Origin of the sequence: Acinetobacter qingfengensis (genome assembly GCF_008693185.1) — a bacterium.
Taxonomy (GTDB): Bacteria; Pseudomonadota; Gammaproteobacteria; order Pseudomonadales; family Moraxellaceae; genus Acinetobacter; species Acinetobacter qingfengensis.
On sequence record NZ_VXKN01000002.1, the window covers coordinates 230,686 to 461,371 of the forward strand.

Sequence of the window (230,686 nt, forward strand, 5' to 3'; positions counted from 1 at the left end):
GTACATATTCAAGCTATGACCTGCATTTAGATTTTGTAAAAAATATCATTGGTTTAAAAGACGGTCAAAATACTTTCTTCACCCTAAATGCATTAATGCTTGAAGATCGCAACTTATTTATTGCTGATACTTACGTAAACACTAACCCAACAGCTGAGCAACTAGCAGAGATGACAGTTCTGGCTGCCGAAGAAGTGCGCCGTTTTGGGATTACACCACGTATCGCATTACTTTCACACTCCAGCTTTGGTAGTGATCCGGATGATGCCAGTGCGCAAAAAATGCGTGAAGTCTATCGCCTATTGTCGGAAAATCATCCTGAACTTGAAGTTGAAGGCGAAATGCATGGTGACTCAGCACTGGATGAAAACATTCGCCATTTTGCTTTCCCGAATTCACGTTTCAAAGGATCTGCAAACTTGTTGATTATGCCAAATCTTGATGCAGCCAATATTTCTTTCAACCTGTTAAAATCAACTTCTGGAAATAATGTCACAATTGGCCCAATCCTACTTGGATCGGCCAAACCAGTTCATATTTTAACACCAACTGCGACTACACGTCGTGTAGTCAATATGACTGCACTTACTGTAGCTGAAATTCAACAGGAAGAGCATGTTTAACTTTTTCTTGTAAATTTCAAAAAAGCCTCTATCTTTAACTTAGATAGAGGTTTTTTTTATGCAAATTTATTTAGTTGGTGGTGCTGTTCGTGATCATCTATTACAGCGTCCAATTCTGGAACGAGATTATGTGGTGGTTGGTGCAACACCCGAACAGCTTATCCAGCAAGGCTTTCAGACAGTAGGCAAGGATTTTCCGGTTTTTTTACATCCAGATAGCAAAGAGGAATATGCTTTAGCGCGTACCGAACGCAAAAATGGACATGGTTATCAGGGTTTTGATTTTTTTACATCTCCTGAAATTACATTAGAACAAGACTTATATCGCCGTGATCTAACCATCAATGCCATGGCCATGGATGAACAAGGACACATTATTGATCCTTATGGTGGGCAGCAAGATCTTGAACAACGGATTTTACGCCATGTTTCTGAAGCATTTATTGAAGATCCTTTACGCGTATTGCGTATCGCCCGTTTTGCGGCACGCTATCATCGTTATGGCTTTCAGATTGCAGATGAAACCTTAAAGTTAATGACTGAAATTGCCAAATCAGGTGAATTACAACATTTAAGTGCCGAACGAATCTGGAAAGAAACTGTGCGGGCACTCGGTGAAGATCGAGCAGATATTTATTTTGAGGTACTACGTGACTGTAAAGCATTAGAGGTTTTATTTCCGGAAGTTGATGCATTATTTGGTGTTCCACAGCGTCCCGAATATCATCCTGAAATTGATTGTGGTGTACACACGCTGATGTCATTGCAACAGGCATGCCTGAATCATTTCGATCCAATTGTTCGTTTTGCTGTACTTTGTCATGATTTGGGTAAAGCCTTGACCCCTGATGATGTATTACCTCGCCATATCATGCATGAACAACGAGGAATTGAACCTGTCAAAGCCTTATGTAAGCGCTTAAAAGTTCCTACCGAATATCAGCAATTGGCAGTTAAAGTTTGTGAATATCACTTACTTTGTCATCAATTGTTTAGTCTAAAAGCCAGTACCATCTGGAAATTATTAAAAAATCTGGATGTGTTACGCAAACAACAAACCGTCATCTGGTTTAGCCAAGCTTGTCTATGTGATGCACGTGGTCGTCTAAATTTTGAAAATAAGGATTATCCACAAATGCTTGTATTACAACAAATTGCTCAACAAATTCATGACACAAAAATAACCATTCCAACCACAATTAAAGGCAGTGAAATTGGCATATATCTAACTGAACAACGTGTCGCTTTAATTAATGCGTTAAAACATCATTTTCCTCACTAGCCCGGAATATAACTGTCTACTCTTCAGATTGGCAGTTATATGCAAAACGTTTAAGCAATATGAGTCATAAAAATCTTCATTGCAAACTCATGCAATGAAAGTCTTCCCCCGCTAAGCAATAAATAACAAAGCCAGCCGAACCTGTTCATAACTGAGTTTTGACATTTCAACCAAAGGACGTAATTTTATTGTGCCGTCTTCTGTAAAATCATCTGCTTGTTGACGCTTTTGCAATTTTTTATAAGCTTTACGCACAGTATCTAGAAGATCATCTTCCGGCTTAATACGATCAATATTTAACTTTTGCTCTTTATTTAAACGTCCCAAATGATTAATGATGGTTGATCTAGTCAATTGTCGTTCCGTAGCGATATCTTCAATATCATAATCCTTTTCAAATAACTCTTTGGTTTCCTCCAGCGTATTTTGACTATATCCAGCTTTAACTTGTTGCTGTAATTTTCGTTCATTTCTTGCAATATCTACGGTATTTAACGTACCACCGCAACGGCGAATAAACGCATTATGTTGTTTGGATAGATCCATATCACAAAAATGCTGCTCGGCTTCTTTTGATAATTGCTGAAATCTGGCATCAGCCTTTACAGCCAGACTATCAAGTACCAACGCCTGTGGATTAAAATCAATTAACTTTAATCCTTCAATAGATTTAAGTCGAGAAAGTGCAACATAACCTTGTCCTTTTTCAAAAGTATTACCCAAATCAATCTCAGCACTTTCCAAGGTCATTCCTTGACTTTTGTGAATGGTAATTGCCCATGCTAATCTTAATGGAATTTGGGTAAAACTTGCCAGAACCTGCCCTTGTTCATTATCAACTGACCAGCTTTCTGGCTCAACCACCAAACTGGAGCCATCCTTTAATTTAACTTGCGGTAAAGTTCCCTGTTCTTCATCATCAATAAAACCGGTGACTTCACCAATACTGCCGTTCACAAATCCCATATCAAAATTATTTTTTACAAACATCACCTTGGCACCTATTTTTAATTCCAGTATTTCAGGTGCACGTACAGAATTTTTCAAGGTTTCCAGTAGTTTTTCATTACCTTCCATGACAGCATGGAAACGTTTGATTTTGCCTTCAATACCTTCTAATTGCCGTTGATTCAACTGATCAACATTCATATTATGCGTATATAAACGTGTCACAATTTCATTGTTATGTGTTTGTTGTCGAGTTTGTAATAGTGTGTCGATATGTTGTAGTTGAATATTTTGCTGGCGAACAGCATTAAGAATCTGATCTAACACACTATCAGACTGACGATGTTGCTCAGTAAGATAACAAACTCGGAATTTGGCCTCGACCCATGCTTCAGACATAAAAGCAAATTTATCCCGATTCAATTCACCTTGTTTGCCCACTGGTGGTAATTGAAAGAAGTCACCTGATGCAACCACCTGAATGCCACCAAAAGCTTCATCTGATTCTTTAAAAAATTTGAGCACTTGATTAACCAGATTTAATTGCTTAGCATGCAACATGGAAATTTCATCAATAATCAGAACCTGAGTTTTTTCCAGATGCTCACGTAAATACTTACGCTCATGCATCCGCTTGAGATCTGAAGCATTCAGCTCATCCTTGATTCCAATCCCTGACCATGTGTGAATGGTCATACCATTCATGTGTGTTGCTGCAATACCAGTGGATGCCGTAATCGCAACAGGTACTTTACGGCTTTTGAGATACTGAATATATTGATTTAAAGTATAGGTTTTTCCAGCACCTGCGGAACCTGTTAAAAATATATTTTCTCCAGCTTTTAAAAGTTTCAGCGCAGTTTCTTGGTTCATAAGCTCTAATAAATCTCTTTTGACTGAGCTAAGTTTAACTGAAACTGGACAAAAATACTTGGAAGATCATCGTTTCCGACAATCTTCCTATGTTATGACTACAAGTGTATATGATGATAAATATCACTATTGTTGCTGGTACCGCCAAAATAATTGATGAATTGGATGTTGTGCAGGAATTAATTCAATTAATCGTTCTACAGCATCCATCGCATCAGGAAAGTATGCGATATGTTTTAACAAAATATCCGTTTCTTTTATTTTGAAAATGGCTTCACTCAATCTTGATTCAATACAATCGCGCCAAGCCATCAAAAATGGACTATCCGTTTTTGCCAAAAATACGCCAGTATAATATTGCAAAGCAGATTGTACACAGTCTGCATCCAAAGCCTGTTCAATATTTAAAAAGTCCGCCTGTACATCAAGTAATAATCGATAGGGTCTTGAACCAAGCATGCCACCCAGTAATTCACGTAATTGTGACATTTCGGCTTTAAGTGTACCCAAACTTACTTTTCGCTCGCCATATAATGCCTGATGTAATTGATCCAGCGTCATACCTTGTTTACACAAAGTTAAAATCGTAATAATTTCGACTTGCCGAGGTGTGAGTGAAATTAAACGCCCATGATAAAACACCTGAGATGTACCAAAACATTTCAGCGTTAATTGTGGTTGCTGAACAATACTTAACGCATTCTGGATAATACTGGCACATCGCTCCACAGCCAGTACACCCAAACTATTATGCTCATTCCATTTTGTTGATAAATCAACAACACCAATCACCTGTTTGGTAAAAGGATCAATGATTGGCGCTGCATAACACACCCAGTCATGGATAGAGTCCATATAATGTTCATTAGAAAATACACAACTCGATTGTCGGGTACGTAAAGATAAAGCCAATGCATTGGTTCCAACCATATCTTCACGCCATTGCCCCCCCTGTACAAAATGCACTTTCTCAGCAGCACTTCGCATCTGAGGGCTAGAACGCATCCACCGAATCATTGATGTGGAATCCGCAACAGCAATCACCATGGACGAAGTGTTGGCAATTTGTGTCAAATCATCTGCACAATGTTGCATTGCCTGATCTAACGATGAGTCATAGATAGATACTTTTGCCAAAGGAGCAGCCGAACGATCATCAGGAATTTGTGCATCTTTTGATCTCTGCCATGAACTAATAATCGATTGCCCTAATCGTTTTTGATCAAAATATTGTGTATTTGGCAGACTTTTGACCTTGTCAATTTCTTGCCGCTGTAGTTTTAAATCCATGTTCATACAGTTCAGATATCCTTATCTATTTATAAAAGATGACGCATAGAACTATCCAACCTTTTGCCTACCTTGATTTGATTATGCTATAAAAATGCATCGATGTACTTCATACCAAATCTGTACATTATTTGTATCACTTAGTGAGTATAACTTACAACTCTATTTTGACAAAAGGAAGTCCAAGTATGCGCTATGCAGACCCAAATACAGAAGGATCAAAAGTCCAGTTTAAAACACAATACGAAAATTTTATTGGTGGAAAATGGATTGCGCCAGTAAAGGGTGAATACTTTGAGAATGTTTCTCCAGTTGATGGCAAAGTATTTACCAAAGCACCACGTTCGACAGTCGAAGATATTGAGCTCGCACTTGATGCGGCACATGCAGCAAAAGACAAATGGGGACAATCCTCTCCTACTGAACGTTCGAATATTCTACTCAAAATCGCTGATCGTCTGGAAGAACATCTAGAAACACTTGCCGTTGCTGAAACATGGGACAATGGTAAACCTGTACGTGAAACTCTGGCCGCAGATATTCCTCTGGCCATTGACCATTTCCGTTATTTTGCTGGTTGTATCCGTGCTCAGGAAGGTGGCATTTCAGAAATTGATCACGATACCATTGCTTATCACTTCCATGAACCGCTTGGTGTCGTGGGACAAATCATTCCATGGAACTTCCCAATCTTAATGGCAGCATGGAAAATTGCCCCAGCATTAGCCGCAGGAAACTGTATCGTTCTTAAACCGGCTGAACAGACACCCGTCAGTATTCTGGTCCTTGTAGAACTGATTGCTGACATCTTACCACCGGGCATTTTGAATATTGTTAATGGCTATGGTGCAGAAGTTGGTCGTCCACTAGCGACTAGCCCGCGTATCGCCAAAATTGCGTTTACTGGTTCAACACAGGTTGGGCAGTTAATCATGCAATATGCAACTGAAAACATCATCCCTGTTACGCTAGAGCTTGGTGGTAAATCACCAAACCTCTTCTTTGAAGATATTCTGGATCGTGAAGATGATTATCTTGATAAAGCACTTGAAGGCTTCTCTATGTTTGCCCTTAATCAGGGTGAAATCTGTACCTGTCCATCCCGTGCATTAGTTCAGGAAAGTATTGCTGACCAATTCCTTGAAAAAGCCGTTGAACGTGTTAAACGTATCAAAACTGGTCACCCACTGGATACAGACACCATGATTGGTGCTCAGGCTTCTCAGGAACAACAGGACAAAATTCTAGGCTGTATCGCTACAGGTCGTGAAGAAGGCGCTCAGGTACTTACTGGTGGTGCAGCACGTCATGATGTTGGTCAAGGTTTCTACATTGAACCAACCATCTTCAAAGGCAATAACAGCATGAAAATTTTCCAAGAAGAAATTTTTGGCCCTGTTCTATCCGTAACCACATTTAAAGATTTTGATGAAGCCATCAAAATTGCCAATGATACTATTTATGGTTTAGGTGCAGGTGTTTGGTCACGTTCTGCGCATACAACTTATCGTGCTGGTCGCGCAATTCAAGCTGGTCGTGTCTGGACGAACTGTTATCACCTTTACCCGGCACACGCTGCATTTGGCGGTTATAAAAAATCCGGTATTGGTCGTGAAAACCATAAGGACATGCTGAACCACTATCAACAAACTAAAAACTTGTTAGTTAGCTATTCTGAAAAACCATTAGGTTTCTTCTAATTATCCAAATATTTTGTAATAAACCCGAATGCTAGTCATCCGGGTTTTTATTGTTTGATTTTTATATCTTCATTTACTGATTTTCTATTGCCCAGACAAAAGCTTCGCCTTATGCTAAAGCTTAAATTACTTTCTTAAATTTAAGGTCAATGATGAAATTCCTTGAGTTAGCAAAATCTCGTTATACCAGCAAGGCCTATGACGCTTCCAAGAAAATTCCAGCACAGCAATTACAGAATTTACTGGAAGTTTTACGTCTATCACCCTCTTCTATCAATATTCAACCCTGGAAATTTATAGCTGCTCAAAGCGCCACAGCCAAACAAAAGATTGCTGAAGCAATGCCGGGAAACTTTTCCTATAATATTCCAAAAATTTTAAATGCTTCAGATGTCATTATTTTTACTGCAAAAAATGACATTGATGAGACGCATCTCGACAACATCCTTAATTGTGAAGAGCAAGCAGGACGTTTTAGAACACCTGACTCAAAACTTACACAAAAAAATGTTCGGCAAACTTATATCGATCTATACAAGCAAAATAATCTTATTCATGACTGGATCGACAATCAGGTACACATTGCATTAGGCGCATTACTCTTTGCAGCCAAAGCAGAAAATATTGATGCAACACCAATTGGTGGCTTTGATCGTAAATTACTTGATGAAATTTTACAGCTAGATCAACAAGGATTACACAGTGTGGTATTGGTTGCCCTAGGTTATCATAGTGATGAAGACTTTAATACAACACTTGGCAAAGGCCGCCTGAGTTACGATCAAGTGATCAGCATCATCTAATCTAGATTTATTTTTGATTCTACTGTTTTAGAAGATATTTTACCACATAGATAGATGTTCAGTTTGCTCTAGGAAATCAGCATCTCACATCTCAAAATTTACTATTTCAATTTTTCCTATTTTACCTTGTTTCACCGCTGTATGGTGGAATCAGGTAATCTACTGCTTATATCTTTCCCCTTCTGCCTACACTTTAAGAGAAAACTTTACTTTTAGTCCCTATTATTTTTTAGAGGGAATAATCCGTTGCTGCTGAAGCCAATTGACATAGCTCTAATTCCTTTAATAGATCATTACTTTTCCAACAGCCTTCCCTGCACCAAGAGTGACATCTAGAATGTTTGTTGGAAATAAAGCTTCATTCAATGCATACAAGGTACCAAATGTAACCATTTCAGCTTGCGATAAACTAGCAACAATTTCGCCTACAGCCCACCAATCGCTCCTACTTCACATTGCTTTTGTATTACACCAGCAATACAACCTGCTAAAGCATGCACCAATTTATGAGCAATATAATTTACATCTTCTAAACTTCCTCCATTAATTGTTGTTTGTACTAAAGTAGAACCAACCGAATTCACAAAGTTATTCATCAATCGGTCTGAAAAATACGTGCTATCAGACTTTAAATTTAGTGCCGTACCCACCTGACTTAATAATCCAACTGTTACAACACTGGCTACAAGATTACGAACAGAATTTTTACTTCCTAAATCTTTTAAGGTTTTTCCTATATCTCCGCCATTATTGATTAATCTGATATTCGCTTGTGCTGTTAAAGTAGTTACTGCTGCCAATGCTTCCGTCCCCAGCGTTGCACTACCCATAGCGACTGTCAAAGAAGATGCTGTTGCCGTGCCAGCACCAACTGTAATTACTGTAATAATAGCAGCTCCGGCAGCTGTCAATCTTCCTATTCAACAAGAATATAATGATAAATTAATTATTTAACTTATAGTCTTTTAAATAAATCCTCTTTAAGAATATCATCTAAATTATCATCAACAAGTTTCCAATTTTCTATATAAGGTAATAAATCTTCATTCATATATTTTTTACTTAAAAAGACCAACATATAATATCCATCCACTATAATACTTACAAACCTACTCTTACTATCAAGCATCATATATCCACCATTTTGCATTTGCATAAATGAACGCCTAACAGAATTCATATCTTCCACTCTGAAAGGTATTTTAGCAATCATTAAAGGTTCATAATCTTCAAAAACTCGATCTTCATTATTGCTAATTGGAATCCAATAAATGTACTGCTCATTATTCCCCATGAAATAACATAGTTTTTCATAAAGGGTAAATTGACAAAAATCATTATAATTTTCTGAAAAATCTAGTAACTTTATACCATCTTTAATTTCTAAAATATTTAAATCAGACAATGTATTGTTTGTATTCCATTGATTAAAAAAATTCAAAAACCAATCTAAATCATATTTAGTTAATAAACCGTAATAATCTCTTAACGGATCCCCATCAATCCAAGGTTTATTTTTCATAACGTATCTCCATTACCTTTTGTCCAGTGGCTTTTTGTATTTCAATCGTTTTGGGTCCTGTTGTACTAGGTCTTAATATCACTCTAGTTCCATCTCCCAATACAGACATTTTAAAATGATCACTATCATGGCTAAGCTGTCCTCCGACTGTTAATAGTTTAAAATCAGACAATCTACTTCCATCTTGAATATAATTTAAAACACTACTTTTACCATTAGTCGCACTAATAGAGGTAGATAAAACATCATTCAAACGGTTTAAAGTAGTACTACTAGCCCCTTGAAATTTCGGTGCCTGATTAAAATTTTTCTTAATAACTTTTTGATCAACTTTTAAAGCACTAACATTGTTCCCTGCTTTTAAATCAACACCAATCACTATGTCAATTAAAGCAAATGCTCGATCGCCCATAGTTGATGAAGGGCTAACCAATGTAGTGATATTATCTCCAATATCAATAACACCTTGTACCCCTTCTTTTCTTAACATTTCTGCAATATCAGAAGGCTTCAATTTTGCCCGTGCTGTCTGTGGCAGATTTGAAATAGCTTTAGAGACCTTATAGACCGCTTTACCTGCTGTCGTTGCTAATTTCCCTAAGCTATTATTCTCAACCGCAACATTAGCGCTGTTTGCAGCGGTATTTACATCATATCCTGTAAATGCTGCAACTGTTCCTGCAATAATCTTGCTGGTATCTTTAATCTTGGTTCATTTAGTGTTCATTAAATCCAATGAAAAAGTGATTGACGTTCCACTTGAGAGATTTATATCAAAAGGAGTGGAACGATTAAAGTGGCTTAAGAACAGCATGATATGGTTTTACAAGTGTTATAAAATTAATTTTATATCGTATTTATTGCACTTATATTTAATTTAAATAACTGCCATAACTCTATCTTTAAATTAATCTTATAATTATTACCAAACATTAAATTTAATACTTGATTTTTTTCATCAATTGAAAAAAATTAAGATCTTCAAAATAAATATCATTTAATTTATTAAGGCTGTTATTGGTCAAGATTACCCTAACACTGTTATCATACAGTCCTATATATAAGTCTAAATTACTATTTTCTTTATCACAAAACTTTAAATGTTGAACAAAGTCATCACTAATTGTACATTCACATCCGAATATTGAAATAAAATCATAGCACCCAGGTATTTTATAGTCTAACATATTACTTTCCTCCTTTTATAATATAGTTTATTTCTACATAATATTTTATAGATTAATGTTGCCTAGACTATATTCTACCTGATTTGTAATTAAATTGGATCAGGTAGAATAATCATTAATTAACTATTACAAAGATTGATTAATGTATTTTTGATATTCAACAATATCATCAGACTTTAAATATATAAACTGACTAATATCAATAAAATTGTAGTCTTTATCGAAGATAGTACCACATTGATAGCATTCATAATAAAAGCCGATTCCAGATGGAGATTTTAATACAAAAGCATCACCCCACTCGCATCTTGGGCACACTTTGTCTACTTTAAAATATATTAAAATATACAAAATATCTCTTAAAGACATAGCAATAGAACCCAAATTACTATATGAACTTACAACCCTATATAAATAGTCTCTATTTATACTATCATTAGTCATACCAATAGGATAATCAAATTCATTAATTTTTATAAATTTATCTAGACCATATTCTTTAAACTCCTTCGAATTTGAGAAATATTTTTCTTCTCTTAACCAAGCTAAAATAGCACTGGTCATTTGTTGACCAGTTGCATTACTGAATAATTTACCAATAGAATCTTTTAATTTATCTGAGTTAACTCTCTTCATATTAGCTACCTCCTTTATAGAGCATCAATACATTCATCAAAAATAGTTTTCAAACCAAGCTCCTGATCATTGATTTAGTTGTTTTAGATAAGGTTTAAAGGTTTCTTCATTTCCATCAAACTCAACATATGTTTTATAGCTTTATCTCCATTCCCTAAACGATAATCCACAATATTTATATGTGATCCTTTTGTAGGATCATAATCTAAACGCCAAGCTCACTTTTCCATCTTTTGACTGACGTCACACTACTAACCCATTTCCTGCACTATTTGCAATAGTGATTATCTCATTCCACCGCACAGCGGTGGAAACAGACAATGCAGATGAGAAAAATCAAAGTACATATTTTTCAATCGGGAAATTATGAAACTGACATAATCTAGCATAAACTTCTTCAAACAAAGCATCTGCCTTTGGATCACCATCATGGTATAGCTCCCAAAAATCGCCATCAAATTCTCTAGGTTCAATAAAGGTCCTTACATTATCTCCATGTTGATAAAAAGAAACTTGCCAATCCGGTGGAATTTTTGAGTCAATGATTTCAAATTTTTCTATCTCTACCAATGAAGGTGTTCCGTCAGAATCTCGCCTGACTGATACTTCTGTAGTTTGCAGGTATTCATTAAATTGAATACCAAAACATAAGTATTTTTTGCTAAATGTAAAACCGAATACATTTGTTTCTTTAAAATTTAAAATCATGGGGTAACGACTCCTTTTACTTTGAAATCTTTAGTTTGATAATCAATTTTACCTGTTTTAAGATTTTTATAATAATGGATCTGCATATTTTGCCCATTCTGCATTTTAATTGAGTTCGTAGTAAATTTCCCCCAATCAGTGATATCTGATCCATCTTTAGTTAATGCTGATACTATGCTTGGATTTCTGATAGGATCTTTCAAATCAATTTTTGTCGAATTATGAATCGCTTTGTCTGTTAGTCTTCCATCATTGGTCAGTATACCTGCTTGTTTAAATGACAATTCAGTGCGGAGTTTTAATGCAGAGTTGACACTGGCCGCTTTACTGGTGTTAATATCTTTAAGCGCACTGACAAAGTCTTTGTCTTTTTGTAAGTCGGCTATTTTCTTACTGGCTATGCCATTACCCTTCTTTAGATCGGTACCAACGACCAAGTCAATCGCTGCTAGCATACGATCGTAATTTGATGTTCCTCTAGAAAATATACTGTATAAGTCATCAGCCATCCCTAATAATTCATCAGCATTCTGCTTCTTTAAAGATTCAATAAAATCGCTTTTTGTAAATGATTTATTGGCTTTTTTTGCATTATTAAGAGCATCCAGACTCTTCATTAAAGCCTTACCTGTACCAGTTGCTAGTTTGATCCATGAATTATTCTGGATTGCTATATCAGCACTATTGGCTGCCGTATTAACGTCGTAACCAGCATAAGCAGAGACAACGCCAGCGACTACTTTTCCTGTATTTCTTACTTTTGTTTTTTCAATATCATTGTATTCAATGCCATTCTCGGGGTCTGGCATCAAACTCGCTACAACCTCACCAACCGCTGCACCAATTGCCCCAGCTTCACAGCTTGCTTTCGTCACTGCTGCCGCTGCACATCCAGCCGCTGCATGCGCTATTTTATGAAGAGCATATTCAAATACATTTGGATCAACCTTATCCAAACTTTTGCCAATTTGACTGGAAAGCTCCCCTTGTAATGCGCCTGCTAAACCAGCAAGTAAAGCCGCTTCTAAGTTGTCGCCTAAATTTCCACCTTTAATGGCCGTTTGTACCAGTGTAGAACTCACTGAAGTCGTGAAGTTATTGATCAGTCGATCAGACAGAAGACTACTATCAGGTTTTAAATCTAGTGCCGTACCCACCTGACTTAATAATCCAGCTGTTACAACACTAGTTGCAAGATTACGAACAGAATTTTTACTTCCTAAATCTTTTAAGGTTTTTCCGATATCTCCACCATTGTTTACCAGACTTACACTTGCTTGGGTTGCAAGTGAGGTGACTGCCGCCTGCGTCATGGTAACTGCTGCACCACCTAAGGTTGTTGCAGTGCCACCTAAAGCACCAACTACAGCTGCTCCTGCTCCTGCAGTAACCATTGTCACAATCATAACAAGTATGGCAGCCCCAGCTCCCGTCAGCCCTTGTGATTTATAATCCCAATCCTTCTGTGTCAACAATACTTGCTGCCAGTCTACATCTTTACGATTTACAAATTCCTTAAGGTACTCATTCCCCGGTTGATTCGATAACTTGAGAATTTCATCTCTTAATTCTATTTTATTGGCATCTTTTTCGCCGACTGGAACTTGTACACTCAATCCGCCAGCCGCTTTAAATGTTGGTACTGTTGGCCCATTAAAACTTGGTAATTTGGCTGTTTCTGTAATTGAACCCTTATCTTGCATACTTTGCCAGACAACACTATTCGATTCTTTTTTTAGTAAATCGGTAATCGTAGTTTTCGCTGCAAGTAATTCCAGTTTGCCGCCTGCCTCAATGCTGGCATCTTTTAAATACTCAAACTCTGTACCAACCAACCGTGTATCAAAACCTGATTTGGTACCGATATAATCGGCTTTAAGTTTGGCTGGTAATTCTGTTACCTGCGTTCGGGTCGCATTGGTTTTGGAGGTATTATATTTGATCCCCGCAAAAGAGGATTTTTTGGTGATATCTACATTACTACTTGAGGATTCCTCTACGGTATAAAAATTAAGATTACCCCCTGATTTGATTGAAATCTTGCCACCTTCCGCGGTAAATTTGCCCGAATATATATCGATACTCACATCTTTATTTTGCTCTTTACTTTCTATACTGATGTTTTTACCGTTTATATCAACCGAAGCCGCATCAGCAGAATTGTTTTCAGTCACTGTAGTAACGGTTTTTTTCTTCAGACCACCCCATGACTTCTTCTTATAACTCGTGGTGTTGCGATCATAACTTTGCTCAATCGCAGCATCAAACAGAATATTTTTATTCGATTCTATTTTGACATCGCCATTGCTTGCAGTAATACCTGTAGCCTGCATCACCAGATTATCACCCGTAGTTTTACCTACAGTTTTGATATTTACACCTTTATCTCCGCTGATGATTGTTGGGCTCACCAATGTACGCATACTGTAATTTGCATCAGTTTCTTTGCCTTTGTCATAAAAATCAGTATGTCCATCTATAATCATACTGGCAGCAATTGTTTTGGTCTGATTATTTGTGCCTGTAGTTGTCGATGTATATTGCTCCGTCAATACACCACGAGATTCAAGATTGATTTGTCCTGCTTTGGCAGTGATCTCCGCACCGCTAATTGATAACCCTTTATTTGAGGTAATATTAATATTACCTGTATGAGAAATTAAATTACTTTCGGCATGTTCGTAGCCGTTTAAATTATTACTAAAAAATAAAATATACTGAGTTTTCTCTTCTAGAGCATTATACAGTTCCTTATGTTGTGGATGCTTATTCCAATATAATTCTTCTAATTTTAAAATTTCTCTTCTTACAATATCTGCTTCTTCTTTTGGACCTCCTTGACTCTTATCTGGATAATCTTCAAAATTATATGACATAATTTCTGAAATCTGTTTCGTTTTCTGTGTTTTTTTAGCTAAAAATTCAACATATTCTTTTTGCTTCTCCAATTCATCTATCATTTTCTGAATAGCGGATTTTTCCTCATTTAGTTTTAATTTTTTGTAATTAATTTCTTTACTTGTGAAACCATTCTTCACCCCATCAATCAATATATCCTCTTTATTCGAGATCATATTAATATCTTTTTGTGCATTCAGTTGTGCTCCCTGAATATCAACCTTGGCGCCTTCCAGGCGAATTCCTCCCCCAGCAGTATTTAATTTCACCACGTGTTCGGAACCATTACCTGTAGTCCCTGCATAGCCTTTTAAAGTTAATGCACCATTTTTGGAAATCAGTTCAATATCTCCAATTGCATTGAGTTTATGAATTTTTGGATCAATGGTTAACGCTGCATTGGTTTGAATGGTCAAATCACCATTAGAGTCTTTTAATTTGGCATCACTTTTTAATAAAGCACTGTCTACAGCATTAAAGCTGATTGTGGTACTGGTAGGTGTAATCAGCGCATTACTGGCTTCAAGTGAAATCGCACCACCGGTATAACTGGTATTTTGTGTCACATGATCAACACTTGTCATGGACAAAATACCTTTGGCAGTCAATTTACTCTGACTATTTGGTGTCCAGACAGTCGATGTACCAGATTCACTGTTTAAATAAATATTCTTTTTGCTATTGAGTGCTATATGTTTATCGCTACTTGCGGTCACATTTTGTAAGCTTAAATGATCTTTGGCAAATAGTTCGATATTGCCTTTGGCATTTAAAGTACTGGCTTTAATGGTATTTTTGCCTTCACTGTTTATTTGAATACCATCAGTTGCCGTAAGCGTAGTATTTTCAACCAGTAAATTTCCTTTGTTGTTTTGCAACGATATATTCTGTCCATTTAATGTTGTTGCAATGATCTTATTACTGCTGGTGGTTTTATCTGTATTAAGGACCACATCGGTATTTGCTTTTAGATGAAGTCCATTGCCACCAACCAGTTGTATATTACCTTGTGCCGCTGTCAGTGTGGCTGCATTGATACTTACTGCGCCATCGCCAATAGATCCTAGCGTAATGCCTTTTTGTCCATTTAATACGGTTTTATTAGTGGTTTTGCTTTCTGCTGTGGTGGTTGTCGCGGCTGTGGTTTGTTGGATGGATTTTAGATTGACATGATCTCTGGCCAACATAGAAATTTTACCGGACGTTGCATTCGCAGTCAGACTGTTGGCAGTGATACCGCCTTTTAACACTGAAATATTAATTTCATTTTGTGCTGTTAATGCTCGATTGAGTATCAAATCAGCATTTTCTACAGTTAATCCCAAATCTTTTTGTGAAACTAAAGCACTTTCAAGATTTAATTGTCCTGCCTGTAATTGAATATTTTCTTTACTGGATAATGTTGTTGCGGATAATGTTAACTGATTTTCCGCTTGCAGTTGTACTTTACCAGTAATTTGTGGCAACGCCTTTGCTGTATTATTCCAGATCAGATTTCGACCACTATAGCCACTGATATTTTTAATGCTGCTACTGCTATTGGTCAATGCAAAGTTTAGATTCGCCAGATTAAGATCACCACTGCTATATAAATTTAAATCTTTACCGGCATTTAAAGTCGCACCCTGCAATGTGATATTACTGCTATTTAGGTCACTATTGCTGGTTTGTAAATTAATATTACCATGACTATTTCTTGCTGCTAATTCTGTTTCTATAATGTTAATTTTATTTTGTGCAGTAAGATTTAAATCGTTACCGGCACTCATTAATGCTGCTTTTGCAGAACTAATATTCTCTGTGGCAGAAAGTGAAATCATACCTTTTGAAGTAATACTGCCCTTTTCAGCCACATTAATATTTTTAGCATCAAGATAAATATCACCTTCTCCATTGGTGGCATGTGTACCCAGATTGCGAATCTGTGCAGTTGAAGCAATATTAAGGTTACCTTGTGCCGATAGAATCAACGGCGACACCACACCATTATCAATCCGGACTTGATTGGCGGTGATATTTAAATCATTGCCAGCATCAATGCTCAGGGTGCTTTTACTATTAATCAAACCACTGGAATTAATATTACCATTGCTGCCGCTTTGTGTGGTTTGTACGCTGACCAATCCCTGTGTCGCACTGGTCGATTGTAATGTGCCACTATTTTCAATCTTTCCGGCACTGGTCACCACCAGATTATTCACTGCTTTGATGGTTCCGGCATTGTTGACGCCTAAACCTTTTTCGGTTCCCATCAAATAAATATTGTTGGCATACATGCCACCCAACGCTTTAACATCAATCGCTAAAGTCGGTGCAGTGCCAGTACCGGTTTTTGGGCTAATATTTTGTAAATCTGCACTGACTGTATTGGCACCGGCAATCACCTGAATATCATTTTTGGCATGTAACTGCGCATTCAATTCCACAGCACGGGCATAGATATCAACATAGTTGGCATTGTTATTGTTACCACCTAATCCAAGTGTACTGTTTGCTGGTGCCGAAACCGTTACTTTTCCTTGATCAACAACAAATTGTTGAATACTACCATCTGCATTGAGTTGTGGTTTGCCTGTGGTGAATATGGCTTTATTGGCATTGATAAAACCACCACCTTTGATATTAATCCCCGATGGATTGGCAATAATCACATCTGCCATTTGTCCAGCCACTTCCAGATTACCTTCAAAGCGTGATGCAGCACTGGAGTTCACCTCATTTAAAATAACTCGGGCTTCACCCGTTGCCAGAAATGGATTGGCAGCAACTACACCAACGGTTTTAGTGTTTGCTCCGGTTCGGCTATTATTTAAAACAGCACCTTCTGCCAGCACATCAAACTGTTTATAGACATTGTGCGATACACCATTTTTGGGCGTTTGGATATTCACCACTGGAACTGTGGTTCCGGCAGCATTTTTCCCCGCAGCAATTACCGCACGATTGGCGGCATTTGCATTATTATCTGCTTGTATTTGCGCATATACTGGCGCCAGTGGCATCCATAAGCTCATACTGGCAACCAATACTTTGACATGCCAAAGCTGCTGGAAACTTTTTTCCATTTCGGTTGATGTCTGATACCTTGATGACAAATTACCGATTGCATGGTAATCAGATGGGTGGGACATATCTGCCTGACTTTGCCCAGATGCCTTACTCTGACTCTTGGCATTTTCGGCAACCGCCATAAACATACAACGTGCTTTGTTATAAATAATACGATAGCGATTCTTGTTCATAAGTGTAATATCTTGTTGATCAATTAAATTTTAAAATCAGTAGAAAAGATTCAGGCTAAAGCCAGTCACCCAGTCTTTTTTGATAGCTTGTGGAGCAATTAGTCCTCGTCCGGCAAAAACATCCAGATAAAAACTGTTTTGATAACTACGTAAACCAACAACACTCCCCATTAAATAGCGTTGTCCACTGATACTATTGCGACCATTGACCCAACCCTGATCAATTCCCAGATACATTTGAGTATTGGGCACAGCCGTATTCAGATTTATTTCTTGTTGCAGAGAATGACCATGATCTCCCGATAGCATAAGATCTCCGTCAAAACCACGTACGCTATACCGCCCTCCAATATAAAAACGATCATTTGGAACCAATAATTTGGTGGCATATTGTCCACGCCAGTTCAGCCGATACTGCGCTGATCTATTCAGTAATAAAAAAGGTAGATTAAAATCGATATCTGCACTCCAAATTGGTGCTCGTGAATAGCCTTCGGCAGCTAAAGGCTGATCATAAATATCCTTAATTCGTTCTTCTGGTGCTGATAATGCATTGAATGCGCCAGTACCATGTCGATAATCCAGATTGATATCCAATACCCCATGACTTAAATATTGACGATGCTGAATACCTGTTGACCAACCTGATGTTTTACGATGCTGTACGCCAATTTCAATATCATCAATAAAATTACGTACTTCTTTATGATAAAATTTGCCATACAGACTGGTTTTATACTGCCCACCCCGACTTAATAGTCGTGATAGGTTGAAGTTACCCTGCTGACTTTCTCCATGATAATTTAATGTTCCATTTGCACCGAGTACTGCCTGTTTATATTGGTATTGATTGAAATTAGCGCTAATATCATAATTTCCTAACGGAAGCTGATAACTGATCAAATAACTTTTATTAAGATCATGGTGTAAATCATCCAATGAATGACTTAAATTTACAGAGAAGATATCGCTCAGATGCAAAGGATTATTTAAACGAATACCTAAATTTCCAATATATTTCCCTGTCGCATCACTTCCTGAATCATCAACAATGACATTAAAATTTACTTTTTGTTGTGGTTGTATTTGTAGAATTAGATCACTATATCCTTGTAATTCCTTTTGATTTTCGGTTGCAGCAATGATCTGCATATTCACGGCAAAGGCTCTTTTTAAATTTTCCAATCCCTGTTCTAGCTGTCTTAGGCGAATAACATCACCTTCCCGAAAAGGCAAAGCTGCTTTAAGCTGTAATGAAGATACAGAATCATCACCCTGTATAATAATTTTGTGTAATCGTCCTACCTGTATACTTAAACCTAAATTACCCTGACTTATATCTTGTGGTAAAACAAAAACTTGACTGGTAATAAAGCCTCTTTTTATCAGTTCATTCTGAGCAAAATAAATTAGATTTTGTAGACTCTGTGTTCCGATACACTGTTTAGAAATTTGTTGTGGATGTTTTTCAATTGCCTCTAATAAAAATTCAAATTGCTTCAGATTAATAGAGGATTGACCATCTATTTGCGCAAGTGTGATTTGATCAATTTGCGTACAAGGTTGTTCCGAAACAATGATTTGCTGAAAATTTTGGGAGAGCTGCGAGGTTGGTACTGTGGCAACTTGAGGAAGCTGATTTTGAAGCTGTTGATTAAATTCCTTGAATCGTTGTTCCTGACGAATACGATCCGGAAGTGAAACATCATCCAAAGCATAAACAGAACTAGTTATGCTGTAGCAGATCAGAGAAAAGTAAATTATTTTATGCATTGTCTATTTTTTAACAAAAATCATTAATTACAAAAGTAAACACAATCTACTATCTTTATACACAATTATCAATAGTAATGATTATTATTTATAACAATTTACTTTTTTGGTTAATTTATATTCAATATTTTATTTAGTGCATAAAATTAAATAATCATAAATACATTCCATTAATTATTAGGATTGTTATATAAAGTCATTAAATTAATTATTTAAAGAGTAAATTTAACAATTATCATTGATAATTTAATAAAAACATTTAAATCTACTATATTTTTTATTAAAGCATTACTTTAAAATAAAAAAACAAGCAAACATTAGATTAAATACGACAAAATAAATATATAATTTAGTTTAAAAATTAATATCAAAAGACTAGATAAAATAATTTTATAATTTCAATAAAAAATAAAACATATACAGAATAATAAAAATTGCTACAATATTAAATTATGCTCAACAATAACATGGATGACGTTCAAATGGATATTGATGATGAACTTACTTTAAAAAAGATTCAAATATTTTTGGCTTTTATGCGCTGTGGTAATCTTTCCAGAACTGCCGCTGAAATGCAAATGAGTAATGTCAGTATACACAAAGCTATACATTCTTTGGAAAATGCACTTCGCTGTCCTTTATTCAAGCATGAAGGAAGAAGTTTAATTCCACTAAAAAGCGCCTATATTTTGGAAGAATATTCACAAAAACTAATGCAGGATCTGGTCACCAGTATCAATAAAACACGTGAAGCTGCCGGTTTTGCTGCCAAAGTTTTACATTTAGGTTCTTTATATTCCCTAACGGTAAACACCATTCCCAACGTCATTAGCCGTTTAAAACTCAGACGTGGAGAACTGGATATTCAGTTATTACTCAGCTCTAATCTGGATTTGGTAAAAAAATTGAAATCTACAGAACTAGATGCCATTATTGTTGCTTTAAATGAAACAACTGAAGATGTGGATTTTGAAACATTGCCAATATTTGAGGATAATATCTATCTGGCTGTCAATAAGAATTTACCCTTGGCACAAATGCAAAAAATTGATTTAAGCACACTAAAGCATGAAACATTTTTAACCCTTTCCAAAGGTTTTGCAACACGTAGTGATAGTGATGTGATGTTTGAAAAAGCCGGAATTAATCCGGAAGTTTTTTTACAAGTTAGTGATATTTTTACATTAATCAGCATGGTGAATGCTGGTGTAGGTTTAGCATTATTACCAGGCCGAATTTCTACAATTTATGAAAGTTCAGTAAAATTAATCCCGTTACAGGCACCCTACCAGATTAAACAAAAAATTGGACTGGTATTTTTAAGAAGTAAAGAACGGGATCCTAATTTACTGGCACTTGTCGCAGAATGTCGAATGTTTGCCAAACAATATTTAAATACTTAGATCTTAGGCAATTTATTGAGCATCAACCAATTGCCCTGATTTATCAAGTTAAATCATTGAATGTGCTAACCACCAACCAATGCTTTCACTGCAAAAAAGAGGATCGTTGGCCCCATTAAACAGCCTAATCCTGTATGAAAAGTTGCGGTTAATGCACCATAGGGTACTAATCTGCGATCAGTAGCAGCCAAACCTGCAGACACACCACTGACTGTTCCTGCAAGACCACCAAAAATCATGGCAGATCGCGGATTATCCAGTCCCATGAATTTTGCGGTCATCGGTGTAGACACCATGACACAAATTGCTTTGACCAAACCGGTTGCAATTGACAGTGCCATCACATCTGAACTGGCGCCAATAGCAGCACCGGTGACAGGGCCAACAATATACGTAACCGCACCCGCACCAATCGTTGTAATACTTACTGCATCACGATAGCCAAAGATCCATGCGAACAAACATCCGACAATAAAAGGTAATATGGTTCCAAGAAACAACGAAAATGCACCAATAAAGCCTGCTTTTTTGGCTTCCGTCGCCTGCACTTCAAATGCTGTGGCAACAATGGTGAAATCACGCAGCATGGCTCCCCCCATTAAACCAATGCCTGAAAACAATGCAATATCAGTAATGCCTTTTTGCCCTCCTGTAAATGTGCCACCAAGCCAAGCCAGAAATAGACCAATCACAATGGCAATGGCTGAACCATGTACACGTCCTCGTGTCAGATATTTAGATAACTTTGTAGATAACCACATAATCAGTGCAATGAGTGCAAATGCAGTAATAAGTCCCAAATGGGTCAAATCTTTTAATAACATCTCAACCATGAGCTTTAACCTCCAATTCCATTGATTGATGCTTGTTCTTTCGGTAATGGCGCACCTTTTTTATAGCGACTTAATCCTGCAATGGTTAAAGTACAAACTGCTACAGTACACAATGCGGCCAATACTGCCATGTGCCCACTGGACAATGCAGACACTACATTTTGTTGTGCAGCCATGGCAACAACCACGGGGATATACATCATGCCCCAGAACACAACACCTTTTTCTGTTTCAACCTGCATCAAACCACGTTTTTCCATCCATAAGCGGATACAGATTAATAAGATCATGGCGATACCAACCCCTCCAACATTCGAGGGTACGCCTAATAATGCACCTAAAATATCACCAATAATGACACCAACCAGTGTACATAGAGCAAGTAGCCCTACTCCATAAATAATCATGTTAAAAATCCTCTATCCGTTGAGTTAAATCCTGTTGCTTGATTTTGCTTTATGCAGCATTACACGCCTGTTGCATTGCAATGATCAGACTTTCCAATTGTGTATTCTGAAAGGATAAGACTGTACCTTCCTTAAATACGCTTGCTGCCAGACTTGTCAGAACCGTACCGGGTAAAGCTTCTATTTGTAACCGAATACCTCTTTCCCACGCAGCCTGTACAGTATTTTCCCAATGAATGCGCCGACTCATATTAAAAGCCAAATCATCCATAATCTGTGTATTGCTTCTAATTAATCGAGCCGATGTACCACTTAAATAATGAATCATCGGGTGATGTGATACCGTGTTTTGCATATAATTCGCTAATTCCTCAGCTTGCTTTTGCAATAAAATACAATGTGATGGCACACTCACTTGTAATTTTTTTGCGATCGCACCTCCCTGATGTGCGAGTTCTGCAACCTGTTGCATTGCGGCAAAGCTTCCCGAAATCACAATCTGATTCGCTGCATTTATATTGGCAAGATAAACATCGGAATGCTGCTGATGAACTGCCGAAATCCAGTGTTCTACCTTAGAAGCCTCTGCCCCAATAATTGCTGTCATACCATATCCTTGCGGATATGCCTGTTGCATCAGATCACCACGTTTTGCTACCAGTTTTAGCCCATCGTCAAAACTAATTACACCAGCAACCGTAGCAGCTGCCCATGCACCAATTGATAGGCCAGCCACATAATCAGGTTGTACGCCCTGTTGCTGCAATAATGCCGAACTAATCACACCGGCAATGTATAAACAAAGCTGAACTGAATAAGTTGATTGCAATGCTTCGGGTTGATCCAGTAATAAAACATTCTGTTGCAATACATCACATGCTTGTTCAATATGGTATTTGACCACTGCTTGTTGCGGTAAATCGTGCAACATATTGGCTTTTTGTGCGCCTTGTCCCGGATAAACCCAAATTGAACTCATGTTGTTATTCCCTTCTTTCGTTCCATGGATTTTCTACCAAAACAGCCTTATCATGACGTTTCAGTAATACTTTCCCTGTTGTTCCTGCCCATTCCTTGAGTGCAATGCCACCCAAAGGAGTCTGTAGCTGTACATCTGTTTTTAAACCTAGAGTTTCCAGTATCTTCAGCATGTATGATGCTTCTGATTTTACCAGTGGCTGTTCTGTGCGAATAAGTAAATCAATATCACTATTTTCTGTCACAGTTCGCATACCTGTCGCCAGCTCGAACCCAACACTACCGGTATATCCCCATGGCAAATTAAACTTTTGCATGGTGTCATGAAGAGGTTGTAATATTTGCTGCAAATGTGGAAACAAAGCCAGATCTGTTAATCTTAAATTTTCCGGTTTTATTTGCCGAATAATGGCGTTTTTCGGCATCTCTGTCGCAAAACGCTGATAACGATATTGACCACGAATACCCACAGCAACTCGTTTTGGATCTGTGACTGCTCTACGTACAACGACAGGTTGTCGTGCAGTAATCACGTCATTTACCCAATCTGGTACATCATCAGGCAGCATTTGTGACGTCATGCCCCACAATAAATCATGTGCCTGAATTTGCATGTTCATGACCATTGCTCACGTAAACGCTGGCGCACCTGTTTCGATAATTTACGATGGCCCTCATTTAAACGATGCTTTAAGTCCGTTAATGCTTGCTGTTTAATATCGTCAAATGCATCTGCCACAGCATTTTGAACATTTTGAATGTCCTGTATCACAGGTTGATCAGCATCATTCACTTCCAGTATTGCCGATAACAATCCCAAACTATTAAAACTGTCAATGTCATAAGCCATAGGTGGAATATTGGCAGCAAGTTTTTCCAGTTCTTCAATGCTACGCAAAGTTACACGTGCTGCGGATGCTTTCCCCATTGCATGTACCATGACTTCTGGGTCTTTAAGTGCCAGAATACGATTTGCCTGATAACCATGCGCTAAAAATGCTCCCGACATGGATTTACCGACTAACAAACTCACCACCGGATGGCCAGCCAAACGGGCACGAACATAACTGTCTACCGCACCAGCCAGTGCTTGATGAATCCCCAGACTTTCTTCACGGCGTCCGTAAGCCTGACTTGGCACATCCACAATACACAAAATGCCACGTTTATCAGAAGTATCCCGATCCAGTTCAATGACATCATTTACGTTTTTTGCCAGTGACCAGCCTTCCAGCAAGCCAACTTCGCCATGACATGCTCGAGGATAGGAATTTTGTTGATCAGGTACGATACAAAACACACGTAAGGATTGACCCTCTATTTCTCCATCAGCAATACGCAAAGACTGGATGCCACTTTCAACTGGAATAAAATTTTGCGTTAATGCATCAAACCAGATGTTACCTCTTAGCGAATAATACTCTGCATGTACTTCCATATTCATGCCTGTTCTCCCTGATATAAGGTTTGTACTGCAAGCGGTGTTATTTGTTCTGTGGTGTCAACATGCAGAAGTTTTGACAAATAAAAATCAGCTTTGCGACTACGATGTACTTCAGGAATACCCTGAGCAATATACTGCTGTACACACTGTTGAATCTTTTGTCGATCATCGGCAACAAAAACATCAACCAATGCACTGGCAAAGCGTTGTTCACCACCACAAATACTCCAGATAAAGGGTCGATTTTTGGCATCATATTCCTGTATTCCGGCCTCTTGTTCAATTACTTGTGGCCCATTTAATCCTAAACGCCCTTCTCTGGTCATAATCAGATAACTACACAATCCAGCAGCAATCGACATGCCACCAAAGCATCCAACATTACCCGCAATCACGGCAATTACGGGCTGATATTGTCTAAGCTCCACAATGGCGGATTGAATTTCTGCAATCGCAGCCAACCCCAGATTAGCTTCCTGCAATCGAACACCGCCTGTTTCCAGTAATAAAACTGCTACAGTCGGAATACCCTTACGGTTATCTTCAATGGCCAATTCCAGTGCGCCAGCAATTTTGGCACCGCCCACTTCACCCAGACTTCCGCCCTGAAAAATTCCTTCAATGGAAATAACAACCGCAGGTTGCTGCTGGATAAATCCTTTCATTACAATGACGCCATCATCCGCCTGCGCTACAATATTTTGCTTGAGCAACCACGGTGAGAGCATACGAGAAAATGGATCAAGTAATTCTTTAAAACTACCTTTATCAAGTAAGGATTTCGCACGATCACGAGCATTTTGTTCAATAAAACTTTGTGTATTTAATAATGTATTTAGATCAGCCACCTTGAATCTCCTCCAATGCCTGTTCCAGTCTTAATCGAACCACACCCGGTGTTGCACCGAAATCATGAATATCAATTTTTACTGCTGGTGGACAATGTGCCGAAAAAACTCGTTCAAAGAGATTTTTCCAGCGTTGTTCACTACCATCGACTGAAGTCATCACCTGAATGATGGTTTTACCGGAAATATTGGGTTCCATCAGTATTTCCAAATCACCTGAACCTACGCATCCCACCAGCACCGATTTTGTGACGGTTTCACCTGCTGTAAATTCAAAATTAAGTATTTCCATTAGATTTATCCCTGATCTTCATGATGGATTTTTGCTGTTGAACACGATCCAGAAACAATAAAGTTGCCAATAAATCTGCTGCACCACCCGCAGACGCACGCATAACTAACAAATCAGTTTCAAGTTGTTTTAATCGCTGTCTTCCGGCAAATGTTGCTGAACCGCCCAGATCCAATACTTGTTGCGCCCCGATTTGCATGCATTTTAATCCGCTAAGACCTGCACGATGAATAACACAGGTGTCACTTATATGCGCCATCATTGACAATAAAGCGTCCAGTTGCGCAAATTTTTCCGGGATTCCATTCTGCCGACTGCATAATAATTGAGGAAAACCATATTGTGTAATGACTGGAAATCCTTGTTGGGCATGTTGTTTTGCACCATGTACGCCAAATTTCTCTCGCACTTTTTGACCATGACTTAAAGTTGCTTTTGGAAGAAAACGATCTTCCAAGCAAGCAATTTGTCCGGCGGTCTGACATAAACCCAATACGGTCAAATGTTCAGGTTGCCAGTATGTAATTGATGCAGCAGTCACCATCAATCCCATCGACCAGATTGCACCACGATGCGTATTAATCCCTTGGGTGATGTTTAACATCTGTTGTTCGCCCTGCCTTCCCAACACGCCAATGTGTTCTCTCAATGCCTGACAAATTACACCGTGTTCCTGTCCAGCTTCAGCCATGAGTTTAAACATTGGCGACAGACTATGCGCAGAGGCTTCCATTAATTGCAGATTTAAATCATCATGCGCACCACAACCGCGTTGATCAACTAAAGCGGGTTTGGGGCTAAGATTGACTTCATCCAGCAAAGCCTGTACCGCCACATCTGCCAGATATTCCGCTAGATTAAAAGAAGTTTTATAAAGATGTGCATGCATTACCAACTCCTGAATTTTGCAGGTGGCTGATATAATCCATCTGACCAACTCACCAGATCCGCAATATTTTTTGCTGCAAGTAATTCACGCGTTGCATCAGTACGTTTAATGCCCAAATCTTCAGGAAAAACCACTAATCCTTCCTGTCGTAATCTTGCAGTGGTTTTAGGATCGTGTTTTAGCCCAATATCTGTCACGCCGGCAACAGCCGCAATCATTTCCTGACGTTCCTGTAAACTTCTGGCTTTATATAGATAGGCAATTCCTTCTTCTGTTAAAAGATGTGTTACATCATCACCATAAATCATGATCGGTGCCAAAGGCATTCCGGCTTTTTTTGCCACATCAATCGCATCAAGTCTTTCAACAAAAGTTGGTTTTCCACCTTCCTGAAAAGTTTCAACCATTTGTACAACAAGCTTCTTACCTCGTGCCAAATATGTGTCATCAGCATTCCCCCCGGCAATCTGCATATCTAGCCAGGCAGGCGTAGCATGGCGGCGTCCACGAGGATCATGTCCCATATTCGGTGCACCGCCAAAACCAGCCAAACGGCCTTTAGTCACTGTTGATGAATGCCCGCTGCCATCTACTTGCAAAGTTGCACCAATAAATAGATCTACAGCATATTGACCTGCCAGTTGACACATCATTCGATTGGAACGCAATGAACCATCCCGACCAGTAAAAAATATATCTGGACGTGCAGCCACATATTGTTCCATTCCAAGTTCTGTACCAAAACAATGAACGCTTTCTACCCAGCCAGTTTCAATTGCAGGAATTAAAGTTGGATGTGGATTCAATGTCCAATTACGACAAATCTTGCTCTTTAACCCCAATGATTCGCCATAAGTTGGTAAAATTAATTCTATTGCAGCTGTGTTAAAGCCAATACCATGATTCAATGATTGCACTTGATGACGTTCGTAAATACCACGTATTGCCATCATCGCCATTAAGATATGCACCGGTTTGATATGGCTTGGATCACGGGTAAATAATGGCTCAATATAGAAAGGCTGATCTGCAACCACCACAAAATCCACCCAAGATGCAGGAATATCAACACGTGGTAAATCCTTAACATCATCTACAATTTCATTAACCTGAACGATCACAATACCATCACTAAATGCGGCAGGTTCAATCAATGCCGGAGAATCTTCTGTACCCGGTCCGGTATAAATATTGCCCTGACGATCAGCCATAAATCCGGCTGATAACACAACATTTGGAATTAAATCAACCATCAAACGTGAATATAATTCGATATAAGTATGTATGGCACCCACTTCCAGTAAACCATCTTCAATCAACTGGCTCATGCGTAAACTCTGTGTGCCAGCAAAGGAAAAATCTAATTTACGTGCAATACCTTTTTCAAATAAATCCAGATGCTCTGGTCGACCCACACTTGGCATAATCATGTGCAAATCATGCAAAGTTTTTGGGTCTGCATGAGCCAATGAACGCGATAAAAAATCTGCCTGTTTTTGATTATTTCCTTCCAAAACTACCCGATCTCCCGGGCTAATTAATTTTTGCAGAACCGGAATAATGTCCTGTGTTGGAATAACCACACCATCAGTATATTGTTGTGCCATATCTAATTTAAGTTGTTTGGTATATCGGCGTTTATTCCATTGCCGTTCCTGTTGTTGAATAGAACTTCCCATGTCATTGCCCTGTTAATTTTATCTCCTTTGCTATATCAAAGCGTTTTTCTTATACCTAATCAATCAAGTAGAATTGCAGTTCATTAACTTGAAGTTAACTTTTATAGTTTGATTGAACGAATAAATAATGGTTTATATCAGGATAAAAATCGTTGTTATTAATAGAATTTTTTACACCACATAGATTTTGCTTGATCTAGACAATTGGCAATACAATGACAACCTTAGTTAAACCAGTTCGTCTTGGAGAGATAGCATCTGCACTTTATAAGTTAAACAAAATGAAGCAAAATTATTCTTTTTGAAAAAATTAACATGCAATCTAATTTTAATGGCAATGAATCTAAGAATATCTACATGTAAATCACAAAGAACAATATAAAAAAGTTGAACTGTTGCATTGACCAGTTCAACCTCAATTTATTTTAAGTAGTTTACAAATCAGCCAAACACATCAGGATCTGGCCCAACTCGTCCATCAACCTGATCAAGTTGAGCAATCGCCTCTAAATCAGTCTGATCAAGCTCAAAATTAAAGACATCAAAATTTTCTTTAATTCGGGTAGATGTAACTGTTTTGGGAATTAAAATTAGATCATTTTGAAGATGCCAACGGATAATGATTTGTGCAGGGGTCTTGTGATGTTTCAATGCAATATTTTTAATTACTTCATCATTAATTGCTTTGTTCTGTGCCAGTGGACTCCATGATTGTGTTTGGATATTCAAGTCCTGATTGACTGCACGTAACGCATGTTGCTGAAAATAAGGGTGGATTTCAATTTGGTTAACCGTAGGTGTAACGCCTGTTTCGTCAATTAATCGCCTTAAATGCGCTGCATGAAAGTTAGATACGCCAATTGAACGAGCCAATCCTTTTTCTTTTAACTCGATTAAAGTTTGCCAAGTTTCTAAATATTTGTCTGCTGTAGGTACTGGCCAATGAATGAGATATAAATCAACATAATCCAGTTTGAGTTTTTCTAAACTTTGTTCAAGTGCTGTCACTGCCGTTTCTTTGCCTTGTGCATCATTCCATAGCTTGGTGGTCACAAAAATTTCTTCTCGATTAATGCCACTTTGTTGAATCCCGGCACCCACACCTTCTTCATTTTCATAAATTGCTGCAGTATCAATCAGCTGATAACCAGACTGCAATGCTTCTCGTACAGCATCAGAAGCTTGCTGTTGCGTTGCTTGCCAAACACCTAATCCTAATTTTGGAATATTTTTACCATCATTCAATGTGACTTGTTGATCAAATATTTTAGCGCTTGTCATTTATGACTCCATTATGGTTAGTCAGATCAATTAAAATGTTTTTTAACTCCATTAATGATCTAAAATTTTCAATAGAAACACCAATTCAATTTAGTGCATTACAAATTCAATTTTCGTATTTACGTGTATAGCTTCGCTCAGTTCCATTTCTAAAATAATCCAGATAATGGCAATTCAATTGCTTTCAATCGATAGGCTCCGACTGCTGCAGCTTTCCAATCCCGTGGGTTATGATTTGCAACAGTACGTGCATTGCGCCAATGACGATCAAAATTATTACCACGAGCTGTTGTTGATGCACCACCGACATCGAATAATCGTTCTGCGGCTTTCAACGTATTCTCAATGGCAATAAATTGTGCCTGAGCCACATCTAAAGCAGCGAGATTGACAGTATCCTCGCTTAAATGGTTTACCCATGCCTCATCAATACGATCTGCAGCCTGTAACACCACGGATTCCGCAGCAAAAGCACGTGCAGAAATTTCGCCTACGGTAAATTCAACATACGGATCATCTACCGATTTTTCTACACTACTGTGTTTAATTGGTCTGGCTTTCTCTTGCGCAAATTTTACCGCATCCCTTAATACATTTTTGGCAATACCTGCTTCTACTGCTGCCAAGAAAATTTGTGCAAATGGAGTGACTATGGAACGTTTATCTTTATTCCATTCTCGTGATTGTATTTCCTCGGAATAAACGATGACATTATTTAGATGGGTTGTACCACTTGCGGTAAGACGTTGTCCCATCGCATCAAAATCATCAAGCAATTCCAAGCCTGTTCGATCACGCGGTAATATAAAAAAAATGGGGTTTTCTTCTTCATTTAATGCTACAGCAGAAATCCAGTCTGAATATAACCCACCCGTACTGTAGTATTTACTGCCATTTACACGAAACTTTTCTCCATCTGCGACAATTGTGGTTGTGATTGCACCATTCGCACCGCCGATTTCCCATCCTGCATTACCGACCACTTCGCCTTGCAAATAGCGTGTAAACCAGCGTTGTTTTTCTGCTTCTGATGCATTTGATAACAATGATTCAATAAAAAGAAAAGATGGGCGTAATGCCTGTGCAATATTGGAGTCGTAAGAGGCAACATCAATAATAAATTGTACGGTTTCTCTAACGCTGGCTCCAGCACCGCCATATTGTTGGGGGATGCGCCAAGTCAATAATCGCGCTTCAACCAAAGCCTCAATTTGCGCATAAGGTAATTGACGTTCGCGCTCACGTTCAGCACTGCCCTCGGCAAATGTAGGTAACAATTTTTTTGCACGTTTTTGCAGTTCAAAAATATTTAACTGTTCGATATCACTCATAATATTAAGACTCATTTAAATTTTATTTAGCATGCCCATTGGAAAACAACCCAAGGATGTTTAGATTCAATTTTTTCTTCACCTGCGATAAGCCGTGGCACTGCTGCAAGCAATTGTTGGGTATATGGATGTTGTGGATTTTTGAAGACTTGTTCGGTTGTACCTTGTTCCACAATACGTCCTTGTGACATCACCACAACATCATCACTGACATGACGAATTACACCAAGATCATGCGAAATAAACAGATATGCTACACCCATTTCTTCTTGTAACTCATCCAGCAAATCCAGCACTTGTGCTTGAACAGACACATCCAAAGCAGAAACTGGTTCATCACACACAATAATTTTAGGTTTACTGGCAATAGCCCGTGCAATGGCAACCCGTTGGCGTTGCCCACCTGAAAGCTGTAATGGTCTACGGTTACTAAGTTCGGCAGGTAATCGAACTTTATGCAAAAGTTCACGGACTTGTTTCTTGCGTTCAGATTCTGGAACTTGACCCACTTCTAAAGCATCTTCCAAAATTTGACCGACACTCCAACGTGGATCGAATGAGCTTAATGGATCTTGATAAATCACACTAATCTCATGACGACGTAAGCGACGTTTTTTTTCAGCAACAGCCCATTCACCTGTTCCATTCCATATCTCACCTGAAAAAGTCACCTGTCCTGCATCAGGCTGGAGTAAACCAAGTACAATCTTTGCAACAGTACTTTTTCCTGAGCCTGACTCGCCTACAATGCCTAAAGTCCGCCCTGCAAACAATGAAATATCGATTTGCTCAATAATTTGCCGCCATTGCTTATCTGGCCCCAAATAACGTTTAGCCAGGCTTTGCGCTACAAGTAAAGGTTGGTCATCAACACAAATATGAGATTGAGGCCTGTCATTTTGCTGATTTGAGGTTAAACGATAACCACGTGGATGTTCTGCGGGTAAGGCAGCCAACAAACTTTTGGTATAAGCATGTTGTGGATTTTTCAGAATTTGTTGAATTGGTCCTTGTTCGAGTACATTGCCATGATGTAAAACTAAAACTTCATCTGCCAGTTTTGCAACAACAGCTAAATCATGACTAATCAATAATAATGAGCTTCCTCTGGTTTTAATTTCCTGTAATACATCAAGTATTCTGGCTTGAACAGTTGCATCTAACGCTGTTGTGGGTTCATCGGCGATAATCAGGCTTGGATTTAATGCCAAAGCATTGGCAATTAATGCACGTTGTCTTAATCCACCAGAAAGTTGTTCTGAGCGTTGTTTCACCCTTAATTCTGGTTCTGGAATACCAACTTGTTGCAATAACTGCAATACACCTTCTTGACGTTGATGACGGTTACCACAACCATGCGCCGCTAGAGTTTCATAGATTTCTTGCCCAATCGGGCGTAATGGATCTAATGACACCAAGGCATCCTGCAAAATGAAACCGATGTCTTTACCACGAATTTTTCGCCATTGTCGTTCGGACAACTGCAATAAATTGTGTTCACCATATTGAAATGTTTTTGCCTGAACTTTCGCTCCCGCACCGGCAAGTCCAACAATACTGCGTGCAGTGACACTTTTACCTGAACCTGACTCACCCACCAAAGCAATACATTTACCTGCTGATAAATGAAGTGATAAATTTTCTACGACAATTCGCTCACCAAATTGCACTGTTAAGTCTTCAATAATGAGCTGCTGTTGTGTTAGTGCCTTCACTTGAGCATTCATAGTTCACGTCCCTCCAATCGATGTTGTAGATACCGACCCACCACAGTTGTCGATAAGGTGGTTAGTAAGATAAAGAATCCTGGAAAGAACGTTAACCACCAGGCATTTGCAATAAAATCCCGTCCTGCTGACATCATTGTTCCCCATTCTGGTGCTGGAGGTTTCGCACCCAAGCCAAGAAAGCTTAAAGCCGATGCCCACACAATCGCTTGGCCTACCCCCATAGTCACCATCACAACTAAAGGACGCATAGCATTTGGCAATAACTGACGACGGACGATACGCCAAGGAGAATGCCCCAGCGCACGTGCGGCTTCGATATAACCTGCTTTACGTACTGCGATAACTTGTCCACGAATCATGCGTGCATAACCCGGTGCAATGCCAATGCCTGTTGCAATCACTAATTGCCCAATACCACTGCCGAAAACCGCAACAAAAAGCAAGGCCAAAATTAAACTCGGAAAGGCAAATAAAATTTCCACAATCCAGCCAATTACACGATCAACCCAACCACCGATCAAACCGGCCAAAACACCCAAAGGAATCGCAATGGATAAGGCCAAGGCAATCGCAAATACCCCAATGGTCAACGATTGGCGACTGCCATGAATCACCCGGGTAAAAATATCGCGTCCCGATTGATCTGTACCGAACCAATGCGCCCAACTTGGCGCTTGAAAAGCAAATTCAGGATTAATACCGAGTGGATCATCCGGTGCAAAAAAATACGGAAAAATAGCTGCGACGAATAAACCGAATAAGAACAATACCGCCAGAACCATACCCCATGAACGCTGCTTGATTAATCCATACAATTTTTCATATCCTGTGGAAGGTCTATGATTTTTTATCAATGCCACTTCACTCATGCAGCTTCTCCCTTCAACCGTGGATCAACCACGTGATACACGACATCAGCCAAAATATTGACCAACACATAAGTCAGTGCAATCACCAAGGTAATACCCACAACCAGTGGCATATCCTGACTTTGTACCGCTTGAAACAGTTGCCGTCCCAAACCTTTACGTGAAAAAATAACTTCAATGACAACGCTGCCACTGATCAATGCGCCAATCGCCCAACCTGAAAGTGAAATACCCGGTAATAAAGAATGACGCAAGGCATGTCGCCAACGCACAGACCAATCGCTGAGTCCACGTAAACGAGCAGTTAAAATAAACGGTTGCTCCAAAGTTATTTCCAGTGATTGTCGAGTAATTTGCCCAACAAAACCGGCAAGCGGAATGGCTAAAGCAAATGCAGGCAAAATTAAACTATGTATTCCCTCACTTCCAGCCACCGGAAACCACCGCCAGTGAAATGCAAACACCGCCAATAAAATAATGGCTAACCAGAATGAAGGGATCGAAGCAGACACTGTTTCAAGCGTTGAACCAATACCTGAAATCCATGAACGGCGTGCCGTAGTCGTCAACGTCCAAAGCAGAACCAAAATCCATGTCAAAACCAGTGCCGCAAGAACCAGCTGAAAAGTCGCACCTGCCTGACTCGCAATCACTTCGCTTACAGGCAACCGTTGCGTATAGGAAATGCCTAAATCCCCTTGCAGTAAATGCGATAAATACATTCCATACTGCACAATCAGCGGTTTATCAAAACCATATTCTTCATGCACAGCTGCAATTGCTTCTGCTGTGGGATTGGTTCCACCCAAAATCGCAAATGCAGGATCACCCGGCATTTGTTGCATGGCAAAAAAAGTGAGTGTGGCAATCGCCCAAAGTACCAATACACCATTGATAAAGTGCTTACGTAATTGAAGTAAAAAATTGAAGAACAATGTATTTTTTTTCATTTTTCCACCCATGCATCGTAAAAATATGGAATCGTCAAAGAAGGCTCCAAACGTACACCTTTGGCAGTTTTATAAATTGCCAACCGGCTGCTTTGGGCAATGGTGGTGAGTTGCAAATAATTTTTGGAAATAATACGCTGGGCTTGCACATATAAATCACGGCGTTTTTCCACATCTTGCGTTTGTAATGCTGCATTAATGATTTGATCGAATTCGGTATGACGAAAACCCGTTCCATTGGTGTGATACGATTGACCTGGCCGGTTATTGAATTCACTGCTAAAAATAATGCGCAAAACATCAGGCGTATTGGTGTTCCAATAACCAATACGAATGTCATAATCCCACCCTGTACCACAACATTTGGTCTGTGCGCTGGTGCTAATCGGATTCAGCTCGACTGCAAAGCCAACTTTCTTGGTTGATGCCTGTATTTGTTCCCACAGGGCACGTTCCGCATTACCCATTCGCTCTTGTATTGGTACGTCAATAGTTAGGCGTTTGCCATCTTTAAGGCGATAACCGTCTTGATCACGTGCTGTCCATCCTGCTTGATCCAGTAAAAGATTAGCGCGTGCAGGGTTATAATCTTTGTCATGTTCAAATTCAGCATTATAAAAAGGAGTTACAGGACTTAAAGGACCGCCAGCTCGTTGATACTCACCAAAATAAATACTTTTTAATGCCCCTTCTACATTAGATGCACGCACAAAAGCTTCGCGGACACGAATATCATTAAACGGTGGACGGGTAAGGTTAAAATCTCCTTTAGTTGGATTACCAGGTCGGTCTTTCAACAATAAGGTGATGTTGGGGTTAGCTCTTGCAGGCGCATGCGATTCGGGAGGTAAAGCATCAATAACATCCACTTCACCTGCTTGCAATGCACCAAAGCGTACCGAAGCTTCAGGCATAATTTTCCAAATAATTTTATCTAAATAAGCAGCACCTTGATGTTTGGCTGTTGGCGGGGCCCATGCATAATCAGGATTACGCTCTAGAACAATCTGGCTCTGTCGATCCCATCGCACGACCTTAAATGGCCCGGAACCAACTGGGTTTTGACAATTTTCTTCAAGTGAACGCTGCAATGCTTTAGGTGATTCCATACCTAAAAAGCCCTGCGCCAAAACTTCTAAAAAAGCCGCATAGGGCTTAGATAAATAGACTTTTGCGGTATTGTTATCGACAATTTCGGTACGTACATATTGAGCAATATAGCTGCCTGCTGTACCCGACTGGGTTTTAGGATTAACCATGTGATCAAGATTAGCTTTTACAGCATTGGCATTAAATGGTGTACCATCAGTAAAATGCACATCATCTCGAAGATGGAAGGTATACACCAAACCATCTTTTGATACGTCCCAACCTTTGGCTAACCATGGATGAATATTGCCTTGATCATCCATAGACACCAAAGAATCTAAAAACTGTTGTGCAATAAAAACCTGTGGCATATCTCCTTGCGAATGCGGATCTAGACACGTCGGTTCACGCTCAGTAGCAAAGATCAGTGTTCCACCACGCACGGGCTGACCTGTAAAGTTTTTTTTCGGTTCAGTATTGCTACATCCCAACAATTGCGAGATCACAACACCCACTATTCCAACCGTCATCATGTTTCGGGCAAATGCAGTCAATCTGCTTGTCGTCATACTTTCACCTCCCGAGATTGAGCAAGAGGCAATGGTTCAGATGCAGCATGTAAATTTTCAGGGTTGCGATAACGGGCAGCATAGTGATCATCAGGCAAGCGGGCGTGTCCCTGACCAAAAAAACGTTCTCTTAAAGTTTCACCATCTGCATACTTCTCACGAAAACGCCCACGGCGGCGTAATTCAGGCACAACCAACTCAATAAAATCTTTCGCTGTACCATAAGACAAATACTGAATCAGATTGATGCCATCAATACCATCTTCATCAAGCCATTTTTCAATGGTATCGGCAACATGTGTGGGTGTGCCAGCAACAAAAAAGCGATCTTGTCTAAAACGAAACTTATCTAACAAACCACCTACAGTTTCTTCTGAATCTGCCCAACGCAGCCCCCAAGATTGATCATTCTCAGGAATAATCTCTTTGAGTTTGGTTTCTCGTGGATACAAGGTTAAATCCACTGAGGATTGCAAATGCACCAACGCAGCATCAACACTATGTAATTCATGGAAAGTTTTGAGTTTTTCCTCAACTTCTTCATTCGTTGGTGCCACAATCACACTGGCACCGACAAAGAATTTAATCCCCGCAGGATCCCGTCCATGCGCTTTGGCTTTTTCACGAATGCCATTGATATTTCGTTGTACCTCTTCAGCAGATGAACCGCCTGTAAATATGGCTTCTGCATGCCGACCAGCAAATTCAATTCCTGCGGAGGAGCCTGTCGCTTGAAACAATAATGGCGTGCGTTGTCTGGACGGTTCGCAAAGATGCGGGCCTGCAACTTTATAGTTATTACTGACATGGTTGATATAACGTACTTTTGCAGGATCAGCATAAATACGGTTTTTTCGATCGACTTGAACCGCATCATCATCCCAAGAGCCTTCCCACAATTTATACAATACATCAAGGTATTCATCTGCCAATTGATAGCGTTGGTCATGCGGTATTTCATCGTCCAAACCGAAATTCCGAGCTGCATTAGGTAAATACGATGTGACAATATTCCAAGCCACACGCCCTTTGGTCAGATGATCTAAGGTACTCATACGCCGTGCAAACGCAAACGGCGGTTCATAACTGGTCGAAAACGTCACGCCAAAACCCAAGTTTTTGGTGACACTTGCCATTGCTGGAATAATCAGTAAAGGATCATTACTTGGAATTTGCATGCCTTCACGAATGGCGGTTTCTGGCCCCTGTCGGAATTGGTCATAAGTCCCAATCACATCTGCAATAAAAACACCATCAAAGGTTCCTGCTTCCAATAGTTTTGCCAGTTCAATCCAATATTCAATATCATTAAATCGATGACGATTATTATCTGGATGTACCCACAAACCATGAATAATATGGCTGACACAATTCATCTCAAATAAATTTACATGTAGCTGCTTTGGCATAATCGATCTCGCTTATTTTTTGTTGTGTTAGAATCTAAACCCTGTACCCACAAAAATACTTCGACCATCGCCCGGCCAAAATACAGCAGCATCCGAACCATTGTAGTTATAGCTAGATGATGCCACGGCGACATAATGCTTATCGGTGAGGTTTTTCAAATCGACATAAACCTTCCAGCGCTGATCAGGTGCTTCATAGCCTGCTCGAAGTCCCCAAATGGCATAAGATGGTGCTTTAAGCGTGTTTTTATAATCGACGTAATAACCGGAAACAGCACGTAAATCAGCGCCTGCATAATAACCTTTAGTACTACGCCACTCTAATTCAGCTTCATAACTATGCCTTGGTAATCCGGGAAGTTCATTCTTGGCAAGATCGCTGTCATTTCGGAAAAAGAAATCATTAAATGTATAAGATTGACGTAAATTTATACTGTCGCCGTTCGCACCTTGCCATAATTTGGCAGAAAGTGCAGCTTCTACACCTTGGTGAATTGTCGGACTTGCATTAAAGTTAGCAGTCACTGCCGCTGATGAGTTTGTTGCTGGTGTAACAACAATATTGTGAATTTCATCTTTCAACCATGTACGGTATATCGCCAGACTACCATCCAGATGATCTGTATTTAAACGTAAACCCAACTCAGCTGTCGTACCCTTTTGTGGTTGAACATTGCTAAGATTATTACCGCCAATACCCCAAGTTACTGGTGCATCTACAGAACGTCCCAAGCTGGTAAAAAATTGTAATTCTGGCGTGAACTTATAGGTCAGCCCTAATCGGGGCACAACATACCACTTGTCATATTTCACTTCACTTAATGCACTTGTGGTACTGTCGGTACGAATATTACGCAAAACTTCTACGGCTGACACGCCTGTGGTTAGCGTAGTTTTATCATTTAAATGAAGATCATTACTGATTGCAAAAGCTGTATCTCGTGAACCACTATAATCCGTCGTATAAGTCTTAATTTTTTTGCCATTGCTTCTTACATTACCGTCCGTATCGCCATCCAGATAGGTTTGTGTCAAAACAATGGATGTATCACTCGGCAATCCAAACAATGTATCGTTACTACGTAAATAACGAATTGTTGGCGTAATATAGATTGAAGGCCAATCGTTATACCAACTTGAACCGACACCATTATCCAGATCAAATTTGTTATAGCCCAGAGAAAGTTCTAATTTAGAGTGATCATCAATCGTATAATCCAGCTTTCCGACGGCTAAACCAGACCAATTATCCCGCCCATAAACGGTTGAACCGACTTGCCGAGGATTATTTTCAATCTGGTTAAGCGTTAAATACCCACCATTGTAAAATTTTTCTTCACGATATCTAAAAATAAACCGTCCTGTCAGTTGATCACTAAAATGATGCCCGACATTAAAGACAATATCTTTACCATCAACTGGCGTTTGTTCCTGATAACCATCACGTTCATTTTTCGATACTGCAATATAATAATCAGTATTCCCATTTTTGCTCACACCACCATGGCTTAAGAAATATTTCTGATAACCATAACTTCCCCCTTCAAGCCCAATATAGGTTCCCGGTGAAGAGCGTCCTGTATGTGTCGTAAATTGTATAGCACCCCCCAATGCCGTTGCCCCATAAGCAAATGCATTGGAACCATTAATAACTTCGGTATAATTCACACCGGTTGGCGTCAAAAATGTTTCTTGTGTGCCTCCAGGCCCTGTAATTGAAGTGCCATCATACAAATATTTAATTCCACGTGCATATCCACCATAGAATGTATTAATACCTGAACCACGAATAGAAACAAAGTTTGCCCCATTCCCGCCTGTTGCGGCAGCAAAAACACCCGGTTGGTACGCCAAAACATCTTCTAAATTGGCTGCACGGCCTTTTTCAACTTCAGAATTATCGACAACACTTGCCGTACCCGGAATTTTTTTAAGATTTTCCTTTGCCGAGTTTGCTGTATTTCTCTTTGTACCCGTTACAACAACTGTATCTAGTTGCTTCACCGTATTGGTTTCGACATTATCGTCCACAGTATCGTTAATTTTCTTATTTTCGGCATAAGAAAATCCTGTGACCAAAAACATGGAAATACCTATAATTTTTGTAATAGGTGTTAAACGCAATTTATAATTACTTGTATGTCTAAAGAATATTGTCATTACCGAACTACCTCAAAGATATAATTTATTAGCCTTGTTAAAAAAATTTAAAGAATAAAATAAACAAGAATAAAATAATCTTCTAAAAAAAACTTCAAAAATAAACATTTTAGATTCCCTATCATTTCAATTAATATTATTAAAAGTTCTTCAATTATCATGCCAAAAAACAAGTCATTGATTAATAAGGTTAATTAAATAATTGGAAATGTATTTTTTGAAATTTATACAAAATATTGTTTATTAGCTGTTGATACATCAACAACAAATTATAGTAATAGTGAAAAAATTAAATTTAAGAATAAAATTCAGCATATGGATTATAAACACTATATATTTAAACTTGTTAAATTTATACAAAATTTAGATATAAGATCAATTTAATAGCACTAAACATAAACCATTAAATAAATATACTTATGCAATCAAAAATATATGAAAAAATTAAAATACTTATTTATTAAATATGTAATTATTATGTTAAAATCATTTTAGAGCAGTTAAATTTATTAAATATATGCTGTTTATTTAAAAATGAAGTAAAATTTATTTATGTCTATATTACAATCAAAGTTTAGTTATTTTGATAAAATTTAATTTCTAGGAATTGAGCTATTTTACAAATTCTAGCTAGTTGATGAAGTTAAAATTCGTGTATTTGATGACAATAGGCCATGTTTTATTAATCGACCTCGAACAATATTTCGACTGATTCCAAGCAAATTAGCTGTATGAAGTTGATTTTCGTGGCAATACTCAAAAGCAGCTTCTATAATTTCTGCCTCTAGTTGATTATCTAAATCTATAATACCTTGTTCAAACCACTCAAATAATACCTGTTTTAATGATTTATCGTTCGATGGATACATTTGAAAATTACTTTCATATAAAGATAATCTATGTTTAAAACCTGTCAATTGAAAATCATCTACTTGAATAATATCATTTTTACAAACCAATAATGCATGATGAATTGCATTTTCAAGTTCACGGATATTGCCGGGCCAATGATAATAGTGACAGAGTAATTGTTCAGCTTCTTCACTCAAGGTGTACTGAATATTATTGGTACGATGCTTAAGCTTTTGTGAATATTCATGAATAAAATATCGTGCTAAAGGTAATATATCACCTGGACGAAGTCTAAGTGGCAGGATTTGTAATGAGGCAACTTTAAGTCTGAAATATAAATCTTCCCTAAAATTTCCTGCATACACCGCATCTTCTAAATTTACATTTGTAGCAGCAATGACACGTACATCTATTTTTTTAGTTTGTCTTGAGCCTAATCGAACAACTTCATTTTCCTGTAGAATTCTTAAAAGTTTTACCTGAATATTGGGAGATAAATCACCAATTTCATCTAAAAAAATGGTCCCACCATTTGCAACTTCAAACCAACCCATTTGATTTGATACCGCACCAGTAAAAGCCCCTTTCTCATGTCCAAATAATTCTGTTTCAGCCAAAGTATCTGACAATGCACCACAATTTACTGCAACAAAAGGTTGATTTTTTCTGTGTGATAAAGCATGAATTTGACGAGCAACCAATTCTTTACCTGTTCCGGTTTCTCCATGAATAAGTACGCTTGCTTCACTTGGTGAAATTTGTTGAATATATGACATCAATTGTTTAGAGTTCTTATCTTCAAATACCAATGCACTTGCTTTAATACTGCGAACAAGCTGGCGAGATTCAGGATGTTTTACAATATGCATAGAATAATCCCTCTTAACAATTAAACTTATCTGCCCTTTTGAAATTTTGAGCCTTGATTTTATTTATAATCGTTTGCACACCAAATAAATACCAATAAGATTTAGTGATAAAAATATTCAATTTTCATATTTATAGAATTTTTTCTTGTTATATAACTTATGTTTCTTAATGTATTGTTGATTAATCAACAGCCAATCAACATTTACTGTTATTCCACATGATGCCTTACATTAAACAATATCATCAATATGTTGATATTAAAATGTTTTTTATTATGGCTTATCTTTTGCTATATAGGTCTTCTTATTAAAAAATGAGTCAGGAATATAATATGAATATATTAAATCATCCTAAAAATATCCTTAACCTAGAGGATGTTGTCACTGTAGCAAAAAACTTACTTGAACAATTTTCTGAAACATCAATTCAACGTGATCGGGATGGTGGTACACCCAAATATGAGCGAGATCTTATTCGTCAAAGTGGTTTACTTTCTTTATCAATTCCTAAAGAGTTTGGTGGTTTAGGCGGAGAATGGCATGATATTTTGAACGTCGTTAGAATCTTTGCGCAAGGGGACAGCTCAATTGCTCACGTGTTCGGTTTTCATCACTTATTATTGGCGACAGTACGATTGTTTGGTGAACCAGATCAATGGCAGCATTGGTACAGAATGACAGCCCAGAAATCGTGGTTTTGGGGAAATGCACTTAACCCTCTCGACCGTCGTACAACTGTTAGATTTTTAGAAGGGTGGTATGAATTCTCAGGTAAAAAAAGCTTTTGTTCCGGTGCAATAGATTCGGAAATGTTGATCGTATCAGGGGTTGATGAATGTAGTGATATACTACTCATCGCTGCAGTTCCAACAACTCGATCTGGAATTACGTTATATCATGATTGGGACAATATTGGTCAACGTCAAACTGATAGCGGAAGTACTATTTTTGAACGAGTACGTGTCGAATCCAAAGATATGTTACTTCATCCCGGCCCGCTCAGTACGCCTTTTGCCAGTTTACGGCCACTCATCGCCCAACTGGTTTTTATCAGTATGTTTCAAGGCATTGCAGAAGGCGCCTTACAAGAAGCAAAACTATATACCCTCAAAGAATCACGTCCATGGTTTTTAACCAATATTGCATCTGCCAACGAAGATCCTTATATATTACGTCATTATGGTGAATTCTGGTTACAGCTTGAATCATTACGTTTGTTAAATCAAAATGCTATTGCCAAGTTACAGTGGGCTTGGGACATTGGTGAAACGCTTACAGCACAACAGCGTGGTGAAGTTGCTGTCGCCATTGCAACAGCTAAAGTTGCTGCAACACGTACTAGCCTAGACATTACTAATAAAATTTTTGAAGTGACAGGTGCAAGAGCAACACATGCAGGATTACGCCTTGATCGATTTTGGAGAAACGTCCGTACCCAAACCCTACATGATCCTGTTGAGTATAAAATCAAAGAATTGGGACAATGGTTACTCAATGAACGCATCCCAAAACCCTCATTTTACTCATAAATATATTTATATAAAATCAATTATTTAATTTTATATAGCATGATCATTACAACTGATGAGGCGACTACAGGATATTTTCAATGAGACAAGATATTATTACTCTCCCAGAAATTACGCAGAGAAGTTACTCTCATAAAGCGACTGCGCAAGTATTTAATGATCCAAAATCTAAAAAATTACTTGAATATATTCAAAAAATTGCACCAAGTGAAGCAAGCGTACTCATTCATGGAGAAACCGGAACAGGTAAAGAATTGGTTGCACGTAAAATTCATGAATATAGTCATCGACAAAACAAGCCATTTATTGCAGTAAATTGTGGTGCTTTTTCAGAAAATTTAGTTGAAAGTGAATTATTCGGACATGAAAAAGGGGCTTTTACAGGCGCACTATCAAGTAATGCAGGTTGGTTTGAAGCTGCGAATGGAGGTACTTTACTCTTAGATGAAATCGGAGATTTATCCAGACAAGTTCAGGTGAAACTTTTAAGAGTTTTACAAGAACGAGAGGTTGTACGGTTAGGATCTCGTAAAAGTATTCCAATTGATGTTCGTGTTTTGACAGCCACTAATGTAAACCTTGAACAAGCTATTATTGCTGAACAATTTCGTGAAGATCTTTACTATCGTTTAAATGTGGTAACACTAGATATTAAACCACTTAGAGAACGGCGTGGAGATATTTTACCTCTTGCCTTGCATTTTATAGATAAATATCATGAACAATTAGGTTATAGCAAAGCTAGCTTTAGTGAAGAAGCCAAAATTAAACTAAACGAATACTGGTGGCCGGGAAATATTCGTGAGTTAGAAAACATGATTCATCATGCCTTACTGATTAGCTCTAATGGTGTTATTCATGCTGAAAATTTACCTTTTACCAAGTGCACACAAAATCCAAAACCAAACGATAATAATGCAGAAAAGAAAACGCGAGAACTCCATACTGATCCAAAACTTAAAGAGGTATTTGAAAATTTATTTAAGAAAAATCATGGACATGTGTATTCTAAATTTGAAGAAGAACTGCTTAAGGTTGCTTATCAGTATTGTCAACAAAATCAAGTCAAAACAGCTGAATTACTTGGATTAAGTCGAAATGTGATCCGTTCCCGCTTAATCGAACTAGGAGAACTTATTGTAAATAAAAGACTTTAAAGGTTTGATTCCCTCTATTCGCAACCAGACTTTAAATAGTTTTTCAAAATTATTAAATTTTAGCTCACTTAATACTGCTTTAAATTTAGTGTCAATAATTAAAATAATATTTTTTGCGTTACTCTAAACTTGATAAAATATTCCGTAATGTAAAGCCAAGTTACACCTGTAAATAAATTTAAATAGGTTTTAGAAGTGAAAATTCTTGATTGGCTTGAAAAATAAAAAATGGTACGCTCGGCGGGACTCGAACCCACGCCACAGGCTTCGGAAAATTAATATAAATTAATGTTTTATAGTTATTGCTTTCTTGCAATACGTTGAATATGGGAATTAAGCTATTCTTTTAAATATTTAGATGGTTCTTGGTGTCATATATTTTTATGATCTATACTCATTCTTGAGTAATGAAGTAATATTTATAAAGTCCCTAAATTTATCAGAGACTTATGTATTTTTTTTAAAGTAATCTCTTTGATTTTTTATTTGATATTTATTACTTATCAATGTAGCTGTTAATTTTTGAGATGTAGTCTGGTGCATCTTCCGCAATAATTTTTCCATAATGTTTATAGATCATGGTCGTATCTGTATGGCCAAGCTGGTCTGCAATCCATTCTGGTGGAACTTGGCCACTGGATAGTAATTGGCTGGCAAAGGTATGTCTGCCCTGATTTATTCCTCTATGCCGGACTTTGGATTTTTTCAGATGCTGGTTCCATCGATACCGCAGCTCACTGTATTTATAGTGGTACATGGTTTCATGATTGATCCAGACGAAACGTACTTTTTCTTTTTTGAAAGTATGATTATCTCTTTGCATGACATTTATGATCTGTGCCTTATACTGGCCAGTAAGCTGGTATTGAAGTTTTAAGGCCTGTATTGCTGGCTGTAAAAGTTTAATTTGTCGTTTTCTTCTCCGGGTTTTTGTTACCCTATAGTTGTTTCGTACCCATCCTCTCTGGATGAGTACAGTTCCATTATGTAAATCTATATCTTCCCAGGCTAATGCCAATTGTTCCGAAATGGACAATCCGGTCCACAATAGGCATGGTAGTAAGTTTGCGATATCAGTATAAGCTGTCGTATTCAGTAATTGGTTTATTTCCGCTTTGCTAAACGGATCTGGCTCCGGAGTTTCTTCCTGTTGAATTGATATATTCACGAATGGATTGTATGTAATACGATGTTCATTACGCCAGACTGCATGGATTTGAGAAAGGCGAGTAACGATTTCCCTTATTGTTTTTGGCTGTAATTTTTGCTTAAGTTTGCGTATCCAGTTTTTTATTTCAGTGGTATCAATATCTTTAGGGTGGATTTTACCCCATCGAGGTAGGACATGGAGATCCACTTGAAAACGATATGAATAGAATGTACTGGGCGATACTTCTTTTTCCGTATTCAATTTCCAGATATTGGCATAGTAAGAAATAGAGTTTTTTTCAACATATTTTGAATTTGGAAAATGACGTATCAGGTCGAATGTTCCCATCTCAAGTTCAAGTTGTATCAGTTTGGCCAGCTTTTCGGCTTTTTCGATATTTTCAGGTGTTTTTTTCCAGGCAAGTGTTTCTTTCATGATTCTGGAACCATCATTAATCCAGATCCGGAGGCTATTACCTCGGATTTCTAATCCGGCAGACATAAGTAAACCTACATTTAAGTATCAGTAAAGATTGTGGGATATTTTAATTGAACGCACTTCCGGCCGGAGGTGCGTTAGAGCTGCGCTATTACTTACAACAAATCATCATCAAATGATAATGAAGAGTCTTGTGTTAGTTTGCTTAATTGATAATGAAGGGCTGATGCCAGGTAATTATCATCCGTTCGTTTTAAAATCCATTCGATGTCCCATTCATCCAGTGATGCAATTGATCGACCTTTATATTTACCCCAAAAAATATGGGTGGGAATTCGAGCCTGTTCTGAAAACTGATATAGCTCTTCAAAGGATTGAATATTTTGGTCTTTTACAATTCGATAAAGTAGGCTAAATGTCGTTTTACAATCATTTAATGCCGAATGGGAGTTTCTAAGACTTCGACGTGTAGCTTTCCGATTTGAACTAACATGATATGCCAATGCGGCAAGATTATGGGCTTCCAAATTTGGCCAGACATAGCGAGCCATTGCCAAAGTACAAATTGGCCGGAGAAAGAATGTAGGCATAGATGCTCTTTGAATAGTTTCTATATCGTAATCGATATTGTGACCAATGATATAGGTTGGAATCATATCTTCAGGAAATTGAAAAGCTGTATATGGTTTACAGTTTTGAACATCCGAATCCAAAATATGGTGGACTGCCATTGCGCCTAGACCAATGGGTTCACTGGGTTTGTAACGTTGGGAAAATTCTTTCTGTGTCCTGATCAGTTCTAAATGACCACCTGTTTCGATAAACTGACAGCCAATACCGGCAGCTTCAATCAAATCACCATGGAGTTTATGGGTTTCGGTGTCAAAAATTAAGGCTGTCATCCTAAATACTCCTGACTGTTTTTACTGGAACATAGTTCTCTTTACGGGCTTTGTCCTGATTTTTTAACAATTTAATATTTCCGCCATAAACAATACACTGAGCTGCTAAAATTGCTTGAGTCTGTGCATGGCGGTGATCTAAAGCCTCTACACGTCCAGTTTTTAGCCCTTGATCAGTTCTAAGTCTAAAAGAGTAAATTGAGGTTTCCTGCATGATTTATCCCTCCAGTTCCTGATTTTCCCATTCAAAATCTTCACCAAGTTGTTGATGATTATCTTGATCAATCAGAATCATTGAAATAATTTCATAGTCTTTTAATCCATCTATAGTGGCTATTTTTTCCAGACAATCATGTAAATTTAAAAATTCACCCTCAAAAGAACGAATTTCACTTACAGCACATGTACCTAAATATTTGATAGCCTCATCATGAATATGACTGCCATTTAAACTTTTACGCATTCGAATTTGATATTTTTGCATTACTTATGCTCACTTAATATGGGTTTGCTTGTGGTACACCATCTAGCATCTGCAAGGCATGGACACGAATTTCTGTGGTGTAATGTTGTATGCGATTCTGGTCTGTCCAGGATCTTGTATATAAAGAACCTTCGATATAGACCTTGGCACCTTTTTTTAGGTATTGAATGGCAATTTCGCCTAGTCTGTTATGAGCCACTACACGGTGCCATTCTGTAGATTCTTTCCATTCACCAGTATTACGGTCTTGCCATTTTTCTGAGGTTGCTATGGAAAACTGGGCATATTTAGAGCCGTTGCCAAATTGTTTGGAGAGTGGATCTGCACCAAGAGAACCAATCAGGATGACTTTATTTACTCCTCTCATTGATTTTCCTCCTGTGCTTCTTCTCTTTTCTCTTGAATACACTCTTCAAGGTGCTGAATACATCGAGCTTTAGAATGAAAAGGACCTTGCCAACAATCACCAAAATAAATATCCCATTCAACTATTCCGTATTCTTCAATTCGATCTAATTGAACTTTTCCAAAAAATGGAACGTCATGGGCAAACCAGTGTTCATTGTCATCTGTACCAAATTTAATTTTTGAATTTTGAGTGATCGCTTCAGCTTTATAGACTTCTTCCGCATATTTAATCAGGTTTGACACTGGCGTACCTTTCATAAACCAAGTCTGATTGATCATGCAGTCTTGATCGAGTAACAGATCCTCTTTTTTAGCTGCTTGCCATGTTTGCTCTATGGCATACTCTAAGGCCTCATCTAAGGTTCTCTCAATCCAAATGTCATGCGCTTCTTTACGGATTTGGGCAGCAACTTCAAAATAGTCAATGGTCATGATGATTGCTCCTTTTTATACTTGACTCCACAAAATGGACAATATGTAAAATGCAAACTGAGTTTAGGCTTGACGATTCGTTCAGTTCCTTTTTTTGTCATAACAGTTACTGAATTAGTCAGTTCAAAATATGCAACAACTGCCATATCAGGAAATGTATAACCGAAATTTTTGTTCATTGTGGAGCTATGATCTTTCCCTTCAGGATATTGCTCTTTAAGACGCTCTAATATTTTTTGTTCAATATCGGGCTTACAGCTACAAACCATGATTTTATCTCCTTATATTTTCGATAAAACTTTGGCTGTTACACGTAACATGTCGACGGTAACTCCCAATTTTTCGGCAAAAGTGGCCAAGTTTTTACGGTCGAGAAAATTGCAAGCCCAGTACAATGAATCACCTTTGCTTTGATGTGATAGAAATTGTTGGGTTTTCTCTGCAATGTAAGGTTCATCAAGTCCATTTTCTCTAAATGACTCAATGATTAGGTGTGCAACATAATTTAAGGTAGAATTTTCGGACATAACTTTATTCCTCACTGGTTTGGGTTATGGCACTGTCCTTCGTTGGTAGCTTGGGACAGTGCACTTTGTTTAATTAAGGCTGTCTGAATCGGGATATATCTCTGCCAAAACCGTTGGTTTGCTCTCCTCTAAAAAAATCTTCAGGCGGTACTTTCAGCATGGCTTTCATTAAAGCTTCAAAAATTTTTTCCGCTTTATCTTTATCGTTAGACTCCCGTTTAGCACGTTGTTTTAATTTTTCAAGCAAATCAGGGCTAACCTGTGATATTCCCAATAAATTATGCAATTCATCTGCGTATGCCCATTGATGCACCATATAAGGTTTTACTGTTCCTACTATTGAGTGGAAAGCATCATGACTAGCACAATACGTTACTGGTGCAATGAACTGTCCATCTACAGAAACCAGAATAAGATCTCTCTTTTCTTCTGGTAGTACTCTTGGATCGTTAAAAATAGTTTGATTGGTCATAATAATTTCCTTGTATTAATCTCGGTTTGAGACAGGTTTTTCAAAAATCCAGCAACGTTTAGAGCTACTGGTGATTTTGCTCTGGATGACTTTATTGGCTTCAATAAAGCGGTAGTGCAAACTGTGACGTAATGCATTCTGTAATTCGTTTACATCTGGCAAGCTGTAGCGATAATCAGCTGCGACCTTGTAAAGTTGGGCGAAATTAATGGCGAACAGGTCGGATCTGGCAGAGTGGTTGACGACGCTGTCATGATGCTGTGGGTTGTTAATCGCATCTTCCATTTCTTCGACCGTGTTCCAGAAGTTTTGTACGATGGTTGAATCGGATTTAAGGATTTTGTCCCGATTTTGTGCCATTACAATGAGTTCTGCGTGTACCTTTTTCTGCATTTGTTCGGGTACATCAATGATGTGTTGGCACATGGCATCAAATAAAGCCATAAGTTGTGCATGGTTATGGACCACCCGAGATACTTCTATTCCGAATTGTTCCTGGTGTAAGTAATCGTCATGTTTCTGCAGATTAAGATCGTATGTCTCTAAAATATTTTTTTCTTTGGCCAGGCATTGCAATATAAATTGACTGACATTCTCCGGTTCATATTTTGACAAACGTCGTGATGCATATAATCCAGTTTTTGTAAGTTGGTCTTTGTAGAATTTGACGTGGACAATACGTCCCATGACTGCTTCTGATGCAATGATTTCGGCATTTTGGCTGATGATGAGCGTTCCCATAAATGGTGGCTCATAAGTTTCATTACCACCATTTTTTACACCCTGCGCTCCCAATGAGCTGCCGTCGTACAAAGTTTTAAGTGTATCCCAGTTAAATTGCTTGGCTGCGGTTTCCCCTTCCCGATCTGACTCAATCAGGACAATTGGTAAGTTGGATACTTGCCTGAAGGTACGGGTTAAACCGGCTTTGGATGTTTTACCCGGGTTTGGATCAATCCCTTCGTAATTGACCCTGCCAAACAGTTTCCATAGAAATTGCAGTAAGGTGGTTTTCCCTGTACCTGGTTCTCCGACCAGTTCGACAAATGGAAATGATTTGTGCATTTTACGGATTTGCTGGGCAAATAAGCTGCTGAAAAATGCAGTTAATGCAAGTAAGCCTTTTACTTGGTATGCATCAATAAAGTCAGTGATCCACTGTTTTTGGTAATCTGCTTGGTTAGCATTAATTTTTAGATGAAATGGTGCTTTGCATTTGAGGTTTACATGTCGTGGTAACTCGAAATAATCCTCTTTATTGATTTTGAATTGTTTGCCTGCTTGATAGGCTATGTCACCAATGACGTATGTTTGATGCTCTGCATGGTAGCCGACATAGTTGATGAGTTCGACCCGTTTGATGTCTGTAAGTTCTCTCTCCAGAAATGCATCAAGTTGCTGGCTATTGCCCCTATAAAATTTACCCGGTGCAATGTGTAACAGGCGTTTTTTAAATTCTGCTGCTGATGCAATATGGGATGCACTGAAGGTATTTTTGACAGTTTTACCACCTCTGGGAAAATCGACCTGAAAGTAATAGTCGGCTTCGTCAATTTCCTGCATGTATTGGTAGTACAGCCCTTTCGGTAAACAGTCCATGAGTAGTTTGGTATCGGCTGCGTGGAGTATGGCAGCATCACGACGTTCGGCAACTGCCTGATCTTTTTCTTCTTTTACCCAGTCTTCATTGTCATCATCAAAGTCGATGCCTTTCATATAGTCGTCATATTTTTCCATGTCAAGTTTGAACCAATGAACTTGTTTATGAAAATCAAATGGAAAAGACTTTGAACCATAGCGTTTATAGATAAGTATGCCTTTATCCACAGGTTTTGCTGCGATCAGTAATGAACCGTAATATTTATAGGTTTCAAGATCGGTAAATTTGAGCCGGTCTTGTTTGTACAGATCATTCCAGTCGGTTTTTTTACGGCCACCGGGTGGTAATGCTGCTTCACATTCAAAACCATCTGATATGGCTTTTTCTATGTTTTTAAGGATTCCTTCATGACCAGCATTGTCGTTGTCGAATGCCCAAATCAGTTTTGGTAAAGATTTGCCGGCTTCAGCACATTTTTGAGCAATATGGTTTAAAAATATGGATGGATAATTTCCTGCGGCCAATGCTGAAAAACTGGTGATTCCGGATAGCCATAGGGCGATGGTGTCGAAAATACCTTCTGTAATCCATATTTCTTTTGATTCGATATAGTTTGTATTAGGTGTGGTCCATGCATGATGCTGTGATAACCAGCCAAACTTAAAGGTCGTTTTTTGTAGTACGCCATGGTCATCAAGAATGCGCTGCCACCAACCTTCATTTCCTTCTTCATCAGTAATGGGAAAACGTAGGGTGATTGAGCCTAGGTTATGTTCTTGGCTTTTATAATATTCTTGTGAATAGTTGAGTTGTTTAAGTTGATCGAGTGGAAATCCACGGCCTTCTACCAAATATGCATTAACGGTTTTGTTGGGATCTTGCGGAGTCGGTTGAAAGCGTTTTTCCCATTTTTCAAATAGATCCGGATAGAGATCTCGGACATGATTTTCTTTTCCGCAGTGATTTTTACGTGGACAAAATATTACCCAAGGTTCATCGGCAAATGTCCATGCCGATGCTTCCTTATGTTTGCAATCCGGACATCTGCCACGTAGTTTATTGTTGCCTTTGGCTTTAAAACCATAGTCATGTTCAAGTCTTTGTAGAATCAAAGCCTGTGTTTCTGGAAACATCATTTTCAATAAACTGCCTTAAAATAAATGCCGTCTGCGTTTAACTTCTTCACCTGCCAGATGCAGTAATTTTTCTTGGATACGTTCTCTGGCCAGATGCTCTATGGTTTCTTCAACTGTGGCAAAACCAAGTTGTTTCTGCACTTCCTGCACAATTTTTAGTTCTTGTGCTGAAAGTAAGATCTCCTTTTCATGCATCGCTTCAGCTCCTAGAAAGCTGTTCTTGTGCGCCTTCACTTAAATATTTACGTAATTTAAAATCCTCTTCAGGATCGTCGATTAATGTCGTGATGGCCTGTTTCATGACCATTTGGCGAATGAGTACGCCAACTTCCACACCCGTTAAGTTTGATGCTGCTGTGAGTAGATCGGTTTCATCATTGGTTAAGTTGATGCTGAATCGGTTGTCACGAAGTTGTTTTTTAATGCGCCTTGGTTGAATTGACATAGCTTTACTCCTTCTTCATGTTTGATTCTTCTTTACCCTGATAGTAGATCCGGGCAATGACGCTAGAACGGCTGAGGCCGGTAGATTTGGCAGTTTCATCGATTTGCCTGACTTCCTCCTTAGGAAGATAGACAATGCATGAAACACGTCCACCATCGATCTTTTTGGATCGCTGGCGATTTAAAGGTGAAATTTCTGTACTCATACAGTATCCTACGGCAATAGTGATTTGCTGTGATTCACTATAGCATAAATATTTAGTCTTTCAATCCATAAAGGGAATATTTTTATGCCTGAATTAGATCCGGCCATCGGAGTTGAGATAGGTAAACGATTTAAAGAGGAACTGGACAAAAAAGGGTTAAAGGCTAAAACTTTGTCCAGGGAAATCGGTGCCAGTGAAAATACGCTTGGCGTATATGTGCGAGGTAAAATTCCCGATCAATGGTCGTATTTGCATAATCTGCATCAGCAAGGTATAGACATTCGTTATGTGCTGTTGGGGATTGATCCGGATTATGCCGGTTTGACCAGTGAGGAAAGTATTTTGCTGAAGGCTTATCGACAATTAAGTCCTGAAGGACAAGAGGCTTTGCTAGGGCTGGGCAAGGCGTATGCGAAAGATATAGAGAAGAAATAAAAAAACTCACCGGATTGTGGTGAGTTTTGGGAACATCATATATTACTGGATACTAAATTGCGGTCTTTTTCCTAAGGCTTGCAGTGCAGCCATGACTGTATCAATCTTGGTGCTATGGCCAAGATTTACAATACGCTGTACCTCCTGTCTGGGTTTATGTAACCGCTTTGCTAGTTCTGCTTGTGATACGTGTTGTTCCAACATGGTATTTAATAATAACACTTTGGACCAAACACTTAGTGGTAAAGCGATAAGATGCTCGCCCTCTTCAGCTTCACTTGGCATTGGTACCGGACGATTGTCTTCAAAGTAGAAATCCATTGCTGTTAGCAATGCATCTTTTGCCATATCAAGTGCATCTTCTAGATCATCGCCACAGGTAATCGCTTCCGGAATATCCCGGAAAGTAATGTTGTAGCTATTGCCTTCTTTTTCAAATTTTGCAGGATATAACATCGTATTCTCCCTATCATGATCAGATTGACGGCTTAAGTTGAACCGCCCCTCTTACGAGGGGACGTTCATTACTTAAGACCTAATTGGCGTTTGATCGCTTGTTGCGTACCTGTCGGGATCTCTTTCGAGGGATGACGTGGTATTACACTTTGCTTGCCATTAAAATAAAGTTTGATGTGATTTGCACCTTGCTTTGTTTCAACACCTTGGCCAATCAGCCATCTTAAGAATTCACTCTGTTTCATAAAACACCGTAATTCATCAGATGACAAAGACATTGTAATCATTAATGATTACAATGTCAACAAAAAAGATTACAAATCATTCTTCAATGGATTTTTGAACGACCTGCAGTTTTTGCTCCATATCCATGAGTTTGTAGATTAAGTCTGTAGATTGATAGGTAACATCTTTACTATTACCCTGCGATTCCAGCGAATTACGCCAGATTCTAATGGCACTTAAAGTCATGTCTAAATTTAGTTCTGCATCATTTAAATTTTTCATATTGATTTCTCTAGCAATTTGATTTAATTGAAATTGCCAGACTGTGACTTTGGTACTATTCCATATTGAACTAGTGATTTCAAACTCGCCATTAAACTTGGGATAAATTAAATCTTCAAAAGCCGGCCGGAGAATTTCGATATTGAGTTTCTGGTCGATTTGTTGGTCTTTGAATTTTTCATGCTGGGATATTTCCCGGATAAGATCGTTGATTTGATCCGGGCACAGGGACAGTTTGCCTGTCGATGTATCATGATTAAAACTAAATTGTGCAGATACGGCACGATCAATCAAGCTAAAAAGTTGCCGGCAGAGTAACTCGCTCTTTGGATTAGTTGCCTGGACACGGGGTGCAATTGGCACGTATGGGATGATGTTGGTGTTCATTATTTAAACTCCCCAAAAACATATTTTGAGGAAGACTACCACTACACAAAAATTCAAGATTGAAAAAACCAAGTTTTTTAAGTTTTTTTTCTGAAGATTGTATTTTCGCTGTTTGATGTATGCATCTAAATCATAAATAGGGGTGTGTTCGACCACATGAGATTTAATTTTCATGTTCTGATCCTTCTGGTAAGTTTGTTGTAAAACCTACCGCCATTATTTTCGACGATAATGGTGGTAGGTATAGTTCATCAATGATGATGTTATTTTAGCGTTTAACCAAATTTGCGATATTGCGTGTATTCCTCTTTAGTTAGTTTGGCGATATACATGTTGGTCTGTTGAAAGGCAAATTTGGCATCTTGTATCAGGACAATATCCTGGATTTGATTGAACCAGTAGTGGCGCAAATCCAGAAATTCATTGTTTGATAAAATTATTTTTGGGAATGCTTCAGGAATAAGGCATAAAAATCGAATACGGAATTGTCTGGCTGTTTGGAAATCAGATTCCAAGAAAATCGCAGGGAAAAGCGTCTGTACTCGCTTACCTTGGTGATTATAAATTTCACAATGGTAGCGGACTTCATACTTTAAAAAGTCCTGTTCCATACATACAATTTTTAGGCTGAAATTTGCTTGAAAGCTTGAGGGTTGAGCATGAGATGTATTTTCCATGTTCTGATCCTTCTGGTAAGTTTGTTGCAAACCTACCGCCATTATTTTCGACGATAATGGTGGTAGACCGAACAGGGGTCGAAAACCGTACCAGAAGCAACGGCCAGCCGTGAAGCTGCCCTGCCCGATCTACCATAGACGAGTCTATCAGATCAGACTTTTTTGGCAAAAAAAAGCCGCTATTGAGCGGATAATTTCTGCTCTTCTGGTTGATTTACAGGTTTCGACGCCTGTACACAGATTTTGCTGTGTATTGTTATAGTGCATCACTATGTTGTAAGATGTCAATAGTGATGCACTATAAAAGCTAAATTGCGTTATTTTTCCAAGATCCTAATGAATCTCGATCAAAAAATAATATTTCCAAGTTTTTAATATCTAAATATTCATAATCTTTTTTATCAGAATTCCATGTCTTTATTTTAAATATTTTTTTAATTTTAAGATCCAGTCCAGCAAGCTGTTCCTGCTTATACTTAGAAGAAACAGAATAAGCAATTTTCATATTATTTAAAGAATCTCCCCTAACTTTTGATATTAAAGCTTTAATGATATGTTCATCTTGCTCACCTAATGCCCAACCAAAAATTGTAAGATTTTTTGGATTTTTCCTTTCAAATGTTGTCGAGGGTATTAAAGCGTTTGGTATATATTCCTTATATACTGTATTTAAATATCTACTTCGCTCTATCGTTTCTATTTTTTTCCCTGATGTTCCTTCACTTACAAATATTGGTGAATATTCTTGGCTCTCCCAATTAGATAATATTTCTTCCAGAAGTTCACATGATAGATTGTCTCCATCAGGTTTCTTTCGTGCTACCTTTAACTCTTGTCCAGTCTTATTCTTATTTAATGCAAGCATTCCGTGTGGGTAAGCCACAATTCTGGACGTTTTGTTGTTCTCAGGATATCTTTCAGAGAATAAACTCTTATTAAATTTTCCCCCGTAGCCAAAACAGTCTTTGTAAACATTATTTTTATTATTTTCATTTAAATAGAGGATAGTCCAGTAAATAATAAGATCATAATTCAAAGGAAATATGAAGCTAAAATTTTCAATAAATTTACCAATATTTTTAAAATTTACCTTTGCATAATTAGAATGTACATCACGAACTAATGTAATTAAAGCATTACTAATAGATTTATATGCTCGTGTTGACTGATTATCTTTTATTCCTAAATCAACATTAACTAAATTAGCATAAAATAAAGTTCTTAAAATTAGTTCAAAATCTGTAGTGTCAAATGTTTTAAATAATTTCAAAACATCTTGGCTTAGTAGCCCTCTATCTTCTGCCTCTTTCTTCAGATTTTTATAATTAAAATCCTCGCTTACATTTCTGCTCGCACCATTACCTAAAATCAAGGTACTATCTTCAAAATGATCTTTAATATCATCCCAATTATGAATAATATAGTTCATATATTCCTTTCCAGAGTTAAAACATTTCTGTTATCTATTTAAATTAATCAATAATCAATGGTTGACCACTTTTTAGAATAGCCAACTCTTCATCTGTAAAAGTTAGAAAAACCGTAATTGTAAATCCGTCACTTTCTATTGCCTTAAAAATACCTTCCATTTTTCCCCCTGAAAAATCCTGATCAATTTTTATCTCATTTTCTAGATTGCCCCAAATAGGTCGAATGCTACGAAAAGTCTTTATATGGTCATCAACAAGATAAAAAATAAATTGATAAACATCCGTTTTTTTATCTCTGACTTCTAAAGGTACAGCCTTGATATATAGAGGTAAAAAAGATGAATCCTCTGTAATCGTAGTAAATTCATGCAACAATGTCTCAGATATTTTCTTTTCGCCAAGTTTCTTATTTCTAAGATAATTTAACAACCATCGAATGGCTAATGGTGTCAACTTTAGATCGGCATCATAGCTACTATACCGATTGTAGAAGAACCCCTTATCCTGCAAGGATTGTATCTTTTTAAATGTAAATTTAACCATAATTTTATGTTTAATTTCTTGAAATAGTAATATTGCTAAATAGTGCATCACTATGTCAAGATAGCACATTGCTATTTTTTAGAATATTGTATTTATTGGGGAATTTATAATATGCGAAAAAAGATTTTAGGATTTTTTTTAATCTGCCTACTGGTAACGCCTTTGGCATTTGCACAAAGTGCAATTGAAGTTGCATTCGGTCTTAAAGTGAAAGGGCTTGATTTCATTTACCCATTTGATGAAAAAACAGATCCAAATGAACAACTCGGTCGTCCAAATCAATACATTGAAAAAGTTTCATGGCCAGATCCTTTAATTGATCCAAAATTTGAAAGTGATGGATATTATGACAGTGACATAGACCCTATTCTCTTTAAAGGTGGAACACTCGAAAAATTCAAAAATCTAGCTGACCGAGACCGAAGATACAACTATGTGAAAAGTGTCCATCTCTCAGATCCTACAACAAACCAGTATATGTATAAGAAAGGCTTATTTTTACTAAGATTGGATAAAACATTTACTCCTACACAAGCCAAAGAATATGAAAAAAAGTTTAATCAGGTGGTGAAATAAATGATTTTTAGTGAGATAAATTTTAGCTCTATATTGACGCCAATTCTTTCATTTTTAAGTATTGCAGGGGTAATTGTTGTTTTTATCAATATTTTTAAATTTTTGTTTTTACCTTCCTATAGGCTTGAACTAAATAGAAAAAAATATCAAACCGATGCTACTACACTTGTTGATTATTATGAGAATGTTTATCTAAAAAATCAGATAGATCCTAAACCTAAGTTTATACTTCAAAAGGAAACCAATGCTGCTTTTGGAACACGAAATTTTCCATACGAATTAATATTTATGCTTTTTGATCGTGATGTAAGGGATGTTGAGCTACAAGTTAAAGCTATACAGAAACGATGGTTCACTATAAAAGTGGACTACGATAGAAATAAAATTGAGTGTTTATTTACAGAAAAAATGATTAATAAACTTGCCATCATTGCCTCTGGGTTTTACTTAATTCTATCTATTTTAATTATTGGCATGGCTGCTGGATATATATGGATATTTTTTAAATCATTTAACCAAAATTGGGTAATGACTATATTATTTCTGCTTATTTTATTGTGCGCATATTTATTTAACATACTGGGAAACTTGAAAGGTTTAAAAAAATTAATTGATCAATGATTTAAATTCTACATTTCTTGAATTTTAAATTTGTTGTAATAAATAAGCCAAAGCACATAAGAAAGGGCTTGCTGCAATAAGCAGAATTGCAGTACCAATACAAAATCTTAAATATGGTGATAAATTACCTTCCATTTTTACGCCCTGTTTGAGATGCAATTCAAATTTACCTTTGGTAAACTTATTCATAGGTTCTACCCTTAGTCTGTTAAGTGGTGGAAACAGAAACCTCAAAGATTGCCGTCTTTGGGGTTTTGTTTTTTATGAACCAAGGATATGTGTAAGTATAATATTTGTCTTATGTGATAGGTTGTATTTGAATGATTTACAACTGGTTTTATCAATCATGAGAGGAATATTGTTGTTTATTCTTCTCTTGATAAGTTTCCAAGGTTATTTTAGGATTAGGTATAGCACTAGGCGAAAGCTGATGAGTAATGTCGATATTGCCAGCACAAGTATATCCACATTTGATATTTGTACATTGTAACCATATCTGTTTAAGCAAAATGTGTTGTCTCTTACTTGATCTGATTTTAAGTTTTTCCCCACAATGTGGGCAGTTCATTTGTGGACTTCCAGCCATTTCAATTCACCGCATAAATTAATATTCTATTATAGATTATTCGGTTAAATATTTGTGCTTTAATCTCTTTTTGAATACTATTAGTTCGATTTTTTCGGAATAGAAAAAATGTTATGCACATGATCAAATGTCGATGCTGTTATAAGCTACTGGCAAAAATTGGGCAGTACGATTGTTTGGAAATCAAATGCCCTCGTTGTAAAACCTTAAATATTTTTTCGAGCACCTTGAGTGCCTTACCTGAATGCCCTGAGCATCCCAATACAGGTAAGATCCATGACACAAAACCTCTCTCCACAATACAATCCTAAAGGCCATAGTTTCAGTGGTTGGTTAGGTGGTAAATCACAACTGGCCAGAACCATTATCGAGATGATGCCGGAGCATCAAACCTATGTTGAAGTCTTTGGTGGTGCAGGATGGGTATTGTTTAAAAAAACGCCCTCCCCTGTCGAGTTGATCAATGATATTAATGATGATTTGGTCAATCTATACCGAATATTAAAATATCATTTTGATGCTTTTCTGACTGAGTTTGAATTGCAACTATTCTCCAGAACAATCTTTAATGATTTAAAACACGCCAAGGAAGGTTTAACTGATATTCAACGTGCTGCAAAATTTTATTATTTACTGCGGGCAGCGTTTGGTTGTCAGCTGGATGGAACATTTACATATTCCAAGGATCGATCCAATCGGATGCGATTGGGTGAACGATTACGTGAACATTTGCAGTCGATCCACGAACGTTTGCAAAACGTGATTGTCGAAAATGCCGGTTATGATTATGTGATCAAAAGAATGGATGCGCCAGGTACTTTGTTCTATCTTGATCCGCCCTATTGGGATTGTGAAAATGTGTATGGTAAAGGAATTTGGTCAAAACAGGATTTTTACGCCCTGAAGGAAACACTGGATCAGATTCAGGGCAAGTTTATTTTAAGTTTGAACGATGTCCCTGAAGTTCGGGAATTATTTAAAGATTATTCTATGACTCATCGTAAGATACGCTGGTCAGTCAATGCCAAAGCTGCACATGAAGAACACAATGGCAATGAGTTGATCATTTATAATTTCTAATTATCTTGATCCTGTTTGACTTGCTCAAGCATGTCTTTACGTGCATTAAGCCGTGGTAATTCACTTTTTAAGCGTTTTTCTGCGGCTTTTTTACTTTGATACACACGATTAATAACTTTTGGATTAGATTGATCGCCCAAGGTTGTCCAGTAGCGTGGGGCAAGTTTTTTACCAATGGTATATTGTACTTTTAAACCTGTATATGGTTTTTCTTCCAGTGCATTGTGTGCTCTAAATTTGCCTGTTTCGAGATCCAATAATGCATATTCTTGATCAAGACGTTGCTGGGCTGCTGCTTTGGTCACATAAAGATAGGTAAAATGCTTGGGATTGGCTTGATCGCCTTTAGTCAGTTTTACAGCTTTGTTGCCATCTTGATAATAGACCACTACTCCTGTCCATTTCTTATCTTTTTCAGATACAAATTGATCTTCAAATAGTTCCGAGACATCATCAGCATCCGGGAAGAATAGTTCAAGCTGTATATCTGTGGTATATCCGCCTGAGCTGTCGAGATTGTCGATAATGGTTGTGCCTAACCAGAATACTTCATCAATCTGCGCTTTGAGACCGTCAAATAAAAATGTCATTTCGGGAATGAGTTCCGGATTGCCTAATGCCAGGCTATAGCTTAGGGTTTCTGATGTCCGCTTCAGATTGTTGAGTTTGGCTCTGGCCGCAAATGTGGCGGTGTCTTTGTCCCTATGAATATGACGTAATTCTTTGATGTTTTGATTGCTCTCATCACCAACCAAGACTTCCAGTTTTTTTGCCATTTTATCATCGTAGTAAAATGCCCGGACTGCGGTAATTTCTTCACCGCCATCGGTACAGCTATAACGGTGACTATCACCGTAACTGCGTTGTATCAGGAAAGTTGGTAGTTCCTGGCCAGAAATGGTTTGGCTTTGACCTTTGGGCATAAAAAGTAAGGTACCATTTTTGATGGTGGCAATGGCATCATGCTCATCTGCCAATCGAGTGAGTAAATTGGCGTTGGATTCGTTCTGATCCAGATGGACAATTTTACGTGTGGCCAGCTGCTCGTGAACAGATACCTTAAGTTCATTTTCAAATGCGATGGTTTGGACGATATCTTGTAAGGTGATGTTATCAAAGCTGCGTTCTTTCTTTTGTTTTAGGGATTTTTTCATATCTGCACTGGTGGCACGGATGCTGATGACATCCGGTGCGCCAGCGTGTTCTATTTCATTGACGATATAACGTCCTTTATAGACCAATCCTGTAGCTTCCCAACCGATCCACACATCAATAACTGCATTTTTACTGGGTAAATCGAGTAAACCGTCATGGTCGGAAAGTTCCAAACTAAGGCTGTCCGACTCCAGTCCACGTTTGTTTTCGATGGTCATGCGGATTAGGCGATTGTTGAGAAAAGAAGAAATATCGGTACCGTCCACTTTAAGTTTATAAATGGCTCGTGGACTGGCATTGAGTGCATCGGTCGCAAAGATTGATAGTGAATTCAGTATTGTCATAATGCCAATCCAATCAGTTTGCTGGCGGTTGAACCGATCAAGGTACCGGCTTTCTGTACTTGCTCCAGTTGAATGGTAAAATCGATTTTTCTGGGTAAACCATCTTTAAAGAAATAGGTTTGAGTTTCCTGTAAGTCCTTGAGGATATATAGACCATAGACTTTACCTGTACCTGAGATGAGCGGAAAGGCTTTACCGGTATCGCCCATAGTGCGTAATGCGGTGATGCTCATCTGTGAGCCAAACTCCGGAACGATACTGCCTTCCAGTGTAATAGTGTCCTCTCCCCTGCCGATAAATTGATAGGCCGGCATATCACCGACACGGGAATTACTGGGATGTCGCCAGTTGGTGCTACGTTGTAATTGCTGATAGGTTGCGGTCGGAATTGAAAATGGGAACATGCCAAATATCATCATCATTTTGTTTATTCCTGATCTAAATAACTGTCTCGAATACGTGCAGCTTTTTCACGGTCACGTTGATTGAGGAGTTGCTCAAATTGCTTAAGTAAATTGTTGACCGGCTGTCCCGGTGCTGCATGGATCTGGACGGTAATGGTATCGCCTTCGATGGTAATACCACCTGAACGTGATTTGCTGGCCACAGCTTGTCCGGGTAAAATTTTTGCGACCAATGGGGCTGCTGTTTTGACTTTGTCCATAGCCGGGCTATTAATACCGGCAGTAAAGAGATCCTGAATTTTGCTGTATTGGTTTTTAAGCTGTGGGAACTCCGACATTAAGCCTAAATGTAAGCCTTCTGTGATATAGCCACCAAAGCGTTTAAATAGACGGCTTGGGCTGCGGATTTCATTTTTCTTGGTGAAAAAATTTGGAATAAAACTGGTCACTTTTGTCCAAGTCGATTTGAGTTTATCAAACCCAGACATAATCCCATTAATTAATCCTTGAATAATATTTGCACCAAAATTAAAGAATTTTCCTACTAACCCTGCAACGATATTCACCAAACCAGCAAGCCATAAGCCAAAAGCTTTACCACTGGAAGTTGCACTGTCCAATTGTTGCTTGGTTGCTTGAAATGGCTGAAATAATTTACTAACCCATTGCCATGCTGTTTTAAATGCACCAATCAACCAATCCCATATTGGCTTAAGTGGTGTTAATGCTGAGCCAATCGTCTGAAATAAAGGGGAAAACGCTGCACTTAATGGAGCTATACCTTCGGTAAACCCTTGCCAAAAGCCAGTGAAAAATGCTTTTATTGGTTGCCAGTATTTATAAATTAAAAAAGCTGCACCTGCTATTGCTGTAATAGCCAAGCCAATTGGATTCATCAACAAAGCACGTCCAAGAAATAATATACTTTGTGCTGCTAATCTGATACCTGTTGCTAATGTTGTAAAAATTCCGACAGCTCCACCGCTTAAAACAGACCATAATCCTAGTGCAGCATTTTTAAGTAAAATTTTGGAAGTACCAAGTAATCCATTTACCCTAATAGCATTTGAGGCTGCAAGAGTATAATTTCGTAAAGCGGCAATAGTATTTTTGGTTAATGCAGTTGCAAACAACCATGCTCCTCGAGCCGCATTTATAAATGATGTATATACCTGTACACCAAAAGCTTTGGTCATCGCCCAACTGTTTGCAATGACTGCTTTTATGATATTAGGTAATTGTCTGAGACGGGATATGAAATCTTTGGGATTACTGGTAACCCAAGCTGAAGATAGCTTTGCCCTAAGAACATTAGATAAAATAGAAACTCTAGATATAATAGAATTAAATCTGGTAGTTAACGCCAGAGATGATGTGCTAAAACCACCAAATATTTTAGTTAGAATGCCTCCTTCCACACCCAAAGTTTTCATCACAAGTCTTAAGCTTAAAATGCCCAAGATAAGCGGTGAAAACACCACTAATAAGCCACCTATGGCAATTAATCCTGCTGCAATGACAAGTAAACCAGTGCCAAATGCTTTTGCCAGTGTCGGATTTTTTTGCATCCAAGTGGTAAAGCCTTGCATGGCATTGGCAGCCATAATCATGGCTTGGGTATAAATGGGTAAAATCATGGTACCAAACTGTAAATAGGCATCATGCAGTTTTGCTCTTGCTTCAAGTTCTTTACCTGCCGTGGTATTAACGGCTTTGGTATTGAGTTGATCAATATTGTCTGCCCCAGCATTTAATTTAGAGTTTTTATGGATCTGATCCCTTTGATCATACATCGTTGTAAACAAGTTAGAAGCATTTCGGTTAGTAAACATACTTCCTATTGCATCATGGATTGCGCCTCTTTCTGTGATGCCTTTTTTTGCCAATGCAGGTAGTAAAACTTGTTCCATCCATGCAAATTGGTCTTGTTTAAATAATTCTCCGCCCTTTAACGCACCAGGATTTAAATGGGCGACTTGCCCTACTTTGTCATAAGTAACTTTATCACCGTCAAGTAAACCAAAATCAGCCATATTTCGAGCGGCTCGAACTGTGGTACGTCCTTGATATATGTTTTGATATGCTGACATGGCCGATGTACCAAAACGATCACCTCCTAGTTCCTGTACAATTGGTTCCATCTTGTAGTAAAGAGCTTCATTTGTTAATCCTTTAACCGCCACCCCTCCGGTCTTGATGGCATTTAGCCATTCTCCAGCCTGTACACGTCCACCAGTAGCAGTAATGACCTGTTGGATAATGTTGGCTTGTTCCTGAAAGGCTTTTTCACTTTTTAGGCCATTACGCATTTCAATGACTTTAAGCATATCCATGAATTTCTTTTCATTTTCTGCACCCTGTTCATTACCGTACATGGCTTCGTTGGCAAATTTCATTTTGGCCAGTGTTGGAGCAACCATTTGTGCATGATGCACGTCCGCAAAGGCTGTAACCCCATCTCGTACCAATTGAAGATTATCAAGCGTAGATGTACCAAAAGTTTTCATTGCCTTGGCATATTTGATGGCTTCATCAGTCGACTTTTGACCTAAACCTAAAGATGCAATACGGGCTTCTTCAATATCTACATGTTTACTTTCTTCGATTGGCTTACGCATCTGATACATGGCAGCCATACCTGTGGCAGTTGCCCCTGCACCATACATCGCTGCTGTTCTAACATTACCAGCATATTTTTGATGATTTTGCTGTATCCGATTAAGATTTTCCAATTTTGTTTTTTGATTATCAATTGACGTATTGGCTGCTGTAATTTTATTTTTCAAATCTTGCTGATGTTCTGCAAGATTTTGTGACTTCAAACCAGTTTCATTCAGCTCATTACGCAATGTGACTAAGCGTGGACGTCCTTCAGTAACGACCTTGGTCAATTGTTTTATCTGGTTCTCTGCTTTTTTTAGTTCCTGAGTTAATTTTGCATCAGGATTTATGGCCAATTGCTCACGTAACGATTGCACTGTTTTTTTATTACGCTCTAACTCAACAGTAGCCTGTTTTACATCGTCTTTGAGCTTTCTAAAAGTATCAACTTGTTTTTGTTGATCCTGTAATTTTTTTAATTCATCTCGGGTATTTTTTAAGGCTTTGGCAGCAGCATTATTGCTGCCAACCATCATTTTTAATGCTGGACTAAGATTGTCCTTTGATCCAAAGATGACTTCAAGTTTTAAGGGCTTCATTCGGCATCGTTTCCATTTCGTTCAATGGCTTTTTGATGCCATTGCATCAACTGACTAACTGACATGGCATCGTAATATTGTGGTGGCCAGTGAAAGACCACCGCTATATTTGCAATGGCATCTTCTACTGTTGGCGTAATACTTCCAATCGTATTGATTTCGGTTGCAAAAAAAGCATGATCGCTCCACCGATTTGTGCCAAATCTGCCGGATCTAGTTGAATCACTTGTGACTTGGTTAAGGATGGTGTGCTGATACGGGGTAAAACAGTGCAAATTGCAGTGACATCGCCCTGTAGCAGATCCGCAATTTTTACACCTTGTAATGCCTGGACATTTGGCTTGCGAATTTCAATCGATTTGATTTCAAGATTACCCATCATTACCGGGCTGTCTAATTCAATCGTTTGTACGTCCGACTGGATGGCTTGGGTATTTTCGGTTTGTTGCTCGGTTTGCATGATTCATGCTCCATAAAAATAAATAAAAAAACCTCTGGCGATTGGGGAGTTCACCAGAGGGTTGGAAACTATAGACCGATGTTGTTACGGTGCTCTTCTAATAGATCGACACCGTTGACGACTTCTTTAATACCCACAATATCAATTTCAATGATGGTTTCACCATTGATGGAAAGTTTGTAATAGGTCCAAATGGTTTTGATTGTAGTTTCTGTGTCATCACCGGCTTTGGCGTTACCAAAGTCGATTTCTTCATGACGGCCACGGACTACGATTTCGACGGCATCAGTTTCACGGGTATCGTCCCGTTGATATGAGCCTGCAAAACGTAAACCCAATGCGGATACTGAGGCAGCACCGAACTGTTGTAGCACCAGTTTATCTAAACCACCGAGTTTCCACGTCATTTCATTGACATCGTCGCCTAAGCCTAGATCGACTTTGACATTGCCGTTCATGCCACCACCACGCCAGTTTTCCAATTTGCGTGATAGCTTGGGTAAGGTCACCTCTCCGGTCTGGCCAAGGTATGAATTACCCTCATTATAGAGGTTCATCATTTTAAGTTTTTTGGGTAAAGCCATGATATTTATCCTGTAGTTACACGAGAGGCAAAATCCACCAGATAACGGTCGGTAATGCGTTGACGTAAGGTAAGGTTTTCAAGCGGTGGAACCGGTGTGTAATCGTAGTCGATATAGAACTGGCCAGATTTCAGCACTTCCTTGGTATTGATCGCTGGATCGAGCCAGCATTCGCCACCCAGTAAGTAGTTACCCAATGTCAATTCTCGGAGTTTTGCATTGATACCTTCGATAATATCTTTGGCCAGTCCTGGCGTTAGTGGTTTATCGACTGCCCACATGTGTCCTTCAGCCATGGTGTCCATGAGGATTTGTGCGGTACGAGTGTAGTTTTCAAACGCAAATAGCGGATCATCTGTACAAGTACGAGAACCCCAAAAACGAAAGCCGTCACGCTGAATAAGTGTGGTGATGTCGTTCTGATTCAGATAACCGGCATCTGTGGTTGGATCTTGAAGTTGCCAATAGACATCTTTACTGATTCCAGTCACGCCATTAACTGCAATATTGGATAAGGTTTTTTGCCAACCTGTGTCGTTGTCAATTTTTGCTCGCAGGCCTAATGCCCGGGCTGTCGCATCAAATGTGGTAGTTGCACTGGATGCTGTGTCCCAACCCAAAAAATCTGGCCATAACACCATAGCTTCACGTGCACCAAAAGTCTGACGATAAGCGACCGCCTCTTCTTTGGTTTGACAGCCATTTGCAGAAATATAAGCAAAACCACGCAATGATTGAGCAATACTGATTAATGCAACTGATACTGCTGAAGTGTCTAGACCGGGGACGCCTAGAATACGAGGTTTAACTCCGAGTTGAGCTTCCGCTGCGAGTAAGGCTTTCATTCCTGTGTATTTGCCGTTTACAGTACCGCCAATGATTGCGGAGGTTTGTTCTGCTGTAGCAGATTTTTGCTCTACACGTACCACGACCGTGGCTGCATTGCCCTGGTCTGCAATGGCCTGAAGCGAAGGTGCCAGTGTGCCAAGTTCACCTGCGTTGTTTAAAGCCGATTGAACATTGGTAAGCAATACCGGACGATTGAGTGGAAATTTTTCTGCATCAGCATCGGAAGCAGTACAAACCATGCCGATAATTGAACTGGATACAGTTTGAATGGGACGGGTGCCATCATTGAGTTCTAATACCCGGACACCGTGATGATATTCTTGTGCCATAAAAAAGCCTGTGAGCTGGATGTTTTCAGTTCACAGGCTTACAAATAATACGTTCAATTGCATTGGGATGAAGTTGTATTTGAATGATTTACAACTTGATTTACTTCCTCATCAACTTCATCACATCCGGATTATCATTTAAAAATGCTACCAGTTTTTCTTCAGCAGATTTTTCTGTCTGTTGCGTTGGCTTTGTGATGAGTTGCCAACTTTGGCCGTCAAACCGTGGCCACTGATCTTCTGGCCAGGCTTTGGGTGGATGAATTTCGGTTGAGTTGGCCGGTAATAAAAATACACCCGGCTCTAATGGACTTTCGTCTGCTTCAGTTGTGCCTGTATAAAGACCTGCGTAATTATATTGATAAACTGTTTTGCTCATTTCACACCTTGCTTAATATTTAATGCAATACAACATTGCGACGTTGCGAGGACGATTTTCGTTAGCCGTCGGTACAATGAGTGAAGCATCAAAGCCGACTATCGGCTGTGCAGATTGTCCACCACGATCCGTTCCGTTAGTTTTGCCAGTATCGTAAAATGCTCCAGATAAAATCCCACCTGGAACACGGTTATCATCTGCCGCAGAAAATTGCCCTGTAATATTTCTGATCGCATCACTTTGTTTTGAGCCAATATTTCTATTTGTATCAATTCCTCGTGCATCATCAAAACCTCGAATAAATTCTGCACGTAAATCCGGAAGATTAAATGTGTTGACGTTATCACCTGCACCATAAATTGTGCCAATTGCGGCGAAAAGGTCTGTATAAACTGTACGAGATACTGCTGCTCCATTGGCTTTGAGATAGCCTACCGGTGCTGTGGTATTCGCAAATGCAATAATCGATCCGGCAGGTAATCCATTTGCCCGGCTTTCTGTTTTGCTGAAGACATCAAGATTGGTACGTGCTGCGGTTTTATCAGGGACATCACTGAGATTATTGGTCTTGGCCAGGGGATATGGAATAGTACCCAATGGATCATTTTGTACAGCAAGTATTTTTGCACCGGCAGTATAAGATTTTCCTAAAACGATTTTTGTATCTGACTGTACTTGCCAACCATCACTACCGGTTTTATTGCTGATCCTGTCGCCATTTATATATACCGCCAGCCCAGTTGTCGTAATATTGGCCAATGTCACAACGGTCTGATTTGCTGCTAAAGTTTGTTCTTCTTCTACCGTACTGACATGCACATCCGCAGTACTCGGATCTGACCAGACTGTATCACCATCTGCATTAGATGCTTTTTTTAAAATCTGTCCGGTTGTCCCTCCAGGAAACATGTAAGCCGGGGTCAGTGTATTAATAATCCAACTTTGGGTCGCAATGACAACGTTCGGATCAATCTTTAATTCAATGCTTTCTGCATTACTAACAACAAATGGAATGCGGAAGCAACAATCTGATGAAATACCTGAGTCGTCTGCCGGTTTATAAACGTCTGGAAGATTGCCAACAATAAATAAATTTCCATTGCTATCAAACACACCGACTTCACGCATTACAAATGCGTCAATATTGGCCGGAACGATCAATTCAAGCGTAAAGATATTGTCGTTTTCAGGATCTTGAAACACCCGATTGACAGTACTGCGGTAACATTCTCGAACCAGTTGGGTTTGTGCTGCATCGGGTGTGGTGGCATAACCGTTTCCATCGCCAACGGCAAAATGGGTCAAGCGGATTTGTGAGCCGGTTGTTGTTGCCTGTGCCAATTGTTGCAAGGCTGATGTTGTATATATAGATTTATAAATCATCATGTATCCTTATTTTTTATACATATCTGCTTTTGCCGGAAGGGTTTTATATAAAAGATAGAGTGCCAATCCTTTTAATAATTCCCCACTGTAGAAGCCATAAAACATGCCGTTATTTTCTACCCCAGAACCAGTATTTAAACGTGGAACTGCTGTAATACATCCGTTCATGTGGTGGCCACCAATGCCCGTACTCTGATAAAAATTCTGAATAAATCCTGCGCTCATTTCGATAAAATTTGGCAATGTTTCCAGTTTGCAACCGGCAAAATATGCAAGGCATGCACCGGATAGCCAAAGCCCGGCCATATCAGGCTGAAAGCCGTAGTAACTAAATTTTGGGACACCATTCACATCCCAATCAGTTACAGTCATGCCATTTGCTTTGGACGTTGTATATAACCATTGCAGCCAGTTTTCGACATATTTGATCAGATTTATCGGGACTTCTTTATTTTGCAAAACCAATTCATACCAGGCTCTTGCAGCAGATGAAAAGGCTCTGGCCTGATAGCCTTGCCATGCGTGTGCATGCCAATGTTTAAAGATCCAGCTATCTGCTGCACCATAGGGCGTGTTATCCCACCGATTCCAGACATACGCAGCCATTCCGGGTCCTAGCTCGCCATACCAGTTGTAATAAGCAATCTGTGAATCGTATAGAAAATCCACCATGTTATTTAGCTTGGTTTCATATTCCCCGGCAGTGTCTTCAATCGTCCAGATAAATGGATGCATATAACCGGGGAAAGGTAAGCCTCGCCAGCCGTTATACACGGTAGAATTTACACTGGTGTTGTTGGCATAGGGAATAATGCCCGGAGTGTATGCTAGATTTGCTCCGAGATAATTGCTGATATAACAGTCCCCAACTTTTGCAGTTAATCCTGTAGCACTGGTAAATTTCAATCCAAACAGGACTGTATATGCCACATTATCTGAGAACGTTTCCGGAACATCATTGATGCAATACCATTGAAATGTTGTGTTTGCCGTCATCGGCAAAATCACCAGTTGCGTAGATCCCAATGTGTAATTGGCCACTGTTGGTTTTGTACCGGTGTTGGTTTGATATGAATCAATCGTTAAATCGCTAATCGCTAATGCATGCGTTACAACTTTTGTCGTTGCTGGAAGTGTCCAGTACCAGTTCCAGCCGTCATCGTCAGTAATTCGTAATTTTACTGCTGCTGTTGTTGAGTAGCTAATTGAGTTCACAAGAACTTTTGTGGTTTTTAAGCCCCAAAATCCGATGATATAACCATCCGATGTTGCTGGCATAACTGCCTGGCAAATCCCACCGGCACGGTTGTCGTGTAGCATACCTTCGCCCCATGTTACCGACTTAATCGTATTGCCATAACTACTATGTGCATTTGATTTGCCAGTGATATATTCAATCCCTGAAGCTGTTGTGGTTTTAACAAAAGAGCTAAGTTTTACGTTATATGTTGTCATTGATGCTGAAGATGGTAACGTCGCAGAATATTCGGTAACTCCTTCTTCATTCTTATTCGGACCGAGTTTAAATGTACAGGTGACCGTTGGAATGTTGCCATCACTGTCGACACATGCATAATTTAGTACGATATTTGCAGTATTATCGACTTTCCACCAAACTGCTTTTTGTTCAATCGTATGTTGTACTGCGACATCCGATGCGATTGTGATATATCCATTTGCATCCCGGCCGTAAGTGACTGAAACAGTATTTGGATAGCTGTAACCATAAGAGGTTCCATCGGTAAATGGCGTATTGGCCGTGAGATCCTGGCGAAAGAATTTATCTGTTAGATCAATGTCGGCATAATCATTACAGACTTTGATTGCCGTTTTCCACATGATGCGGTATTTATCTTCACCTGTGATTTTGTAAAGCAAATAAGCTGCATCTGCGAACCATTCTTCTGCATCGCTGGCTTGTTGTGCATTCCCATTTGCAATCGGGACTTCACAAGGTTCTTGAAAGATTAGTTCATTGCGCTTGATCAGATAGCCACCATGTTCTACTGGTACTCGACAAGTGAAGTTGGTCTTGATTTCTCCATTAACGCTGCTATTTTTTAAACAAATCGTACCTTTTTCTGCGTCACTATGGCCAGTGGAAACAACCTGTTTATCTGAATTGATCTTATATCCCTGCCAGTTAATGATCCAATCCACATCATATTGTGTTCCTGCGGTATTCCAGTCCACCACACCTGTCGCATCAATATGTCTGACTTCTGCAACTAACGATTGCCAAGCAAGATGACCAATAAATGCATACGTCGCTTTATCAAGATACTGCCCAAAATAAGGGCTATCATGCGGAATTTTAGCAATACCGTTCACATAATTTAAACTTATGCCTAAAAATCCGGAAGCACTTGGACTGATCCAGTCAATCGGATAGTGTGATAAAAAAGGTTCTTTTCCATTTATCGCCCAATGTGCAATCATATTTTGTGGTTCGGCTGGAATGTTTTGTCCGAAATAAAACCAATTCATGTAACCATCAAACATGGTGATTGCACGATCTAACCAATACTGTTCTTTTGTTGCAAGATAACAATAGGCATAACCTAAAATCTGGATTGATTGTGCTTCACTATACGCTGCGCCATTCGGATAACCTTGCATGGCACTTTTATTTGAAAAGTGTAGTGCATTTGCAATAATTTCATCTGGGTTAATTAAGTAATGCTGTAACTCTGCATCTTCTGTCAAACCTGTCGCATTGATTAGAAAGTGTTCATGACCTTTAATCATTTGCAAAGCATTTTGATAATATCCGTTTGTCGACATTGTTGACCTCATTCAATCCAGCCTGATGACATACTGCCGTACCATGATTGACCGCCATCGGTAGTAAATAGATTAATAATATCGGTAACATTTGGATCAAAGGACAATACCGGTTGTCGTCCTTGTGACCATTTAATATTGCTTGCCCACGTCACTTTTCGATTGCCGACCGCATCCTGTTTTAATAACAAATTGACTGAGCGCATTTCTGCCTGATCTGGAGAATATGTTGCAAACTGAATCTGTGTTGCTGCTGTTAATACAATATAAAAATTACTGGCTTGTGTAACATCAATTGTATGATTGCTGGCACTTGTAAGTGTTTTATACAGATTAAAGCTATGTAAATATTCAGTACGATTTAATAACTGTTGTGCTTGGTTGTTAAATGTTGATGCTGAAGCCGGATCATTCGTTTCCAGCTTACGGACATTTGAGAATTTTTTTTCTGGGGTTAAATTACTCATTTTATTTCACACCATTTAATAAATATGTGCCATCAATGCTCCAGTCACCATTTAAATGCCGGCCACCTGTAGTAAATTGATATTCCATGTCATAACCTGCGGTCACTGCTGCTATTGCATAAGAGTTGCTATGACTGATAATAAAAATGTCTCCAAAACTCCAATGTGATCTCACATTTTTTGCAGCATTAATGATTTTAATCAGCTTTTTATACTGCTGTTCAGTCATGCCTTCTTGTTCAATTTTTAAGAAAACTTCAAAAGTGTAAGGGTCGGCTTTTGGTGACTGATTAAACCATTCCCGAACTGTGATATTTAAATCCAAACTGGTAATGGCTTGTTCAAGGGCTTTGATCGTGCCTTTGTAACAGTGCAGTTCGTAGGCATTTACAATGACATTGCGCTTTTGTTCCTCACTCCAGTTTCGATCCCACTCGTCAACGGAATGTTCCCATGCCAGAAATGGCAGAATTGAAGCGTCAACAATTTGCGGTTGATTAAAGTCACGAGCCGGTGTACTGACAGCAGAAATTCTGGCAAATGCCAAAGCAAAGTTTTTTTCAAATGGTGTCGTGTTGGGTGGGAATAAATGTGCCGACATTAATCTTCTCCGATCAATTTAAGCGTTACGCTGTCACAATAACCTACTTGCCCGGAGGCAATGCTAATATTCCCGGATGGACTAACGAGATCAACATATTCGACGCCAGGGCGATGTAATGCTTGATAAATTCCGGAAATACTGACGTCAGCTCCAAGTGAATGAATACTGTCGGTATATGTTTTTAGCGTTGTAGTTGCATCTGCAAGAATGACATCTGCATCCGGCCCATCTTTAATTTTAATATTGGCCACAATGTTGTAATGTACGATACTGGCAGAATAAACATTAACATGATCCGTTAATGGCCTTATTTCACTGGCATTTAATGCACTTGAGACAATATCAATTAAATCTTCGGGAGCTGTCCCATTCCCTTCGGTCGATAAAACATAAATACTGACAATTCCCGGAGTTGGGGAATAAGGTTCAATGTCTTTAACCCGAACATCTGCATTCATACCATGAAAAATATAAGCACCTTCGGATCCGGCTGTTGTGTAACCTTCAGGCGCAAGCTGTACACGTTGGCGCAAGGATGCATCGGTTTCCATGATTGCTGTTGTAGTCGCTGTGGCTTCAGTGATCATACGACGAGATAGATTGCGCTCTGCTGCTTTATGATCCAAATCTGTGCTACTACTATATGCAAGCAATACGGCTCTTGCGGACTCGTTGGCACGTTGTCTTACTAACATTTCTCGATAAGCAAAAACCTCTGCAAGTTTATAGGCAGGATCAGATTCTCTTAGCGTTGAATACTCAATGTCCAGAGCATCCATGCGGTCGTAATAGTCCTGAATAATTTCTGCAAGAATGGTTTCATAGTCGATTTGTTCGACGACTTCAGGCGGTGAAAGTTGAGAGAGATCGATTGCTGTCATGCAGCTGCTCCCATTTGTAATGGAATATTTAGATTAATTTTCTGATCGGTAAGTAAGTAAACGGCTTCAATATCAAGAATTAACGAGCCTGCGGCAAGTTCTGAAATTGTGATCTGCTCGATAATGATACGATCTTCCCAGCGTGTGATAGGCGTATAAATTGCGCTATAAAGTTTAAGAATCAGCACATCAGTTACTGGCTGATCAATTAGGTCAGCAATGATTGAACCGTAATCTCGACGCATAATCCTACTGCCGAGTGGTGTAGTAAGAATGTCTTGTATGCTTTGCTTGATATGCTCAAGTTCTGCAAGAATACGACCATTAAATCTTGACATCATGGCACGGGTTCTCCAGATATGTCAGAACCTGATTTAACATTAGCTGTCAGATGGTGTTTTAAACTGATATCACCAGCTGTTACATCGGCTTCTGTACTAAAATGACCAGATGAATGGCTGCTACCTTGTACTAATTGGCTTCCACCAACTGTATTATTACCCGTCATGGCTACGCTTCCATTGGTTAGGACGTTACCGTTGATGGTTGTATCACCATTTAATGTGATGCCACCTGGTGCAGTAATAGTTGCAGTACCATCGACTGGTAAAATGGCTTGTAAGTGATGATTTTCGGCATCGTATTGAATTACTGCTCCGTCGGAAAATTTCCGCATTTTTATATTCGGATTATTTGAAGGTGCCGGAGAGTCGTTACTGTATAAACCAACTAAGACAAAGCCATTGGTTAATTCACCTGATGCAGCAAATACAATACACTGCTCCCCTTTTGTTGGTGCATCCCAAGTCGAGTCTGTACCGGCTCTTAAAGTGAGCCATGGTAAAGGGCAAGTCTTTATTCCTTGAAAATCAACAATACAAAGGGCTTTGTCATGGTCTATTTCAAAGATCACACCAGGACGGATTAAATTTTCAAGACGACGGAGGATATCTATATTCATGCTGCAATCGTGGTGCAGCTTTTTATTTATTGCATGTGTTTATAGTTGTAAATGCTTCAAATACAACTCATTGCTGATTAAAAAAACTTAGGATTTCATTTTCAGTCATATTGATTTCTGACTCGGTAAAGCCAAGTAATTTACGTTGTGCATATTTGACTTTAATCGATTGATTTTTAGCTTTAACTATATCGACCAATCCGTATTGATGTACTCTGGCAATATTTGAAATTCTGTCATTAAAGCCAATGCTTACTCCATTTGGCATTTTTTCTATTTTTAGAAACTTGGCTGTTTTTAATCTGTTAAACATTTTACGTCTAATTTTACCCTTCTTTTTTCTGAGGTTTTTCCGGGGAATATATGGGTTCCCTTCTGGATCTTGTTGCCGGGTAATGCGCTGGCTTTGGCTTTTACGAATCTGTCGAGCAATATGCATGGTAAGTTTGCTACGCTGTTGATCATTTAGCTGATTCAACAATGCATTGAGATGCTCGGTCAGCAGTTCCAGCTCTGCCATTATAAAAAATATTCCTGTTCTGGATCTCGGGATTGCCATGATGCTAGGGCGGTACCATCTTTGTCATACAAAGTAACTTGTTTTGATGGTTCTGCCTTATGATACTGCGGTTCTTCCGGATAAGTGATGGTTAGCTTGTCATGATCATTTTTAACAATGATACGTTCAGTGACTGGAATCTGAATCACAAGATCAACTTTATCATTGGATAAAATTTCTGCTTCGAACTTAATGGCACTTTTTGATTTTTCAAGATTTGCCATTAATTCTGATTGATTAATGCGAATCCAGTCCAGCACTGGAATACTCACCGCTGCAAGATCACCGGCATAGTCGGTCAAAATTAATGTCAAGGTATAAACATATTCAAATGACAAGCCATTGGCCAGTGTACTTCTGACCGTTCCTTCATCAGCGAAAACCAGAACTCGTTCTGGATCTCGCTTGAGTTCTGGTATAGCAGAAAGTAAATGATCTTTTAAACTTTGCGGTTTTTTCATGCTGCTTTGGTCTCGCCATAAATTGGTTCAAGATGATCCCATTGCTTTTGGAACTTGGCCTGATAACCCAATTTTTTATAATTCGGACCGTTATACAAAGTAAAAACCGCTTCCCAATTTTGTGCTCGCAACGCATCAATCAGTTTCACTTTTTTATTGGCAATGGTACCGGATTTAAATTCGATAAATCGAATAAAAGCATCAAGATGATAAGATTCGCTGGCATAATGCTGATCAACAAATTCCTGTACAGATGCATAACCTAAATCTTTCCAGTTCTCAGCCATGATTTGGAATTGTCCCCAACTTGCAGACATCAAAGCAGATTCTTCATCAATTTGCTTTGCCAGCTCAAGACGGACATATTCCGCAGCATTACCCTGATAGCCACCTGTAGCGGTGTTGACCACATTGGGATACTTAGCCATCATTTTATTGGCAAAATCGAGACCTTTTTTCTGTTTGAGATAAACATACATACGATGACGTTCAAACAAAATCTTGGGTTTACCATTGCTTAGAAAACCTACGCCATTGCCTTCAACTGCACCAAATACCCTAATAGTGAGTTCTGATACATTCAAACGTTCGGCTGCTGCTTTGTAATCGCTGTCTTTAAGCAGTTTATCAACGGATTGGCCCAGTAATGCTTGTCGGGTTTTATCTCCGACTTTACCATCTGCAACTAAACCAACTTTTGTTTGAAAAGAAATGACTGCAAATTCGGTTTGTTCACCAAAATCACCGTCGGTAACCAAATCCTTGCCATTTTTACCTTTGTAGCCCAACTTTTTAAGTTGCTGCTGCAATGTAATGACTTCATTGCCTTTTGAACCAAATTTTAAAATCATGATGCACTCCAGATAAGTTTTGCCACATTACCTTTTGAGCGCAATATCAGTACTGCGAGGAGTACTGCAAAAATAGCGTCCCATAGGGTGACTGGATCTTTAAAAAATAGAATGTGAATTGATTGCCCAATGAATGCTGCGATCAGGATTGTGGCCAGTACAGAATATTCCTGACGCTGACGTAAACCGGAGGAATCAAAACAAATAATCCGGAGTCCACAGATCAGATAAGCAAATAAGGCAATCAGTTGAAAAATAATTTCGATCATGGCTTTCCTCCTCCACGAAATTTATTCCAAATGTCAGATAGGCTGGATTGGTCAACCCAGACCATAATTTTTAAAATAATCGGTAACGAAAAAATGGCAGCGATCATGCCTGCGGTTGCGTCATTATTGATAAATGATCGAGCTGTAATTTCTGGCGTCAGCAAATAACCAATGCCAGTTGCAAGGATCATCGTCATTAATCGCTGTAGTGGTTTTAAATCTTTTTTCGTGGTTGCAAATAATGCAGCACCAAAGACTGCACCTAATAAGGCATTGCCGTTGACGAATGGTAAAAGGGACGCTGCACCAAGTGTAAGGGCTGTTGCAGCTGCTGTTGTGGTTGGTTCTGCCATGATTTTATAAACTCACTTAATCCCACAGTTGTATGGTTTGTTTGGTCTGTTGGGGTGTATCGATGTCAGGTAAAATTACTTCGGTACCTATTGGCAAAATCACACCGATGTCTGCCAGCTTTGGATTTGCTTCTAGCACTTTTTCAACAACACCAGCACTCCGTCCATAATATCTCCAGCAAATACTGTCGATGGTGTCGTTCTGGATGGCAGTTATGGTCTGGGTCATTAGATTCAATCCTGACTATCCAATAACTCAGTAATCGTCACATCACAGTGATATGAGGTTGGATTAATGCCGTTGGATCTAGAAAATAATCTGGTTTCTGAACTAACGTTATGTCTTGATAAATCCAAACCCAATTTTTCAGCTACCTGATTCAATGACAGTCGTTTCAACTCTTCTTCAGTAAAAGAATAGGTATGTGTCCGTTTATGGGTTTCTTTAGAGATAATTTTCATAAAGCACCTATGGTTTTTTTGGTGGACTAAATAGACGTTCTGGACCATCTACTAGCATAAATTCACTATCGAACTTTGCTTGTGAGCAAGGTTGGTAACCACCGCCTTGTGCTTGATTCTTACAGCCAAAACATTGGCAAGGCTTTTTTTCAAGAAAATGTAGACTTTGATGTCTATCACCACAAAACCAAAACTCAACATTTATGGCATGAATATCTATTCCAATTTTCGTAGATATCGCTTCAGCAAGAATTTTTGAAACTTCATGATGTTCTAGACAAATGATTGTGCTTTTGCCGTTTGGTGTCATTAAGGTGTATTTCTTCATATCAACTCCACCACGGTATGGTTTTCACCAAGTAATTGCTGAATGGCCCAATGTTTGTTACGTCGGTAGTCTTCTGAGGTACACTCCATCAGTTCTGATTTTTTTGCACCGGAATTGGTACTGTCATAAGCCGGATACTTCTCAATCACTTTTGCGGCCACACCATTAGCCACCGCAGAAAAATATAAAACTTCTGTATCAGGTTTATCATCAACATGGCTCTTTGCTAGATCTGCTAATGTATCTGCCGTCATGACCAGTTTTGACAGCAAGCGATTTACATCGATCATTTCTTCCCGAACAATTTGACGTAAGCGAATATCTGTGACATCTCCACCAATACGAACATCGCTCCGGATTTCATCAAGAAAAATGACAGGGAAAAATGTGCCATTCGAGATGATGATATTGCTGGGTGTGCTAATCCCATTTGCGACAAAGCTCATAGTTATCTCCTTAAAACACTGGGAGGGGCAATGGCTCGGTGAGGATTTACTGTGATGATAAAATCACGACCATTGCACTCCAGTGTGGTGCGGGGCACTTATTCAGAAGTCGGCACCATATTGCCGTGGTCATCGCCCACAGGCGTTTCATTTTGATTTAACAAAACATTGGTTGGGACTTCTGGCTGTTCTGTTGTTTCTGGTTTTGCAAAAATGGAGTCCAATTTTGCAACTAGCCTTGTCATTTTGGTTAGATCAGTACGTCCACCGCATTTATCATCCCATTTGCAAGCTTGATCCAGAAAATCGCTTGCTCGTGTTGCATGAACAAAGTCGACTAACTCTTCACCTGTGATTAATCGCATCTCAGCTTTACCAAGTGCTAAATAAAGTTTTGCTTTAACTTCATCCGGCATATCACGTTTTGATTTATCCAGTGTTTCATCAGTAATCAAACTTTCAAGCCGTTCCAGAATGGTGATATCAATAGCGACATCTGTTTTAAGTACTTTTAAAAATGCTTCTGAAATTTCTTCTGTAATGAAGCATGCTTCGCTACGCTCAAAGCGATCAGGAAGTTTTAAATCGTGTTCAAGTACATATTCGGCAATATCAAGTGCAAATTCATAATCAGCAATATCAATCGCCCAAACTAGAACTTGAGTAACGACTTCGTCCTGTACACCCGGTTTTACTTCCAGAATGCCTTGAATATAAGGCTTGTAATTTGGAACAAGCTGGCGTTTTAGCTCAACTTTGTTCTGTTTGGACTGGATCTGCTTAAGACGGGCTTTATCGCTATTGAGTTGTAATAGTTGCTGTTCATAAGCATTGGTATTTTGCATCGTTCCGAACTCCGCAGCCGTTTCAGCTGCGGATTTGGCTTGATGCTGTTGGAAGTGCTTTCGAGCCAAGTTCATGACAAATTACTCCGCCTGAATTTCGATATTTTCAGCCATACAAGCCAGACCAAGATCTTCGATGTAATAATCTTCATTTGATGATTCGTAGTTTTCGACCTGATCACGTTTTGGATTGTCAATTACAGTTCGACGAATTGCGCCTTCTTGCATGTAAATTGAAAGATTATCGAAAGTTGTGACTAGAATGATGCCTTCAGGGAAAAATGGTATTGAATATACTGGTAGATTACCCATGCGTTTTTGACTGATGATGATATCTGCTGCCAGTTTTTCTGTATTTTCCTGATCTTTGTTCACCAGAGGGAAATATTTATCAGAAACTGTTTTTCGGTTACACATCACTACCAGATCAGGATTATCCTGATGGACTTCATCAATCATTTCATCAACAATATTCATCACTAACGCATCTAGGTTTTTATAATCGCCTGTTTTACCTACTGTGATTTTATTTTGAACAGTACCTGAACTCATAACTCGCGAGGTATTCTCTTCTCGCATTTTTTGCAACCAGCCTTTATTGACATCTTGCAATTTTGGATTGGCAACAATATCGGTATCTGCTGCAATACTTGTACCATTGAAGCCAATCATGATACGGTCAAGAGCCTGGCGTTTAATAATCACACCACGGAAACGAGCATAGAAATCTTTAAATTTTGCCCATTGATCCAGTTTTTGATATTTAATTGACGTATCAAAGTCTGTTTTACGGCAAAAATAAAATCGGCTATCCAAACCTGTTGGATCTTTAGTTTGACGATCGCTATTATTGGTATTAGTACGTGATGCAATAGGTCGAGAAATTCCAATACCAATGGCCTCAGCGGATTGTTCATTAACCAAATAAATATTAATTCTTCGCAAAAATTCAGATGATTCCTGAATTCTCTCTTTAAGTTTCTGCTGAACCGATGGCGTTACGGTAAATTTTTGAGCGACATTTTCAACACCATTGAGCTTGGCTAACTGTGTCATCGCTTTATTAAACTTTAATCGTGTTTCTGGACGCATAATAATTACTCTAAATTTTGGGATTAAATGGTTTGAGTCAGCTGCTTAACAGTCGACTTCACCAATGTCTTGACTAAACTGACTGTTGTTTGACTCTGGACGATTCTGTCCACCCGGTTCCTGATCCAGCTTAGTTTTTAAGTCATTAAAATCTTTTTGCAGCTGCTCATGCTGGGTTTTAAGCTGACTGAATTCCTGACCCTGATCTGCGGTTTGCTGTGCAATCACAAGAATGGCCTGTTCATTTTGTGAAAAATGATCTTGGGTTTGCTGTTGTTGCTGTTCCTGTTTCTTAAACAGATTTTTGACTTTATCGACCAGATCACTGGCGAATGATTTATCGTCTTTAACTTCTTCAAACTCCAGGATTGTTTCCTGTGCTGCAGTAAAAATATCATCCGGTCGTAATTTACGATCAGCCAATGGATTGACCTGTGCTTTGGCCGCAAATTGCAACATTTCTGTACCCAATGATGCGGGGCTGTCTGTGACAGCCAAACCGACTAAATAAGCCTGATTGGTTTTTGCAAAATTTGGATCAACTTCAATGGACGTATAAATTTTTTGGTTTTTCTGGTTTAAATCGATCAAATTTTGGTTGGGTTGAATTTGAGCAAAAAGTGCATCTTTTTCTTCCCCATCAATGGTGACTTTTTCAGTTTTTAAGGCAATCACGTCCCCATAAGCACCAAATGCACTGTCAGGGAAATAACTCCGGATATGCTCCACATTGATACGGGCACCGTAAGTATCTGGATTGTAGGTTTTTGCCATTTGCTGAATCCATTCAGCCGAAATTTCACGGCCATCGGTGGTGTCGCCTGCTACTGCAATTCGAAACCATCTGGATTTAAATTTTTTGGGCTGATTTTTATCGGTCATTCTGCTGTACCTGTTTAAAGGGATAAGGGCTATTTCAATAGGTGCAGAATGGGCAATCAGACTGTGTACCTGCAATCTGTTGTAGTTGTAAATCAGGCATATACAACTCTGTATAACTGCTAAATGTGTGATCACCTGCCAATGTTTGCGAATAAATCGTCAGCAAACCGCAGGATATGAACGAACTTTCACAATTAGCAAATTTAGAGCTGCTACTCGACAACAAACTCAAAGCCAAATTTTTATATTGGCTCGGCTGGAAAATTGTCGATATTGCGGAAGCTCTAGATGAGAATGAGCGAACTGTACAGGCTTGGAAAACCCGGGAAGAATGGGACAAAACCCGACCAGAAAATCGGGTTGAAGAGGCCTTAACGGTCCGATTGATGACAATCACCCTTAAAAATAAAAAATCAAATGGTGACTATAAAGAACTGTCCGAGCTGTTTAAAAATTACAAAGAGTTTGCTCGGATTGAACGATTCAAAGACGGTGGTAATGAAGCAGATCTCAATCCAAATATCGCAAAACGTAATGCATCACCGAAAAAGAAAAAAGAGAATAATCAATTTACTGAAGAACAAGTTGAGCTGCTCATTGCAGCATTTGAAGACAGTCTTTTTGACTATCAGAGGGATTGGTATAAGGCTGGCAATCAACGTACTCGAGTCATTTTAAAAAGCCGACAAATTGGTGCAACTTGGTATTTTGCCCGAGAAGCTTTGGTCGATGCAGTCAAAACTGGTCGAAATCAAATTTTCCTGTCTGCTTCAAAAGCCCAAGCACATATTTTCAAAGAATATATCAAAGGCTTTGCTTATGAAGCCTGCGGTGTTGAACTGGTTGGTGATCCAATTATATTGCCGGATAACAATCAGGCATCATTATCATTTTTAGGTACTAACTACCGAACTGCACAAGGCCACCATGGAAATTTTTATTTTGATGAATTCTTCTGGACGTTTGGATTCAATGAGTTAAATAAAGTCGCTTCGGCAATGGCTTTGCATAAAAAATGGCGTAAAACCTATTTCTCTACACCATCCACTATGGCACATGAAGCCTATACATTTTGGACTGGTACCCGTTTTAACCGTGGTCGAACCAAAGATCAAAAACTCAATATTGATGTTTCACATGATGCATTAAGGAATGGTCGTTTATGTGAAGACAGAATGTGGCGACAAATTGTCACAATCTTAGATGCCGAAAATGGTGGCTGTGATTTATTCGACATCGAGGAGCTACGATTCGAATATTCTCCTGAAGAATTTATGAATTTGTTGATGTGCCAATTTATTGATGATGGCGCATCAATCTTTCCATTAGAAATGCTACAGCGATGTATGGTGGATTCATGGGAACTTTGGGCCGATGAATTTAAGCCATTTCACGCTCGTCCCTATGGCAATCGCCCAGTCTGGATCGGCTACGATCCAGCTGAGTCTGGTGACAGTGCTGGTATGGTAGTGGTCGCACCACCGTTGGTGTCTGGTGGCAAATTTCGAGTGCTTGAAAAAATCCAGTTCCGTGGCATGGATTTCAAGAATCAGGCAGAGATGATTCGCCAAACTACCCTGCGCTATTACGTCACTTACATTGGTTTGGATGTCACTGGCATGGGAACTGGTGTAGCCCAATTGGTAAAACAATTTTTTCCAAATCTCACAGAATTCAGTTACTCACCTGAAGTCAAAACTCGTCTTGTTCTAAAAACAATGGACGTGATCAGAAATGGTCGGCTGGAGTATGACGCTGGCTGGACTGATCTATCTCAATCACTTATGAGCATCAAAAAAACCCTAACACCAAGTCAAAAACAGATGACTTTCACCGCAGGACGTTCGGAAGAAATTGGTCATGCGGATCTGGCTTGGGGATTGATGCATGCTTTGTACAACGAACCGCTTGAAGGACAAACACAAATGAACCAATCATTTATGGAGATTTATTAATGAATCCCTATTCTACCGCTAAAAATTTACTGAACTTTGCCATCAATCAATTGCCACTTAATCATAAAATCAGATCACAAAAAACCGAAGCATTTACCTTCGGTGATGCAGTGCCAGTATTGAATGGCAATGAATTATCAGATTATCTCGAGTGTTGGTTTAATGGCCGCTGGTATGAGCCTCAAGTAAGTATGTCAGGGCTTGCAAAATCTTATAAATCTACGCCTTACCTGAATAGTGGAATTATTTTTAAACGTAATTTTCTGGCAAATCTATTTATTCCACATCCTCATTTGAGTTCTATTGAACAAATCTCACTTGATTTTATTTGGTGCGGTAATGCTTATCTGGAAGAAGTTAAATCCAGACTTGGGAATGTAATACAGTACAAGCCAGCTTTGGCAAAATATATGCGACGTGGTAAAGATACTGACCAATATTTTTTATTAAATAATGATCATAACGGCTATCAAGAATGGGAATTTCAGTCAAGAATTTGTCACGTTCGAGAAGCGGATATTGATCAGGAAATCTATGGATCACCTGAATATATCTCAGCACTACAAAGTGCATGGTTGAACGAGTCCGCTACTCTTTTCCGTCGCAAGTACTACAATAACGGATCACATGCTGGTTTTATCTTATATGTAAATGATGCAGCCCAAGACCCAAATGATATTACAGCATTACGAAAAGCACTGAAGGATAGCAAAGGACCCGGTAATTTCCGAAATCTTTTCTATTACGCACCTGGTGGGAAGAAGGATGGCATACAGATTTTGCCAGTCTCTGAAATTGCTGCAAAAGATGATTTCGCCAACATCAAATCAATTACCCGGGACGATACACTTGCAGCACTTCGTGTGCCACCGCAACTCATGGGAATTGTACCAAATAATACCGGTGGCTTTGGGTCAATAAAGGACGCAGCGGAAGTATTTTATCAAAATGAAATTGTTCCACTTCAATCTCGTATGATGCAGATCAATGAGTGGGCTGGTGATGAGGTCATTCGGTTTAAAAAGTATAAACTAGATAATGTGACATAACCCTAATAAAGATATTCATCATTCTCAAGCCAGCATTTGCTGGTTTTTTTTATGCATTTTTAAAAACTCGGCACAAATGAGATTAATTATCACCTATATCCACCATAACGCCAGCCGTTCGCAGTCCCCCCCGCCTGCGATCCCTATCTAAACAATGCAACTTAACTGCATCAAAGGACTCATCATTCCTAACCACAACGACGTTAAATATCAATATTTACAGATGATCACCCTAAATATTTCAATACTGCATTTCACTACACAGATGCACATTTGCCGAAATGACAAAATTGATAAAAATACATAGCAAAAAAGATCATCTGATAAGAATTAAAAAAGTAAAAAATATGTTCTTTATAGGGATATAGAAATATTTGAAGTAATAATGTAATAACAAAATATAAGTTATTGTTATGAATGAAGATATCTCATTACATAAGGGTGTATTTTTTTGTAATTTATGGAGTAATATTTTATAAGTTATTGATTTTAATAAGCCTATTCTTTTATAAATACTACATTTTTTCACAGTAATTTCTTACATCAATATTACATGATTTATTACATAAAAAAAATATATAACTATATGATTTAATTTAACTTATATAAAAATATTACTTTATTACATAAAAAATTTGCTAGTCCCATTATATTTTAATTTTACTGATTTTTTCCCATTTGCATATTTATTATCCTAATTTCTTGAATTTAATGGGAATGATATGGGAATAGAATTGATAAAATCACTAATAATATACAGTTGTACAAAAATTTAAGTAATTGATTTTACTATCTAATATTTAAATAAATGGTACGCTCGGCGGGACTCGAACCCACGCCACAGGCTTCGGAGACCTGTACTCTATCCAGTTGAGCTACGAGCGTGTTAAAACTTGGATTGGCTGAATGCACATCATAGGCAAAATTTGCATGAAGGTAAAGAAAACTTCATTATTTGCCAAATATTTGCCTACGATTTAACCATTTTTAAAATAAAACTATTCAGCGATAAAAGTACGTTGTACTGTGCCAGATAAAGTTGATCCCAATAATGGTGTATTTTTACCCTGAGATAAAATATCGGTTTCTGTGACAACCCATGTTTGCTCAGGATTGACCAAAACCCAACCAGCCTGCTGTTGCCAAATTTGCTCAGCATCAAAGATTTTTGCAGCGTGTATAGTAACTTTTTCTACCCATTGTAATGGTTCAAGTACGCCTTCTTTTACCAATTGCACACCTAAAGATACAAAGGTATCAAATGCACTTATACCGGGTAATGTTTCTGAAAATGGTGCCATTTTAGCCGAACTACTTAATGGTTCATGATGAGTACAAATTGCATCAATCACACCAGATTGAATTCCTTCACGCAATAATTGACGATCCTGTTCAGAACGTAATGGCGGACGCACATGAGCCAATGCATTAAAACCATCAATAATCGTATCTGTTAAGTGTAACTGATGCATGGCCACATCGGCTGAAATAGCAAGACCTTTTGCTTTTGCCTGTGCAATCAATTCTACCGAAGCACCACATGACAATAAACCAAAGTGAGCCCGAACCCCTGTTGCTTCAACCATTTGTAAATATTTAGCAATTGCTACAGTTTCTGCTATCGTCGGAATCATTGGCAAGCCCTGACGTGAAGCAATAAAACCTTCATGTACGCAACCGTCTTTTGCAATTTGAGGTTCTTCTGGGTAAAACACCACCGTTAAATCCAGACCAGCCGCATATTCCAATGTACGAATCACCACATCGTCATCAGCAAAAGTAGCATTCGCATTCGATACAGCAATACAACCACCTTTTTTTAATCCTGCCATATTGGCAGGTTGTTTCCCATTAAGCCCCTGAGTTTGTGCGCCGATAATATGTAGATAAATTCCACCATCTTTTAATGCTTTTTCTTGTAAGCCTTGAATTAATGCACCATTGTCCTGAACAATCGGTTTACTGTCAGGTGGTGTCACCACATGCAAAATACCGTTTTTCCGTGCTGCAAGGCCTTCTGATTTTAATGTTCCATGTTGTTGCTGACCAGGTTCACGTAAACGTGCACAAAGATCAAACATGGTAGGGATTAACCATTGGCCTGTACCATCAATATATTCAATCTTTTCATCAGCAATTTGTGCAGCATCAATTAACTGACCATTTTTTAGATAAATCGTACCGATATGATCACTTTGTGTTAAAGGGTTTAAAACACGTATATTTTCAATTTTTATGATTTCATTCATGTTCTATCTCCTTAAATAGCAAGCGCTGCCAATAAGCTTTTTTGCTGCAATTGCCCTTGCATGGATAACGCCAAAACAGCCATACGCACAGCAATACCATTCGTAACCTGTTTTAAAATGACAGATTGTGGACCATCAGCAATGCTTGAAGCAATCTCAACACCACGGTTCATTGGACCAGGATGCATAACAATTGCATTTGGCTTGGCCAATGATAGCCGTTGCTCATTTAAACCATAAAGTTTATAAAATTCAGATTGTGAAGATAATGCAGGCGATTCAATACGTTCATTTTGGATACGTAAAGCAATAATGACATCACAGTCTTTGACACCTTCATCCATATTAGTAAATAAACGCACATCCGGTGCATATTGCTCAAAACCAACGGGTAATAGAGTTTTTGGACCAATGATACGAATATCTTTACAGCCTAGAGTTTGTAAAGCAGCAACATCCGAACGGGCAACTCTGGAATGTTTAATATCTCCAATAATGGCAACACTGATGTCTGAAAATGGTTTTTTTACTTCACGACGGATCGTCAGCATATCCAGCATTGCCTGTGTTGGGTGTGCATGACGCCCATCACCGGCATTGATAATCGCAATATCCGGACAAACAGTCTGGGCAATAAAATGTGCAGCACCAGATGCAGAATGCCTAACCACAAAAATATCTGCAGCCATAGACTGTAAATTCCATAAGGTATCTCGTAATGTTTCACCTTTTGATGTACTTGAACGCGCAATGTCAATATTTAATACATTGGCAGATAAACGTTTTGCAGCAGCTTCAAATGTAGTACGGGTACGAGTGGAATTTTCAAAGAATAGATTCATTACAGTTCGCCCTTCTAGTAATGGCGAGGTAATCAAATTATTATTATCATCAAAAAAGCTTTGTGCGGTATCTAATATCTTGGTTAATGTATCTTTTGGAAGACCTTCAATGGTCAGGAAATGTTTTAAATTTCCTTGTTGGTTCAGCTGAAGTTGGCTCGGCTGATGCAGTGCTGCGATATGCATAATGGATTCCTGTAGGTCGAATCACGAAAACGCCCATAGTTTAGCTGAAAATGATTCTTTTTAGCAGTAACTTGAACAAGTTCACGCATAAAAAATCCCCTAATCGTCACGATTAAGGGATTTTTATGAGAACGCCAATCTTAAGGCTTTGGTAAATCAAACCAGATCATCTGGGAATCTTCCAATGCAATAATTTCTACATCATCAGCAAAAGCCAGTGCATCACCAACACTAACGGTATGTTCAGCAATTTTTAGCATTCCTGAAATCACATGCACATAATTGAGCGCATGTAATTTATTCAATGCCAAATGCTGACCTTTTTGTAATACAGCTGCTGAAATTTCAGTATTTTGACGAATCTTCATTGGCGCATTAGTGCTGGTTCCAGCAATAATATGCCATTGATTAGGGTAATCATGTGGATCTTTGGCAATTTGCTGGTAAGTCGGCTCAGCATCACGCTCATTGGGAATAATCCAGATTTGTAGCAAGTGAACTGCCTCATCCCCTTCATTTCTTTCGCTATGCTGTATGCCTGTACCAGCACTCATCAATTGCCATTCACCAGCTTTAATATCACCATGATTTCCCATACTATCTTTATGTGTAATTGCACCTGATAGTACACATGTTAAAATTTCCATATTGTCATGTGGATGCGTAGCAAAACCACGGTGTGGGGCGATGGTATCATCATTAATCACACGCAAGGCACTGACACCCATATAGTTAGGGTCATACCAACTTGCAAAGGAAAAGCTATGATAAGTATTTAGCCAACCATGTTGTACATGTCCACGATGTTCGCTGCGATGTAAAAAAGCATTCATCACTACACCTCATTATTGATTATTTCTTAATGATCATTATACATTGTTTAATTTTTATATAATCTCTATAAAATGAACTCATCATTCCAAATTTAGAACAATTTATTAACCCTCATAGATTTCTTGCGAAATTCAATATCTTTCTCCACCATAAAGATGAAAAAATAAATACATCCCTCTTCTTTCGCAAGATGCTAAATTCTTTCAATTATTTTAATGCAAAAATTTAATTAACGCAGGAACCCAATATAATGATGTGGGACTTGAGCTTTATAAACCTCTTCCTCAGTAGCCGTTGATCCGGGTTGTAAATCATCTTCAGATTGAGAAAAAGAGAGTTGAGATTGTTCTAGCACAGAATCTGGCTGTGTAGATTGTGAAATAAACTCAGATAATCGTGTTGCGTAATGAAGAAGTTCTGCATCCTGTGTGCTTTGCGCAAGCGTAATAATATATTTTGCATACTCTGGGTTTTGTGCCATGTACATCGCATCAACCACTCGTCCCGAAACTCGTCTTAATCTTGCATAAACTTGTGTTGCAATCGAAAAAAATTCTGCATTTGCAATAAAGCCATGATCAGTCATTGTGCATTACTCCGCGTTTACAAAAAATTTAACCATTACCTTCTGTCATGGTTATTTTGAACTTCTTGAAAAAATTAGCAAAATTAATGCCAGACAAACACTAGACCATTGAAAAACAAGAATTAGTTTGATTTAGATCACACTCTTATATTTTTTTCAGCGATTAAAAAAGCTTTCAATAGCAAAATACGTTAAACTTTACTATCAAAATCTTTTCCATATTTGGTTTATTTAATTTATGAGCAACTCTTCACGTGTAAATAACTATTGGGTGACATGTGCCGATGGTTTAGAAAACTTATTACAAGAAGAAATAGAACAACTTGGTGCAACACTGGTTGAACGCAAAACAGGCCGTCTAATCATTCAGGGAACGCTGGAAATCGCTTACCGAATTTGCATGTGGTCACGTCTGGCATCACGCGTACTGACACCAATTTATCAATATGACATCACACATCAACACGATGCTCGTGATGTTGCTGAAGAGTTATATGAAGCTGCTGTAGAATTTGACTGGTCATTGGTATTCGCTGCACAAAGTACATTTGCCATTAGATTGCATGTTGAACGTGAAATTAAAGTCAATACTCAATTTGCCACATTACGTGTTAAAGATGGTGTTGTCGATAGTTTTATGGAAAGTCAGGGACGCCGCCCAAGTATTGACATCAAACAACCAGAAATTACTTTATATGTACTGGCAGGCAAAGATGCACATCATTTCTGCCTTGATTTATCAGGTGACAGTTTGCATAAACGTGGCTATCGCCGTTATATGACAGATGCACCAATTAAAGAAAATTTAGCTGCAGCCATCTTACAAAAAGCCAGACTAACACAAAAAAAACCTGATTTAATCCTTGATCCAATGTGTGGTTCAGGTACTTTTATTATTGAAGCTCTAATGATTCTGACTGATCGTGCGCCCGGTATGGTACGCCGTTTCGGCTTTAATGGCTGGCATGGCCATGACCATGACCTCTGGCAAAGTATCAAAAAAGAAGCTGTAGAGCGACATTACGCTGCATTGGAACAACCTTTACCCAAGTTTTATGCTTTTGATGCAGACTGGGAAGCAGTAAAAGCCACGCGTAAAAATATTATTGCAGCTGGTTTTGAAGCCATCATTGAAGATATTCAAATTGAAGAACGCGTATTAGGTGACTGGCCAGATTTCCAGTTAACGCCTGATCAAACTGCATTTATTGTGACCAATCCACCTTATGGCGAACGTCTAGGTGATAAAGCATCTAACCGTGCCTTATATCAAGGTTTATCCTTGTTATTACAGGAAAAATTCCCTGAACAATCTGCTGCTATTATCGCTGCACAAATTGAACAGGCTGATGTTTTAGCTTTTCAGAATACCGAAACTTTACGTTTGATGAATGGTAAATTACCAATTTATATCCGTTTTGGTGAAATTAAACCGCTTAGTATTGCTCAACCATTTTTAAGCACGTGGCAAGCTCAACCTGTGGACGTAGAAGGTGCTCAGGATTTTGCAAACCGCTTACAAAAAAATATGACTGCTCTAAAAAAATGGGCAATTAAAGACAATATTTATTGCCTGCGCTTATATGATGCGGACTTACCGGACTTTAATCTGGTTGTCGATCTATACGGTGATAAACTACATGTACAAGAATATGCTCCACCCAAAAAAATTGATCCAGAAAAAGCTAAAAAACGCTTTAACCTTGCATTAGCAGCTGTACGAGCAGTTACCGGATTAAATCGTGAAAACGTCTTTATCAAAACGCGTGCCCGACAGGCTGGCAAAACACAATATGAAAAACAAAGTAGCGCATCCAAACGTTTTATTGTCCGTGAAGGTGATGCCAAATTACTCATTAATTTGACTGATTATCTGGATACAGGTCTATTTCTGGATCATCGCCAAATTCGTTTGCAAATTGCCAAAGAAGCCAAGAATAAACATTTTCTTAACTTATACAGTTATACCTCTACTGCCAGTGTTCATGCCGCTTTGGGGGGTGCAGCAAGTACCACAAGCGTAGATTTATCGAATACCTATTTAAATTGGTCAAAAGAAAACTTTGTTCTGAATGGATTAACTGTCGATCATCCTGATCAGCAACATCAATTTTTTGAAGGCGATTGCTTTGAATGGTTAAAAGAAGGTCACGAACAATACGATTTAATCTTTATTGATCCACCTACCTTTTCAAATTCTAAAAAATTCTATGGAACATTTGACGTTCAGCGCGACCACTTATCCTTGATTAAACGTGCCATGAATCGATTAAGTGGTGAAGGAACCTTATATTTTTCCAATAATTTTAGAGGTTTTGATTTAGATCCTGAAATTTCCGAACGCTTTAAAGTTGAAGAAATTACCCATTGGACTATTGGCCCAGATTTTAAACGTAATCAAAAAATTCATCGGGCGTGGCGTATCCAACACCGCTTTATCTAAAGGATTAAACATGGCGCAATATCATTTGCGCCATGTTTAATCTAATCATTTATTTTTCTGTACCTACCTATACTATAGTTTGTACATTTAATATTCTTTATAACATTTTTATCATTTTAATATCATATTGCTGTAATAATAATTCACACTCAGTTATAGGTGATCAATCACAAATAGTGAAACTAAAATAGATTAATTACTTCAATTTAATTCCAACAATCCATTTAACAAAAATTTAATATTTAACTTAAAATATCAATAGCATTATTTTTTGTAAATATTTAATTATTGCATCAAAATTTAATAAATTATTTTCATTTATTAAGAAATAATCAGTTTGTAATATCGTCATGGTTTTTCCACTTCCAAAACGTAATGGTTTAATAAATTTTAAATTATTTTTTTGATTTTTTAAAACTTAAACTTCGATATTGACGCGATAATTTTGAATCAAAGCAACAAATATTTTCAAATTACGTTTTTGTTTTTCAATTGCAATCATTTACTATCTTAAATGAATGAACATTTTTTCAATGCTTAAATATAGGATTTAAAATCATTAAAAATACCACTATCTATATTAATATTTTTTAAAAATAGAAAAAATATTCAATTATTAATAATGCACATTTTTTTGATTATGGATTAGCGTGATCTAATCACTACAAAATAAAAGCATCTTGTGAAAGTTCTTTTATAGCATACTTAAAAAGATTCAGTTTATTCATTTTAATACTCAAAAAAATAAGGGCTGATTACTCAGCCCTTATCATTACTTAAATTTATTTATATTTCAATCAATCAGGTTAACTGTGCAGCCTGAATTTTTTTGGTATCCACATTTTCAGCAGCATTTGTATATTCACTCATTTGATCGAAGTTCAAATATTTGTAAATATCTGATGCCATACTATCAATTTGAGATGCGTATTGTTGATACTCTTCTGGTGTTGGTAATTTACCTAATACCGCAGCTACAGATGCTAATTCAGCAGATGCCAGATAAACATTTGCACCCTGACCTAAACGGTTTGGGAAGTTACGCGTAGAGGTAGAAACAACAGTCGTATTTGGTGCAACACGTGCTTGGTTACCCATGCACAGCGAACAGCCTGGCATCTCAGTACGAGCACCAGCCTTACCATAAATATTGAAGAAACCTTCTTCCATTAGTTGATGCTCATCCATACGTGTTGGAGGTGCTAGCCATAAACGAGTCGACAATGAACCGCTTGGAACTTTGTCTAGTAATTTACCAGCAGCACGGAAATGACCGATATTGGTCATACATGAGCCGATAAATACTTCATCAATTTTTACACCCTGTACATCGGATAATAATTTAGCATCATCCGGATCGTTTGGACAGCAAAGTACAGGTTCAGTAATTTCCGACAAGTCGATTTCATAGACTTTAGTGTATTCAGCATCAGCATCCGCTTTCAACAATTCAGGGTTTGCCAACCATTTTTCCATGTTTTCAATACGACGAGCCATTGTACGCGCATCGCCATAACCTTGTGAAATCATCCACTTCAACATGGTAATGTTAGAACGTAAATATTCAGCAACTTTTTCTTCAGAAAGTGTAATTGCACAACCGGCAGCAGAACGCTCAGCAGAAGCATCTGACAATTCAAAGGCTTGTTCAACTGTCAATTCTGTTTCCATTTCTGTCAAATCAATTTCCAGAATTCGGCCAGAGAAGATATTTTTCTTACCTTTCTTCTCAACAGTCAAATCACCTTCCTTGATTGCATAATAAGGAATTGCATGAACAAGGTCACGCAAGGTAATTCCCGCTTGCATTTTGCCTTTAAATTTCACCAATATAGACTCTGGCATATCCAATGGCATTACACCAGTTGCTGCTGCAAATGCAACCAGACCAGAACCGGCAGGGAAAGAAATACCAATAGGGAAACGAGTATGCGAGTCACCACCTGTACCAACAGTATCAGGAAGTAACATACGGTTTAACCATGAATGGATAATACCATCACCCGGACGTAAAGATACGCCTCCACGGTTCATGATGAAATCTGGCAATGAATGCTGCATTTGCACATCAACTGGCTTTGGATACGCTGCTGTGTGGCAGAAAGACTGCATTACAAGATCCGCAGAAAAACCTAAACAAGCCAGATCTTTTAACTCATCACGTGTCATTGGGCCTGTAGTATCTTGAGAACCTACAGTAGTCATTTTTGGTTCACAATAAGTACCCGGACGAATACCTTTGCCTTCCGGTAAACCACAGGCACGACCAACCATTTTTTGTGCCAGTGTATAGCCAGTACCCGTATCTTCTGGTTGTTTTGGATGACGGAATAATTCAGACGGTGCTAGACCGAGTTCTTCGCGTGCTTTGGTTGTCAAACCACGACCAATGATCAGGTTAATACGGCCACCCGCACGGACTTCGTCTAAAAGCACAGGAGTTTTCAATTCAGACTCAGCAATAAGCTCACCATCTTTATATGCTGTCACTTTTGCTGCTGCATGGTCTACTTTAAGAACGACTTCATCACCCATGTTCATGTTTGATACGTCAATCTCAACCGGTAAAGCCCCTGCATCTTCCATAGTGTTAAAGAAAATTGGAGCAATTTTACCACCCAGACATACCCCACCATCTTTTTTGTTTGGAATATGTGGGATGTCATCACCAAAGAACCAAAGGACTGAGTTGGTGGCAGATTTACGAGAAGAACCTGTACCAACAACATCTCCAACATAAGCAACCTGATTACCTTGGGCAATCAAATCTTTAATCTGGTTCAATGGTCCAACTTCACCTGGTTTTTCAGGATGAATACCATCACGTTCGTTTTTAAGCATTGCATTGGCATGCAATGGAATATCCGGACGACTCCATGCATCTTGTGCAGGTGATAAGTCATCGGTATTGGTTTCGCCTGTCACTTTAAACACAGTGATTTTAATTTCTTCAGGAACATCTGGACGAGAGGTAAACCACTCAGCATCAGCCCAAGACTGTAATACAACTTTGGCGTTTTCATTACCTGCTTTGGCCTTATCTGCTACATCATGGAATGCATCAAATACAAGTAATGTTTTTTTCAGCGCTTCAGCAGCCAAACCACCTAATTCAGCATCTTCAAGTAATTCAACCAGTGGGGCAACGTTATAACCACCAAGCATAGTACCAAGTAATTCAACAGCACGTTGTTTGGTTACTAATGGCGAAGTTGCTTCTCCTTTAGCAACAGCAGCCAAGAAAGCAGCTTTTACATAAGCTGCTTGGTCAACACCAGCAGGAACACGATTTTCAAGCAAATCAACAAGAAATGCCTCTTCACCAGCAGGTGGGTTTTTTAATAACTCAACCAGATCAGCTGTTTGGACATCATCAAGTGGCTTCGGCGGGACTCCGAGTGCGGCACGTTCTTCAACGTGTTGGCGGTAAGCTTCTAGCACGGTGTTTTTCCTCTTTTTTAAAAATTACCCATGATTTCTCGCTTCATGCGTACACAGATAATATGAACTTGTGAAATTTTACTAAATTTCGGTCTGAATGTTAATGCAAGCAGTGTACTTAAAAAATGATGTTCATTATTTTTTAAAAAAATACTTTGCACTATTTTGTTTACGCTGATATAGCTCAAATGACTACGATATTATATGCAGATCTACACATTGCTTGCCTATTCAACTTTAGATAGTTTATGTTATTTATTTGATTTTCATGGATTTTATGAAAGCATTCTTTGTAAGCAATCATTTCTCTTTTTTAAATTTTGTCGGTTTTTTGGCTATTTATTATAAAAATAGTTTTTAAAAGAAATGTTATTCTGAAAAATAGTCTTATTTTTTGATCAAAATTAATAGGAGTACCAAAATAATACTCCTATTATTAAGCTCTTGAAAAAAAGTATTTACAATCGCCCAATTATTCTTCACATGGCGTCTTTAGACATACAAAAATTTTATTTAATCCAAAAGTTTTGCATTTAAATTGCCTGATCGTAAAGCAAGTCTATCTGTGCTTTGTCACTTAAATTTTCGATATATGCTTGTGTTTGTGAACCAAATTCGATGTCTTTTACAATGGTTAATGATCGCAATAAAGGTAGTAACTTAAAATCATCAATATCTATTCCCTGCCTTTCGGCAATGATCGGTTCCAAAAGTTGTAATTGTTGATTGACTGGGGCAAGATATTGTTCGGTATTAGCAATTAAAACTTCAATATCACCAAAAGCTTGTGTTTCTCTGTCAAGATAAGCTTGCCGTGCTTCAGGTGTTGAAAGTTCCTTGAAATTACCTTTAGTAAATCGGGGAACAACCAAATAAAAGATATCGTTTGCAGTGTCCTTAATCCATTCATCTACCTTGTTATTTTTACTTTCTGTAGCAAATCGTGGCTTATCCAGTTCATCCAGATATTTGACAATATCCAGACTTTCTATCAGGTACTCCCCATTGTCTTTTTGCAAAATCGGAACAACTTTTTTACCGACCATCGAAATTGGTGTTTCAGCATCACCTTCCATAATGACCTGATACTGCATATTCAGATTTTTTAACCCTGAAATCATGCGTGTACGCAAACAAAATGGACAATGTTCATAAATAAAAAGTTTCATTAATGCCTCAATTTTTCAGGTTATTCATTGATGTATTTTAAAATGACCACGTCTTCACTAAATAACTGCGATGCCTGATTCAGAAATGATAAAAAATGTTCAGTTTGATTATGAAATTCAATCGCTGCATCGTCTTTCCAGTGTTCAATTAAAGTATAGTGATGTGGTGTAAAAACATCCTGAGCAAGTTGATAATGCACATTTCCGGGTTCTTTTTGGCTTTGACTAACCAGATGGGTCATCAATGTCCTAAAATTACTTTCTTGTTCTGGCTTTACAGTAAAAAATACATTTAAAATAATCATAACTTATATACTTTATCTTAGAACTCAACAGATAATTTTATTACAATCCAATTGAAATGAGTTTTCTAGCAATTTTATGTTTCATTAGGTTACCCATTCAGAAATCAATATCTTTAAGCAAGATCAACTTTACTATCTTAAAAAAATCAGAGATTAAACAATGTTAAAACAATGCTGTGATTATCTGCAACAACATCAACTTACCATTGCCTTTATTGAAAGTGCCAGTTCTGGTTATCTCAGCAGTCAGTTTTCCATCTACAAAAATAGTGGTGCAAACATTCTACTTGGCGGGTTGGTCAGTTATGATCCCAGCATTAAAATTAATATACTAAAAATAGACCCTTTTTTAATTAAAAACTATAGTGCAGAATCTGCGCAAGTCACTGATGCAATGGCGATACAAGGAAAAAAATTATTTTCTCAGGCAGATGTAATTGTGGCATGTACCGGATTATTAAAATCCGGTGGCAGCGAATCAATAGAAAAACCAGAAGGTACGTTCTTTATTACAATTTTATATCAACAGCACATTCACTCGTTCCGATATTTTATCGCAGGTTCTGTACTTGATCGGCTAAATCAGCTCACTGAATATGTTGCCCAAGACCTGCTGAATGTGATTTCTAATTCATCAGATTTTAATTGAGATTAAGTTTTGTTTTGATATAAAACTCTCTATCCATTTCAATAAGCTCTACACACAATTGCAGTTCCAGTTGATCGGCATTGAAAAATTTGTATTGTTTTAATCTCTGCATTACGCATTCGCTAATCTTTTGTTTTTGTTCGAATGTTCTACCTGATAACAAATGAATTTTAACATGAATATAGGCTTGATGATGATTTCCTGATCCAATCACAAAATCATCATCTATACGTAATCGTGATTTGATTTCATCAATATGAGCCACACTTCCCGAAGCAAACAGTGCATGATTAAGCTCAGTCAATAAATCAATAGCATCAATATTTTTAAGATTTGCGGATTGTTCAACAATAATATGCGGCATTGATATGCTCCTGATAGCGATATAAAAAACCCGATACATTAAGCATCGGGTTAAATTTATGAGTTGATCTAAAACTTACAGTTGAACAAGTTGCTGAATTTTTTGTACTGCCGCATCAAGTGTTGTAGCATCAATACTGGAATCCGCGAAATTAATTTGATCAACAATAATTGTCAGGCCTGTTTCACGCAATAAATCTACTTGCTGTGCATCAAGACCAGCTTTTGCCAAAGCAACGATACCATTGTCAAGTAAAGCACGTTCCAATTGCTGTGCCTGCTTAAAGATGTCAGCATTGACTGCAAGTACTGCAGGTTTTTGACCTAAACGAGCTGCACGTTCTTCACTACTTACAGCTTGTGTACTATTAGAAATCTGAGCGGTATCTTCAATCATCGCCGCCCCAACTGTTACATTGCTTAGACGATCAATAAAGATAAATGCACCGGTATGACGACTATCTTTATAATTATCAAATACAATTGGACGGTCAAACTCAACAAGAATATCCGCAATTGCATTCAATTCCAGTTGTTCCGCAGCAACTTTTTCCAATGTATTGACATCAACACGGTAATTAATATCCGTCACTTTGGCAGGTACACTTTGTACACCAACTTTAACGTTATAAAGCTTACCTTTGACTAAAGGTTGTTCATTCATCCAGACAACCGTCGCACGTACTGCACGGGAAACCTGTGGTAATGCGTATGAGTGAACCAGCATATCGCCACGGCTGATATCAATCTCATCATTTAAAGTCACTGTAACTGCCTGGCCCACAAACGCATGGTTTAGATTACCATCATACGTTACGATCTCTTTAATGGTACTTTTCTTACCGGATGGTAATGCAACGACTTCATCACCGACATTCACAGAACCTAATGCAATTGTTCCAGCAAAACCACGAAAATCCAGATTTGGACGATTAACATACTGTATAGGCAAACGGAAATCTTTTTTCTTGGTATCGTGATTAATCTGCACACTTTCCAAAATCTGCATTAAAGTTTGACCTTGATGGTCCGATGAAAAATACCATGGTGTATTTTCTGACGGATTAACCACATTGTCGCCATTTAAAGCGGAAATTGGAACAAAGCGAATATCAGATGGTGTACGGTCACCCAATTGTTTAACAAAATCAAAATAGTCTGCCTGAATTTCCTTAAATTTTTGCTCAGAAAATTCCACTAGATCCATTTTATTAATGGCAACGACAATATTACGAATACCCAAAAGCGCAGAAATAAATGTATGACGGCGAGTTTGAGTTTGTACACCATAACGTGCATCAATCAAAATAATTGCCAGATCACAAGTTGAGGCACCTGTTGCCATATTACGGGTATATTGCTCATGTCCCGGTGTATCGGCAATGATGAATTTACGCTTTTCTGTTGAAAAATAACGATACGCAACATCAATGGTAATTCCTTGTTCACGTTCGGCCTGTAAACCATCGACCAGTAATGCAAGGTCAATCTTCTCGCCTTGAGTCCCTACTTTTTTACTGTCACGCTGTACTGCTTCAAGCTGATCTTCATAGATCATTTTTGAATCGTGCAATAAGCGGCCAATTAACGTACTCTTACCATCATCGACATTACCGCAAGTCAGGAAACGGAGTAAGTCTTTTTGTTCATGCTGTTTAAGATACGCCAAAATATCCTGGCTAATCAGCTCGGATTGATGAGACATGCTGCTGCTCCACCTAAATTAGAAACTAAAAATAACCTTCTTGCTTTTTCTTTTCCATTGACCCGGCTTCATCGTGGTCAATCATACGTCCTTGACGTTCAGAACTTGTCGTTAACAACATTTCCTGAATAATGTCTGGCAAGGTATCTGCTTCAGATTCTACAGCCCCTGTTAATGGATAACAGCCCAAAGTACGGAAGCGTACCGACTTCATTTCCGGTACTTCTCCCTCTTTTAAGCGGAAACGTTCATCATCAACCATAATTAAGGTACCATTACGTTCTACAACAGGTCGTTTGGCAGCATAATATAATGGCACAATTGGAATTTGCTCAAGATAAATGTATTGCCAAATATCTAACTCTGTCCAGTTTGATAATGGAAAAACACGAATACTTTCACCCTGATTTACTTTACCATTGTAAATATTCCACAATTCCGGACGCTGATTTTTAGGATCCCAGCGATGTTTACTGTCACGGAAAGAATATACACGTTCCTTGGCTCTGGATTTTTCTTCATCACGGCGGGCACCACCGAATGCTGCATCAAATTTATATTTATCCAGTGCCTGTTTTAGCGCCTGTGTTTTCATGATATCAGTATATTTAGAACTTCCCTGATCGAATGGATTGATATTTTGTGCAACCCCTTCAAGATTTTTATATTCGATCAATTCCAATCCAAGCTTTTTTACCATTGCATCACGGAAAGTAATCATTTCCTTGAATTTCCAACCGGTATTAACATGCATAAGTGGAAATGGAGGTTTAGCCGGATAAAATGCCTTCATGGCTAAATGAAGCATCACTGCTGAATCTTTACCAATAGAATACAGCATTACTGGATTATCGAATTCAGCTGCGACTTCCCGGATAATTTGAATACTTTCAGCTTCAAGCTGTTTGAGATGGGTTAATCTTTCATCAGACATTGCAGACCCTGGCTATAACGATGGTAAATTTCAGCTCAGCATTCTAACATAGAATGAAGTAACTTTTTGATAACTAGATCAATCTGATTTTTAGAAATCTAAATACAGATTAAGTTTTATGAAATATTTAGATATATTAATAAACTAGTATTCTTATAATTTTTTATCATTAGCTTATGAAAAATATGACTATTGATGCACCTGATTAACAATAATTTAAGATTTGGACACTTCTATTTACTTTTTTTGCTTTATAATCGAGATGAATATTGTGTTATTTTCAGCAAAATTTAGCTTAAAATTCCCCTAACCTGTCTATAAAATATAGTTTTACAAACAAAAATACTTATCACAACATTTGTTTTCATACTTTTTCCATAAAATTGTATTGATAATTATTTACAAATATCTTTATAAATCTATTGTACTAATTCTCATAATAATGTATTTTAAATATACCTTTTAATAATTCACAAATGAAAGGTTTGGCTTACAAAATTTATATTACTGATTTTAAATTATTTTATTATTACAATTAAGGCAAATCAGTTAAAAAAATCCAGTTCGCCAAAATATAATTTTATTCTTCATTCCATATCGGAGTATCTCAATATGACACAACAGCAAATTCCTACAGATGATGTTTTACTTAATGCAGTCCAAAATACTTTGGTGATTTCTACTACCGATTTACAAGGGGTGATTACTTATGCCAATGAACTATTTTCAACATTAACCGGATATAGCAACGAAGAATTGGTCGGTCAACCGCATAACATCGTTCGCCACCCTTCTGTACCAAAAGAAGTATATAAAGATTTATGGGATACCATTCAAGCCGGTAAAATCTGGACAGGTATTGTTCCCAATGTTGGTAAAGGCGGTGTGGTATATGTTGTTGATACCACGGTTCAGCCTTTATTTGACGATCAAGGTGAGATTACCGGTTATATCAGTGTTCGCCGTGTTGTAAATGATTTATTTAATAATTATGAAGCCATTGAACAGGCAAAAGAAGTATTTGACGACTACTACGACAAATAATAAGCCATTGCTTAAAAACTATTGGGCAGCAAATCTTATTGATCTCTGCTCAATTTATTTTCAATATTTGATTTGATATAAATTTCGCCAAAAACATCGCTAATACGTTTAATATTTTCAGGATCAATCCAGAGATATCATGAGTAATCCAATTTATAGTATTTTTATCGCTTATGGTTCCGAGTCGGGTCATGCCGAGTCACTGGCTTATCAACTCTATCAACAGGATTTTTTACAGTCTTATGATCTTTCTATTGCAACTTTAAACGACATAGACATTGCAAATATTCATCAAAATAGCTTGTTAATCATCATTACAAGCACTTTTGGTGATGGTGAAGCACCAGAAAATGCAGAGGATTTTCTGAATAAACTAGAATTATTTGATCGTCTGCCCTTTCGTTACAGTATTTTTGCTTTGGGCGATGCCAGTTATGATCATTTTTGTGGTTATGGTAAACAGCTTGATCAAATCTTTCAAGAAAAACAGGCACAAACTCTCATTCAGCGTGTTGATGCGGATTTAAATTTTCAGGATATTTTTAATCAATGGCAACCATTGTTGCAGCAAAGTTTATCCAATCTTCCCAGCGAACCGGTACAGCATAATTTATCAATTCAAGTGTATAACGAAAACTCAACCTATACCGCCAAAGTATTAGAGATCAAACATCTGGCGCAATCCGAGCCTGCGGTATTTCATCTGACACTCGATTTACAAAACAGTGGGATACGTTATCAGGCAGGCGATTTATTATATGTCAATGTCGATAATCCCGATGATTTATTGGCCCTGTATGCACAATGGTTTAATGATGCTCAAGCAACTGTTGTACTTAAAAATAAAGAGCTTCGAGTTCTCAACAAAAATGTATTACGTGCAATTGCCAAACTTTGCCAACACGAACATTTAAAAGAATTACTCAAAATTTCAAATAAAAAAGCTTTGGAAGAATATTTATATGTGCATGATTTACTTGATGTATTACAGGATTTTGATACAGAAAAACATATTCAATTGAATGAACTGGTGGAAATTTTGGCAAATCGAACAGCTCGTGCCTATTCCATTAGTTCTTGTGGAAAAACCCATACTGAGGCTGTAGATTTGTGCATACGCCAAGTTGGCTATCATCATCAGCAACGTGATTATCAAGGGATCACCAGTTGCTATCTTGCCAATTTAAAACCGGATAATCAGGTTTCGGTATTTGTGCGCTCCAATCCAAATTTTCATTTACCAGAAAACATCAATGCACCTATTATCATGATTGGTGCAGGTACAGGCATTGCTCCATTTATCGGTTTTTTACAATTTATTGAACAATATACGCCATCGACCAACAGTTATTTATTCTTTGGCGAACGCTATCGTCAGCATGATTTTTTATATGAAACCGAGTTAAATCAATATCTGGCAGCAAATGTACTGAATGGCTTATTCACAGCCTTTTCACGAGATCAAACTGAAAAATATTATGTTCAAGATGCACTTCTGGATCAGGCAGAACTGGTTTGGCAATTGCTGGAACAAGGTGCGTATATTTATGTCTGTGGTAGCAAAAACATGGGGAAAGCTGTAGATGAGAGCCTGATTTATATTGCCGAACATATAGGTCAACAAACCTATGTAGATGCCTTTAATAATATTATTGCCAATCTGGTGAGTCAGGGACGTTTGTTGAAAGATTTATATTAAATTTTACCCACTTAATCCATGAAATAATGTATCGCTGATCATTTTATCCAATCAAAAGGTTAAATCATGAAACAACATCTATATCGATCAAAAATTGAATGGACAGGAAATAGTGGGTTAGGAACTAAAAATTATACAAGTTATCAAAGAAGCCATAATATTATTATCGCAAATAAACCCATAATTCAAGGTTCTTCTGATCCTGCTTTTCGAGGAGACAATACCAAACACAATCCAGAAGATCTTTTTCTCTCATCAATCTCTTTTTGTCATATGCTGTGGTATTTACATTTTTGTTCAATCAATCATATTATCGTGGAGGAATATACAGATATTGCCGAAGGCATTATGTTGGAAGAAAATGATGGCAAAGGATACTTTAAAGAAATAATACTTCATCCAAATGTAATCGTTAAAACTGAAGAAATGATTAAATTAGCAAATGAACTACATGAAAAAGCAAATGAATATTGTTTTATAGCAAACTCATTAAACGTTCCTGTAAAACATCTTTCAAAAACTACTGTAAAAAACCATTAATTTAAATAAATTATATATTTTCAAAAGGATAGTAATAACAGTATTGAATAAATATAGTTTTATGATGATTTAATATGACAATATAAAAACTTGGCTTATACGATTTTTCTAAAAAATACCGCATCATTATAGATTGCGGTACGCTGAAAAATTCTGTTTTAATTATTGTTAATTTTTATTCATTACATAAAAATGTGGTTTCAATAATAATATTTAAATCACATTTTACAGTAATAGAGATAAGCTAAAATAACGATTTCGATACTCACTTGATCCCGCTTCATTTTACATTTATTTAAATTCATCTGAAGTGTTAATAATCAAACAAAATTTATCTTGAATAAATCTCATTATTTTTATGATAAAATGATTTAATTTCATGTAAAATAATTTTTGAATTAAATGTCATCTAATATTGACAACTTACATTAATCTATTCAAATCCCTGTATTTTTCTATTCCAGAGTTTATTGATATGCTAGAACTTCGCCATTTACGGACTTTACAGGCATTACGTGAACATGGGTCACTGGTTGCTGCCGCAACAGATCTTAATTTGACACCATCGGCAATTTCTCATCAACTCAAGGAACTTGAGCATTGGTATGATGTAGAAATTGTTAATCGCCGCTCTCGCCCATTACAATTTTCCAATGTCGGTTTACGCTTGCTCAAACTGGCCGATGACGTTTTACCGCAAGTACAATTAGCACAATCTGATATCGTACGCTTGGTACATGGTCAGACTGGACGGATTATTTTCTCTTCTGAATGTCATAGCTGCTTTGACTGGCTGATGCCACTGCTCAATCAATATCGTCAACAGTATCCAGATGTTGATCTGGATTTTGCTTCTGGGTTTGAAGTTAATCCACATGAATTGCTACAAAATGCTGAATTTGATCTACTGATCACTGCCGATCCAATCGTATTAAAAGGTATTGAATACTTTCCGATTTTTGAATACGAATCTCGTTTGGTACTGTCCAATACACATGCTCTAGTTCGTGATGCAGATTTAAGTGTGGAAAAATTGGCAGAAGAAATCCTGATTACTTACCCAGTAGATAAACACCGCCTAGACATCATGGCGCATGTATTTCTACCAGCCAATATTCAACCTAAAGCGATTCGCACTACTGATTTGACACAAATGCTGATTCAACTGGTTGCTAGCGGACGAGGCATTGCAGCATTACCTGATTGGGTGGTTAATGAATATGAACAAAAAGGTTGGGTCACCAGTCGCCGTTTGAGTTTTATTTCTCCTCAAGGACTAAGACGTACCCTTTACGCAGGCTTTAGAACTGAAGAAAAATCCAGAGATTATTTTGATGGCTTTCTCAAACAATTACAGAAATTTTCCAATAAACGTCAGGCTTATTACGCTGAATAAATTTTATATTCATGATCAGATACATACAAAGAAGCTCGCCATTTTGACGAGCTTTTTTATATTATAAAATTATTAATTACATTGCTTTAGCAAAAATTTCAACAACCTGTGCGTGATTAGCTTTACGTGGATTAGTCAACATACAAGCATCTTTTTGTGCATTGGTTGCCATGATATCAAAATCTTCTGTTTTTACACCTAAGATGTTTAAACCAGTTGGAATACTAATTGATTCAGATAATTCTCGAATTGCAGCAATCGCAGCCTGTGCAGCTTGTGTTGTCGTCAATTTTGAGGTATCTACACCCATAAATTCTGCAATATCAGCATAACGCTCAGGACAAGCAATCAAGTTAAATTCACATACATGTGGTAATAAAATCGCATTACAGATGCCATGTGGTAAATTATAAAAACCACCCAATTGGTGTGCCATAGCATGTACATAGCCTAGTGATGCATTATTAAATGCCATACCTGCAAGATACTGGGCATAGCTCATCGCCTCACGTGCCTCAATATTTTCACCATTGGCAACTGCCTGACGTAACCATTGCTGGATCATACGAATGGCTTTTTCTGCACAAGCATCAGTAATCGGATTCGCTGCTGTCGATACATACGCTTCAACAGCATGTGTTAAAGCATCCATTCCTGTTGCAGCAGTAAGACCAGCAGGTTTTGCAACCATCAATCTTGGATCATCAATGGCAATGAGTGGTGTACAACGCCAGTCTACAATAGCCATTTTTACATGTGTTTCTGTATTGGTAATAATACAAAAACGTGTCATTTCTGATGCTGTACCCGCGGTAGTATTTACAGCAATTAACGGCGTCATTGGTTTGGTACTTTTATCAATACCTTCATAATCACTAATATGTCCACCACCAGCCGTAACTAGACCGATCCCTTTACCACAATCGTGTGCAGAACCACCGCCAAGTGAAACAATAAAGTCACAACCATTATCCTGATATTCTTTTACACCATTATGTACGTTAAGATCAGTTGGGTTAGGCTCTGCTCCCGGATAAATATGGCTTTGAACATCTTCCTGTGCTAAGTATCCTGCGATTAAATCTGCTACACCTGCCTTAAATAAACCTTGGTCGGTTACGATCAATGCTTTCTTAGCACCCAAATTTTTTGCCTTGATGCCAATTTCTTTGGAACAACCTGGGCCAAATAATGATACGCATGGGATGTAAAAGCCGTTTGTTTGATCTGCGATTTGCTTGTAAGCCATATAAAATCCTTATTATTTATCTCAAATATAAGTCTATGAAAGATTTCGGAAATGATGCTATTGGATTTTATTTTTTTAACCTACCTACCAAATACCTACAAAAAATAGGTATTTATTCTCATTATCATTTATTCTTTTTTTAGTTGTTAATATTTTTATCATTTTTTTATTTTAAAATTGACTTTATAAAACCATCACATGCCTTGGCACATAATGGTTTTAAAATATTTCGTACACAATGGTAAATTGTGTTTATTTTCTTAGATCAATCACAATACGACCATCGATTTTGCCATGTTCCATACGTTCAAAAATATCATTAATATTCTCTAATGGCTCAACATTAATATGCGCTTTCACTTTACCACGTGCAGCAATATCAAGTGCTTCTTTTAGGTCTAGACGAGTACCGACAATAGAACCACGAACAGTAATACCGTCAAGTACCATATCAAAAATAGAAAGATCGAATTTACCCGGTGGTAAGCCATTCAATACCATTGTGCCACCACGGCGAATAATTTTTACTGCTTGTTCAAAAGCTTTTGGAGAAACTGCTGTCACCAAAACACCATGACATCCATCACCTGTAGCTTTATAAACTTCGGCTTGAACATCATCAACTTTTAGTGCATTAATACCAACATCAGCACCTAATTCTTTTGCCAGATTAAGTTTTGAGTCATCTACATCTATTGCAACAACATTGAAGCCCATGGTTTTAGCGTATTGCACAGCAACATGACCTAAACCACCAATACCAGAGATGGCAACCCAATCCCCTGTTTTGGCTTCAGTCATTTTTAAGCCTTTATACACAGTTACACCGGCACAAAGGATTGGTGCAATTTCAAGTAAATCTACACCTTCTGGAATAACACCGACATATTCACCATCTGCAAGACAATACTCAGCAAAGCTACCATTGACAGAATAGCCTGAATTTTGTTGTTCCTTACATAAAGTTTCCCAGCCTGCATAACAATGGTCACAATGACCACAAGCTGAATATAACCATGGAATACCTACCAGATCACCAATCTTAAGATGAGTAATACCCTCACCAATTTCGACCACCTCGCCCACGCCTTCATGGCCTGGAATAAATGGTACAGTTGGTTGAATTGGCCAGTCACCATGCATTGCATGTAAATCTGTATGGCAAACACCAGTAGCAATTACTTTGACAAGTACTTTACCTGCACTTACCTTTGGAATTTCTACTTCTTTGATTTCAAGAGGTTGATTAAATGCTGTTACTACAGCGGCTTTCATCGTTCCCATTTTTAATTCTCCACATCCTTTATATCATCCTTTACCAAATGAGAATTTTACTCATTTGATAAAATAAAATTAACATAACCAAGGTAGGTTATTGGTATGTCTATAAACTTATGATTTAAAATTATTTTCTAAATTCCCTTATTTGTTTACCCTATTATATTTACCGACTTTCACAAATCTTGACAAGATTAATGAATCAATTGATAAGCAATACACCACATGATTATCGCAATACACCCGTCTAAAATTTTCCATGATTGTGCATTTTGAAATATTGGTAAAAGAAATCTCGCACCATAGCCCAGACTAAAAAAGAATATCCATGAAGCAAGAATTACACCCAAGGCAAATAAATAGCGTTCCTGCATAAATTTTACAGATATTGCACCAACTAACACCACCGTATCCAGATAAACATGTGGATTTAACCATGTTAAAGCCAAACAAATCATTGCAATATGCAACAAAGATTTTGGTTCTAATTCATGATGAATTAATGCCTTCTGAGTGTTAAATACGCCCATACAATGCTTTAGACCATATAAAAATAAAAATAAGGCACCAAAATATTTTGCCAAATCTACAATCACAGGATATTGCACAATAATTTCGCCAAAACCCCATACACCGCAAAAAATTAACAGGCTATCGGACATTGCACAAATCAAACAAATCCAGAAAACGTGTTGTTTTTTTAATCCTTGTTTGAGCACGAATACATTTTGTGCTCCAATTGCAATAATTAAAGAAAATCCTGTTGCCAAACCATATAACCATGTTGCCATTTTTATCTCAAAAACGTTATTTAAGGCAAAATTATCTATATTTTTTATACTTAAGTCAGTAAAATTAAGAATATCTTGGATAAACTAAATTTTTTTAAGGTAAACCATGTTGAACAGCAAACAATGTCAGGCATTCTTGGCTGTAATTGAAACGGGTAGCTTTGATCAGGCAGGACAATTGCTCTGTCTTACCCCTTCTGCAATTTCACTTCGGGTACAGGCTTTAGAAAAAACATTAGGACAATTGTTATTGATTCGTGGGCGTCCCTGTACTCTCACTCAGGCTGGTCAGGATGTTCTACAATATTTGCAGCATAGCAGACTACTAGAACAAAACTTATTACATCATTTAACAGGTCAAACCACACCAGATGAATTTTTCAAGGTACATCTTGCAGTAAATGCTGATTCACTTTCAATCTGGCTCTTGCCTGCATTACAAAACATCCTAGTTTGTCAAAGTATTGTTACGGCAATCAAAATTGATGATCAATCTTTAACGCATACCTTACTAGAAACAGGTCAGGTCAATGTTTGTATTTCGATAGAACCTGAAGCAATGCGTGGCTGTCATAGTATAAAGTTAGGTAAAATGCGTTATCGAATGATGGCAAGCCGACAATTTCAACAAAAATGGTTTAAACATGGAATTACACGAGAAGCTTTGCGTAAAGCACCTGCAGTCTTATTTAATGAAAAAGATTATATGCACTTTGAGGTTTTACTCACACATTATGGCTTGGCTAAAGGTACTTTTCCTTATCATACCATACCGTCTGTCAGTGCCTTTTTTGATGCGCTACAACTTGGATTGGGATATGGCATGATACCCGATTTACAGTTGGCAACGCATTATGATTTGATTGAAGTTATGCCGAATGTCGCTATGGATATCACTTTATATTGGCACCACTGGAAACAGCAATCCAAACCTTTACAAGCCTTGACTCAACATATTGTCACAGAAGCTCGAAAAATTCTAATCCAGTAAACTTTACAAACATGTATTATAAGAATGCCCAAATCTGCTCTTTATCTTGATTTTTTAATAAAAAAGTGCGTTCAGTATCGTCTGCAACAACAATATGATCATTGGAAATCATTTTGACCTTCAATAAAGTCCCTTCTTCGTAAACAATATCTGCAAAACCTTCTTTGCTCAAAATCAATTGTTGTTTTAAAATCACAAGTTGATTCGATGTCATTTTTGTTCTCCCATCCCTATTGCTTGTCATTTCAGATGATTAGACACGAATCAGTCTATTGGTCTGAAATTTTGCATATTATAATTTATTGATCAAAAACCAAAATATTTGGTCAACTGATTTTGAAATACTATCGTAATATACAAAAAAAGAAAGCATTAATTTACATTAGCTACTTTCTTAATTCTGAAAAATAATCACTTCTATACTTTGAATAATCCTTGTTTTTCAATAAACTGAATTATTTCTTGCAAACCATCTTCTGTTTTCATATTAGAAAAAATGAATGGTTTATCACCACGCATGCGTTTGGCATCTTGATCCATGACATCCAGATTGGCGCCAACCATTGGTGCCAAATCAGTTTTATTAATGATGAGTAAATCTGATTTAGTAATTCCTGGTCCACCTTTACGTGGTATTTTTTCACCACCTGCCACATCAATAACATAAAGTGTGAGATCAGATAATTCCGGACTAAATGTAGCTGCCAGATTATCTCCACCACTTTCAATAATAATCAACTCTAATCCGATAAACTTTTCACAAAGATCATCAATTGCTGCCAGATTGATCGAAGCATCCTCGCGAATTGCAGTATGTGGACAACCACCAGTTTCGACACCGACAATACGTTCAGGCGACATGGCTTCATTACGGGTTAGAAAATTAGAATCTTCTTTGGTATAAATATCATTGGTCACTACAGCCATATTATATTTATCACGTAAGGCACGGCATAAATTTAATGTCAATGCAGTTTTACCTGACCCTACCGGCCCACCAATACCAATACGTAACGGGCTACGTTCTGTCATGATTTTTTCCTTTCATTTTATGATCTAAATAAGCGTGAATATTGTGTTTCATGCTGCATACTCAACATTGCATAATGTGGCAATGCACTACTCAGTTCATGATCCTGGATTGCCAATGCTAGTTGAATTGCTGCGGGAATTTGTTGGTGTAAATGCCATAAAATCCGTTGCCCACCCATTTGTCCTAATGGTACAGTTTTGACAGCTGCCAATACTTGATTTTCCAGAACTGTGAATGCATAAGCTGTTAATATATCAGTAACATTTAGCCCTAGTCTGCCACAAAGTTGCGCATAAACCGGTACAAAACCAAACTGTTTTTTCACCACCACAGATTGCCTAAGTACATCTTTAATCCATGCATTTAGAGAGAATGCCAATTGCTGTGATTCAGCCAACAATTCTTTACTTTCACGGCTGGCCTGATAATAAGTGGCCCAATGTAAAAATACCTTTTCATCTGCATAATATTGCAACATACGTTTGAGAATAGGTAATTCAAAACGCACCAATAGTAATGCTAATACATCTTCAAAATAAGCAATGCTGCTTTGCTCATCATGTATTAAACCCAAATTAATAGCACTTTCAACACCTTGCGAGTAACAATAGGCACCTACAGGTAAAGCTGTTGATGATAACGTCAACAGTTTAAGTAAATGTGCAGCGTCAATGGACATGATGAATCGACTTGACTGGGCTTAAGCGATGATCATGACTGTGCTGTGCATAAGCACCACTTTCAGGTTCAAACGGATGCTCAACTTCTTTCACCTCCAAACCCAAACCTTTAACCATTTCTGCAAGCACATGATCAGGTTCAAAATATAATGCGTATGGTGTAAGCATTAACGGTACATGTCGATTTCCCAGATGATAAGCGGCTTTGAGCAATTCGAAATCAGTTTTGGCAGTAATTTGCATCAATTCTTCTGGTTTGGCATCAATACGCAATACGTCACCTTGTTCACTCACGATATAGGAGCCACTGCGTAAAATACCTGTACGGGGCAAATCTATACCGATATCTACGCCATTGTTTAATGTGGCACGAAAACGGGATTTCTGCCGGATATCGAAGGTCAATTCAACCTGATCAAAAGCTTGCTCTTGTGTAATCTGTTCAAGACGTTGGGTATAGATTTTCATTATATTTCCTGATCATAAATAAAATATTCAGTATTGCCAATTGGATCATTCAACATTCGTTCACGAAAATCATGCATCAACTGCTGTGATAATTCACGATTTTCTAGTGCAATAAATTTAAATAATGTCAAAAATTGCCCGTGACTGAAAACATGTAAATGTTCAGTCGTGTATTGTTGCTGTAATAACTTCAATTCATAAACAAATTGATCAACACGTCGATAAAACATTTCAAATGATTCAGCATCATCGGCATCTCGATAATACAGATCGGCACGTTGCCAATAATCACTCACCCAAGGCTGACGTTGTTGTAAAGTTGTGTTTTTACACTTTGCGTCAGAGAGATAAGAAAACTCTTCTATTGCATAAATTTCAGGCTCGACATCATCACGCAGCAAAAGAGGTGCTGCGGTCTGCCTGGTTCGCAAATAAGATGAAATTAAGACACGTTGGGCTCTCGGCAATTGCTGTAATAAGGCTTGCGCTTGCTGATGCCCAATATCTGTTAATGGAATAGTTGCATGTGAATTTGTCCGCTCATTTACATTGCCTACGCTTTGTGCATGACGAATCAAATAAATTGACATCTTAACCCCTTAAAACAAAAAATATCGCTGTGCCATTGGTAATATTTCTGCTGGTTCACAGGTAAGTAATTCACCATCTGCACGCACCTCGTAAGTTTCTGGATGCACATCCATAACCGGAGTTGAGGTATTATGTTTCATATCTTTTTTACTGATATTACGGGTATTTTTACAAGCACTAACCATTTTTTTCAAATCAAGTTGCTGATGTACTTTTGCATCAATTGCCGCCTGGGATAAAAAAGTGAAGCATGTACGATGTACCCCACGAGGATAAGCCCCAAACATTGGACGATAATGCACAGGTTGAGGTGTTGGAATTGATGCATTAATATCACCCATTGGTGCAGCAGCAATCATGCCACCTTTAATAATCATAGAAGGTTTCACGCCAAAGAATGCAGGTTTCCACAATACCAAATCTGCCAGTTTACCCTCTTCTACCGAACCGACCTCATGACTTAAACCGTGTGTGATAGCAGGGTTAATGGTGTATTTGGCAATATAACGCTTTACACGATGATTATCGTTACATGCGTTATCTCCCGCCAATGCACCACGCTGAATTTTCATTTTATGTGCCGTTTGCCAAGTACGAATAATCACTTCACCTACTCGCCCCATCGCTTGCGAGTCGGAGGACATCATGGCAATTGCCCCCATATCCTGCAAAATATCTTCTGCAGCAATGGTTTCGCGGCGAATACGGCTTTCTGCAAAGGCAATATCCTCAGCAATTGCAGAATCCAGATGATGGCATACCATCAACATATCCAAATGCTCATCAATCGTATTGACTGTATAAGGCCGAGTTGGATTAGTTGAAGATGGCAAAACATTATGTTGACCAATAGCTTTTAAAATGTCTGGTGCATGCCCACCACCTGCACCCTCGGTATGATAGGTGTGAATGGTACGGTCTTTAAATGCAGCCAGTGTTTCCTCAAGAAAACCACCTTCATTCAAGGTATCGGTATGAATGGCAACCTGTACATCAAACTCATCGGCAACACTCAAACAATTATCAATTGCTGCGGGTGTCGAACCCCAATCTTCATGCAGTTTCAAGCCAATCACACCCGCTTTAATTTGCTCCCGAACGGGTTCTGGCAAACTCAGATTACCTTTACCTAGCAAACCAATATTCATGGGTAAATCATCGATAGCCTGAAGCATGGTGCCAATATGCCATGGCCCAGGGGTTACAGTAGTTGCGGATGTTCCCGCAGCAGGCCCCGTGCCGCCTCCAACCATCGTCGTTACACCACTCATCAATGCTGTTTCAACCTGTTGTGGACAAATCCAGTGAATATGTGTATCAATCGCTCCAGCCGTCAAAATTTGGCCTTCACCAGCAATAACTTCGGTCGCAGCACCTAAAGGAATACTAATATCGGGTTGAATGTCTGGATTACCGGCTTTACCAATTTTCCAGATACGTCCGTTTTTTAGACCAACATCGGCTTTAATAATTCCCCACCAATCGACAATTAAAGCATTGGTAATCACCGTATCTGCCACTTCATTGGCCAGCATTTGTGATTGCCCCATACCATCACGAATGACTTTTCCTCCACCGAATTTGACTTCCTCACCGTATGTGGTCAGGTCTTTCTCAACCTGAATAAATAATTCTGTATCAGCTAGACGAACACGATCCCCAACTGTAGGACCAAACATTTCTGCATAGGCACGGCGTGACATTTTCATGGATGTATACCTTATATTAAGTGTTATTTGAGAGGTAAGTTTTTTTCATCGGAATAAAACGTAGTCCCCGATCTTCAATGACAGATTGTGTTGGCATAAAGCCAAAATGTTGATAGATTTTTTCGGCATAACAACTTGAATTCACCGTCACTGCCAAAATATTTTCAGCTCGTATTTTATTTTCGACAAACTGCCACATTTTTTTACCGACTCCCTGATGCTGATAACGTTGATCTACAAAGAAATGCAGTAAATGTGCAGGCTTTTGATAAGCAATTGCACCGATAATCAGCTCAGCATCACTATAAACAAAATACTCAACATCAGCTAAACCCAGTACTTTTAAAATACTTTGATAATTAAGACATTGTCGTCCCATATTATCCACAGCAAAATCATCAATATATGGTTGAATAATTGCTTCAATTGCAGCAGCATCTGTCAATTGAGCTGGACGAATCCCATTCATATTAATCCAGTTTTCCCATAATTCGGCCGGCAAAACCATAGACTTCCCGTTTACCTGCCAATGCAACCAATTCAATTTCCCGATTTTGTCCCGGCTCAAAACGCACTGCTGTTCCTGCGGCAATATTTAGCCGAAAACCTTTTGCAGCTTCACGATCAAATTGCAACGCATCATTGGCTTCAAAAAAATGAAAATGTGACCCAACTTGAATAGGACGATCACCACTATTTGTGACAATCAGTTTTTTTATCAAACGCCCTGTATTTAATTCAATATCACTATCATCAGTAATAATTTCACCAGGAATCATCACATTCTCCTAAACAATCGGTTGATGCACTGTCACCAGTTTTGAACCATCCGGAAAAGTCGCCTCTACCTGAACTTCAGCAATCATATCAGCAACCCCATTCATTACATCATCACGTGTCAACAAGGTTGTACCATAATGCATGAGTTCAGCCACAGTCATTCCGTCACGTGCACCTTCTAACAGTGCAGCTGAAATAAAAGCAATTGCCTCTGGATAATTTAACTTCAATCCTCTTGCTTTACGACGTTCCGCGACCAATCCAGCAGTAAAAATCAATAATTTATCTTTTTCGGTTGGATTAAGTTCCATATACCTTTCCTAATTTAATCTAAAAATGATTTAAGCAAAATATATGCTCAAATTTTTGCAAACTCATATAAAAATACTGAAAATTAACAAATTTTATGCAATTATTCTTTAAGTTCGCCAAATTCTTGGAAACTCTTCATCTAATTCATACCAGTAAAATCTTAATCTGGCACGAATTGCCGCAAAAGCATCATGACACTGTCTAACATCATCGCCTAAAAATCTGGCGCAAATTACATCGCCCAAGATGGTTAGATGAATCGGTAAATCCATACGCATCATCAGTTCACGAATACGCTCCAATTGCTGCTCAAGTATAGTGCTACTACGATATTGAATCGGTGCAACCGCCCAAAAACTTCCCATAACGGCTTTACCATTCATCCCCAAACAAGAAGATAAAAAACGATCTTTACCAGAAAATCGCAGACGATCTGAAACCAGCAACATATTATCTCTAAATAATTGAAAATTATTACAATATAGACCCGTATTAAAGTTTTCCTGCCGGGCTTGTCGACCAATAACCAGCATATCCCAACCAATAAAACTGGCATGTTGGTGTAAATGAATGCGTGTTTCAGATTCAGCAATCGCACCATCAAATAGCATAGTTTCTTGAGGCAACCATTCCAAAATACCCTGTTGATCAACATTTAAATCAATATGTTGATAGGCTGTTTTAGCACTAGTTTTATACCATTTTCCAGCTCCGGGTGTTGTAATCACAGCATGCGCTTGGTTTTTTACATTGATTTTAAAAGTAATATGATCACCACCAGCAATCCCTGCTGGTGGATGCACAATAATCGCATGACATACACCAGTTTTTTCAGGCCACAGCATTTTTTGCACCCTTACAGGGCCAAAATGCCTCCTATGAGTCATAACGGTGCGATTAGTGCGCTGTTCAAACCCAAGTTCTAATTGAGCACACCAGCATTGTTGCTGTATCTTGCTGTATCTTGCTGATTTTTGCATGATTTTGTTGCACACCCATCTCTTTATTCAAAATAATTCTATACTCTTGCTAATGTAAAGCGAAATTTACGCCAAACCAAGATAAACACATACAATTAAATGTCTTTTCTTAATTTTTTATTTTGAAATGTCAATATTATAGACTAGCAGACCATTCATAAATATTATATTATAACATTCCAAACAAACAAAAGGTCATTTTGAATATGCAAGTATTATCTTCCTTAAAATCAGCCAAAAAACGCGCGTCAGACTGCCAGATTGTTCGACGCCGTGGCAAGCTTTATGTCATTTGTAAGTCCAATCCCAGATTTAAAGCACGACAGGGTTAAACAAATTTCCAGCAAACTTTTACATACAACATTTTTATTCTGTTTATTCTATATAGCATCTATTTTTATAATCAGGTGCTATATAATATGATGAACAAATCTCTATTACCGATACTTTCAATAACTGCTGCACTGATTTTAGTTGGCTGTAATAGTGCCAATCAACCTCAAAATACTCAATTATCTGAAAATCAACAATCACCACTTTCTCAACAAAGTCATTCTGATACAGCGCACACAGCAGAAAACGCTCTAGATTGGGATGGTATTTATCAAGGTACTTTACCTTGTGCAGATTGTCCGGGAATTAAAACCGTGTTAACGCTGCATGCGGATAAGACATACAAACTTGAGGAAACGTATCTGGAAAGGAATGTGCAACCAATTATCACTGAAGGAACTTTTCAGTTTGACAAAAATCAAAGCTCAATCATTACACTTGATAGCGCCAGCCAAAATCGTAAATTCTTTATTGGTGAAAACTTTGCCAATGCACTAGATTTAGAGGGTAATCCTATTACTGGTGCCCTACAACAATATTATAAGCTGAATAAAGTTCAATAATTTAGAGGATGTAACTGTACGCAATATATTCAATCAATACATCACCTTTTGAATCGTGAAATCTTGCCAGCTTCAAATAATTCTGATAATTTAATTGGAAACTTAGGGTCTGACCAAATCAGACAGTGTGGATTTAAACCAACTTGCCAGCACTTAAATGGCTAAATAGGAGCAAAATAATGCAGACATTGACCATACCTCAAATATTTTCTCGTTGGTCTTTTTATCAATATCATTATCAATCACTTATTCAACAACCAGAATGTTATACTATTCTGGTTGAGAATGCCTTTATTACAGTATTCCCTTTCAGAAAAGTACAGCTTTATTTGGGAGATTTATTACAATTATGGTTTAGTCGGCACTGGCAAGTACAACCAACCTGCCAATTATTTGAAAATCTTCTACAAGTTACGAAAAATTTACAGCATACTCCAGTTTTTGTTTACCAAATCCAAGCCAATCTCCTGACAGGATCTCATTGTGCTGAAGTCTGGGATCAGTCTGCCTGTCACAAGCAATCTACCCAAATTGATCATGCTTTACGTTATTGGATAACTTACAGATTATTACAAAAGCCAGCCAACGTACAAACAATCTATGCGTAATGTAACCTACATCATAATTTATAAATTATTGAACTTTTAACTAAAATAGCCAGAGTATTTCATCTGGCTATTGAAAATGAAATTTATGTTTGTTCCAGATCCAGAACAATTTTACCAATATGTTGACTAGCTTCCATACATTGATGTGCTTGCTGTACATCTTCAAAATTAAAAGTTTTATAAACTAAAGGTTTACATTGACCTGTTTCAATCAATGGCCAAACATGATGTTCCAGATCTTCAGCAATTTTTTGTTTTTCTTGTTGGTCACGTGCCCGCATGGTTGAGCCGGTGACAATCAAGCGCTTTAACATAATTGCCTGTAAATCCACCTTATCCGCATAACGTCCGCCCATAAATCCAATAATCACCAGACGACCATCTTTTTTAAGCAAATTAATATTTTTATTAAAATAAGATGCACCTACAATATCTAAAATTACATCTACGCCTTTTTGTTCAGTTTGCTGCAAAATTTCTTGTTCAAAATCCTGTGTCTTATAATTGATGATATGACCAAAATCTGCCAGTGCTTGTACTTTGTCTTCAGCACCAACCGTTGCGAAAGCACGAATTCCCATCGCTTTACACAAGCTTAATGCTGTTGAACCAATACCACTGGCACCACCATGGATCAACGCTGTTTCATATTTTTGTAATCGACCGATGGAAAAAATATTAACCCAGACAGTAAAATAGGTTTCAGGGATTGCCGCAGCCTCAACATAAGTTAAATTTTTAGGTTTATGTAAAACCTGAGTGACATCAACCACACAATACTCAGCATAACCGCCACCATTAGTTAAAGCACAAACCTGATCCCCTATCTGGAAACGTTGTACATTACCTCCTATTGCAACCACATCACCAGCAACTTCCAATCCCGGAATATTGGTTACGCCTTTGGGCATAGGATATAAACCTTTACGTTGCAAAATATCTGGACGATTTATGCCTGCTGCACGTACTTTAATTAAGACTTCATCAGCTTTTGGTTGTGGAATATCAGTTTGACGAATTTGTAAAACTTCTGGTCCACCACTTTCGATGATTTCAATATAATTCATTTGCTGTTGTTGCATAGATAAAATCCATTTAAATTAAAAACAATGAGTATTAACTGATTATAATGGGATCAAAAAATAATTTTGTATAGATTAGATGGAGAATGATAAAAAATAAAATCATTATAATAATTATGGTGGGGGCGGAGAGACTCGAACTCTCACACCTTGCGGCGCTGGAACCTAAATCCAGTGCGTCTACCAATTTCGCCACGCCCCCGATGTGCTGCGTATATTAGCAATGCAATCTGCATTTGCCAAGCGCTTTTTATATTGTTTGCATATTAAAACAACAAACATCATTCTTTTTAAGAAAATTTAGACAAAATCTTTTTAATTCTCAATAGATTCTACAAGTTTATCAATACTTTTTATCATTCATATATATGCTGTAGAAAATAAAAATTTGATCTATTGAATGTTATGAGAAATATTTATCTATACTTATTCAAGTCTACACATACAAAACCTATTAGCAATCAAACATAGTTAAAGCGATGAGAAGCTATAAATGAATTAAATTTTGTATTTAAAAGAAAAGATAAATATGCTACTAAAAAATAAATGTGAGATGATTACTAATAAATGATATTAGAAATTAAATAATAACATCGTTATAATGATTATTATGGTGGGGGCGGAGAGACTCGAACTCTCACACCTTGCGGCGCTGGAACCTAAATCCAGTGCGTCTACCAATTTCGCCACGCCCCCGATGTGCTGCGTATATTAGCAATGCGTTTGCTGTTTGCAAAGGATTTTCTTTAAAAATTTCAACCAAATGCACATTTAATCATCAATTTCTTGGGATTTTCTTGGTTTTAATTCGCTTAAGGCATTAATTACCTCATTCAGAGTACTAAATCTATGTTGAAGCTGCTTTGCAAGCATCCGATCAAGTACAGATTGTAAATATTGTTTTGGCTCAACACATAACGGAATATCTTGTTGGCAATGCAATTGTGCCCAATGTCGATAAGTTTTACCTTGATACGGTTTTTTACCATTTAATATTTCATAAAAACAGATTCCCAATGCATAAATATCACTTTGTATCGAACAACATCTCCCCAAAAATAATTCTGGCGCCATATAAGCTGGTGTACCTAAAGGCTGTATTTTTATATTTTGCTCTTGAATTTTTTGCGTTTGCGCAAAATCGAGTAATTTTATTTGATCTTGTTGTAAACAAAAATGTGATAATTTTAAATCGGCATGCACATACCCCAAATCGTGTAATTGCTGAACTGTTTGACAAATTATCATAAAATTTTTGATTTTTTTGCCTAAAGACCAATCATTTAAAGTCAGTGTTTTTAATGTTGATTGATATGGCAATAACAAAAATTGTCCGCTTAAATTTAATTTAGATAATGCTGATCCATTAAAATTGCCAACAATATGATCATCAACTTGATAAATATAAAATTCATGACAAAATTCTTGCTGTCGAAAACATTGATAACAAGCTATTTCATGCTGAAGTTCCTGCACAGTTGTAGAGTCTGCATCCGCTGTTACCGCTTTCATAACCCAATCTTGTTTGGCAGACCTGATTTTTAATACATATTGACCAGATAGTTCTCTCGAATGTACACCAAGCGACTCAACCATTTCCAGTTGCGACCAGTTAAACATTTAATTCCCAACATTTATCTCAAGTTGTTGCACTTTAAGCGCATGTAAATGTTGTTCCAGTGCTTTTCCTACTCGAGCATGAGCTTCAATATTCGCAATTTTCGGCCAAGTTGCTCGTTCCCCTTCTCTTTGTAATGTTTTAAAAATTTTTTGATCAGGATTTTTTAACATATACGTAAAGTGCCTTAAACTAAAATTACCAATAATATTGATATCTCCATAATAACGTTGGCCAACAATCCCATAACTATTATCAATAACTTTCTGTACCAATGGCACTCGTCCTAATCTGGCTCTTAAAAAGTCCATGGTTTCAAGCGTTAAATTTTTGCTTTGATTTCGAATAAAACGATTAGGCCAACTCAGTAAATCCTGTCGATAGCGCTCAACATCATTTTGCATAAACGGCACAATATGAGGATTGACCTGACAGGCAATAGAATAATTAATATTATATAATCTTGCCATTTTTTCCTGTGGAAAATCACTACGTACACTACCGTCGACCCAACGTGTACTCGCCATATAAGGGGTATAGGCGCCATCTTTGCGCTTAGTGGTTAAGCGTACAGGTGGAAATAAAAATGGTACTGCGCAAGATGCTAGTGTAGCACTCCATACCAATAAATCCGGTGCAGTAATTTCATTCATGATTCGTGGATTATATTCTGCTTCATAAGGCGCTACCACAATCGATGCATGACGGCCGGATTTTTCAAAGGCTTCACTAAACGTATACTCTCCCAGATTCTCTCGTAAAAATTTTTTCAACACTTGAATATCGGCAATTCCCTGTCGATCACGCAACACTTTCATAAAGTTACGGAATTTGAAAACATGATCATAAAAACCCTCACCGTTGATCATATCCAGCAATTCTGTATCAGTTTTAGTGACAGCGACTCCGGTCATCAATGCGCCTGCACTTGAGCCTGAAACAACTTTTGGTAGTAAATCTTGTTCCATTAATGCTTTACATACACCGCTATGAAACAAACCTAGTGTGGCGCCACCAGAGAACATTAATGCAGGTTGTCCATAGGCATGCGAAGCTTCTTTAAAATATTTGATTTTTTCAACAAGTGAAAATGCATCAAACTGCTCAGAAGCAACATAAGCAAAGCATTCACTTACGGTTTCTATATATTCTTCAATTAATTTTTTTGTGCCAACAAATGTATGGGCAAATAGTAAGGGATGTGCAATATTGGCAATATCGAAATTCAAACCTTCACGTAGAAACTGAGCCAACTCAAGTTGTTCATTCGCCATTCTTAAGCGTTTAATTCTGGTTAGACGATGCGCAATAAATTCAGAACCGTAATATGGTGAAGCATTTTCATATTTCCATGCCTCTAGTCCAGTCACTTTATCTAATTCCAGTGCAATTTCTTTCCACTGCGCATAATTTTCAGCATACTGTAAATCCCGTTTTAGCGTGGCAATACGATAACGTTGATGTGAATTAAGCTTTGCTGGATTATATTGCTGCATATACACAATTTTTCCCTATATGATGTGAGCCATAGACCAAGTCAATGTCTAGTGTGTCTTACTATCTATAAACCGGACTGGATACACAAGGACAAAAGTGCTTAAATTTGCATACAAATAGTTTTTTTTGGAATAATAAAATATGGCAAGCATCGAATTACCTGACGAGTTTTTGCAGTTACTACAACAATTGGCTATTCAGGTGCAACAACAACTCCCCCCAGTACGCAGTGCCCCTGATTTTACAGCTCCGGCTTATTTCTGGAAAAATCAGCAACTCAATTCGATAAATTCTCCAAAAAAAATTCATCTGGATGATTTAAAAGGTATTGAAACGCAAAAAGAAAAAATTGTAAAAAACACCCTGCAATTTATTAAGGGATTGCCAGCCAATGACGTGCTGTTAACTGGTGCCCGTGGTACAGGTAAATCCTCACTGGTACGTGCTTTATTAACAGATTATCAAGATCAGGGATTGCGTATTATTGAGATTGAACGAGATGATTTAAAAGATCTACCGCTAATCCGCGAACAAATTAAAAATCGTCCGGAAAAATACATCGTGTACTGTGATGATATGGCATTTAATGCAGAAGATGAAAATTATCGTAGTTTAAAAAGCGCACTGGATGGTTCATTACAATCAGGAGCCGATAATATTTTAATCTATGCTACATCCAATCGCCGTCATTTATTGCCTGAATTTATGCATGAAAATACACCTGTGCGTAAAGTCGATGTTCCACAATATACCGAACTACACCCACAGGAAGCCATTGAAGAAAAAATATCTCTTTCTGACCGTTTTGGATTATGGTTATCTTTTTACCCAATGGATCAACAGCTTTATTTGGAAGTTGTACAACACTGGTTAGGTCAGGACAATGTACAATTATCGGATGAGGCTCGAGCTGAAGCATTGCGTTGGTGCCAGTTACGTGGTCAGCGTTCTGGTCGTGCAGCCAGTCAATTTGCCAGACATTGGATTGGACAAACACAGTTACAACAACAATCATAAAATACAAAGCAGGGATAAATGATTTTCCTGGTCATTTACCCTGCTCAAAATGTTTAATAATTGAACAGGACTCAATGGTTCCAACCGTTGTACAAGAGCTACGAATATCCAGTAATTTTTCTCTAAATTTCTGCAATTGCATGATTTTTTGATCAAGTGCAGTAATATGCTGTGTGATTAAATCATTGACTGTATGACAACACCTTGCCTTATCCTGCAATAAGAAAATTAATTGTTCAATTTCAGCAATAGAAATATCCAGATCACGGCAGTTTCGAATAAAAAGTAAACGCTCAAGGACTACATCATCATAAAAATAATAGCCATTTTCTGCTTTTAATGTAGGTTTGAGTAAACCTTTCTGCAGATAAAAACGTATTGCATCAGTTGTTGTATTGGCCTTTTTTGCAAGATCAGAAATTAAATACATATTTACCTCTTGACCATGGGGTTACACCATTGTTTTAAATAAGTCTATTCCATCGAAATGAGCGCGTAAACATGGCTTGCTGTTGTACTCCACCACCTGCCCCAAAACATGATCATAAATTTAAAATTGTTTTATGGTTAGCATTAATTTTAAATTTAACGATGTTTCTCGTTGAAATTCTTGGGGGACTATACACACACTCCTCTTCACTTTGGGCAGATGCATTGGATTTTTTTGGCGATAGCGCAAATTATGCTATTTCTCTAGCAGTTATCGGTTTAAGTTTGTACTGGCGAGCAACTGCGGCATTAATTAAAGGTTTAACCATGTTAATTTTTGCAGGGATTGTTATTGGAAAAACAGTTTTTGCCTATTTTCAAGGTATTCCTCCAGAACCCATTGCTATGGGTATGATTGCGCTTTTAGCACTTGTGGTCAATATTGTCTGTGCACTCTTGCTTTATAAATTTAGAAGCGGTGATGCCAATATGCAATCTGTCTGGTTATGTAGTCGCAATGATGCAATTGCCAATATTGCAGTCATTTTTGCTGCTATCGGAGTATTTGGCACAGGGAGTATTTTACCTGATTTTATTGTTGCCATGATTATGGCAGTTTTAGGGATTAGTGCAGGAATCACCATTGTACGCCTAGCAATAAAAGAAAGAAAAGGACAAATTTCTACAACGGATCAATGCTGCTAATTTTTAACAATGAGTAAATCATCATCATTTACTCATTGTTTATTTAAAGTAATCAGGGTTTTGTAACTAAACTTAATTCTGTCATCGGCCAACGTGGGGTTGTCGTTACTGCCAAATCATCTCCTTGCCCAGCTTTGAGCCGTTGATAACCTGCAAAAGCAATCATTGCGCCATTATCTGTACATAAAGCTGGTTCGGCATAGTAGACTTTCGCTCCCATACCATTTAATGATTTTTCTAGTTTTTCTCTTAAACGTTGATTGGCACTGACACCACCAGCAATCACCAGTTGTTTAAGCCCAGTATGTTTTAATGCTTTGATTGATTTTTTAACCAATGTATCAACAACAGCCTCCTGAAAAGATGCAGCAATATCTGCTTCACGCGATTGCCCTTGCACTGCTTTGATTTGGCTAGACACTGCGGTTTTCAGACCACTAAAAGAAAAGTTTAAGGCTTGGTGCATCAACGGGCGTGGAAATGCGAATGCTTCTGGGTCACCATTTAATGCAAGTTTGGCAATCTGTGGGCCGCCGGGATAAGGTAAATTCAGCATTTTAGCCACTTTATCAAAGGCCTCTCCTGCCGCATCATCAATGGATTCGCCTAATAACTCATACTCTCCTAGTGCATGTGCTGCCATTAGTTGCGTGTGCCCGCCAGAAACCAGCAATGCCACAAAAGGAAATTGTGGTGGATTCTTGGATAATAAAGGTGCCAATAAATGCCCTTCCATGTGATGCACACCAATTGCAGGCTTATCCAAAGCAAATGCCAACGTCCGTCCAAACAATGCACCTGTCATCAAGGCGCCCATTAGACCTGGCCCACGAGTGTAAGCCACTGCATCAATCTGTGATTTTTTTACATGACTTTGTAACAATAATTCATTCAGTAAAGGAATTAATTTTCGCACATGATCGCGAGAGGCCAGTTCTGGCACAACCCCCCCATATTCCGCATGAAGTTTAATTTGACTATACAACACTTGACCAATCAAGCCTTGCTCACTGTCATACAATGCCAGTCCTGTTTCATCGCATGAAGTTTCCAAGCCAAGTACAATCATGTCAAAAATGCCTATTTATACGGTTAAAATATCGGTAGAACCTATTATAGACTTGTATAAAACAATGTAAAAGCGTAAAATGCTGCACTCACTTACCGTAAGTACGTGGCGTACTTACATTATCGATCATCCAACAGAGGATTCTACATGCCACAAGTTAAATTGAAAGAAGGCGAACCAGTTGACGTTGCTATCCGTCGTTTTAAACGTTCTTGCGAAAAAGCAGGTATTTTGGCTGACGTTCGTAAACGTGAATTTTACGAAAAACCAACTCAAGAACGTAAACGTAAAAAAGCAGCAGCAGTAAAACGTTATCAAAAAAAACTTGCTCGTGAATCTGTACGTACAACTCGCCTTTACTAATTAATTTGTGAATTGAGAACTGCAATGACCACTTTAAAAACTCAAATTACCGAAACATTAAAAACTGAAATGAAAGCAAAAAACATGGCAGTTGTAACGGTGATCCGTGGTCTACAGGCAGCAATCAAGCAAATCGAAGTAGATGAACGTATTGAACTTGACGATAAACAAGTTCTAAATGTCATTGAAAAACAGGTTAAACAACGTAAAGAATCGATCAAAGCCTATGCAGGTGCTGGTCGTGATGATTTAGCTAGTAAAGAACAAGCCGAACTTGAGGTTTTATCTCAATTTCTACCAGAAGCTATGACTGAGGAAGAGCTTGATTCTCTCATTGCGCAAACAATTACAGCGCAAGAAGCAACTAGCATGAAAGATATGGGTAAGGTGATGAATTCTCTACGTCCGATCATAGCCGGGCGTGCCGATCCTGCACAAGTGTCTGCCAAAATTAAAGCAAAACTTGCTTAAATCTTCAATCTGGCTGTTCTACTATAATTATTCGTTATCATATATAACTTTTAGTGACCTTCCCCCACATGATATAAAAAAATCAAATTACACTTATTGATAATTGCAACTTACTCCTTGTCTTTTTAAAGTCTGTACCAATGGTTCAGCATTTACCTTATTGACAAAATCTGCTTTGCTCAACATGGCTCCCGGTCCTGTAAAGAGTTGTCGATTTATATCGTAAGCTGCAAAATTTTCGTCAATACTTTGTTGCATCAAAGCGCAATATTGTATTGTTTGTTGAGGGTTTAAATGCGTTGCTGATGGATCCAGTTGAGCAATGAATTGTTTTAATCGAGTAGCATGTTGTGCGTTAATATTTTCCATTAACTGTGCAAATTGATTCAGATTTCTAACCTGATAATTATTTTTTGCCTGCGCTAAAGAACTAATTAATAAACTCACTATCCCCAAAATACTGATTATTTTTTTCATTAGTGCATATTCCTTCCAGTTTTCATATTTCAAATATAACAATAGAGTTTAGCATAAGGTGTTTCAGCTGATGTAAACCACTATAAGAAAATTTTACCATTCAGGACACGACAACCTATTCAAAATATTTTTCATCCTTAAAACTTAACCCTCAGCATTACACCCAAGATTTATTCATAACAAGATAGATCATCTATATTTGCTATTTTTGAAGCTAGAAATCACAGCAGTACCATTCAACTTCCACTATACTAGTCTGATGATAGGCAGAGTTTTACCACCGAATCAGCGCACGGAGTAAGTTATGAAAAAATATCAATGTATCGTATGTGGTTGGATCTATGATGAGGCATTAGGCTGGCCAGAAGACGGTATTGTTGCAGGGACGAAATGGGAAGATATTCCTGAAGACTGGACATGCCCTGATTGTGGAGTGTCTAAAGCTGATTTTGAAATGATTGAGATTTAATGACAATACAACCACGTAGTTCAGTCTACGTGGTTTTGATAAAAATATTGACGTAATGGAGTAAGACAATGCATCCCATCATTATTATTGGTTCTGGTATGGCAGGCTATGCACTTGCACGCGAGTTTCGTAAGCTTCATCCAGAGCATAATCTCATTATGATTACTGCTGATGATGGTGTGAATTATTCCAAGCCCATGTTATCCAATGCACTGGCAGGTAACCGTTCTGCGGCACAAATAGCCATGGCTGATGCAGAAAAAATGGCAGCACAGCTCAATATAGAAATTCTATCGCATACATGGGTAAAAGAAATTGATGCGGCACAACACCTGCTGACCTTATCAGAAAATAAACAATTAAATTATAGCCAACTCATTCTGGCAGTGGGTGCTAATCCTGTTCGTCTGGCAATTTCTGGTGACGGTGCAGATGATATTTATGTTGTCAATAATTTAAATGATTACCATAAATTTCGTAATCATATCGATCAAGAAACACAGCATCGTGTTTTGATTCTGGGCGCAGGATTAATTGGATGTGAATTTGCCAATGATTTAACCAGTAAGCAACATCAGGTGACTGTGGTTGATTTAGCGCCACAACCATTAGGACGTTTACTACCGGAACATATTGCCCAACGTTTTCGTCATAATCTTGAAGAAGTCGGTATTCAATTTATTTTACAAACCACTGTAGAAAAAGTGAATAAAATAGACCAGCATTACGAAGTAACTTTGTCTAGCGGACAACGTTTAATTGCGGATGTCGTTCTCTCTGCAATTGGTTTACAACCAAATATTGAACTTGCAAAACAGGCAGGCATCAAAGTTAGCCGTGGTATTTTAACCAATACACGACTTGCAACAAATCTACAGGATATTTACGCTATTGGTGATTGTGCTGAGGTCAATGGAATTTTATTGCCCTTCGTCATGCCACTTATGCAACAAGCAAGAGCTTTAGCAAAATCACTGGCTGGACAACAAACTACGGTTCATTATCCGGCAATGCCTGTTGCAGTTAAAACACCAGCCGCACCTTTAACTGTATTAGCTGCACCACAAGAGATTGATATCAATTGGCAAAGTGAAGAGCTTGACGATGGCATGATTGCCAAAGCTTTTGATTTACAAGGAGCTTTACGTGGTTTTGTATTACTTGGTGCTACAGCAGCAAAACAACGTTTAACATTAACCAAACAAGTTCCGGATTTGATTGCCCTACAATCCTAGCTTCCCAATATGTTTTTATACAGCTTTTGCTGTTTAATTTTGAGATAAATTATGTCTACCACAGCATTATCATTACAGGCCTCTCCCTATAGTGCCTTTATGCAACAATGCACAGTTACTTTGGACAATGGTCAGACCTTGCATGTTGAAATTGGTGGTAACCCTCAACATCCGACAATTTTACTCATCATGGGCTTAGGAGGACAATTGGTACATTGGCCAGATGCCTTTTGTCGACAATTAATTCATGCCGGATTTCAAGTGATCCGTTATGATAATCGTGATATTGGACTATCCAGTAAATCGGATAATCAGCCCAATAAAAAGCTTAATCCCTATACTCTTATGGTTCGTTTCAGTCTGGGATTAAAGAATGAGGGAGCGCCTTATACTTTATATGATATGGCTGAAGATGCATCTTTACTCATCAATGCTCTCGGATTGGCAAACGTTCATGTAATTGGTGCGTCTATGGGCGGCATGATTGCACAAATTCTTGCAGCAGAGCATCCTGAGCAGGTTAAAAGTTTGGGATTACTTTTTACCAGTAATAATCAAGCATTATTACCACCGCCTTATCCCAAACAATTATTTAGCTTAATTTCACGGCCTCAGGGACAAACTGAAGAAAATGTGATTCGACATTCGCTTAAGCTATATAATATTATCGGTTCGCCAGGTCATATTAATCAGATCGAAGCGGCTAAATTTGCCCGATTACTGTATCAAAGAAATTATTATCCATTAGGTGCTGTACGACATTTTTTGGCAATTCTTTGCACAGGTTCGTTACAACATCTTGACAAACAAATACAACAGCCTACGATAGTCGTTCATGGTAGTCGTGATCGCCTATTACCACCAGCGCATGGTAAAGCAGTTGCAAAAGCGATTAAAAACGCAAAATTTGAACTTATCGATGGTTTAGGGCATGATATTCCGCCTTACTTTTTACCTAAAATTGTTCAATCTTTTGTACAACATATTCAAAACTTAACTCCTTAGGACATTATGGCTGCATTACCTTCTCTTCGTCAGCTTTCTTATCTCGTAACGTTATCAGAAACTTTGCATTTTACTGAAGCTGCTCGCCGCTCATTTGTGACACAATCTACACTCTCAGGTGGCATTATGGAGCTTGAACGTCTGTTGGGGGGCGTTTTGGTAGAACGCGATCGCCAGAATGTTCGCCTTACACCTTTAGGTGAACAAGTGGTCGCCCGTGCCCGTGTATTATTGGCGGATGCGCAGGATCTCATGCGTTTAAGTCGCGAAATGAGCGAACCACTCACTGGAGATCTTCATCTGGGTATTATTCCAACCATTGCACCATTTGTTTTGACACAATTGCTGGAAGCTGTGCATCAGGAGTTACCACGCATCCGCTTACATTTACATGAAGCACAGAGTGAAAAAATTATCGAACGTCTGGAGCACGGTAATTTAGATATGGTGTTTTTAGCACTTCCTTTTGATACACATGGTTTAAAAGTCAAAGAAGTTGCCACAGAACGCTTATATATTGTTTGCAATACACAAGATCAACAAACAACTCAGGCAAAAATACTGGATGATCTGGATTTATCGCGTTTAATTTTGCTAGAGGAAGGTCATTGTCTGCGTGATCATGCTTTAAGTGTTTGCCCAATTAACGAACGCAAAAATGACAATCGTTTAAAAGCCAGTTCATTACCTACTTTACTGGAAATGGTTATTGCCAATCTGGGCTTTACGATGTTGCCAGAAATTGCCATTCAAAATGCAAATCTTATGGCACATAATCAACTGGACATTCATCCGATCAAAAATCCACCAGAGCGTACTTTGGCTTTAATTACACGTAAAAGTACACCACTACATACAGAATTTGATATTTTACATCAAATCTTGGGAAAAATTTGTCAGACGATTCTTTCGGATAATGCCAAGCATTTAAGCCGTTAATTAAAAAAAGCTTCTGATTTTCAGAAGCTTTTTTATTTCTAAATCAATCAAAACTTAATCTCGTTTGATTTGACTAAAATGCTGCCTTACAACATTTAACCAAGCACTCACTGCTGGAGATAACCAGCGATTTTTTTTCCATGCCATAACCAAATGCCAGCGTATTTGTGGTTCAATCAATTCGACTGCGGCAAAACGTTGTTGATCTAACATATCGGTATAATATTTGGGTAAAAGTGCAACTCCCATACGCTGGTAAACCATATCGGCCAATAAATTCCACTGGCTACTTCGACAGATAATATTTGGCGAGAATCCCTGATCCTGACAGGCAGTTAAAATTCTGCCATTTAAAGAAAAATTTTCCTGAAATAATAAAAATGACTGATTTTGTAATTCTATCAATGCAATATTTTTACGCTGTGCCAGATTAGAGTCTGCTCGCAATACAACCATCAATGGATAATCGCATAATTCAATACGATAAAATACACTTTCATCAATCGGATCTAAAAGTACCCCAGCATCTAATTCGTTATGCAATAAGGCCTGCTCAATTCCTTTTGAACCTACTTCTAGAAAAGATAATTCCACATCAGGACATTGCCGATGAAATGCAAACAATGCACCTGTTAGTAATTGCCCACCCAAGGGTGGTACGCCCATTTTCAATGTTCCTGTCTTTAATGCCTGAAAATCTCTTACATCCTGAATTAAATTTTGCTGTTGTTGTAGTAATAACTTTGCCTGCTGATAAACTCGTTCACCAATTTCTGTTAATTCAATATGACGTTTACGCAATTGTTCAGATTTGAATAACAATGTAATTTTTAACTCATGTTCAAGCTGCTGAATATTTTTACTTATCGTCGGTTGGGTTAAATTAAGTTTTTCTGCGGCTTTGGTAAAACTTTTTGATTCTACCAGTGTCACAAAACATTGTAATAGTTTGAGCGAGAGCATAATCATTCACCATTCCATTTTAGAATAATTTTAAATGAATATATTCATAATATCTATCTACCAAGGATTTAAAATAAACCTATCAAAACACTTGGCTTAAATTTCAGCATGAAATATTTATTGAAACCCCAAACAAATTTGCAATTACTTTTTAAGGTAATTGCACAACTTGTATTACTCAGTGTGTTCTGGTGGTTGGGTTGTTTACTACATCAATTTGTTTTTCATAATATTTCTGCTGGTATTTTAGGCATGTTCATCCTATTACTGTGCTTATTTACTGGATTAATCAAACTGGAATGGGTTGAATTAGGTTCGCAGGCAATATTAAAAGAACTGGTATTGTTCTTTTTACCTGTGGTGGTGGCAGTTGTGCAATATAAATCATTATTTTTGAAGGAAGGCTGGCAACTTATTCTAAGTATTGGCGTAGGTACCATGCTGGTTATGGTAAGTACCAGTTTGTGTATTCACTATTTGTATCGTTTGCAAAAATATTTACGTGCTCGCAAACGCTTAAATCACTCTACACATTAATCCCCTATTCCTATATACCAGTCTGAGAGAATCATTATGAATATTTGGGCAATTGCTTGCTTGATCTGGACGATTGTTGCCTACATCATTGCAAAAAAAGTATATGTACGACATCCAAAAATGTGGTTATCTCCGGCCATTACCGTACCGGTTTTAACCATTATCTTAATGATTATCTTTGGGATTTCTTATCAAACCTATGCTCAAGACACTCAATGGATCGTTCAATTACTGGGTCCGGCAACCATTGCTTTTGCAATCCCCATTTATCGTTATCGGGAAACCATTAAACAACATATTCTGGTATTAACGATTGCCATTATTGTTGGTATGAGTATCGGGGTATATAGTGCTTATTTAATGGCACAAATGTTTCATTTTGATGCAGTAGTTACTGGTAGCTTGATGGCAAGATCGATTTCCACACCATTTGCAATTGTGTTGGCAGAAAATTTACATGGTTCAGCAACACTTGTGTCATTATTTACAGTGATTACCGGATTGATCGGCATGATTTTTGGCGATATGATTTTGGCCTTTTTTCACATACGCTCTCGTATTGCCAATGGCGCCGCATTTGGTAATGCTGCACATGGTTTTGGTACTGCCCGAGCACAACAAAGAGATACTGAAGAAGGTGTAATTGCCAGTTTGACTATGATTATTGCGGGTATTTTGATGGTATTAATTGGGCCGGGATTGATTCATTTATTTCTTTAGTGTTTCGCCTATTCATTTATAAATAACGATATTCTTAACTAAAAAAGTTTTTCAATAAAGTTCTTACGAAAATCATTAAATCCCCCCTGTGAAGGGGGAAGATAAAGGCTTTAAAGATACGTTCACAAAAAGTCTAATTAATTTAGAAAGCATTATTATCATCAAAATTAATTGACTAGATATCTGGCTTTTTTCCCTGTCAACTGCGCAACCAGATTATCATAAGCCAGTTGATTCATTGCCTGACGTGTTTGTAAAGTTGCAGAACCAATATGAGGTGTAATGACCACATTGTCCAGTTCAAATAATGGTGATTGCTGAAGTGGCTCATGTTCAAATACATCCAACCCTGCTGCAAAAATTTGTTTTTGTTGCAAAGCGTGAATTAATGCTTGCTCATCAATCACAGCCCCACGCGAAATATTAACTAAAACAGCATGTTTTTGCATTTTTGCAAATTGTGCATTAGATAATAAATGTCGGGTTGTTTCATTTAAATCTACCGTCACTACCACAAAATCGGCTTGTTGCAATAGTTCATCCAACGCTAAAAACCTGGCATTAAAAGCATTGGCAATTTCCGGTTTTTCTTGGCGTCCGTGATATACCACATTCATATTAAAACCATAATAACCACGACGAGCAATCGCAGCACCAATATTTCCCAAACCAATGATACCCAAGGTTTTTGCATGAATATCAACACCAAATTCCTGCGTTGATACAGTTTTCTGCCAATGGCCTGCTCTTGCCCAGCCATCTAGTTCGACAACACGTCTTGCTGCACTAACTAATAGCGTAAATGCGGTATCTGCTGTTGTTTCGGTCAGAACATGCGGTGTATGTGCCAATAAAATCCCTTTTTGTTTAAGGTAGGCAACATCATAATTGTCATAACCAACGCTGACCGTAGAAATAATTTCCAGTTGTGATGCCGTTTCGAGTTGTGATGCTCCTAACCTACGCCCAGCACCAATCATACCGTGTGCATACTGAACAGCATCACGAATTTGCTGATCTACATCACCCAACTTGGGATTGATTTTGACCACTTCAAATTGCTGTTTTAATTTCTCTTCAAATTCCGGAAAAATATTACTGAATATGACGACTTTCTTTTTCATCCACTGACTCGATATCGTAAATATAAGGGTATATAAGTTGCCATAATGACCGCTTATAATCTGCCGAATCAAGCATTTGTTGTAATGATTGTGTGATATGAAATTGTTTGAATTGCAAATTCTGTAATGGAAGCTGAATTTCACCTAACATGATTAATATCTTTTGCTGGTGTTCAAAGAAATACCCCTGTAAGTAAGTTTCCACCAGTTGATCATGCATCTCCCAGTTTTCAATCATCAATGGCCATTTCAATTGTTGTTGCGTTGCAAAGCATGCCTGTACAATACCTTGGAAAAGTTGCATTTCCTGTTGATTATTTATTTGTGCGAGCAAAAGTATCTGGTCATGGACCATAAGCTGATAATCAAAATAAATATTTTGCTGTAACGGTAAAATTGCCACAGCATCTTTTGAAACTCTATCCGTAATGACAGAAAAATCTTCGATAACAACCACATCGTCAATTTTTGGTGAAATTTTTTCTTTTACTAATGTTTCGGATGTCTGATCCGCTTGGGTAATGGAATGTGGTTTCTGTAATATTGATGCAGATTTTGGCTCAACCAGATGATCTCGCCACAAAATATCTGTACGATGCTGTATTGTCGGTGTCTGACGGTCTATCCACTGCTGAATGCCAAGCTGTTGCAAAATCAGTTGTGTACGTTGATGCATCTGGAAATGTAGGCCTGAATCAATGACTGGAATATGCTTAATGATCTAAAAATCAATCAAAGATCAATTTTTTAATATACTAAATCAATTACAAAATGATGAAAGCCTATTCTAACCTGAATGACAGCACTTTGCCGAATGATTTATGATGCAGAAGTAATGCTTTAGTAAAATATACAGCAAGGCATATTATTTTTATCATCTTATCAAAGATCAGCTATAACTTAACGCATTAGCGCTGAAGTTTAGGCGAATTTAAATGCTCGAGTAACTTAAATGCCTTTACAACAATTGCCGAACTGGATTCAATTCGGAGCTTTTTTACTGGCACTTAATGCCGGAATGATTAATGTACTCAGCTTGATTACAGTACTACATCAGTCTATTTCTCACATGACAGGAAATGTCAGTGTATTTGCCATTGCTTGGTCACATCAAGACTATCGCATGATGATCTATGTCTTGCTCGTTGTGATTTTTTTTGTGCTAGGTTCTTTTTATAGTGGATATATTCTGGGAGATGGCAATGTCCAACTGGGTCGCCGCTATGGTATTCCCCTAACTTTGGTCAGTTTATTTATTTTATTGTGCTGGTGCTTTATTCCTTATTTTCCCAGATATGCACTGTTATGGGCCGCAGCAGCAATGGGAATGCAAAATGCCATGGTCAGCCATTATCGTGGCACCATTATCCGCACCACACACCTTTCTGGCGTGCTTACCGATATTGGTCTGGCATTTGGTTATTTAGTACGTGGTTTAAAAGTTGATCCACGTCGCCTGCTTTTACATTTTCTCATTTTATCTGGTTTCTTTGTGGGTGGTGTGATCGCCACCATTATTTATAAATTCTGGGGAACTCATGCCTTTTTAATTCCTGCTATTTTAACTGCAAGCTTGAGTTTAACCTATTGGGCTTTATACTTACGGCAACATCCTTATCATTAATTTATGGAGTTTACTGATGGTCAAAAATGCCTTACAAGCACAATTATTAAAAGCTGGGCTTGTTGATGCAAAAAAAGCCAAAAAAGCATCTAAACAAGCACAACATGCCCAAAAAACAGGTCAAGACAATCAGCAACAACTTAAAGCTCAAATTGAGCAAGCTAAACAGGAAAAAATTGCCAAAGACAATGCCTTAAATCAGGCAAAACAACAACAACTGGAAGAAAAGACCCTAAAAGCCAACATTATTCAAATGATCAATCAATATCGTATTCAAGATACATCAGGCGATATTGGTTATCAGTTTATTGACGAAAATAAAATCAAAAAGCTGTATGTCAGTCAGCAAATTTATAATGCTGTCGTCAATGGCAGTCTATGCGTTGCCAAATTGGACAATGATCAATATGCTTTTATTCCCAAAGCACTGGCAGAACGGATTGAGCAAAAATTGACAGGTTATATTCTTGGTATGCAGCAACAACAAGATGACCAGACAACAGATGAAGAAGATCCTTATGCAGCATACGTTATTCCTGATGATTTAATGTGGTAAATCCTCATTCGCCCGACAAAATAATTTTGTCGGGTAATCGATATTTAGATAATTTTTTAATGATAATTTCTCTAAAAATACAAGAAACTCTACAGAAAATGCCATCTTAATCACTCTTCTAATTTTTTTAAATATAATTTCACGGATCATCTTTACGTTGAGCATCACATATTGATTAAAAAATCATAACCATAGTTTATTTTATTATTTTAAAGTGAATTTTTTACCCTTTATATTCAATACTACATTTTAATTTTTGGGGAAAAATATCTGTGATTAACATCTTATTAAAAAGCAGCCTTACCGCAGCAATTTTATTTTCGGCTTCCCAGCTTTATGCCAAGGAATTTTTAAATGTTTCCTATGATCCAACTCGGGAATTTTATAAAGAATATAATCAGGATTTTGGGAAATTTTGGAAAAAACACACCAGACAAGATATTCAATTCAAACAATCTCATGGTGGTTCAGGTAAACAGGCACGTTCAGTTATTGATGGACTACAAGCAGATGTTGTTACCCTTGCGCTAGCCAATGACATTGAAGAAATTGTCAATGCGGGGCTGATTCAACCGGGTTGGCAAAAAGAATTTCCAAATAACTCTGCACCATATACCTCTACAATTGTCTTTCTGGTACGCAAAGGAAATCCTAAAAATATCCGCGACTGGAATGATTTAACCAAACCAGGCGTAGAAATCATTACACCAAATCCCAAAACTGGTGGTGCACCGCGCTGGATTTACTTATCTGCATGGGGATATGCACTGAAACAACCTGGAGGTAACGATGCCAAAGCAAGAGAACTGGTGAAAAAACTCTATCATAATGTCAAAGTATTAGATTCAGGTGCCAGAGGCTCATTAACCACATTTGCCGAACGTGGTATTGGAGATGTTCTGCTGTCATGGGAAAATGAAGCATTATTGGCCGTTCAAAATCAGGGTAAAGATAAATACGACATTATTTATCCATCGATTTCTATTTTGGCAGAGCCTTCCGTTGCAATTGTTGATAAAGTCGTTGATAAAGATGGAAACCGTAATCTAGCCAAAGGTTATCTGAACTATTTATATTCACCTCGTGGTCAAGAACTTGCGGCAAAATATAATTTTCGTCCAAGAAATGCAGCAGCTGCAAAAAAATACGCCTATAAATTCCCAAAAATCCAGACCTTTACCATTAATGCTGTTTTTGGCGGTTGGGCAAAAGCACAAAAAACTCACTTCGCAAATGGTGCGATTTTCGATCAAATCTATGCAGACCGTAAATAATCCAAAATCACACCCTATGCGTTAAAATCGCATAGGGTTTTAATATTTTTAATGTTGTGGCGCTGTATTAAAATAGCGTTGCATGATCACGTCGTAACACCATTGATAAATAAAGGTAAAGATCACAATACTTAAAGCCAAACCAATATCCAGTAATAATGCATGAAACAAACTCATATTCAACATCCATGCAATCATAGGTACGGTAAATATTAATAGGCCTCCCTCAAAACCAATGGCATGCAATATCCGAATCATAACGGTACGCTCTGTCCAACCGGCCCGGGTTTCCAGTTTTTCAAAACCAAAATTAAAGAACATATTCCAGAATACTGAAGTGATGCTCATAATGATCCATAGAATTGTAGTATGTGTAAGATTTTGCTTTAAAAATAAACTTAATAATGGTGTACCAATAATTAACAAGATCAACTCATAACACACCGCATGGATAATACGATGTTTTAATTGTTGTTTGGCTTGCATGATATACTCTCAAACATAATGTAAATGAAGGTAAAGCCATTATATTTCTTAAATAATGAAAAATAAAATTAGTTTCTTTCAGATTTATTGATAGATAATAACACTGGATCAGGCTAAATCTCTTTTGCGATGAATCGCCAGAAGAGATTTAAGCCTAAGGTTTTTAAATGTAATCGTTATTCAGCCAAAATTTTTGCCGGATAACCTTCTTCCTGTAAAAGTGCAATCACCTTTGCCGAATCAAGACTAGAGTTCACAATAACTTGTTTTTGTTGCAAATCTACAGCAACTTTTGCCTGTGCATCAGCATCTTGTAATGCATTTGTTACCGCACGAACACAATGCCCACACGTCATATTTTCTACAGAAAATTTCATTTTTCGATCCTCTATTGCGATAGATTGTCATGATAAAGCTTACCACTGTGGTAAAGTCAATGCGATTTATAAAATCATTTATTCAATATTTGACCTTACCATAGGGTTAAGGTTTATCATCAATAAAATATAAAAAACCGGAGCAGTTGATGTCTATATCTCCTCAATTTTCCAAAAAGCTCGAACTCAATATAAATGGCATGTCATGTGCATCATGTGTAGCTCGTGTAGAACGTGCCTTAAAAAAAATCGATGGTGTCGAGGATGCAACAGTTAATCTCGCCACGGAAAAAGCAACTGTATTTGTAAAAGATCATCTAGATCCACAAATTTTGATTTCTACCTTAGATAAGGCTGGCTATCCAGCAGAATTATTACAAAGCCCGCATTCAGCCCAGCATATACAATTGGACATTGAAGGAATGAGTTGTGCATCTTGTGTAGGTCGTGTAGAAAAAGCCTTGAATAAAATAGAAGGTGTCAAAACTGCCACCGTAAATTTAGCAACAGAAAAAGCTGATATTCAACTTCAGCACCCTCTTACACCACAATTATTAATACAAGCAGTTGAAAAAGCCGGATATCAGGCAAAATTAGTACAAACCAGTACCACAAAAGATCTAAGTTTAAAACGAGAGCAGGAAGCACAAATACTTTATCGCCAATTTATCATTGCACTTATTTTTACGTTACCTGTTTTTATCCTTGAAATGGGTGGGCATCTGATTCCAGCGTTACATCACTGGATCATGATACACATCGGTCTAAATAATAGCTGGCTGATCCAATTTATTTTTGCCACAGTGGTATTGATTTTCCCCGGCAGACGATTTTATCAACTCGGTATTCCGGCTTTATTCCGTGGTGCACCAGACATGAATTCTCTGGTTGCAGTTGGTACACTGGCTGCTTACAGTTATTCATTGATTGCCACTTTCCTACCACAATGGTTACCCGAACAAAATATTGCCGTTTACTATGAATCCGCTGTTGTTATTGTTACTTTAATCTTATTTGGACGCTATTTGGAAGCCCGAGCCAAAGGGCGCACATCTCAAGCTATTGCCCATTTAATTGGTTTACAGGCAAAAACCGCACATATTCAACGTGACCAACAAATCATTGATATTCCAGTAAAAGATTTACAGTTAAACGATGTCATGATCATTAAACCCGGAGAAAAAATTCCAACTGACGGCACAGTAATTGAGGGTTCAAGTTATGTGGATGAATCCATGATGACTGGAGAACCGCTTGCTGTTGCAAAAGTAACAGATGATCAGGTCATTGGTGGTACAGTTAACCAACAAGGAAGTTTGCATGTACGTTGCACAGCAATTGGTGAACAGACTGTTCTGGCTCAAATTGTGCAAATGGTAGAACAGGCACAAGGATCAAAGCTTCCCATTCAAACACAGGTTGATAAAGTAACCTTATGGTTTGTGCCTGCAGTGATGCTTCTTGCGTTAATTACTTTTGTCACATGGTTGATTCTCGCACCATCTCCTGCATTAAGTCTGGCTCTGGTGAATGCCGTTGCTGTCCTGATTATTGCCTGCCCTTGTGCAATGGGTCTTGCAACGCCAACATCAATTATGGTGGGTACAGGTCGCGCTGCTGAAATGGGGGTATTATTTCGTAATGGAGAAGCACTACAACGTCTAAAAGATACTCAAGTGGTTGCTTTTGACAAGACTGGCACACTGACGCAAGGTAAACCTGAACTAACAGAATTTATCTGTGCCAATGGACAAAATCCCGATCATTTGCTGGCTTACGCAGCAAGTCTTGAAACACAATCAGAGCATCCTATTGCTCAAGCAATAGTACAAGCAGCTAGAGTTAAACAACTGGATTTATTAGCGATCGAGCATTTTCAGGCAATTGCTGGCTACGGCATTCAGGGATTTATCGAATCTCGCACAGTTTATATTGGTGCAGCACGTTTTATGCAAAAACTTGATTTTGCCATTGATGAATTCTTGCAACAAGCACAACAATTCGCAGAACAAGGTAAAACCCCTTTTTACTTGGCAATAGAACAACAGGTTGTTGCCATGTTTGCAGTGACTGATCCGGTTAAGCCAGACTCCAAACATGCCATCGAACAATTACACCAACTTGGTTTACACGTTGCCATGATCAGTGGGGATAATCAGAAAACTGCCCAATATATTGCCCAACAATTAGGAATTGATGATGTTGTCGCAGAAGTACTCCCTGAACAAAAAGTACAAAGCTTACAAGCACTCAAACAAAAATATGCTGTGACTGCTTATGTTGGAGATGGTATTAATGATGCACCTGCTCTAGCTGCTGCCGATGTAGGTTTAGCCATTGGTACAGGTACAGACGTTGCGATAGAAACTGCCGATGTTGTGCTGATGTCAGGTAGCATTCAGGGTGTCGTAAACGCTTTTGCAATTTCAAAAGCGACCATCAGTAATATTAAACAAAATTTATTCTGGGCTTTTGCTTACAATGTTGCACTTATTCCTGTCGCAGCAGGATTACTCTACCCCAAATTTGGAATTTTGTTGTCACCGATGTTTGCAGCAGCAGCAATGGCATTGTCATCAGTTTTTGTACTCAGTAATGCTTTACGCTTAAAAACTTTTAAATTTAGGTAATCAAAAAACATGAACATTAGCCAAGCTGCACATCTCAGTCGTATCAGTGCCAAAATGATTCGCTATTATGAAAATATTGGGCTGCTTCCAAAAGTTGCCCGTAGCCATACTGGTTATCGGGAATATTTCCCAGTCGATATAGAACGGTTAAAGTTCATTTATCAAGCCAGACAATTGGGATTTTCACTGGACACGATTAAAACCTTATTACAATTACAGCAGGATCAACATCGCCGTAGTGCGGATGTCAAATATATCGCACAACAACATGTTGACGAATTGGAAAATAAAATCCAGAAAATGCAGGCAATGGTTAAACATTTAAAGCTGTTAATTCAGGATTGTGCAGGTGATCAAACACCAGATTGCGTCATTTTAAATAAGATTCAACAAGAGGACATTTGAATATTGTTATACTAATATCATAGATATAAAAATTAAGGCCCACTCACTCGTTCAATTTTTACGTTACCAACACCAGCATTAGCCAAACCAATCGCTTGAGCTGCGCCGTAGGATAAATCCAGTACACGATTACCATGGAAAGGGCCACGATCATTTACTTTAACCACGACGCTTTTGCCATTACTCTTATTGGTCACACGGATATAACAATTTAACGGTAAGCTTCGATGTGCCGCAGTCAATGCATTGGCATTAAAACGATCACCACTTGCTGTTTTACGTCCATGAAATTCACGACCATACCACGATGCCATACCACTCTGTACAAACCCTGTTTTTGCTTGCGTCTGGCTGCTTAAGGTCATCATGGGTGAAATTGCCAATATTGCCAGCAACATTGTTTTGAATAACTTATGCATATTTACTCCTTTTAAATCAGTACGGATATATGCAGGGAGAACAAGATGAACAAATATTCATCAAAAAATAAGAAGTGGCGATAATATTGCGCAAAAAACTATCCGTCTAGAAAAAACAACCAAATGATTAGAAATTGCCAAAATATAGATTAATTAATAAACAATATTGTAACATAATATTAATAAAGACTTATTTTTATTCAATTTTAACAAATTTAAGTTGTTTTTTTTATTTCCATTTATTTAATTTGGTTTTATCTATAAATATAAAGCAGTTATAGATACTCAATTATAGATAAATTATGAATAAATACAACTTTTCGAAAAATGCTTTTAAATCATATTTTCATACTTAAAGACAAGTTCATAACAATTTTATTTAAAAATAGCATTCTTACAAAAGCCCCCTAGATTTCCTTGCGAAAAGAAAACCAGGGGAAAAGGATTTATAGATACTTTTGTACTAAATCTAGTTTCATTTAAACAGGTTTATTCAGACATAGTCATCAAACTTGCGTTACCACCAGCCGCCGCAGTATTGATGCTTATCGCATGCTCAATGACCAATCGTTCCAAAGGAATATCAGCATAATCGCTTAAATGTGTTATCCCAACAATGGCTTTCTGATGAGAAAAAACCGCCTGCTGAAGTACAATGAGGTGGTCTGTTGTACCATGATGTAAAACAGCATCAAATTTTTCTGTTAAAGGATTTTTTACCACATCAATTGCTTGTCTAATCTCTTTCGGCAAGCTTTGTTGATATTTTTGTATAAAGTGACTGTCACTAGCAATCAATGCTTTTGCATTAACCGCAAAGATTGCCAATAATTGATACGCTTGTTCAGCCTCATTCGAGGCAATGGACAATACTTTTTCACGAGGCATGATCACATATTGATTACTTTCCCCTGTTGGACCTTGTAATTCATAAACAGTATCAATCATAAATGGATGAATAACACGATCATTGAGTTCAGGCATGTACTGCTCTAACCATTGTTTAAATTTATGGTAATTTGCCAAAGCCTCTGTATTTTGATTTTTATAGATGGCTTTAACTGCAAAAGGTTGTGTTAGCCCAGTTGCAACATAGCCACGCATTAACTTATATAAGTACAAAGGGCCACCTGCTTTCGGGCCTGTACCAGATAGACCTTCTCCACCAAATGGCTGTACGCCCACCACAGCACCGACAATATTCCGATTAATATATAAATTCCCAACATTGGCATGATCTATTACTTGCTGTATGGTTTGGTCAATTCGGGTATGTAATCCCATGGTTAAACCATACCCTTTGGCATTAATCTGCTGTAATAAAGCTTCAATTTGTCCTGCTTTATATCTCACTAAATGCAATACCGGCCCAAAGATTTCACGTTGCAGATCATTTAAATCCGGTAATTCAATCAAAGTTGGTAAAACAAAAGTGCCTTGCTGTGCGATATTTTCAAGATTATTCGTTTCATTAAATGTACCCTGATACACTGGGTAACCTTTGGTCTGCATCGTCTGGATATGTTTTTCAATATTTTGTAATGCTTCATGATCAATGACAGGGCCAATATCGGTTTGTAATTTGTCAGGATTACCTACACGTAGTTGCTGCATTGCACCTTTAAGCATTTTAATAACAGTATCAGCACAATCTTCCTGTACACAAAGAATCCGTAAGGCTGAACAGCGTTGACCTGCACTATCAAATGCGGAATTAATCACATCAAAAACAACTTGTTCTGTTAAGGCAGAAGAATCCACAATCATGGCATTTTGACCACCAGTTTCTGCAATCAAAGTCACCGGTTGCCCATCGAAGGTTAAACGCTGCGCCACGGTTTTTTGCAAAATTCTGGCAACTTCTGTTGATCCTGTAAACATGATGCCATTGACCATGTCATGCTGACTCAATGCAGCACCAACCGTTTCTCCCCGTCCCGGTAGCAATTGTAAAATAGATTCAGGAATACCGGCTTCATGCAATATTTTTACTGCCTGAAAAGCGATTAAAGAGGTTTGTTCCGCAGGTTTAGCCAGCACACTATTTCCTGTCACCAGTGCCGCAGCAATTTGTCCGCTAAAAATAGCAAGCGGAAAATTCCATGGACTGATACATAATACAACTCCTAATCCTTTAATATTTTCAGGATGAGTGAGGCTTTGTGCGTGTTGCGCATAATATCTCAGAAAGTCTACTGCTTCTCTGACTTCTGCGATGGCATTTGCGTAGGTTTTACCACTTTCACGACACAATAACACCATGAGTTCCAAAAGCCTTGATTCCATGATATCAGCAGCATGTTCCAGACATTTTGCCCGTAGGGTGACTGGTTGTGCCTGCCATTCAGGTTGATGTTGCTGAGCATTTTGCAAAGCCAATTGAATTTGTCGCGCTGAAGCTTCAAATACTGCACCGACCAGATCCTGATGATTTGCAGGATTAAGAATAGCTTGAGGTGAGCCTTCGGTTTCTATGGTATCACCAGCCACCAATGGAGAACTTTGCCATGTATGTTGTGCATATTGCTGAACAACCTGATTGAGCTGCAATAAACATGAATCATCTGTAAGATCAAAACCTTGTGAATTTTTACGCCCTAACAAATAAATGTCTTTTGGGTAAGGGATTTTATGATTTTTTAAACCAATATACCCATCCTTCTCGGCATTGATCGCAATATCCTGTGCCGGAGATCGGATTAAATCCTGTATATCCAGATTTTCATCAGCAATTCGATTCACAAAAGATGAATTTGCACCATTTTCTAATAGTCTGCGAACCAGATAAGCCAATAGGGTTTCATGATTTCCTACAGGGGCATAAATTCGACATGGTACGCCTAATTTACCTTCTTCACATGATCCCACAACGTTTGCATATAAAGGTTCCCCCATACCATGTAAACATTGAAATTCATATTGATCAGGATAATATTTTTCTGGATCAGCTAAATGATAGATGGTTGCCAGACTGTGCGCATTATGTGTGGCAAATTGCGGATAAATTGCTTCAGGTTCAGCCAAAAGTTTTTTCGCACAGGCGATATAGGATAAATCGGTATGAACTTTACGTGTATATACAGGATAATCACTCATCCCATCAATTTGGGCTTTTTTAATTTCACTGTCCCAATATGCACCTTTAACCAAACGTATCATTAAGCGATGCTGACTACGTTTGGCCAAGTCAATAATACAATCCACGACAAAATAACAGCGTTTTTGATAAGCCTGAATGACAAAACCAATACCGTTCCAATCTTTTAACTCAGGCTCAAAACACAAGCGTTCCAGCAATTCCAGAGAAAGTTCAAGACGCTCTGTTTCTTCAGCATCAATATTTAGGCCAATATCATACTGTTTGGCCAAAAGTGCCAATTCCAGTACACGGTCATATAATTGCGTATGCACCCGATCATACTGAGATCTTTGATAACGTGGATGTATTGCGGATAATTTAATGGAAATACCCGGGCTATTATAGACACCTTTACCGGCAGCAACTTTACCAATGGCATGAATTGCATTGATATAATCATTCATATATCGCTGTGCATCCTGCTCTGTGAAAGCAGCCTCCCCCAACATATCGTATGAATAGCGAAAACCTTTTTGTTCAAGATTTCTGGCATGATCCAGCGCTTGCTGAATTGATTCACCAGTGACAAATTGCTCGCCCATGATACGCATGGCAACATCTACTGCTTTGCGAATCACGCCTCGACCACACCGTGCCAAAATTCCGGTAAGCACACTGGAAAAATTTTTATTATTTGATGTTTCAAGTAACTTACCTGTAAACATCAATCCCCAGGCTGCTGCATTGACAAACATTAAACGACTTTGCCCCACATGCTCTTTCCAGTTACCTTGGTGGATCTTATCCTTAATTAATAAATCCCGTGTGTCTTTATCTGGTATACGCAACAAAGCCTCAGCTAAACACATTAAGGCAATTCCCTCTTCGGAGGATAAAGAAAATTCCTGCAATAATCCCTGAACAACACCAGATTTTCCTGATTGTGCTTTTTGTTCCCGTAATGCCTTAGATAATTGATATGCCAGCTTCTGAATTTTATTTTCTTGTACATCTGATAATTTGGCAAAATCCAATAATTCCTGTACAGCTTCACTTTCCGAACGACGCCATGCTTGATTGATTTTTTGCTGTAATACCGTTTTTTTTGCGAGATAAGTAATGTCTTTTTCGCCTTGTATTACATCCGCTTGTTCACTTTTCTCCACCATGTCCCAACCACCCTGCACACATTTTAATTAAATCCAAAAAAATTGGATATACCGAAATTTTGAACTATAATTGCAAAATATATGCCGAATATTTCACTATATTTTTATATTTTTTTGGAGAAAAATTTATTTTATGGAACAAAAAACCTCACTTGACCGTATAGATATCCAAATCCTTGATATCTTGCAAAAAGACGGAAAAATATCCAACATTAAACTTGCAGAGGCAATTCACCTATCCCCAACTGCGGTAATGGCAAGAGTTCAAAGACTCACTCGTGATCAATATATTCTTGGATATTATGCTCATCTAAATCCCAACAAATTAAATGCCAGTTTTCTGGTATTTGTTGATGTTTTATTAGATAAGACCACACCGCATTCCCTGGAAGATTTTATTGCAGCAGTACAAAATTACCCTGAAATTATTGAATGCCACATGACAAGTGGCGGCTTTGATTTTATTTTAAAAATTCGTTGTAAAAATATGGATGAATATCGACGTATTTCAGGGCAAATTCTCTGGCATCTTCCGGGTGTAAAAGAAACTCGTAGTTATCCTGTGATGCAAGTTGTCAAAGAAAGTAGCAATCTAAAACTTAACTTCAGAAAATAAAACATCAATACACTGTATAGCCACATGAGCATGTGGCTTTCGTTCATTTGTAGAATTCATCAAAATTTAATATTCAACGTATGTTGAGAATGAGGCATATATTCTATTTAAGCTAGACATAAAATATTTGTATTCTATTTTTGCACAAAAATGTCTAAATTAGCCGCCTACTACGTTAATCAAGTTGCCGATATATGCATAGTGACGGTACTAATTATTTCATCTAGACCATAATTCTTCTCATTTTTTATTAAACAAAAATCACCCTGCAACAAGCGCAGTCCAATTTCAAATTCTTACATTTTGTTTCAATTAAGTTTTTAATCAAAATTTTTCGCTATTTTAATCGTATTGAACCATTTTAAAGCATTAAAAGTAAAAATTTATCTAACGACATTTTTTAGATAAAAGTAAGAGTATGTTGAAAGAACGGTTACCCATAATGAGAATAATATATTTTCTCTTTTACTTTCATATCATTATATTTGTGTCTATCTATCCATCACTTAAATCAGTTGTTTTTTAAAATTATTTTCCACTACTCAATATCTAAAATTTAAATTCTATCTCTATATTTTTCGTTATTATTAGATTAAAATTCCAAAAAAAACTAAATCATATTTTTTTATTTATACATCAAAACATCGTATTTATAAGCAATGAATAACCTTTGCATGATTTTGATGCAGTGATGAACTTTTTTAATTCAAAAGTATTTTAGATAAAATCAAGCTTAATTTACACAAATTTACTTTTGTTTACATTTATTAACATTTCAAATATATTTCAATATGCTTAAATCTGCTCGGTCGGTACATGTATCCAAAGCTATTCCATTATTCTATTAGGAGCCGAAAAAGAACATGGAGTTATTCAATCCAACAGTAATTACTTTTATTTTATATATCATTGGGATGGTCGGGATTGGTTTATATGCATATAGGGCTACCCGAAATTTTTCAGATTATATTTTAGGTGGAAGAAGTTTAGGAAGTTTTGTAACAGCCTTATCTGCTGGGGCTTCTGATATGAGTGGCTGGTTACTCATGGGTTTACCTGGTGCAATTTATTTATCTGGATTGAGTGAGGCTTGGATTGCAATTGGTTTAATTATTGGCGCATGGCTTAATTGGTTATTTGTTGCTGGACGTTTACGTGTTCATACTGAAGTTCAACACAATGCATTAACCTTACCAGATTATTTTACGCATCGTTTCAATGATACCCATAAAGTACTTCGAATCTCGTCAGCATTGATCATTTTAATTTTCTTCTCAATTTATTGTGCATCAGGCATGGTAGCAGGTGCTCGCTTATTCGAAAGTATTTTTGAGATGCAATACACTACGGCATTATGGCTCAGTGCAATCGCAACAATTAGTTATGTATGTATTGGTGGATTTTTAGCGATTAGTTGGACAGACACCTTTCAGGCAGCCATGATGTTATTTGCCTTATTCTTAACACCAGTATTTACTTATCTTGCAGTTACTGGCGATTCACAAGATTTTATTACCTTGATTGATACTGCACGTCCACATGCTTTTGATATGTTCTCAAATGTCAGTTTTATTGCGGTAATTTCTGCAATGGCATGGGGGCTTGGTTATTTTGGTCAGCCCCATATTTTAGTACGTTTTATGGCAGCAGATTCGGTAAAGTCAATCCCAAATGCACGTAAAATTGGTATGGCATGGATGATTCTATGTTTGGCTGGTGCCGTAAGTGCTGGTTTTTTCGGGATTGCCTATTTTCAGTCACAGCCTGAATTAGCAACGCATGTTAATGCCAATTCTGAAGTGATCTTTATGGAGCTTACTCAAATTCTGTTCAATCCATGGATTGCAGGTATTGTATTAGCAGGAATTCTGGCAGCCGTTATGAGTACTCTAAGTTGTCAGCTACTGGTCTGTTCAAGTACCTTGACTGAAGATTTTTACAAATCCTTCCTACGCCCAAATGCTTCACAGAAAGAGCTGGTTTGGATTGGCCGTTTAATGGTACTGGCAATTTCTGTCTTTGCCATCTGGTTAGCCAGCAATCCTGAAAGCAAGGTCTTAGGTTTAGTTTCTTATGCATGGGCTGGATTTGGTGCTGCTTTTGGCCCATTAATCATTCTGTCTTTACTTTGGAAGCGCATGACTTTAAATGGTGCTCTGGTGGGGATGATTGTAGGTGCCGTCACTGTAATTGCATGGAAAAACCTGTTTGGTTCAACCGGTATTTATGAAATTATCCCAGGTTTTATTTTATCCATGCTATCTATTGTGATTGTCAGCTTATGTGGTAAAGCACCCACAAAAGATGTCACTGATCGCTTTGAAGAAGCTGATCGATTATATCATCAACAATAAATCGTTCATTTTAAAATGCCCATCAAGGGCATTTTTTATGGCTATTTTTCGATCTAAGATATGCAATGATTCCGACACAGCCATTGATCAAAATTAAACTAACCAACCATATAGGTAATAAAATTCCTATCAGAAACAAGATACTGAATAAGATTAACCTTTGCTTCTTTGACGCTGACAAATATATGTGCCCAAGTTGTTTTTGTAAGGTAAATAAAGTCTGTAGAGGTCGAGCATGTTGCCACCACATACGATAGGCCATAAAGATTAATAGCATCATCAACAAACCACCAACCAATAAAAACAGTTGATTTATCCAGCCAAATAACACGCCAATATGTAGATCTACGCCCCATCTGGTTAATTTTGCTGACCATGGAAATGATGCAAATGATAAACGATCCGTTATTTGCTGTGTACTCATATCCACTGCCAATGCATCAATTTGAATCGGCCAGCGATGATTTATTTCCTCGATTGACCAAGCTTTTTGCAGGTTATTACTTGGTTTAATTTGTAATGCCTGTGCTTGTAAACCCTGTTGTCGTGCAATATATATGATATTGTCAAAAGCACTAAGATCTAAAATAGGATGTTGATGCTGCGGCGTCATCTGTAGATGATGTTCTGCATGTGGATCAGATTTTTTTTGTATCGATGAATTCAACTGCAAATTTAAACTGGGTGTATTTTGATTAAACCAGTGCCGAATCTGGGCAATATTGGCTCCGGCCCATTTAGACCAAGTCAAACCTGTTAATGAAAAGAACAAAAGCATGGGTAATATCGCCAGACCAATAGTTTTATGCCAAAAACGATTATGGCTTTGTGGTTGCTTTTTGTGACGACTCAACCACCAAACCATTATACCGGTCATTGCAAAAATACCTAACCAACTGGCAGCCAATTCACTATAACTTCGCCCCCATTCACCTAATAATAAACTTCGGTGTAACTGATCCAAAAATAATCTTAATGGTAAAACACCACTGGTACCATAAACTTGTAATTGTCCTTGTATTGCTAAAGTATTAGGATTCACAAAAATCGCAATGTTCTTGTCGGGGTGCTGTTCCTGAACATACACAACACGAGTAGTATCCCGAACACTTGGTGCAGGTCGCACGCTAGTAATCACTGCATCATGTGGTAAAACCTGATAAGCGGCATAAACTTGCTGACTAAGCGGATAGGCCGTGTGTTTCGGTAATTGATCAACATACAATATTTTTTGATAAATCATTTGTTCTAATTGTGGTGTAGCGCCATAAAGTACACCAGTAAATGCGGCAACAAAAATAAATGGTGCCAAAAATATTGCAAGAGAATAATGGCAGAGATGCAAGATATTCAACCATAATGCTTGTATTTCTCGCATTTATTCCACCTTTTACATGATAAAAGTCATTAAAAAATAAAAACCGCCTGTTTTAAACAGGCGGTCAGATATGACAATTTTAATCAAGATTAATAGCGTTCAACCATTTTTTCTAGCGAAATTGGACGAATTTTTGAAGCGTTGCCTTCAGTACCAAACGCTTGATAACGATCAATACAGACTTGTTTCATACTATCCACAGTTTTTGCAAGATATTTACGTGGATCGAATTCAGCCGGATGTTCAGCCATAAACTGGCGTATTGCACCTGTAGATGCTAGACGCAGGTCTGTATCAATATTAATTTTACGCACACCATGCTTGATCGCTTCAACCAACTGATCAACAGGTACACCATAAGTTTCGCCAATATTACCGCCATATTCATTAATGACTTTTAGCCATTCTTGAGGCACAGAACTTGAACCATGCATTACAAGATGAGTATTTGGCAATGCTTCATGGATTTCCTTGATACGGTCAATTGCCAAGATATCGCCTGTAGGTGGACGAGTAAATTTGTATGCACCATGTGACGTTCCAACAGCAATTGCCAGTGCATCCACATTGGTATCATGAACAAATTGTCTGGCTTCTTCCACAGAAGTAAGAAGCTGGGAATGATCCAATACCCCCTCTGCACCCACACCATCTTCTTCACCAGCCATACCGGTTTCAAGGCTGCCCAAACAACCTATTTCACCTTCAACAGAAACACCACAAGCATGAGCCATAGCTACAACCTGACGTGTTACATCAACATTATATTCATAACTTGTAGGTGTTTTACCATCGGTTCCCAATGATCCATCCATCATGACTGAGCTAAATCCCAACTGGATCGAACGCTGACAAATCGCAGGGCTGGTACCGTGATCCTGATGCATCACCACTGGAATATGTGGAAATTCTTCAACCGCAGCCAAAATTAGATGACGTAAGAATGGAGCCCCTGCATATTTACGTGCCCCGGCAGATGCCTGCACAATCACTGGAGAGTTTGTTTCGTCCGCTGCCATCATAATGGCACGCATTTGTTCCAGATTATTTACATTAAACGCCGGAACACCATAGCTATGTTCAGCAGCATGATCCAGCAACTGGCGTAAAGAGATGAGTGCCATATTATCCTCCAAAAATCTTGCGCTATTTTACCCCGAGAATGATTTTGATTCAGCTAAAAATAACCTTTAAAAACAAAAAATCCCCACTACTGCGGGGATTTTTAGATCAAATTGCACAAATTAATTTGCTGCTGATGCGGCAACATCACCTGATGCACTTTCACCTTCAACTTTAATGGCTTCTGGATTTGGTTTATCCAGTGAGTCAATTGCTGCTTGTTGTTCTGGTGTAACTTCAGTTGAAGTTGTTGTTGCTGTTTGTTCAGAGGATGCTGCTTGCGCTGGCGCATCTTTTTTACCACACCCTACCAATACTAACGGTAATGCAATGATCAAGCCTGCTAACAAATTAATCTTCATGTTTTAGAATCCTGGGCAAATTTTAATTTTTTGCACGTTCCAGTAATACCGCTACTGCTGGTAATGTTTTGCCTTCGACAAACTCTAAGAACGCACCACCGCCGGTTGAGATATAGTCAATACGATCAGCGACTGTATATTTATCAATTGCTGCTAGCGTATCGCCACCACCTGCGATTGAAAACCCTGTACTTTCTGCAATTGCAAGAGATAATACCTTGGTTCCATCACCAAACTGGTCAACTTCAAATACCCCAACTGGTCCATTCCAAAGTATAGTCTTGGATTGTTTCAATAATGTTGCAAAGTGCTGTGCAGTTTCTGGACCAACATCCAAAATCATGTCGTTCTCTGCAACATCAGCCACATTTTTAACAAGCGCTTTTGCACTTGCCAGTGAACCGAGAAAATCTGAAAAGTCAATTTCAGCAGCATCAGCAACAACCACATCGGTTGGTAATGGAATATCTACTTTTGCAGCAATATTTTTGGCAGTTTCAATCAAATCAGCTTCATATAAAGATTTACCGACTGGATAACCTGCCGCAGCAAGAAAGGTATTGGCAATTCCACCACCAACAATTAATTGATCGCAAACACTGGATAATGAATTTAAAACATCCAGCTTGGTCGATACTTTTGAGCCAGCGACAATAGCAACCATTGGTTTCTCTGGCGTTTGTAATGCCCTACCCAGCGCATCAAGTTCTGCGGCCAATAAAGGGCCTGCTGCTGCTTGTTGTGCATAACGTGCCACACCTTCAGTTGATGCCTCTGCACGATGTGCTGTACCAAAAGCATCCATCACAAAGACATCACATAACGCAGCATATTTTTGTGCCAACTCAGCTTTATTTTTCTTTTCACCATGATTAAAACGCACGTTTTCCAGTAATACAACCTGACCAGCTTGCACATCGACCCCATCAAGATACTCAGTGATTAGCTTTACATTCTGTCCAAGAGCTTCTGTTAAATATATTGCTACAGGTGCCAAAGATTGCTCAGGCTTTACTTCTCCTTCTACTGGGCGCCCCAGATGTGAACAAACCATAATTGCTGCACCTTGGGCTAGCGCATGCTTAATGGTCGGTAAGGCTGCACGTAATCTTGCATCACTGGTAATTTTGCCATTTTTTATCGGAACATTTAAATCTTCACGAATTAATACTCGCTTCCCTGCCAGATCCAGTTCTGTCATGCGCTTAAAAGTCATCAAATTTTCCTCTTTATCATTTGTTTAAATTCGCTCAAATTTTATAGCAATCTGTGTAAAAAGGTAGTTCTATTTAGATTTTGTATGAACATTCCTTTAAATATCATTTATCATTATGATGCTAAATCATGTATAGGTATATGTATGTCGTTTCATCCCGATCCAGAGATTAATCGTTTAAATGTATTTGGCGAACCTTTAGCCAGTTGCTGTTTTGATCCAGTTACCGGATATTATCGAGATGGATTCTGTCATACAGGTTACGAGGACTACGGCCTGCATACCGTTTGCGCTCAGATGACTTCCGAATTTTTAACCTATTCACAGCAAATGGGGAATGATTTAATTACACCATTACCAGAAGTAGGTTTTCCAGGTTTAAAACCAGGTGACTATTGGTGTATCTGTGTATCTCGCTGGGTGGAAGCTTTTGAGCAAGATGTTGCCCCACCCGTCAAGCTTAAAGCCTGTCATCAAAGCGTATTACAATTTGTAGATCTGGAAACATTAATGGAGTTCGCTGTTTAATGTCAGCTACCATTATTTTGGCCTCAAGTTCAGCGACTCGTAAAACGTTATTAGATCGCTTACAACTGGATTATCTCAGTATTAGCCCTGATATCGATGAAACACCATTACCATACGAAACAGCGCAACAACTTGCCTTACGTTTAAGTATAGAAAAAGCTCAACGAATTGCTCAACAACATCCAGATGCAATCGTAATTGGTTCCGATCAAGTGGCTTACTGTGCAAATTCTCCCCAGCATTTTATTGGTAAGCCAGATAGCATAGAAAATGCAATCAACCAGCTACAACAGCAATCCGGAAAAATTATACACTTTAGCACGGGATTGTCGGTGCAATGCATCAATCAAAATATACATTATCAAACGGTTGTACCTTTTCAGGTGCAATTTCGTCAGCTTTCTAAGGCCGAAATTCAGCGCTATATCGAACTTGATCAACCTTTACATTGTGCTGGCAGTTTCAACTGTGAAAGTCTTGGCCTGACACTATTTGAATGGATGTATGGCGATGACTATACTGCATTAATGGGATTACCTGTCATTCAACTTTGCCATTATTTACGCAAGCTTAATATTCTTTTACCTTAATTTTTCATTCTTTTATTTTAGGTCAATTATGTCTGAACAACTGAGTATTTTAGGTGGCTTAACTGCCGAACAATTTTTACAAGAATACTGGCAAAAAAAACCACTTTTGGTTCGTAATGCACTACCTGAACTCATTGGAATGTTTGAACCTGAAGATATTCAGGAACTTGCACAAGAAGACCATATCACTGCGCGTTTAATCAGCCAAAATGGTAAAAATCATGACCAGTGGAAAGTAAAGAATGCCCCGTTAGAAGCTAAAGATTTTAAAAAATTACCCGAATATTGGACGTTATTGGTACAAGCTGTTGATCATTATTCCTTTGATTTGGCTGAATTGTGGAAAAAATTCAGCTTTATTCCACAATGGCGTCGTGATGATGTGATGGTTTCTTATGCAAACAAGGGAGGATCAGTGGGTCAACATTTTGATTTTTATGATGTATTTTTAGTACAAGGCTATGGTCATCGACGCTGGCAACTTGGACAGTGGTGTGATGAGAATACCGCTTTTATCGCCAATCAACCATTAAAATTATTACCGGATATGCAACCTGATTTTGATGAAATACTTGCACCCGGAGATCTATTATATGTTCCACCTCGTTTATCACATTATGGTGTAGCACAAGATGAATGCCTGACCTTTTCTTTTGGATTTAGAATGCCTAATCAGGCACAAATCATCGATCGGCTCAGTGATCATTTTGCAGATCAAAATAGTGCAAAAAATCCAATGCTTGATATTTGTCGCCAACAAGCCCAATCCATTGGAGAAATTGAACAACGGGAATTTGATGATCTCAAGCAAAAGTTAATAACCGCCATTCAGTCCAGTACAGGATTTGAAGAAGCAGTAATGACACTGATCAGCGAAGCAAAATATCCTGACAATATTCCCGAACCTGAGCCTATGGATGCTGAAGAATTACTGGATTATGCCGGACAGAATATTTTACTAGGCATTGAACCAGCAAGCCGTTTATTGTACCGTCAACTGGGAAATGAACTGCAATTCTGGGGTAATGGTGAGCTATTCGTAATTAATCCGGCCTCACAGCATTTGTTCAAACAATTGGCTGATGGCGAACATCTGGCACTCGATCTATTTTTACAAGACAAGAAGATTACAGAAGATTTGGCAGAAGCTCTTAATCAGGCACTCTTATTGATTATCGAAGAAGATGATTAGCTATAAATGCCTATTTTATTCATTAAATGATAAAAAAAGAGCCATACAATGATGGCTCTTTTTGAATCCAGCTCAAAATTAGCCGAAACGTCCTGTAATATAAGCTTCAGTTAATTGATGATCAGGTTGTGTAAATACTTTTTCAGTACTATTTACTTCAATTAAATCACCTAAATGGAAGTATGCTGTGCGATCCGAAACACGGGCTGCCTGTTGCATGGAGTGTGTAACAATTGCAATAGTGTATTGCGCAGATAATTCAGAAATCAGTTCCTCAATCTTTGCTGTCGCAATTGGATCTAATGCAGAACATGGCTCATCCATCAGAATAACTTCCGGACTCACAGCAATTGTACGTGCAATACATAAACGTTGTTGCTGACCACCAGATAAACCGGTTCCTGGCTGACTTAAACGATCTTTTACTTCTTCCCACAAGCCTGCTTTACGTAAACTATTTTCAACGACTTCCTCTAAATCATATTTGTTTTTTGCTAGACCATGCAGTTTTGGGCCGTAAGCAACATTTTCAAAAATTGATTTTGGAAATGGGTTTGGTTTTTGGAAAACCATACCTACTTGCGCACGTAGCAATACCACATCAAGTGTCGGATCATAAATATCGCGACCGTCCATTGTAACTTTACCGGTCACACGACAAATATCAATCGTATCATTCATGCGATTTAAAGTACGCAGAAATGTAGATTTACCACAACCTGAAGGACCAATAAATGCAATCACTTCATTTTGATAAATATCTAGATCAATACCTTTAATTGCTTCTGTTTCACCGTAGTAAACATGAACATCTGCAGCACTGATTTTGACTGTGGTATTTTCAGGTTTAGCCTTTTTCTGCACATCAAACTGTGCAGTGGTATGATGAGGAGTTGTCGTGTTATTGGTCAAGATTGCATCCTGATTAGCATTTTTCGTTGCTTCTGTTGTTAGCATATTTTTTCTCCAATTACCAACGAACTTCAAACTTTTTACGTAACCAAACCGCTAGACTGTTTAAGCCAATCATCATCGCTAACAACACAATAATTGCTGCGGCGGTACGTCCTTCAAAGAAGTTACGTAATTCGTTGCCTTGCCATAAATAAATTTGTACTGGAAGCGCTGTTGCCTGATCTACAGGCGTTGCAGGAATACTGGCAACAAAAGCACTCATTCCAATAAGAAGCAGTGGCGCAGTTTCGCCTAATGCTTGTGCCACTCCAATAATTGCACCAGTAAGAATGCCGGGTAGAGCTAATGGCAAAACGTGATGAAAAACACTTTGTACTTTAGATGCACCCAGACCTAAAGCTGCCTGTCTAATCGATGGCGGTACGGCCTTTAAGGAAGCACGTGTAGTAATAATCACCGTAGGTAATGTCATCAAACTTAATACCAGACCACCAACCAGCGGTGCAGATAACGGTAAATGAAACCAGTTAATAAAGATTGATGCACCTAATAAACCAAATACGATTGATGGGACTGCAGCAAGGTTATTAATATTGACTTCAATAATATCCGTCAACCAGTTTTGTTTGGCAAACTCTTCCAGATAAATTGCACTGGCAACACCAATCGGAATAGAAATAAAGATCACGATCAGCATCATAAACAGTGATCCCATGAAGGCACCAGCCAAACCGCTTAGTTCAGGTGCACTACGTGAGTCCGGATTTGTGAAAATTTTAGTATTAAAATTATTGGTAATGACACCGTCAGCTTTCATTTCATCTGCAAGTTTACGCACTTCAGGATCAAGTTGCTGCTGTTCGTCAGGTAAGCTACGATCAATATTGCCTTTTAACCAGACATCAACATTTGCATCAGCCAGAAATTTCAATTCCTGTTTTTTACCAATCAATGATGGATCTGCCAATACCATATCTCTTAATCGATAACTTTCCGAACTACTAAAAATATCAATAATACTGTCTTTTTGATTAGTCAGTTTTGGATCCTTGGCCAATACGCTATTCACCAATAAACTATCCCAATCAACCATGGCAAATTCACCTTGCCATTTGATATAACGTTGCTCAAAAGCAGCTGGTGTTTCACCTGATCTTGGTACAGGTTTTGGACCAACATTAATCACATTCGGATCAAAATAGACCGTGGTGGTTAATGAAGATTGCCAGAATGATGGCAAACCACGCGTTAAAATGCTGCCAAACAACAGAACCACAAAGAACAACCCAACCAATACCCCAGCAAACCCCATAGTACGAAAAGTTTTTTCTTTACGATGACGTTTCGTCAGAGAGCTTTCAATTAAGCGGCGGCGCTGTTCACGTTGCTCTTGCGCTTTTTGTGGATCTAATTGCGGCATCTGATCAAGTGTTGGATTATTTGATGTACTCATTCGTATTGCTCACGATATTTACGCACGATATAGAGTGCAATAATATTTAATCCCAAAGTAATCACAAACAATGTCAAACCTAAGGCAAAGGCAACAAGCGATTGTGGGCTAGCAAAATCGGTATCTCCAGTCAACTGGTTAACAATGGTCACTGTGACGGTTGATACAGCTTCGAGTGGATTAATATGAAGTAACGGACTATTCCCTGCTGCAAGTACCACAATCATGGTTTCGCCAATGGCACGTGATGCGGCTAAAAGGAATGCACCAACAATACCGGGTAATGCTGCCGGTAAAACAACTTTTAAGATTGTTTCTGATTTGGTTGCCCCTAACCCCAAAGAACCATCACGTAAAGATCTTGGTACCTGTGTAATAATGTCATCAGAAAGTGAGGATACGAATGGAATAATCATGATGCCCATGACAAAACCTGCGGTTAAAGCACTGGTTGCATTAATATTTAGACCAATGCTATCACCAACATGATGGAAAAATGGTCCAATTACCATTAAGGCAAATACACCATATACAATTGTCGGAATCCCTGCCAAGATTTCAATCACAGGTTTAACAATGGCACGAAACCTTGGTTTGGCATACTCAGCCAAATAAATCGCTGTCATTAATCCCACCGGTACTGCAACCAGTAAGGCAATGATACTAACCATGAGTGTGCCCCATAATAATGGTAGCAAACCGTAACTTCCGCCAGCGTCTCCTGTTGTACTAAATCCAGGATTCCATTCTGTACCAAAGAAGAAATTAACAGGACTAACAAAATGGAAAAAGCGTAAGGCTTCACTGAGCATTGACATCACGATGCCAATGGTAGTCAAAATTGCAATACCAGAACACAGTGCCAAAGCAATATTAGTAACCTTTTCAACCTGATTACGAGCACGGAATTGTTTGGAGATGCGATTTTTTGCATATAACAAACCAAATATTGCAGCACACAATACCACAGCAAATTTTGCATATAATGCAATCATTTCGAAACTTTTTAATTTGGCTGCTGCCGCAACTTCATAGGCTTTTGGTGTATCACTTACGCCAAATCCAGAGGCAATTGCCTGCACACGATCAACCAATACATCCACATCTGAAGCACTCAAGCTACCAATCACCGATTGTGGCAATTCACTTAATGCCAAATGGCGTAAAATTGAAGGTTCAGCAATATTCCAGACAATGAGTAAAATTCCTGCTGGGATACCACACCATAACGCCACTAAAGCACCATAATAGCCAGGACGAGAATGCAGTATTGCAGAATTATTTCCTTTACCAGCAATCGACTTGCTTCGTGTCAAGCCGATCTGATAGGCAATTGCAATAATTGCAAGCAGAATGCCAATCAGTAATAAATTCATGGATGCTCCAAGTGAGTTATTTTATTGGGAATAACCCTATTGTAAGTACAAGAAACTGATAATCCTTGGATTATCAGCAACTATACTGGTCATGTTAATTCACTGTTTTACCAGCTTTGAAATCTGCCAAAATTTGTGCACGCTCTGCATCACTCATTGGAATCAGACCGGCTTTAACCAATTTACTGCCTTTACCGGATACTTTAGGACTTAAGAAAAATTCTACATATTCCGGTAAACCTTTAATAGATTTTAAGTGCTCACCTTTTGCATAGAAGAATAATGGGCGAGATACCGGATATTTACCGCTAAGTACAGTCGCTTCAGAAGGTGTGACACCATTTACTGTTGCAACACGTAAGCGGTCTTTATTTTCATCATAAAAGCTCAAACCAAATACACCGACTGCATTTGGTGCAGTTTTCAAGCGAGCAAGTGTTTCAGTATAATCACCAGAAATCTCAACTACACGACCATCCTTACGGAAGCTTGAACATGCTTTTTCACGTTCTTCCTTTTCAAGATTTTTGAAATAATCGTAAGCTTCACAACCCGTAGTAACCATTTTTTCCTGGAAAACTTCACGTGTACCGTGGTTAGAGGCAGGAATCACCAATGTAATTGGTTCTTTTGGTAAGGTAGGATCAATTTGACTCCACATTGTATAAGGGTTTGGAATCAATTTACCTTTAGCTGGCAATTTTTCAGCCAATGCTGCAAATACATGATATGGTTTTAATTGATAGGCTGGTTTATTCGAATTAGATGCAAAGACGATACCGTCATAGCCAACTTTAACTTCCTGAATTTTATTTACACCAGCTTTTTTACAGCTTGCGATTTCAGTATCTTTGATTTTACGTGATGCATTGGCAACATCAATGGTGTTATCTCCAACACCTTGACAGAATTGACGCAATCCGCCTGAAGTACCACCTGATCCAACGACAGGCGTTTTAAATTGCGGATAAGTATTTCCAAACTCTTCTGCAACAATACTTGCAAATGGTAATACAGTAGAAGAACCTGCGATTTGAATTGTATCACGTGCAGCATGTGCAGTTGTCAATGCAGTAGCAGTTGTTACTGCCAAAGCCAGACCTAATTGACGATGAGTTAAGCGCATTCTTATCTCTCTTGATTAACTATAATTTAAGATTGCCGAAGCAGACCCTGCTCTTTGTGTTAATTATTGTGAAATTTAAATATGACATTTAAGTGACAAAAAAATGATTTTTTTATGAAAACAAAAAACAATTATGAAATATCAACAACTTATAAATTAGTGTCAACATGTTTCATTTACCCAATATATGATTTCAGTTTGTTACTTTGTTAATCAGTGTAATTTCATTGTATTATTTATTTAGAATCAATCATTTAATTATTATTTCAGGCATATAAAAAGCTGATAATGAAATATTATCAGCTTCTTTATTCGCATGATCTTTAAAGCAATTATTTACCAGCTTTGAAGTTTGCCAGAACTTTAGAACGTTCTGCGTTACTCATTGGAATCAGACCGGCTTTAACCAATTTACTGCCTTTACCGGATACTTTAGGACTTAGGAAAAATTCTACGTACTGAGGTAAACCTTTTACAGATTTTAAATGCTCGCCTTTAACATAAAAGTATAATGGGCGAGATACCGGATATTTACCACTTAATACAGTCGCTTCAGAAGGTGTGACACCATTCACTGTTGCAACACGTAAACGATCTTTGTTTTCGCTATAAAAGCTCAAACCAAATACACCGACTGCATTTGGAGATGTTTTCAAGCGAGCAAGTGTTTCAGTATAATCACCAGAAATTTCAACTACACGACCATCCTTACGGAAGCTTGAACATGCTTTTTCACGTGCTTCCTTTTCAAGGTTTTTGAAATAAGTATCTGCTTCACAACCAGCAGTGACCATTTTTTCCTGAAAAACTTCACGTGTACCGTGGTTAGAGGCAGGAATCACCAATGTAATCGGTTCTTTTGGCAATTTAGGGTCAATTTGATTCCACATTGTATAAGGGTTTGGAATCAATTTACCTTGTGATGGTAATTTTTCAGCCAATGCTGCAAATACATGATATGGTTTTAATTGATAGGCTGGTTTTTTTGCATTGGATGCAAAGACGATACCATCATAACCAATTTTGATTTCCTGAATTTTATTTACGCCTGCTTTTTTACAGCTTGCAACTTCAGTACTTTTGATTTTACGTGATGCATTGGCAATATCAATGGTGTTATCTCCAACACCTTGACAGAACTGACGCAATCCGCCTGAAGTACCACCTGATCCGACGACAGGTGTTTTAAATTGCGGATAAGTATTACCAAACTCTTCTGCAACAATACTTGCAAATGGTAATACAGTAGAAGAACCTGCGATTTGAATTGTATCACGCGCAGCATGTGCAGTTGTCAATGCAGTAGCGGTAGTTACAGCTAAAGCCAGACCTAATTGACGACGAGTTAAGTACATTCTTATCTCTCTATGATCATTGAAATATATTTTAAATTGCTGAAGCAACCCCTTGCTCCCCATACGTATAATTATTGTGAGTAAATATGACATTTCAGTGATAAAAACATGACTCTTTTATTAAATTGTTCCTCAAATATTAACCTAAATAACATTTTTGCTTTTTGGTTTTGCTATGGGTAAGCTCTGGATATTCTTGCATACCTGATTATTTCCAGATTTAATACGCCAACATCATTAAACTAACCGAACAGTACTATGAAAATTCGTATCCTGACTATTGGCCAAAAAATGCCAAGCTGGGTCATCACGGGTTTTGAAGATTATTTCAAACGAATCCAGCCATTTGTTACTACCCAGTTAATCGAATTGCCAATGGCTAAACGAGCTAAAAATGATTCAAAAGCTGATATTTTAAAATATTGCCAAACAGAAGGCGAAAGCATCTTAAATACTTTAAAACCGAATGAACTTTTGATTGCCCTTGAAGTAGGCGGACGAGAATTAAGTACAGAAAAACTTGCGCATACCATGCAGGAATGGACACTGGCTGGTCAGGATATTGTATTAGCAATTGGTGGGCCTGATGGTTTATCTGATGACGTCCGTCAGGCAGCAGCATGGCATTGGTCGTTATCCAAATTAACCCTCCCCCATCCGTTTGTACGAATTATGTTGATCGAACAACTTTATCGCGCCATGAGCATTAACCATAATCATCCTTATCATCGTGCCTGATAATCAACAATAGTCCTTTTTTATCATTGCAACATTAGAACAATACAACCCATGATCTGACTTGGTTTATTGATAAATTTGTCGCACAATAATACGTTTTTCTCAAGGTAGTACATAAAAAAATGGCTGATGCACTAATATTGCGTGACCTGTGTAAAACCTATAAAAATGGTTTTCAAGCACTTAAAGGCGTAACCTTAACTGTTCCAGAAGGGGAATTCTATGCCTTATTAGGACCGAATGGCGCGGGCAAATCCACCACGATTAGCATTATTAGCTCATTGACCAAAAAAAGCTCAGGTATTGTCAATATTTTTGGCTATGATTTAGATCGCCAGCCTTCATTGGCAAAACAACAGCTAGGCGTTGTTCCTCAGGAATTTAATTTCGGCCAATTTGAAAAAACCTTTGATATTTTAGTGACACAGGCAGGTTATTACGGGATTGCCAAAAAAGTGGCTGAACAGCGTGCTGAACATTATCTGGAAAAACTTGGATTATGGGACAAACGTCATGTACAGGCCAGAATGCTTTCAGGTGGGATGAAACGCCGTTTAATGATTGCTCGTGCCATGATGCATGAACCCAAATTAATGATTCTAGACGAACCAACTGCCGGTGTAGATATTGAATTACGTCGCTCGATGTGGGATTTTCTCACCGAATTAAACACTAATGGTACTTCAATTATTTTAACAACACATTATCTGGAAGAAGCCGAAATGCTGTGTCGGCGTATTGCCATTATTGACCGTGGTCAAATCAAGGAAGATACCAGTATGAAATCCTTCCTTGGACAGCTAACAGTAGAATCGTTTATTTTCGATCTGGAATACCCTATTGAAAATCTAGACTTAAATATTATTGGATTCAATTTTCAACTGGTTGATGCATTTACACTACAAGTCACCATGGATAAATCACACTCCCTGAATGATCTCTTTAGTCTATTTGAAGCCAGTGGTATCCGGATTAAAAGTATGCGAAATAAAGCCAACCGTCTGGAAGAATTATTTGTCAATCTGGTCGAAAGAAACCTTGAAGGAGCTGCATCATGAATGGGCAGCAACTTCGTATTGCCTTTTTCACTTTACTGCGTAAAGAAGTTCGACGTTTTTTAAGAATCTGGCCTCAGACACTTTTACCACCTGCCATTACCATGAGTTTATATTTTATCATCTTTGGTAATCTGGTTGGCTCACGTATCGGTGAAATGGAAGGATATAGCTATATGCAATTTATCGTTCCTGGTTTAATCATGATGGCTGTAATTACCAATAGTTATAATAATGTCTGCTCCAGCTTTTTCAGTGCTAAATTTCAGCGCAGTATTGAAGAATTAATCACTAGTCCTGTACCTCACCATATCATTTTATTAGGTTATATCATGGGTGGTGTTATTCGTGGCCTATGTGTTGGTCTAATCGTGACTGTCATGAGCCTGTTTTTCACGCATCTGGAATTACATAATTTATTTGTCACAGTTTATACGGTCACTGTGACAGCCATGTTGTTTTCCATTGGCGGTTTTATTAATGCAGTCTATGCTCGTTCTTTTGATGATATTTCAATTATTCCGACTTTTATATTAACGCCTCTCACCTATTTGGGTGGTGTATTTTATGCCATTAGCAGCTTAAGTCCATTTTGGCAAAATTTATCTTTGATTAATCCTATAGTATATATGGTCAATGCCTTTCGTTATGGCATTTTGGGGCATAGTGATGTTAATGTTTGGGTGTCTTTGGCAATAATTAGTGCAGCATGTTTTTTAATGTATGCTATTGCCTACTATTTATTAAGTCGTGGTACAGGAATGCGTGAATAATGAGTGTAGAAAGTTCTTTACTTGGTCAAGATACCGAATATCCAACCCAGTACGCCCCACAGGTACTTTTTCCAATTGCACGTGCACCCTCACGGGAAAGTTATACCAATATTAACGGTATTACACAAGGCATGGATTGGTGGCACATTTTTGAAATTTCATGGTTAAACGAACACGGTATACCTCAAGTTGCCCTTGGCCGCCTGCATATTCCGGCAACCTCTGAGTATCTTATTGAATCTAAATCATTAAAGCTTTATTTCAATAGCTTTAATTTTGAGAAATTAAGTCGTGCAGATTTTATTCGTACTGTGGAAAAAGACTTATCATCGGTTGCACAAGCCAACATTAAACTACAATTACTGAATGTTGATGAACTCCATATTAGTCAACCACAAGGTATTTGTCTGGATCTATTACAACCAACAAAAATCGAATTTGAGCCTAATGCAAGTCTGCTGGCACTGGATGATAACAATCATATCGTTGAACAAAGCTTTTATTCACACTTACTTAGAAGTAATTGTCCGGTCACTAATCAACCCGATTGGGGTACGGTATTTATTCGTTATCAAGGTAAAAAAATAAGTGAACACAGTCTGTTAGCTTACATTATCTCGTATCGAAAGCATAATGGCTTCCATGAGCAATGTGTTGAACATATTTTTGCTGATATCTGGCAACATCTTCAACCTGAAAAATTAATGGTATATGCTGCTTATACACGCCGTGGTGGTCTGGATATTAATCCATGTCGTGTATCTGATCCTACATGGCTACCACAACCCATTCGTTTAGCACGTCAATAACATCATCTCGAAAGGATAAGCAAAATATGTCTGGTTTTTTTGGATTTATTCCGTCTAACGATTTATTAAAAAACATTCAGGAAGCACAAGCCAAACGCAATAGCAAAGAACCACTATATCTATTGCGTGACAAAATTGCCATGCAAATGAACGATGAAATTCTAGATCATGTGCTCATAGATTTAATTCATCATTTTCCTGCAAGTGAGAAAAAAGTCACTGCAGAAAAACTTGTCGGTTATATAAAATCTACCGTACATGTATTATTAAAACAATTACTTAATAAAAGCAGTAATGAGCAGGTACAAGCTTCTCTTGACTTCATTGAGCGTAGCCTGTTTAAAGACTCTCAGGGGCAACTTCGTGTTGGTGCACCACTAGATCAAAGTTTTTCAGCCCAGCTTAAAAGTAGTTATACAGCACTACTTGATGGCGCAAAGGCTAAAGATATGCGACCAATTCTAGTGGAACAATACAAACAATTTGCTGACCAACTGATTCATCATTTTATGATTGAATTTAACCGAACACTTGACTTGGGTATGATCAAACGTAAGGCTGCTGATATTGGAGCCAGTGCTGTTACCAAAGCAGTTCATATTGGTGTTGACAAATTAATCCCTCATTTAACCAGTCAGGAATTATTAATTCTTGCCAAAGAACATGATGATCTTATTCATCAGAATTAGAATGTGCTGAGAAATAATCACATATTCTATTTAGGCTAGACATAAAGAATTTGTATTCTATTTTTTATTGAAGGTAGACTCACCGGACTTTAATCTGGTGAGTTGCATCTGGATACGTTTTTTCATACTTCCAGAGTGGGTTTTACTTAATCTGATCAAGGGGCTATGTTAGCATTAGCCAGCTTTTATCGATAAGTACCATTTTTCCTCATGTCCCAACCACAACTTACGCCGCCTAATCGCTTTTTGCGTTATGCACCTCGTGATGGTTCACAGATACGTTACGCCCCCACATTCTGGCAACGTATCCATCTTGATCCGTGGCTTCTAAGCTTTTTACTCATGAATGCCATGCTCGGATTAACTATTTTATATAGTGCTTCTGCGCAGGATACAGGTCTAGTTCTGAAACAGGCCTTGAGTTTCGGCATTGGATTCATCGTGATGTTTATCATGGCACAAATTCCTCCCAAAATTTATCAGGGATTTTCACCTTACTTTTATGGCTTTGGTGTAATGGCCTTACTGGCGGTTATCTTTGTGGGCGAAATTCGTATGGGGGCGCAACGCTGGATTGATATTCCCGGATTTGGTAGTGTACAGCCCAGCGAGTTTTTAAAAATTGGCATGCCAATGATGGTGGCATGGTATTTATCCCGTTATCCTTTACCACCAAAATTTAGACAGGTCATCATTAGCCTGATCATTATTGGTATCCCTTTTTTACTCATCGCAGAACAACCAGATCTAGGCACATCAGTACTGGTACTGGCCAGTGGCATGTTTGTTCTTTTTTTAAGTGGTTTATCTTGGCGTCTGATCATGGCAGCGGTAGCCGTGGCCGCAGCAATTATTCCAATTGCATGGGAATTTTTGTTACATGACTACCAAAAACGTCGCGTACTTACTCTACTTGATCCAGAAGCTGATGCATTAGGTTCTGGCTGGAATATCATTCAATCCAAAACTGCAATCGGTTCCGGTGGTTTTTCAGGTAAAGGTTATCTGGATGGTACACAATCTCATCTACATTTTTTACCCGAAGGCCATACCGATTTTATTATTGCAGCCTATTCAGAAGAATTTGGTTTAATCGGAGTTTGTATTCTGCTGATCATTTATTTTGCCATCATTATTCGTATTTTTCAGATTAGTATGCAAAGTTTTCATAACTATGGACGTTTGGTGTCTGGTGCTTTGGGTTTGTCATTTTTTGTGTATGTTTTTGTCAATGCCGGTATGGTCAGTGGTATTTTACCTGTAGTGGGCGTGCCCTTACCTTTTATGAGCTATGGCGGCACAGCAATTATCACATTAATGGCCACATTTGGCCTGATCATGTCCATCCATACTCATCGATAAATATCCAGACACCTCATAAATCAGGAGAAACTCTTGTTAAAACAATTCATAACAACATTAAGTTTAACAGCATGCTGTGGACTTGTTTTCGCTAATGACTTTTATACCGATCCTAACTATCTCACATTTAAACAAAAAACCATGACAACGTATGGGCTAACAGCACAGCAAATTGACTCAGCTATGTCTGGCGCAAAAAATCTGCCACGTATTCTGGATTTAATGGATCGACCAGGTGAAAATAAACCTTGGTACGAATATCGTAAAAACTTTTTAACCGAAGGTACAATCCAGCGTGGTGTGCGTTTTAAGAATCAATACAGCGATACCTTACGCCGTGCCGAACAAATTTATGGTGTACCACAATCAATCATTTTAGGTATTCTTGGTGTAGAAACCGGCTATGGTGCAAACAAAGGATCTATTGTGACACGTGATGCACTAGCCACACTTGGATTTGGTTATCCAAGACGTGCAGCCTATTTTCAGGATGAACTTGCAGCATTAATTGCATGGAGTTATCAAGATGGTCGTACAGCTTCTAGTGTAAAAGGATCGTATGCAGGTGCGATTGGCTATCCACAATTTATGCCAAGTAATATTAATCGCTTTGGTGTGGATTTTGATGGTAATGGTCATATTGACCTGATCAATTCACCGGTTGATGCTATTGGTTCCATTGCAAATTATCTGGCTAAAAATGGTTGGCAACGAGGTCAGCCTGTCGGCTATCGCGCCTATTATTCAGGAAACAATCTTGATGCCGTCATTGCAAAACCCTTTCAATTACAAGTTACAAAACCTTATGGCTATATGCAACAACAAGGATTTAAGGTATTGAATACTAATATAAAAATTGATGCACTAGATATGGTCAATGGCATTCAGTTAGAAGATACTTATGGTCCGATTTATTATTTAATCTATCCAAATTTTAATGTGATCACCACATATAATAATAGCCGTATGTATGCGACTGCTGTATGGCAGCTTGGCGAAGAAATCATTAATCGTTAAGTTATGTAATCAAAGCGTAAAGTTAAGTAAATTTTACGCTTTTAAAAGAAAGCAAGCAGTTTTTTTGTTAATTTGCTCACATTTTCCACTTTTTAAATAAAATGTTACATTTTTGATTATTTATTGATCTAAAATTTAGTAGTTTGATAACTTTTCGGCATTATTTTTGTAGCAATGATAGACAAGCTAAAAAGTTTAATTCTATCATCGCCCCATTCTGAAGGTCGCATCATACAAAATTTATGCGATCAATTTGCAAAAACGTTCATCAAAATTGGTCATGCCGACTAGTTCAGAACGGCAATGTATTGGTCGTATATGGGAGTAACCGCGTGCATAAATCTTTTAAATTTTTACTTCTAACTGTCACGAGTAGCTTGGCATTAAGTACTCAGGCAGATATGTTGCCTTCAAATTTACATAACAATAACGATTCTACTTCCCTTTCTTCTCGTGTTTTAGACAAAGACATCAAAACTCTAAGCAACAATTTGTTTAATGGCGATGGTAAAAAACTTACCGGTTTAACAATTACTGAATATGCTAACAATCGTGTTGTTCGTCATGAATCAACACCTGCTAAGCTAGATGTTGAGGAACCGGGGATTCTGGATAAACTAAATACCGTTGCTTCCAATACTGTTAAAAAATTTACCCAAAGTGGTCTGGCATCTTGGTATGGTCGCCAATTCCATGGTCGTAAAACGGCCAATGGTGATGTTTTTGATATGAATGGTTTAACTGCTGCACATCGTAGCTTGCCATTAAACTGCTATATTCGTGTTACCAATAAAAGTAACGGTAAAAGTGTAGTGGTTAAAGTAAATGATCGCGGTCCTTTCCATGGTAATCGGGTACTAGATTTATCTTATGGTGCTGCCAAACAAATTGGTTTGACCAATACCGGGGTAGGTAATGTCACCATTGAACGAGTTTCAGGGCCGAACTCCTAAATTGTTTTGATGATAAAACCGCAAAAATATTGCGGTTTTTTTATGTTCAAAAATTTATCTTTTTTATTTTTTAACTTGCTTTTGGTCTGTATCGAATTAATACTTCCTTTTAAAGCAGTCTAATTTACGCTCAGTAGCATTTTTTCTTCTGTTTTACGCTACCCTACATCAATTCAATGATAATGGCATGATAAGCCAATTAATCGTATCTACACACAATACTTACACATAATTTTTTTATGGAATAAATCATACTGAATTTTTCAAAATAAAACAGCTCACAATCTAGACTGCAAGCTGCGATTTTTTTATAAAATTATTCAATCTTTCAGGAAAAAATTATAAAAAATATTCCTCTGTAGGTTGTGCCAGATCCTGTAAACCTTTTTTCAATGCATCAGACCATTGTTTGCTAATACTGGCAAAATAAGGATCATTATCATAAACCCGTTTGCCTTCCGGTAGTTTCAAACTATCCGCACGATACACCATTACATCAAGTGGAAAACCAACAGACACATTAGAACGAATGGTCGAATCAAATGAAATCAATGAACAACGCAATGCTTGATCCAACGGTGTATAGAAATTCAGCGCTCGATCCATAATTGGTTTACCGTATTTAATTTCACCAATCTGGAAATAAGGTGTTTCTACTGTCGCCTTAATAAAGTTGCCTTGCTGGTAAATGTTATATAATTCCATTTCCTGTCCTGCAATTTGACCACCTAATAAAATACTGCACCCATATAGACTTTCCTGCTCCGGACTATCAGCAATATTTTTAATCACAGAACGTAAACTCTTGCCAACCAATTCAGCGGCATCAAACATGGTGGCCACCGTGTTAAGATTAGGCTCCAGATTTGCAGCAATTTGATGTTTCAATTGAGCAATTACTGCTTGTGTAGTCGCCAGATTTCCTGCCGTTTGAATCACCATAAACCGCTCATCATTCTTTCCAAAACGAAATAACTTTCTAAATGATGAAATGTGATCTACACCCGCATTGGTTCGTGTATCACTAATAAAAACTAAACCTTCTTTTAAACGTAAGGCAACACAATAGGTCATACAATTCTCTTAGCACGTCAATACCTGAACTACCGTACGCATGGTTTCTTCAGCACCTTGTTGTCGGACACCCCGAATAGGAGCAACATCTGCATAATCACGACCCACTGCAAGCTGTACATGCTTTGTAGGTGTAAATAGCTGATTACTCACATCAAAACAATACCATTTTCCATTTTGATAAACCTCTGCCCAAGCATGACTTGCCAAATGATTACCATCTTCAACATACAAATATCCAGAAACATATCGTGCAGGAAAACCCAAATAACGCGCTAATGCGACAAATACCTGAGCGTGATCCTGACATACGCCTTTTTTCTGTTCAAATGCTTCTGCTGCTGTCGTTTCTACATGCGTTAGACCCGAATTATAAGGAATATGCTCTAAAACTGCTTGTGCCAATTCAATTAAATTTTCAGGTTTTTTATCCGCAGCATACATATGCGCAAACTGCATCATTTCAGGACTACATTGTGTGGTACGTGTTGGTTGTAAAAAAATTTCCGGATGAATGCGATCATCAATGCTAAATTTTGCCTGATCATCAATTTCAACCATGCCCTGTGCCATGATCATTAATTGCTGATAAGAAAAACGCTGGTTACTGGTCAACCATAAATTGCCAAAACCATCAGTTTGCTGAATTTTTTCTCCCGGAACACTTAATCCCCACTGTTTGATTTTCTGGGTTGAAGTGTCCTGTGGTAACAAACGAATATACTGAATTGCACTAATTACAGGAGTGCTATATTGATAATGTGTTTGATGATTAATTAATAAATTCATTCACACACCTCAAACATTTGTGCCAGATCATCACTAAATTCGTACAGGGTATTCATATTAGAACTTTGACAAAGCTGTTGCCAACTTTCCCCACAACCATACCAGCCATAATTTTTTAGAAGTTCCAGAATGTCATCAATTTCATTTAATTTTGTCTGTGTAACTTCATCCATACGACATTGATGATCTAGATCCTCAACAACACGACCTAAACGATAGAACAAAAATATTTGCTCTATTTCGCCTTCCAGAATTTCAGAACATTCCTGTACAACCTGACAAATTGCTTCTGATTGTCCAGAAATATCTTTGGTTAAACGATTAAGTTCTGCATAAGTTACCGGAGAAAAAACTGCTCGTAACTGTTGTATATTGGTACGGATGTATCTAAATTGTGACTGAATAGAAAATGGTTGTTCAGGATCCAGAAATAAACCATTCAAACTTTGGGCATCCCAAGCTGGTAAACAAAAAGCATGTGCATATTTCACTGCTCTTTTATCATCAGTAAACGGTAACTGATGACATGCCTGTTGTATACGGGATAAATAACGACCTAGCCAAAAAATATTCTTTGCAGCTGTACTTAATAAAATCATACCGTCTTCCTTATTTTTAATTTAAGGTTTCTTTGCGTTGTACCACCCAGGTATCTTTAACGCCACCACCTTGGGAAGAATTCACAACTAATGAACCTTCCTGCATGGCAACACGGGTTAAACCTCCCGGAACAACACGTGTTTCTTTGGGTGAACTCAAAACAAATGGACGCAAATCAATATGTCGGTCAGCAAAACCTTGCTCTGTCATAATCGGTGATACAGACAATGCCAAAGTTGGCTGGGCAATATATAAATGAGGTTTATATTGTAATTTCTGGCGAAACTCCTCAATTTGCTCAGGACTTGCCTGAGGTCCGATCAACATGCCATAACCACCTGATCCCTGAGCTTCCTTAACCACCAGTTGTTCAAGATGATGAAGTACATAGTCCAGCTCTTCTGGCTTACGACATTGATAAGTAGGAACGTTCTTTAAAATAGGCTGTTCGTTCAGATAATAACGAATCATGTCATCCACATACGGATAAATTGATTTATCATCAGCAACCCCTGTTCCAGGTGCATTGGCAATCACTACACTATGATTACGATAAGCAGACATCAAGCCCGGTACACCAAGCACACTGTCAGAACGAAATGCTAGAGGATCAAGGAAATCATCATCCAATCGGCGATAAATCACATCTACCTGTTTTCGCCCAGCAATGGATTTCAAATAAACTTTGCCATTTTCGACAAATAAATCATGCGCACCCACCAATGGGACATCCATTTCACGTGCCAGAAAAGCATGTTCGTAATAGGCACTATTAAAATGTCCCGGAGTTAATATAACGATAACAGGATTATCAACATCAGTGCTTTCAATTAATGTTTGTTTAAGTAATTGTGGGTAATGATTAATTTCCAACAGTTCGTAACAATGACAAATATCCGGCATTAATTTTTTACTGATATTTCGGCATTCAAGCATGTAAGACACACCTGAAGGTGTACGTAAATTATCTTCAAGAACATAGAATTCCCCAGTTCCATCACGAATAATGTCTACGCCACTAATATGTGAATAAATACCACCTTTAACATCAAAATTTAGCATCCAAGGCTGATAAGCCTCATGTAATAGAACTTGTTCTGCCGGAATTACACCGTCTTTTAATATCTGTTGCGAATGATAAATATCATGCAGAAAAGCATTTAAGGCCTTAACACGCTGCTTAGATCCATCTGAAACAATATCCCATTGTTTTTTCTCTAAAATTCTAGGAACAATATCAAATGGAATGGTTCGTTCTGTACCTTCTGTATCATTATAAACTGTAAATGTAATACCTTCGTAAATAAAATGCTCTTTTGCAGCATTGTTTAGTTGTTCAATCTCAGCCAAGGATTTTTCAGATAACCACTTTTCTACTTGTACAAATTCTTCACGAATTGTTCCATCTTTATGGCGCATTTCATTAAAAAAATTTTGTTTCGGCGGTGTCAGTGAATTCATTGTCTCAGAATTGGGCAACACTGGATCTAAAGTAGTCAATTCTACGGTTTTCAGCATTTTTCCCTCCTCTTACCTATTCAGGTAATGTTATTGCAGCAATTCACTTATCTCTTACACTGATGTTATTTAAGCCACATCTTTAAAGCTGATTAAGCAAAATAAATGCCATGTTAATGTTATGTTTTTATCGATTTTAATCCTTTTAATCTATTGTCTTACTGAATTGAGCATAATATGAAAAAAATAGTGAACACAAGTAGTTTAAATCTTAATCATGTAAATCTTTAATTCAAAAAACATATTATCAATGCACCAAAATCATGCATATAAAATTTTTTAAAATTAATATGTTGAAAAATATAATTTTTTTAATAAAAAAAGCTTTCATTTATTGCAGTATTTAAAACATTTATAAAGCCATAACTTTAATTTTTGATAAATTGCCCTATTTTATAACCAGATATTCTAAGTGAAAAATTTTTTCATAAAATCTCTTCATCTCCCTGTGATAAAAAAATGCACCAAAACAGAATTATTCACAGGGAAAAATGATTTATAACTCTTTATCAGTATAGAGTCCCCAAGCAGCAAGGCCACCACCTAACCCAAGTCCTAAAAATAGATATCCCGCAATACTTGTTGCATCGTGATATAAGGTATAGGCGCCCACCGCAATAAAGATCAAAATAATCACTATCAATAATATAATGATCCACGGACGCGTTTTTTCCTGAGCCATAAATGATCTCAATCAATTAAAATCTTAAAAATATTTTTACATAGTTCAACATCAAAAAAAAGAAATTCATCGTTTTATCAAATCATACTTGAAAAATTCCACTGAACATGATAATTATTATCAAATATAAACAATTAACATTATCATAGGATGACCATGAGCTATTCATTACCTGCTTTACCTTATGCATACGATGCATTAGAGCCACATATCGACAGCAAAACAATGGAAATTCACCATACTAAACATCATCAGACCTATATTAATAATATCAATGCAGCGATTGAGGGTACAGAATGGGAAAAATTACCAGTAGAAGAACTGGTACGCCGTGTTAATGACGTCCCTGCGGAAATTAAAAATAATGTTGTTAATAATGGTGGTGGGCATGCCAATCATAGTTTGTTCTGGACAGTCATGTCTGCTCAAGGCGGTGGTGATCCTACAGGTAAAATTGCAACGGAGATCAAAGAAGTTTTTGGTAGTTTTGAAGCTTTTAAGGAAGAGTTTATTAAAGCTGCACAAACACGTTTTGGTTCTGGATGGGCTTGGTTATCTGTTACTCCTGAAAAAAAACTGATCGTTGAAAGTTCTGCCAATCAGGATAGCCCATTAATGCATGGCAATACGCCTATTCTAGGGCTTGATGTCTGGGAACATGCGTATTATTTAAAATATCAAAACCGCCGTCCTGAATATATTGGTGCATTTTTCAATGTCATCAATTGGGATGAGGTTAATCGCCGTTATGACGAAGCACTTGGCTAAATAATCTGGAGGTCAATATGTCACTAAAGCAACTACAGGATTATAAACACCAATTACAAAAAGGTCGTTTTGTAGTTGGTGCAGTGATATTCCTCGTGGGTGGTTATTGCCTGTTTGCACATCAATTACCATTTATACTGTTCTAAATTGTCAATAAAAGGTTTGAAACTGCAAAGCGTACCCACCGGATTTTTAAATACCTGTTAACTTGCCATGAGCCGCTGAGCTTTGGCAAGTAACTGTTCCTGAGTTTCACGATGCTCTGGATGATCAATAATGCAGTTGATCGGACATACTTGAATACATGTCGGTTGATCATAATAACCGACACATTCGGTACAAAGCTCAGCTGCAATTTCATAAACCTTTTTACCTTCAGAAATTGCCTGATTAGGACATTCTGGTTCGCACATATCACAATTAATACATGCGGAAGTAATGAGTAAAGCCATATATTTAACCTGCTTTGGTTGCCAGCACATTTAAATGCTTATTTTCAGGTAAAAAGCGCATTAACAAGGCATATTCAATCTGAATATTTTGATCCATTGCAATTTTAACTATATGCCCATCACCTTTGGCATCATGAATTGGTTGATCTTTTTTATCCAGCATATCTTCTAATATAAAGATATGATTACCCTGTGGGGTCATTAACTCAAGTTGATCACCAACCAGAAATTTATTTTTTACCGCAATACAGATATATTTACCTTCACGTTGCAGCACTTCACCGACAAATTGCTGATGAAAATTTTGTGATGTACCATTTTCATAGTTTTGATATTCGGCATGTACATGACGACGCAAAAAACCTTCGGTATAGCCTCGATGAGCCAAACCTTCCAATGTCGTCAGCAATGATTGGTCAAAAGGTTTACCGGCCAACGCATCATCAATCGCCTTGCGATATACCTGTGCAGTACGTGCACAGTAAAAATAAGACTTGGTTCGACCTTCGATTTTTAAAGAGCTAACGCCAATATCTATTAAGCGTTGTATATGCTGCACTGCACGTAAATCCTTGGAATTCATAATATAGGAGCCATGCTCATCTTCATCCATTTCAATCAGTTCAGGTTTACTGCCCTGTTGTAATAAAACCGGATCAGCCAATACAATCTCACCGGTTTCGTTTTCTTTGGCTGGATGAACCTTATAATCCCAACGACAGGCATTTGTACAAGCACCTTGGTTAGCATCACGTTTATTCATATAACCTGAGAGTAAACAACGTCCTGAATATGCCATACACAATGCTCCATGAACAAAAACTTCCAGTTCAATATCAGGAACTTGTGCATGAATTTCAGCAATTTCCTCAATGGACAATTCACGAGATAAAATCACACGGCTAATGCCATAATTCTGCCAGAATTTCACTGTTGCCCAGTTGACTGCATTGGCTTGTACAGACAAATGAATTACGACATTAGGGAAATGTTCTCGCACCATCATGATCAAACCAGGATCAGACATAATAAGTGCATCGGGTTGCATTGCCACCACAGGCTCAAGATCCCGAATAAAAGTCTTTAATTTTGCATTATGTGGTTGAATATTAACGACAACATAAAATTTTTTACCCAAAGCATGTGCTTCATCAATCCCGATTTTTAAATTATCATGATCAAATGCATTATTACGCACACGTAAACTATATCTTGGTTGCCCTGCATAAACTGCGTCTGCACCATAAGCAAAGGCATAGCGCATATTTTTTAAGGAGCCCGCAGGAGAAAGTAATTCAGTCATTACCGCATTAAAACCATAAAAAAATTATGGTTTATTATAGCGTAATTTGTTTTCGTCTGAATAGCTGGAAGCGACGTTTGAATTTATGGTGTTTCATAAAATTTAAACATTTAAAGATCATAAAATTTAATCGTACTATTCTTCTCCCCCAGCGATCTGGAATAATGTTAAAATCTTTAGCTAATTTTTCTTTTACAATATTGTCAGGTATGCCTTAAATATGTCGACTGCAAATGCTCCAATAACGTCTGCAAAAAAGACACATACCGAAAACTCAACTGACGACCAAAGTAAATCTTTTCGTACACCACCACATAATCTGACGATGGAACAGGCTGTTTTGGCTGCGTTAATGACTGTGGCAGATTCATGGGAAAGCGTTGCAGATATTTTGACTGAAGAAGATTTTTATGCAGCGCGTCATCGTCATATTTTTCAAAGTATTGCAAAGCTTGCTCAAGGCAATCAGCCCTATGATGCTGTATTGGTAAATGATTGGTTAGCTAGTCAACATTTGCTGGAAGCAGCAGGTGGTGAAGCTTATTTAATGCAATTAATGTCAGAATCACCAACATCACTATTTAACCTGCCAAGTTATGCCGAAAAAGTCAAAGAACTATCTACCTTAAGACACATGATCAGTGTTGGTAATGATATTTTACGCGATGCCTATGATCCTAAAGGACAAAAAGTCAGTGATTTGCTGGATAAGGCCGAAACCAATATTTTCTCGATTGCAGAACAGCATAATAATCAGCAAACCAAAGCTGGCCCGCAACCAATTAAAGATGTCATGACCAGTGTTGTCACCAAACTTGATGAGCTTTCCCAACTTGAAGGCAGTATCACAGGATTAAGTACAGGTTTCATTGAGCTGGATAATAAAACTTCTGGGATGCAAGCGGGGGATTTGATTATTGTTGCTGCCCGTCCATCTATGGGGAAAACTACTTTTGCCATGAATCTGGTAGAAAGCGTATTGTTTAATTGCAATTTACCTGCACTGGTTTTTTCCATGGAAATGCCTTCTGACTCAATTGCCATGCGTCTAATTTCATCCTTTGGTCGTGTACATCAGGGACATTTGCGTTCGGGTAAAATGGATGGTGACGAATGGTCCAAAGTGACCAGTACCATGGTGCATTTACAGGAAAAACATCTATATATTGATGACTCCTCCGCTCTACCACCAAATGAATTACGTGCCCGTGCCCGCCGTGTGGCAAAAAATCATAATGGTAAAATTGGCTGTATCATGGTCGATTATTTACAATTAATGAAAGTTCCAGGTCTTGGCGATAACCGTGTGGGTGAGATTTCTGAAATTTCTCGTAGCTTAAAAGCATTGGCCAAAGAAATGAGTTGCCCAGTGATTGCACTCTCGCAGCTTAACCGAAGTCTGGAAAATCGTCCTAACAAACGCCCGGTCATGTCCGATTTGCGTGAATCAGGTGCGATCGAGCAAGATGCCGATTTAATTATGTTTATTTATCGGGATGAGGTTTACAATAAAGAATCCAAAGAAGCTGGAACTGCTGAAATTATCATTGGTAAACAGCGTAATGGTCCTATCGGTACGGTACGCTTAGCCTTTGAAGGGCAATATACCCGCTTTAGTGATTTATCCCCTGAGTATTACAACAGTTTTCAAAATGATGATGAGTAATTCGCCCATCCTCTAAGGAGTTTTACGGTGCGCCAAGCAAGCATCACAATTCATAAAGCCGCATTGCAACATAATTTACAACGAGTAAAACAACTCGCACCCAAAGCAAAAACCATCTGTATGGTAAAGGCCAATGCCTATGGACTTGGTGTTGAAAATGCCATCCATGCATTGGATCAAGCAGATGCTTTTGGTGTAGCCTGCTTACAGGAAGCACTGGAAATTAGAGCAACCGGTAATCATAAACCCATTACCTTAATCGAAGGCGTTTTTTCTGAAACAGAACTGCTAACAGCAATCAAGGAAAAATGTGAATGTATTATTCATCATCGGCAACAATTGGACTGGTTACTCCATCACAAAACAGCTTATCAAAATGCCGGATTAAAAGTTTGGATCAAACTCAATAGCGGTATGAATCGACTGGGTTTTAAAGTACCCGAAATTATCAATGTCATTCATCAACTTAAAGATGAAAATTTTCATTGTGTTCTTGCCATGCACTTTGCAAATGCTGATGTGCCTGAACATCCAATGAACCAACAACAAATTGATCAGCTTCTACATGTCAAAGCAGTATGTGAACCGATAGAAGTGTCCTGCTGTAATTCCGCAGCCATTTACAATTATCCTGAATTACACTTCGATTATGTCAGACCCGGAATCATGCTTTATGGCGCTTCACCCTTTGATGATCGCAGTGCAAAAGATCTCGGTTTACAAACAACAATGACATTTACAGCCGGAGTTATGGCAATTAATCGGATTAAAGCCGGAGAAAAAGTCGGTTATGGTTCCCGTTTTATTGCTGAAAAAGACATCAGTATTGCAGTCGTTTCGATTGGTTATGGTGATGGTTATCCACGTGCTTATCAGGTACCAGTTTTTGTTGCAATTAATGGCCAACGTTTTGCACATGCAGGACGAGTCAGTATGGACATGATGACTATTGATATTACTGGCTATGAAGATCAGATTCACCCAGGCACTTCAGTTGAGCTATGGGGTGAACATATTTCAGTAGATGAGGTTGCGGCTGCAAATGGAACAATTGGTTATGAGTTATTATGTCGTTTAACTGAACGTCCAAAACGTATCATTCAAGACTGATCTGGAATACTGATCATTAAAAAATCAACTTAAATCCTTAGAGCGGTTGCAAGAATATGGATATCGCTCTCAAAATCTTCCCTCTAAGGAAAAATTTGAAGAAATGCCATTACAATAACACCTTTGGATTTAAAATAAAAAATGCCAAAGTTTATAAATTAACCTAGGCAATAGATAAGGACGAAAAAATGCAATGACTGCGCACAATAATGAAGTTATTAAAATAATTATCAATGGCGAAGTATGGCTGCTGACCCCAATAGCCCATAACATGGAAATTGCATACCCCAGTGCTATGCCCAATACAGCGTAAAGTATACTTGCGAAACAGCGTTCATACCCTGTAATTTCTATATCGTGTTTTGACATCTACTTTTAACCTTATAATTATTATTGATAAATTTTTCCATCATGCTTTAACCAGCCATCAGTATGATGTCCATTCGGATCACGATGTGTCCAATGAATTACACCACCTTTTTCACTATATTCATAATCTCCCTTGAACACAACAATGTCCCCTTTTTTTAGAGAATCTATACGAGGTGCCAAATCAATATTATGAGCGACCAAAACCGTTTGTCCATTACTCAAATTCAAAATAAATTTTTGATGTCGTGATCCTTGATTGTCATCTTTTAAAATTGCTTTTACAGTACCACTCCCTTCTACCTCCACATTCTGTTGTTTTTGAGCAAATGCCTGTTCAATTTTTATATTACTTTGTGAAGTTTCAGAATATTGCTGGTGCTGTATAGAAGATTGTTGTGGTGATAATTGTGTCGTAGTGTGCGCAGAATACTCAGATGTTCTAGATTCTGGTGTAAAAACATTAATACCAAAAACAATACTAATGATCAGCGCAACAAGTCCACCAATTCCCAGATTTTTTTTATTCATGTCTACCTCAAATGTATTACAGTTTTTCAATCGGTAAGATACACAATTTCAGACAGAATTACTGCAATAAAAAAACCGCCCCAACGCTTAGTTTGAGACGGCTTTAAAAACGATTTAGATTAGTGAGCGAACTGGTTCATCGTATTTTTGCTGTCATCGCCTGCTTTAAGTGCTTGTTCACCAGCAAAGATTTCTTTGTGATCATCACCAATATCAGAACCCGCCATTGCTTGATGTTTCACACACGCGATACCGCCACGAATTTCTTTACGTTGTACACCCGCAACATAAGCCAACATACCTTCTTCACCAAAGTAACCTTTTGCCAACTCATGTGTAGACAATGCAGCAGTATGGTAAGTCGGTAAAGTGATCAAGTGATGGAATACACCCGCTTCACGTGCAGCATCTGCCTGGAAGGTACGGATCTTGTCATCAGCATCAGCAGCCAATTCAGAATCGTCATACTCAGCACTCATTAACTTGGCACGGTCATAGGCAGATACATCTTTACCTTCAGCAGCCCAGCGATCATAAGACTGTTGACGGAAGTTCAATGTCCAGTTGAATGATGGTGAGTTATTATAAACAAGTTTCGCATCTGGAACTTGTGCTTTGATGTCATTTACAAAACCAGCAATACCTTGAACGTCTGGAGTAGGTGTTTCAATCCAGATCATGTCCGCACCATTTTGTAAGCTGGTTACACAGTCAAGTACAACGCGGTCGTGCTGTGTGCCTTCACGGAATTGGTATAAACCTGAAGCCAAACGTGTTGGACGATGTAATTTACCATCACGTTTGATCAGAATTTCATCTTCTTTCGCATCAGCAATGTCAATCTCTTGTGTATCTAAATAACTGATGTATTGAGAAGCTAAATCACCTTTCTCTTTGGATACAGGGATTTTTTGTGTTAAGTCTGCACCTTCAGAGTCAGTACGTGCAACGATTACACCGTCATCAACGCCAAGCTCAAGGAATGCGTAACGTACCGCATTGATTTTGGCAAGAAAGTCTTCGTGTGGAACTGTTACTTTACCTGCTTGGTGACCACATTGTTTTGCATCAGATACCTGGTTTTCGATCTGGATTGCAGCAGCGCCCGCTTCGATCATTTGTTTAGTTAACAAATACGTCGCTTCTTCGTTACCAAAACCAGCATCAATGTCAGCAATGATTGGTACAACATGCGTTTCGAAATTATCAATTTGTGATTCGATGTCTTTTACTTTTGCAGCATCGCCTGCAGCTTCCGCTTTTTGTAAAGCACGGAACAAATCATTTAATTCTTTGGCATCAGCTTGACGTAGGAAAGTATAAATTTCTGCGATCAATTTAGGTACTGAGGTTTTTTCGTGCATAGATTGGTCTGGTAATGGACCGAACTCTGAACGAAGTGCAGCAACCATCCAGCCAGATAGATAGATATAACGTTTGCTGGTTGTACCAAAGTATTTTTTGTTGGCAATCATTTTTTGTTGTGCAATGAAACCGTGCCAGCATCCTAGTGATTGTGTATATTTGCTGTGGTCTGCATCGTATTCAGCCATATCTTTGCGCATAATTGCAGCAGTATATTTTGCAATATCCAGACCAGTATGAAAACGGTTTTGAACAATCATGCGTGCAGCATCTTCTGGGCGGATCGCATTCCATGTGCCACCTAATTTTTCTTTAACTTTGCGTACATGCTCTAAAGCTGATTGGTAAGTCATGGTATATTCCTTGATCGTTAGGATTATCTTTTAGTGGATTTTCGGGGTTTAACCAGAGTCGCCACCAGAGGGTATGAACAAAGATTAGATCGAGATTTTTTTTTAATCCAATATTCTGCCTTGATTTTCATTATTCATATAAAAAATACCACAATCATTTCAAAACATATTTACTCACATTTAGAATAAATATTTGATTTTATTATTTATTATTTTTCATAAAATCTTTATCCTCTGTAACATTTCGTATATTTTTTCGCTTTTAGACTTATGTCTAATGCAAATAAAAGTTGCTTTTAAAGTTATTTTTTAGAATAAATTTTAAGCAAAACATGCTTGATGCTCATTCATTTAAAATTTTTTAAGGACTATTTTAAACAAAGAAATATAAATTAAGAGATGTAATTATAAAATATATCACTACCCTTTTTTAGGTATATAAAAAAGAGAATTTCAATTTATAGAAAATCATGCTAACAGCATGAATTATATATATTTATGCACTTTTTTGACTCATTTAATTGATATAAATGGTGCATTTTTTATACTAAGTGCTGTTTTTTAAACTAATTTGTTTATTTTTACATAAAAATCAAACACTTAAATATTGGCACACATCATGCATTCCCTTTAAGCATAAATATTTCTTATTAGTAATATTAAGTGAGGGCTTTACTATGCAAGACGCCATGTCAAGTACACCCCAATATACAGAGTCCAGTCATGGTCTTCTTTTAGCATCTCGCTATTTCATCATTTTACAAGATGAAAAGTCAGATTCAGCTTTAGAGTTAATGGATCAGTACCAAGCAAATAACAATGCCAAGATCATTATTTTGGCTAATCCAGAAGATGCGTTGGCTCTCCATCAACTTAGTCAAGCATTTAAACAAGCATGTATTGGCACATACGCCATTGTATGTGGTGATGAATATTTTCTCTGGCAAATTAAAAATAAATTACTCGACTATGGATTGGTCAGTGCTGAAATTTTACTGATTAAAACGCCAAGTCCAAATAAACAAATTTACTGTGTACATTGTTTTCATCTGTTTCAAAGCTCAGCCGATAAATTCTGTGATTGTCCACAATGTCATACCTCTCTTTTTATTCGCTCACATTTTTCTGAACGCTTAGGCGCATATATGGCTGTTTGCGCCAATGCTGAACAAATAGAGGAGCAAACAACATGAATAATTTAATGCCTGTGCGTATTGGTGATGTGAAACAAATTACACCGATTATCCGTGAATTTACTTTTGAAAGTTTGAATCAAGCATTACTGCCATTTTCATCAGGCAGTCACATTGTCGTTAATATGCCGTTAAAAGATCGTACCATCCGTAATGCCTATTCATTGATGAGTGATCCACTTGAATCTCATCAGTATCAGATTGCAGTACGCTTACAGGAAAATTCTCGTGGTGGTTCTCGTTATTTACATGAACAAGCCAAAGTAGGTGATATTTTACAAGTTTCTCCACCTTTAAATTTATTTTCGCTACATTCTCGGGCCAAACATCATATTTTTATTGCCGGAGGAATAGGCATTACACCATTTATTTCACATATTAAATATTTACTACATATCGGTGGTAGCTTTGAACTACATTTCGCCTGTCGTGATCAGTTAAGTAATGCTTATGAACAGTTATTAACATCACTTTTTCAAGATCAAATTCATATTTATTCAGAACGTACCAGACAACGTTTAAATCTTAAACAGCTATTTTCACGGCAACCGCTTAATAGTCATGTATATGTGTGTGGCCCAGATCGCTTAATTGAAGGTGTACAACAAAGTGCAACAGCGTTGGGGTGGTGTCAGAGCCGCATACATTGGGAAGCATTTACTTCTCCAGCGCCAGGCATAGCATTTGATGTCAATTTATTAAAAAGTCAGAAAAAAATTCATGTTGCCAGCGAGTTTAGCCTACTAGAAGCATTAGAAAACCACGGTATTGATGTTCCTAACTTATGTCGAGGTGGCGTATGTGGTCAATGTGCAGTGAAATATCATCACGGTGAAGTTGACCATCAAGATCATTTTTTATCTGAGCAGGAAAAACAACATCTACTAATGCCATGCGTTTCCCGCACCAAGCACGGTTGCTCTATTGATATTGATTTATAAGGAAATTTTTACATGACAGTTCAATTTAATCTTAATGAAAGTATGCGTGGACAATTCAAATATCATAATAGTCCGCTAGCAATTGCACGGTTTCCATTTCCATTTCCTGAAGACAGTTATATGTATTCAGTAAATCTGGAACCCGCAACAGCAAAACCAGATACCGTATTTGCACACTGGTTTGACATTGATGAGCATTATCTGACCGAAACCAATGAACGTGCTATGACACTGAAAAGTGATCCAAAGCGTTGCGTCATCATGCCACACATGCAACAGGCTGCATGGGATTTTCTGGAAATGGCAATGGAACATTTATCACAGGATTATCCGGAACAATTTGAATTACGACGCCATGGGAAACAATGGCATTGGATTAATCATCCCATGAAGATTGATGTGCAGTTCACCTTTGGTGATACCAGCACTTTGGCTATGGAACCTTTTGAATTTATCAGTCGTCAGGTACAAGGCGATATTGCCCTACTAGACCAGCGTGAAGGTGATTTATGGATGGATGCAGGCATGATTACTGGTGCTGCGGATTGGTCACTCAATTTTGATGCAGGCATGAGTTTTAGACAATGGCATGCACCTGTACCCCAAATTGCCCATGATCTTGGTGTATTTGAGCGTGCCTTAAAATTTCTACTCAATATTCAGGTGGGTCATCCTTATCGCCGTCTAAACTGGACCATGACCATTAACCCACGTATGGATACTTCATCAGAAACTTATCATCTGTGGGGACATGAACGCTGTATGGTCACCCCCGAGAACGTAGGCGAGCTGGTGCATTTACGCGTTGAGTTACAGTTTATGCCACGTTTGCCACGCAGTAATGCACTTTTATTTAGCATTCGCACTTATCTCATTAGCTTAAATGATTTGATTACACATCCCGACTGGGCCAAACGGTTACATCGAGTTTTACGAGATTTACCTGAAGAAATTGCTGAATACAAAGGCATTACCCGTTATCGAGCAACCGTTGTGCAGTGGCTCAGTCAATTTGATCAATAACATTTTTACAAACAATAGTGCAATACATTTAAAAAACAGGAAGGATATCACTATGGCAAACTCTTGGCGCATTTCAGCATTGGCAGAACGTCACCGACAAATGGGCTCTCATCTTGAAGACTGGAACGGTATGGGTACTGCATGGACCTATAAAGATCGCAGTGTAGCGGATGACCATGAAGCGATTCGTACAAAAGCAGGTTTAATGGACGTTTCAGGCCTAAAAAAAGTTCATTATGTTGGCCCACATGCAGAAAGTTTACTGGAATATGCAACCACACGGGATATTTCCAAAATCTATCCGGGTAAGTCTGCTTATGCCACCATGCTGAATGAAGAAGGTAAATTTGTTGATGATTGCATCATTTATCGCACTGGTCCAAATGCATTTATGGTGGTGCATGGCACAGGTATTGGTTTGGAAATGTTGACCCGTGGTGCAGTGGGGCGTCAAGTGGCCATTATTTTTGATGATGATCTACACGATCTATCTTTACAGGGTCCGGTTGCTGTAGATTTTCTGGCTGAACATGTCGCAGGCATTCGTGATCTAGCTTATTTTCATCACATGCAAACACGGTTATTTGGCTGTCCTGTGATGATTTCCCGTACCGGATATACGGGTGAACGAGGTTACGAAATTTTTTGTAAGGCTGCTGATGCACCAATAATTTGGGATACAATTTTAGAAAAAGGGAAAGATTTTGGTATTGTTGCCACCTGCTTTACCACACTGGATTATTTAAGGGTCGAAAGCTATCTTCTATTTTTCCCTTATGACAATTCTGAATATTATCCTTTTGCCAATGAAAAATCCGGAGATACGCTCTGGGAACTTGGTCTAGATTTCACCGTATCACCAAGTAAGGGCGAATTCCGCGGCTGTTATGAACATCGCCGCTTAAAAGGCAAACAACGCTTTAAAATCTTTGGCGTATTACTTGAAGGAGAACAAGCGGCTGAAATCGGCGATACATTATGGGCAGATGGTCAACAAGTTGGCATTATTACCTGTGGGATGTATTCGCGTTTGACTGGAAAGTCCATGGCACTTGCTCGTCTTGATCTCCCTTATGCCATTCAGGGTAAAGTATTACAGGTCAAAGGTAGCCTGGAAGTCGATGCCATTGCGCACACACTTCCATTTGATGATCCAGATAAACTTAAACGACTAGCAAAAGGCTAAGCAAATCGCTTTATCACAGTTCCCTCAACCAAAGTCAGAATCGGAAAATCCTATCTTCGGATGGGATTTTTCACCTTTAAAATCACATCATTAAAAGAATTTATTCTTATCACCAAGAGTGTGCGATTTTTTAAATGAATAGAATACATTGCACTATTATAGATATTTTTCAAAAAAAGAAAGATGAATGGAATACTTCCAGTAATTTTTAGCTGTATAAAAATAGATATCTATAGCAATGATCGCAACGGATTTATTATTAATTGCAAAAAAATATTCCTAAAAGTTAAAAATTATTCTTATGGCATCATATTTGCTTAATTTAATTGACTTCAACGCTCTGGAGTAACCGTTATGGAAGGTAAAAGCTTTTTTAAAATTAAAAGTATCAAACTACAAAATCCAGATACTTGTGAGCTGTATATGGAAAATGTAGATGATGCCTCAGTTAAAGGCTGGATTATTAATAGTAATGGCAGCCTAATCCATCGTTTTCATGAACATCTCAACACATTATGTAGTGCTGAAAATCCATTTCAAAGATTACTGGAATTAAAACAATTTTATCGTGTAGAAGTTCTTCATTAATGTGCAACCCATGATGCAAAAAAGAAGACATGCACCGTCATGTCTTCTTTTTTAATCAATGATATACAAAAACAATAAAAGTTTCCTAACAAGAAAAAAAAATTCAAAAAACTATAGACGGCAATGCAAATATCTTATAAATTAACTATCAGGAAAATAAATTTCTCAATAGGAATTTAATTCACCTTTTTTGAATCTTTATTCCGTGGCTTGAGAAGATAGCGATAAAAGCACGAGGATCCCCACATGCAACAAGATTTTGACCAATATGTATTAAAGATTAGTTGTCCAGCAGCTTCTGGTATTGTGGCCGCCATTTCAGGATATCTTTCAGAGAATCATTGTTATATCAGCGAAATGGCACAATTTGATGATGAAATTACCCATCGTTTTTTTACCCGTATCGTTTTTCGCTTTAACGAAAATGGTTCCGGAAATATCGAACAATTAGAAGCCGGTTTTACCGAAATTCGTGACAAGTTTAAAATGCAAGTTAATTTTTTCACCAAAAAACAACCTGTGAAGGTTTTGATTATGGTGAGCAAGTTTGATCATTGTTTCCTTAATCTTTTATATCGCCGTCAAAAAGGTGAACTGGATTTTGATATTACTGCGGTGGTTTCCAACCATCTGGATATGCGTCCAGTTGCCGAACGTGAAGGTTTACGTTTTATCTATCTACCTGTAAGTAAAGAAAACAAAGCACAGCAGGAAGAGGAACTTCTCAAAATCGTAGAAGAAACCAAAACAGATCTGGTCGTACTTGCACGTTATATGCAGATCCTTTCCGATAATCTTTGCAAACAACTGTCTGGTCGTGCCATTAATATCCACCACTCTTTCCTACCTGGTTTCAAAGGTGCCAAACCTTATCATCAGGCACATGCACGCGGTGTAAAACTGATTGGTGCAACAGCACACTTTGTCACCAGTGATCTAGATGAAGGGCCAATCATTGAACAGGAAGTGCAGCGTGTGGATCACTCCTACCTCCCTGAAGATTTGGTTGCCGTTGGCCGTGATACAGAAACCGTCGCTTTATCCAAAGCTGTGAAATATTTTGTTGAGCATCGTGTGTTTTCAAATGATGACCGTACGGTGGTATTCAAATGAGTATCCGTTTAAGTATAGAACCTGTGAATAAAGTCATTGATGGTAAAGCCACCGCCGAAGTGGTGCTGCAAGAAGTCAAAATCGAAGTCGAACAATTAAAACAGCAAGGTATTGAGCCTTGTTTGGCGGTTATTCTGGTGGGATTTGATCCAGCCAGTCAGGTCTATGTTCGCAATAAAGTACAAAAAGCCGAGCAAGTCGGTATTCGCTCACTTGAATTTCGTATGGATGCGGAGACCTCGACTGAAACTTTGTTAGCCAAGATTAAGGAGTTGAATGCCGATACTTCAGTAAATGGTATTCTGCTGCAATTACCTTTACCCAAACACATTGATGAAAACACAGTATTACAAAGTGTCTTACCTGAAAAAGATGTTGATGGTTTTCATAGTGAAAATGTTGGCGGATTAAGTCAGGGACGTGATGTGTTGGTACCTTGTACACCAAAAGGCTGTTTGCGTTTACTCAAGGATCATCTGGGTGATTTGTCCGGACTGAATGCTGTGGTCATTGGTCGTTCCAATATTGTTGGTAAACCGATGGCAAATCTGTTGCTACATGAAAATTGCACCGTAACGATTGTCCATTCCAGAACCCGCCATATTCAAGAGATCTGTAAACAGGCTGATATTCTGATCGCAGCCATTGGTCGTCCACGTATGATTAATGCAGATTACATCAAGAACGATGCGATCATCATTGATGTTGGAATTAATCGTATTGAAGAAAATGGTAAGACTCGTTTAGTCGGAGATGTGGATTTTGATGATGTATATCCACATGTAAGTGCCATTACTCCTGTTCCGGGTGGTGTTGGTCCAATGACCATCGCCTATCTAATGAAAAATACGCTGCATGCAACTTATATTCAGCACAGACATTAATATTTTAAATTGTAATTAGAGCGATACTCGGAGGAATTATGCCATTAGGTCTGCTTAAATATGGATTAAGTTCAGAATATCCACTTGAAGTTGATTTCCCTCTGCCCAAAGCGCTGAAATCAAGCTATGACGTGGTCATCATTGGTGGTGGTGGTCACGGTCTGGCAACTGCTTATTACTTATCCAAATATCATGGTATCAATAATATTGCTGTACTGGACAAATCATATCTGGGCGGAGGCAATACCGCACGGAATACGGCAGTGATTCGCTCTAATTACCTCACGTCTGAAGGTGTTAAGTTTTATAGTGAGTCTGTTAAGCTGTTCAAAAATCTGTCCAATGAGTTTGATTACAACATTATGTATTCAGAACGTGGACAACTCACACTTGCCCATACCGATTCCACGGTAAGGGCTTTCAGACAACGTGCAGAAGTCAATAAACATTTTGGTGGTCGCACAGAAATGCTGGATCGCCAGCAAATCAAGGAACTGGTGCCTTGCCTAAACCTTGATCCTGCACATTTACCTGTATTGGCAGGACTATGGCACATTGATGGTGCAACGGCTCGTCATGATGCAGTGGCGTGGGGTTATGCCAAGGAAGCCGTTAAACGTGGCGTGGAAATTCATCAGCTTACTGAAGTAGAGGATTTTGTTGTTGACGGCAACAAGATCACAGCGATTAAAACCAATCGCGGGACAATTCAGTGTGGTTGTGCAGTACAGGCGATTGCCGGTGCCTCATCAATCTTGATGAATAAATTAAATATTCGTGCGCCAATTCATACTTTCCCTTTGCAAGCTATGGTGTCACAGCCTTTTAAACCCTTTCTAAATCCTTTGGTGAGTTCTTCGGCATTACATTGTTATGTGCAACAAACCAGCCGTGGTGAAATTGTATTTGGTGGTGGTTCCGATCCTTATCCACTTTACAACACGCGTTCTACACTGGATTTAAAAGAAAGCTTGCTGGCTCATGCCATCGAGATGTTCCCGTTTATGGCCAATGTCAAATTAATGCGTCAATGGGCTGGAATTACCGATATGACGCCGGACTATAGTCCAATCATGGGGAAATCACCCTATGACAATTATTATCTAGATGCCGGTTGGGGAACTTGGGGCTTCAAAGCCACACCGATCTGTGGCAAAACCATGGCTGAACTTGTGGCAACCGGAAAAACACCGGAACTGATCACCCCATTTGCACTGGAACGATTTAGCAAATTCCATCAAGTCAACGAGATGGGCGCAACAGCTGCCAGCCATTAAGGAGAGAACCGATGAAAATTTTACATTGCCCACTTAATGGTGACCGAAACATTAGTGAATTTAGTTACGGTGGCGAATTTAAAGTAATGCCTGACCAGAATACCTGTACAGATGAAGCATGGGCTGATTATGTTTTTAACAGCGACAACATTGCCGGTGTCGTCACAGAATGGTGGATGCATACCCCAAGCAGTTATTGGTTTATTGCTGAACGCCATACTGTCAGCGATGAAATTCTTGCCACTTACGACCCACGGGAATTCTTTCAAAAAAAAGGCTTAAGCCCACAAGATTTTCTGGGTCAATCCGTTGAATATAAATCGGCTGAGGAGTCTAAATCATGAGTAATCCGACATCTTTATCTCGACTCCCACTACCTTACGGCTTGTTGATTGACCGTAATCAACCTGTTTCTTTTGAATTTGATCATCAACGATTTCAGGGTTTTTCCGGGGACAGTATTGCCAGTGCGTTGATTGCCAATCAACGCTGGATTATGTCACGTTCTTTTAAATATCATCGTCCCCGTGCACCATTAAGCATGGCCGGACAGGACGCCAATACTTTAATCCAGCTTAAAGAAGAAGCCAATGTTTTGGCAGATACCACCCTCATTCAACCCAACCTTGTGGTCGCAGGACAAAATTTCAATGGATCTTTACTCAAGGACTCAGATGCTTTCTTGGGTAAGTTTTCAAAATTTATGCCGGTTGGATTTTATTACCGTTCATTCTACAAGCCTAAAGGGATCTGGAAATTCTGGGAACCGATTATTCGTAAAAAAGCCGGTTTAGGCGTTCTGGATCTGGATTTCAAACCAGAATATTATGACAAGGCATATTTATTTACCGATATCGCCATTATTGGTTCCGGTCCTGCCGGATTACAGGCAGCGTTAACTGCAGCTGAAGCAGGTGCAAAAGTTACCCTGATTGAACAGGAAAAAATTCTTGGCGGTAGTCTGAACTATGCACGTTTTGACCTTGATGGACAAAAAGCCCAGTCACTGAAACAAAAACTCATTGAGGCTGTTCATCAACATGCCAATATTTGTGTGATGACCGATGCCATTTGTAATGCATGGTTTACCGATCATTATTTGCCGATTATTCAGGGTAAACGCATGTACAAACTACGTGCAAAAAAATGTATCGTAGCCAGCGGAAGTTTTGATCAACCGGTTGTTTTTCATAACAATGACCTACCGGGTGTGATCTTAACCAGCGCAGTACAACGTCTTATTAAACTGTATGCAGTTAAACCCGGAAAAAATGCGGTTATTTTAACCGGTAATGATGATGGCTATCTGGCAGCACTAGATTTGATTGAAGCGGGTATTCAGGTAAAAGCATTGGTTGATATGCGCAATGCACCTGCCAATCCATCTTTGCAATCCCGTCTGGAAAAACATAATATTCCGTGCCATCTCAATAGTACAGTCTATGCAGCACAGCATAGCAATGGTATGCAGCACATCACGGGCGTTGATATTCGTACAATTACGGGTGAAGGCAAAGTTGCTGAACAATCGACAAAAATCTCCTGTGATTTACTCTGTATGTCATCAGGTTATATGCCGGTTTATCAATTACTTTGTCAGGCAGGTGGCAAACTTAATTATCTGGATCATAAAGCCATGTTTAATATTAGTGGCTTGCCAAAAGGTTTATTGATTACAGGTTCAGTCAATGGCGTACATGATATTGACCATGTATTGATTGATGGCGCTCAGGCTGCCAATGTAGCGTTAAGTGAATTGGGTCTGGCGAGTCCACCACAGCAAGAAGTATTCGAGGAAGCTTCGGTTAATTTTAGCTGGCCAATCTTTCCTCACCCAAAAGGTAAAGAATTTGTCGATTATGATGAAGATTTGCAAATTGCAGATATCGTCAATGCAGCCCGTACAGGTTATCGTGACATACAATTAGTCAAACGTTACTCTACAGTAGGTATGGGGCCATCACAAGGACGTCATTCTGCTTTACCAACTGCTCGTCTGGTAGCAAAAACTACCCAGCGCACAGTGACTGAAACCGGAGTAACGACTGCCCGCCCACCATTTACTGTAGAAAAACTGGCGCATGTTGCCGGGCGAGGTTTTGATCCCTATCGTCAAACTGCCATGCATCAACGTCATCTTGAACTTGGTGCAAAAATGATGCCTGCGGGAACATGGCAACGTCCTGCTTTTTATGGAGATGCCAACACACGTCAGGAAAATATTGCCAGAGAAGTACAATGTGTACATCAGAATGTCGCCATCATTGATGTATCGACTTTGGGTGGACTAGAAATTCGTGGTGCAGATAGTGCAGAATTTTTAAATCGTATGTATACCTTTGGTTTTGCCAAATTACCTGTCGGTAAAACCCGTTATGCGGTGATGGCCAACGAACACGGTATTGTCATTGATGATGGTGTTTGTGCACGACTATCTGATCATCACTTTTATGTGACAGCCACCACCAGTGGTGTGGATCGTATTTATCAACAAATGCTGAAATGGAATGTGCAATGGCGTTTAAATATTGACATTACCAACGTGACTACAGCCATTTCTGCGGTCAATATTGCCGGACCAAACTCTCGTAAAGTGATGGAAAGAGTGTGTCAGGACATCGACCTGAGTGCAGAAGCATTTCCATATTTAGGCGTACGTTGCGGAACAATCCATAATATTCCGGTACGTGTCATGAGAGTTGGTTTTGTCGGCGAACTGGGCTATGAAATCCATTTCCCTACCCGTTATGGCGAATTTATGTGGGATCTACTGATGGACGCTGGCAAGCCCTTTGACATGCTGCCATTTGGTGTAGAAAGTCAACGTTTACTGCGTCTGGAAAAAGGCCATATCATCATCAGTCAGGATACCGATGGCATGTCACATCCAAAAGAAGTTGATCTGGGCTGGGCCGTCAGCCGGAATAAACCGTTCTTTGTCGGTAAACGCTCAATTGCCATTTTGGAAGCACAACCTTTGAAACGCAAACTGGTGGCATTTGAACTGGATAAAAGCAGCCAACAACCGCTGGAAGGTCATATCGTACTGGAAGGTGAAAATATTTCCGGCAACATCACCTCCTGTGAATATTCACCAACACTGGATAAAATCATTGGTTTGGCCTATGTTTCGATTAACCAGAGTGAAATCGATACCACCTTTCCAATTCGGGTTGAAGGCGGTGCAATGGTGCATGCCAAAGTTGTTAAGGCACCATTTTATGATCCTGAAAACAAACGCCAGGAGATGTAATCATGCAAACTGAAAAAATCTTGCAACCTGCTGAACGCAGCCCTATTGCCAACATTAAGGCATTGAACTATAAAGACTTTGGTCGAGGTAAAAGTTTTCTGGATCAAACCACTGCATCAGATAAAATTATCCAGCAATGCGCACTGGTAGATTTAACCAATCTTGCACGTGTTGGATTTCGTGGTACAGATAGTGCTGCTTATCTACAAAATCTAGGCTACCAATTACCGGAAACAGCAAATACAGCTGTACAGCAAAGCAACGGTGAATGGCTCGCACGCCTTTCAGCAACTGAATATCTCATTCTTGGTACACTGAATGATTTCGGTGTCCATGTCACAGATATTGAACAAAACTGGCAAATGACCGAGCAAGGCAATTACTTATTACCTCGTCAGGACAGTCATGCATGGTTGCAAATCAGCGGTCAATACATTGTTGATGTTATGGCAAAATTATGCGGCGTGGATTTATCCCCTGCTGCCTTTATCAGCGGACAAGTGGCCCAAACTTCAGTTGCACGAATTAACTGTATTGTGATCAACGCTTCTACCGATATTCCGAAATTTTATATGCTGTGTGATCGTGCCAGTGCATTATATTTATGGCATGTGATACTGGATGCCATGACTGAATTTGAAGGTCAGGTGGTGGGTGTGAACACACTAATCTAGGCATTAAAACCATCGCTCAGCCATTTTATGCAAGTAAGATGGCTGTTGTTTTTTTATCGTTAAATTTTTCACAAATCTATCGATTTTGCTTCACAAATTTGGCCATGCATTCATCAAAGTCAAGCAGTGATGTATAACCGATCAGCGTAAGCAATTTTTTCCTAAAATTTATGTTACCTTAATGCCATCGTAATACTGAAATGGCGCATCGTATGTCCGTGCATTTTTTTCATACTTCTGATTGGCATCTGGGACAATTCTTTCATGGTCACCCACGTCATTATGAGCATGAGCAATTTCTTGCATGGTTACTCGAACAAATTCAATCTAAACAACCCAATGCATTATTGATCGCTGGTGACATATTCGATGTAATCAATCCCGGCGCACAGGCACAAAAACAACTGTATCAGTTTCTTGCCGATGTACATCAGCTTGCGCCAAACATGCAAACCTTAATGATTGCCGGTAATCATGATTCAGGTTATCGCATTGAACAGGTTGAACCTTTACTGGAAAAATATCGAGCCAAATCCGTAGGCATCTTACAACGTAATACAACAGGCCAACCGGATTTGGAACGTTTGATTGTGCCCATTTACGATATCAATCAAAAAATTATTGCATGGTGTATTGCCCTGCCTTTTTTACGCCCTGCAGAAATTACTGGTTATCAGGAATTTGCTGAAGATAGTCAAACTGCAATTGCTCATTTACATGAAAAAATTATTGCACTGGCCAAAGTAAAGGCCCAACCGGATCAGGCATTGATTCTAATGTCACATGCACATCTACAAGGCAGTGAAACCTCCGATTCAGAACGTCCCATTGTTATTGGTAATGAAGAGGCTTTATCTACACAGCTTTTTTCAGACGGTATTGATTATGTTGCACTCGGACATTTACACAAACCCCAACAGGTTGGTGCTACAAATATTCGTTATTCCGGTTCACCTATTCCTTTGTCTTTTAGCGAAGTGCGCTATCCCCATCAAATTCTGGATGTGACCATTGATCCTTTAGCATCAGAGCAACGCCTTGATGTACATAGTATTCGTATTCCCCGCTTTGTTGACTTGATTCCTGTTCGAGGTGAGTTAAACGATGTACTACAAAAAATTCAACAACTTGAACACGGTGAATTTATTCCTGTCGAACAGCGACATTTTGTTGATGTAGAATATTATTCGCATAGCGCACCACCTTTGGATTTAAGACAACAAATTGAGCAAGCTTTACCGGACAATCGCTATCGTTTGGTTCGTCTGGCCCGAAAATTAACCGACTCAACCACGTCATCCACACAAGGCTCAAAAATTGATCTTGCCCCGCCTACACCACAACAATTATTTCAGCAACTTTGGCACAATATGGGACATACGCCAGATACACAGGTTGAACAGGACTTTATTAGCCTATTACATGAGGCAGAACAACAACAGCATTCAGATCATTAAAGGCTATCTATGAAAATTCTACGTTTGGGATTGAGTAATCTAGCCTCTTTATCTGGCGAACAAAATATTGATTTTGAATCAGAGCCTCTGGCACATGCAGGTTTGATTGCCATTACCGGAAAAACCGGTGCAGGAAAGTCCACTTTACTTGATGCCATGTGTCTGGCTTTATTTGACCAGATTCCACGTTTAAACGGTGCAGCAGGCACATTGCAGGATGCCAGTGGACAAGGCATTGCCATCAAGGATTCCAAACATATTTTAAGACGTGGATGTACACACGCTTATGCCGAAGTTGAATTTATTGCCCTGGATCAAAAACGCTATCAGGCTCGTTGGGAAATTCGCCGCGCCCGCAATAAATTAAATGGTAATCTTAAAGTTGATCGAACCATAACCTGCCTTGATGATGCACAGATTTTAACCAGCAGCAAATCTGAAGCCTCCCCATTGATTCAAAAACTGATTGGTTTAAGTTTTGAACAATTTACGCGTGCCGTATTATTGGCACAGTCTGAAGTAGGCGCTTTTTTAAAGGCCAAAGATCAGGATCGTGCCGATTTACTGGAGTATCTGACCAATTCCAATATTTTTAGTTTGATCAGCCAGTTATCCTTTGCAAAAACCAAGCATTATCGCGATGAACTGGAACAGCTACAACAGATTTTGGGACATATTGAACTGCTTAACCCAGAACAACTTGCTGCACTACAACAACAAAAAACCGAATTACAAAATCAGTTGCAGGCACAACAGCAGACACAAAAAAAACTGGAACAAACACAGCACTGGTATCAACAACAAAAACAACTGTTACATCACATCCATACAACTCAAAATGCACTGCAAGACATTGAACAACAGCAACAGGCTATTGATCAACAGCGTCATTTATTAACACAGCTTGACCAATTCAGCCAAATCCGTCCAGTATTTCATGAGCTTGATCAGGCCAGACAACAGCAAAAACAACTGGAACAAAAGAAACAACAACAGAATCAACACGTCATACACGCCCAGCAATCTTTACAACATTGCCAACAACAATTTGAACAAGCTGAAAAAAATCTTAGTCAACATAAAACGATGCTCAAAGATTTACAGCCAGTGCTACAAAAAGCATTCACACACGACTCAGAACGTGAACGCTTATTAACAAACTATAAAGAAAAAAATCAAGAATTTAAGGCTTATGAAACACAGCTTTTAGAAATACAACAGCAACTCAATACTGAAACCCAGCAACAAGAAATTTTAGAAAAGCAACAACAACAGATACAAATACAATTAGCACAAACTCAATCGATTGCAATTTTTGCTCAGGAGCCTAAAGCCAATATCGAAAAAATAACGTTTTTTCTCAATCAATGGCAACAATTACAAGCTCAACTTCAGACATCAAATTGCAAGACAATCCATGATCTACAACAACAGCAGCAACAGTTAATATTAAATATTGCACAACATCAGCAGCAATTCGGCACACTGGATGATATCGAACAGCACATTAACAAAAATCAGGTGGAACTACAGCGATTACAACAGCAGCAACATGCAGCACAAGCTTTTTCCCGAAGTTTGGCTGACTGCCGAAATCTGCAACAGCAGCAACGACACACCAATGAAAATATTGAAAAACTTCAACCACAATTACAACAATTGCAGCAGCAATATACGCAGGCGCAACAATCTTATTTGCAGGCAGAACAACATTTACAACACCTACAACAGATTCTAAATACACAAAAATTAATTCAAAATGAACATATTGAACATTTACGTAGTCAATTAAAGCCAGAACATCCCTGTATGGTATGTGGAAATACACAACATCCATTTATTGAACATGAATCAGCCTTACAGCATGCCATTGCCCAAATTCAGGATCTACAGGAACAACAAGCCCTGATCGCCAAACAAGATGCACAGAACCAAGCAGAACAATTACAGCAACAATATTTTCAAGCTCAATCCAGTTTACATCATCAGCAACAACGACAACGTGAACTTGAGCTGGCATTTACACAAAGCTGGCAACAACTGCAACAAGATTATGCTGTAACCAACATGCAACTTGAGCTGCAACAGGATATTGTTGCGCTAGAGCAAGATTTTCAAAATGCTTTTAAATATTTACAACAACAATTGCAAAAATCTCAGGAACAATTAAAACATTGGCAAAATTGCCATACTCGGGGCAAAACACTCTTTAATCAACAGCAGCAACACATAAATGACGTCATTAAAAACTATCAGCAGGCTGAACATGCCATTACGTCAAAACTTGATTATATTTGGCAAGAAGCATGGCAACGTCAACCGGAGCATACTGCGCAACAATTAAAAAGTGACATTGAACAAAGAGTTGAACAACTTGCAATTGCAGAACAACTTACGCAACGGGTTCAACAATCAGCTCAACAATGTTCAAATATTCAGGAAAAATTGCACTGGCTACAATCCCAACATCACAATTTACATCAGCAAGTTCAACAAATTGAACAGCAAGGTAAAGACAATAGTCGACAATTAATTGAATTAATTTCGCAACATAGCGAGCAAAAATTTACTTCAGCCCAGGCATGGCAAACAGCCTTATTGGGACAACAACAACACATTGAACAGGCTTATGAAGCAATATATTTGCAATTACAAAAGGATGACAAAAACTATCAACAACAATGTCAACAAGAAAATGAATTACTTAGCCAGCTCACTGTCTGGCAGCACCAGATCGAACATTACCAAAATCAGCAACAACAATGGCTAAGTCAACATCCTGAATTTGATCAACAACGAATTGATGACTGCCTGAGTCATTCATTACAGCAAATTCAAGCATTACGCAATGAGGTTCAGAGCTTCCAGCAAAACCAGACAAAAATTCAATCTAATCTGGCAATTTATCAACAACAGCTTGATCAACATCAACAACATCTACCCGAAATCGCACAGAATGCATTGCAACAATACACACAACATATCGAACAAAGCATTCAACAGCTTACACTTGAACGTGATGAAATTAATGCCAAAATCATCAGTGACAACGAACGACGTCATGAGCTACAACAATATCAGCAGCAATTGACCACATTACAACAGCAGATCAATCGCTGGGGGAAAATTTCTGAACTGATTGGCAGTAAGGAAGGTACAAAATTTCAGCGAATTGCACAGGAACATCATCTGGATATTCTCGTGGAATATGCTAATCAGCAACTCCAACCTTTGGCACCGCGTTATCAATTAAAACGCATTGACAATAGTCTGGGACTTGCCATCATTGATCATGATATGAATGCCGAACAACGTCCGGTTCTGTCATTATCCGGTGGAGAAACATTTCTGGTTTCTTTGGCATTAGCATTGGCCATTGCCAATATGGCATCAGGCAATATGAAACTGGAATCATTATTTATTGATGAAGGCTTTGGGACACTTGATCCGACGTCCTTGCACATTGTCATGGATGCACTGGATCGATTACAAAGTCAGGGACGTAAGGTGGTATTGATTTCTCACGTACAGGAAATGCATGAGCGGATTCCGGTACAGATTCAAGTGCAATCTATAGGTGCTGGTGCAAGTCAGATTAAAATTATAGGATAAATAATATTGATGCCAGACTTTAAACCGTTGACTGCCCGCTTTAGTTTACAGCTAGAAAGTTTGCGTGGCCTAAGTGCTTTTATCGTACTTTTCAGTCATGGTTATCAGGCATTTATTGCACCATTTTCAACCAGTTTATATCCAATTGTACGTTTACTTGGGCAAGGTGCCGTCATGACCTTTTTTGTCCTCAGTGGATATTTGATTGGTTATTCTATTCAAAAAAACATTAATAAATATCAAAAATTTAATCTTCATCAATATGTGCTGCAACGCAGCAAACGTATCCTACCACCACTGATTTTTTCTATCGGATTAATGATCATTTTATACCTGCTGGCACCCATGTTTTTTGCCTCAGGCTCCCGAGAAATCTTGCCGATTCAGGGTTTTATGATTCGTACCGAATATGCCATATCATGGCAGGATACTCTGGGCTGCCTACTTTTCTTAAACGAATTTTTAAGCCAAACAGTTTCTGCCAATGCACCACTATGGAGTTTAAGTTACGAAGTCTGGTTTTATGTTTTAGCCGGCTGTTTATTGTGTTTACGGCATATTATCGCAATCATTTTATTGATATTGATTCTTGCAATGTGGGGATGGCTTAACCCTCAATTTTTAGTTTATTTTGCGGTATGGCTACTGGCGTTTGCTTTATCTTTTGAAAGCGTTGAACAAAATATTGCAACAACCACATTAACTTGCTGCATGAATATATTTTTCATACTGGCAAGTGGCATTATGCTGTTTGATATTTATCAATTTTTTGTCATTGATTTTCAACAGCGTTATCGGGCTGCACAATTTACTGCCTTTAATAGCTGTTTGGGGATTATGCTTAGTTGCTGGTTAATTTTATTAAAACGTCAGCAAATAAATTGCGCTCTTCTCAATCAGCCGACACTGGCAAGCACTGCAAATTTCTCATACACATTATACCTTAGCCACTTTCCGATATTATTGTTTATTCTTGGGATATTTCCAGCCTATCAATATCAACAGTTTAGCACAAGCATACTCTTACTGATCCTCAGCATGGTAATTTGCAGTGTTTTTGCCTATATTTTCAGTCAGTTTTTGGAGCCACAACGCCAACATTTATCATAGTAAAGTTCCCATAAGTCAGGGTATTCACAGCCTAATCTGCTGACGAATAATCACGCTGTCCAAATAATGCTGTACCAATCCGCACGATAGTTGCCCCTGCTGCAATAGCCTGTTCCAGATCTCCTGACATTCCCATACTTAATGTATCCCAATCCTGTGGCTGGGCATGCAATTCTTTAACTTTTTGGAAAAGCTGCTGTGTCTGTGCAAAAGCTGCGTAATTTTCCGGTTTTGGAATAACCATCAAACCACGTAAACGTAAATTTGGTAACACGCTAATTTTTTTTACCAAATCTGCGACCTCATCGGGTTGGCAACCATCTTTGGAATTCTGATCATCAATATTCACTTGCAAACAAATATTTAGAGCAGGTAATTGCTCTGGTCGCTGGCTAGATAAGCGTTCGGCAATAATTAAGCGATCAACACCATGTACCCAGTCAAATTTTTCGGCTAAATGCTTGGTTTTATTACGCTGCACATGACCGATAAAATGCCATTCAATTTGTAAAGCCTGTAAAACATCAATTTTTTCTAGTGCTTCCTGCAAATAATTTTCACCAAATGCACGCTGCCCCAATTGATAAAATGCTTCTATACTTTGCGTAGAATGCATCTTGGACACGGCCAATAATTGTACGCTTTGCGGATCACGATCAGATTGTTGACAAGCACTCTGAATTTTTTGCAGAACTTTTTCATATTGCTTTGCGTATTGTTGCATTTTAATGCCCTTTGCACTTGTGAAAAGATAACTTTTTCTTCAAAATCACACTGTTTAGTAAAGTAACCATTTTTATATTCTAAACATAATTATGAATTTTGTGTAATTAAGGGGCAATCATGGATATTACCGAGCTCTTGGCATTTGCAGTAAAAAATGGGGCTTCGGATTTACATTTATCATCAGGTTTACCACCAATGATTCGTGTAGATGGCGATGTAAAACGTATCAATCTACCGCCGATGGAACATAAAGATGTCCATCGACTGGTTTATGACATCATGAACGATAAACAACGTCGTGATTATGAAGAATTATTAGAAACAGATTTTTCCTTTGAAGTCCCTAATATTGCCCGTTTCCGTGTCAATGCTTTTAATCAAAATCGTGGTGCCGGTGCAGTTTTTCGTACTATTCCGTCAAAAGTGCTGACCATGGAACAATTACACATGGGAGCAATTTTTCAAACCATTTCAGATTATCCTCGTGGTCTGGTATTGGTTACAGGGCCTACTGGTTCTGGTAAATCAACGACTTTAGCAGCAATGCTCGACTATATTAACGATAATCGTTATGAGCATATTCTGACCGTAGAAGACCCCATCGAATTTGTACACGAATCTAAAAAATGTCTGGTCAACCAGCGTGAAGTCCATCGGGATACACACGGATTTAATGAAGCATTACGCTCTGCCCTACGTGAAGATCCGGACATCATTTTGGTTGGAGAAATGCGAGATCTGGAAACGATTCGCTTGGCCTTGACTGCGGCAGAAACAGGTCATTTGGTTTTTGGTACATTACATACCACTTCTGCCACAAAAACCATTGACCGTATCATTGACGTTTTTCCAGCAGAAGAAAAGGATATGGTGCGATCCATGCTTTCGGAATCTCTTCAGGCTGTTGTTTCACAGGCACTTTTAAAACGTAATGGTGGTGGACGTGTTGCTGCACATGAAATCATGATCGGTACACATGCCATACGAAACCTGATTCGTGAAAATAAAGTTGCTCAAATGTATTCTTCAATCCAAACTGGCGCACCACAAGGGATGGTTACATTGGATCAATCCCTTAAACAACTGGTAGCCAAAGGTGTTGTAACCGTTGCAGAAGCACGCAAATATGCCAAAAATGCCGATACATTCTTATAAGGTGCAGCATGGATTTTAATGATCTACTCCTCATGATGATGGAAAAAAATGCATCAGATTTATTTATTTCTGCTGATGTAGAACCGTCCATGAAAATCAATGGGCAAATCAACCCAGTAATCAAAAACAAACTGACTGGGGCGACGATTCTACAATTAATGCGTAGCATTATGACCGAAAAACAATGGCAGGAATTTAACCAGACTCATGAGTGTAACTTTGCCATTACTGATCGGGACAAGACATCACGTTTTCGTGTCAGCGCCTTTCAACAACGGGATTTACCTGGCATGGTATTGCGTAAAATTGAAACCCGGATCCCAACACCGGAAGCGCTCAAACTGCCACCTATCCTAAAAGAATTATGCATGGCGAAACGTGGGATAGTTTTATTTGTTGGTGGTACAGGAACAGGTAAATCTACATCACTCGCAGCATTGGTCGGCTATCGTAACCAAAGCTCTCGTGGTCATATCATTACCATTGAAGATCCAATTGAATTTGTACATCAACATGCCGGCTGTATTATTACGCAGCGTGAAGTTGGTATTGATACAGAATCCTTTGAAATCGCTTTAAAAAATACTTTACGTCAGGCACCAGATGTTATTTTAATTGGTGAAATTCGTAGCCGTGAAGTGATGGAATATGCTGTAGCTTTTGCTGAAACAGGCCATCTGGTTTTTGCCACCCTACATGCTAACAATGCTAATCAGGCACTGGATCGTATCATCCATTTCTTCGGTGCAGATCGTCACAATCAACTGTATATGGATTTATCGCTTAATCTTAAAGCCATTGTTGCACAACAGCTTATTCCCAATAAAGATGGTAATGGACGCCGTGCAGCCGTTGAAGTCATGATCAATTCACCATTAATGTCAGATTACATTCGTAAAGGTGAAATTCATGAATTAAAGGATTTAATGAAACGTTCCCGTGAGCTAGGGATGCAAACTTTTGATCAGGCACTATTTGATTTATATCGTGAAGGCAGTATCAGCTATGAAAATGCACTAAAACATGCTGATGCACCAAATGATTTACGTTTACAGATTAAACTTGGAGAAAGTGATGCAAAATCCCTACTTAATGGAACCAAAGGTTTAAGTCTGGAAGATTATTAAAGTTTGTTAATTAACTTAATTGATTGTCTAATCCTAAAATAAGTTAACACTTATTTGAAATGTAAAAAAAGCGTATATCCACTATACGCTTTTTCCTCTATTCGGCGCTGACAAGGCGCTTACTTCTTCTTTAAAGCCTCCTGACATTCGGACTCATCACAATAACCATATAGGTTCAAAGAATGTCCTGTCAGAGTGAAACCATATTGATCGGCAACACTGTGCTGCTCTTTTTCAATCACGTTGTTGGTAAATTCAACAACTTTATTACAATGTTGGCAGACAAGATGATCATGATGATCTTCCTGCATAATTTCAAAAACAGAATGATTGTTTTCAAAATGATGGCGCTGAATAATACCCGCAGCCTCAAACTGGGTTAACACACGATAAACTGTTGCTAATCCAACATCCTCACCTTGTTCTAATAGTGTTTTGTAAATATCTTCAGCACTAAGATGATGTTGCTTTGAATTTTCAAGCAGTTCAAGTATTTTAATACGAGGTAAGGTTACCTTTAATCCGGCTTTGCGCAAATCTTGATTTGTAATTGGCATGTAAATAAATCTCTCAACAAAATTAAAGTGGTCATATGCAAGCGCACTTTGATAAAGTATGATCTAGACTTTATCTTAGCGCATTAAAAATTTGTGGGATAGTGTAGCAAAATGCAAAAACTAATGTTAACAATGTTGATCACCACCCTTCTTACCGGTTGCTCGGTGTTCGGCGTCTACAAAGTGGATATTCCTCAAGGAACACCATTAACACAGGCTCAGGCCGCTCAGGTCAAGGTGGGAATGACACCACAACAAGTTCGCTTTTTACTTGGTAGTCCAACCATTACTGATCCACTAAACCCACTACGTTGGGACTACGTTTATAATTACATTCCGGGCACATACGCCAAGAAACAAAAAATTCCAGCTGCTCATAATCAGCATCTAAAAATTTATTTTGACCAATCTGGCACAGTATCTCGTGTAGAAGGCTTGGAAAGCATTCCTGCCCAACAACCCGGTCTTCCTGCTTCCAAAGAAGCCATTTTAAATGCAGATACGCAGTAATTAAAGCATTATTACAATAAAAATAGCACCATAAGCATTGACTTAGGGTGCTATTTTTATGGAAGTAAGCATTTTGAAAACTACTGATGCTTTTTTTGCCATTGATTACCAGGCTGAAAACGTCCTACCGGATGTTGTTCAGCACGTTGACGTCTAACTTCTTTTGGACTCATTTTTAACGGACGATAAATTTCAACACGGTCGCCGGACTGTATAGTTTGTGTTTCCAAAGATTTAACTTTTAGACCAAAAATACCGACTTGTAATGGTTCAGGTAACATTACATATTGTGCAATTTTGCTTTGTTGAATTGCCTGTAATACAGTCATACCTTCAATCCACGGAACAAGAATACAATACTGTTGATCTTCAGCACAATACACCACAATAACTTGTAAATGCTGCACTTTACACGCCTACCAAAGCCAAAATCCAGCCAATCAATGCCAGAAGAATCGACACTGGAACAATAATACGAATCATCACTCGCCAAAAACTATATACCGCTTCACTGGAAAAATTAATCGCCTTGCGTAAATGACTAATTTTCATTAACCAACCGACAAAAATCGCATAACCCAGACAAAGTATTAATCCTACAAAAATCAAAATATGATAAAAGGCAAATGCCGTATTTGGGATTGCCCAGATTAATGCTGGCACAATTAATACAATAGCCTGAATGGGCAAAGCAATTTTTCGTTGCAATAATTGCTCACGGGTAAATTGTAACAATAAGCCGGATAACCCCAGTGCAGCCATCAACATTGCAATGGTATAAGGCATAGAAGTATTGCTATGGATCAGACTTAATAACCCGAGACCAACTACTTGTGCCAGCCAAATTGGTAATACAATTGGCATACTTTTTTGTTGCGCTTTTACAGCGTGTACAGTACCTTGCCAGTAAAACCCTAATCCCAAACCGCCTGTGACCAATGTTAAAGTCACTACTTTTGCCCATTCAGAAAATTCAATTGTGGTCCATTGCCAATGCGCATGTGCCATGCTTTGTGCAATTCCTAAACCGGCAACGGCCAAAGTCGCTAACAAAGTTATCGCAAATAATACTATACGCGGCAACATAGATGCGGCAACTGCAACAATCAGGATAACAAGAATAAGCAAGCTGCTGGCTGTATTGATCGCAAAAGCAAGCTGTAATTGTTGCACAACATAATTTAAGATTGCTCCCACAATAAATGGTGCAAAAATTACCGCAGCCCAGCCAATCAAACGCCAGCGAGTACTTCTATCGGCATCTCGTGTCAATTGCATAAATGCGACTAAGGGTGTGTCTTTGGCACGTTTTGCCAAAGCAATCTCCAAAATCATAACAGGTAAAGCCAATACCACCATGGTAACAAACCAGAGTAGCCAGAAATCATATTGTGAATAATTCACCAAACCAAGACTTGGAAGAAGTACAACACCTAAAATCAATGATAGACAAAATGCCAAAATAGGTGTTGTCCATGCAGGTAACTGATGCGCTTGCATTCGTTGTTCTCTAAATATTTCAATTCAAAACTAATGCGATATTTTGCCTTTAGCAACGCATAAAAGCAAAGTTTTCAGCATAAAATCCTGATGCTATTTACTGATAAGTGAAACTGAAAAGCCAACCTTTCAGGTAATAGCAAAATTTTTTAGATATTTCCCAAATGGTCATCTTCGACTGCATCATAAATTTCCTGAAAAATATTAGGGAATGCGGACTCTACACGATTCCATCCAGGAATAAATGGTTGATCATTTGGTCGATCAATAAAGGCTTGACCTGCATCTAAAATACATTGAGTAAATAGTTCGACTGCCATTTCTTCACTATGCTGGTCGAACTTCAAACCATTAAATTCAGCATCATGATGATAAATTTCTATGATATCTAATGCATTACGGTAATATGTTGCTTTTAAAATACGAAATGAATCACTGGTAATGGATACGCCCATGGTTGCCAATTTACGCAATAAAGACTGAATAATATCGCAACTCATACGCTTTAAACCGCCTGTGCCGTCCTCGTTCGCCAGAGGCTGATGTTTATGGTCATAATTATCAGCAATTTCCACCTGACAGCTACGTTTAGGGCTGTAATTTCTATAAATCTCTGATAAAACACCTATTTCCAGCCCCCAATCACTAGGTATTTTGATGCTATTCAACACACGAGTACGCATCGCAAACTCACCTGAAAGTGGATACCTAAAATTATTTAAATATTCCAAATATTCTGAATGACCATATACCATTTGTAAGGCTCGCAATAAAGGCCCCACCAATAATCGGCAAACACGTCCATTTAATTTTTGATTGGCTAACCGAGAATAATACCCCTTACAAAACACATACTGGAAAGTAGGATTAGCGACCGGATAAATCAATCGAGCCAACATCCCTCGATCATAGGTGACAATGTCGCAATCATGCAAAGCAATACAGTCTGTTCGATCCGATGCCAAGGTATATCCCATGCAATACCAGACATTACGCCCCTTTCCAGCTTCAGTTGGTGATAAACCTTCTTTTTGTAGTTTTTCATCAATTGCTCTAAGTCTAGGACCATCATTCCATAAAATTCGGTAACGTTGTGGTAATCGGCTAAAAAATTCCTGTGCATATAAAAATTGTTCCCGATCAGCACGATCCAGCCCAATGACAATTTCTTCCAGATACGTTGCCTGACTCAACTCATCAACAATATGATTTAGTGCAGGCCCTTCTAGTTCAGAAAATAAAGACGGTAAAATTAACCCCATTTTCCTACGCTTGGAAAAAGATATTAACTCCTGTTCCAGATCTTCAGTAGATCGCTCAGTTAAATTATGAAAATTTGTAAATAACCCATTTTGATAGAAATCAGACATTTATTTCTCCTTATCATTGTTCTCGTAAAGATGTTAAAAAGTAATCCAAACCTTCTGCCCAGCCTTGTGGACCTGTATTTTGGGTATAATAAACATGTTCATGTTGATCTAATTGAATGCGATCTGCATATTTGGATTGGATGACCACACTACAATCCGTATGTTGCAAGAACAATGCATCATTTGGACTATCTCCCAAGCCGATTGTACGAAATTCTAAATTCTGCTGCTGATAGTATGCCAATAACTGCTGCAAGGCATGATATTTATCACTCCCCTGATTCATCACATGCCAGAAACGTCCCCCTTTAATCAAATCAAGCTTTCGCAGTGCAAGTTGTTCTTTAAATTTTTGCAAATTCTCATCAGTATCCTGCCACAAAATAGGTTCTGAAGCCTGCCGCTGTTTGGCATACATTGCAGACTGAGAATCTAATCCTGTCCATGCTATAATTTGCTGCACCTCCACATCGGCAAAACCTGAATATTGCCATGCATATTGCTCTCGAATATTTTGTAGTTGGCTAACAATTTGCGAATAATCCTGCTTATGTTGCTGTGTTGATACAATATGATGTTCGCCATCCACATAAAATATTCCACCATTCTCACAAATGTAAGGCATGTCTATAAGCTGCATTTGCATCTGCAATTGCTGTACTTCAGTTGCAGTTTTACTGGTACAAAATACTACCGGAATATGATGTATTACAAACCTGTCTAACCATGTTTGTGCTGCATCCCATCGATACGTATCATGGTCAAGCAATGATCCATCCAGATCAGTAACGATCATCCATGACAATGATGTTGGCAACATGTTTATCCCCTATTGTTAACAAAATCAGTAATATGTCATCTTTGTTTGTAATCAATTCTATCTATATAGGAATTTTTAAGGAAAATATGTTGTACGTATGTTGGTCAAACCCCATGCTTTGGTTGTTCTGGTTGCATAAACGTATCCCATCTCTTTGACTACTGTAATTCACCAACATGATGTTACTTTGCAAAAAATGTTTACTTTTAAATCAAATAAATAACTTCATGTATTTTTACGCATTGAAATGCTTGACCAAATAAATTTGATGCCTATAATAGCACACACATTCTCCCATAGCTCAGTCGGTAGAGCGACGGACTGTTAATCCGCAGGTCCCTGGTTCGAGCCCAGGTGGGAGAGCCAAATTATAAAAAGCTCAACTCAATTAAGTTGAGCTTTTTTATTTTGTATTGTTCGGATCTCTCGTGTTCTTTATCGCTATTTCTGCTTTAATTTTTATTACACTTTTACTTGTATTTTTTTATTGCTCGGAACGTCAGCAGTTTTTTCCTCGTCCTGTGATGACACAATATGAACAACACATGTACCTTCGCCTAAAACAGGCTTTTCCGCAATACCATATTTTAGCTCAAGTTGCTTTTAGTGCTTTAATTACCAATCAAAATTATAAAATACGCAGTAAATTCAATCGGAAAGTGACGGACTTTGTCCTACTAAATTCACAATGTCAAGTTATTGCCATTATTGAACTAGACGATCCAAGTCACTTAAATAAAAAAGATGAAGATGCCTTTAGAGACAAAATGTTGCAACAGGCAGGCTATCCAGTCTATCGCTATACTCAGATTCCTACAGTGCGCTTATTACAACATGACATTAGCACTTAGAGCCAAATACAGACTTTATGCTCTCGTCTGATGATCTTCATAAGGTTTTTATAATAAATTTTGCTATAGTGACACTTTATTTTTCTTCCAGTAAGGTCATCAAACCATGTTGAATTTACGCCGTTTAAGAACTAATGCCAATATTCGTAATTTAGTCAAAGAAAATACCATTTGTCTTGATGAGCTCATTTATCCACTATTCATTGAAGAAAATATTGCCCAAAAACAAGAGATCAGCACTCTTCCTGGCTTATACCGTTTCACTGAAGCTGATATTGAACAGGAAATCAAAACCTTATACCAACTAGGTATTAAAACCGTCATGCCATTTGGTATTTCTCACCATAAAGATGAGATCGGTTCAGATACATGGCAAGATGAGGGTTTACTAAGCCGTATGATCAAAGCCATTAAATCAGCTTGTCCTGAAATGATCGTCATTCCCGATATTTGCTTTTGTGAATATACTTCACATGGTCATTGTGGTGTGATGTGTGGGGATACCGTTGATAATGAACCTACGCTTGAAAATCTAGCCAAACAATCTGTTGCAGCAGCCAAAGCTGGTGCAGATATGCTGGCACCATCTGCCATGATGGATGGTCAAATTGCTGCAATTCGTCAAGCACTGGATAAGGCTGGTTATGCGCATGTTAGTATTCTTGCACATGCAATTAAATTCTCATCAGCATTTTATGGCCCTTTCCGTGTGGCAGTAGATACACAACTTAAAGGTGACCGAAAAACCTATCAGGCAGATTTTCATAATGGCCGCCAAGCCATGATTGAAGCTGAACTAGATGAAATGGAAGGTGCCGATATTCTTATGGTAAAACCTGGGACACCATATCTTGATGTATTGGCCCGATTACGTGACCGTACAGACCGTCCTCTGGCTGCTTATCAGGTTGGTGGAGAATATGCAGGTATTAAATTTGCTGCATTGGCAGGTGCTATGGACGAACCAAAAACCGTCTATGAAACATTAATTGGTTTCAAACGTGCCGGTGCAAATATGATTGTCACCTATCATGCCAAACAATTTGCAGAATGGATCAAAGCTGGAAAAATTGAAATCTAATTCACTTATTGATACAGAAGTTTAAAAATTAGCCTCATTATTCTCCTTCCTCTACATAGGGGGGAGAATAATAAAATCATTTGCTGATTTGGCAGTGTAACAAATCAAAAAAAAGATTTTACAACAGCTTTATTTTAGTTAATTCCATACGATACAGCGATTCCCAACCAAATCAGCAATCCCACCCATCGATTATGCTGAAAAACCCAAAAACAGATTTGTGGATCACGTTGACGAATTTTCCATGTTTGATAAACAAAATCTGCTGCGACAATAAGTAGTGCCAAACCACCCCATAATAAAAGTTCTTCCCGAATAAATGCCAAACCCAACAAAATTAAACTAAGTATTTGTAAGCTAAAAATAATCTGTACATCAAATCGTCCGAATAAAATTGCTGTAGATTTCACCCCAATTTTTAAATCATATTCACGATCAGTAATTGCATATTGAGTATCATAAGCCACTGTCCATGCCAGATTAGCAAAATATAATAACCAACAGGTCAAATCTGGTGTAACACCTACAGCTGTATAAGCCATAGGAATAGACCATGAAAATGCCGCACCCAAAAATACCTGAGGTAAATGGGTATAACGTTTCATAAAAGGATAAATAAAGGCTAAAAATAACGCACCAAATGACCAATAAAAAGTTTCAATGGGCAGAAAGAATAATAATGCTGCACTGGCAAACACCAATAGTATAAATACGATAATGGCTTCAACGGGCTGAATAATACCTGCGGCTAGGGGACGCTGCTTTGTTCGTGCTACATGACCATCAACCTTGCGATCAGCAAAATCATTTATGGCACATCCAGCAGCCCGCATAAAAATCACCCCTAAAACCATCGGAATTAAAATTTTAACTTGAGGAACACCTGCACTGGCAATCCATAATGCCCACATGGTTGGCCAGAATACCAATTCTGTACCAATCGGTTTATCAAAACGACAAAGATAATAATAAGCTTGTAAACGCTCACACCATGTGGTCGCAACTTGAATGGTCATAGAAAATTATCCAAATGAATTTATTGGCTACTTTTGAATAAAGGCTTCAAACTGTGCTAAAAAAGTTTCCTGCACGATAAATTTGCAGCCATGCCAAGTATAACAGCTTTGCCGTGTCCAACCGTCATCTTGATAAATGACTCTACGCTGACACTCTGGCTGGGTACGCTGAAACAAATAATGGCCAATGGGTTTTTTACCAATATGTGGAAAAATTCTGGCTTTTTTTCTTAAACTCAATATTGGGAAAATACTTTTTGCTTTCACCCATGGCTGTCGCTCACAGCCATACAAATAACTTTCCCGTACCCATGCCAGATGATGTAGTGGCATATTCATCCATTGTGCATCCTGTTTTTGCATGCGCTGGTATTGCTCATTGATCAGTTCAACCTGAAATTGTCCTTGTGCCAAGTCGGTAAGTTGCTGAGTCAAAGAACCTTCTGCGTATAACCATGATTTAAGCGGTATTGAAAGATTATTCTGCCACTGATTAGATGGCTGGATATGATGCATAAATTATTTCACACTAAAATTTTATTTCATAAATTGTGCTATTTAATCATAAAGATCAAACTGTAATATGCAAGCAAGTTTAACTGAAAGAGAAAAGCTCTACTCCAAATTTTTTATTAAACTATAGTTTTTTAAGCTAATCTTTTTTAAATTTATAACAAAATAGATCAATAAAATGCCTCATTCTGTTTTACTCTGAATAAGGCATTTAGAATAAAAATTTTATGATGCAGTAATTACATTTAATGTCACATCAACGTTACCACGTGTAGCATTAGAATATGGGCAAACAATATGGGCTGCATCCACTAATTTTTGTGCTTCGGATTGATCAAAACCTGGTAGATGAATGTTTAGAGTAACTTCAATGGCAAATCCTGTTGGAATTGGACCAATACCCACTTCACCTTCAATAAATGCATCTTGTGGAACAGTTATCTTTTCACGGGCTGCAACAAATTTAAGTGCACCAAAAAAACACGCCGAATAACCAGCAGCAAATAATTGTTCAGGATTGGTTGCACCGCCGGGTCCACCCATTTCTTTTGGTACAGCGAGTTTAACATCAAGAATACCGTCATTTGATACTGCACGACCATCTCGGCCACCTGTTGCTTTCGCTTTAGCAACATATACAACTTTTTCTAAAGACATTTGTGTTACTCCTTTAAATATCGCTTACAATTATATCGTATACGATATAATTAATTAAGCAATCTATAATTACAAAAAATTATATATTACTTATTTAGATGATTCCGTAAATTTTCCAGTTGTCGCTTTAATTCAAGCAAATTCTGTAAATCACATCCTGCATCACACATCACTTTCTCAGGAATCATCAATGCTTGTTTCTGCATTAACTTTCCTTGTTCCGTCAAAGCAATAATAACTTGCCGCTCATCGTGGTGAGAACGTTGTCTTTTAACCAATCCCAATATTTCTATACGTTTAAGCAATGGCGTCAATGTAGATGATTCCAGAAAAATGCGCTTGCCAATTTCTGATACGCTAAGCTGATCATTTTCCCATAAAACCAGCATAACCAAATATTGTGAATAAGTGATTCCAAGTGGTGCAAGTAAACTACGGTATTTCTGATGAAGCGCAAGATTAGCTGAATATAAAGCAAAACATAATTGATTATCTAGTTTAAGCAAATCATTGTTTGTTTTCATATTTAACCCTATCCTCTTTACTTACCAGAGGCTAGATTATAACGCTTTTAAACCAATAAATCGCACACTACATATTTTTATCAAATATTTTATGGCACTATTTTTATAATTTTTTGAAATTTTACATTAAGGAAGTTAAATAAATTATATAAAAAAGCTTCATTCTTTTTTAAACCAAATTAATTTAAATCAGTCTGAAGCTGTTTAATCAGTTTATTCTTTTAATTTTAAGAATAACTAATTTTTTCACTTAGCTTGTTTAATTACTCATATCAGTATTCAGTATGAGCTCATAAACAAGCTATTGAACAAATCCGTATTACACAGAGTAATACATATCAAACTCAACTGGGTGAGTTGTTGTATTTAAACGACGTACATCTTCTGTTTTTAGCTCAATGTAAGCATCAAGCATTTCTTTCGTAAACACACCACCTTTCAATAAGAATTCATTATCTTCTTGTAATGCATCTAATGCCATTTCAAGGCTGTGTGCTACTGTAGGAATTTTAGCTTCTTCTTCAGGAGGCAGATCATACAAGTTTTTATCTGCTGCTTCACCTGGATGGATTTTGTTTTGAATACCATCAAGACCGGCCATTAGCAATGCTGCAAATGCCAAATATGGGTTTGCTGCTGGATCAGGGAAGCGTGCTTCGATACGTTTGCCTTTAGGGCTAGAAACATAAGGAATACGAATAGATGCAGAACGGTTACGTGCAGAATAAGCCAACATGATTGGTGCTTCAAAGTGAGGAACCAAACGTTTGTATGAGTTAGTTGATGGGTTAGTCAATGCATTTAACGCACGCGCATGTTTGATCACACCACCAATAAAGAATAATGCTAATTCAGAAAGACCTGCATATTCATCACCTGCAAACAGGTTTTTACCATCTTTAGAAATAGATACATGGACATGCATACCAGAACCATTATCACCTACCATTGGTTTAGGCATAAAAGTTGCAGTTTTTGCATATTGATGTGCAACGTTATGTACAACATATTTAAATTGTTGTACCTCATCAGCTTTACGCACTAATGTGTTAAAGCTTACACCGATTTCTAACTGACAAGATGCAACTTCGTGGTGATGTACCTCTACACGATCAGGTCCCATGATATCTTCGATTTTTGCACACATTTCTGCACGCATATCATGATGGGAGTCCACAGGAGGAACAGGGAAATAACCACCCTTAACACGAGGACGGTGACCAGAGTTACCTGCATCATAATCTTTACCTGTAGACCATGCAGCTTCTTCAGCGATCAATGTATGGCGTGCACCAGACATATCAATATCCCATTTGACTTCGTCAAATACGAAAAATTCTGGTTCTGGACCAAAAAATGCTGTATCACCAATACCAGTAGATTTTAAATATTCTTCTGCACGACGAGCAATGGAGCGTGGATCACGCTCATACCCCTGACCAGTTGAAGGTTCAATAACATCACAAGTGACAACAACAGTTGGTTCTGCAAAGAATGGGTCAACAAAGCCTGTTTCTGGATCTGGACGCAAAATCATGTCAGATGCTTCAATGCCTTTCCAGCCTGCAATGGAAGAACCATCAAACATTTTACCATCTTCAAAGGTATCTTCATCGATTGAACCTGCCGGATAAGTAACGTGCTGTTCTTTACCTTTAGTATCTGTGAAGCGAAAGTCAACCCATTTTGCGCCACTTTCTGTAATTAGTTTTAGAACCTTGTTTGACATGTGCAATCTGCTCCAATGTAATTTATTGCACCCTCAGGGTGCGCTTTCCAGTTGCTAGTTATATAGCAATTCCCATACCAACTTCTACAAAATATCCTAACACATTGAATTAAATAGAATAGTGTGATTATTAGTGTGGTTTATAAAGCATTATTATACTGAGCAATACAAAAAATGCACCATTAAGTAACACTCAATATAAAATAGTTCAAAGATCAATCTTTAGCGCACTAGATTTGCACACCAAATGCTGCTTACAAACTTTACGCACCATTATAAAGCAATATAAATGGATTTTTTATTAAAACTTATTTAAAAAAGCCCTTGTATTCAACAAGGGCTTTTTAAGCTTAATAGAGTATCAGACTTATAGTTTTGAGACTAATTCCGGAACAACTGTATTTAAATCACCGACTAACCAGTAATCTGCAATGCCGTTGATTGGTGCTTCTTCATCTTTATTGATGGCAACGATCACTTTTGAGTCTTTCATTCCGGCCAAATGCTGAATTGCACCGGAAATACCTACGGCAACGTATAAATCAGGTGCAACGATTTTACCCGTTTGTCCCACCTGAAAATCGTTTGGTACAAAACCGGCATCTACCGCAGCACGTGATGCACCTTGTGCAGCACCTAGTTTGTCTGCCAATGGATCAAGTACTTTATGGTAGTTTTCACCCGAACCGACACCACGACCACCAGAAACAATAATACGCGCAGCTGCAAGTTCAGGACGATCCAGTTTTACGATTTCTTCAGATACAAATGTAGAAATACCGGCATCTTTAACTTCACCCACAGTTTCAGTTGTAGCAGAACCGCCTTCCGCTGCGACAGCATCAAATGCTGTAGTACGCACTGTACCCACAATAATTGCTTCATCAGATTGAACAGTCGCAATTGCATTACCTGCATAAATCGGACGTTTGAATGTATTGGCATTTTCAACAGCGATAATGTCGGTAATCTGACTCACATCAAGTAATGCTGCAACACGTGGTAAAATGTTTTTGCCTGTGGTTGTAGATGCAGCCAATATATATTTATAACTATCTTTAGCAATATCGGCGACTAGAGTAGCAACATTTTCAGCCAGTTGATGGCCATATACTGTATTATCAGCAAGTAATACCTTACTTACACCAGCAACTTTCGCTGCTTGCTCTGCAACTGCCTGTGCTGCTTCACCTGCCACTAATACAGTAATATCACCACCGATCTTTTGAGCTGCTGCAACAACATTTAAAGTTGCGCCATTTAATGTTTTATTGTCGTGCTCAGCGAGAACTAAAATACTCATGATTATTATCCTTTGCTGTATTAGATGACTTTGGCTTCATTTTTAAGTTTGTCGATTAACTCATCAACAGACTTCACTTGTACGCCAGCTTTGCGTTCCGCAGGTGCTTCAACCTTGATGGTTTTCAGCTTGGTGCCGGTAGTCACGCCATAATCTGCCGGAGATTTAATCTCAAGAGGCTTTTTACGTGCTTTCATGATGTTTGGCAATGCAGCATAGCGTGGTTCATTTAAACGCAAATCTGTAGTGATAATTGCAGGAAGTGATAACTCGACAGTTTGTAAACCACCATCAATTTCACGGGTCACAACAGCTTTACCTGCTTCAACTTTAACTTCTGATGCAAATGTCCCTTGAGCAGCCCCAAGTAATGCGCCAAGCATTTGACCGACCTGATTAGAGTCATCATCAATGGCTTGTTTACCTAATAGGATCAGTTCCGGTTTTTCTTGTTCTACAATAGCTTTAAGTAGTTTAGCCACTTCAAGTGCGCCAATTTCATCAGCAGTTTCAACCAAAATACCACGATCTGCACCAAGTGCTAGTGCAGAGCGGATTTGTTCCTCTGATTTTTTCTCACCGATTGAAACCACTACGATTTCCGAAACTACACCTTTTTCTTTTAAGCGTACGGCTTCTTCCACAGCAATTTCACAAAATGGGTTAATTGACATTTTAACGTTTGTTAAATCAACCCCTGAGTTATCTGCTTTTACACGTACTTTAACGTTGGCATCTACCACACGTTTTACAGCGACAAGAGCCTTCATGTCATTCCTCGGCTGTTATTTTCCAAAAGATTATAAGAGTTAGTTATAGCAAACTCTCTTGATACGATTTATTGCCTTATCTTGCATTGCAACTGTCAATTCGGTCAAGCCTGATTCTTCGACTTGATGTAAAGAGAAGTAAACGCACCAGTCACAAGTCTAGCAAATATGATGATTTCAAAAAATATTTTACCGCATTATATGATCATATCCTGTCTAAATATATTATGGGAATTTGTCATTTCTCTATTTAATTTTTCTCATATAAGCAGTATAAATAGCTATTAGTTTTTGATTTTATTGATAATAATACTAATATTTTTTTGCTCGAGGATGTGCCTGATCATATACTTGTGCCAAATGATCAAAATCAAGATGCGTATAAATTTGAGTCGTATTTAAATTGCTGTGTCCTAGCATTTCCTGCACTGCCCGCAGATCACCACTTGCTGACAACAAATGACTTGCAAAACAATGTCTTAGTAAATGTGGATGTAAATCAGCACTTAATCCAGCCCGCTTTGCCTGTTGCTTGATTCTATTTTGTACTTGCCGGTCAGAAATCTGCTGCCCCGATCTGGCAATAAATACATAGTCATGAGAAATATTTTTTTGAAGACGATAATCCATCCAGATTCTTAACGCGCTATAAGCTTTTTGACCAAATGGTACAATACGGGTTTTATTCCCTTTCCCCGTTATTCGTAGCATCTTTTCTGTCCAGTCAATGTTTAGTAACTTTAATTTAACCAGTTCACTTAACCGTAAACCACTGGAATATAAAAGCTCTAACATGGCTTTATCTCTAATCCATAGCCAGTTTTCAGATTCATTTTCAGGTGCAGGCTGATCCAGTAATTGTTGAATGTTTTCAGGTGACAACATTCCGGGTAAAGCTCGTGGTTCACGTTTAATTTTAAAATCTTTAAATTTGGCATCTTCCGAAAATTTTTGTTGTTGCTGTAACCATTGCATAAATTGTCGAATGGCTGACAAAGCTCTCTGGATACTTTGATTTGACCAGTGCTTTTGCTCGACACAATAACTTAAATATTGACGTAAATCACTGAGTTGTATTTTATTAATTAAAATATTTTGTGTTTGACAATAATTTAAAAAAGCCATCACATCTCGATGATAGGCAGCAAGTGTATGATCTGAATGCTGTTGTATGGCAAGATGATCTAACCAGTTAGACACAGCATTTTGGAGAGATTGCATGTATTGGCCACCTTGCCTTTAATCATTTCATCTATCAAGCATAGCAGGCATGGATTAATGCCCGAATAATCAGGTCTACCCACATTGCATTAATAGACCTGATATCATCTACCCCTGAAAATATCTAAGATCAAAACGCCCTTCATAGACTTTGGCTGTTGGTCCAGTCATCCAGACCACATCACCTTCCTGCCATTGAATATTTAATGTGCCGCCAGCAAGTTCAAGATTAACATGATGATCCAATAAACCACGACGGATACCACTGACAACTGCTGCACAGGCGCCTGTACCACAGGCTAAAGTCTCCCCTGAACCACGCTCATAGACACGTAAGCGTGCTTGATTACGGGACAAAATTTGCAGAAATCCAACATTTACCCGCTCTGGAAACCGCTCATGCGATTCAACTTGAGGGCCTATTGCTGCTACATTTGCATGTAAAATATCATCTACCAAAATCACTGCATGAGGATTGCCCATATTGACAACATCAATCTTGATTTCGAGTTCTGTTAATTGCAAAGGATAAAGTGCTTGTGGTGCATCCGCAAGAAATGGAATTTGTTCAGGAAGAAATTTTGGTTCGCCCATATTGACTCGAACCCATCCATTACCGCCTAGCTCTGGTTCAATAATGCCAGATTTTGTTTCAACCCGAATTTTTGTTTTGTAAGTTAACTGACTTTCATAAACGAAACGTGCAAAGCAACGGGCGCCATTACCACACTGCTCAACTTCAGAACCATCTGCATTAAAAATCCGATATTTAAAATCTGCGGTTGGATCTTCTGGCGGTTCAACAATCAGTAATTGATCAAATCCAATGCCAAAATGACGATCAGCCATACGTTGAACCGTAATTTCATCCAAAAACGCACGCTGCCGTACCAAATCAATCACCACAAAATCGTTACCCAGACCATGCATTTTGGTAAATTCTAAAATCATGATCATGCCTCCTGTGGTAATAAATGTTCGTTGGCCCAAAGTGATTCAATGGTTTCCCGATCACGAATCAAATAAACCTGATCACCATCCACCATTACCTCGGCAGCGCGTCCACGACTATTATAATTTGAACTCATGACAAAACCATAAGCACCTGCACCTAATACCGCCAAAATATCATTCTGCTGTAATGATAATTCCCGATCTTTTCCCAGAAAATCTCCGGTCTCACAAATTGCGCCCACAATATCCCATTGTTTGGTTTCTAAATCCTGATGTGGTTTAACAGGGACAATATCCATCCATGCATCATATAAAGAAGGACGGATCAGGTCATTCATTGCTGCATCAACAATGGCAAAATTACGATGATTGGTTGGCTTTAATAAGTCCACTTTAGTTAACAACACTCCGGCATTTGCACTAATACTACGTCCCGGCTCCATATAGACTTTTAAACCCAATTTTTCCAACTGAGGACGCATAGCATTGGCATATTCCACAGCACTTGGCGGTGTTTCATCTTTATAAACTACGCCTAATCCGCCACCAATATCAATATGTTGAATAGTAATACCCAATTGTTTGAGTTCAGCAATCATCAGCTCGACACGAGCCAATGCATCTACAAACGGTTTAGTTTCGGTGAGTTGTGAACCGATATGGCAATCAATACCTACAATATTCAGATTGGGTAAGGTTGCAGCATACTGATAGGTGCTAAATACACTATCACTTGGAATACCAAATTTATTTTCTTTTAATCCAGTTGAAATGTATGGATGTGTTTTGGCATCTACATCTGGATTGACACGCAGCGAAATAGGTGCCTGAGTATTCAATCTGGCAGCAACATTTTGGATACGGTCCAGTTCAGCATGCGACTCCACATTGAAACAGGCAATCCCCACCTGTAGTGCTTTTTCAATATCTGCTTCTGTTTTACCCAAACCTGAAAATACAATTTTGGCTGGATCACCATCTGCGGCAAGTACACGAGCCAACTCTCCACCAGTAACAATATCAAAGCCTGCACCAAGTTTCGCCAGTACATTCAATACGGCAAGATTGGAATTTGACTTAACTGCAAAACAAATCTGATGATCAATAAACTCAAAGGCTTGATGCATATCCAGATAATGTTGGGTCAATGCTGCTTTGGAGTAAACGTATAAAGGGGTAGAAAATTGTTGTGCAATTTGTTCAAGGGAACAATTTTCAGCGTGTAAAGTTCCTTGCTGACGAGTAAAACTCATGGTTATTTACCTTATTATTAATCTTGGATTTGCGAATCAGTTGCAATATCATTTGATACAGCATCAGTCGTTTGTTGCTTGTTATGATAAAGCAAATAACTTGGACGCTTATCATGATTTGGATCAGAAGGTAACATTAATTCACCGGACTGGCCGCAAGCCGTGAATAGACTTGCCATTATGGCAGCGGAGATCAGCAAAACTAATTTGCGCATTGCTCTTTTAACTCTAAATCTTAAATTAAAATGAGTATAGCTTGAAATATAAACCGACCAAAGGTTTTCCTGATAGATTATTTCTGGTCCGTTGAGATTTCAACCATATATTTTCTACATCTTCTCGAATTTTAATCAAAGCATATATAAAAACTTTTAAATCATGGTTGCCCTCTTATACCAGTAAATTTTCGGCCATAAACAGACCAATGAAAGAATGAAAATCAGCATAAATACACCACGATATCCCAATATGTCGGTTAAAGCGCCTGATATCATATATAGCCCACCACTAACGAGTGTCATCATGGCAACTTGAAAGGTAAAATCTGTTGCTGCAAATTGTTGTCGGCTGTATTTCATGATTAAACTCAGCATGGCAACCAGACTCATCGCAGCAAAAGTTTCTTCAAGAATATTGGCAATATACAAATGCCAATCTGCCACAATAATCTGTTGTTCAAAGCACCAGGCCAATGCCAGGTAATATCCAATTGCCAGACTTTGCAATATTGAGAAAAAGATCAACATTCTGCCCAGATTAAAGCGCTTAATGAATATGCTGGCCCACCATGCGCCAAGCACTGCAAATCCCGCCCCTAGCATAGTCACATTTAAACCAATCTGGCTGAGTGATAACCCCATATCCACCATCATTGGTTTGATGATTGGCCCTGATAAACCATCAGCAATTTTGTAACTCAGTAAAACACCCAACCAGATACGGGTTTCTTGCTGTTGCCATAATGCCAAATAAATTGTTTTTAACTTGGTCATGATTGGCACAGCTTTTTTTGATTCAGGCAGTGTTAATGGACAAGATATTTGTTCTCGAAAAAACAAAATTGGTAAGCTATTCAAAACCACCACCAATGCCAATAAAATAAAACTGCTTTTCCATGTCAGTAAATCAATTGCATATAATAATGCACCACCACCAAAAATAAATCCTAATCGGGAACCAATCACCTGAAAAGTATTTCCCCAATGTAACTGATGATTTTTGAGGATCTTCACGGCTAATCCATCGGTGGCAATATCTTGTGTGGCGCAACTTAAATTCATCAATAATAAAATACCAAAAAATCCCCACAACACTGACATTTGCTGTAATTGTTGTGGTGGTGAAAATGCCAGTAATAACAGGCTAAATAGCGTACAAGCCTGCATAAATAGAATCCATGAACGATAATGCCCTAATCGCGAATGAGCATAATGGTCTATCAGAGGCGCCCACAAAAATTTAATCGCCCACGGCAACATCAACACACCAGATATACCAATTTGCGTCAAAGATACGCCATAAGAACGTAACAAAGCAGGCAAAGCCTGTGTCATAAAGCCTACCGGTAGCCCCTGAGCAAGATATAAACTTAATAACATCAGCATATTGAATTGTACTGTGTTGCGTATGCTGGTTTGCTTTAATGATTGAGGCATGATCAATTACGCCACGAAAAATAAATAATAAGACACCATAAAAATTTCACTCCAGCCGATACAAGTCGTTTTTTCTTATAAAACAAAAATCATAACAATGCAGGGATTGGGGACAGTCAAAAAAACCGTTAATATGTTTGCATATTTCATTCAATCTAAAGCAATCATCATAATGCAAAATCTGGTTAAATTTTCAATTGCTTCTGTTTTATGTTTTGCAATTACAGGATGTGATTTTGGTAAAAAATCCTCTACCGTAGTGACACCTACCGTGAAACCACGCCAACCTGTGATTGCTCTGGCACTTGGCGGCGGCGGTGCTAAAGGTTTTGCACATATTGGTGTAATTAAAGTACTGGAATCGCATGGGATTAAGCCACAAATTGTAACTGGAACCAGTGCTGGAAGCTTTGTGGGAAGCTTATATGCATCAGGCAAAACACCTTATCAGCTACAGGAAATTGCACTAAAACTGGAAGAGTCGGATATCCGTGATTTAACAGTCAGCCGTCAGGGTTTTGTGATTGGACAAAAACTACAAGATTTTGTTAATCGTCAGATTGGTAATAAGCCGATTGAGAAATTTCCAAAACGTTTTATTGCAGTGGCTACCGCACTGGATAGTGGCAAGAAAACCGAATTTAACCGAGGCAATGCAGGTCAGGCTGTACGTGCTTCTTGTAGTATTCCCAATGTATTTATTCCTGCCACAATTGCTGGTAAACAATATATAGATGGTGGGCTGGTCAGCCCTATTCCTGTAGAAACTGCCCGTAAAATGGGGGCAGATATTGTCATTGCTGTTGATATTTCTGCGCGCCCTAAAAGTGGACAATCTACCAATCTTTGGGGATTACTTGACCAAACCATTAATATTATGGGACAGTCCAGTATACAATATGAGTTGAAGCAGGCTGATATTGTAATTAAACCTGCCGTTGGACATCTGGGTGTTTTAGATTTAAAAGCACGTAACCAGTCTATTTTGGCAGGAGAACAAGCTGCTCAACAGCAAATACCTCAAATTAAGAAAAAATTAGCAGAGTTTGCAAAATCAACACGTGCTCTACAGGCACCAGCAAAAGCGCAAATTTAAAAACCTAACACATGTTTATTGCATGTACTGGCTCAATAATAAGGATAAAGATACATGAATTTTACACTAGAACCTTGGCACTGGTTTATTTTTGGCATCGCACTGGCAGTACTGGAAATTTTTATTCCCAGTTTCACCATTTTCTGGTTTGGGTTGGCAGCTGTAATGGTCAGTGCTTTATTATGGCTCTACCCATCGATGCCAGAAACTGTTCAAATCATGAGCTGGATTATTCTTTCCATCCTGATCGTCATTTTATGGTTTAAATTTATCAAACCCTTATCCAAAGACCACACCAAAGCAGGATTACCCCGTGAAGCAACCATTGGTCAGGTTGGTATGGTGATTCAGGTCATTCCTGAACATAATGAAGTCAAAGTACGCTTTCCAATGCCAATTCTGGGATCTGATGAATGGCTTTGTCGCTGCCTGCAACCGATTGAAATTGGTGATCGTGTCAACGTTATTGATATTCTCGGCAATCAACTTGTAGTTGAACCACATTCCACACAAAATAAAAATTGAGGAGTAACGCATGCCTTTCGTAATTATTCTGGCTATTCTGGTAGCGATTGCTGTTTATAGTTCTGTTGCAATTGTACCACAAGGTTATAAATACATCGTACAACGGTTAGGAAAATACCACACCACCCTAACGCCTGGGATCAGTTTTATTATTCCATTTATGGATAAAGTTGCTTTCAAAGTTACAACCAAAGACATTGTTCTAGATATCCCTTCTCAAGAAGTCATTACATTAGATAATGCCGTACTCGTTATGAATGCTGTATCTTATATCAATATCACCACACCTGAAAAAGCAGTTTATGGGATTGAAGATTACACTTGGGCAATTCAAAATTTGGTACAAACATCCTTACGTTCTATAGTAGGTGAAATGAATCTGGATGATGCATTATCATCACGAGATCACATCAAAGCCAAGCTAAAAATGGCAATTTCTGATGATATTGCAGATTGGGGAATTACCTTAAAAACTGTAGAGATTCAGGATATCAAACCCTCTCCAACCATGCAGGCAGCAATGGAGGCACAGGCTGCCGCAGAACGTCAACGCCGTGCAACTGTAACCAAGGCAGATGGTGAAAAACAGGCAGCTATTCTGGAGGCAGAAGGCCGTCTGGAAGCCTCTCGTCGTGATGCCGAAGCTCAGGTTGTTTTAGCTGAAGCCTCTCAAAAAGCCATTGCTATGGTTAGTGCTGCAGTAGGTGAAAAAGAAATTCCTGTGGCCTACTTACTGGGTGAACAATATGTAAAAGCCATGCAGGATATGGCAAAATCAAATAACAGCAAAACTGTCGTTCTGCCTGCGGATATTTTAAATACCATTCGCGGTGTTATGGGCAGAAATCCACAATAAACTTCCTTTAGGCTTTTCTATGCTATATGAGCAGCAGAGAAAAGCCTCATCATGATTGAATGATCAATATGATATCATTGGGAAATAATCTACAACTTTTTAATTTATAAGTGTAAAAATCTCATCTTATTACAGTTTTTAGATAATCAGCTTTTTTTATTTTCAATCTATTACTGGTATCCACTTATACTACTCAGATCAATTCATTCAACATATTAATTTGGGTTAAGATATAAATTTCCCTACAAATAAAACATGTTGGATATTATTTTGAATAAAGACTTCATTATTATGAATATTTTTTTGATAAAAACTGGAATTTAGCAATAAAGCTGCGCCATAAGTCATTGACCAGATATAGGATAAATAATCCCGAATAGATAAAGTACTTTTACATTTTAATAAATGTGCTTGTGTTGTACCTTTCAGTGTCAATATTCTTTGTTCACGAAGATGATATAATTCTAAAAACTGATGACTGGTGAAAACATCTGACAGTATTTCTTCAATCTGATGTAGTAAAACAATTTTATATGAGTTTCTTAGATTATAATTCATGTAGGCTATAATAAAATTTTTTAAGTTTTTTTGATATTTATGTGTAATATCCAATAAAGCTGCCTCATTTTCCAGTAATAAATGAAATAATAAATTATTTTTATCAGGAAAATAGCGATAAATTGTACCTTTGGCAACGTGCAATCGTCTAGCCAGAATATCCATATTAATATCCTGTTTATTTTCAATCAGAAGTTTTTCTGCTTCCTGTAATATAATCTGTTTTCTTAAATTTTTTGACTTGATTTTTAATTGTACCATATCATAATATTCCATATTAAAATAAAGTAGTATCTGCACTCTGGAAAATTCCACGATCATAAAGGATTAGAATCCTGAAATTTTATTCCAGAAAATATGCAGTGCAGAACCTCATCCCTGATTAAAACTCTTTTAATCTGTGCTGTATTACACTAAATCCTCCATAATTTTTGCTTCTGGCCAGCATAATGACATCCCTAAACCGCTACGACGACGCAACCATGCGCTGAGGCGATAACGTGGATCTCCTGTGATGTGATAAATTGAACTTAAAATTTCTGCTATTTTTTCTGCACCAAGCTCATCGCCCCATTGTAACAGGCCGTGAGGATAGCCTAATCCAAGCTGTACACCCTGATTCAGATCTTCAATGCTACAAATTTTTTGCTGTACAATGTCGGCAGATAAATTAATCATCATTGCCAATATGCGCTGCGCCACAAAACCGACACTATCATTAATTACAGTCACGCCAACCCCATCCTGTGCAAACAAGGCATGTGAATAATTTCTATACTGCGGATCAGTCGCAGGGTTTTGCATTAAACAACGATGCCTGTTCAAATCCAGTAACAGATCTATGCCGATGCTGTGTGCAGGGGCAGTACCAAACTGCTGACAAGCCATTGAAGTGTCCATGCCATAAAAACCAAGTATACATAGCGCTTCACTTGAAGGGGTTGGAAGATCTTCGACAATCACATTTAGTTTCTGTAATAGTTGGCTGAGCCTATGCCGATCCTCTATATGTTCCGTACCAATCCAGACAGATGGAAATTGATGCACGACAGGTACAGGTTGCTGCATATTGGTATCAATACGCTTGCCCTGCTGATATTGATAAAATCCCTTACCTGCCTTACGTCCTACAAACCCTGCATCCAGCATTTGTTGTGTAATCTGTGCAGGACGGTAACGTGGATCCTGATAAAACTGATGATAAATGGATTCATTCACTGGATGTGATACATCAAGAGCAGTCAGATCAAAAAGCTCAAATGGCCCCATACGAAACCCCAGACCTTCACGCAAAATCCGATCTATATCCTGTGGTCTGGCAACGGATTCTTTTAGAATCTGTAAGGCTTCTGTACCATAAGCCCGTCCTGCATGATTAATAATAAAACCTGGTGTATCTTTGGCCTGAATTGCATGATGCCCCATTCTTTTGGCAAAAGCATTGAGTGTTTCACAGACCTTTTGATCTGTAGCCAGGCCATTGATGACTTCTACGATTTTCATTAATGGAACGGGATTAAAGAAATGGAATCCTGCCACCCGTTCTGGATGATGGCATTTTTGGGCAATGGCTGTTACTGAGAGTGATGACGTATTGGTTGCCAAAATACATCGTGGTGAAACTATGCTTTCTAATTGCTGAAATAAATTCAGTTTAATTTCCAGACGTTCAACAATAGCTTCTATCACCAATTGGCTATCAGACAATTCTGCAAGCGTATCCACAGGCTGTAAATTTGCCAAAGCATTGGTCAGTTGTTGCGATGTAATTTTTTTCTTTTCCATTAAAGTTGTTAATGTCTGTTGCAATTGATCAATCGCTTGCTGCGCCATGCCTTGCTGTTGATCAAATAATTTGACATGAATCCCTGCTTGCGCTGCAATCTGGGCGATACCTGTTCCCATGATACCAGCACCAATAATTGCAATTTTTTCAATCACATTTAACATATCAGTGTCCTTTGAAATGTGCGGTTCTTTTTTCCAGAAATGCCTGTGCGCCTTCTTTTTGATCGTGTGAATCGAACAATAACTGAAATGCTTTACGTTCCAGAATCAATGCATTTTCCAGTGGTAAATCTGCACCAGCCAGCATAATTTCCTTAATTTGTGCCACTGTCAATGGGGAAAATGCTGCAATTTCGGTTGCGATCTGAATAGCTTTATCCAGAGTTTGGGAGGCAGGCACAACTTCACTAACCAGTCCCATTTGTAATGCTTCAGATGCCGATACAAAACAACCTGTTAACACCATTCTCATGGCCTGAAACTTACCCACAGCACGAATCAAACGCTGAGTACCACCAGCACCTGGCATTAGTCCCAGTTTGACTTCTGGTTGTCCAAATCGGGCATTATCTCCTGCAATAATGATATCGCAATGCATTGCAAGCTCACAGCCACCACCCAATGCAAAACCATTGACTGCGGCAATCACGGGTTTGGGGCAACGACTAATGGATTCCCAGAGATATTCTGTATGTCTTAAGTACATTTCTGTACTTGAAGCATGGGCAAACTCACGAACATCTGCACCTGCTACAAAACAGTTTTCATTACCTGTCAAAACAATGGATCTGATGTCATGCTCAAATGATAATGTCTTAAAAATATTGGCAAGTTCCTGACGTACTTGCATATTGAGTGCATTTTTTGCTTCTGGTCGATTAATCTTTACAATGGCAATACCATCATCCTGACGTACTACATTCACCATATTATCCAAGAGAAAATTCCTTTATATGTAACTTATTCAGGATATGGACATGGCATATATACAACACCATGTCCATTGAAACTGGCATTGCAATAATTATTGATTAACGGCTTTGACGACATCACGACCAAGTGCCTTATTAATGGCAGGAATAATGGTTGTTCCCCATAATTCGATCTGACGTAACATGGTCTTTTCATCAAAATCACCCAATTGGGTTTGAATCGCGATCTGATCAGGTTGTAGAATTTCAATTTCTTGCAGCAATTTGTCGATCACATAATTCACACTGCCGACGGGCAGATTTTTACGCATTTGTTCAAAAGACAAATCCTGCTCGGTTGGTATTTCCTTGATTAAATAGCCATCTTCACTTTGTTCCTTACGTTTTTGTAGTGCTTCGGAAAGACGGCGCTGAAAACGGGCATTATCCAGATAACTATCAATTTCTGCCTGATTATCACTGGCATAACAACAACGTAAAAATGCGATTCTGGAATCCTTAACCTGTTTACCTTCACTTTCCGCTGCGGCAACCAAATTATCCCGCACACTCTGAATTGTATCGTTGCCATCATGAAAAGCTGTGACAAAAATATTATGACCTTCTCTGAATGCACGAGCCATACTACGTTCTGAACCTGCTGCAACCCAGATTGGTGGTGTGGGTTGTTGTACTGTGCGTACAGATATTGCTGTAGGCTGAATCTGGAGATGTTGTCCCTGATGTTCAAAAATTTTCTGTCGCATCCCTTTCATCAGAATGTCCAGATATTCTGAAAAGACTGCGGGTGCATCACTGACATTCGTACCAAAACGCTCAAATTCAAATTGCTGATAACCAGATCCGACACCCAATTCCAGACGACCATTGGTTACTGTATCGGCAAAACCAATTTCTGATAACAAACGTTGAGGTTGATAAAGTGGTAATACACAAACAGCTGTTCCCAGACGTATACGCTCAGTTAAACCGGCACAGGCAGCCACCATCATTAATGGCGACGGAACCAGACTATAATTATTAAAGTGATGTTCAGCGAACCATGCTGCATCAAATCCTGCTTTTTCTGCTGTAACGGTCTGTTCTATTGAATGACGAATAACTTGCGCCGAAGTCTGATGATAACCACGTTGTGCAGCAAGAATAAATGTACCAAATTCCATGTCAACTATCCTTTTCCATAAATATAATGTGTGCTTACATTGTGTTTTCTTCCACAAATCATGCTGTTTTTTTGGACTGCACTTTACCAGGGAAAGAATGCCTAATCAGCCTTTCCTACACGGTATTTACAGTGCAACTTCTTGTTAGAAGATGATTTTAAGTTTACGAAAATTTAAAAATTTTTCTAGATAATTCATAAATTTAGACGCATAATTCATATATATGAATTATGCGTCTAATCTCCAGAAAATTGTGCAGTTGTGCCATCAAAAAAAGCCGCAATGCCACGTTTATAATCAGCACTAAAACCTGCCTGACGCTGCAATGTTGCTTCCAATAGCAATTGTTGTTCCAGATGATTTGTTGCCGAATGAGTAAATGTTTGTTTAATGGCTGCAAATGATTGTGTTGGCCTGGAAGCCAATTGTTTGACGAGTTGTTCTGCTTCGGGTAATAGTTGATCTTTAGGTAATGTTTGCCAGATCATGCCCCATTCTTTAGCCTGTTGCGCCTGAACAGGTTCTGCCAGAATGGTTAGGGCTTTTGCTCGAGCAGTACCAATTAACCTTGGTAAATGCCAGCTAATCCCTGCATCTGGTGCCAAACCAATTTTAGAAAAAGATAAAATAAATCGGGCATTTTCTTCTGCCATGACCAGATCACAGGCTAAAGCCAGACTTACACCTGCTCCCGCAGCCACACCATTTACAGCACATACAATGGGTTTTGCTGCCTGATGAATGGCCATAATCACTGGATTATAATGATTCATTAAGGAATCGCCCAGATCTGCACTATTCTCCTGATCTTTACGTTCATTTAAATCCTGTCCTGCACAAAAGCCACGTCCTGCACCTGTCAATAAAATTGCCCTACAGCTACGATCTGCCGTAGCAGTAAAAATGGCATCCTGTAATGCCTGCAACATGGGTTCGTTAAAGGCGTTTAATTTCTCAGGTCGGTTAAGGGTAATCACTGTATAATTACTTTCTTTACGTACCAATACAGTCGGCTGGATATCTGAGAAAGATGTAGCAGGTAACCATTCAATATGTGCTTTTATGGCATTGGTTTCTGGGTGAATCCAGCCATATTTTTTTGCTCCCTGTAACATTTGGTTAAAATCACTCAACCATTGCTCACTGCTAGAAAAACGCTTTACCTGCTCTGGAAGAATCCAGACATGATCTGCATTTTCATATTGAAAATCAGTAATTTCTGGTTGCTCACCAACATGAAATCCTTCCAGAATAAATTTAAATGACTTGAAATTCTCTACATCATCCAGACGTAATCCCAGATCTTTATTAAAAACCAGCTCCATAATTGTTATTTCCTCATAATTCCTGATTCAGATTGATAATATAGTCTATTTCCCAAAGCTTTCCAGCCACCATCAACATAAAACGCTGCGCCATTAATATAGGTGGCAGCATCTGAGGCAAGGAAGAATGCAGCATCTGCTACATGCTGTGGTTGCCCCAGATAACCCAATGGGATTCGCTGGCAAATACTTGCCACATCAATGTATCCTGCCCGTTGCAATTGTGTCATGCCTTGTGTCTGAATATGACCTGGACACAAGGTAACAATTCGTATTCCTTGTGGTGCCAATTCGGCAGCCAGACAACGGCTTAACATTTCCAGTGCTGCTTTTGATGCCTCATAAGCATGTCCTGATGACAAAGGTAGATAAGCATGACTTGAATCAACATTGATGATCATGCCTTGACCATTCTGCATTGCAGGTACAATCTCACGCATACAACAAAATGCACCCTCAAGATTCGTTGCAAAAAGTTTTTCAATCACCGCAATAGATGATTGCTCATTCGGTAGATCCTGCGCCACCAAACCTGCATTAGTGATTAGAATATCTACTGTTGAATATTTTTGCCTGATGGTAGAAAACACTTGTTTAACCTGTTGTTCATCACCAATATCCAGACAAAAACTGAGATGTTGTAATCCAAGTTTCTGGTTAAACTGTGTCAGTTTTTCCTGATTACAATCCAGTAAAATCAATTGATCGCCCTGTTGGGCAAATCGTTCGGCAATGGCTTGTCCAATGCCCTGTGCTGCTCCAGTTACAATAACTACTCTTGGTTTTTGTTGTGAGTTTATGGCATGAATTTCCTGTTCTGGAATACCATTGATTGCTGGATAAGCAGTCCCTGCCTGATTAAAACAGGCCCAGCCGCCATCAACAGTAACGATGCTTCCTGTAATATAAGCTGCCTGTGTTGAAGCAAGAAAATTCACGACTTTTGCAATTTCTTCAGGGCGAGCCAGCCGCCCCATAGGAATCCGTTGTCGTACCTGTTGAAGATCAATTTTTCCTGAGCTTTCCAGTGCTGCAACCATAGGGGTTCTGACATAGCCTGGCGCAATGGCATTCACTCGTATACCCGTTGCAGCCAATTCACAGGCCAAAGTATGCGTTAAACTAATCATGGCAGCTTTGGATGCAGAATATGCATTTCTTTTTGGATTGGACACCAATCCTGCCAATGAAGCAATATTGACAATAGCGGCTTCTCGTGAAGACATCCACGCTAGACATTCCCGAATCAATTGTAATGGGCCAGTCCAGTTTACTGAAATTGCCTGTTTAAATTCATCAATTGAAGTATCAATGGTTGCTGACATGGTTGGCCCCACAGCAGCATTATTCACAATCAGATCAATCTGTCCAAATCGTTCACCGACGTTCTGAACAACACGGCCAATTTGTGCATAGTCTGATAAATCACATCCAAATCCTGTATGTTGATGGCCCAATTCTGCCATTTGCTGTTGAACTTTTACACTGTCGATATCCAGGCCAACAATCTGATAACCTGCCTGAATCAGGGTTATACAAATTGCCTGGCCAATACCTCCTGTTGCCCCTGTTACAATGGCAATTTTCTGTTGTTGTTGCATTGCAGCCACCATATTCAGAGTTTCAGACCATTCTTTCCAGTTTGCGAAATAAGCCATCACGGTATAACAGTACATTTTGATCCTGATATTCCGCTGCCAATACTCGCCCAATATATAAATTGTGTGTCCCAGAAGAAATACATTGCTCTACGACACAATCAAATGCAGCGACTGCCCCTTGTAATACAGGCGCACCTGTCATCAGAGTATGCCATTCACCTTCGCTATAGCGTTGTTCTGGCGTTACACCAGGTGTAGAAAATAATCGGGCAATACTGTGTTGTTCCTCTGTCAGCATATTTATGGCAAATACACCACTCTGGGCAATCATTTTTTCAGCACTGGCATTTCTATTAACACAAACCAGCATACTTGGCGGTTCCATGGAAACAGAACAAATGGCCGTAGCAGTTAAACCATGTCGTAAATCTCCCAGAGAGGTAGTAACAATAGCAACTGGAGAGGCAATATGGCGCATAGATTGTTTAAAGGTCGCAATTTCTACACTTTGCACTACCGAACTATTTTCCATGATTTCTGAACATTTTTTTAAAACTTGAGCTTCCATTGACATATTCTGATCCTTTAATTTCCCTGGATTCTATCCCTGCAAGAGATCATTACGATGTCTTGTTTAAGGAGGTCATGCAACAAGTTTTACCACCTGCTGCATACATTCACACATATGAATTTTGATGCTTATTTCTTCGGAATAATTAAGGCATCCAGTGCCACCACACCTTTTCCTTTAGGTCGTACAATCACTGGATTTAAATCTATACTTTCAAACTGATGAGCATTACTTGCAGCAAATTGTGATAAATCTGCCAGCATGTTTGCCAATGCATCAATATCGGCAGGCAACTCTCCCCTTACCCCTTCCAGCATGGCAGACCCTTTGATTTCCATGATCATGCGATAGGCTTCCTGATGATTAAATGGGGCGATCCTAAAGGTAATATCCTTCAATACTTCAACAAAAACACCCCCCAGACCAAACATCACGACAGGCCCAAAGGTATCATCATTAAACACGCCAACAATGGTTTCAATGCCACCACTAATCATGGGCGATAAGATGACGCCATCAATATGTGCATCTGGTGCAAGTTGACGCACACGATCCAGCATATCTTGCTTGGCCTGTCGAACTTCCTCGGCACTATTTAAATGTAATTTTACTCCACCAACTTCTGTTTTATGGGGTAAATCTGCCGATGCAATTTTCATCACCTGCGGATAACCAATACGATTGGCAGCCTGTGCAGGATCCTGCATGACATCAACAAATTCTTCTGCTG

At 38.3% G+C, this 230,686-nt stretch carries 230 protein-coding genes, 4 tRNA genes and 4 pseudogenes (2 of these 238 running past the window's edge); 79 read left to right on the top strand and 159 right to left on the bottom strand.

The features are described from left to right. Together F4V57_RS03560 and F4V57_RS03565 are read left to right on the top strand one after the other, a co-directional pair. Positions 1-623, top strand: the 3' end of a protein-coding gene (locus F4V57_RS03560) for an NADP-dependent malic enzyme (RefSeq protein ID WP_070069686.1). 1,651 nt of this gene lie to the left of the window's left edge; only the last 623 of its 2,274 coding nucleotides appear in the window; its start codon lies off the left edge, out of view; its stop codon occupies positions 621-623. 58 nt (positions 624-681) lie between these two features. Continuing rightward, positions 682-1,905, top strand: coding sequence for a multifunctional CCA addition/repair protein (locus F4V57_RS03565; RefSeq protein ID WP_070069687.1), 1,224 nt, complete (start codon positions 682-684; stop codon positions 1,903-1,905). A 111-nt stretch (positions 1,906-2,016) separates the two neighbouring features. On the opposite strand, the gene F4V57_RS03570 is transcribed toward F4V57_RS03565, so the two are convergent. Next, positions 2,017-3,726, bottom strand: a complete 1,710-nt coding sequence (locus tag F4V57_RS03570) for an AAA family ATPase (protein WP_070069688.1) — start codon at positions 3,724-3,726, stop codon at positions 2,017-2,019. 126 nt (positions 3,727-3,852) lie between these two features. Further along, positions 3,853-5,022, bottom strand: a complete 1,170-nt coding sequence (locus tag F4V57_RS03575) for a sigma-54-dependent transcriptional regulator family protein (RefSeq protein WP_070069689.1) — start codon at positions 5,020-5,022, stop codon at positions 3,853-3,855. 182 nt (positions 5,023-5,204) lie between these two features. On the opposite strand from F4V57_RS03575, the gene exaC reads away from it, so the two are divergent. Then, the gene (gene exaC / locus F4V57_RS03580; protein ID WP_070069690.1) at positions 5,205-6,716 is read left to right on the top strand and encodes an acetaldehyde dehydrogenase ExaC; all 1,512 of its coding nucleotides are present in this window, start codon (positions 5,205-5,207) and stop codon (positions 6,714-6,716) included. A gap of 152 nt (positions 6,717-6,868) precedes the next feature. Beyond that, positions 6,869-7,519: an oxygen-insensitive NAD(P)H nitroreductase gene (nfsB, locus tag F4V57_RS03585; RefSeq protein ID WP_070069691.1), complete on the top strand. Its 651-nt coding sequence runs from the start codon at positions 6,869-6,871 to the stop codon at positions 7,517-7,519. Between the two features lie 411 nt (positions 7,520-7,930). Here the strand turns inward: nfsB and F4V57_RS03590 are convergent. The 8 genes and pseudogenes from F4V57_RS03590 to F4V57_RS03620 all read right to left on the bottom strand — a co-directional run. Then, positions 7,931-8,430 (bottom strand): annotated as a pseudogene (locus F4V57_RS03590) (DUF637 domain-containing protein); the annotation flags it as partial. Between the two features lie 44 nt (positions 8,431-8,474). After that, positions 8,475-9,041 carry a hypothetical protein gene (locus F4V57_RS03595; RefSeq protein WP_070069693.1) on the bottom strand — a complete coding sequence of 189 codons (567 nt, stop codon included), beginning with the start codon at positions 9,039-9,041 and terminating at the stop codon, positions 8,475-8,477. After that, positions 9,031-9,555: a hypothetical protein gene (locus F4V57_RS14890; protein ID WP_227515682.1), complete on the bottom strand. Its 525-nt coding sequence runs from the start codon at positions 9,553-9,555 to the stop codon at positions 9,031-9,033. Before F4V57_RS14890 ends, F4V57_RS03595 begins: the two co-directional genes overlap by 11 nt. Positions 9,556-9,605: 50 nt before the next feature. Next, positions 9,606-9,753: pseudogene (locus F4V57_RS15125) on the bottom strand (VENN motif pre-toxin domain-containing protein); the annotation flags it as partial. A gap of 601 nt (positions 9,754-10,354) precedes the next feature. Then, positions 10,355-10,864: a hypothetical protein gene (locus tag F4V57_RS03605; RefSeq protein WP_150330539.1), complete on the bottom strand. Its 510-nt coding sequence runs from the start codon at positions 10,862-10,864 to the stop codon at positions 10,355-10,357. 336 nt (positions 10,865-11,200) lie between these two features. Next, positions 11,201-11,572, bottom strand: a complete 372-nt coding sequence (locus tag F4V57_RS03610; RefSeq protein WP_070070570.1) for a hypothetical protein — start codon at positions 11,570-11,572, stop codon at positions 11,201-11,203. Then, a complete protein-coding gene (locus F4V57_RS03615) occupies positions 11,569-17,712 on the bottom strand; it encodes a two-partner secretion domain-containing protein (protein ID WP_070070571.1) in 6,144 nt (2,047 codons plus the stop codon). Before F4V57_RS03615 ends, F4V57_RS03610 begins: the two co-directional genes overlap by 4 nt. A gap of 36 nt (positions 17,713-17,748) precedes the next feature. Further along, positions 17,749-19,485, bottom strand: coding sequence for a ShlB/FhaC/HecB family hemolysin secretion/activation protein (locus tag F4V57_RS03620; RefSeq protein ID WP_070070572.1), 1,737 nt, complete (start codon positions 19,483-19,485; stop codon positions 17,749-17,751). 482 nt (positions 19,486-19,967) lie between these two features. On the opposite strand from F4V57_RS03620, the gene F4V57_RS03625 reads away from it, so the two are divergent. Further along, entirely contained in the window at positions 19,968-20,888 is a 921-nt protein-coding gene (locus F4V57_RS03625) for a LysR family transcriptional regulator (RefSeq protein ID WP_070070103.1), read from the top strand. A 65-nt stretch (positions 20,889-20,953) separates the two neighbouring features. Here the strand turns inward: F4V57_RS03625 and madM are convergent, their stop codons facing one another. The 18 genes and pseudogenes from madM to F4V57_RS03715 form a co-directional block, all read right to left on the bottom strand. Beyond that, positions 20,954-21,721, bottom strand: coding sequence for a malonate transporter subunit MadM (gene madM / locus F4V57_RS03630; protein WP_070070104.1), 768 nt, complete (start codon positions 21,719-21,721; stop codon positions 20,954-20,956). After that, a pseudogene (gene madL / locus F4V57_RS03635) lies at positions 21,714-22,128 on the bottom strand (malonate transporter subunit MadL). Before madL ends, madM begins: the two are co-directional and overlap by 8 nt. A gap of 49 nt (positions 22,129-22,177) precedes the next feature. After that, entirely contained in the window at positions 22,178-23,107 is a 930-nt protein-coding gene (mdcH, locus tag F4V57_RS03640) for a malonate decarboxylase subunit epsilon (RefSeq protein WP_070070106.1), read from the bottom strand. 4 nt (positions 23,108-23,111) lie between these two features. Beyond that, positions 23,112-23,726, bottom strand: coding sequence for a malonate decarboxylase holo-ACP synthase (locus F4V57_RS03645; protein WP_070070107.1), 615 nt, complete (start codon positions 23,724-23,726; stop codon positions 23,112-23,114). Then, complete coding sequence (gene mdcE / locus F4V57_RS03650) at positions 23,723-24,550, bottom strand: biotin-independent malonate decarboxylase subunit gamma (protein ID WP_070070108.1); 828 nt, start codon at positions 24,548-24,550, stop codon at positions 23,723-23,725. Before mdcE ends, F4V57_RS03645 begins: the two co-directional genes overlap by 4 nt. Continuing rightward, positions 24,547-25,398: a biotin-independent malonate decarboxylase subunit beta gene (locus tag F4V57_RS03655; RefSeq protein WP_070070109.1), complete on the bottom strand. Its 852-nt coding sequence runs from the start codon at positions 25,396-25,398 to the stop codon at positions 24,547-24,549. The genes mdcE and F4V57_RS03655 overlap by 4 nt, the downstream gene beginning before the upstream one ends. Beyond that, the gene (locus F4V57_RS03660; RefSeq protein ID WP_070070110.1) at positions 25,391-25,690 is read right to left on the bottom strand and encodes a malonate decarboxylase subunit delta; all 300 of its coding nucleotides are present in this window, start codon (positions 25,688-25,690) and stop codon (positions 25,391-25,393) included. Before F4V57_RS03660 ends, F4V57_RS03655 begins: the two co-directional genes overlap by 8 nt. Then, complete coding sequence (locus tag F4V57_RS03665) at positions 25,677-26,579, bottom strand: triphosphoribosyl-dephospho-CoA synthase (protein WP_070070111.1); 903 nt, start codon at positions 26,577-26,579, stop codon at positions 25,677-25,679. Before F4V57_RS03665 ends, F4V57_RS03660 begins: the two co-directional genes overlap by 14 nt. After that, complete coding sequence (gene mdcA, locus F4V57_RS03670) at positions 26,579-28,258, bottom strand: malonate decarboxylase subunit alpha (RefSeq protein ID WP_070070112.1); 1,680 nt, start codon at positions 28,256-28,258, stop codon at positions 26,579-26,581. Before mdcA ends, F4V57_RS03665 begins: the two co-directional genes overlap by 1 nt. A gap of 441 nt (positions 28,259-28,699) precedes the next feature. Further along, on the bottom strand, positions 28,700-29,539 hold the full coding sequence (locus tag F4V57_RS03675; protein ID WP_070070113.1) for an aldo/keto reductase: 840 nt from the start codon (positions 29,537-29,539) through the stop codon (positions 28,700-28,702). A gap of 149 nt (positions 29,540-29,688) precedes the next feature. Next, positions 29,689-30,870 (bottom strand): acyl-CoA dehydrogenase family protein, encoded by a 1,182-nt coding sequence (locus tag F4V57_RS03680; protein ID WP_228268220.1) that lies wholly within the window; start codon positions 30,868-30,870, stop codon positions 29,689-29,691. A 26-nt stretch (positions 30,871-30,896) separates the two neighbouring features. Further along, positions 30,897-32,597, bottom strand: coding sequence for a dipeptide ABC transporter ATP-binding protein (locus F4V57_RS03685; RefSeq protein ID WP_070070115.1), 1,701 nt, complete (start codon positions 32,595-32,597; stop codon positions 30,897-30,899). Beyond that, positions 32,594-33,469: an ABC transporter permease gene (locus F4V57_RS03690; RefSeq protein WP_070070116.1), complete on the bottom strand. Its 876-nt coding sequence runs from the start codon at positions 33,467-33,469 to the stop codon at positions 32,594-32,596. The genes F4V57_RS03685 and F4V57_RS03690 overlap by 4 nt, the downstream gene beginning before the upstream one ends. Then, positions 33,466-34,419, bottom strand: coding sequence for an ABC transporter permease (locus F4V57_RS03695; RefSeq protein ID WP_227515695.1), 954 nt, complete (start codon positions 34,417-34,419; stop codon positions 33,466-33,468). The genes F4V57_RS03690 and F4V57_RS03695 overlap by 4 nt, the downstream gene beginning before the upstream one ends. Then, entirely contained in the window at positions 34,416-36,077 is a 1,662-nt protein-coding gene (locus tag F4V57_RS03700) for an ABC transporter substrate-binding protein (RefSeq protein WP_227515696.1), read from the bottom strand. The genes F4V57_RS03695 and F4V57_RS03700 overlap by 4 nt, the downstream gene beginning before the upstream one ends. After that, positions 36,074-37,486 (bottom strand): LLM class flavin-dependent oxidoreductase, encoded by a 1,413-nt coding sequence (locus F4V57_RS03705; protein WP_070070118.1) that lies wholly within the window; start codon positions 37,484-37,486, stop codon positions 36,074-36,076. The genes F4V57_RS03700 and F4V57_RS03705 overlap by 4 nt, the downstream gene beginning before the upstream one ends. A gap of 27 nt (positions 37,487-37,513) precedes the next feature. After that, the gene (locus F4V57_RS03710; protein WP_171257547.1) at positions 37,514-39,571 is read right to left on the bottom strand and encodes a TonB-dependent receptor family protein; all 2,058 of its coding nucleotides are present in this window, start codon (positions 39,569-39,571) and stop codon (positions 37,514-37,516) included. A 701-nt stretch (positions 39,572-40,272) separates the two neighbouring features. Further along, positions 40,273-41,367: a sigma-54 interaction domain-containing protein gene (locus F4V57_RS03715; protein ID WP_070069654.1), complete on the bottom strand. Its 1,095-nt coding sequence runs from the start codon at positions 41,365-41,367 to the stop codon at positions 40,273-40,275. Positions 41,368-41,699: 332 nt separating this feature from the next. Between F4V57_RS03715 and F4V57_RS03720 the strand changes: the two genes are divergently transcribed. Beyond that, entirely contained in the window at positions 41,700-42,896 is a 1,197-nt protein-coding gene (locus F4V57_RS03720; protein ID WP_070069653.1) for an acyl-CoA dehydrogenase family protein, read from the top strand. 80 nt (positions 42,897-42,976) lie between these two features. After that, positions 42,977-44,053 (top strand): sigma-54 interaction domain-containing protein, encoded by a 1,077-nt coding sequence (locus tag F4V57_RS03725; protein ID WP_070069652.1) that lies wholly within the window; start codon positions 42,977-42,979, stop codon positions 44,051-44,053. Positions 44,054-44,549: 496 nt separating this feature from the next. On the opposite strand, the gene F4V57_RS03730 is transcribed toward F4V57_RS03725, so the two are convergent. The 13 genes from F4V57_RS03730 to F4V57_RS03790 all read right to left on the bottom strand — a co-directional run bounded on the left by F4V57_RS03730 (position 44,550) and on the right by F4V57_RS03790 (position 52,252). Next, entirely contained in the window at positions 44,550-45,704 is a 1,155-nt protein-coding gene (locus tag F4V57_RS03730) for a tyrosine-type recombinase/integrase (protein WP_070069651.1), read from the bottom strand. Positions 45,705-45,796: 92 nt separating this feature from the next. Further along, positions 45,797-46,543, bottom strand: coding sequence for a 3'-5' exonuclease (locus F4V57_RS03735; RefSeq protein WP_070069650.1), 747 nt, complete (start codon positions 46,541-46,543; stop codon positions 45,797-45,799). Position 46,544: 1 nt separating this feature from the next. Further along, the gene (locus tag F4V57_RS03740) at positions 46,545-46,757 is read right to left on the bottom strand and encodes a hypothetical protein (RefSeq protein WP_070069649.1); all 213 of its coding nucleotides are present in this window, start codon (positions 46,755-46,757) and stop codon (positions 46,545-46,547) included. A gap of 3 nt (positions 46,758-46,760) precedes the next feature. After that, positions 46,761-47,027: a hypothetical protein gene (locus tag F4V57_RS03745; protein ID WP_070069648.1), complete on the bottom strand. Its 267-nt coding sequence runs from the start codon at positions 47,025-47,027 to the stop codon at positions 46,761-46,763. Between the two features lie 13 nt (positions 47,028-47,040). After that, entirely contained in the window at positions 47,041-47,394 is a 354-nt protein-coding gene (ssb, locus tag F4V57_RS03750) for a single-stranded DNA-binding protein (RefSeq protein WP_070069647.1), read from the bottom strand. Next, positions 47,391-47,867 (bottom strand): hypothetical protein, encoded by a 477-nt coding sequence (locus F4V57_RS03755; protein ID WP_227515680.1) that lies wholly within the window; start codon positions 47,865-47,867, stop codon positions 47,391-47,393. The genes ssb and F4V57_RS03755 overlap by 4 nt, the downstream gene beginning before the upstream one ends. Next, positions 47,864-48,136: a hypothetical protein gene (locus tag F4V57_RS03760; protein ID WP_070069646.1), complete on the bottom strand. Its 273-nt coding sequence runs from the start codon at positions 48,134-48,136 to the stop codon at positions 47,864-47,866. The genes F4V57_RS03755 and F4V57_RS03760 overlap by 4 nt, the downstream gene beginning before the upstream one ends. Positions 48,137-48,148: 12 nt before the next feature. Next, positions 48,149-48,394 (bottom strand): hypothetical protein, encoded by a 246-nt coding sequence (locus F4V57_RS03765; protein ID WP_070069645.1) that lies wholly within the window; start codon positions 48,392-48,394, stop codon positions 48,149-48,151. 73 nt (positions 48,395-48,467) lie between these two features. Beyond that, positions 48,468-48,866, bottom strand: a complete 399-nt coding sequence (locus tag F4V57_RS03770; protein ID WP_070069644.1) for a hypothetical protein — start codon at positions 48,864-48,866, stop codon at positions 48,468-48,470. A 15-nt stretch (positions 48,867-48,881) separates the two neighbouring features. Further along, positions 48,882-51,602, bottom strand: a complete 2,721-nt coding sequence (locus tag F4V57_RS03775; protein ID WP_070069643.1) for a toprim domain-containing protein — start codon at positions 51,600-51,602, stop codon at positions 48,882-48,884. A gap of 15 nt (positions 51,603-51,617) precedes the next feature. Next, positions 51,618-51,797 carry a hypothetical protein gene (locus tag F4V57_RS03780; protein ID WP_070069642.1) on the bottom strand — a complete coding sequence of 60 codons (180 nt, stop codon included), beginning with the start codon at positions 51,795-51,797 and terminating at the stop codon, positions 51,618-51,620. A gap of 4 nt (positions 51,798-51,801) precedes the next feature. Next, positions 51,802-52,047, bottom strand: a complete 246-nt coding sequence (locus F4V57_RS03785; protein WP_070069641.1) for a hypothetical protein — start codon at positions 52,045-52,047, stop codon at positions 51,802-51,804. Between the two features lie 4 nt (positions 52,048-52,051). Then, complete coding sequence (locus tag F4V57_RS03790; RefSeq protein ID WP_070069640.1) at positions 52,052-52,252, bottom strand: ribbon-helix-helix protein, CopG family; 201 nt, start codon at positions 52,250-52,252, stop codon at positions 52,052-52,054. An 84-nt stretch (positions 52,253-52,336) separates the two neighbouring features. Between F4V57_RS03790 and F4V57_RS03795 the strand changes: the two genes are divergently transcribed. Beyond that, positions 52,337-52,687, top strand: coding sequence for a helix-turn-helix domain-containing protein (locus F4V57_RS03795; protein ID WP_070069639.1), 351 nt, complete (start codon positions 52,337-52,339; stop codon positions 52,685-52,687). Between the two features lie 42 nt (positions 52,688-52,729). Here F4V57_RS03795 and F4V57_RS03800 read toward each other — a convergent pair whose 3' ends face one another. The 6 genes from F4V57_RS03800 to F4V57_RS03825 all read right to left on the bottom strand — a co-directional run bounded on the left by F4V57_RS03800 (position 52,730) and on the right by F4V57_RS03825 (position 56,735). Next, positions 52,730-53,143, bottom strand: coding sequence for a type II toxin-antitoxin system HicB family antitoxin (locus F4V57_RS03800; RefSeq protein ID WP_070069638.1), 414 nt, complete (start codon positions 53,141-53,143; stop codon positions 52,730-52,732). Between the two features lie 68 nt (positions 53,144-53,211). After that, positions 53,212-53,388: a type II toxin-antitoxin system HicA family toxin gene (locus F4V57_RS03805; protein ID WP_070069655.1), complete on the bottom strand. Its 177-nt coding sequence runs from the start codon at positions 53,386-53,388 to the stop codon at positions 53,212-53,214. A gap of 76 nt (positions 53,389-53,464) precedes the next feature. Then, on the bottom strand, positions 53,465-54,037 hold the full coding sequence (locus F4V57_RS03810) for a hypothetical protein (RefSeq protein ID WP_070069637.1): 573 nt from the start codon (positions 54,035-54,037) through the stop codon (positions 53,465-53,467). A gap of 275 nt (positions 54,038-54,312) precedes the next feature. Then, positions 54,313-54,714, bottom strand: a complete 402-nt coding sequence (locus tag F4V57_RS03815; protein WP_070069636.1) for a hypothetical protein — start codon at positions 54,712-54,714, stop codon at positions 54,313-54,315. Between the two features lie 307 nt (positions 54,715-55,021). Then, on the bottom strand, positions 55,022-56,143 hold the full coding sequence (locus F4V57_RS03820; RefSeq protein ID WP_070069635.1) for a DUF4917 family protein: 1,122 nt from the start codon (positions 56,141-56,143) through the stop codon (positions 55,022-55,024). Positions 56,144-56,186: 43 nt separating this feature from the next. Beyond that, positions 56,187-56,735, bottom strand: coding sequence for a hypothetical protein (locus F4V57_RS03825; protein ID WP_070069634.1), 549 nt, complete (start codon positions 56,733-56,735; stop codon positions 56,187-56,189). 63 nt (positions 56,736-56,798) lie between these two features. Here F4V57_RS03825 and F4V57_RS03830 point away from each other — a divergent pair, with 63 nt between their 5' ends. Beyond that, a complete protein-coding gene (locus F4V57_RS03830; protein ID WP_070069633.1) occupies positions 56,799-57,263 on the top strand; it encodes a hypothetical protein in 465 nt (154 codons plus the stop codon). Beyond that, the gene (locus F4V57_RS03835) at positions 57,264-57,884 is read left to right on the top strand and encodes a hypothetical protein (RefSeq protein ID WP_070069632.1); all 621 of its coding nucleotides are present in this window, start codon (positions 57,264-57,266) and stop codon (positions 57,882-57,884) included. It abuts the gene before it with no gap. A gap of 24 nt (positions 57,885-57,908) precedes the next feature. Here the strand turns inward: F4V57_RS03835 and F4V57_RS14745 are convergent, their stop codons facing one another. Beyond that, complete coding sequence (locus tag F4V57_RS14745) at positions 57,909-58,073, bottom strand: hypothetical protein (protein WP_171257532.1); 165 nt, start codon at positions 58,071-58,073, stop codon at positions 57,909-57,911. A 151-nt stretch (positions 58,074-58,224) separates the two neighbouring features. Continuing rightward, the gene (locus F4V57_RS03840; RefSeq protein ID WP_070069631.1) at positions 58,225-58,470 is read right to left on the bottom strand and encodes an ogr/Delta-like zinc finger family protein; all 246 of its coding nucleotides are present in this window, start codon (positions 58,468-58,470) and stop codon (positions 58,225-58,227) included. A 119-nt stretch (positions 58,471-58,589) separates the two neighbouring features. Between F4V57_RS03840 and F4V57_RS15095 the strand changes: the two genes are divergently transcribed. After that, a complete protein-coding gene (locus tag F4V57_RS15095; RefSeq protein ID WP_227515679.1) occupies positions 58,590-58,781 on the top strand; it encodes a Com family DNA-binding transcriptional regulator in 192 nt (63 codons plus the stop codon). Further along, complete coding sequence (locus F4V57_RS03850) at positions 58,747-59,550, top strand: DNA adenine methylase (protein ID WP_070069630.1); 804 nt, start codon at positions 58,747-58,749, stop codon at positions 59,548-59,550. The genes F4V57_RS15095 and F4V57_RS03850 overlap by 35 nt, the downstream gene beginning before the upstream one ends. On the opposite strand, the gene F4V57_RS03855 is transcribed toward F4V57_RS03850, so the two are convergent. The 27 genes from F4V57_RS03855 to F4V57_RS03985 form a co-directional block, all read right to left on the bottom strand. Continuing rightward, positions 59,547-61,049 carry a contractile injection system protein, VgrG/Pvc8 family gene (locus F4V57_RS03855; protein ID WP_070069629.1) on the bottom strand — a complete coding sequence of 501 codons (1,503 nt, stop codon included), beginning with the start codon at positions 61,047-61,049 and terminating at the stop codon, positions 59,547-59,549. The genes F4V57_RS03850 and F4V57_RS03855 overlap by 4 nt on opposite strands. Beyond that, positions 61,046-61,471 (bottom strand): phage tail protein, encoded by a 426-nt coding sequence (locus F4V57_RS03860; protein WP_070069628.1) that lies wholly within the window; start codon positions 61,469-61,471, stop codon positions 61,046-61,048. The genes F4V57_RS03855 and F4V57_RS03860 overlap by 4 nt, the downstream gene beginning before the upstream one ends. Before the next feature lie 5 nt (positions 61,472-61,476). Further along, positions 61,477-64,653, bottom strand: coding sequence for a hypothetical protein (locus F4V57_RS03865; RefSeq protein WP_070069627.1), 3,177 nt, complete (start codon positions 64,651-64,653; stop codon positions 61,477-61,479). Further along, positions 64,650-64,811 carry a GpE family phage tail protein gene (locus tag F4V57_RS03870; protein WP_407642982.1) on the bottom strand — a complete coding sequence of 54 codons (162 nt, stop codon included), beginning with the start codon at positions 64,809-64,811 and terminating at the stop codon, positions 64,650-64,652. Before F4V57_RS03870 ends, F4V57_RS03865 begins: the two co-directional genes overlap by 4 nt. Then, positions 64,778-65,113 carry a phage tail assembly protein gene (locus F4V57_RS03875; RefSeq protein WP_070069626.1) on the bottom strand — a complete coding sequence of 112 codons (336 nt, stop codon included), beginning with the start codon at positions 65,111-65,113 and terminating at the stop codon, positions 64,778-64,780. The genes F4V57_RS03870 and F4V57_RS03875 overlap by 34 nt, the downstream gene beginning before the upstream one ends. Positions 65,114-65,181: 68 nt before the next feature. Then, entirely contained in the window at positions 65,182-65,697 is a 516-nt protein-coding gene (locus F4V57_RS03880; protein WP_070069625.1) for a phage major tail tube protein, read from the bottom strand. 5 nt (positions 65,698-65,702) lie between these two features. After that, positions 65,703-66,875: a phage tail sheath protein gene (locus F4V57_RS03885; RefSeq protein WP_070069624.1), complete on the bottom strand. Its 1,173-nt coding sequence runs from the start codon at positions 66,873-66,875 to the stop codon at positions 65,703-65,705. A gap of 100 nt (positions 66,876-66,975) precedes the next feature. Next, complete coding sequence (locus tag F4V57_RS03890; protein ID WP_070069623.1) at positions 66,976-67,254, bottom strand: phage tail protein; 279 nt, start codon at positions 67,252-67,254, stop codon at positions 66,976-66,978. 12 nt (positions 67,255-67,266) lie between these two features. Then, positions 67,267-68,637 (bottom strand): phage tail-collar fiber domain-containing protein, encoded by a 1,371-nt coding sequence (locus F4V57_RS03895; RefSeq protein ID WP_070069622.1) that lies wholly within the window; start codon positions 68,635-68,637, stop codon positions 67,267-67,269. A 9-nt stretch (positions 68,638-68,646) separates the two neighbouring features. Continuing rightward, the gene (locus tag F4V57_RS03900) at positions 68,647-71,424 is read right to left on the bottom strand and encodes a hypothetical protein (protein ID WP_081409191.1); all 2,778 of its coding nucleotides are present in this window, start codon (positions 71,422-71,424) and stop codon (positions 68,647-68,649) included. Between the two features lie 8 nt (positions 71,425-71,432). Beyond that, positions 71,433-71,891 carry a hypothetical protein gene (locus F4V57_RS03905; RefSeq protein WP_070069620.1) on the bottom strand — a complete coding sequence of 153 codons (459 nt, stop codon included), beginning with the start codon at positions 71,889-71,891 and terminating at the stop codon, positions 71,433-71,435. Between the two features lies 1 nt (position 71,892). Beyond that, positions 71,893-72,492 carry a phage tail protein I gene (locus F4V57_RS03910; protein WP_070069619.1) on the bottom strand — a complete coding sequence of 200 codons (600 nt, stop codon included), beginning with the start codon at positions 72,490-72,492 and terminating at the stop codon, positions 71,893-71,895. Then, positions 72,492-73,376: a baseplate assembly protein gene (locus tag F4V57_RS03915; RefSeq protein ID WP_070069618.1), complete on the bottom strand. Its 885-nt coding sequence runs from the start codon at positions 73,374-73,376 to the stop codon at positions 72,492-72,494. The genes F4V57_RS03910 and F4V57_RS03915 overlap by 1 nt, the downstream gene beginning before the upstream one ends. Then, on the bottom strand, positions 73,373-73,717 hold the full coding sequence (locus F4V57_RS03920) for a GPW/gp25 family protein (RefSeq protein ID WP_070069617.1): 345 nt from the start codon (positions 73,715-73,717) through the stop codon (positions 73,373-73,375). The genes F4V57_RS03915 and F4V57_RS03920 overlap by 4 nt, the downstream gene beginning before the upstream one ends. Further along, positions 73,714-74,337 carry a phage baseplate assembly protein V gene (locus tag F4V57_RS03925; RefSeq protein WP_070069616.1) on the bottom strand — a complete coding sequence of 208 codons (624 nt, stop codon included), beginning with the start codon at positions 74,335-74,337 and terminating at the stop codon, positions 73,714-73,716. The genes F4V57_RS03920 and F4V57_RS03925 overlap by 4 nt, the downstream gene beginning before the upstream one ends. A 67-nt stretch (positions 74,338-74,404) precedes the next feature. Further along, on the bottom strand, positions 74,405-74,857 hold the full coding sequence (locus F4V57_RS03930) for a phage virion morphogenesis protein (RefSeq protein ID WP_070069615.1): 453 nt from the start codon (positions 74,855-74,857) through the stop codon (positions 74,405-74,407). Continuing rightward, positions 74,857-75,357: a phage tail protein gene (locus F4V57_RS03935; protein ID WP_070069614.1), complete on the bottom strand. Its 501-nt coding sequence runs from the start codon at positions 75,355-75,357 to the stop codon at positions 74,857-74,859. Before F4V57_RS03935 ends, F4V57_RS03930 begins: the two co-directional genes overlap by 1 nt. After that, positions 75,354-76,208, bottom strand: coding sequence for an N-acetylmuramidase domain-containing protein (locus tag F4V57_RS03940; protein WP_070069613.1), 855 nt, complete (start codon positions 76,206-76,208; stop codon positions 75,354-75,356). The genes F4V57_RS03935 and F4V57_RS03940 overlap by 4 nt, the downstream gene beginning before the upstream one ends. Beyond that, positions 76,205-76,477, bottom strand: coding sequence for a phage holin family protein (locus F4V57_RS03945; protein ID WP_070069612.1), 273 nt, complete (start codon positions 76,475-76,477; stop codon positions 76,205-76,207). The genes F4V57_RS03940 and F4V57_RS03945 overlap by 4 nt, the downstream gene beginning before the upstream one ends. Continuing rightward, positions 76,474-76,830, bottom strand: coding sequence for a putative holin (locus F4V57_RS03950; RefSeq protein ID WP_070069611.1), 357 nt, complete (start codon positions 76,828-76,830; stop codon positions 76,474-76,476). The genes F4V57_RS03945 and F4V57_RS03950 overlap by 4 nt, the downstream gene beginning before the upstream one ends. 16 nt (positions 76,831-76,846) lie before the next feature. Beyond that, positions 76,847-77,059 carry a tail protein X gene (locus F4V57_RS03955; RefSeq protein WP_070069610.1) on the bottom strand — a complete coding sequence of 71 codons (213 nt, stop codon included), beginning with the start codon at positions 77,057-77,059 and terminating at the stop codon, positions 76,847-76,849. A 5-nt stretch (positions 77,060-77,064) separates the two neighbouring features. Further along, entirely contained in the window at positions 77,065-77,292 is a 228-nt protein-coding gene (locus F4V57_RS03960) for a hypothetical protein (protein WP_070069609.1), read from the bottom strand. Positions 77,293-77,299: 7 nt separating this feature from the next. Continuing rightward, complete coding sequence (locus F4V57_RS03965) at positions 77,300-77,620, bottom strand: hypothetical protein (RefSeq protein ID WP_070069608.1); 321 nt, start codon at positions 77,618-77,620, stop codon at positions 77,300-77,302. Further along, positions 77,617-78,066 carry a head completion/stabilization protein gene (locus tag F4V57_RS03970; RefSeq protein ID WP_070069607.1) on the bottom strand — a complete coding sequence of 150 codons (450 nt, stop codon included), beginning with the start codon at positions 78,064-78,066 and terminating at the stop codon, positions 77,617-77,619. Before F4V57_RS03970 ends, F4V57_RS03965 begins: the two co-directional genes overlap by 4 nt. A gap of 98 nt (positions 78,067-78,164) precedes the next feature. Further along, positions 78,165-78,986, bottom strand: coding sequence for a phage terminase small subunit (gene gpM / locus F4V57_RS03975; RefSeq protein WP_070069606.1), 822 nt, complete (start codon positions 78,984-78,986; stop codon positions 78,165-78,167). 6 nt (positions 78,987-78,992) lie between these two features. After that, positions 78,993-80,003 (bottom strand): phage major capsid protein, P2 family, encoded by a 1,011-nt coding sequence (locus F4V57_RS03980; protein ID WP_070069605.1) that lies wholly within the window; start codon positions 80,001-80,003, stop codon positions 78,993-78,995. Between the two features lie 45 nt (positions 80,004-80,048). Next, entirely contained in the window at positions 80,049-80,885 is an 837-nt protein-coding gene (locus F4V57_RS03985; protein WP_070069604.1) for a GPO family capsid scaffolding protein, read from the bottom strand. A 176-nt stretch (positions 80,886-81,061) separates the two neighbouring features. Here F4V57_RS03985 and F4V57_RS03990 point away from each other — a divergent pair, with 176 nt between their 5' ends. After that, positions 81,062-82,840, top strand: a complete 1,779-nt coding sequence (locus tag F4V57_RS03990) for a terminase large subunit domain-containing protein (protein WP_070069603.1) — start codon at positions 81,062-81,064, stop codon at positions 82,838-82,840. Further along, positions 82,840-83,889, top strand: a complete 1,050-nt coding sequence (locus F4V57_RS03995) for a phage portal protein (RefSeq protein WP_070069602.1) — start codon at positions 82,840-82,842, stop codon at positions 83,887-83,889. Before F4V57_RS03990 ends, F4V57_RS03995 begins: the two co-directional genes overlap by 1 nt. A gap of 809 nt (positions 83,890-84,698) precedes the next feature. Here F4V57_RS03995 and F4V57_RS04000 read toward each other — a convergent pair. The 5 genes from F4V57_RS04000 to F4V57_RS04020 form a co-directional block, all read right to left on the bottom strand. After that, positions 84,699-84,774: transfer RNA gene (locus tag F4V57_RS04000), tRNA-Arg, on the bottom strand. Between the two features lie 113 nt (positions 84,775-84,887). Next, the gene (locus F4V57_RS04005) at positions 84,888-86,138 is read right to left on the bottom strand and encodes a dihydroorotase (RefSeq protein WP_070070599.1); all 1,251 of its coding nucleotides are present in this window, start codon (positions 86,136-86,138) and stop codon (positions 84,888-84,890) included. An 11-nt stretch (positions 86,139-86,149) separates the two neighbouring features. After that, complete coding sequence (locus F4V57_RS04010) at positions 86,150-87,166, bottom strand: aspartate carbamoyltransferase catalytic subunit (RefSeq protein WP_070070600.1); 1,017 nt, start codon at positions 87,164-87,166, stop codon at positions 86,150-86,152. A 140-nt stretch (positions 87,167-87,306) separates the two neighbouring features. After that, positions 87,307-87,999, bottom strand: coding sequence for a pirin family protein (locus F4V57_RS04015; RefSeq protein ID WP_070070601.1), 693 nt, complete (start codon positions 87,997-87,999; stop codon positions 87,307-87,309). Positions 88,000-88,229: 230 nt separating this feature from the next. Further along, positions 88,230-88,586 (bottom strand): hypothetical protein, encoded by a 357-nt coding sequence (locus tag F4V57_RS04020; protein WP_070070602.1) that lies wholly within the window; start codon positions 88,584-88,586, stop codon positions 88,230-88,232. A 238-nt stretch (positions 88,587-88,824) separates the two neighbouring features. On the opposite strand from F4V57_RS04020, the gene rlmKL reads away from it, so the two are divergent. Continuing rightward, positions 88,825-91,029, top strand: coding sequence for a bifunctional 23S rRNA (guanine(2069)-N(7))-methyltransferase RlmK/23S rRNA (guanine(2445)-N(2))-methyltransferase RlmL (gene rlmKL / locus F4V57_RS04025; RefSeq protein ID WP_070070603.1), 2,205 nt, complete (start codon positions 88,825-88,827; stop codon positions 91,027-91,029). An 801-nt stretch (positions 91,030-91,830) separates the two neighbouring features. On the opposite strand, the gene F4V57_RS04030 is transcribed toward rlmKL, so the two are convergent. The 3 genes from F4V57_RS04030 to F4V57_RS04040 all read right to left on the bottom strand — a co-directional run bounded on the left by F4V57_RS04030 (position 91,831) and on the right by F4V57_RS04040 (position 95,944). Beyond that, positions 91,831-94,470 carry a bifunctional aconitate hydratase 2/2-methylisocitrate dehydratase gene (locus F4V57_RS04030; RefSeq protein ID WP_070070594.1) on the bottom strand — a complete coding sequence of 880 codons (2,640 nt, stop codon included), beginning with the start codon at positions 94,468-94,470 and terminating at the stop codon, positions 91,831-91,833. A 533-nt stretch (positions 94,471-95,003) separates the two neighbouring features. Continuing rightward, positions 95,004-95,639 carry a glutaredoxin 2 gene (gene grxB, locus F4V57_RS04035; RefSeq protein ID WP_070070593.1) on the bottom strand — a complete coding sequence of 212 codons (636 nt, stop codon included), beginning with the start codon at positions 95,637-95,639 and terminating at the stop codon, positions 95,004-95,006. 20 nt (positions 95,640-95,659) lie between these two features. Beyond that, entirely contained in the window at positions 95,660-95,944 is a 285-nt protein-coding gene (locus F4V57_RS04040) for a putative quinol monooxygenase (protein ID WP_070070592.1), read from the bottom strand. A 160-nt stretch (positions 95,945-96,104) separates the two neighbouring features. Here F4V57_RS04040 and F4V57_RS04045 point away from each other — a divergent pair, with 160 nt between their 5' ends. After that, positions 96,105-96,593: a CinA family protein gene (locus F4V57_RS04045; protein WP_070070591.1), complete on the top strand. Its 489-nt coding sequence runs from the start codon at positions 96,105-96,107 to the stop codon at positions 96,591-96,593. Here F4V57_RS04045 and F4V57_RS04050 read toward each other — a convergent pair. From F4V57_RS04050 to cysD, 3 genes are all read right to left on the bottom strand, one after another. Then, on the bottom strand, positions 96,586-96,957 hold the full coding sequence (locus tag F4V57_RS04050; protein ID WP_070070590.1) for a 5-carboxymethyl-2-hydroxymuconate Delta-isomerase: 372 nt from the start codon (positions 96,955-96,957) through the stop codon (positions 96,586-96,588). The genes F4V57_RS04045 and F4V57_RS04050 overlap by 8 nt on opposite strands. A 75-nt stretch (positions 96,958-97,032) precedes the next feature. Then, on the bottom strand, positions 97,033-98,661 hold the full coding sequence (gene cysN, locus F4V57_RS04055; RefSeq protein ID WP_070070589.1) for a sulfate adenylyltransferase subunit CysN: 1,629 nt from the start codon (positions 98,659-98,661) through the stop codon (positions 97,033-97,035). Positions 98,662-98,686: 25 nt separating this feature from the next. Continuing rightward, positions 98,687-99,595 (bottom strand): sulfate adenylyltransferase subunit CysD, encoded by a 909-nt coding sequence (gene cysD, locus F4V57_RS04060; protein ID WP_070070588.1) that lies wholly within the window; start codon positions 99,593-99,595, stop codon positions 98,687-98,689. Between the two features lie 612 nt (positions 99,596-100,207). Between cysD and F4V57_RS04065 the strand changes: the two genes are divergently transcribed. The 4 genes from F4V57_RS04065 to F4V57_RS04080 all read left to right on the top strand — a co-directional run bounded on the left by F4V57_RS04065 (position 100,208) and on the right by F4V57_RS04080 (position 104,274). After that, positions 100,208-100,639, top strand: a complete 432-nt coding sequence (locus F4V57_RS04065; RefSeq protein WP_070069480.1) for a PAS domain-containing protein — start codon at positions 100,208-100,210, stop codon at positions 100,637-100,639. A gap of 139 nt (positions 100,640-100,778) precedes the next feature. Continuing rightward, entirely contained in the window at positions 100,779-102,338 is a 1,560-nt protein-coding gene (locus F4V57_RS04070) for a diflavin oxidoreductase (RefSeq protein WP_070069481.1), read from the top strand. Positions 102,339-102,404: 66 nt separating this feature from the next. After that, entirely contained in the window at positions 102,405-102,878 is a 474-nt protein-coding gene (locus tag F4V57_RS04075; RefSeq protein WP_070069482.1) for an OsmC family protein, read from the top strand. Between the two features lie 475 nt (positions 102,879-103,353). After that, a complete protein-coding gene (locus F4V57_RS04080; protein WP_070069483.1) occupies positions 103,354-104,274 on the top strand; it encodes a LysR family transcriptional regulator in 921 nt (306 codons plus the stop codon). 76 nt (positions 104,275-104,350) lie between these two features. On the opposite strand, the gene mdh is transcribed toward F4V57_RS04080, so the two are convergent. The 3 genes from mdh to F4V57_RS04095 form a co-directional block, all read right to left on the bottom strand. Continuing rightward, positions 104,351-105,523: an iron-dependent methanol dehydrogenase gene (gene mdh / locus F4V57_RS04085; RefSeq protein ID WP_070069484.1), complete on the bottom strand. Its 1,173-nt coding sequence runs from the start codon at positions 105,521-105,523 to the stop codon at positions 104,351-104,353. A gap of 252 nt (positions 105,524-105,775) precedes the next feature. Further along, positions 105,776-106,807: an alcohol dehydrogenase AdhP gene (gene adhP / locus F4V57_RS04090; protein WP_070069485.1), complete on the bottom strand. Its 1,032-nt coding sequence runs from the start codon at positions 106,805-106,807 to the stop codon at positions 105,776-105,778. 188 nt (positions 106,808-106,995) lie between these two features. Further along, positions 106,996-107,592 (bottom strand): LysE/ArgO family amino acid transporter, encoded by a 597-nt coding sequence (locus F4V57_RS04095; protein ID WP_070069486.1) that lies wholly within the window; start codon positions 107,590-107,592, stop codon positions 106,996-106,998. A gap of 106 nt (positions 107,593-107,698) precedes the next feature. Between F4V57_RS04095 and F4V57_RS04100 the strand changes: the two genes are divergently transcribed. After that, positions 107,699-108,583 (top strand): LysR family transcriptional regulator ArgP, encoded by an 885-nt coding sequence (locus tag F4V57_RS04100; protein ID WP_070069487.1) that lies wholly within the window; start codon positions 107,699-107,701, stop codon positions 108,581-108,583. Positions 108,584-108,599: 16 nt separating this feature from the next. Here the strand turns inward: F4V57_RS04100 and F4V57_RS04105 are convergent, their stop codons facing one another. The 10 genes from F4V57_RS04105 to F4V57_RS04150 form a co-directional block, all read right to left on the bottom strand. Next, the gene (locus F4V57_RS04105) at positions 108,600-108,797 is read right to left on the bottom strand and encodes a hypothetical protein (RefSeq protein WP_070069488.1); all 198 of its coding nucleotides are present in this window, start codon (positions 108,795-108,797) and stop codon (positions 108,600-108,602) included. 203 nt (positions 108,798-109,000) lie between these two features. Continuing rightward, entirely contained in the window at positions 109,001-109,615 is a 615-nt protein-coding gene (gene ureG, locus F4V57_RS04110; RefSeq protein ID WP_070069489.1) for an urease accessory protein UreG, read from the bottom strand. 17 nt (positions 109,616-109,632) lie between these two features. Then, the gene (locus F4V57_RS04115; RefSeq protein ID WP_070069490.1) at positions 109,633-110,295 is read right to left on the bottom strand and encodes an urease accessory protein UreF; all 663 of its coding nucleotides are present in this window, start codon (positions 110,293-110,295) and stop codon (positions 109,633-109,635) included. Next, complete coding sequence (gene ureE, locus F4V57_RS04120; RefSeq protein WP_070069491.1) at positions 110,285-110,764, bottom strand: urease accessory protein UreE; 480 nt, start codon at positions 110,762-110,764, stop codon at positions 110,285-110,287. Before ureE ends, F4V57_RS04115 begins: the two co-directional genes overlap by 11 nt. Beyond that, a complete protein-coding gene (locus F4V57_RS04125; protein WP_070069492.1) occupies positions 110,764-111,354 on the bottom strand; it encodes a histidine phosphatase family protein in 591 nt (196 codons plus the stop codon). The genes ureE and F4V57_RS04125 overlap by 1 nt, the downstream gene beginning before the upstream one ends. A gap of 9 nt (positions 111,355-111,363) precedes the next feature. Continuing rightward, positions 111,364-113,064, bottom strand: a complete 1,701-nt coding sequence (gene ureC, locus F4V57_RS04130) for an urease subunit alpha (RefSeq protein ID WP_070069493.1) — start codon at positions 113,062-113,064, stop codon at positions 111,364-111,366. 16 nt (positions 113,065-113,080) lie between these two features. Next, positions 113,081-113,572 carry a GNAT family N-acetyltransferase gene (locus F4V57_RS04135; protein ID WP_227515672.1) on the bottom strand — a complete coding sequence of 164 codons (492 nt, stop codon included), beginning with the start codon at positions 113,570-113,572 and terminating at the stop codon, positions 113,081-113,083. Beyond that, positions 113,535-113,843, bottom strand: a complete 309-nt coding sequence (locus F4V57_RS04140; RefSeq protein ID WP_070069495.1) for an urease subunit beta — start codon at positions 113,841-113,843, stop codon at positions 113,535-113,537. The genes F4V57_RS04135 and F4V57_RS04140 overlap by 38 nt, the downstream gene beginning before the upstream one ends. 9 nt (positions 113,844-113,852) lie before the next feature. After that, entirely contained in the window at positions 113,853-114,155 is a 303-nt protein-coding gene (ureA, locus tag F4V57_RS04145; RefSeq protein WP_070069496.1) for an urease subunit gamma, read from the bottom strand. Positions 114,156-114,263: 108 nt separating this feature from the next. Beyond that, complete coding sequence (locus F4V57_RS04150; RefSeq protein WP_070069497.1) at positions 114,264-115,136, bottom strand: urease accessory protein UreD; 873 nt, start codon at positions 115,134-115,136, stop codon at positions 114,264-114,266. A 206-nt stretch (positions 115,137-115,342) separates the two neighbouring features. Here F4V57_RS04150 and ykgO point away from each other — a divergent pair, with 206 nt between their 5' ends. The 3 genes from ykgO to F4V57_RS04165 all read left to right on the top strand — a co-directional run bounded on the left by ykgO (position 115,343) and on the right by F4V57_RS04165 (position 116,640). Then, positions 115,343-115,468: a type B 50S ribosomal protein L36 gene (gene ykgO / locus F4V57_RS04155; protein ID WP_081409183.1), complete on the top strand. Its 126-nt coding sequence runs from the start codon at positions 115,343-115,345 to the stop codon at positions 115,466-115,468. A 90-nt stretch (positions 115,469-115,558) separates the two neighbouring features. Continuing rightward, positions 115,559-116,032, top strand: a complete 474-nt coding sequence (locus F4V57_RS04160) for a copper resistance protein NlpE (RefSeq protein WP_070069524.1) — start codon at positions 115,559-115,561, stop codon at positions 116,030-116,032. Between the two features lie 179 nt (positions 116,033-116,211). Further along, positions 116,212-116,640 (top strand): hypothetical protein, encoded by a 429-nt coding sequence (locus F4V57_RS04165; RefSeq protein WP_070069498.1) that lies wholly within the window; start codon positions 116,212-116,214, stop codon positions 116,638-116,640. 83 nt (positions 116,641-116,723) lie between these two features. Here the strand turns inward: F4V57_RS04165 and F4V57_RS04170 are convergent, their stop codons facing one another. The 5 genes from F4V57_RS04170 to F4V57_RS04190 all read right to left on the bottom strand — a co-directional run bounded on the left by F4V57_RS04170 (position 116,724) and on the right by F4V57_RS04190 (position 120,836). Continuing rightward, positions 116,724-117,722 (bottom strand): NAD(P)H-quinone oxidoreductase, encoded by a 999-nt coding sequence (locus tag F4V57_RS04170; RefSeq protein ID WP_070069499.1) that lies wholly within the window; start codon positions 117,720-117,722, stop codon positions 116,724-116,726. A gap of 117 nt (positions 117,723-117,839) precedes the next feature. Further along, a tRNA-Leu gene (locus tag F4V57_RS04175) sits at positions 117,840-117,924 on the bottom strand. A 409-nt stretch (positions 117,925-118,333) separates the two neighbouring features. Further along, a tRNA-Leu gene (locus tag F4V57_RS04180) sits at positions 118,334-118,418 on the bottom strand. Positions 118,419-118,493: 75 nt separating this feature from the next. Next, positions 118,494-119,342: a serine/threonine-protein kinase gene (locus F4V57_RS04185; RefSeq protein ID WP_070069500.1), complete on the bottom strand. Its 849-nt coding sequence runs from the start codon at positions 119,340-119,342 to the stop codon at positions 118,494-118,496. Beyond that, on the bottom strand, positions 119,343-120,836 hold the full coding sequence (locus F4V57_RS04190) for a DUF3336 domain-containing protein (protein WP_070069501.1): 1,494 nt from the start codon (positions 120,834-120,836) through the stop codon (positions 119,343-119,345). A 142-nt stretch (positions 120,837-120,978) separates the two neighbouring features. On the opposite strand from F4V57_RS04190, the gene F4V57_RS04195 reads away from it, so the two are divergent. After that, on the top strand, positions 120,979-121,854 hold the full coding sequence (locus tag F4V57_RS04195; protein ID WP_070069502.1) for an ATP-binding protein: 876 nt from the start codon (positions 120,979-120,981) through the stop codon (positions 121,852-121,854). Positions 121,855-121,885: 31 nt separating this feature from the next. Here F4V57_RS04195 and F4V57_RS04200 read toward each other — a convergent pair whose 3' ends face one another. Next, positions 121,886-122,284, bottom strand: a complete 399-nt coding sequence (locus tag F4V57_RS04200) for a MerR family transcriptional regulator (protein WP_070069503.1) — start codon at positions 122,282-122,284, stop codon at positions 121,886-121,888. Positions 122,285-122,355: 71 nt separating this feature from the next. Here F4V57_RS04200 and F4V57_RS04205 point away from each other — a divergent pair, with 71 nt between their 5' ends. Further along, positions 122,356-122,988: a cation transporter gene (locus F4V57_RS04205; protein ID WP_070069504.1), complete on the top strand. Its 633-nt coding sequence runs from the start codon at positions 122,356-122,358 to the stop codon at positions 122,986-122,988. A 52-nt stretch (positions 122,989-123,040) separates the two neighbouring features. Here F4V57_RS04205 and tsaD read toward each other — a convergent pair whose 3' ends face one another. Beyond that, entirely contained in the window at positions 123,041-124,057 is a 1,017-nt protein-coding gene (gene tsaD / locus F4V57_RS04210; RefSeq protein WP_070069505.1) for a tRNA (adenosine(37)-N6)-threonylcarbamoyltransferase complex transferase subunit TsaD, read from the bottom strand. 147 nt (positions 124,058-124,204) lie between these two features. On the opposite strand from tsaD, the gene rpsU reads away from it, so the two are divergent. Beyond that, positions 124,205-124,420 carry a 30S ribosomal protein S21 gene (gene rpsU, locus F4V57_RS04215; protein WP_070069506.1) on the top strand — a complete coding sequence of 72 codons (216 nt, stop codon included), beginning with the start codon at positions 124,205-124,207 and terminating at the stop codon, positions 124,418-124,420. 24 nt (positions 124,421-124,444) lie between these two features. Continuing rightward, entirely contained in the window at positions 124,445-124,891 is a 447-nt protein-coding gene (locus tag F4V57_RS04220; protein ID WP_070069507.1) for a GatB/YqeY domain-containing protein, read from the top strand. 93 nt (positions 124,892-124,984) lie between these two features. Here the strand turns inward: F4V57_RS04220 and F4V57_RS04225 are convergent, their stop codons facing one another. Further along, positions 124,985-125,368: a hypothetical protein gene (locus F4V57_RS04225; RefSeq protein WP_070069508.1), complete on the bottom strand. Its 384-nt coding sequence runs from the start codon at positions 125,366-125,368 to the stop codon at positions 124,985-124,987. A 304-nt stretch (positions 125,369-125,672) separates the two neighbouring features. Here F4V57_RS04225 and rubA point away from each other — a divergent pair, with 304 nt between their 5' ends. The 4 genes from rubA (at position 125,673) to oxyR (ending at position 129,016) form a co-directional block, all read left to right on the top strand. Next, positions 125,673-125,837, top strand: a complete 165-nt coding sequence (rubA, locus tag F4V57_RS04230; protein WP_070069509.1) for a rubredoxin RubA — start codon at positions 125,673-125,675, stop codon at positions 125,835-125,837. Positions 125,838-125,905: 68 nt separating this feature from the next. Continuing rightward, positions 125,906-127,072, top strand: coding sequence for an NAD(P)/FAD-dependent oxidoreductase (locus tag F4V57_RS04235; RefSeq protein ID WP_070069510.1), 1,167 nt, complete (start codon positions 125,906-125,908; stop codon positions 127,070-127,072). A 51-nt stretch (positions 127,073-127,123) separates the two neighbouring features. After that, positions 127,124-128,077: an alpha/beta fold hydrolase gene (locus F4V57_RS04240; protein ID WP_070069511.1), complete on the top strand. Its 954-nt coding sequence runs from the start codon at positions 127,124-127,126 to the stop codon at positions 128,075-128,077. 6 nt (positions 128,078-128,083) lie between these two features. Next, positions 128,084-129,016 carry a LysR family transcriptional regulator OxyR gene (gene oxyR / locus F4V57_RS04245; protein ID WP_070069512.1) on the top strand — a complete coding sequence of 311 codons (933 nt, stop codon included), beginning with the start codon at positions 128,084-128,086 and terminating at the stop codon, positions 129,014-129,016. Positions 129,017-129,070: 54 nt separating this feature from the next. On the opposite strand, the gene F4V57_RS04250 is transcribed toward oxyR, so the two are convergent. After that, positions 129,071-129,979, bottom strand: coding sequence for a LysR family transcriptional regulator (locus F4V57_RS04250; RefSeq protein ID WP_070069525.1), 909 nt, complete (start codon positions 129,977-129,979; stop codon positions 129,071-129,073). Positions 129,980-130,087: 108 nt separating this feature from the next. Here F4V57_RS04250 and F4V57_RS04255 point away from each other — a divergent pair, with 108 nt between their 5' ends. Together F4V57_RS04255 and F4V57_RS04260 are read left to right on the top strand one after the other, a co-directional pair. Next, positions 130,088-130,516: a CidA/LrgA family protein gene (locus F4V57_RS04255; protein WP_070069513.1), complete on the top strand. Its 429-nt coding sequence runs from the start codon at positions 130,088-130,090 to the stop codon at positions 130,514-130,516. Positions 130,517-130,552: 36 nt separating this feature from the next. Beyond that, complete coding sequence (locus F4V57_RS04260) at positions 130,553-131,236, top strand: LrgB family protein (RefSeq protein ID WP_070069514.1); 684 nt, start codon at positions 130,553-130,555, stop codon at positions 131,234-131,236. A gap of 167 nt (positions 131,237-131,403) precedes the next feature. Here F4V57_RS04260 and F4V57_RS04265 read toward each other — a convergent pair whose 3' ends face one another. Together F4V57_RS04265 and F4V57_RS04270 are read right to left on the bottom strand one after the other, a co-directional pair. Beyond that, complete coding sequence (locus F4V57_RS04265; protein ID WP_070069515.1) at positions 131,404-132,360, bottom strand: 2-hydroxyacid dehydrogenase; 957 nt, start codon at positions 132,358-132,360, stop codon at positions 131,404-131,406. Further along, on the bottom strand, positions 132,332-133,036 hold the full coding sequence (locus tag F4V57_RS04270; RefSeq protein ID WP_070069516.1) for a hypothetical protein: 705 nt from the start codon (positions 133,034-133,036) through the stop codon (positions 132,332-132,334). The genes F4V57_RS04265 and F4V57_RS04270 overlap by 29 nt, the downstream gene beginning before the upstream one ends. Before the next feature lie 276 nt (positions 133,037-133,312). Here F4V57_RS04270 and F4V57_RS04275 point away from each other — a divergent pair, with 276 nt between their 5' ends. The 3 genes from F4V57_RS04275 to F4V57_RS04285 all read left to right on the top strand — a co-directional run bounded on the left by F4V57_RS04275 (position 133,313) and on the right by F4V57_RS04285 (position 135,814). Then, positions 133,313-133,984 carry a YoaK family protein gene (locus F4V57_RS04275; RefSeq protein WP_070069517.1) on the top strand — a complete coding sequence of 224 codons (672 nt, stop codon included), beginning with the start codon at positions 133,313-133,315 and terminating at the stop codon, positions 133,982-133,984. 16 nt (positions 133,985-134,000) lie between these two features. Beyond that, complete coding sequence (locus tag F4V57_RS04280) at positions 134,001-134,540, top strand: DUF2058 domain-containing protein (RefSeq protein ID WP_070069518.1); 540 nt, start codon at positions 134,001-134,003, stop codon at positions 134,538-134,540. 281 nt (positions 134,541-134,821) lie between these two features. Then, complete coding sequence (locus F4V57_RS04285; RefSeq protein WP_264754216.1) at positions 134,822-135,814, top strand: sulfate ABC transporter substrate-binding protein; 993 nt, start codon at positions 134,822-134,824, stop codon at positions 135,812-135,814. A 48-nt stretch (positions 135,815-135,862) separates the two neighbouring features. Here the strand turns inward: F4V57_RS04285 and aceI are convergent, their stop codons facing one another. Both aceI and F4V57_RS04295 read right to left on the bottom strand, forming a co-directional pair. Then, on the bottom strand, positions 135,863-136,300 hold the full coding sequence (aceI, locus tag F4V57_RS04290) for a chlorhexidine efflux PACE transporter AceI (RefSeq protein WP_070069519.1): 438 nt from the start codon (positions 136,298-136,300) through the stop codon (positions 135,863-135,865). 176 nt (positions 136,301-136,476) lie between these two features. Further along, a complete protein-coding gene (locus F4V57_RS04295; RefSeq protein WP_070069520.1) occupies positions 136,477-136,677 on the bottom strand; it encodes a heavy-metal-associated domain-containing protein in 201 nt (66 codons plus the stop codon). 149 nt (positions 136,678-136,826) lie between these two features. Between F4V57_RS04295 and F4V57_RS04300 the strand changes: the two genes are divergently transcribed. Then, positions 136,827-139,307 carry a heavy metal translocating P-type ATPase gene (locus tag F4V57_RS04300; protein ID WP_070069521.1) on the top strand — a complete coding sequence of 827 codons (2,481 nt, stop codon included), beginning with the start codon at positions 136,827-136,829 and terminating at the stop codon, positions 139,305-139,307. A gap of 9 nt (positions 139,308-139,316) precedes the next feature. Further along, positions 139,317-139,712 carry a Cu(I)-responsive transcriptional regulator gene (gene cueR, locus F4V57_RS04305; RefSeq protein WP_070069522.1) on the top strand — a complete coding sequence of 132 codons (396 nt, stop codon included), beginning with the start codon at positions 139,317-139,319 and terminating at the stop codon, positions 139,710-139,712. Positions 139,713-139,744: 32 nt separating this feature from the next. Here cueR and F4V57_RS04310 read toward each other — a convergent pair. Continuing rightward, positions 139,745-140,041: pseudogene (locus F4V57_RS04310) on the bottom strand (septal ring lytic transglycosylase RlpA family protein); the annotation flags it as partial. A gap of 579 nt (positions 140,042-140,620) precedes the next feature. Continuing rightward, the gene (gene putA / locus F4V57_RS04315; RefSeq protein WP_081409185.1) at positions 140,621-144,379 is read right to left on the bottom strand and encodes a trifunctional transcriptional regulator/proline dehydrogenase/L-glutamate gamma-semialdehyde dehydrogenase; all 3,759 of its coding nucleotides are present in this window, start codon (positions 144,377-144,379) and stop codon (positions 140,621-140,623) included. A 133-nt stretch (positions 144,380-144,512) separates the two neighbouring features. Between putA and F4V57_RS04320 the strand changes: the two genes are divergently transcribed. Both F4V57_RS04320 and putP read left to right on the top strand, forming a co-directional pair. Next, positions 144,513-144,995: an Lrp/AsnC ligand binding domain-containing protein gene (locus F4V57_RS04320; protein WP_070069523.1), complete on the top strand. Its 483-nt coding sequence runs from the start codon at positions 144,513-144,515 to the stop codon at positions 144,993-144,995. Positions 144,996-145,858: 863 nt separating this feature from the next. Next, complete coding sequence (putP, locus tag F4V57_RS04325) at positions 145,859-147,349, top strand: sodium/proline symporter PutP (RefSeq protein ID WP_070068776.1); 1,491 nt, start codon at positions 145,859-145,861, stop codon at positions 147,347-147,349. A 22-nt stretch (positions 147,350-147,371) separates the two neighbouring features. On the opposite strand, the gene F4V57_RS04330 is transcribed toward putP, so the two are convergent. The 4 genes from F4V57_RS04330 to F4V57_RS04345 all read right to left on the bottom strand — a co-directional run bounded on the left by F4V57_RS04330 (position 147,372) and on the right by F4V57_RS04345 (position 151,427). Further along, positions 147,372-148,727 (bottom strand): PepSY-associated TM helix domain-containing protein, encoded by a 1,356-nt coding sequence (locus F4V57_RS04330; RefSeq protein ID WP_227515653.1) that lies wholly within the window; start codon positions 148,725-148,727, stop codon positions 147,372-147,374. An 89-nt stretch (positions 148,728-148,816) separates the two neighbouring features. Then, on the bottom strand, positions 148,817-149,851 hold the full coding sequence (gene fba / locus F4V57_RS04335) for a class II fructose-bisphosphate aldolase (protein WP_070068777.1): 1,035 nt from the start codon (positions 149,849-149,851) through the stop codon (positions 148,817-148,819). Between the two features lie 120 nt (positions 149,852-149,971). Next, a complete protein-coding gene (locus tag F4V57_RS04340; protein WP_070068778.1) occupies positions 149,972-150,211 on the bottom strand; it encodes a hypothetical protein in 240 nt (79 codons plus the stop codon). Between the two features lie 22 nt (positions 150,212-150,233). Beyond that, positions 150,234-151,427 (bottom strand): phosphoglycerate kinase, encoded by a 1,194-nt coding sequence (locus tag F4V57_RS04345; protein WP_070068779.1) that lies wholly within the window; start codon positions 151,425-151,427, stop codon positions 150,234-150,236. Between the two features lie 144 nt (positions 151,428-151,571). On the opposite strand from F4V57_RS04345, the gene F4V57_RS04350 reads away from it, so the two are divergent. The 3 genes from F4V57_RS04350 to F4V57_RS04360 are packed head-to-tail and all read left to right on the top strand — an operon-like array spanning position 151,572 to position 153,737. Next, complete coding sequence (locus F4V57_RS04350) at positions 151,572-151,955, top strand: DUF2237 family protein (RefSeq protein WP_070068780.1); 384 nt, start codon at positions 151,572-151,574, stop codon at positions 151,953-151,955. Continuing rightward, a complete protein-coding gene (locus tag F4V57_RS04355; RefSeq protein ID WP_070068781.1) occupies positions 151,955-152,545 on the top strand; it encodes a Maf family protein in 591 nt (196 codons plus the stop codon). Before F4V57_RS04350 ends, F4V57_RS04355 begins: the two co-directional genes overlap by 1 nt. Positions 152,546-152,573: 28 nt before the next feature. After that, a complete protein-coding gene (locus F4V57_RS04360) occupies positions 152,574-153,737 on the top strand; it encodes a cupin domain-containing protein (RefSeq protein WP_070068782.1) in 1,164 nt (387 codons plus the stop codon). Positions 153,738-153,815: 78 nt separating this feature from the next. On the opposite strand, the gene pstB is transcribed toward F4V57_RS04360, so the two are convergent. The 5 genes from pstB to F4V57_RS04385 all read right to left on the bottom strand — a co-directional run bounded on the left by pstB (position 153,816) and on the right by F4V57_RS04385 (position 159,962). After that, positions 153,816-154,694 (bottom strand): phosphate ABC transporter ATP-binding protein PstB, encoded by an 879-nt coding sequence (gene pstB / locus F4V57_RS04365; RefSeq protein ID WP_070068783.1) that lies wholly within the window; start codon positions 154,692-154,694, stop codon positions 153,816-153,818. 13 nt (positions 154,695-154,707) lie between these two features. Then, positions 154,708-156,105 carry a phosphate ABC transporter permease PstA gene (pstA, locus tag F4V57_RS04370; protein WP_070068784.1) on the bottom strand — a complete coding sequence of 466 codons (1,398 nt, stop codon included), beginning with the start codon at positions 156,103-156,105 and terminating at the stop codon, positions 154,708-154,710. Next, positions 156,102-157,481, bottom strand: a complete 1,380-nt coding sequence (pstC, locus tag F4V57_RS04375) for a phosphate ABC transporter permease subunit PstC (protein WP_070068785.1) — start codon at positions 157,479-157,481, stop codon at positions 156,102-156,104. The genes pstA and pstC overlap by 4 nt, the downstream gene beginning before the upstream one ends. 94 nt (positions 157,482-157,575) lie before the next feature. Further along, a complete protein-coding gene (locus F4V57_RS04380) occupies positions 157,576-158,607 on the bottom strand; it encodes a substrate-binding domain-containing protein (protein ID WP_070068786.1) in 1,032 nt (343 codons plus the stop codon). A 332-nt stretch (positions 158,608-158,939) separates the two neighbouring features. Next, positions 158,940-159,962, bottom strand: a complete 1,023-nt coding sequence (locus F4V57_RS04385; RefSeq protein WP_070068787.1) for a substrate-binding domain-containing protein — start codon at positions 159,960-159,962, stop codon at positions 158,940-158,942. Positions 159,963-160,220: 258 nt separating this feature from the next. On the opposite strand from F4V57_RS04385, the gene rlmH reads away from it, so the two are divergent. The 8 genes from rlmH (at position 160,221) to F4V57_RS04425 (ending at position 167,358) form a co-directional block, all read left to right on the top strand. Next, on the top strand, positions 160,221-160,700 hold the full coding sequence (rlmH, locus tag F4V57_RS04390) for a 23S rRNA (pseudouridine(1915)-N(3))-methyltransferase RlmH (RefSeq protein WP_070068788.1): 480 nt from the start codon (positions 160,221-160,223) through the stop codon (positions 160,698-160,700). A gap of 122 nt (positions 160,701-160,822) precedes the next feature. Then, positions 160,823-161,758: an ABC transporter ATP-binding protein gene (locus tag F4V57_RS04395; RefSeq protein ID WP_070068789.1), complete on the top strand. Its 936-nt coding sequence runs from the start codon at positions 160,823-160,825 to the stop codon at positions 161,756-161,758. Beyond that, positions 161,755-162,528, top strand: coding sequence for an ABC transporter permease (locus tag F4V57_RS04400; protein ID WP_070068790.1), 774 nt, complete (start codon positions 161,755-161,757; stop codon positions 162,526-162,528). The genes F4V57_RS04395 and F4V57_RS04400 overlap by 4 nt, the downstream gene beginning before the upstream one ends. Further along, entirely contained in the window at positions 162,528-163,337 is an 810-nt protein-coding gene (queF, locus tag F4V57_RS04405) for an NADPH-dependent 7-cyano-7-deazaguanine reductase QueF (RefSeq protein ID WP_070068791.1), read from the top strand. The genes F4V57_RS04400 and queF overlap by 1 nt, the downstream gene beginning before the upstream one ends. A 26-nt stretch (positions 163,338-163,363) precedes the next feature. Then, the gene (locus tag F4V57_RS04410; protein ID WP_070068792.1) at positions 163,364-164,026 is read left to right on the top strand and encodes a hypothetical protein; all 663 of its coding nucleotides are present in this window, start codon (positions 163,364-163,366) and stop codon (positions 164,024-164,026) included. A 210-nt stretch (positions 164,027-164,236) separates the two neighbouring features. Further along, positions 164,237-165,388, top strand: a complete 1,152-nt coding sequence (rodA, locus tag F4V57_RS04415) for a rod shape-determining protein RodA (protein WP_070068793.1) — start codon at positions 164,237-164,239, stop codon at positions 165,386-165,388. Between the two features lie 33 nt (positions 165,389-165,421). After that, positions 165,422-166,405, top strand: a complete 984-nt coding sequence (mltB, locus tag F4V57_RS04420) for a lytic murein transglycosylase B (RefSeq protein ID WP_070068794.1) — start codon at positions 165,422-165,424, stop codon at positions 166,403-166,405. 332 nt (positions 166,406-166,737) lie between these two features. Continuing rightward, on the top strand, positions 166,738-167,358 hold the full coding sequence (locus F4V57_RS04425; protein ID WP_070068795.1) for a septal ring lytic transglycosylase RlpA family protein: 621 nt from the start codon (positions 166,738-166,740) through the stop codon (positions 167,356-167,358). A gap of 339 nt (positions 167,359-167,697) precedes the next feature. Here F4V57_RS04425 and F4V57_RS04430 read toward each other — a convergent pair whose 3' ends face one another. The 5 genes from F4V57_RS04430 to F4V57_RS04450 form a co-directional block, all read right to left on the bottom strand. Continuing rightward, complete coding sequence (locus F4V57_RS04430; RefSeq protein ID WP_070068796.1) at positions 167,698-168,432, bottom strand: peptidase; 735 nt, start codon at positions 168,430-168,432, stop codon at positions 167,698-167,700. Positions 168,433-168,441: 9 nt separating this feature from the next. Beyond that, a complete protein-coding gene (locus F4V57_RS04435) occupies positions 168,442-169,221 on the bottom strand; it encodes a transglutaminase family protein (protein WP_070068797.1) in 780 nt (259 codons plus the stop codon). Next, a complete protein-coding gene (locus tag F4V57_RS04440) occupies positions 169,218-169,820 on the bottom strand; it encodes an alpha-E domain-containing protein (protein WP_070068798.1) in 603 nt (200 codons plus the stop codon). The genes F4V57_RS04435 and F4V57_RS04440 overlap by 4 nt, the downstream gene beginning before the upstream one ends. Before the next feature lie 16 nt (positions 169,821-169,836). Beyond that, positions 169,837-171,339: a circularly permuted type 2 ATP-grasp protein gene (locus F4V57_RS04445; protein ID WP_081409144.1), complete on the bottom strand. Its 1,503-nt coding sequence runs from the start codon at positions 171,337-171,339 to the stop codon at positions 169,837-169,839. A 496-nt stretch (positions 171,340-171,835) separates the two neighbouring features. Further along, positions 171,836-172,021, bottom strand: coding sequence for a hypothetical protein (locus tag F4V57_RS04450; protein WP_070068799.1), 186 nt, complete (start codon positions 172,019-172,021; stop codon positions 171,836-171,838). 156 nt (positions 172,022-172,177) lie between these two features. Between F4V57_RS04450 and F4V57_RS04455 the strand changes: the two genes are divergently transcribed. After that, complete coding sequence (locus tag F4V57_RS04455) at positions 172,178-172,789, top strand: superoxide dismutase (RefSeq protein ID WP_070068800.1); 612 nt, start codon at positions 172,178-172,180, stop codon at positions 172,787-172,789. A 17-nt stretch (positions 172,790-172,806) separates the two neighbouring features. After that, positions 172,807-172,935 (top strand): hypothetical protein, encoded by a 129-nt coding sequence (locus F4V57_RS15005; protein WP_264754214.1) that lies wholly within the window; start codon positions 172,807-172,809, stop codon positions 172,933-172,935. 57 nt (positions 172,936-172,992) lie between these two features. On the opposite strand, the gene F4V57_RS04460 is transcribed toward F4V57_RS15005, so the two are convergent. Beyond that, on the bottom strand, positions 172,993-173,241 hold the full coding sequence (locus F4V57_RS04460) for a YfhL family 4Fe-4S dicluster ferredoxin (RefSeq protein WP_070068801.1): 249 nt from the start codon (positions 173,239-173,241) through the stop codon (positions 172,993-172,995). Positions 173,242-173,245: 4 nt separating this feature from the next. Further along, complete coding sequence (gene trhP / locus F4V57_RS04465) at positions 173,246-174,544, bottom strand: prephenate-dependent tRNA uridine(34) hydroxylase TrhP (RefSeq protein ID WP_070068802.1); 1,299 nt, start codon at positions 174,542-174,544, stop codon at positions 173,246-173,248. A gap of 220 nt (positions 174,545-174,764) precedes the next feature. Between trhP and dnaB the strand changes: the two genes are divergently transcribed. Further along, complete coding sequence (gene dnaB, locus F4V57_RS04470; protein ID WP_070068803.1) at positions 174,765-176,210, top strand: replicative DNA helicase; 1,446 nt, start codon at positions 174,765-174,767, stop codon at positions 176,208-176,210. A 27-nt stretch (positions 176,211-176,237) separates the two neighbouring features. Further along, positions 176,238-177,320: an alanine racemase gene (gene alr / locus F4V57_RS04475; RefSeq protein WP_070068804.1), complete on the top strand. Its 1,083-nt coding sequence runs from the start codon at positions 176,238-176,240 to the stop codon at positions 177,318-177,320. A gap of 390 nt (positions 177,321-177,710) precedes the next feature. On the opposite strand, the gene F4V57_RS04480 is transcribed toward alr, so the two are convergent. Both F4V57_RS04480 and F4V57_RS04485 read right to left on the bottom strand, forming a co-directional pair. Continuing rightward, positions 177,711-178,220, bottom strand: coding sequence for a DUF3465 domain-containing protein (locus tag F4V57_RS04480; protein WP_070068805.1), 510 nt, complete (start codon positions 178,218-178,220; stop codon positions 177,711-177,713). Between the two features lie 119 nt (positions 178,221-178,339). Beyond that, complete coding sequence (locus F4V57_RS04485) at positions 178,340-179,938, bottom strand: isocitrate lyase (RefSeq protein WP_070068806.1); 1,599 nt, start codon at positions 179,936-179,938, stop codon at positions 178,340-178,342. A 677-nt stretch (positions 179,939-180,615) separates the two neighbouring features. Between F4V57_RS04485 and F4V57_RS04490 the strand changes: the two genes are divergently transcribed. From F4V57_RS04490 to F4V57_RS04555, 14 genes are all read left to right on the top strand, one after another. Then, entirely contained in the window at positions 180,616-181,131 is a 516-nt protein-coding gene (locus tag F4V57_RS04490) for a dimethylamine monooxygenase subunit DmmA family protein (RefSeq protein ID WP_070068807.1), read from the top strand. Next, a complete protein-coding gene (locus F4V57_RS04495) occupies positions 181,128-182,072 on the top strand; it encodes a PDR/VanB family oxidoreductase (RefSeq protein ID WP_070068808.1) in 945 nt (314 codons plus the stop codon). The genes F4V57_RS04490 and F4V57_RS04495 overlap by 4 nt, the downstream gene beginning before the upstream one ends. 12 nt (positions 182,073-182,084) lie before the next feature. After that, complete coding sequence (locus F4V57_RS04500; protein ID WP_070068809.1) at positions 182,085-183,095, top strand: heme-dependent oxidative N-demethylase family protein; 1,011 nt, start codon at positions 182,085-182,087, stop codon at positions 183,093-183,095. 52 nt (positions 183,096-183,147) lie between these two features. Next, positions 183,148-184,281, top strand: coding sequence for an aminomethyltransferase family protein (locus F4V57_RS04505; RefSeq protein WP_070068810.1), 1,134 nt, complete (start codon positions 183,148-183,150; stop codon positions 184,279-184,281). A 354-nt stretch (positions 184,282-184,635) separates the two neighbouring features. Beyond that, the gene (locus F4V57_RS04510; protein WP_070068811.1) at positions 184,636-184,869 is read left to right on the top strand and encodes a hypothetical protein; all 234 of its coding nucleotides are present in this window, start codon (positions 184,636-184,638) and stop codon (positions 184,867-184,869) included. Positions 184,870-185,115: 246 nt separating this feature from the next. Then, entirely contained in the window at positions 185,116-185,982 is an 867-nt protein-coding gene (gene purU, locus F4V57_RS04515) for a formyltetrahydrofolate deformylase (protein WP_070068812.1), read from the top strand. After that, the gene (gene folD, locus F4V57_RS04520; RefSeq protein WP_070068813.1) at positions 185,979-186,866 is read left to right on the top strand and encodes a bifunctional methylenetetrahydrofolate dehydrogenase/methenyltetrahydrofolate cyclohydrolase FolD; all 888 of its coding nucleotides are present in this window, start codon (positions 185,979-185,981) and stop codon (positions 186,864-186,866) included. The genes purU and folD overlap by 4 nt, the downstream gene beginning before the upstream one ends. Positions 186,867-186,904: 38 nt before the next feature. Beyond that, the gene (locus F4V57_RS04525; protein WP_070068814.1) at positions 186,905-188,143 is read left to right on the top strand and encodes an FAD-dependent oxidoreductase; all 1,239 of its coding nucleotides are present in this window, start codon (positions 186,905-186,907) and stop codon (positions 188,141-188,143) included. An 11-nt stretch (positions 188,144-188,154) separates the two neighbouring features. After that, positions 188,155-188,487: a sarcosine oxidase subunit delta gene (locus F4V57_RS04530; protein WP_070068815.1), complete on the top strand. Its 333-nt coding sequence runs from the start codon at positions 188,155-188,157 to the stop codon at positions 188,485-188,487. Further along, positions 188,484-191,396: a glycine cleavage T C-terminal barrel domain-containing protein gene (locus F4V57_RS15055; protein WP_070068816.1), complete on the top strand. Its 2,913-nt coding sequence runs from the start codon at positions 188,484-188,486 to the stop codon at positions 191,394-191,396. The genes F4V57_RS04530 and F4V57_RS15055 overlap by 4 nt, the downstream gene beginning before the upstream one ends. 2 nt (positions 191,397-191,398) lie before the next feature. Continuing rightward, on the top strand, positions 191,399-192,070 hold the full coding sequence (locus F4V57_RS04540) for a sarcosine oxidase subunit gamma (protein ID WP_070068817.1): 672 nt from the start codon (positions 191,399-191,401) through the stop codon (positions 192,068-192,070). Positions 192,071-192,282: 212 nt separating this feature from the next. Beyond that, entirely contained in the window at positions 192,283-193,527 is a 1,245-nt protein-coding gene (locus F4V57_RS04545) for an exonuclease SbcCD subunit D (protein WP_070068818.1), read from the top strand. A gap of 9 nt (positions 193,528-193,536) precedes the next feature. Then, on the top strand, positions 193,537-197,139 hold the full coding sequence (locus tag F4V57_RS04550) for an AAA family ATPase (protein ID WP_070068819.1): 3,603 nt from the start codon (positions 193,537-193,539) through the stop codon (positions 197,137-197,139). Positions 197,140-197,148: 9 nt separating this feature from the next. Further along, the gene (locus tag F4V57_RS04555) at positions 197,149-198,249 is read left to right on the top strand and encodes an acyltransferase family protein (RefSeq protein ID WP_070068820.1); all 1,101 of its coding nucleotides are present in this window, start codon (positions 197,149-197,151) and stop codon (positions 198,247-198,249) included. Positions 198,250-198,280: 31 nt separating this feature from the next. On the opposite strand, the gene F4V57_RS04560 is transcribed toward F4V57_RS04555, so the two are convergent. Beyond that, complete coding sequence (locus F4V57_RS04560) at positions 198,281-198,973, bottom strand: YggS family pyridoxal phosphate-dependent enzyme (protein ID WP_070068821.1); 693 nt, start codon at positions 198,971-198,973, stop codon at positions 198,281-198,283. Between the two features lie 119 nt (positions 198,974-199,092). Here F4V57_RS04560 and F4V57_RS04565 point away from each other — a divergent pair, with 119 nt between their 5' ends. Then, entirely contained in the window at positions 199,093-200,130 is a 1,038-nt protein-coding gene (locus tag F4V57_RS04565; RefSeq protein ID WP_070068822.1) for a type IV pilus twitching motility protein PilT, read from the top strand. Between the two features lie 8 nt (positions 200,131-200,138). Further along, positions 200,139-201,257 (top strand): PilT/PilU family type 4a pilus ATPase, encoded by a 1,119-nt coding sequence (locus F4V57_RS04570; RefSeq protein ID WP_070068823.1) that lies wholly within the window; start codon positions 200,139-200,141, stop codon positions 201,255-201,257. Between the two features lie 119 nt (positions 201,258-201,376). Here F4V57_RS04570 and fur read toward each other — a convergent pair whose 3' ends face one another. Continuing rightward, positions 201,377-201,814, bottom strand: coding sequence for a ferric iron uptake transcriptional regulator (fur, locus tag F4V57_RS04575; protein ID WP_070068824.1), 438 nt, complete (start codon positions 201,812-201,814; stop codon positions 201,377-201,379). Positions 201,815-201,925: 111 nt separating this feature from the next. Between fur and F4V57_RS04580 the strand changes: the two genes are divergently transcribed. Next, complete coding sequence (locus tag F4V57_RS04580) at positions 201,926-202,324, top strand: outer membrane protein assembly factor BamE (RefSeq protein WP_070068825.1); 399 nt, start codon at positions 201,926-201,928, stop codon at positions 202,322-202,324. Positions 202,325-202,404: 80 nt separating this feature from the next. Here the strand turns inward: F4V57_RS04580 and F4V57_RS04585 are convergent, their stop codons facing one another. The 4 genes from F4V57_RS04585 to F4V57_RS04600 all read right to left on the bottom strand — a co-directional run bounded on the left by F4V57_RS04585 (position 202,405) and on the right by F4V57_RS04600 (position 206,014). After that, positions 202,405-202,731 carry an RnfH family protein gene (locus F4V57_RS04585; protein WP_070068826.1) on the bottom strand — a complete coding sequence of 109 codons (327 nt, stop codon included), beginning with the start codon at positions 202,729-202,731 and terminating at the stop codon, positions 202,405-202,407. Position 202,732: 1 nt separating this feature from the next. Continuing rightward, positions 202,733-203,824, bottom strand: a complete 1,092-nt coding sequence (locus F4V57_RS04590) for a hypothetical protein (protein ID WP_070068827.1) — start codon at positions 203,822-203,824, stop codon at positions 202,733-202,735. Between the two features lie 149 nt (positions 203,825-203,973). Beyond that, positions 203,974-205,194 carry a glycosyltransferase family protein gene (locus F4V57_RS04595; protein WP_070068828.1) on the bottom strand — a complete coding sequence of 407 codons (1,221 nt, stop codon included), beginning with the start codon at positions 205,192-205,194 and terminating at the stop codon, positions 203,974-203,976. Between the two features lie 13 nt (positions 205,195-205,207). Continuing rightward, a complete protein-coding gene (locus tag F4V57_RS04600; RefSeq protein WP_070068829.1) occupies positions 205,208-206,014 on the bottom strand; it encodes an HAD-IIB family hydrolase in 807 nt (268 codons plus the stop codon). A gap of 290 nt (positions 206,015-206,304) precedes the next feature. Here F4V57_RS04600 and F4V57_RS04605 point away from each other — a divergent pair. From F4V57_RS04605 to hemB, 3 genes are all read left to right on the top strand, one after another. Beyond that, positions 206,305-206,380 (top strand) — tRNA-Asn (locus F4V57_RS04605). A gap of 47 nt (positions 206,381-206,427) precedes the next feature. Beyond that, entirely contained in the window at positions 206,428-206,865 is a 438-nt protein-coding gene (locus F4V57_RS04610; protein ID WP_070068830.1) for a DUF2726 domain-containing protein, read from the top strand. Between the two features lie 106 nt (positions 206,866-206,971). After that, positions 206,972-207,946 carry a porphobilinogen synthase gene (gene hemB, locus F4V57_RS04615; protein ID WP_070068831.1) on the top strand — a complete coding sequence of 325 codons (975 nt, stop codon included), beginning with the start codon at positions 206,972-206,974 and terminating at the stop codon, positions 207,944-207,946. A gap of 134 nt (positions 207,947-208,080) precedes the next feature. On the opposite strand, the gene ubiA is transcribed toward hemB, so the two are convergent. The 12 genes from ubiA to F4V57_RS04675 form a co-directional block, all read right to left on the bottom strand. Then, a complete protein-coding gene (gene ubiA, locus F4V57_RS04620; protein ID WP_070068832.1) occupies positions 208,081-208,962 on the bottom strand; it encodes a 4-hydroxybenzoate octaprenyltransferase in 882 nt (293 codons plus the stop codon). A 27-nt stretch (positions 208,963-208,989) separates the two neighbouring features. Then, positions 208,990-209,478, bottom strand: coding sequence for a chorismate--pyruvate lyase family protein (locus F4V57_RS04625; RefSeq protein ID WP_070068833.1), 489 nt, complete (start codon positions 209,476-209,478; stop codon positions 208,990-208,992). Positions 209,479-209,700: 222 nt separating this feature from the next. Continuing rightward, on the bottom strand, positions 209,701-210,132 hold the full coding sequence (locus F4V57_RS04630; protein WP_070068834.1) for an organic hydroperoxide resistance protein: 432 nt from the start codon (positions 210,130-210,132) through the stop codon (positions 209,701-209,703). A gap of 86 nt (positions 210,133-210,218) precedes the next feature. Further along, positions 210,219-210,656 (bottom strand): MarR family winged helix-turn-helix transcriptional regulator, encoded by a 438-nt coding sequence (locus F4V57_RS04635; RefSeq protein WP_070068835.1) that lies wholly within the window; start codon positions 210,654-210,656, stop codon positions 210,219-210,221. Positions 210,657-210,975: 319 nt separating this feature from the next. Continuing rightward, positions 210,976-212,391 carry a type I glutamate--ammonia ligase gene (gene glnA / locus F4V57_RS04640; protein WP_171257514.1) on the bottom strand — a complete coding sequence of 472 codons (1,416 nt, stop codon included), beginning with the start codon at positions 212,389-212,391 and terminating at the stop codon, positions 210,976-210,978. A 361-nt stretch (positions 212,392-212,752) separates the two neighbouring features. Further along, a complete protein-coding gene (locus F4V57_RS04645; RefSeq protein ID WP_070068837.1) occupies positions 212,753-213,688 on the bottom strand; it encodes an electron transfer flavoprotein subunit alpha/FixB family protein in 936 nt (311 codons plus the stop codon). Between the two features lie 20 nt (positions 213,689-213,708). Beyond that, positions 213,709-214,458, bottom strand: coding sequence for an electron transfer flavoprotein subunit beta/FixA family protein (locus F4V57_RS04650; protein WP_070068838.1), 750 nt, complete (start codon positions 214,456-214,458; stop codon positions 213,709-213,711). Between the two features lie 312 nt (positions 214,459-214,770). Next, positions 214,771-215,679: a site-specific tyrosine recombinase/integron integrase gene (xerA, locus tag F4V57_RS04655; RefSeq protein WP_070068839.1), complete on the bottom strand. Its 909-nt coding sequence runs from the start codon at positions 215,677-215,679 to the stop codon at positions 214,771-214,773. A gap of 108 nt (positions 215,680-215,787) precedes the next feature. Further along, positions 215,788-216,630, bottom strand: a complete 843-nt coding sequence (gene dapF / locus F4V57_RS04660; protein ID WP_070068840.1) for a diaminopimelate epimerase — start codon at positions 216,628-216,630, stop codon at positions 215,788-215,790. Between the two features lie 2 nt (positions 216,631-216,632). Then, entirely contained in the window at positions 216,633-217,886 is a 1,254-nt protein-coding gene (lysA, locus tag F4V57_RS04665; protein WP_070068841.1) for a diaminopimelate decarboxylase, read from the bottom strand. A gap of 17 nt (positions 217,887-217,903) precedes the next feature. Beyond that, positions 217,904-218,101, bottom strand: a complete 198-nt coding sequence (locus F4V57_RS04670; protein WP_070068842.1) for an LptM family lipoprotein — start codon at positions 218,099-218,101, stop codon at positions 217,904-217,906. Positions 218,102-218,257: 156 nt separating this feature from the next. Beyond that, positions 218,258-219,541, bottom strand: coding sequence for an MFS transporter (locus F4V57_RS04675; RefSeq protein WP_070068843.1), 1,284 nt, complete (start codon positions 219,539-219,541; stop codon positions 218,258-218,260). A 172-nt stretch (positions 219,542-219,713) separates the two neighbouring features. Between F4V57_RS04675 and F4V57_RS04680 the strand changes: the two genes are divergently transcribed. From F4V57_RS04680 to F4V57_RS04690, 3 genes are read left to right on the top strand one after another with little or no spacing between them, the layout of a single operon-like run. Then, a complete protein-coding gene (locus tag F4V57_RS04680) occupies positions 219,714-220,637 on the top strand; it encodes a patatin-like phospholipase family protein (protein WP_070068848.1) in 924 nt (307 codons plus the stop codon). Between the two features lie 54 nt (positions 220,638-220,691). Further along, positions 220,692-221,162 carry an NfeD family protein gene (locus F4V57_RS04685; protein ID WP_070068844.1) on the top strand — a complete coding sequence of 157 codons (471 nt, stop codon included), beginning with the start codon at positions 220,692-220,694 and terminating at the stop codon, positions 221,160-221,162. Between the two features lie 10 nt (positions 221,163-221,172). Next, positions 221,173-222,018 (top strand): SPFH domain-containing protein, encoded by an 846-nt coding sequence (locus F4V57_RS04690; RefSeq protein WP_070068845.1) that lies wholly within the window; start codon positions 221,173-221,175, stop codon positions 222,016-222,018. Between the two features lie 225 nt (positions 222,019-222,243). Here F4V57_RS04690 and F4V57_RS04695 read toward each other — a convergent pair whose 3' ends face one another. The 8 genes from F4V57_RS04695 to F4V57_RS04730 form a co-directional block, all read right to left on the bottom strand. Beyond that, complete coding sequence (locus F4V57_RS04695; protein ID WP_228268223.1) at positions 222,244-222,897, bottom strand: TetR/AcrR family transcriptional regulator; 654 nt, start codon at positions 222,895-222,897, stop codon at positions 222,244-222,246. A gap of 87 nt (positions 222,898-222,984) precedes the next feature. Next, positions 222,985-224,526, bottom strand: coding sequence for a 3-hydroxyacyl-CoA dehydrogenase (locus F4V57_RS04700; protein WP_070069563.1), 1,542 nt, complete (start codon positions 224,524-224,526; stop codon positions 222,985-222,987). Position 224,527: 1 nt separating this feature from the next. Further along, positions 224,528-225,292 (bottom strand): enoyl-CoA hydratase, encoded by a 765-nt coding sequence (locus tag F4V57_RS04705; RefSeq protein ID WP_070069562.1) that lies wholly within the window; start codon positions 225,290-225,292, stop codon positions 224,528-224,530. Between the two features lie 96 nt (positions 225,293-225,388). Beyond that, on the bottom strand, positions 225,389-226,459 hold the full coding sequence (locus F4V57_RS04710; protein ID WP_070069561.1) for an LLM class flavin-dependent oxidoreductase: 1,071 nt from the start codon (positions 226,457-226,459) through the stop codon (positions 225,389-225,391). A gap of 236 nt (positions 226,460-226,695) precedes the next feature. After that, positions 226,696-227,784, bottom strand: coding sequence for an enoyl-CoA hydratase-related protein (locus F4V57_RS04715; RefSeq protein ID WP_070069560.1), 1,089 nt, complete (start codon positions 227,782-227,784; stop codon positions 226,696-226,698). Between the two features lie 5 nt (positions 227,785-227,789). Next, positions 227,790-229,460 carry a glucose 1-dehydrogenase gene (locus tag F4V57_RS04720; protein ID WP_227515676.1) on the bottom strand — a complete coding sequence of 557 codons (1,671 nt, stop codon included), beginning with the start codon at positions 229,458-229,460 and terminating at the stop codon, positions 227,790-227,792. Further along, entirely contained in the window at positions 229,408-229,959 is a 552-nt protein-coding gene (locus tag F4V57_RS04725; protein WP_070069559.1) for a flavin reductase family protein, read from the bottom strand. Before F4V57_RS04725 ends, F4V57_RS04720 begins: the two co-directional genes overlap by 53 nt. A gap of 125 nt (positions 229,960-230,084) precedes the next feature. After that, a protein-coding gene (locus F4V57_RS04730) for an acetate--CoA ligase family protein (protein ID WP_070069558.1) crosses the window boundary here: on the bottom strand, positions 230,085-230,686 show its end. Its footprint extends 1,495 nt past the window's final position; only the last 602 of its 2,097 coding nucleotides appear in the window; its start codon lies beyond the right edge, outside the window — the gene reads right to left on this strand; its stop codon occupies positions 230,085-230,087.

Excerpts from the sequence above, each read along its gene's own strand:
- F4V57_RS04430 (WP_070068796.1), bottom strand. The coding sequence starts at position 168,432 with ATGACCTATTGTGTTGCCTTACGTTTAAAAGAAGGTTTAGTTTTTATT.
- F4V57_RS04485 (WP_070068806.1), bottom strand. The coding sequence starts at position 179,938 with ATGACTTACCAATCAGCTTTAGAGCATGTACGCAAAGTTAAAGAAAAA.
- F4V57_RS03780 (WP_070069642.1), bottom strand. The coding sequence starts at position 51,797 with ATGCATGAAAAGGAGATCTTACTTTCAGCACAAGAACTAAAAATTGTG.
- F4V57_RS03745 (WP_070069648.1), bottom strand. The coding sequence starts at position 47,027 with ATGCAAAAATATCAAATTCGAATGCGTAAAAGTTTAAATGGCAGTCAT.
- F4V57_RS14745 (WP_171257532.1), bottom strand. The coding sequence starts at position 58,073 with ATGAATAAGTTTACCAAAGGTAAATTTGAATTGCATCTCAAACAGGGC.
- F4V57_RS03665 (WP_070070111.1), bottom strand. The coding sequence starts at position 26,579 with ATGCATGCACATCTTTATAAAACTTCTTTTAATCTAGCGGAATATCTG.
- F4V57_RS04645 (WP_070068837.1), bottom strand. The coding sequence starts at position 213,688 with ATGAGTATTTTAGTTCTCGCTGAGCACGACAATAAAACATTAAATGGC.
- F4V57_RS04725 (WP_070069559.1), bottom strand. The coding sequence starts at position 229,959 with ATGTCAATGGAAGCTCAAGTTTTAAAAAAATGTTCAGAAATCATGGAA.
- F4V57_RS04440 (WP_070068798.1), bottom strand. The coding sequence starts at position 169,820 with ATGATTTTATTAAGTACAGCTGCAAAGAATATTTTTTGGCTAGGTCGT.
- fur (WP_070068824.1), bottom strand. The coding sequence starts at position 201,814 with ATGCCAATTACAAATCAAGATTTGCGCAAAGCCGGATTAAAGGTAACC.
- F4V57_RS04460 (WP_070068801.1), bottom strand. The coding sequence starts at position 173,241 with ATGGCTTTACTCATTACTTCCGCATGTATTAATTGTGATATGTGCGAA.
- tsaD (WP_070069505.1), bottom strand. The coding sequence starts at position 124,057 with ATGATTGTACTTGGCTTGGAAACTTCATGCGATGAAACAGGACTGGCA.
- F4V57_RS04200 (WP_070069503.1), bottom strand. The coding sequence starts at position 122,284 with ATGTATTTAATTTCTGATCTTGCAAAAAAGGCCAATACAACAACTGAT.
- F4V57_RS03800 (WP_070069638.1), bottom strand. The coding sequence starts at position 53,143 with ATGTTATATCCTGCAAAATTTGAAAAAGAAGGCAATAGCTACAACATT.
- F4V57_RS03575 (WP_070069689.1), bottom strand. The coding sequence starts at position 5,022 with ATGAACATGGATTTAAAACTACAGCGGCAAGAAATTGACAAGGTCAAA.
- ureE (WP_070069491.1), bottom strand. The coding sequence starts at position 110,764 with ATGAAAATCTATACCCAACGTCTTGAACAGATTACACAAGAGCAAGCT.
- F4V57_RS04015 (WP_070070601.1), bottom strand. The coding sequence starts at position 87,999 with ATGAATGCTTTTTTACATCGCAGCGAACATCGTGGACATGTACAACAT.
- F4V57_RS04590 (WP_070068827.1), bottom strand. The coding sequence starts at position 203,824 with ATGCAAGCGCATCAGTTACCTGCATGGACAACACCTATTTTGGCATTT.
- F4V57_RS04150 (WP_070069497.1), bottom strand. The coding sequence starts at position 115,136 with ATGCAAAAATCAGCAAGATACAGCAAGATACAGCAACAATGCTGGTGT.
- F4V57_RS03610 (WP_070070570.1), bottom strand. The coding sequence starts at position 11,572 with ATGATTTTAAATTTTAAAGAAACAAATGTATTCGGTTTTACATTTAGC.
- F4V57_RS04695 (WP_228268223.1), bottom strand. The coding sequence starts at position 222,897 with ATGATCGTGGAATTTTCCAGAGTGCAGATACTACTTTATTTTAATATG.
- F4V57_RS04410 (WP_070068792.1), top strand. The coding sequence starts at position 163,364 with ATGTCTGGTTTTTTTGGATTTATTCCGTCTAACGATTTATTAAAAAAC.
- F4V57_RS03740 (WP_070069649.1), bottom strand. The coding sequence starts at position 46,757 with ATGCAGGAAACCTCAATTTACTCTTTTAGACTTAGAACTGATCAAGGG.
- exaC (WP_070069690.1), top strand. The coding sequence starts at position 5,205 with ATGCGCTATGCAGACCCAAATACAGAAGGATCAAAAGTCCAGTTTAAA.
- F4V57_RS03810 (WP_070069637.1), bottom strand. The coding sequence starts at position 54,037 with ATGAACACCAACATCATCCCATACGTGCCAATTGCACCCCGTGTCCAG.
- F4V57_RS03875 (WP_070069626.1), bottom strand. The coding sequence starts at position 65,113 with ATGCAAACCGAGCAACAAACCGAAAATACCCAAGCCATCCAGTCGGAC.
- dapF (WP_070068840.1), bottom strand. The coding sequence starts at position 216,630 with ATGATTTTAGAATTTACCAAAATGCATGGTCTGGGTAACGATTTTGTG.
- F4V57_RS04540 (WP_070068817.1), top strand. The coding sequence starts at position 191,399 with ATGCAAACTGAAAAAATCTTGCAACCTGCTGAACGCAGCCCTATTGCC.
- F4V57_RS04345 (WP_070068779.1), bottom strand. The coding sequence starts at position 151,427 with ATGACTTTTAAGCGCATGACAGAACTGGATCTGGCAGGGAAGCGAGTA.
- F4V57_RS03910 (WP_070069619.1), bottom strand. The coding sequence starts at position 72,492 with ATGTCGGCACATTTATTCCCACCCAACACGACACCATTTGAAAAAAAC.
- rlmH (WP_070068788.1), top strand. The coding sequence starts at position 160,221 with ATGAAAATTCGTATCCTGACTATTGGCCAAAAAATGCCAAGCTGGGTC.
- F4V57_RS03690 (WP_070070116.1), bottom strand. The coding sequence starts at position 33,469 with ATGAGTGAAGTGGCATTGATAAAAAATCATAGACCTTCCACAGGATAT.
- ykgO (WP_081409183.1), top strand. The coding sequence starts at position 115,343 with ATGCAAGTATTATCTTCCTTAAAATCAGCCAAAAAACGCGCGTCAGAC.
- hemB (WP_070068831.1), top strand. The coding sequence starts at position 206,972 with ATGTTGAATTTACGCCGTTTAAGAACTAATGCCAATATTCGTAATTTA.
- F4V57_RS04250 (WP_070069525.1), bottom strand. The coding sequence starts at position 129,979 with ATGCTCTCGCTCAAACTATTACAATGTTTTGTGACACTGGTAGAATCA.
- F4V57_RS04185 (WP_070069500.1), bottom strand. The coding sequence starts at position 119,342 with ATGTTTAACTGGTCGCAACTGGAAATGGTTGAGTCGCTTGGTGTACAT.
- xerA (WP_070068839.1), bottom strand. The coding sequence starts at position 215,679 with ATGCAATCTCTCCAAAATGCTGTGTCTAACTGGTTAGATCATCTTGCC.
- F4V57_RS15055 (WP_070068816.1), top strand. The coding sequence starts at position 188,484 with ATGAGTAATCCGACATCTTTATCTCGACTCCCACTACCTTACGGCTTG.
- F4V57_RS03985 (WP_070069604.1), bottom strand. The coding sequence starts at position 80,885 with ATGACCGATAAAAATCAGCCCAAAAAATTTAAATCCAGATGGTTTCGA.
- F4V57_RS04700 (WP_070069563.1), bottom strand. The coding sequence starts at position 224,526 with ATGTTAAATGTGATTGAAAAAATTGCAATTATTGGTGCTGGTATCATG.
- F4V57_RS04160 (WP_070069524.1), top strand. The coding sequence starts at position 115,559 with ATGAACAAATCTCTATTACCGATACTTTCAATAACTGCTGCACTGATT.
- F4V57_RS03765 (WP_070069645.1), bottom strand. The coding sequence starts at position 48,394 with ATGTCCGAAAATTCTACCTTAAATTATGTTGCACACCTAATCATTGAG.
- F4V57_RS04550 (WP_070068819.1), top strand. The coding sequence starts at position 193,537 with ATGAAAATTCTACGTTTGGGATTGAGTAATCTAGCCTCTTTATCTGGC.
- aceI (WP_070069519.1), bottom strand. The coding sequence starts at position 136,300 with ATGCAAGCCAAACAACAATTAAAACATCGTATTATCCATGCGGTGTGT.
- F4V57_RS04560 (WP_070068821.1), bottom strand. The coding sequence starts at position 198,973 with ATGCAACAATACGCAAAGCAATATGAAAAAGTTCTGCAAAAAATTCAG.
- F4V57_RS03730 (WP_070069651.1), bottom strand. The coding sequence starts at position 45,704 with ATGTCTGCCGGATTAGAAATCCGAGGTAATAGCCTCCGGATCTGGATT.
- F4V57_RS04480 (WP_070068805.1), bottom strand. The coding sequence starts at position 178,220 with ATGAATAAAAAAAATCTGGGAATTGGTGGACTTGTTGCGCTGATCATT.
- F4V57_RS03980 (WP_070069605.1), bottom strand. The coding sequence starts at position 80,003 with ATGCGTCCAGAAACACGATTAAAGTTTAATAAAGCGATGACACAGTTA.
- F4V57_RS04350 (WP_070068780.1), top strand. The coding sequence starts at position 151,572 with ATGTCGTTTCATCCCGATCCAGAGATTAATCGTTTAAATGTATTTGGC.
- F4V57_RS03990 (WP_070069603.1), top strand. The coding sequence starts at position 81,062 with ATGAACGAACTTTCACAATTAGCAAATTTAGAGCTGCTACTCGACAAC.
- F4V57_RS04580 (WP_070068825.1), top strand. The coding sequence starts at position 201,926 with ATGCAAAAACTAATGTTAACAATGTTGATCACCACCCTTCTTACCGGT.
- putA (WP_081409185.1), bottom strand. The coding sequence starts at position 144,379 with ATGGTGGAGAAAAGTGAACAAGCGGATGTAATACAAGGCGAAAAAGAC.
- ureC (WP_070069493.1), bottom strand. The coding sequence starts at position 113,064 with ATGAAAATGTCACGCCGTGCCTATGCAGAAATGTTTGGTCCTACAGTT.
- F4V57_RS04380 (WP_070068786.1), bottom strand. The coding sequence starts at position 158,607 with ATGCGCTTAACTCATCGTCAATTAGGTCTGGCTTTGGCAGTAACAACT.
- F4V57_RS04525 (WP_070068814.1), top strand. The coding sequence starts at position 186,905 with ATGCCATTAGGTCTGCTTAAATATGGATTAAGTTCAGAATATCCACTT.
- madM (WP_070070104.1), bottom strand. The coding sequence starts at position 21,721 with ATGGTTGAGATGTTATTAAAAGATTTGACCCATTTGGGACTTATTACT.
- F4V57_RS03595 (WP_070069693.1), bottom strand. The coding sequence starts at position 9,041 with ATGAAAAATAAACCTTGGATTGATGGGGATCCGTTAAGAGATTATTAC.
- purU (WP_070068812.1), top strand. The coding sequence starts at position 185,116 with ATGCAACAAGATTTTGACCAATATGTATTAAAGATTAGTTGTCCAGCA.
- F4V57_RS03735 (WP_070069650.1), bottom strand. The coding sequence starts at position 46,543 with ATGACAGCCTTAATTTTTGACACCGAAACCCATAAACTCCATGGTGAT.
- F4V57_RS04510 (WP_070068811.1), top strand. The coding sequence starts at position 184,636 with ATGGAAGGTAAAAGCTTTTTTAAAATTAAAAGTATCAAACTACAAAAT.
- F4V57_RS03950 (WP_070069611.1), bottom strand. The coding sequence starts at position 76,830 with ATGGCAGAACCAACCACAACAGCAGCTGCAACAGCCCTTACACTTGGT.
- F4V57_RS04650 (WP_070068838.1), bottom strand. The coding sequence starts at position 214,458 with ATGAAGGCTCTTGTCGCTGTAAAACGTGTGGTAGATGCCAACGTTAAA.
- rodA (WP_070068793.1), top strand. The coding sequence starts at position 164,237 with ATGTCCCAACCACAACTTACGCCGCCTAATCGCTTTTTGCGTTATGCA.
- F4V57_RS03850 (WP_070069630.1), top strand. The coding sequence starts at position 58,747 with ATGACACAAAACCTCTCTCCACAATACAATCCTAAAGGCCATAGTTTC.
- F4V57_RS04070 (WP_070069481.1), top strand. The coding sequence starts at position 100,779 with ATGAGTAATCCAATTTATAGTATTTTTATCGCTTATGGTTCCGAGTCG.
- F4V57_RS03725 (WP_070069652.1), top strand. The coding sequence starts at position 42,977 with ATGAGACAAGATATTATTACTCTCCCAGAAATTACGCAGAGAAGTTAC.
- F4V57_RS04275 (WP_070069517.1), top strand. The coding sequence starts at position 133,313 with ATGCCTTTACAACAATTGCCGAACTGGATTCAATTCGGAGCTTTTTTA.
- F4V57_RS03865 (WP_070069627.1), bottom strand. The coding sequence starts at position 64,653 with ATGAAGCCCTTAAAACTTGAAGTCATCTTTGGATCAAAGGACAATCTT.
- fba (WP_070068777.1), bottom strand. The coding sequence starts at position 149,851 with ATGGCACTCATCTCTTTACGCCAGTTGCTGGATCATGCTGCTGAACAT.
- F4V57_RS04625 (WP_070068833.1), bottom strand. The coding sequence starts at position 209,478 with ATGCATCATATCCAGCCATCTAATCAGTGGCAGAATAATCTTTCAATA.
- F4V57_RS04320 (WP_070069523.1), top strand. The coding sequence starts at position 144,513 with ATGGAACAAAAAACCTCACTTGACCGTATAGATATCCAAATCCTTGAT.
- F4V57_RS03770 (WP_070069644.1), bottom strand. The coding sequence starts at position 48,866 with ATGACCAATCAAACTATTTTTAACGATCCAAGAGTACTACCAGAAGAA.
- F4V57_RS04075 (WP_070069482.1), top strand. The coding sequence starts at position 102,405 with ATGAAACAACATCTATATCGATCAAAAATTGAATGGACAGGAAATAGT.
- oxyR (WP_070069512.1), top strand. The coding sequence starts at position 128,084 with ATGGCTGCATTACCTTCTCTTCGTCAGCTTTCTTATCTCGTAACGTTA.
- F4V57_RS04385 (WP_070068787.1), bottom strand. The coding sequence starts at position 159,962 with ATGTACTTAACTCGTCGTCAATTAGGTCTGGCTTTAGCTGTAACTACC.
- F4V57_RS04685 (WP_070068844.1), top strand. The coding sequence starts at position 220,692 with ATGAATTTTACACTAGAACCTTGGCACTGGTTTATTTTTGGCATCGCA.
- F4V57_RS03900 (WP_081409191.1), bottom strand. The coding sequence starts at position 71,424 with ATGTCGACAAACGGATATTATCAAAATGCTTTGCAAATGATTAAAGGT.
- F4V57_RS04135 (WP_227515672.1), bottom strand. The coding sequence starts at position 113,572 with ATGGTTTTGCCGGCCGAATTATGGGAAAACTGGATTAATATGAATGGG.
- putP (WP_070068776.1), top strand. The coding sequence starts at position 145,859 with ATGGAGTTATTCAATCCAACAGTAATTACTTTTATTTTATATATCATT.
- F4V57_RS04495 (WP_070068808.1), top strand. The coding sequence starts at position 181,128 with ATGAATAATTTAATGCCTGTGCGTATTGGTGATGTGAAACAAATTACA.
- F4V57_RS03685 (WP_070070115.1), bottom strand. The coding sequence starts at position 32,597 with ATGAATGCTCAAGTGAAGGCACTAACACAACAGCAGCTCATTATTGAA.
- F4V57_RS04065 (WP_070069480.1), top strand. The coding sequence starts at position 100,208 with ATGACACAACAGCAAATTCCTACAGATGATGTTTTACTTAATGCAGTC.
- F4V57_RS03755 (WP_227515680.1), bottom strand. The coding sequence starts at position 47,867 with ATGACCATTGACTATTTTGAAGTTGCTGCCCAAATCCGTAAAGAAGCG.
- F4V57_RS03660 (WP_070070110.1), bottom strand. The coding sequence starts at position 25,690 with ATGGAAATACTTAATTTTGAATTTACAGCAGGTGAAACCGTCACAAAA.
- F4V57_RS04355 (WP_070068781.1), top strand. The coding sequence starts at position 151,955 with ATGTCAGCTACCATTATTTTGGCCTCAAGTTCAGCGACTCGTAAAACG.
- F4V57_RS04190 (WP_070069501.1), bottom strand. The coding sequence starts at position 120,836 with ATGCAGCAATATAATCCAGCAAAGCTTAATTCACATCAACGTTATCGT.
- F4V57_RS03760 (WP_070069646.1), bottom strand. The coding sequence starts at position 48,136 with ATGGTTTGTAGCTGTAAGCCCGATATTGAACAAAAAATATTAGAGCGT.
- F4V57_RS04280 (WP_070069518.1), top strand. The coding sequence starts at position 134,001 with ATGGTCAAAAATGCCTTACAAGCACAATTATTAAAAGCTGGGCTTGTT.
- nfsB (WP_070069691.1), top strand. The coding sequence starts at position 6,869 with ATGAAATTCCTTGAGTTAGCAAAATCTCGTTATACCAGCAAGGCCTAT.
- adhP (WP_070069485.1), bottom strand. The coding sequence starts at position 106,807 with ATGGGAACGATGAAAGCCGCTGTAGTAACAGCATTTAATCAACCTCTT.
- F4V57_RS03840 (WP_070069631.1), bottom strand. The coding sequence starts at position 58,470 with ATGGCTGGAAGTCCACAAATGAACTGCCCACATTGTGGGGAAAAACTT.
- F4V57_RS04225 (WP_070069508.1), bottom strand. The coding sequence starts at position 125,368 with ATGAAAAAAATAATCAGTATTTTGGGGATAGTGAGTTTATTAATTAGT.
- rpsU (WP_070069506.1), top strand. The coding sequence starts at position 124,205 with ATGCCACAAGTTAAATTGAAAGAAGGCGAACCAGTTGACGTTGCTATC.
- F4V57_RS04050 (WP_070070590.1), bottom strand. The coding sequence starts at position 96,957 with ATGCCGCATATTATTGTTGAACAATCCGCAAATCTTAAAAATATTGAT.
- mdh (WP_070069484.1), bottom strand. The coding sequence starts at position 105,523 with ATGGCTTACAAGCAAATCGCAGATCAAACAAACGGCTTTTACATCCCA.
- F4V57_RS03625 (WP_070070103.1), top strand. The coding sequence starts at position 19,968 with ATGGATATTGATGATGAACTTACTTTAAAAAAGATTCAAATATTTTTG.
- F4V57_RS03925 (WP_070069616.1), bottom strand. The coding sequence starts at position 74,337 with ATGAATATAGATATCCTCCGTCGTCTTGAAAATTTAATCCGTCCTGGT.
- F4V57_RS04125 (WP_070069492.1), bottom strand. The coding sequence starts at position 111,354 with ATGTCAATTTATTTGATTCGTCATGCACAAAGCGTAGGCAATGTAAAT.
- pstB (WP_070068783.1), bottom strand. The coding sequence starts at position 154,694 with ATGCTAACAACAGAAGCAACGAAAAATGCTAATCAGGATGCAATCTTG.
- F4V57_RS03965 (WP_070069608.1), bottom strand. The coding sequence starts at position 77,620 with ATGAAGAAATACACCTTAATGACACCAAACGGCAAAAGCACAATCATT.
- F4V57_RS03885 (WP_070069624.1), bottom strand. The coding sequence starts at position 66,875 with ATGGCACAAGAATATCATCACGGTGTCCGGGTATTAGAACTCAATGAT.
- F4V57_RS04600 (WP_070068829.1), bottom strand. The coding sequence starts at position 206,014 with ATGTTGCCAACATCATTGTCATGGATGATCGTTACTGATCTGGATGGA.
- F4V57_RS04080 (WP_070069483.1), top strand. The coding sequence starts at position 103,354 with ATGCTAGAACTTCGCCATTTACGGACTTTACAGGCATTACGTGAACAT.
- F4V57_RS04235 (WP_070069510.1), top strand. The coding sequence starts at position 125,906 with ATGCATCCCATCATTATTATTGGTTCTGGTATGGCAGGCTATGCACTT.
- F4V57_RS03790 (WP_070069640.1), bottom strand. The coding sequence starts at position 52,252 with ATGAGTACAGAAATTTCACCTTTAAATCGCCAGCGATCCAAAAAGATC.
- F4V57_RS03605 (WP_150330539.1), bottom strand. The coding sequence starts at position 10,864 with ATGAAGAGAGTTAACTCAGATAAATTAAAAGATTCTATTGGTAAATTA.
- F4V57_RS04205 (WP_070069504.1), top strand. The coding sequence starts at position 122,356 with ATGGCTTGCTGTTGTACTCCACCACCTGCCCCAAAACATGATCATAAA.
- F4V57_RS04450 (WP_070068799.1), bottom strand. The coding sequence starts at position 172,021 with ATGGCTCAGGAAAAAACGCGTCCGTGGATCATTATATTATTGATAGTG.
- F4V57_RS03830 (WP_070069633.1), top strand. The coding sequence starts at position 56,799 with ATGCGAAAAAAGATTTTAGGATTTTTTTTAATCTGCCTACTGGTAACG.
- F4V57_RS04635 (WP_070068835.1), bottom strand. The coding sequence starts at position 210,656 with ATGAAAACAAACAATGATTTGCTTAAACTAGATAATCAATTATGTTTT.
- F4V57_RS04715 (WP_070069560.1), bottom strand. The coding sequence starts at position 227,784 with ATGGAGCTGGTTTTTAATAAAGATCTGGGATTACGTCTGGATGATGTA.
- F4V57_RS04140 (WP_070069495.1), bottom strand. The coding sequence starts at position 113,843 with ATGATTCCTGGTGAAATTATTACTGATGATAGTGATATTGAATTAAAT.
- F4V57_RS03675 (WP_070070113.1), bottom strand. The coding sequence starts at position 29,539 with ATGACAAGCGCTAAAATATTTGATCAACAAGTCACATTGAATGATGGT.
- F4V57_RS04270 (WP_070069516.1), bottom strand. The coding sequence starts at position 133,036 with ATGCATCAACGTACACAACTGATTTTGCAACAGCTTGGCATTCAGCAG.
- F4V57_RS04705 (WP_070069562.1), bottom strand. The coding sequence starts at position 225,292 with ATGGTGAATGTAGTACGTCAGGATGATGGTATTGCCATTGTAAAGATT.
- F4V57_RS03855 (WP_070069629.1), bottom strand. The coding sequence starts at position 61,049 with ATGACAATACTGAATTCACTATCAATCTTTGCGACCGATGCACTCAAT.
- F4V57_RS03815 (WP_070069636.1), bottom strand. The coding sequence starts at position 54,714 with ATGGAAAATACATCTCATGCTCAACCCTCAAGCTTTCAAGCAAATTTC.
- rlmKL (WP_070070603.1), top strand. The coding sequence starts at position 88,825 with ATGAGCAACTCTTCACGTGTAAATAACTATTGGGTGACATGTGCCGAT.
- F4V57_RS04165 (WP_070069498.1), top strand. The coding sequence starts at position 116,212 with ATGCAGACATTGACCATACCTCAAATATTTTCTCGTTGGTCTTTTTAT.
- F4V57_RS04400 (WP_070068790.1), top strand. The coding sequence starts at position 161,755 with ATGAATGGGCAGCAACTTCGTATTGCCTTTTTCACTTTACTGCGTAAA.
- F4V57_RS03775 (WP_070069643.1), bottom strand. The coding sequence starts at position 51,602 with ATGATGTTTCCAGAAACACAGGCTTTGATTCTACAAAGACTTGAACAT.
- F4V57_RS03915 (WP_070069618.1), bottom strand. The coding sequence starts at position 73,376 with ATGACAGCAATCGATCTCTCTCAACTTTCACCGCCTGAAGTCGTCGAA.
- F4V57_RS04115 (WP_070069490.1), bottom strand. The coding sequence starts at position 110,295 with ATGTCCATTGACGCTGCACATTTACTTAAACTGTTGACGTTATCATCA.
- pstA (WP_070068784.1), bottom strand. The coding sequence starts at position 156,105 with ATGAGTACATCAAATAATCCAACACTTGATCAGATGCCGCAATTAGAT.
- F4V57_RS03860 (WP_070069628.1), bottom strand. The coding sequence starts at position 61,471 with ATGATGATGATATTTGGCATGTTCCCATTTTCAATTCCGACCGCAACC.
- F4V57_RS04455 (WP_070068800.1), top strand. The coding sequence starts at position 172,178 with ATGAGCTATTCATTACCTGCTTTACCTTATGCATACGATGCATTAGAG.
- F4V57_RS03940 (WP_070069613.1), bottom strand. The coding sequence starts at position 76,208 with ATGATTTTAAAATTTGGTTCAAAAGGCAATGAAGTCATTACATTGCAG.
- F4V57_RS03920 (WP_070069617.1), bottom strand. The coding sequence starts at position 73,717 with ATGATGTCAAGATTTAATGGTCGTATTCTTGCAGAACTTGAGCATATC.
- F4V57_RS03705 (WP_070070118.1), bottom strand. The coding sequence starts at position 37,486 with ATGCCAAAGCAGCTACATGTAAATTTATTTGAGATGAATTGTGTCAGC.
- dnaB (WP_070068803.1), top strand. The coding sequence starts at position 174,765 with ATGTCGACTGCAAATGCTCCAATAACGTCTGCAAAAAAGACACATACC.
- F4V57_RS04545 (WP_070068818.1), top strand. The coding sequence starts at position 192,283 with ATGTCCGTGCATTTTTTTCATACTTCTGATTGGCATCTGGGACAATTC.
- pstC (WP_070068785.1), bottom strand. The coding sequence starts at position 157,481 with ATGAATTTATTACTGATTGGCATTCTGCTTGCAATTATTGCAATTGCC.
- F4V57_RS04105 (WP_070069488.1), bottom strand. The coding sequence starts at position 108,797 with ATGACATCGAATCAACTTGTGATTTTAAAACAACAATTGATTTTGAGC.
- F4V57_RS03890 (WP_070069623.1), bottom strand. The coding sequence starts at position 67,254 with ATGAGCAAAACAGTTTATCAATATAATTACGCAGGTCTTTATACAGGC.
- ureG (WP_070069489.1), bottom strand. The coding sequence starts at position 109,615 with ATGACAGAACGTAGCCCGTTACGTATTGGTATTGGTGGGCCGGTAGGG.
- F4V57_RS04295 (WP_070069520.1), bottom strand. The coding sequence starts at position 136,677 with ATGAAATTTTCTGTAGAAAATATGACGTGTGGGCATTGTGTTCGTGCG.
- F4V57_RS04005 (WP_070070599.1), bottom strand. The coding sequence starts at position 86,138 with ATGAATGAAATCATAAAAATTGAAAATATACGTGTTTTAAACCCTTTA.
- F4V57_RS04530 (WP_070068815.1), top strand. The coding sequence starts at position 188,155 with ATGAAAATTTTACATTGCCCACTTAATGGTGACCGAAACATTAGTGAA.
- F4V57_RS03645 (WP_070070107.1), bottom strand. The coding sequence starts at position 23,726 with ATGAACATGCAAATTCAGGCACATGATTTATTGTGGGGCATGACGTCA.
- F4V57_RS03710 (WP_171257547.1), bottom strand. The coding sequence starts at position 39,571 with ATGTTTTTGGTCACAGGATTTTCTTATGCCGAAAATAAGAAAATTAAC.
- F4V57_RS03785 (WP_070069641.1), bottom strand. The coding sequence starts at position 52,047 with ATGTCAATTCAACCAAGGCGCATTAAAAAACAACTTCGTGACAACCGA.
- folD (WP_070068813.1), top strand. The coding sequence starts at position 185,979 with ATGAGTATCCGTTTAAGTATAGAACCTGTGAATAAAGTCATTGATGGT.
- F4V57_RS03565 (WP_070069687.1), top strand. The coding sequence starts at position 682 with ATGCAAATTTATTTAGTTGGTGGTGCTGTTCGTGATCATCTATTACAG.
- F4V57_RS04710 (WP_070069561.1), bottom strand. The coding sequence starts at position 226,459 with ATGGAATTTGGTACATTTATTCTTGCTGCACAACGTGGTTATCATCAG.
- F4V57_RS03835 (WP_070069632.1), top strand. The coding sequence starts at position 57,264 with ATGATTTTTAGTGAGATAAATTTTAGCTCTATATTGACGCCAATTCTT.
- gpM (WP_070069606.1), bottom strand. The coding sequence starts at position 78,986 with ATGAACTTGGCTCGAAAGCACTTCCAACAGCATCAAGCCAAATCCGCA.
- F4V57_RS04565 (WP_070068822.1), top strand. The coding sequence starts at position 199,093 with ATGGATATTACCGAGCTCTTGGCATTTGCAGTAAAAAATGGGGCTTCG.
- F4V57_RS04340 (WP_070068778.1), bottom strand. The coding sequence starts at position 150,211 with ATGAAGATTAATTTGTTAGCAGGCTTGATCATTGCATTACCGTTAGTA.
- F4V57_RS04595 (WP_070068828.1), bottom strand. The coding sequence starts at position 205,194 with ATGTCTGATTTCTATCAAAATGGGTTATTTACAAATTTTCATAATTTA.
- F4V57_RS03720 (WP_070069653.1), top strand. The coding sequence starts at position 41,700 with ATGAATATATTAAATCATCCTAAAAATATCCTTAACCTAGAGGATGTT.
- F4V57_RS04330 (WP_227515653.1), bottom strand. The coding sequence starts at position 148,727 with ATGCGAGAAATACAAGCATTATGGTTGAATATCTTGCATCTCTGCCAT.
- F4V57_RS04670 (WP_070068842.1), bottom strand. The coding sequence starts at position 218,101 with ATGCGCAAATTAGTTTTGCTGATCTCCGCTGCCATAATGGCAAGTCTA.
- F4V57_RS03825 (WP_070069634.1), bottom strand. The coding sequence starts at position 56,735 with ATGCACTATTTAGCAATATTACTATTTCAAGAAATTAAACATAAAATT.
- F4V57_RS03955 (WP_070069610.1), bottom strand. The coding sequence starts at position 77,059 with ATGACCCAGACCATAACTGCCATCCAGAACGACACCATCGACAGTATT.
- F4V57_RS04570 (WP_070068823.1), top strand. The coding sequence starts at position 200,139 with ATGGATTTTAATGATCTACTCCTCATGATGATGGAAAAAAATGCATCA.
- F4V57_RS03570 (WP_070069688.1), bottom strand. The coding sequence starts at position 3,726 with ATGAACCAAGAAACTGCGCTGAAACTTTTAAAAGCTGGAGAAAATATA.
- F4V57_RS03945 (WP_070069612.1), bottom strand. The coding sequence starts at position 76,477 with ATGATCGAAATTATTTTTCAACTGATTGCCTTATTTGCTTATCTGATC.
- F4V57_RS03615 (WP_070070571.1), bottom strand. The coding sequence starts at position 17,712 with ATGAACAAGAATCGCTATCGTATTATTTATAACAAAGCACGTTGTATG.
- ubiA (WP_070068832.1), bottom strand. The coding sequence starts at position 208,962 with ATGACCATTCAAGTTGCGACCACATGGTGTGAGCGTTTACAAGCTTAT.
- F4V57_RS15005 (WP_264754214.1), top strand. The coding sequence starts at position 172,807 with ATGTCACTAAAGCAACTACAGGATTATAAACACCAATTACAAAAAGGT.
- F4V57_RS04490 (WP_070068807.1), top strand. The coding sequence starts at position 180,616 with ATGCAAGACGCCATGTCAAGTACACCCCAATATACAGAGTCCAGTCAT.
- F4V57_RS04690 (WP_070068845.1), top strand. The coding sequence starts at position 221,173 with ATGCCTTTCGTAATTATTCTGGCTATTCTGGTAGCGATTGCTGTTTAT.
- F4V57_RS15095 (WP_227515679.1), top strand. The coding sequence starts at position 58,590 with ATGATCAAATGTCGATGCTGTTATAAGCTACTGGCAAAAATTGGGCAG.
- F4V57_RS04010 (WP_070070600.1), bottom strand. The coding sequence starts at position 87,166 with ATGCATATCGCAGCACTGCATCAGCCGAGCCAACTTCAGCTGAACCAA.
- F4V57_RS04100 (WP_070069487.1), top strand. The coding sequence starts at position 107,699 with ATGTTGAACAGCAAACAATGTCAGGCATTCTTGGCTGTAATTGAAACG.
- F4V57_RS03930 (WP_070069615.1), bottom strand. The coding sequence starts at position 74,857 with ATGGCAGAGCTGGAACTGCTGACCGAGCATCTCAATGCATTGTTGAAT.
- F4V57_RS04675 (WP_070068843.1), bottom strand. The coding sequence starts at position 219,541 with ATGCCTCAATCATTAAAGCAAACCAGCATACGCAACACAGTACAATTC.
- queF (WP_070068791.1), top strand. The coding sequence starts at position 162,528 with ATGAGTGTAGAAAGTTCTTTACTTGGTCAAGATACCGAATATCCAACC.
- F4V57_RS04240 (WP_070069511.1), top strand. The coding sequence starts at position 127,124 with ATGTCTACCACAGCATTATCATTACAGGCCTCTCCCTATAGTGCCTTT.
- mdcA (WP_070070112.1), bottom strand. The coding sequence starts at position 28,258 with ATGGGAAGTTCTATTCAACAACAGGAACGGCAATGGAATAAACGCCGA.
- cueR (WP_070069522.1), top strand. The coding sequence starts at position 139,317 with ATGAACATTAGCCAAGCTGCACATCTCAGTCGTATCAGTGCCAAAATG.
- F4V57_RS03935 (WP_070069614.1), bottom strand. The coding sequence starts at position 75,357 with ATGAAAAAACCGCAAAGTTTAAAAGATCATTTACTTTCTGCTATACCA.
- F4V57_RS03700 (WP_227515696.1), bottom strand. The coding sequence starts at position 36,077 with ATGACGACAAGCAGATTGACTGCATTTGCCCGAAACATGATGACGGTT.
- F4V57_RS03795 (WP_070069639.1), top strand. The coding sequence starts at position 52,337 with ATGCCTGAATTAGATCCGGCCATCGGAGTTGAGATAGGTAAACGATTT.
- F4V57_RS04265 (WP_070069515.1), bottom strand. The coding sequence starts at position 132,360 with ATGAAAAAGAAAGTCGTCATATTCAGTAATATTTTTCCGGAATTTGAA.
- cysD (WP_070070588.1), bottom strand. The coding sequence starts at position 99,595 with ATGTCTGATGAAAGATTAACCCATCTCAAACAGCTTGAAGCTGAAAGT.
- F4V57_RS04360 (WP_070068782.1), top strand. The coding sequence starts at position 152,574 with ATGTCTGAACAACTGAGTATTTTAGGTGGCTTAACTGCCGAACAATTT.
- F4V57_RS03880 (WP_070069625.1), bottom strand. The coding sequence starts at position 65,697 with ATGGCTTTACCCAAAAAACTTAAAATGATGAACCTCTATAATGAGGGT.
- mdcH (WP_070070106.1), bottom strand. The coding sequence starts at position 23,107 with ATGAGTTCAATTTGGGTTTATCCGGGACAAGGCGCACAAAAAGCCAAT.
- F4V57_RS04395 (WP_070068789.1), top strand. The coding sequence starts at position 160,823 with ATGGCTGATGCACTAATATTGCGTGACCTGTGTAAAACCTATAAAAAT.
- F4V57_RS03680 (WP_228268220.1), bottom strand. The coding sequence starts at position 30,870 with ATGAGTGATATCGAACAGTTAAATATTTTTGAACTGCAAAAACGTGCA.
- F4V57_RS04720 (WP_227515676.1), bottom strand. The coding sequence starts at position 229,460 with ATGTACTGTTATACCGTGATGGCTTATTTCGCAAACTGGAAAGAATGG.
- F4V57_RS04260 (WP_070069514.1), top strand. The coding sequence starts at position 130,553 with ATGAATATTTGGGCAATTGCTTGCTTGATCTGGACGATTGTTGCCTAC.
- F4V57_RS03715 (WP_070069654.1), bottom strand. The coding sequence starts at position 41,367 with ATGCATATTGTAAAACATCCTGAATCTCGCCAGCTTGTTCGCAGTATT.
- F4V57_RS04500 (WP_070068809.1), top strand. The coding sequence starts at position 182,085 with ATGACAGTTCAATTTAATCTTAATGAAAGTATGCGTGGACAATTCAAA.
- cysN (WP_070070589.1), bottom strand. The coding sequence starts at position 98,661 with ATGTCTCATCAATCCGAGCTGATTAGCCAGGATATTTTGGCGTATCTT.
- grxB (WP_070070593.1), bottom strand. The coding sequence starts at position 95,639 with ATGAAACTTTTTATTTATGAACATTGTCCATTTTGTTTGCGTACACGC.
- ureA (WP_070069496.1), bottom strand. The coding sequence starts at position 114,155 with ATGGAACTTAATCCAACCGAAAAAGATAAATTATTGATTTTTACTGCT.
- F4V57_RS03960 (WP_070069609.1), bottom strand. The coding sequence starts at position 77,292 with ATGAAAATTATCTCTAAAGAAACCCATAAACGGACACATACCTATTCT.
- mdcE (WP_070070108.1), bottom strand. The coding sequence starts at position 24,550 with ATGAATATGGAAGTACATGCAGAGTATTATTCGCTAAGAGGTAACATC.
- F4V57_RS04300 (WP_070069521.1), top strand. The coding sequence starts at position 136,827 with ATGTCTATATCTCCTCAATTTTCCAAAAAGCTCGAACTCAATATAAAT.
- F4V57_RS04435 (WP_070068797.1), bottom strand. The coding sequence starts at position 169,221 with ATGAATTTATTAATTAATCATCAAACACATTATCAATATAGCACTCCT.
- F4V57_RS03905 (WP_070069620.1), bottom strand. The coding sequence starts at position 71,891 with ATGAGTAATTTAACCCCAGAAAAAAAATTCTCAAATGTCCGTAAGCTG.
- F4V57_RS04445 (WP_081409144.1), bottom strand. The coding sequence starts at position 171,339 with ATGCTGAAAACCGTAGAATTGACTACTTTAGATCCAGTGTTGCCCAAT.
- F4V57_RS04040 (WP_070070592.1), bottom strand. The coding sequence starts at position 95,944 with ATGATTATTTTAAATGTATTTTTTACTGTAAAGCCAGAACAAGAAAGT.
- F4V57_RS04680 (WP_070068848.1), top strand. The coding sequence starts at position 219,714 with ATGCAAAATCTGGTTAAATTTTCAATTGCTTCTGTTTTATGTTTTGCA.
- F4V57_RS03970 (WP_070069607.1), bottom strand. The coding sequence starts at position 78,066 with ATGAGCTTTGTCGCAAATGGGATTAGCACACCCAGCAATATCATCATC.
- F4V57_RS04555 (WP_070068820.1), top strand. The coding sequence starts at position 197,149 with ATGCCAGACTTTAAACCGTTGACTGCCCGCTTTAGTTTACAGCTAGAA.
- F4V57_RS03820 (WP_070069635.1), bottom strand. The coding sequence starts at position 56,143 with ATGAACTATATTATTCATAATTGGGATGATATTAAAGATCATTTTGAA.
- F4V57_RS04045 (WP_070070591.1), top strand. The coding sequence starts at position 96,105 with ATGTTAAAACAATGCTGTGATTATCTGCAACAACATCAACTTACCATT.
- F4V57_RS04095 (WP_070069486.1), bottom strand. The coding sequence starts at position 107,592 with ATGGCAACATGGTTATATGGTTTGGCAACAGGATTTTCTTTAATTATT.
- ssb (WP_070069647.1), bottom strand. The coding sequence starts at position 47,394 with ATGAGAGGAGTAAATAAAGTCATCCTGATTGGTTCTCTTGGTGCAGAT.
- trhP (WP_070068802.1), bottom strand. The coding sequence starts at position 174,544 with ATGACTGAATTACTTTCTCCTGCGGGCTCCTTAAAAAATATGCGCTAT.
- F4V57_RS04505 (WP_070068810.1), top strand. The coding sequence starts at position 183,148 with ATGGCAAACTCTTGGCGCATTTCAGCATTGGCAGAACGTCACCGACAA.
- F4V57_RS04220 (WP_070069507.1), top strand. The coding sequence starts at position 124,445 with ATGACCACTTTAAAAACTCAAATTACCGAAACATTAAAAACTGAAATG.
- lysA (WP_070068841.1), bottom strand. The coding sequence starts at position 217,886 with ATGAGTTTTACTCGTCAGCAAGGAACTTTACACGCTGAAAATTGTTCC.
- F4V57_RS04170 (WP_070069499.1), bottom strand. The coding sequence starts at position 117,722 with ATGCAACAACAGCAAATGAATTATATTGAAATCATCGAAAGTGGTGGA.
- F4V57_RS04630 (WP_070068834.1), bottom strand. The coding sequence starts at position 210,132 with ATGTCTTTAGAAAAAGTTGTATATGTTGCTAAAGCGAAAGCAACAGGT.
- F4V57_RS03620 (WP_070070572.1), bottom strand. The coding sequence starts at position 19,485 with ATGCATAAAATAATTTACTTTTCTCTGATCTGCTACAGCATAACTAGT.
- F4V57_RS03895 (WP_070069622.1), bottom strand. The coding sequence starts at position 68,637 with ATGATTTATAAATCTATATATACAACATCAGCCTTGCAACAATTGGCA.
- F4V57_RS04020 (WP_070070602.1), bottom strand. The coding sequence starts at position 88,586 with ATGACTGATCATGGCTTTATTGCAAATGCAGAATTTTTTTCGATTGCA.
- rubA (WP_070069509.1), top strand. The coding sequence starts at position 125,673 with ATGAAAAAATATCAATGTATCGTATGTGGTTGGATCTATGATGAGGCA.
- F4V57_RS03695 (WP_227515695.1), bottom strand. The coding sequence starts at position 34,419 with ATGAAAAAAAATACATTGTTCTTCAATTTTTTACTTCAATTACGTAAG.
- F4V57_RS04255 (WP_070069513.1), top strand. The coding sequence starts at position 130,088 with ATGAAATATTTATTGAAACCCCAAACAAATTTGCAATTACTTTTTAAG.
- F4V57_RS03995 (WP_070069602.1), top strand. The coding sequence starts at position 82,840 with ATGAATCCCTATTCTACCGCTAAAAATTTACTGAACTTTGCCATCAAT.
- F4V57_RS04195 (WP_070069502.1), top strand. The coding sequence starts at position 120,979 with ATGGCAAGCATCGAATTACCTGACGAGTTTTTGCAGTTACTACAACAA.
- F4V57_RS03805 (WP_070069655.1), bottom strand. The coding sequence starts at position 53,388 with ATGAAACAGAGTGAATTCTTAAGATGGCTGATTGGCCAAGGTGTTGAA.